The organism is Listeria grandensis (assembly GCF_014322885.1).
GTDB lineage: Bacteria > Bacillota > Bacilli > Lactobacillales > Listeriaceae > Listeria_A > Listeria_A grandensis.
In genome coordinates, this window is sequence record NZ_JAASUG010000005.1 from 1 (window position 1) to 230,686 (window position 230,686).

Below are 230,686 nucleotides of genomic sequence, written 5' to 3' on the forward strand. Positions count from 1 at the left end.
GATAAAGGTCACCGTTTGCGCTTCTGTACCAAAAGTGCCCGTTTGATTGGCTGGTGTCGTGACAAGTCGGTACCCTACAATAGCCTGGGCTTCAGCTTCATACGTATCCCCCAAAGCTCCTGTCAACACTTCTTCTGGTGCTACCACCTTCCCGTTGGTATCTAGATGACGAACTGTGACCGCTTGACTGACAGGGACCGCTTCCTTGGTATAGACAAACGTCACGGTTTGCGCCTCGGTGCTGAAAGTCCCTACCCGATTCACTGGTTCTTCCGTAAGCTGGTAGCCGTCAATCGTTTTGGCTTGGGCTGCATACGCTTCACCAAGCACCCCCGTTAAACGCTCCTCTGGCGCTAAAACATCGCCTTTTTCATCCACATAACGGACGGTAACCGGTTGGACAGTTGCTTTGGCAGGCAACACTCGCTGCTTAAAATCGACACTAATAAAGCGACGAGAATCACTCGAATCTGGCGGACTTTGTCCAAAAGAAACCTTTCCCATTCCTGCTTTGCTGTACGTTGCGTATTTTCCATCATACGCTTTCACACCTTCCCATTTCCCATCCACCGTAACCCCACCAAACATCACTTGTTCACCTATAGGATCGAAAGCTTGCATAAAAACAGGCTCCCCAACATAGGCGTCGGGCAGTTGAACTTCTCCCCACAACTGCCATGTACTACTGGAATCTTGAATTAAAGGTAAGTGTTGTAACGGTCGGAAATCACTAACACTCGCACTCAAATACAACGTCTTCAGGTTCGTCAATTGACGAAAAGGGGCCAAGCTTTGAATGTTATTTCGTGCATCTAAATTGATAGATTCCAGTTTCGTTAATCCTGCAATCGGACTCGCATCTGTGATGTTGTTGTCACTTAAATCTAAATACCTGAGATTGGTTAAGTTTTTTATCCCCGAAATATCTTGCACTCTACTCTTTACGATGGAGAGCTCTTCTAGTTTATCTAGACCGGCTAATCGATCTAGATTTTCTACAAAACCGCTCCATACACCATCTCCAATGCTTAGCCTCTTTAAATTATGCAGATATTGGACGCCTTCGATTTCTCTCATTGGATTATCGGTAATATCCCAATTTTCGTTGATTTCTGTCACTCGGTTGAGTTCTTCTTGTGTGACCTTCTGGTCCAGATCTAAATCTTCAAAATAGACGTGGGGATAAATTTGTTTCGCCACTGTTATCGCTAATTTCGTATCTGGAAAAAGCGAACGATAGGTACTTCCTGCTGGTAATATTGCCGCTTTCGTTTCCTGTTCTGATTGCGTTGTTTCCACTGCCTGAACCTCATCTGTAGGCACAGCATAAGGTAAACAGCCATTCGTGACTAGCACTCCTGCAAGCCCTAAACTCATCCACACTTGGCGCTTCCTTCCTTTTCGATTGATTGACATCGACTTCACTCCTCCTATATTACGCTTCTCGTTCCTCGTAGTTTATTGAATTGAAAAAAACCTTGTAACAGCCTCATCGCGACTCTGTTTATTCATTGTATCTGTTTTCACATGTAATTGCTGTATACAAAATAAGACATCACTTCTCAAAAACCGCCTAATATAACGCTTTCATTGATCCGTTTGGCGCAAACTGTCCAAATTAGCGTTTTTAGGGAGATCGACCACCACATCCCCAACAAAAAAAGACACATGTTGTGTGCCTCTTTTTTCGGTTATGCGGATCATATGTAACGAGAGTATCACACATTGCCATTGTGTGATGCTCAACTTTCAAAGTCTTCCCTCTCACACGCTCCCCAAAAATGATACATTGATTCATATGAGGAAAACTTGCCGCTAGCAAAAAATTCTTCCTAGACCCGAAGCGATATATTGTAAAAAATTCCTATTTAAATTCATAAACTCCTAATATACTACACCTTAATCCTACACTCCTATTAGGTTCATGCGGTATAGTTCCACGTTCGTTTTGCCTATACCTTTTGAGATTTCTCTATCTTAAAGAAAAGCCTTATTGGATGCTATTCTATTGTTGAATCATTTATAAATACAAATTACAACACCACGCTATGTATGGATCCTACTATAATTAAAAAGAGATAGGCTTCATTTGGTATGCCTAAATTGCCTACTTATTTTGGTGAAGCTTACTGCTTGACTAAACGTAAGAAAAGGCTGGAACACTTGGGGATTTAGACACCCTAATGCAACAGCCTCCTTCTTTATCATTTATCGTTTCAGTTTTTGAATTGGCAACCATCCAGCATTGTCGTCCTCATCGTTACACCAAGCCCAACCATTCAATTCACGATTACTCTCCACCTTGTCACCGGTCTGCACAACCAACTCACGCGCCGAATAATCTTCTGTCGCCGTACCTGATTTTGCATCCAAACTGGCGCGCGATAGGATTTGTTCTGGGACCAAGCCAGTTTTTCCAGACATTTTTGTTGTGCAAGTAATCCAGCCTGTATTTCCGGCGCGCTCGCCAATCCACAAATCCTCATTTTTATTCACAAATAGCGGACTTGACTCTGTCGGTTGATGCGCTACTTTTACAATATACTGCATATTCATTATTTCTGAGTCGCTTCCCAATCCGCCAAGAATTTCTCAATCCCTGAATCGGTTAGCGGATGCTTCAACATTTGCTCGTACACTTTAAACGGTATTGTCGCAATATCCGCACCAGCACGCGCACACTCAATCACGTGAATCGGATGACGCACACTCGCCGAAATAATCTCCGTTTCAATATCGTGCACCTCAAAAATTTCCGCAATATCCCGAATCAAAATCAAGCCGTCCGAACCAATATCATCTAAGCGTCCAAGGAACGGCGAAACATATGTAGCACCCGCTCGTGCCGCAAGTAAAGCCTGCGCTGCCGAGAAAACAAGCGTCACGTTCGTCTTAATACCTTCCTTATTAAGCACCGCAACTGCAGCCAAACCTTCACCCGTCATCGGAATCTTAACGACCATATTCGGATGGATTTTCGCAATCACGCGACCTTCTTCAATCATTTTTTCTGCTTCTAAACTCACGACTTCCCCGCTGATTGGTCCATCCACAATCGACGTAATTTCCTCAATCACCTGATTAAAATCGCGGCCTTCCTTTGCTATCAATGACGGGTTCGTTGTCACCCCAGCAATGAACCCCATTCGGTTCGCCTTACGGATTTCCTCCACATTTGCAGTATCAATAAAAAATTTCATGTTCATCCTCCTCATATGCGTTAAACGCTTTCATAACTTCCATCCCATTGTATACCTTTTATTGTCGAATGTCTCCCGAACCGCTTTTTACGAAAAAAATTAGGCATGACATTGGCGTCATACCTAGCATATTGCATCTATAATCGATGTTTATCAACAATAAGTAACGGCTTCGGCCTATTTCGAATTACGCCAGCCTCAATCAACTTCATCACCGTGTGGGCTACATATTCCCGCGACGTATTTGTATATCTTCCTAAAACTTCCTGTGTTACTTGGCGGGGCAAAATGATACCATCTTCCGTCAGTGTCCCTAGCTCAAGTCCACACTTAAGTAAAGCCTTTCTGATTCGCTCTTCCTTCTTTAAAAAAGTAAGCTTGCAGAAGTATTGTGATTCCCGTAGCTCATGCGCCAAATATTGAACCATGAAAAACACATCTTCTTCCTGCTGGTCCAAAATGGAAAACAAGAAGGTACTATCCACTTCCATAATTTCGCCGTGGCCTAGGCTCTGCATCAAAAGATTCGGCTCCCAAATATCATAATACAAATGATATAACCCGAAACAATCATGTTTCCCTAAAAAACGTGTAATGCCACCTTTTGGCTTATCGTCCTGTATTACTAATCCATAGATGCCACTCAAAATAAAGTATATTTTGAATTCTTCGTCTTGCTTGCTCCTCAAAACGTCTCCTTTTTTCGTACGTCTAACCGAGCAATATTTTTTAAAATCTGGGTGTTCAAAGCAATACTCTATTAACTTAGCTACAGTAACTATTGAATCTCTTTCTTTTAGAAATAGCATAGGCTCTCCTTCTCACTTTCTAATCGATGTATTCTTGAATTATAACATATGATAACTAAAAATGACTACTATATTACTGTAACATAGCTTCTTTAACACAACGAAAACTTCACAAAAACATGATTTTTAGGTGCTTTTTAGTCATATGATTCACTTAATAAGCAATTAAACCATTGTTTTTGTTAATTTTGCAACTATTTTTAGAATGAATATCCAATGTACTTTTTATTACATTTGAAGCTGTTCATATTCCATTCATATTCATGCTATATATTAGAGTGGCAGGAGGGAAACCTCAACAGATAGCACAACTCGAAAGGAATGAAGAAATTATGAAAAAGAAATCAGAGTCATCTTACAGTTGGAAACAATTCTTCCAACTACTTATCTCAACTAGACCTTCAAAAGCTGTCATCATTGGCGGTTTTTTAGCGAGTTTAGTCACAACAGCCGCGGGGTTGCTCATTCCCCTCTTCACCAAAAACCTAATCGATGGCTTCTCGCCTTCTTCACTGAGCTGGCAATTAATCACAACCATCGTCGCCGTCTTCGTCTTGCAAGCCGTAACGAATGGTTTTGCGATCTTCTTGCTCAATTTGATGGGGCAGAAAATGGTCGCTTCGATGCGCGAAAAATTATGGAAGAAGACGCTCAACCTCCCTGTTTCTTATTTTGATAATACGAAGTCAGGCGAAATGGTTAGCCGGATGGTGAATGATACCGTCGTTATTAAAGAACTGATCGCCGACAGCTTACCTCAATTCGTAACGGGAGTCATTTCTGTCATCGGTTCCATTGCAATCCTGTTCGTTATGGACTGGAAAATGACACTACTACTTATTATCGCTGTTCCCATTACAGCACTGATCGTCGCCCCACTTGGACAAAAAATGTTCAAAATATCGCGCGGTATGCAAAAAGAAACAGCGAATTTCACTGGCTCTATTAGCCAAACATTATCCGAGGTCCGCCTTGTAAAATCATCAAATGCAGAAGCAAAAGAAATCAGTGACGGTACATCCGGAATTTCGCGCCTGCTAAGATTCGGTGTCCGCGAAGCCAAGGTAACAGCCGTTATTGGGCCATTGATGCTATTTGTTGTCATGGGTGTCATCGTTGGTATTATCGGTTACGGCGGTATCCGTGTCTCAGCTGGCACACTTTCCACCGGTACTTTGATCGCATTCCTGCTTTACCTATTCCAAATCATCGTCCCAGTCACATCTTTCGTTACCTTCTTCACCCAACTCCAAAAATCCAAAGGTGCTACAGAACGTATCTCTGAAATTTTGGAACATGAAGAAGAAAATATTTATGAAGGTGCGAAAGTCGATGTTAGCGGCAAGAAAATCACTGCAAATAATCTCTTTTTCTCCTATAATGAAAATGAGCCGATTTTGCAAGACATTTCGTTTGAAACTAGCCCCGGTGAAGTTATTGCTTTCGCAGGCCCTAGTGGCGGCGGTAAGTCGACTTTATTTGCCTTACTGGAACGCTATTACAAGACGAATTCTGGCGAGATTTTGGTCGGCGATCAGCCTCTAAATGAGATTTCGATTCACTCTTGGCGCAGTCAAATTGGCTATGTTTCCCAAGAGAGTGCGATGCTTTCCGGTACAATTCGCGATAATTTATGTTATGGTTTAGATAAAGAATTCAGTGATGATGAGCTTTGGGCAGTAACGAAACTCGCTTACGCCGACACCTTCATTGCAAAATTACCAAACCAACTAGATACAGAAGTTGGGGAACGTGGTGTGAAACTTTCTGGTGGTCAACGTCAGCGCATCGCGATTGCGCGTGCCTTCCTTCGTGATCCTAAAATTTTGATGCTGGATGAAGCGACTGCAAGCCTTGATAGCCAATCAGAACGCATCGTACAACAAGCTTTGGCGAACTTAATGGAAGGTCGGACAACATTCGTGATTGCCCACCGCTTATCGACTATCGTGAACGCCAATCAAATCCTATTTATCGAACACGGCGAAATAACAGGGCGCGGAACACATAGCGAACTCGTTGCAAGTCACCCACTATACGCAACATTCGCAGAACAACAATTGACTTAAATAAACAAAAGGCCTCGATATTTCCCGGGAAATATCGAGGCTATACATACAATTTGGAGGTGGAAACAATGAATCGCATTTTGATGGTAGACGATGATAGCAACATTCGCGAGCTCGTCACGATTTTTCTAGAAAAAGAAGGCTTCACCGTTTTCAATGCAGAAGATGGTATGGATGCCCTCGCAGTCCTTGAAAAAACAACGGTTGACTTGGCGATTATTGATATCATGATGCCAAACATGGATGGCTGGGAATTATGCAGTGCCATTAAAAATTTTCAAGAGATTCCTGTCATTTTTCTGACAGCACGCGGAGAAATCGAGCAAAAAATCAAAGGTTTTAGTCTAGGCGCCGATGACTACGTTGTCAAACCCTTTGCTCCCGAAGAATTAGTAGCCAGAATCCGCGTCCTTCTAAAACGCTATCAAATTTTAGCGACCCAAGAAATCCGTATCGGTAAGATTTCACTAAACGAAAAAGAGATGATCATCGTACTCCAAAACAAGTCGATTACATTACCACTCAAAGAATTCCAATTACTGTTTCGATTAGCTGGCTATCCCGATAAAACCTTTTCTAGAGAACAGCTCATCGAAGAAATTTGGGGTTATGATTATGAAGGCGATGAACGCACTGTCGACGTCCATATCAAACGGCTACGCGAGAAATTCCCCGCTGAAAAATCTGGTTTTTCGATCCGCACTATTCGCGGACTTGGCTATCGTCTGGAGGAAATATAATGGTTACCAAACTAAAAGCGCTTGGCAGTAGTTTGATGGTTGCTATCTTTTTCGTTCTAAGCAACCTCGCCTCCTACACCATTTTCACCTGGCTAAAAACAAAGTATGATTTCTCCTGGTCTATGATTTGGGAGCAAGCAACAATCGCAGCTGGCGGACTCACACTGATGGTAATAATCGGCTTCATTCTCAGCCGCTTCTTTTTTCGGCATGAGCGCGCCTATTTCAAAATATTCGGTGCCGTGTTAGAAGAAATAGGGCGTGGTAACTTTCAGATCAGCGAACAACTCCGTCCATTACAAAGAATGGACGACGGCAATATTCGCGATACCGTGCTCCAAGTCGAAAAAATGGCTGAACAACTCGGTGAAATGGAAACATTACGACAAGACTTTATCGCCAATGTTTCACACGAAATCCAATCACCGCTCACTTCCATTTCCGGCTTCACCAAACTACTTCAAGACAATAATCTCGACAGCGAAAAACGCACCCATTACCTCGAAATCATCCAAGCAGAAACAAGCCGTCTATCCAAAATTAGCGAGAATCTACTCAAATTAACTGCGCTCGAAAAAAATGATTACCAACTTAACCCGACGGAATTCAGGCTGGACTACCAAATCCGCGATTTGATCCTAACCACTGAGCCGCAATGGCAAAGCAAACATATCGATGTGATCGTGGAACTAGAGCCAACTAAATTTTATGGCGACGAATCCTTACTCTACCAAATATGGCAAAACCTGTTTCACAACGCCATCAAGTTTACCCCTGAGAACGGGACCATTCAAGTCTCGCTCACACAAAACAAACAACAACAAACCCAGGTCACGATCCAAGACAGCGGCATCGGTATTTCCAAAGCCGACCAGCTACGCATTTTCGAACGATTTTACAAGGCTGACATTTCCAGGCAAGCCAAAATCGGTGGTAGCGGACTGGGGCTTTCGATTGTAAAGCGTATTGCAGATTTACATGGCATGACGATCCAAGTAGACAGCTCTGAAGATAAGGGAACAACCATAACACTACAGATTCCTAATAAATAGAACTCTCAAACAGACTTATTTTTTCCTAGTTCATCAAGTGTTAAAGTGGACAAATATTCCTTTATATGCTATTTTGTTTATGTTACCATTAAAACATTATCCAACAATTCCACGCAAAGCTTTGATCAATCATCTGGTCATCATACAAAGGCAACTTGAAAGCGAGGAGAAGAACATGAAACATAAAATTGCATTACTGGCGGATGTACATGGAAATACAACAGCGTTACAAGCAGTGATTGAAGATAGTATAGAGCAAGGCGCTACAGCGTACTGGTTTTTAGGTGACCTTCTCTTACCTGGCCCTGGATCCTCTGATTTACTTAAGCTATTGAAACAAGTTCATACCGATGTGTATATACGAGGAAATTGGGAAGATTATTTCCTCCATTCCATCTCAGAAGAAATAGATATCACAGATCCCACGGCAATTTATCTAGCTACACTAGCACACCATATTTACCCTAAAATGACCCTACAAGATATTCAAACCTTAAAAAGTTGGCCAATATCCACAGTTAAAGAAGTCTCCGGTTTAAAAATCGGAATATCTCATAATTTACCCTGCCACAACAACGGTGATTTTCTATTCCCCACAAAGAAACAAAAAAACTTTGATGCTCTTTTTACCGATAATACTTTAGATATAGCAATCTATGCACATGTGCACCACCCAATGTTACGATATAGTAGTCAGGAACAATTAATTATAAATCCTGGCTCTATCGGACAACCTTTGTGCAACTGGCCGCCCCTTCAAATGGACTTAAGAGCTCAGTATGCCATTTTAGAAATTGATGCTTATGGATACACGCACATTGATTTTAGAAAAGTAGACTACGACAGACAAAAAGAGTTGCTTATTGCCCAAAAAAGTAGACTTCCTTATATCGATCTATACCAAGAGATTCTACAAATAGGCGTTAGACATACGCATGATAAAGAATTATTAGAAGAAATAAATGACTATTATGGCTACAAAAAACGAGTCTCCCGCATGTTCACATAAATTAATGAGTCTGAGACAAAACTCAAGATAAAGCAAAATCGTCCAACCCGTTACTTTGGGTAGGACGAAAATTTTGCTCTACACAAATCGAGCGAAAGCGTTTGTATTCAGGGAGTTTGGTGGAAGCCGGAAGCGGAGTGTACGATTGTACATGAGAACCGGAAGTCCGCTAAACTCCCTGAATGCGAGCGCTTTTCGCCGATTTATCTGGGTTATGTCCCAGCCAGCCCCATTAGTCGTATTTATAAAACACTTTCAGATCACGGTGTATCTTCTAATGTCCAATGAATCGTTGTACTGTATTCTTGATTCGCACGCGCTGTTCCTGGACGTACATTTAACACCAATTCCGAAGCATCTGCCTCGTTTAGGTTGACCTCCGTTACGCCTTCAAGTCCATCCGTATTAGCAAATACGATACTCGCAACCCCATTAAGTGGTGTCGAAATCGTGCTTCCTTCCTCTTGCGTTCTAACAAATAAACTGTTCACGAGTTCCTTACCGTCAGCCGTTGCAAGTGGTGTCTCGAGTTGCGCCTTCAACTTCCAATTCGTCGCCTCTGCACGCGTATCTTCCACCGTTAATTTCACATCATCTTGCGGCTTCAAAAATTGCTCACGTGAGCTAATAGCTGCCGTTCCAAATGAAATTTTTGGTGTGGCCGTTTTAAATTGTAGCGTACCAGTCAAAACTGTAACCATAATGTCGCGCTCTAACTCGTTCAGCTTCAATTTCACAGGATACTTTCCTGGTGTAGCAGTAATTGCGTCGACACCTGTCATTTCAACCGAGCCGATCACACTTGTACCCGTGGGCATAAAGTAAGCTTGCACGTTTGCCATTTCCAAAACCATATTTTTAATATCCTCTTGCGCGCTTGGCATATCCGCCGTTGCTACCGCGAAATCTGCGCCATGTAAGAAGAACGTATCATCTTTGGCTGATCCATCGTCTTCTACAAAAACTGGAATCACGAAATCCGCAGCATTTCCAGCATTATCCGTCAAAGTTACCGTCGCAGTTGTGTAGCCAACTTTCGAAACATCAGGTACTTCTGTAATCGCATAATTAATATTATCATCGCCGTTTCCAGCGTTATCCACCACATTTTCCACTAAATTCTTTGGGTTCGTCGTGAACTTCTCACCAAGCGTCACAAACTGCCTAATCACATCCGCCGTCGGAGCCGTAGTATCAACGACAGTAATCTCGTTGGACCTAACACTCCTATTTCCAGTTTCATCCTTCGACACCCCATAATATACCTTATTTGGAGTCAATGGACGCTTCTCGACAGGCACCGTTATCGCAAAATTACCAGTCCCATTCACCGCGCCACTCACAAATTCACTATCATCTTCCGAATCATAAATGGTCACCGTCGTTCCGGCCTCCGCTTGCCCACTAATCACCGCATCCGTATCCTTAATCGCGGTCAAAATTGGTACCTCAGGAGCCGTACCATCTTGAACAACCGTCTGTGCCGAAGCATCTTTACCATTCAAAAAAGCATAAATCTGAACCGTGTTACCCGCTGTAAAATGCGTTCCCTCAGGCAACTCGTAACGATAGTTTCCATCCATATCTGCAATCAAATGAAACTTCATCGCTTTGTCTTCCTCGTTCGGCGAATCAATCGTCCCTACAGGAATCGCAGGATCTCCAGAAAATTGCACCACAGCGCCTGGATTTGCCCATCCCGTAATCACGCGGCTATTTTCACGATCCTCCTTATCACTCAAATTACCAATTGTCACGCCTACATCCGGAATTCCTTCAAAAAGAACACGCTTGAAGTTCTGCGTTCTAAAGTTCGTCGTAAAGCTATTCTTAATCGCCGCATTTACCGATTGTCCCGTCGCAGCCGTAACGTTCGCAGCACTGTATGTGACTTTGACATTAAACATTGGGTTCCAAACAAAATCAGAATTATCGTCCAGACCGTCCGTCCAAGTCTTCGTATTCCATGCTTGAATCGACTGCACGTCAACATCCAAGTTCCCCGACATCCGCAACAGACGCGCCGTCGCAGCAGGATTCGTATTATTAAACCTAATATCTACACGTTTTGCATTCGCAAATTGGAATTTAGAAGTTCCACGCAGATAAACCAAGTACTTAGCACCCGTTCCATCCGAGCTGACATCAAACACACCATCTTTACCAATCAAAATCGTCCCCGTTCCAGTACTAAAAATATCTTGCGTCGAAGTACCAGTATCTGATGCTTCCAGCTTAAACTCAGCATCATCACTTACATTTAAAACGCCAGCACCGTTGATATAAAACGGGCTGCCATAATACATCGCACCACGCGTCCTAATATCCACTTTTGCATTATTAGAAACATTGAATTGCCCAGCATTCATCCAGATCCCACCAACCGCCGTCTTGCCAGCCGCTGGAACTGCATTATCCATCTTAAGCGTCGCACCATTACGCACATTAATATTTCCATAACTAGTGATTCCTGAAACTGCACCATCCGCGACTGTAGAATTCGTTCCAGACGTATAAATATCCAAAATCGAGTTCTCCGCAATATCTACTGTTCCACCTGTATATATATACATCGCGCCACTAGACTCATTCGTTACCTTCACATCCGCATCTTTTAGAATATTCATATCACCCACAGCAAACGTCGTCTGATTCGCCAATGTCGCATAACTCACACCATCAAATGGACTAACATAACTATTCGTCTGCGCAAAGGAAGATTTTCCTGAAATTTGCGTCGTTGTTGCTGGAGCATGAATCGCTTGAGAACCACGGTAATTCACATTATTGTAAATAATCGTATTCGTGTCATTCGTTCCACCAGCTGAATTATCCGTATAAAAACCATAGTAATTTTTCCCATAGGCATTTAAATCATTGAACGTAACCACTTTCGGCAATGAATACGTATTCGTCGGCGCATAAGACTGATTTCTAAAGTCAATCGTGTGACCATTTCCATTTATCGTAAACGGACGCTCTGGCATCCTCTGATACGAAGCACCCGTATTCGTCGGACTCGCATCCGCCGCAGAAAATGCCGCATAACTAATATCCGCTAAAACGTTAATCGTCGCAATATCCTTATTCATCATTGCACTATGAAACTCCGTCAATGTACTTACATTGGCGACACTTGGGTCCTCCGCATCCGCAAGACTAACCAGTGCTTCTGCCGCTTTTTGCATCACTTTCGGGATTGGCGGTGCTTCCGCCACTGTCAGCGCTACCTCTTCTTTGCCCTCCACCGTTAGCGTCAAAACATCGGATACCACATCATTCTTCACAGCCTGCAATGTATAATCTTGCGCCTTCTCAGCTATTAAAATCAATTCATAGACACGCTCTGTCGCCGCCTCATTCCACGTCACCTTAGCAACCCCAGAATCCGCGTCAAACACAAGCTTTCCCGTGGCTGTTGCCGCATTACGCATCTCCGTCTCTTCCAAATCCAGAACCATACCAGCAGGAATTGCAAGCTCGACAGAATTCTCAACCACATCCTCATCACTCGGCGGGTCATCCGAAGAACCAAGCGCCGTTTCATCCATTAATTTCAAACTAAACTGGCGGTTCTCCTCTTGTTTTGGCTTATCCACAACGAGCGACAATCCCGAACTAGCAGAAACTCCAGTTGCAAACCAACTACCAAGCCCCGCACTATTCATCGGCCCAACCATCGCCATTGTAAAAATTAATAAAATAACAAATACCATCCTCATTCTTTTCTTCATTATAAAAACTCCTCTCATATATCACAAAGGCATATTTAAAGGTGTATTCTCGCATATTCGTATATCTCTATACTACACGCAGATAGTACCTAGACCCGCATATTATCAAAAATTCCGCCCATCTCGAAATAAATGATTCCACAAAAAAAAGATGCTCCCAAACTCGGAAAACACCTTTTCATACCTCTTATAAATCTGGATCTTTTTTAAAGTTCAAATGAAAATCATTATCTTCAAAATACGGTTCTAGCTGAAAACCTTTTGCTCGAATTGCTTTCACTAAAGCCGGAATTGCATCCAGTGTATCCTTCGTTTCATGCACTAAAATAACCGGCGATATCTTATGAAAGCCATCTAACTCCCTATTCACAAAATCAACAATCCCTTGTGGCTTTCCTTTATGCTTCCAGTCGTTACTATCAATGTTCCAATCCAGCAACCGAAATTTATCCGCCTTCGCTTTTTGAACTTGTTCCTTGCTTAAATACGTACTGCCATATGGCGCGCGAATGAGGCCGATTTTTTTACCAACAATGCCACTTAACAACTCCGAGGTCTGCTCCATCTCCGGAATAAACTGCCCCTGTTTATATAACTTCTTAGAATCATGCGTCATACTATGCGCGCCAACACTATTACCATCTTTAACCGCCTGTTTAATTCCAGCTTTATATTCATTCGTAATATTGTTACCTACGAAGAAAAAACTAGCCCGCGCATTCTCCTTCTTTAAAGCTGCTAAAATTTTCGATAAATACTGCGTTGGTCCATCATCAATCGTGAGGTAGGCAATTTTTTGTTTTCCATCCACTGGCTTAGGCTTTTCTGCCGCCGCTTCTTTCTTCTTCATTTCCGCCGCTTCCTTTTCTTTTTGTGCAGCTAAGCTCTTTTTTTGCGATTGCTCTGCCTGCTGTTCTTTTTGTTGTTGCGCAAAGAACAGCCCACCACCAATACCGAGGCAAACTAGGACTAATATGATAGACGACATAATCATTACTTTCTTTTTCATTTTTCATCCCTCCATTATGGTTTAAATCTCATCATCTTCTAGAAATTTTTTAATAGCATCCTTATTCTTATCCAAATCCAACTCTAAAACAGCACCTGCCCCTGCATACCTCTTGTCCTCATAACTACCGTTCGTTGGGATTGTGAGTGATTCTAGCCTCTTAGGTGTGTGAAAATAAAATTCCTGCCCCATATTGATTAGTAGTTTCGTCGGGATATTCGTTGAAATATTCCCTTGGACAAGGCCAAGCAACGATGGAATCTTCATAACGCTTATGTCTGATACTCCTTGTTTCATCACACTTTGAACGACTTGCTGTTGCCTTTTCACACGGCCAAAGTCACTCTGCGCATCATACCGAAATCTCGAATAAGCAAGCAATGTTTTTCCGTCCATTTGTTGCTTACCAGCGTGAATTGTCATCCCAATATTTTTAGACATATCTTTATCCGCTACCATCGTCACGCCATCCGGAAATGCCGTATCAATAATTTTCGCAAAACCACCGAAATCTGTCATTAAATAATAATCAATCGGTATACCGAAATTTTTCTGAATCGTCTTGCGTAGCAACTCTACTCCACCATGCGAAAACGCCGCATTCAATTTTTTCTTGCCCTCGCCGGGAACTTCCACATACGAATCCCTCATAAACGAAACTACTTTTGGACTTTTTGCCTTCGAATCATAATGTAGCAAGAGTACCGAGTCAGAGCGTCCTTGGTCTGACCCGCGCGAATCACTACCGATCAACAATACATTGAAATCATCCATTTTCGGATCCTTCGCCGATTTAAAATTCTCACCTTTAGCTGATGCAAAATCAGCATTCACGGAATGTAGCGCTTTATAATACTGCACACAATAAAATGCCAAACAGCCAATAATCAATAAAGAAACAATGATAAGGGCCTTTGAAATAAGTTTTTTCGATTCCTTTTGCTTTAATTCTGCCATAGATTTCACTTCTTTCCGCTCTGTTTTAGACCTACCTTCAAGTCTAAGTACATGTTAACAGAAGCGTATAAAGAAACCTTCAAGCAATTTTAAGGTTTTCTTTAAGAAAGGTAAACTCTCTTGACATAAACTTCAAAAGCCTATCACAACACGTAGTCAAGATAGGCCTCCTTTCAAAATTTATTCAATTCCTGCCAATTTATGCGTCTGAATACTGAGCGACCATTTATTTTCGCCGCGTTCAGCATTAAGTAATCCCAATTGGCTGATGGTCTCTAACATATTGAACGCGCCATCCTCTTCACACGGCGATAAATAATACCGTTTTGCTGGGATCAACGCCTCAATCTGTGCACAAAACTCCTGAATATTGCCATCCACGACAATCCGCACTTCATCAGCTTGCGACAAATGACGCTTCTCATACATTTTACTGTATAACCGCTTCGGACTTGTTGCCACATAGTCAATCTCGGCTGGCACTTCCTTCAAACCATTCGTCTCAATCGCCAAATAATACCCTTCCGCTTTCAAAACTTGCAAAAGTTCCTCGATACCGCGCTGAATCGTTGGCTCACCACCAGTGATGACAATGTTCCGTGCCGCATATTTATGCACTTCATCCAAAATTTGCTGTCCAGTCATCATCTCAAACTCATTATAATTCGTATCACACCACGGACAATCCAAATTACATCGGCCAAACCGAATAAAAACGCTGGGCATCCCCGTATTATAACCCTCACCCTGCATCGTCTCAAAAATCTCTACAATCCGATACTCGCGATCCATCATGACAGTTCACCTGTATATTCACAAAATGACGTCGGTGTTTCGCCTAATCGTATCGCAGAAACCGGCAAATACGGCGTCAACCAATCAAAGATCACCATCGCAATGCCCTCCGCCGTTGAGCGACAAGGTAGCGCGACTGTTTTGCGATCCATCTCTTGCAGTAATTTTGCAATGCGGCACTCGTTCTCATTTTCCTCAAAATAAGCAAAAGCATGATCCAATTTCGCCGTCACATGCTCCTTCACAATCCGCTTGATATCGCCGTAATCCAGCACCATTCCCGCACTGGAACCCGTCGCAATCAAGCCCCCGCTCACTTCCACCTGTAGCGTGTACGTATGCCCATGCAAATTATGACATTTCCCGTCATGACCATCCAACATGTGCGCCATATCGAACGTAAACTCCTTTGCAATCCTCATCATAACGCGCTTCCAGCCTTTTGCGCCAAGTATTCCGTCAAGCCCTTCTCTCGCAACTCACAGCTCGGACACTCGCCACATCCGCCGTCCACGCCCATATAACACGTATGCGTATGGTCCCGAACATAGTCTAGCCGTCCCAACTCATCCGCCAACGCCCACGTCTCGGCTTTCGTCAAATACATCAACGGCGTCTTCACCACAAATGGGAAATCCATCGCCAAATTCAGCGTCACGTTCATAGATTTCACAAACACATCGCGGCAATCCGGGTACCCACTAAAGTCCGTTTCACATACACCAATAATAATATCCGTAATGCCCTGCCCCTTCGCATACGTCCCCGCAAGCAGTAAGAACAGCGCATTACGCCCATCTACAAACGTATTCGGATACTCCTCCGATTCCCCTTGCGAAATCTCCATCGAGTCATCCATCAACGCATTATTTGTCGTTTGTTTAATAACCGACGTATCAATCACCGTCTGCTTCACATTCAGATCTTGCACAATCCATTTCGCCTTCTCAAGCTCAATCGCATGCCGCTGACCATAGAAAAACGTGATAACCTCCACGTTCTCTTTCCCATAGTCCTGAATCGCTTGAAACAAACAAGTCGTCGAATCTTGCCCACCAGAAAAAACCACTAACGCTTTTTTATTTGTCATTTTCATTTCCTCCTACCGATTATCCACTTTTTCAGGGTACATATCATGATTCATTAGGCGATGCATCGCAACTTCGTCCCAACGCGTGTCAGGTTTGCCATAATTCGCATACGGATCAATCGAAATCCCACCACGCGGCGTGAATTTCCCCCATACTTCAATGTATTTTGGCTCCATCAGCTTGATCAAATCCTTCATAATGATATTGATACAATCCTCATGAAAATCACCATGGTTTCGGAAACTAAACAAATAAAGCTTCAGCGACTTACTTTCAACCATTTTTTCGCCGGGCACATAAGAAATATAAATCGTCGCAAAGTCAGGCTGTCCAGTCATTGGACAAAGACTCGTAAACTCAGGGCAATTAAATTTCACAAAGTAATCGTTATCTGGATGCTTATTCGGAAATGCTTCCAACACTTCCGGCGCGTAGTCCATAGAATACTCCGTCCCCTGATTTCCTAAATGTGTGACACCAGCCAGTTCCTCTTGTTTTCTCATATTTACTTTTCACTCCTTAGTTTTTTTACGTGGGAGATCTCGAACCACGGAAACTTTTTAGATAGATGCCTACACGTGATAAATCGGCGACAAGCGCTCGCAATGAGCAAGTTAGATGGACTTCCAGTTCTCATGTACGCTCCGCTTCCGGCTTCCATCTAACTTGCTCATTTCAAACGCTTTCGCTCAATTTGTGTGAAGCAAAATTTTTCGTCCTACCCCAAAGTTCAAAAGAGGTAGCGCGTCTTATCCTACGTCACATCGTGTTTAGCAACTCGTCTTAGCTTCTTTTAGAAATTAACACAGTTTTTGGAAATAGTCAAAGAAGTGTGCGCTAGATGACGAATAGCGCACACTTCTTTGTTATAATATCGAACCTAAAAACATTCCCGCAACGACCAGAGCCAAGCCCGCCGAATACGTCACCACTTGATACAAAATCACTTTTTTCCACTTTTGCTCGGCGTGTAACTGCACACTTTCCAATTTAAACGTTGAAAAAGTCGTGAATGCCCCTAAAAATCCCGTCGTCACTAGCAAATTCCAATCAAACGATAGCTGCAACTGCACGACAAATCCTAGTATGAAAGCTCCCGCCAAATTAATAATCAATGTCGCAATCGGAAAATCCCATTTCACACGCCTTTTTACCCAAGTCGACAGCCAGTACCGAGCATTTGCCCCAAAGAAAGCACCAATCGCGATAGAAACCACATTAAGCCACATCACAAATCGCCCTCCTTGGTCGCTTCCCTTTTGCGCACGAACCGCCGTTCACCAAGCGTAAAACCTAGCCAAGCCAACAAGTTACCGCCTAAAAAACTAATCCCCAAATATGTAACCGCCAACATCGCTTCTCCCGACTCAAACAGCCCTACAGTTTCCAAACTAAACGTCGAAAAAGTCGTGTACGCGCCCAAAAATCCCGTCCCAATCGCAATCACCAAATCCGTATTCAGAATCGTCAACCGAAATAAATACGTCGTGAAAAATCCGAGCACCAAGCACCCACTTAAATTCACAATCAGCGTCCCAAGCGGAAAATCAGCTCCCCAGAAAACACCAACGCCCATTCCAACAAAATAACGGCAGAGCGCTCCACCCATACCCGCAACGCCAATCATCAAAAACCGTTTCATCCGCTGAGCTCACCTCACTTATATCCGATCCCATTATACCATTTTCAAATCACCAAAACTAATCCGCGCAAAGCCATTCGCCTCAAACCAAGCCTTCACCCTCGGATCACAAAGCGTCGCGAGCTCCCGACATCTCGGCGTTGTCATCGACGAATTATCTAGCACAAACTGATCCAAGAAACCCGCATCAAAGTGCATCTCAATCACTTTTTCCGAATCCTGCTTCAACAAACCAAAATCATCCTGCAAAAAATTCTCCACATGCGTCCCTGCCTCAATAAACGACAAACCATTTACCTCAAGCAACAATCCCGTTTCCATATACCCCGGCAACGAAGGCCAAACCTTATCCCCACTATATTTTAGTGTCGTATGAATCCCATATTCCAACGCAATATCATAAAACGCCCGATCTACAACCTCATCACCAACCGCATGACAATCAATATGCTCCGGAAAATGACCCAGTAACTCCCGAAATCGCTCCATCTGCGCAATGGTTTCACGGCGAACTTCCTCATAAACAAAATGCCCTTTTCCACTCCTATAATACGCCGAACGATAAAAATCCCCATTTTTATCAACCATCGAAGGAATTTCAGCAGGATCAGAACATGGTTTCCCAAGCAAAAAATTCGTATGCTGCCCGATAAACAGATCTGGACACGCTACCGATGCCAATTTTACTGCATGTTCCGCAGCCTCCATATTCGGCATCAACAACGTCGAACTCACAACCCCATTCAAATATGCCTCCATCACGCCATAATTGATCCCTTTTGACATCCCGAAATCATCTGCATTTATAATTATTTTTTGCATTATCGCTCGATCCTTTCTTCCTTTGTTACTGAAGCGATGACAATTGCGCTCCAATTTGGTATGTTCATCGTATCACTTGTCCTCATCACAGCGCTAAATAAAGACAAAAAATAACCATCTAACTCACTTTCCCGAGGAGATAGATGGCTGTTCCAAAAAATATTAGGCCATCGTCATTTCAACGGCTCTACTTAAGGAAGTCGTGCACCAACATGGCTTCCTTTTCTATTCCATTTTAGCACACACCAAAAAGATATTCAATCCACAAAAAAACCTCCCCATGACCACGTCACAAAGAGGTTCCTTGCACTTCTTAATGCATTTGTTTTCTGATTCCGTTAAACAGTAACAAACACGCAATTCCTTGGAAAATAAAGAACGCGCCTAGAATTATGGCTACCGTCACAGCAACAATCGCTGAACTAAATAGCGAGATAATCGCAATCACAGCACCAATAATACCGATGATCATGATAAAAATCCAGCCTTTGGAGCCCTTCACCGAGAATGCCATAATGATATTCAGAATTGCCGAAGCAAGTACCCAAATAACGAAGATAAGCACGATGAATTTCTCACCGATATTGTTGTTGATCAAGATTATTAACCCCGCCAAAAATGACAATGCCCCATCCAAAAGAATCCAGTTTGATATTTTCAAAACCTTTCGTCCCTTGAAATAAGAAATAATCTCGTTTAGACCGTTCAGTAATAGTACGATTCCAATTACGAATGTGAAAGTTGCAAGCGACGTACTTGGATTAAATACAAACCAAAGCCCCAATCCGATCATTACAAGTCCCATTACTAAAATAAAATACAAATAAAATTTACGCATGATTCCATTCCTCCCCTGAAGCGTATTGCAAAACCTTTGCTTTACTACTATACCCCAAGAATCATCGTAAAATCTACTTTTAAGCCAAACATTTTTTTCTGGAAACAAGAAAAAGCCAAGTAATCAAAAGACTACTCGGCCAATTTTAATTATTATTTTGTGCCTAAGAATGGACCGTAAGTGTTGGCGAACGCATTGTTATACGAAACGCCTGCACTGCTTTTACCAGCATCCCAGTTTGCCGACCAAGTCATGATCCCTTTAAGCGGAGTTCCCGCCGTTTTCAACATATTGAAGGCATCGAAAACATTTTGTGGATTAACCACATATCCTGTTGCCGCCGCGTCATTATTAGAAGGTAAACCAATAACTAATTTGTCAGCAGGAATTTGCAAATACGAGCGTGTACCGTGAATTAGCGAATCCGCCATGTAATATAGGAATTCTTTTTTCAACGTATCATTGTTTTGCGCGATCCACTGGTTCGTTTCATCCACCCAGACACCGTCGCCACCTTGGTTATAAAATTGAGGCGCGATATAGTCATAGTAACCTGTTAACGACGTAATATAGCTTTGATACGCAGCACCTGGTTTCAAATATGGGAACTCTGGCGCCATCGTAATTAGGAATGTTTTACCTTCTGCTGCATAGTGATTTTTTACAATTTTAAGCGCTGCAGGAATTACTGTTTGGTTATTCCCAGCCGTAATTGCTGTTTGCTCCAAATCAATGTCTAAACCGTCAAAACCGTAAGTCTCTACTTGGCGAATAATTTCATTGGCGAACGCTTGCTCATCGCCGGTTTGCAGTTGCACATGTCCATCCGCACCACCGAGCGCAAGCAACACGCTACGACCTTGTTTATTTAAAGCTCCCACTTGTGCGCGGAACTCGCTATCCGTTAACCCAACTGGCTTGAACGTCGGAATCCGATTCACGCCATCGCCCTTCATGAAGGAGACCGGAATCACATTATACGCTGCATTCACATCTTTTAACGCAATATCAGCCGAAGTACCTTGTTTATAACCATCTCTGCCCGTGGATTTCCAACTATGCCAATAACCGACTAGAACCTGTTTTCCTTGAATGCTAGGCATTGGTGTGGCATCATCGACCGCCGCATGAGCTTGCGTTCCCCCCGTTAAAGAAACCCCAACTGCTACCGCCGCTGTCAAAACTCCGCCTGCTACCCATTTTTTCGTGTTCTTCCAATCTATCATTAGTAAATCCCCCTCATTGTTTACGCTTTCATCAAGCGTTTTACTTTTTGTCAATAGCTCTGACAGTAAGCAAGTACCCGTGCCTTTTAGAAGCAAAACCTCGGAAATAATTGGTTCAAACTGTAAGGGGTCTATACCAATTTGAGAGATATCTTTGAATTGTCATCGCTTTCACGGTTATCCACTTTGTTTAAAAATTAACAAAAATAAAATTGGGCTATTTTTAGAAAATTGGTTTCGCGGAAATATGTAGAAAAAGAAACACATCCATCTTCTTCCAACGCAAATATTCCGATAACTAAAGAGTTAAATATTTTACAATATTCAATAAATATATGATAAATGATATTTATGGATTGCATCATTTACTAATACTAACGTATAATACTAATGAGATTCTAGTAACACCAAAGCAGGACATCACCAATATTCACATACTTACGAAAGCCTAGAAATTTTATGAAAGGTCAGGAAAATTTGGTCTAAGTGAGATAAAACAAGCTCATTTTTGAAAAAGAGGATTGCAACTAATTATTTTGAATTCTCTGGAACATTAAAAATATAGCTTGAAAAAATGAAGAATTGGGGTGTTAAATGAATATAATCCATAGTAATTTTTTTGGCACAAACAATTACGGTTGAGGTGAAGAAATCGCGTTAACGGGAGGACTAAAATGAGAAAAATAATACTTTTTTTAAAAAAATATAGCTTGATTCAATTAGCAATTGTAATCTTAGTAGTAATGTCATCCCCATTAGTCCATGGGGCCACGAATGACGGAAAACAAGAACTAGAAATTAAACCCACATTTCCGTTATCAGGAAAATGGTTTAATAGTTTTATAAATAGCAAGGAGACCATGTTTGCATTACTTGAAAACAAAGATCTAGGCTCTGCAAATAATCCGAAATCAGCTTTGGAATGGAGTAATCAAAAATTCCCGAAAATAGATAGAATTTTTAGTAATGAAGAAGATATTCAAATGATTCAAGACATTAATAATGAATTACGAAAAAAATACCTAAATAGAAGTGAATTGTACGAAAATCCTGAGCAGCTAGCTAGCTTAGACACTAGCTTTATTACAGCAACAACGGAAGACATTGTACTTTATGCTAATTTTACCGCTACAGATTTCGGAATAAATGATCAACAGTTTGTAGAAGATACGGATGCTGTTTTCCAGACCATGTTGCGGTACAGCCGATTTGGAATCGATCATGGTTATTTTTTAGGAAGCCTATCTCCACGTCCCCTTGATCCAGCTAAGAACGAGGTGATCCAAATAAAACTAGAGGTACCCGCAGGAACTAAAGTAACTCGAATAGGCTCCTTAAGTGATTCCCAATTTATACTACAACGGGAAAAAACATTGCTATACACAGAGAAAAACGTTTTTAAAACTCCCGGTCTTAGTCCACATATAGAGATTTCAGCTGAATTAATTCCGAGAAGTCAGCTAGATACGCAAACAGCATATCAAAACCAAGTTATAAGAGAAATGTTAAACGCTAATTTTGGCATCGAATCAGAGCTTATTAAATTAGAACCGCTTAGCTTAAATGCTGGTTTAGTTCTTGCACAAGGATCAACTGTAGCAAATAAAGCTATTGGTAGTCTCTATCGTGGCGAAATCTTATCCGAGGACCTTTTTGATCGCTGGGATGTAACTTTTACCAACGGAGGAGTCATTTCCACAGAAACATTTACAAAATGGGCAGCAGATATGACTTTAGAGGAACGTAAAGCACTATTTAATCAAGAATTTGATCCAGAAGCTAGCGGCTCTACCCAAAGTTGGAACGACCAAGACCGAGCAAGTAAAACTACTATAAACTTTGCGCAATTAACCTATAGTCAATACCTAACGGAAGACCGATTACTAGAAGATTTCGCCGCTACTATTTTGCATGAATTTTTCCATTATTCAATTCATAGCACAGACTCTTTTGATGATCGTCCAATTTTTCAACAGGACATTGAGCCACAAGAAGCATTTGTACACGCTGTCGAGGAGCTAAAAGCTAAAGAATCAGATAGCTTGATATCTTTGCTCAGGGATAATTACGCAGAGACAGATTGGGAAGAATTTATCTGTGAGGCATTTATGGCAAAGTTTCATCCCTATGGAGCCATTGCTAATCGTTTTCCAAATGAAGTCATTCGTACCAATCGCTTACTAGACAATCTTTTTGACTTTTCCCCTCCAACAACACCAAAAAACGTGCGTGAACTGGAGGTAGATGGAGATTCTGTGAAATTTACATTCGATCACTCCTCGGATAATATTAGCGTTCAAAAATATAATATTTATCAAGGTCCAGAAGAGCGACTTGTTGATTCCTATGAAACGGAGAAGGACAATTGGGATCTGACTTCGCCTGAACCAGGAAGGGATCAAGAAAATATTGAAGTGTATATTGAAGACTTGGAACAGTTTACTGATTATGAATTTAGGGTGAGCGCTGTAGATGAAGCACAAAATGAATCAGCCAAAAGTGAGCCTTTAAAAATCAAAACGAAAGATACACAACCTCCTGAATTAGTAGGGGATTTTAGAGGAAGCTCTCTTGGAAGTACTTTTGTTCGTATGAACTGGACACGCCCAACAGATAATGTAGGCGTTACAGAAGCTAAAATCCGCAGAATTGAGTCTTCTTCCAAATTAACAAAAGACAATAAAGGTATTGGTACTGCATCAGAGCAGGTATTTACAGTTTCAGGAAACATAAACTACTTCACAGATTTTACAATAGAAAAAGGAAAAACATACACGTACTCTATGACTGCTTTGGACGAAGCCGGCAATGAATCAGCAAGAAGTAACGATATTGTCATCAGAACAAGCGAAGTTGACGACAAGGATCGAAATGAAGACAAAACAGAAAACACCTCATCTTCTAGTACAACGCTTAATTGGAGTAATGCATTTGGAGGCATTTCAGCATCAGGATTTCAAATTTTCAACTGGTCTGAGAGTTCAAGTGGATGGCAATTTGGTGGGATTATACCCGTTAGTGGATCTAATTCTTCAGAGGAGGTTCCTTTAACGCCTGGTATATCACACATATTCGTTGTTATTCCGGTGGACGAAGAAGGTAATCCACTGGATGATGGATTAGATATTAGCGTAGTGGCCCCTCCTAATCCAGTTGAAGGAATAAAGGTAGTAGATACGAAGCGGACACGTGTTTCTCTGGAATGGGAGAGCAAGAATTCTTCTGAGAAACTAACAGGGAGCCTATACCATGACATTTATCGAGATGGTCGTTTAATCACAACAGTCGATGGGACAACGACTTCCTATACAGATGTACAGTTAACACCCAGAACCTCTTATCAGTACCATGTAGTAGCCAGAGTAGGCGCAAACAACCAATCAGAGGCTAGTCCAATTGTATCAGCAGAAACTTTAGACCCGTATCATGGCCAGATTATCCGCCTAGAATCTCAGGCATTTCCTAAGGAAGTTCTTTCATATTCCAATCAATCAGGAGCTAACGTTATGTTGAAACCTTTTGTCAATGATAGTGAACAATTTATAAAAATAATGTATGATGACTCGAAAAAAGCATATCAATTAGTCAATGCAACGACGAATGAGGTTTGGAGTGTTATGTCAGATAATCCGACACGCGTTGTTACATTACGTAATGATAAACAAGATACACAATATTGGATATTAAAAGATACTGCGGACGATACGATATTGATAGAGAACTACGGAAGTCTAGGTAAGGTTTTGGAAGTAGATAACGAACTATCTGAAAATGGACGAAATATTGCGTTACATGATCCAGATGAACAGAATGCCGCACAACAATTTCAAGTGTTAATAGATACAGAACCGCCAACCCCACCCGGTAATCTGAGTCATTCAGATGTGACGGATAGCAGTGTACGACTAACATGGGAGGGCTCTACAGATAATGTTGGCGTATCCAAATATGAAATCTACAGTCCACTTGGGCTGGTTGGAAGTGTTGATGGCAAAACGCCCACTTATGTAGCAGATGACCTGCTCTCCGCTACGCTACATTCATTTACGGTGAAGGCTGTTGACGCATCCGGAAATGTTTCTCTACCGAGTGAAGAATTAGCCATCACAACTAAACCAAAAGCACCCAAGAACCTTCAGGCAGATAACATCACCAAAAATAGTGCCGTTCTTACTTGGGATGCAGAAGAAAGGCCCGAAGTTGTGACAAGATACGAAATTTATCAAGACGGTAAGTTAATTGAAACTGTGAGTGGGGATAGTTTGACTTATACAGCCAAAAATCTTAACCCAGCAACAACTTACCATTTCACCGTGAAAACGATGGCTGGTTCGGAAAATAGATCCTTACCAAGTAATGTGGTAGAAATAGAAACAAATCCAGACCCAGTGATTGCTATTAATTTGTCAGAATTAAGAGATGGGGATCAAGGACAAGGATATACATTCGCCAATGATCTCTTGACTTTTACTACGAATGCCAATGATATTGAGTATAGGATCACTAGCAACAATGAAACAAATAGAAGTGTCCTAGTTTCTCCAGATACCACAACAGCGATTACCTTGAGCGGGGTCTCTATTCGAAGTGCTCAACCAATAACTGTGAAGCAGGGTGCACATGTAACATTTATCCTTCAAGACGATAAGCAAAATAAATTGGTCGCTACGAACGGTATCGGAATTTCTGCTAAAAATGGTGCAAAAATGACCATTGATGGCGAAAAAGATGGAAATAACTTGGGTAAACTCACTGTAGAGGGTTCACCGAGTAATCCTGCAATCGGCGGAGCATCTTCTACTATTTCTATAAGCGATAAAGCTGATATAGTCGCTATAACAAATAATTCTCCTGCTATTTTGAGCAGTAGCAATGAAAATTTAGGTACTGGTTATTTAGTTAGTTTCGAAATTATAGCGGAAGAAAAGCGGCCAGATCCCGACAGAGTTATTCATGTCTTTCACGAGATATGGACAGACCCTTCTTGGTACCCCAAAAGAAAACCTGTTCGAGATATTCCAGCTCCTCAATTAGAGAATAAAATTATAAATATTGCTTACACCACAGGAAGTGATAACCGTTATGTTAGTATGAACGTAACAGGTGCTCGTACAGGCGATATTTATAACCTGGACAACCGAAAATATAACTTTTTCCCAGCAAAAATATTTTCTTCAACAAGAGCTGAAAACGCTCATTAAGACCTCTCACCTGGTAGCACATCAGCTTAAGCTTTTTCTATTTTTATAAAAAAGAGTCGTTTTCCACCTTAGCAAAAAGCTAACATGGAAAAACGACTTTTTTTCTTTTACAACTCTTTCCCGTTCGTCTCAATCACTTTCTTATACCAATAAAAACTATCTTTCGGAATTCGTGTCATCGGAGCATCATCAGAAATATCGCGATCGACATACACAAAACCATAACGTTTTTGATAGCCGTTTAACCAGCTCAGAAGGTCTGTGAACGACCATGTGCAATAGCCAAGCATATCAACACCATCATCGATTGCCGCTTGAATAGCACTCACGTGTGAGCTCAAATAATCAATCCGATACGCATCATGAACTTCCCCGTCCTCTAATTTATCAAAAGCACCCAAACCATTTTCCGTAATCAAAATCGGTAATTGGTAACGGCTGTTAATCCGACGAAGCGCGATGTGAAGCCCATCAGGATCAATCGTCCAATCCCAATCGGTTGTTTTCACATACGGATTCTTCACTTTCTTATACAGACCAGGAATCCCAGTCTCCTCCGCCGTTCCTTTTTTACCAGTCGTGTTGAACGTGTTGCTTTGACCAACGCCATCCAGTGGATTATGTGCCGCTGTCGCTGATTGGTAATAGTTCAAGCCCATGAAATCTGGTTTCGCAGACGCGAGCAATTCCATATCGCCAGGCTCTATCGTCGGTGCTAAATCGTTCTCTTCCAAGTAACGCCAAACCGCCTTCGGATACACGCCCCACGCATACATATCCATCCAGAAATAGCCGTTCAAATCTTCCGCATTCTCCGCAGCAAGGACATTTTTCGGATCCGTATCGACCGGATAAAATGGCGTGTACGCGAAACTCGGACCAATTTTTCCATCCTTCACGATCTCATGGAACGCGTTGATAACACTCGCATTCGCCAAGTTCGCAATATGATTCACCTGATACATCCGCTTATCGTCCGTCACTTTCGGCGGATGAAGCGCCATCGAATAACCAAGCGAAACAAAGATATTCTGCTCATTCAAGGAAACCCAATACTTCACACGATCTCCGTAACGCTTAAATAATGCCACCGAGTAATTCGTGAAATCCTCCACCACTTGGCGCGATTCCCAGCCACCGTACTCGTCCATCAACGCTTGCGGAATATCCCAATGGTACAGCGTCACAAGCGGCTCAATATCATACTTCAACAACTCATCAATCAAGTCATCATAAAACTTCAAACCAGCCTCGTTCACCGCACCCTTACCAGTCGGGAAAATACGGCTCCAAGCAATTGAAAAACGATACGCCTTCAAGCCAGCATCCGCCATCAACTTCACGTCTTCCTTATAGCGATGATAATGATCCACCGCCACATCACCATTCGTACCTTCATATGTCGTACCAGGAATTTTCACAAAATTATCCCAGACAGAAGGGCCTTTGCCATCCGCGTCCCAAGCACCTTCAATTTGATACGCCGCTGAGGCAGAACCCCATAAAAAATCTTTCGGAAAAGCTGTATGCTGTTTATGCTCCATTATTAAAACCTCCATTTAGGTAAAATGTCTACGCCTTCATTTTAAAGTATATTCTTTTAAATTGGTAGTCGGAAGATCAATATTTCCCGGGAAATATTGAAAAACCCGCGCAGATTTGCAAACGGGTCTCACTTCTTTATGCTTTAATATCATTATATTTTTCAGGCTTACGTTTAAACTCCGCTTTCGCAAACGGACAAGTCGGGTTAATTTTTTTACCTTCTGCACGCATGGTATCTGCAACTTTCTCAACTAGCTGCGAAGCAATTCCTTGCCCGCGAAGGCTCTCATCAACAAATGTATGATCCAAAATAACAAGTGTATCCCCACTCGGAACCCAAGTTACCTCCGCAATCAATTTACCATTCTCATCTTCCTTGAAAAAACGATTTTCACCTTGAACAAATTCCATCATCAATAACCTCCTATTTCGCACTATATTTAAGAGCTCCACTTGGACAGCGATGAATGACTTCTTTGGCTTTTTCAGGTGTTGCATTGTCCGGAACGCAACTTGTATCAAGTACAGCTAGTTCAGCCACGTCTAGCCTTTCAAAACGTATTTATTGATCGCATGTGCCACGCCGCTCTCTTCATTAGAAAGTGTGATAAAATCAGCCATCTCCTTAATTTTATCAATCGCATTTTCCATAGCAACGCCAACACCTGCGTACTCAATCATCGTCGAATCATTCTCCTGGTCACCAATGCACATCACTTCACTCTGCTTAATGCCAAGCTTTTGCGCCAAACTGTGCACCGCATTTCCTTTACTAGCCTCAGGATTTAAAACCTCTAGAAAGTATGGTGCGCTACGAACCAAGTTATATTTTTCGCCGAAGCTTGCTGGAATTTTTGCAATCGCTGGTGCTAAGACTTCTTCCTCATCGATAAACATCGCCTTAGAAACCATCACATCCTCAGGAACCTCATCCATCGGTTTGTAAAATAGTGGTGTGTTCGTCATTTGAGCCTCATAAACTGTATACTTTCCGATATCGCGGTTCGGCGTATATAGATTCTTCATATCGTTAAAATGCATATGCAAACCGACTTCTTGGCTCATATTATATATATCTAAAATACTCGCATGATCAAGCGTCAGATGAGAAATAACCTCTTTCGTAAACGTATCTTGTACCATCGCGCCATTAAACGTAATCACATAATCGCCTTCACGCTTCAATTCCAAATCTGACAAATACTGCTGAACACCTGTGATTGGGCGACCCGTGCACAAAACAACCTTCACACCTAATCCTTTTGCTTTGTGAATCGCAGCGTGAACCTCCGGCGTAATCTCGTGCTTATCATTGAGTAATGTGCCATCTATATCGATTGCTACTAGTTTTATCATTATCTAAACTCCTTCAACTATTCCCTCAAGATGAGAGATATCATTCGCTTTAAGCACTCGGAATTCGCCATCTTCATACTCTACGACGGTAATTCCTGTATTTAATAAATGCGGTGTCTCCGTGCGGTGCGTCTGTAAATCCGCCTCCTGTAAAGCCACAAAAATCAACACGCGTAACGCCATGCCATGCGAAACAACCAAGATATTGCCCTCCGATTGCTCCTCTAAAATCTGCTCTATCGCTAATTTTGTACGTTCCTTCACTTGATGATAAGTTTCACCTTGGCTAACCTCCGCTTTATAGTATTCTGGATTATCCAGCATCATCGCGTATTCCTCACCATAATTTGCTGTAATATCAATAAAACGCTCGCCTTCCCAAATACCAAAACTCATTTCGCGAAGTCCATCAAGCGTTGTTACATCTATATTTCGATCACCAATTATATAACCAGTTGTATCTACAGTCCGCTTACTTGGGCTAGAATATACAGCAGTGAAATCGATATCTGAAAGCGCCTCACCAGTTGCAATCGCACCATTAATGCCTTCTTCAATCAACGGTGAATCGCCCCATCCCTGCATTCTTCTAGCCAAGTTCCATTCGGTTTTACCGTGACGTACAAAATAAAAAGTGCGTTTACCCAAAATATTGCCTCCTCATAAATTAACTCTCCTCTAAAATTGTACCACTGTTTCAGAGAAAATTAAATGAAGTTTCGCACTTTCAACCAATTTTCACACAATTTCGGCCAAATTCGCGCTTCTTGATTCCACTGCGCCAAACCCAATCCATGCTCTCCTCGCTCAAAAGTATGAATCGAATGAGGAACCTGATGTCTCTGAAGCGCCGCCGCAAAAATAAAACTATTATCCACGGGTACCGAAGCATCATTTTCCGTATGCCATAAAAATGTTGGTGGCGTATGATTGCTCACATGTAACTCACTCGAAAGCTCCAAAATCTGCTGCTTACTCGGTGCCTCACCTAGCAAATTTTGACGACTTCCGCTATGTGTTTGTGCTCGCATCGTAATCACTGGATAAGCGAGTACCAACACATCTGGCCGTGTACTATACTGATGCATCGGATCTGACGCATCGGGCTGACCATCCTCTATATGTGTCGCAAGCGTCGAAGCTAAATGCCCGCCCGCCGAGAAGCCCATCGCACCTACACGATTAGGATCAATTCCCCACTCCTCCGCACGGTGACGAACCATTCGAATCGCCCATTTTGCATCCTCTAAAGGAACCGGGTGTCGGTACGGTGCTACCCGATAATTGACTATAAACGCTGCAATACCAATACTATTCAACCACTTCGCTACAGGTTCTCCTTCATGTTCTGCTCGCATTTCATATGATCCACCTGGAAAAATTAACATCGCTGGAACCGCCCGCTTACTGGATACTAAATACCGCTCTAAATTAGGGCAGTTCTTGTTGGCTATTCCTTCATATCTGATTTCTGTCATATTGTTTCACCGCCTATTATTATGTTACTACTATCATAATGGATGGCAGCTTTTTTTGCCAATATTATACATCGCTATTAAGATCCGTTAAATGCGCCTCAATTTCTGCCCGACGTCCCTCTAAATCTGGCGGTAACTCCACATACGTTCCATGCTCTTTCTCGAAATCCGTTTGGAATCCCGGACCATCTGTCGCAAGCTCAATCAATATCCCGTTTTCCTCCCTGAAATAGAAAGAATGGAAATAATGCCGATCCACAAAACCAGAATTTGGGTACCCTAAATCTTGAATGTATTGAATCCATTCTTGCAACTCCGCATCATCTGCTACTCGAAACGCCACGTGATGCACACTTCCGATCCCTTCCACAGCATGTGGGTCTTTAAAATTCGCTTCTAGTTGCACCTCAGCACCATTCCCACCTTCTCCAACTTGAAAAACGGTCACCAAACGCTCATCATCTTCATAGGCACCGACCCGATCAAAGCCAAGAACCTTCGTCAACACACGATCCGTCTTCTCTTTTTTCAATGTCGAAAATAAAACTGGTCCTAATCCCAGAATCGCAAACTCCACTGGGACTGGACTTTCTGGCCACGGTTTCCCGCCAGCTACACCCTTATCCCGCTGATCTGACATGAGTTGAATCGCTAAACCATCCACATCTTCAAAATCCAAAACTTTCCGATCAAACTGCTCATAAACACCCTCATGTTTCACGTGAAACATTGTTAAACGCTCTTCCCAGTAAGCAAGAGCCGCATCATTCGGTACTCTTAGTCCCATTCGCGCAATCGAATTATAGCCCTTCTTCCCCCGATTTGCCCTTGGGATTTCAAAAAAAGTAACCGTTGTCCCTGGATTCCCAATCTCATCTGCATAGTACAAATGATAGGTATATGGATCATCCTGATTCACTGTTTTCTTCACCAATCGCAACCCCAAAACCTTCGTATAAAAATCAAAATTAGCCCGTGCATTTCCCGTAATAATCGAAATATGATGCAATCCTCTTAATTCCATCTCGCCACTCCTCACTAATCATCCAATTTTTTCAACAAACTGAGTAAAACCTTCTGCTCATCGCGTGTCAATTTATCAAACTGCTCTTGCTGAAATTCCTCTTGTGCCGGCACATTCTCCAAATAGCAGACCTTCCCACTTTCCGTTAATGCAATATATTTTTCTTTACCTTGTTTACGTCTACAAATCAAGCCCTGCTCTTCCAACTTTGCCAGTAGTTGAGCGATGTTACCTTTTGTTACTACGAGCCGATCTGCTAGCGCTTGTTGCGTACTCTCTGATTCTATGCCGATTTGCGCAATCACGTCAAACTGGGCCATCGAAAGCCCTGCATCCTTAAGATTTTTATTAGTCAATTTAATATTACGGTTATAAAATCTACTCAGTCGAAACCACAGCAGTACACCTAATCGTTGCTCTTTTCTCACCAAAAGAATCGCCTCCTCCTATTTAGTTTAGTACTAAACTATAGAAAAAGCAACTATTCACTCCTGTACCAGCTGTTCCAAGTAGCGTATAACCGCTTCCGCGCGCCCTGCATCCCACACACCGCACATGGCTCCGTACCACATGCCATCCAGCGCCACACTGAGCAAGTCTGCACGTAAAGCACCAATTTCTGGTGTCATCTTCTCTAATTCTCGGTTATACACATCCCGCCAGACCTCCGTTGCCTCCTGATTTGAAACCAGAACCTCTATCGAAGCCGCGTGTACCTTAATCAGCTCAGAATCGTTTAGTTGACGCAAATTTCCTCTCAAAAAAGCGTGTACATGGCGCAAAGCATCATTTTCAGGTATTTTTTCGAATTCCTCAGCGATGGTTTGTTCATACTCACCGACTGTGAAATACGTCAAAGCCATCATCAAATCTTGTTTATTTTTAAAATGATAGAAGATAGCAGGTTTTGTAATGCCGACTTTTTCGGCGATTTTAGCCAAACTTAGCTGATGTATACCATCTTCCTGAATGACCTGTATTGCTGCATCGATTAGTTCTTGTCTCTTCATGCTGAACCTCGCTTTCCGTTACGCTAATACGTTTAATGTAACGCAAACGCCGCCGTTAATCAAGGCAAAAAGAGACCAGCCACAAAACTGACCAGTCTCTATCTAAGTTTATGCTAAATCTTCGCCATTCGTATCAATCACTTTTTTATACCAGAAAAATGAATCTTTACATGATCTTGCGAGCGTGCCTTTGCCTTCATCATCTTGATCGACGTAAATGAAACCATAACGTTTGGACATTTCACTCGTAGATGCGCTGATAAGATCGATTGGACCCCAACTTGTGTAACCGATTAAGTCTACACCGTCTGCAATCGCTTCTTTCATCTGTTCGATGTGTTGGCGCAAATAATCAATGCGATACGGATCGTGAATCGCACCATCCGCTTCCACCGTATCATACGCGCCTAAACCATTTTCCACAATGAAAAGAGGTACTCTATAGCGATCATATAGCCCGTTCAGCGCCACACGCAAGCCCTTAGGATCAATTTGCCAGCCCCAATCAGAGCTCTCCAAGTATTCATTTTTCACGCCGCCCATGAAATTCCCACCCGTTTGATCTCGGTTTGGATCTGCCGAAACGGAAAGCGTCATGTAATAACTAAACGATAAGTAGTCGACTGGATAATCTTTCAAAAGCTCCAAATCACCGTTCTCCATTTTGATTGTGATGTTATTTTCTGCAAAGTAGCGTTTAATAAAACCAGGATAGTAACCACCAACTTGGACGTCCGTAAAGAACAGGTTCATCTGATTTTGATGTTGCGCAAGTAAGATATCGTCTGGATTATTCGTCGCAGGATACGTTTCCATCCGCGCTAACATACAACCAATCTCGAAATCAGGATTGATCTCATGACCCAGTTTCACAACTTTCGAACTCGCGACAAACTGGTGATGCGCCGCTTGATAAGAAACTTCCAACGGGTTCTCCACGCGATCCACGACCACGCCACCACCAGTATACGGGCTAATCGCGATGATATTAATCTCATTGAAAGTCAGCCAGTACTTCACTTTATCCTTGTAACGCGTCATCACCGTTTCCGCATAACGCACATAATGATCGATAACCTCGCGGCTCGCCCAACCATTATATTTCTGCGTCAAACCGAGCGGCGTCTCATAATGCGACAACGTCACGAGCGGCTCAATCCCATACTTCACCAACTCATCAATCACATTATCGTAAAATTTCAACCCAGCCTCATTCGGCGTTAAATCATCACCATTCGGGAAAATCCGCGCCCAGTTAAACGACAAACGAAACGTCTTGAATCCCATTTCCGCAAACAACGCGATATCCTCTTTATAACGATGGTAAAAATCGACACCATCACGCTTCGGAAAACGAGCCTTCGATTTCCCCGCCAAAATTTCCTCAATCTCAGCCGAAGTCACGTCTAGCGCATGCCCATTGCCGCGCTCCTCTTTCGGAACAAATCTCACCATATCCGCCGTAGAAAGACCTTTTCCATCTAAGTCAAAACCGCCCTCTACTTGATTCGCAGCCGTAGCCCCGCCCCATAAAAATCCATCTGGAAATTGCTTTTTGATTTCAGTCATTTGTTTATTCGCTCCTCTCGATCTTGTTTACATTTTTAGTATAAGGCATGTAATGCATTACAGAGCAAGCCTAAAATAAGCCGAACCACAAAATAATTTTTGCAGTCCGGCTCGTGTTTTTAAGCTAGATCCGTACCATTACTCTCAATCACTTTTTTATACCAATGGAACGATTTCTTCTTAGAACGGTCAAGCGTACCCTTACCTTCATTATCGCGGTCAACGTAGATGAAACCGTAACGCTTCTTCATCTCGCCAGAGCCAGCGCTGACAAGGTCAATACAACCCCACGGCGTATAGCCAATCAAATCGACACCGTCCTCAATCGCTTCGCCCATTTCGCGCACGTGCTCACGCATATAATCAATCCGGTAATCATCGTTAATCGCGCCATCAGCCTCCACCGTGTCCACTGCACCAAGACCATTTTCCACGACGAAAAGTGGCTTTTGATAACGATCGTAAATCGCATTCATCGTAATACGCAGACCAAGAGGATCGATTTGCCAACCCCATTCGCTCGCTTCCAAATTAGGATTACGCAATGTCGCAAAAACGTTGCCCTCGGTCTCTTTCATCACTTCAGGATCCGCACTTGTCAGACGAGAAGAATAATAACTAAACGCCACATAGTCCACCGTATGATTTTTCAGAACGTCCAAATCGCCGTCTTCCATCACTAAATTAATGTTGTGCTCCTTGAAGAAACGCTTGCTATAACTCGGATAGTAGCCGCGCGCTTGCACATCAATGAAGAAATAACCCTCACGATCGGCTTGCATCGCTTTCCAAACATCTTTCGGATCACAGGAGAATGCATACGTCGAACCTGCCGCCAACATACAACCAACCTGATTTTCCGGATCAATCTCATGCGCCAATTTCGTCGCCATCGCAGAAGCCACCAACTGATGATGCGCCGCTTGATACTTCGCCTCTTCCGGATTCGCTTCCCCATTCACATCCATACCACCACCGAAAAACGGCAGATGCAAAATCATATTAATCTCATTAAACGTCATCCAATACTTCACTTTTCCTTTATAACGATTAAAAATAACCTCACAGAAATTCATGTAAAAATCGATACACTTGCGATTCTTCCAACCACCATACTTCTTGAAAAGTTCCACCGGTGTATCAAAATGATTAATCGTCACAACAGGTTCGATGCCATATTTCGCACACTCGTCAAACACACGATCATAAAACTCAAGACCCGCTTCGTTCGGAGTCGCATCATCGCCATTTGGGAAAATACGTGGCCAACTAATCGACAAACGGAACGACTTGAATCCCATTTCCGCAAACAACGCAATATCCTCTTTATAACGATGATAAAAATCGATCGACTCATGACTCGGATAATAATCATATTTCGTTTCCAGCGCTTTCGTCGGATTCATAACCGCATCCCAACGTCCTCCCTCAACAGACGGTAAAACATCGACAGGCGACAAGCCCTTACCATCCTCTAAATACGCTCCCTCACATTGATTGGCAGCGACCGCGCCGCCCCATAAAAATCCTTCTGGAAATGGTGATTTTGTCATAATATTTTTCTCTCCTTCTCTATTCAAAATTAGTTAATTACGCAAAGCACAATGAAATTCTAAATCGATGAATAGTGCATCACAACGGACACAACGATGCTGCGTCCCTATCCAAAATAACCGTAATCGACGGATGCAATTGTAAAATGGAAGACGGCACATCTTTCGTAATTTCACCAAAAAAGGCTTTTTTCACGATCTCCGCTTTATGCTTCCCATTCGCAAACATGATAATATTCTTCGCCTGCATCACCGCTTTTGGTCCCATTGTCACATAAAAATCAGGAACCTTCGATGCATCTCCGCCAACCTCGCCAATCAAAATCTCTTTCATTTCAGGCGTCGTCGGAACCGCAACTGTCTCATCATGAACGTCCGTCGTATCCGGCAAGTTCCCACAAAAATGGCCATCCGCGCCAATACCAAGCAAGATCACATCAAGCCCGCCGTCCGCTTTCAACCTCGCATCATGCGTCTCATAATTCGTTTCATCCAGCGCATGAATCTGCTCAGCCGGAATCCCCGCTGGCGTAAAAAACGACTTCGCCAAATTACTAATCGTCACACCAGGCTCACCAGTTCCTTTGAGCGGAATCTCATCGAAATTGTAATAGTGAACATTATCAAAATAAGATTTTCCCTTCACCTGCGGAACAAGTTGCTCATACATGCGAAGTGGCGTATTCCCAGCCGTAATCGACATATTGACACGGCGATCCTGATACATATAACCCAATAGATGCTGCCCTGCAACCGTACTCATTTCTTCATAAGAATCTGTAATAATAAATTTCAAAATTATGTCCTCCTTTTTGTTATAAACTGATCTTAATCCTATCTTACATCCTGTAATGCATTACAGAGCAAATGAAAAGCTAAACGCGAGGTTTACATACTCGCTCCGCTCCTATGCATATTGAGGTTCTAATTCAGCATAGTACGCTTCTTAAGAACCTCAACAAAACCCAAACCAACAACGATCGCGGGACACAAATGTGGCTCGTTCTCATCATCAATCTAGGTTATGCCTGGTCGTACCAGTAACAATCCATCGCTCGATCGTCATCTTTATTCAATTGCTCGATTCCGCTCCGTTACCCGGTGAATATGGAGCGTCAAATACACCCGTTCGTCCTTCGTAAGCGTCGCATGGTGCGCCTTTTGCAAATACGCGTCAATTTTCCCAGTGCACGCAAAGCTTTCTGGATACTTCACCTGCACCTGATCATACAGAAAATCATCGCCCGAATCCACAATCTCATTCCGCAATAACCGCTGTGCAAAATACTGTAAATGAGTCACAAAACGCGTATAATTCAGCGACGACTCATCCAACACTACATTGAAGTGATACGTCACAATGTTCAGCACATCCTGCACCAGTTGCGTCATATCAACCGTAGTCTTCATCGCCAGGCCATCCGTCCGCGCATTCACAATATGAAGCGCAATAAATCCCGCCTCATCCTCACCAAGCTGAATGCCTAGCCGATCCTTAATAATCTCAAGCGCCTTAAGCCCAATCCTAAACTCATCCTTGTAAAACTTCTTGATTTCCCACAACATCACATTGCGAATCACCATATTCTTCTCATAACGCGCAATTGCAAAACTAATATGATCTGTAAGCGTCAAATACACATTGTCACTGATTTTCGCATCAAAGGTTTCCTTCGCATAATTCACAATCTCATCCGCAATCTCCAAATGAATCGCTGGAATCTCGCCAAGTAAATCCATCAATTTCTCAGACAATTCCTCTGTCTCCAAAACAAAAACCTTCTCAATCACCGCATCATCAATAATATCATCCATCTTCTTCTGGAATCCAACACCCTTGCCCATGATAACAAGCTCATGTCCCTGCTCATTCATCGCCAGAGCAACATTATTATTAATCGCTTTAATAATCTTCATAGAAGCCTCCTCGCTTTCATGGACGAAAAAAATACCAATACCGCACGCGCTCACACATACAAAAAAAATACGTGCTTCCCCCGTCGACGTTGGTAATGCCTGATCGAATCAGTAACAATCCTTATCTTAAGGCTAAGTATAGCACCTTTTCGAAAGCGCTGTCAACGAGATTTTTCAAATTTATTCGAAGCTTTCCGTCTTGCTGTATAAATACGCCAATTCCATCATCGATTTGCTTACAATCTCTTCCATAGCAACGCATTTCACAGCGTCCTCTTTCCGAATAATCCGCCCAATTCGCAACCATTTTTTCGGGTTTTCCAATAGTTCCTCAAAGTGTTCCCGAACCGCCACATCCTCCAAATAATCTTGCAATCCGACAAAATTATCCGGCTCATCCTCATACGACGTCCAAACCTGATAACCCTGCGTGTCAATCCCCAATTCCCGAACCCACTCCGGCAAAAATTGCACCCACTGCACATGATCCTCATAACTTGTCACCGAATCCGCGCTTCGATACGCGTGCCACTCCAGATAAATCCGAAAATTATTCTTGTTCAGCAAAATCGCAATCATGCTCGCCGAATCCTGCCGCGACAACCCCTTATAATACGCCCAAAAATGCGACCGAACCTGCCATCCATTCGTCCAACTCTCCACTTTTGGCTTCCCAAAACCAACCGTTCCCCGCTGACACAACGCCGCAAACTCCTTCCACACGTCCCATTTTGCCTTGTACTCCGCCTTCACACCCTCAACCAACGTCGGCGTAAACTCCTTCATTTGGCGAAACTGAAAATAATCCCGATCAAAAAGCTCAAAATCTTCCTCGTAAAATCGCATTATGCCGTACTCCTTTATTCTATCTTTGTATGTCATTATACACTATTTAACGCCTAATAACCGTCAAACTATGATCCTGCATAGCAAAACAGGCCCCCTCTAGAATTAGAGAAAGACCTGCCTTCTTTGTTTATTTTTCCGGTGCCGCAATCACTTCCACGCCACCCATATAACCTTGCAATGCTTTTGGAATTGCCACAGAACCGTCCGCCAACTGATAATTCTCTAAAATCGCAGCAACCGTGCGTCCAATCGCAAGTCCAGAACCGTTCAACGTATGCACAAATTCAGGTTTCGCACCCGGCTCACGACGGAAACGAATATTCGCACGACGCGCCTGGAACGCCTCAAAATTACTACAAGAAGAAATCTCGCGGTAGCTGTCCCCACTTGGAATCCACACTTCAATATCATATTTTTTCGCAGCCGTGAATCCCAAATCCGCTGTACACATACTAAGCACACGATACGGCAGTTCCAAACGACGCAACACATCCTCCGCATTATCCGTCAATGCCTCAAGCGCTGCATAAGAGTCCTCAGGTTTCACAAACTGCACCATTTCCACCTTGTTAAACTGATGTTGGCGAATCAAACCACGCGTATCACGCCCCGCAGAACCCGCCTCAGAACGGAAACACGCACTGTAAGCCGTATACTTTTGCGGCAAGTCATCCACATTCATAATCTGATCACGATGATAGTTCGTCACCGGAACCTCCGCCGTCGGAATCAAGAAATAGTCCTCCTTCTCAATCAAGAACGCATCCTCTTCAAACTTCGGTAGCTGCCCCGTCCCCGTCATACTATCACGATTCACCATGTACGGCGGCAACATCTCATCATACCCGTGCTCCGTCGCATGCAAATCCATCATAAAATTAATCAACGCCCGCTCAAGTCTTGCTCCTAGTTTCTTATAAAAAACAAACCGACTTCCCGCAACCTTCGCCGCATTCTCAAAATCTAAAATGCCTAAATCCGTACCCAAGTCCCAATGCGCTTTTGGCTCAAACTCAAACGTCCGAACCTCGCCCCATTTACGAACCTCCACATTATCATCTTCCGTTTCACCAACCGGCGTAGACTCATGCGGAATATTCGGAATCGCCATCAAAATATTGCGCAACTTCTCATCAATCTCGTTCAGCTCAATATCAAACGTCTTAATCCGATCGCCGACCACACGCATTTCCTCAATTTTCGCATCCGCGTCCTGCTTCTCACGCTTCAACTGTGCAATTTCCTGCGAAACCTCATTACGCTGACTCTTAAGCGTCTCCACTTCAATAATCAACGTCCGACGCCGCGTATCCAGCGCACCAAACTTCTCAAACTCACCAAGATCTTCCCCACGATGCGACAACTTCTCCTTCACACCTTCAAAATCCTCACGTAATAACTTAACATCTAACATCTCAAATTCCTCCTCACAAAATGGTAGTCTCGACTCTTATTTGGTTTGAAATTCGGTCCAGTCACGTTTCGCGTAAAGAAAACTGAAGGACTAACACTGCGCTTCGCTCCGTCTTATATTTGGACTTTTAGAAAGCACAATACGCTTTCTAAAAGTCCAAACAAAAAGACCCCCAAATCTCTCCCCAAATAAAATACATGGAAAGGGACGGAAGTACCGCGTTGCCACCCTAATTGAGTCCGAGAAAATCCCGAAACTCCAGCTCGATTGATATAACGGTTCCCACCGAAGCAGATTACTCACAATTCCTCTGCTCACTCCAAGACGGATTCATAAAAGCGTTCCTACTGATTCCCACCAACCATCAGCTCTCTAAAAAGCACAACTTCTACTACTATCTCTTGTCAACGTTTTAATTCATTATTTAAGAACATTCTACCCCATAAACCCAGAATTAGCAAGCCAAATCAAAAAAACCACTACATAAAATTTGTAATTTATCTAGAAAAATCGCATTAAACAATCATCAATATAATTACCTGCAACCATGCTATAATAGGCCTACAAACAAGTTTATGATGTGGTTTGGCATCCTAGCTCAGAAAGTAGGTGGTGCCATGTTGTTCGTGGTTCATCCCAGAAAGGATAAAACATGACTGTATTTGAGTCATTGACACTAGCTATCGCGTTTGCTGGGCTAATTGTCATGATAATGAACAGTAAAAATGACAAAAAATAAAAGCCACTTTATACGCTTGACGGCTTAGTGGCTCTTGAAATATTCGGGCTGTCACCATCTTAAATGGTGTTTGTAATTGGAAGTTGTGTTTGCCGCACAGCTTCCTTTTTCACTTTCATTATAACATCTCCCCCTCCCACGCGCAAATCACTTCTTTCAAAAGTTTGTGAAATCACAAGTCTGCTTATTGGACAAACTGTAACTAGTTTGCTATAAATAGGGTGGACGTATATCTATTGAAATTCCATTTAGGAGTGATATTGTGATCCTGTTAATCGATAATTACGACTCGTTTACATACAATTTATATCAATATCTACTAGAGCTTGGCAAAGACGTTTATGTTGTGAAGAATGATCAAATCACTTTGACCGAAGTTTGTGAAATAAATCCCGAGTCTATCGTCATTTCTCCCGGTCCTGGAACACCTGATGACGCTGGGATAAGTCTAGCCATTATTCGCGAATTTAGCGGTAAGATTCCTATTCTCGGCATTTGTCTCGGCCACCAAGCCATTGTTCAAGCATTTGGCGGCGAAATTATCCGTGCACCACAACCAGTTCACGGCAAAACCTCCACTATCTCAAATGATCAAGAAGGCGTGTTTACAAGCTTAAGCGCGCATTTTGACGTGACTAGGTATCATTCTCTCATTGCTACAGAATCTAAATTCCCAACCGAATTAATCATTACTGCCAAAACCAAAGACAATCTCATTATGGCTGTCCGACACCGCGATTATCTAGTTGAAGGCGTGCAATTCCATCCCGAAGCCATTTTGACCGAACATGGACACGAGATACTGGGTAATTTTTTAAAAATGACAGAACGGAGCTATGCAAATGAAAATGCAGTTCGATTTTAACGGCAAAACACAGCTTTTCTCCTTCCCAGAAGCGATTATCCAAACGGATCAGCTAGATGACGTAATGGAGCGAATGCGCCAAGTCGAGCAAGCTGTCGATCTCGGTTACTATGTCGCAGGATATGTTGGCTATGAGGCAGCCGCAGCGTTCAACAAAAACCTGAGAACACACCCTGCTGGCAAAATGCCCTTACTTTGGTTCGGTGTTTTTCGAGAAATGCGTGAATTAGAACAGCCCAACGAAGCGTTAGCAATGCCACCCAAATTAGACTGGCAACCAACTACGGACTACACTTCTTATGCAAGCGGAATCCGTGCTATTAGGGAACAAATTGCCGCTGGAAATACATATCAAACAAATTATACAATCCGCCTACAAAGCGATTTTAAAGAAGATGATGACAAACAATTTTATGAGCAGCTGAAATCGGCACAGCAAGCGAATTATTCGGCGTATCTTTCGACAGGGCGCTTCCATATTTTATCCGCCTCACCAGAACTTTTCTTTCATTGGAAAGACGGTGTAATCAAAACCAAGCCGATGAAAGGGACAGCAAGACGAGGCATGACGTTAGAAGACGATTTCAAAGCACGCGATTGGCTCGCAGCCTCCGCAAAAAATCAGGCGGAAAACGTGATGATTGTTGATCTTTTACGCAATGATTTAGGACAAATCGCCAAACCTGGTTCTGTTAAAGTACCGCATCTTTTTGACGTAGAGCGCTATCCGACCGTTTGGCAAATGACCTCCACTGTTGTCGCCGAGACACTTCCTGAAATCCACCTGACCGCAATTTTTGAAGCACTATTCCCATGTGGCTCCATCACCGGGGCACCAAAAGTAAGCACGATGAAGCTTATCACAGAATCTGAAACCTCCCCACGAAACGTTTATTGTGGAGCGATTGGCTATGTAACACCTGATAAAGAAGCGATTTTTAATGTCCCAATTCGTACTGTCGTTATCGATACCGAGGAAAAAACAGCTGAATACGGCGTTGGCGGCGGCATTGTTTGGGATTCACGAAGTGGTGCTGAATACGAAGAAGTCCAAGCAAAAGCCGCCCTCCTAACCACATACCTACCAAAATTCGAGCTACTCGAAAGCCTCCGTTTAGAGGATGGCATTTACTATCGCACCGATCTCCATCTAAAACGTATCGAAAAAAGTGCCCACTATTTTGGTTTCACGTGGAACATTGACGCTGCAAATGAGGCTCTTGAAGCTTTTGCGAAAGATCATCCAAAAGATATTTGGAAAGTTCGCTTACTCTCTGACAAATCTGGTGAACTCATCGTAGAAGGCGAACTCATTATTTCCGATCCAATCACATGGACAGCCCACTTCGCTGATAAATCTGTCAATAGCACCGACCCGTTCCTGTACCACAAAACGACCCATCGAACCATGTATGAAAAGCGACGTCGCATCGACTACGACGAAACATTATTATGGAATGAACGCGGGGAGATCACTGAATTTATAAACGGCAACCTAGTAGCAGAAATCGACGGCGAGCTCGTCACTCCAAAACAATCATCAGGACTACTTGGCGGTACGATGCGCGAAACCCTCTTAGCCGAAAAAACAATTACAGAACGCGTCCTACATCGCAATGACCTACTCAAAGCAACAAAAACATGGCTAATCAACAGCGTTCGCGGCTGGGTAAATATTGACTTACATTAATGAAAAAAAGCTCGCTAAACATTCATCAATTTCTCATTTAACTCACAGCGAGCTTTCCATTGCGACTAGTATTATATAAGTATAAGCTAACAACAACAAACGAACCTTCATTCTTTCCCCCTTTTTGGATGAAGATTCGTAAAACTCCCTTTTTGACCACTGAGGTTCCTCCCTTTTCCTCGGTGGTTTTTTTATGTTTACTTACCAGAAAAAACCACCGTATTCTCGAAGACACCACCAAACCTCAGCGAAGCGACAACTGCAAGCAACCTCGCAATTTTTCATTTCATTTAATCTTGACTTATCAGGTCGGAATACTTATAATTAATAAAAATAGTCTGAAAAAAGGAGGAACATCATGCATTTTACAAAAAAAGCACTTGCGACACTTTCGATAGTAAGCGTTTTAATTTTGAGCGCTTGCGGAGATACATCAAGTAATGCTAACGAAAAAAAGGTAACGAAAATCAAATTTTTAGAAACGGGGGAATTGCTTACACTGAATACGACGGCTGAAGAGGATTTTGTTAGTTTCACTGCGCAAAATCAAGTTTTCGAGGGACTTTACACATTGGACAAAAAGGATAATTTCGTGCCCGGTGTCGCTACTCGCATGCCTGAAATCAGTAAAGACCAAACAGAATACACAATAAAATTAAGAGATAGCGCCAAATGGTCCGATGGTTCACAAGTTACTGCCGAGGATTTCGTATACGCATGGCGTCGCGCTGTGGACCCAAAAACCGCACCAAGTTACGCAGCACTTTTTAAGGATTCTATCAAAAACGCGACAGAAATCCATGAAGGAAAACTGCCCGTATCAAAACTTGGCGTGAGCGCACCCGACAAAGAAACATTAAAAATCACATTGAAAAAACCAGTTCCTTACTTCATCTCGCTACTATCGTTCGAAACTTTCTTCCCCCAGAAACAAGCTTTTGTGGAGAAACAAGGCGATAAATATGGGACCGACGCGACACATACCCTCTATAATGGCCCATTTGTGATGAAAAATTGGGATGGTAACACCTCAAAAAAATGGACGTACGCCAAAAACAGCGAATACTGGGATAAAAAGAATGTAAACGTTGATGAAATCTCCGTACAGGTCGCAAAAGACATCAATGCAGGAGTAAATCTGTATACAACAAAAGAAGCCGATCGCGCCCCACTTTCCGGAGAATATGCGAAACAATACAAAGACCGTTCCGATTTCCTAACCGAAAAAGATGCGCTCATCAGCTATTTACGACTCAATCAAAAACGAGATGGGAAAGCGACACCGCTTGCTAATACCGCCTTGCGCCATGCTTTAAATTTTGCTGTTGACAAGGATGCGCTAACGACGGAAATACTAGGCGACGGCTCCTTCCCAGCCAATGGTTTATTGCCGAAAGACTTCGTACAAAATCCAGAAACAGGTGCTGATTTCCGCACTGATAGCGGAGACCATCTTACCTTCAACAAAGCCGAAGCAATCAAATATTTAGCCCAAGCCAAGAAAGAGTTAGGTACCGATACAATCACACTTGAACTTCTAGGTGATGATCAAGACACGACAAAAACAGTTTTTACCTTCCTAAAAAACCAATTTGAGACAAACTTACCAGGCGTTACTATCAATATTAAAACAATGCCCGCAAAAAGCGCCACCGAACTGACACGTACGAGTAATTATGATCTTTCCCTTGCCGCTTGGATGCCTGACTTTAAAGATCCGTGGACATATAGTAGTCTATTCCTATCCGATTACTATAATAACAGCATGAACTACAACAGCCCAAAATACGACCAACTCGTCAAATCCACCGATACGAACTTGGCAACGAAGCCACTAGCAAGATGGAATGCCTTTATTGATTCTGAAAAAGTCCTACTGGATGACGATGCTGCAATCCTGCCACTTTATCAACACCAAACAGCTGTTTTACAAAATCCAAACATAACCGGCGTCCAAAAACATGCATTTGGCTCACCATATAGCTACAAATTTATTGAGATGGCAAAAAACTAGGCGAACATTCATTAATTTCTCATTTAACTCACAGCAGGTTTTCCTTCGTAATCAGTATTATAAGAGTATAAGCTAACAACAACAAGCGAACCTTCATTCTCCCCCTTTTGGATGAAGATTCGTAAAACTCCCTTTTTGACCACCGAGGTTCCTCCCTTTTCCTCGGTGGTTTTTTTGTGTTTAATTTTATTTCTCCCATGATGATCATCTGTTGCTTCGCTGAACACAAAAAAACGCGTATCCATTTCTGATAAACAGAAACTATACGCGTTTTATTATTATTTTTAAAGATTAGCCACACGGCCATATCCTGCAATATACCTTTTCCAGTAACCACTTGAGACGTTATCGTATTTCACACCGTTATTTTGCGCGTTAATCATTTTACCACTGCCCACATAAATACCAACATGCGCGATTCCGCTACCGTAATTAAAGAATACTAGATCGCCTGCCTTTAATTGGCTAGCCTTAATCTTAGTAGATGCATTATATTGTTGCTTCGCGGTGCGTGGGATGGCTTTATTGATGGACTGCTTAAAGACATAACTTGTGTAACCAGAACAATCAAATGATGTTGGACCAGTTGCACCCCATTTATATTTTTTGCCCAAATGTTTTTTTGCCTCGGTGTTGAGTGCTGCAAATGACTGTACTTTATATGGCGCTAAGCATTTTCCCGATACATAGCCCACTTTTCCTTTATACGTAATACGATACCAGTTGTTTTTTGTTTTTGCATTAAATATTACTGTCGTACCCGCTTTGTAATAACCTATGATTGGATATTTCACGCTATCCCCAGTTCGAATATTGCTCTCCACCGTTGTTGTCATCTTGTACGTTGTCGCCGCTTCCCCAGACGTCGGTAACACCAAAAAACTTACTGCCAGAATCAATACAAGTAACATAACCAAGCTTTTATTCATAGATTTAACCGTCAAAACACGCACTCCCTTTTCCCCATTTGAGACATATCATACCAGACAGACATTACAGGCAAAATACAATCCCGCGTCAATCCCTTTAAATAAAAAAACTATTTTTCATCGAATTCTAATGTAACTCACAGCAAATTTTTTTCTCCGTGCTTTATTATGAGTGTATAAGCTAACAACAAGCAAATAATTTTCATACTTTCCCTTAAGAATGAAAATCCCAAACTCCCTTTTTGACCACCGCGGTTACTCCCTTTTCCGCGGTGGTTTTTTGTGCTTATCTTTAATCTCGAAGGAGCCAGTGAGCCTCAGCGGAACGACAAATGATTAGATCCTAGGCAAAAGCGAGCACCGAAGCGGAATGTACGATCTGTACAAGAGCATCGGAGCACAGCTTTTAACGACGGAGATGATCGTTTGTCGCTCCGCTGAATTCCAAACGAGCTTTTTGAGCACAAGGTTACTCCCTTTTCCGCGGTGGTTTTTTGTGTGTCTAAAATTCCCTCAAAATCTCTTGTAAACGATTACAAAACATGGTATATTAAACTTATCCAAATTATACGTTAGTTTCTTTCTAAGGATTGTTACCGTTTAGTCGGGCTTAACCTAGACAGATTTCGAAGTTGTGGCTTTTTTACGCAACCGCTGAAACCTGTTTGGGTTATTTTTTTGACCACTATTTAGTTTTCAACAGTTTCCCTCAAGCTGTCGAGATAAAATTTTAACAAAAGGAGCAAAAAGATGAAAAAGCAGATGTTTAAAGTTTTAATACTAGTTTGTAGTTTGTTGTTAGTAGTTGGCTGCAGTAACACCGGTACAGATGCTAAGGACAAGGACACCACGGCAAAAGATGGGACGGTTACTTTTTACGTTGTGAGACATGGAAAAACAATGCTTAATACGACAGATCGCGTCCAAGGTTGGTCTGACGCTGTGCTGACGCCTGCTGGTGAGAAAGTTGTCACAGATGCCGGTAAAGGTTTGAAAGACATCAAATTTGGCTCAGCATACAGCAGCGACAGCGGACGGGCAATCCAAACCGCGGATATTATTTTGAAAGAAAACCAGAAATCAGATGGTGTCAAATTGAAGACTGATCCACGTTTCCGCGAATTTAATTTTGGGACATACGAAGGAGATTTGAATCATACGATGTGGACTGATATCGCGAAGAGTCAGGGTAAAACATTAGAGCAATGGCAAAGTGAAGGCATCTCACCAAAAGATTTCGCGAACAGTGTGGCGGCGCTTGATAAAGATCGCGTAAAAGAAGGCACGAACTGGCCTGCCGAAGATTATGCGACAATTACTGCACGTCTGAATGATGGTATTACGGAAGTGGCGAAAAAAGAAAGCAAAAAAGGCGATCACAACGTTCTACTTGTATCGCACGGCCTAAGCATTGGCGCCCTGCTTGACACCATCTCTCCAGGTTACAAATTACCAGAAGGTGGCTTGAAAAATGCTAGTGTCACCAAAATCGAGTACAAAGACGGCAAATTCACGATTAGCGACGTCAATGACATGAGTTATGTAGAAAACGGCGCAAAAGAAAAATAAAACAGAGCTCGGCGTTCGCAAACATACAGCGAGCGTCAAGCTTATTTTTTTCACCAAACTCTAATCTAGATCACAGCTAAATCTCTCTGACAACCGTTATACTAAATTTATAAGTTAACAAATTAAATTTTCTTTCTTCCCTGAGAATGAAAATCCCAAACTCCCTTTTTGACCAACGTGGTTTCCCCCCTTTTCCCACGCTGGTTTTTTTATGTCTTAAAATAGATTTAAAAAACTACAAACCCATTCCAAGTCCTACATTACATAATTTATTTCTTTTCGAACCACCTCGATAATCTCTTTCACGCGTGCTTCATAGGTCGCGTTCATTTTGATCACTTTTTCATATCCTTTTTGGGTAATTTGCTGCCTTATTTCATCACGTTGAGTGTAGAATGCCACTTTTTCAAGCAGTTCTTCCGAAGTCGTAAAGAAATCCGCTTCGACACCAGGTTGGAAAATATCCATATGCTCCTCGGTTCGCGTGCCTAAGAAAAAGCCTTGGCATGCTGGGATCTCAAAAGTCCTAGCCGTATGTTGTTCTGCTGATAATTGTGTCAGAAACCCTACCGAAATTTTAGCTCCTTGAAACACTTTCGCCATTTCCTCACAAAAAATAGGGCGGCCTTCACAATACCTATTTAGTACATCGTTTTTGGGAATCTTGTCCCACTTCGTTCCCCATACTTTTAAATCGTAGCCTTGCATAGCAATCCTATTTAGCGCATCTGCCCTGAACGGCTCCATTCTGCCAACAAAAGCAACATCAGTTTGAAAATTTATCTTTTCTTGCACGCTTAATTGGACAGGATAATGTATATCTGGGTCATATGCATACTTCATAAAATGTACCTTGCTGCACCCGTATTGTTTGTATTTCTCAACCTCTGTTGTTTTCGCAGTTACCACGAGATCATAGGAAGAAATAGCCTGATTGAGAATCGTAGACGTATGATATCGATCATCGAACAGAAAATCCGGATGGAAATGTATCGTTGTAATGCCCTTCATCTTCGCATATTGAACAACCTCTTCGGTGATCCACAGACCTTTGACAACAAAAAGAATATCCGGTTGATACGCGTCGATCATGCGGGCAATGGTCGTATTAAATTTTTGAAACTTAGCCTTTAGTGGCAACTTACGAACGCGCATGTAGAGCCGTTCTGGAATAGAATAGTTGTAAAAATAGCCATCTGTCTCAATAATATGGACATCACATCCATTTTTGATAAAGCCGTTGAAAAGCGATTTGCTATTGGATCCTCGCCAACCTGCTCCAACTGCTAAAACCTTAAGTTGCTTGCTCATATTTTTTCTCCCTCTCTTTTGTTAGTAAGTGGATGATGGTTAGCGCCAATCCCATTCCAAGCCAAACTACGCGCATCTCAAAAATGCTGCTGCTTCCGACCGAGATTGCCATAAATGCAATTAGAATACATAGTGGGGTAGCGGAAAGTAGGCCTTGATTTGCCACATACACTTTCATTGCGTGGATTAAAAACCACAAGAAACACAAAATGAATGGAAAAATCCCAAGAAGACCCACATCAGATAGATTCGATAGCCATAAATTGTGCGCGCTCATCGTTTGTTGCATGCCCAGAGGAATATTCGCCGTGCCGTACAACGCTGTAAATACGAATTTCGGGGTGACGCCAATCCCGACGCCCAAATAATGATGTTCTTGGCATAATCGCCATATGGTTTCGTAAATGAATATGCGTTGATTCGTGGAATTTACTTTGCCATGAAAATATTCGTTCACTTGGGCACTATTTTTGACTAAAAATAACGTGAGACTCGCAAATGCAGTCATGAATACACCAAAGAAGAATAAGACTTTATGCGCAAATAGCTTGTATAATGTTAAAACTACAACGACAGCAAAAGCGACGAGGCCTGATCTCGATTCCGTTTGTAGAATGAGAAAAGTTAGTGCCATCAACGCTCCGATGCCAATACACGTTTTTAATCCAGACCTTTTCTGGAATAGACAAAGCATCAAAAATGGGACATAAAAGGCCAGATACGAGCTGTAATCATTGGTGTTAACAAGTAGCCCAGTCGGTCTTGTATCACCGTATGATAAAATATTTCCCGCAGAATATTTCAAGTGATGACCAGTGAAACTTTCACCTAAGCCAATAAAAATAGTAAGTACATAAATACCCACCATCCATATAACCACTTGTTTTAACTTTGCAAAATTATCGATGTAGTAGACAAACGCGAGGATAAGATAGAACGATTCGATTTGATAGTAAATCGCAGTTAAGCTAAGTGCTGGCGCAGAAGTCCATAGTAAACTCATGATAGAATATAAAATCCAAATAGCGAATAAAAGTAGTGGAATTTTGACCCTTCCTAACTTGTTAAAATCCTTTTTTTCCAGTAGAAAACATAGCATGTGCAGGATAATCAAAACTCGGAAAAGAAATATGCTCGGAAACTCTGGTAATGCCAAATATGGGCCGAAAAATCCACTGATAACAACACCTATGAAGAGATAATAATTGATGCGTTGGAATGGGATATCCCTTATGGAATACAGCACTATGATGATGACTAATACACCGATTAACGCAGGGAAAAACGGGGTAATGACGCTTAGGAAAAGGAAGGAAATGAGCAGGCTTTTTTTCTGGATTCCATTCCGATTTTGCATAGAATTCTCCTTTCTTTAGCGGGGTTCTAGATTGTCCCACCAAGCTTCCCGCAAAAGTTTATCAATGACTTCCGCCTCAAATCGTGGCTTGATTATTTTGGCTGGGACGCCTCCAACGATCATGTATGGAGGAACATCTTTCGTCACTACGGCTCCCGCGGCGAGTATCGCGCCAGTCCCAATGTGTACACCTTGCATAACGATGACGTTTACACCAATCCATACATCATGATCGATAATTGGCGGATTTTGGAATGTATCCCATGCTTGTTGATCGTACGTAAACGGTGATGTCGAGAAAAAATGGCTCGGATGTTCATCCAAACCGATCTGACAATGCGCTGCGATAGAACAGTATTTACCGATTTTCCCAGAAGCAATAATCGTCCCGCGATTCACATAAGAGTAATCACCCATGACAACATTGTCACCAATGATAACGTCTCTGTTGATCCAGCACTCTTTCCCAAGACGAACATTCGCGCCAATCTGACCTGAATTAATATTATTATTCGGGAATCGCCTTCTACTCTTAATGAGATTTAAATATGCTACAAGCTCTAGCGGGATATATTTTTTTAATTTCATGTGACCGTCACCTTTTTTGTGTATTTCGACTCGTTTAGAGTTAGTATATAGTAGACTTCATTTAACATCAATACAATTTGAGTCGTTTATAATTATTGTTACTCTATCCGACTCACTTCTTAGTAATAGTAAATTATTATACGTTTGATTTTATGGATTAAGTTAGTAGAACCAAGGCAAAAAACACTAATAAGACTTGTCGAAATTGTGGCGGAAACTCTATAATTTTATCCATCAAAAAAGCTAGACTCCGCGGAATGCAGAATCTAGCTTTTCGTTCCTATATTAGTTAAACCAACCTTGGACACCATCTGTTATATAGTCCCAAATACCAGTGAAAAAATCACCAATATTTTGAAGTGTTAGCATGAACCAGTTTGATTTTGCAACGTCATCTTTCGTCACGACATTGATCGTTTCGGCTTTCTTACCATCTATATAGCCAAGTGTGTCGCTATCTTTAAGTTGGACAGCCATCGTGCCCACTTTGGTGTCTTTTTTTACTGGAGCATCTAATGTTTTTTCATCTAACGCTACTTTTTCATCTAGCTTTGGTTTAGTTGTTGCTTTAGGAACGACTGTTTTCACGGCGTCCTTCGTTACTAGATTAACGCTATCTTCTTTGCCTTTGTTAACCTTAATTTTATCTTTCACTGCCGCATTTGCTTTACGAACTTCCATCACTTTAAAATTATTAAAAGCGAAATCGAGCATCTTGTTGGTTTCACTAAAACGCGTCTTATCATGCGCGCTTGTGCCACCATTCGCATGCATAATAACCGTAATAACACGCATGCCATCTTGAACCGCAGTCGCTGTCAAACATTGTCCCGCGTAATCGGTCGTTCCTGTTTTTAGGCCATCAACACCTGTTCGTGCGTAAATCAAACCCGGCAAAAGCCAATTCCAGTTAGTCATATCGATCTGATCGCTTGTGCCTTCGCGGAATTTTTTCTTGGCGATGCTAGACGTTTTAAGTACCTCTGGATAATCTTGAATGAGATCCTGAGCCAGTTTCGCAACACCTCTAGCAGTCATTTGGTTTTCATCTGTTATTGCACCAACTTGATGATGGCCTTTTAAATCCGAATTAGTTAGACCACTCACATTGACAAATCTATGCGCACCAAGCTTGAGTTCATCGGCTTTTTTAGACATCATATCGACGAATTTCGCTTCTGAACCAGCTATTTTCTCGGCAATCGCAATCGCCGCACCATTTGCAGAGTAAATCGCCACTGCTTGGTAAAGTTCTTCTACTGAATACTGCTCACCGCGTCTTAGTGGTACATTAGAAAGCGCCCGATCTTGTGAAACCTCATAGGCATAATCAGAAATCGTGACTTTGTCATCCCATTTCAACTTACCTTTTCCGATTGCCTCTAAGAGCAGATATTCATCCATCATCTTCGTCATTGATGCAATTCCCATGAGCTGATCTGGATTTTTTCCGTATAAAATCTTGCCTGTTGACTCTTCAATCGTGATTGCTGCATTTGCATTAACTGTTGGAGGCGCTACTGCCGCGTCCACCGTCACAGGTCCATGTACTAAACTGCTCATTGCCAAAGTTGCCGCTAAAAAGACAACCCCTAGTTTTGAAAAAATTCTCACCTTACCGCTCCTTCATGCTCTTTGTTTTTTTATTATTTAACATTCAAGATCAAGCTCCCTTAGCTTCTTGAAAGGTACTTTAAAATTAGAGATACCTCACTATTCTATCATGAATTAAATAGCCCGCATAGCATCTTTAGTCATAAAATCATTTAATTATCGGTAGCAGGATGTGGGACGGATGTTCTGCATCATGAAAAATCATCTGATTCGCAATAACACTTTCTGTCGTATCAATGAAGCTTGCACCCGTGTTCGGATTTGCATCAAATCGTGGAAAATTACTTGATGATATTTCCACACGAATGGCGTGCCCTTTTAGAAACACATTACTCGTTGACCAAAGATTGATAGTGTATTTGTGTAAACCATTTTGGACCTTAGCACCATGTTGTTTGGAAGCCCGAATAATCCCTTCTGTCAGGTTATACGCCGTTCCATCAGGTAAAACATCGATTAACTTAGCCGTGAAATCTGTATTCACTGCATCCGTCTTTGCCCATAAAACCACTTCAACAGGTCCCGTTACTTCAAGTTCTTCTGTGAGCGGCGCCGTTGTATAACACAGAATATCTTCACGTAGCTCTAAATCTCGTTGGTCGCGCGGACCGTCGGCTTGGATCGCCTTGTGCAGCGTACCACCACCATGTGACACTACTGGATTTTCAGGATCATACGCAAAAACATCGCTTGGTTCTGCCATTTTAGGTCGTTTGAAATCTGCGAAACCATCCCCATTTCGCGTATTAGCCTTGCCATCACTATGAAAATATAGCGGAGTAAAATTCGTGTCTTCGAGCGGCCAATTCTTCGCGCCTTGCCATTTATTAATTCCCATTGTGAAAATCTGAATTGGCGCTGTATGAGGTAGTAGCTCCCCTTTTAGCCAGTGGTTAAACCACTCGAGGTGGCGCGCATGCATACTTGCCTCACCCCAAGATCCTGCAGCAACACCAAAATCACGATCCCCAATCATCGATACAAAATTACCATGCGTCCACGGCCCAATCACAAGCTTATCTCCCAGGCCTTGTCTATGTCCCCCCAGAAAATTCGCAATCGTTTTGTCTAGGAAGCAATCATACCACCCCCCGATGTGGAGGCCTGGTGTTTTTACTTTATCATAATTGTCCTTCACACTTGTATCCTGCCAATGTGGATGATCTAGCGGATAATCAAGAATTTCCGTAAAATATGGCATAGCACCAGTATTTTTAATCGGTGGCCACGCATTGATCGGCTTAAATTTATACCATTCCTCTAAGTTGTCCAAATCCTTCTCTAATTGTTTCATTACCGCTTCTCGTTCTTCTGTATCTGTAATATGTCGCGTAATCATATCTGGTAAGATCGATTCGATGCTCCACGACGACCATGCACCAAGTTCTAGCGCACCATCGTGATCATTAAAGACATCCGTCATATTATTTTGTGACATCGTTGGTACAATGACCTTTAAACTCGGTGGTTCGGCCATGGCTGCAAGCAGTTGCGTATATCCATAATACGATAAGCCGAACATGCCAACCTTGCCGTTTGCCTGCGGTAGTCTTGCAGCCCATTCCACCGTATCATAACCATCTTTCGCCTCATTTATGTACGGAACAAATTCCCCCTCAGAAGTATAGCGTCCGCGTACATCCTGAACCACAACAATATATCCATTCTCCGCCAACACATCCGGTCGTAAAAAATGAAGTCCAAAAATCTTACTGTACGGAAGTCTTGTTAGTAAAACCGGAAATTCGCCGTCCGTATCTGGACGATAAACATCCGCATACAATGTTATACCATCCCGCATTTTTGCTGGAACATCTTTTTCAATCTTAATTTTGTAATGTTTCACGTGAAACAACCTCCTTCTATTGCTATCTCTATATTATTGTTTCGTATTCTTGTGCCGGAGTCAAGGAAAGCGCGTAATAAAAAACAGAGCATCCCCGATTTTGCATCAGAAATACTCTACTTTATTAAAACTTCATCCAAAAAACGCAACACTTGCAGTCATAATCATAATCGTAACTAATTTATAGCTCTCATTAATCAGAATAAGCTTAAATGGCTTCATTTCGAATACATAGTTTTTGATTGCGGATAAAATCGCGGCTACAGCAATTAACAAACCGCCAATATAGATATCCAAATCTAAATGAATTAAAATAAAGCTAACAACTAGAGCCACTGCTATTTCTACAAGAAGCGTAACAATCATCGGTGTTATCGGCGATCCTTTTTGAATGGTTTCTTCATCTAGACCCACCGCTTTCATCCAGGCCTTGCCAAAAAGTACTGTGTACCATAAAGCTCCGACAGCAAATGCAACCAAACCTGCTAATAATGCAATAATGATGTTCATGTCATAGTCCCCCTTCTTTGTGCAAAGTCCATAGTAGCACGTTTCGGGTGACTTTAACATTGATTCACCTATTTTATATATAATTATCACTATTCATGCTCATGCAAAATTAAATCCAATGGTACCGGTCCTGCGATTCCAATAAATACAAAGTCTGTTGTTCCGGTGTTCTTCATGCCATGCTTCTCGCCTGGTCTTGCTACGCACACCATCCCTTTTGAGATTTCAACCGATTCTCCACATTCAGGATAGTATGTTCCTGAATCACCATCGATGCAAATCCAAATATCATCCGCTTGTTTGTGAGAATGAAAATAGAGTTCTTGTCCAGGCTTTAAACACCATACAGCTCCAACTGTTTGTCCAGTTTCATAAAAAATATTTTTCTTAGCTTGGGCATTATCGAAAGACTTGATTTCATTTACATCAAAAATACGATTTTGATAATCTTGTACTTTTTTCGCAAATATCATTAATAGCAACTCCTCTCGAATTTGTGATTATATTCACAAATTATATTTTACACCCAATATGCTAAGAAAGCTTTGTACTTTTAGGCTAGTTTTGCGCCATTTCTTTATCTAAATAGAATAAAAAAATTTGTCCGTTGGTTCACAGTATTGACTAATATAGCTAAAAAGTAGAATTATTTCGTGTGATTTAGCCAGTCAACCCTTATGCCCACCAACCAAAGTTGCCCGTCGCATCCCTGTCGCCCCACTCGCTAAGCTACTTGCGTGCATTAATGATTGGAAGCCGTAACGATCGCGGATTTTATCGATGGTTCGTTCCAATTGCTCTTGATTCACAGTTTGAACGGCACTTTCAAATAAGTTTAACTGGGTTCCTTCTTTATAACGGATCTTCCCCAATTGGACAGATAGGCTTCGAATTGGTTCATTCGCAACATGCTTCCGAAACAAATAAAGCACATAAGCAATTAATTTCTTGCTACTATCCGTGGGATGAATTTTCATCTGATTTCCGAATCCTTTGAGTACGCTATAACGGCTATAACCGATCGACAAATGAACGACAGCCGTTTCAGCTTGCTCTCGTCGCAAACGCATTGCTATATCCTCCACCATTTCACGGATAACAATCTCTACTTCCAGATGATCTGAATAATCTCGTTCTAATATCTGGCTCTTGCCAAAGCTTTTCGACAATGGGACGTACTTCTCTGCCAAATCCGTGTGGTCAATACCATTCGCATGATAAAAAAGCTCTTCGCCAACGAGACCCATCGCGTGACGTAATAGGTTGGGTTCTGTATGCGCTAAGTCATATATTGTATATATTCCCAAACGATTCAATTGTACTTCTGTTCTTCGGCCAATGCCCCACATTTCTGTCATTGGCTTCACACGCCATAACTTGCTGGGAACATCTGCGTAGCGCCACTCTGCTATTCCACTTTGTTGATGTTTTGCTTCCACATCTAATGCTACTTTGGCTAGCAATGGATTATCGCCGATACCGATAGTGACGTAAAGTCGCAATTCCGTTAAAATATCTTGCTGAATCCGCTTCGCAATCGTCATGGTATCTCCAAATAGGCTATGTGAATACGATATGTCTAAAATCGCCTCATCAATGGAATAAATCAGCAAGTGTTCTGGCGCCACGTAACGCTTAAATATTGCGATAATCATTTCATTCACTTGCAAATAAAGCTTCATCCTTGGTTCCGCCACCACAATACGCGAATCTTCTGGGATTTCATAGCGTCTCGATCCTGTTTTGATATTGAATGCATCTTTCATTCTCGGTGTTGCGGCAAGGACTAAGCCTCCTTGATTTTCTTGATTACTCATCACAACTAAATAAGCCTCTAACGGGTTTAAGCGTCGTTTAACACATTCAACAGACGCGAAAAAAGCTTTTTACATCGATGCATAAAATATCGCGTTTCGGGGCGCTATCATAGTCTATTAACTGAACCATTTCTCAAGCCGCCTCTCCTCAATATGGCGAATATTCGCAAGTTCCGTAGCAGAGATTCCTGTACTCGTTCGAATGTAAATACTGTTGCCTTCTATCCCAATTAATTGCCCAATAATATCCGCCTGTGCATCGACACCGATAGCTTGATATTCTTGAATTGCTAACATGACGCGCTGGGAAGTTGCGTGCTGTAGAATGGACTCAATTTGTTCTTCACTCATCGCTTCTTTCCACTCTGGAGTCTTGTTCGCTTGCTCCATATGTGCTGTGTGCTCACTTAATATAAAGCCGCCCCACTTCTTCATTCCTCGATCTGTGTAGGACATGATCAATCGCCTCCTGTTTATTGGTTGGGTGATATTTTCCATGTCTTGTCTCCACCACTATATATAACAGTATACAAACATACGTTCGCTTTCGCAAGTCTCTAAAGAACTATTTACTACTGTATCTAATTATCTAGTCCATTACCAATTTAAAGAAGCGCATGAAAAAATACACATCCTAACCCATTTCTAGGTTTAGATGTGTATCCAATTCTTACTTCAGCTTCAATTTCGCTAATGCTTCTGCCATTGGGTTATTGAATGGCTCTTCTTCTTGTTTATTTTGCTTCTTCATATAGTTTGCAACTTCGCTTTTCGAGACGTTTTTATTCTTTTCGTTGCCTCGGCGAGCGTTGAATGCTGACAGTTTTTCGCGATGACCACAGGAGCACGTGAAAATTTGTTTATCGCCTTCTCCGCGCAATTCCATCCGTTTATGGCAAACTGGACAGCGGGCGTTTGTTGTTCTAGCAACGGATTCACGGTGCCCACATTCGCGGTCTTGGCACACGAGCATCGTGCCCCGCTTGCCTTTGACTTTAAGCATTAGTTTACCGCAATCTGGACATTTTGTTGATGTGATATTATCATGCTTGAATTTCTTATCATTTTGCTTGATTTCCGTCACGGCTTTTTTGGCGTAGTCGCGCATTTCATTCGTAAATGTCGTTTTATCTAGCTGACCTTTTGCGATTTTAGATAGCTTTTGCTCCCAAATTGCAGTAAGTTCTGGTGATTTCAAATCAGCGGGAACAAGGTCGAGCAACTGACGGCCTTTGGAGGTGATCATGATGTCTTTGCCTTGCTTCTCTAGGGAAAAACTGTTGAAAAGTTTCTCGATAATATCGGCGCGTGTCGCAACGGTACCGAGCCCGCCGGTTTCTCCGAGCGTTTTCGCCAGATCTTTTTTACCACTAGATAAGCTTGGGTTTTCCATCGCAGAAAGTAGTGTTGCTTCATTGAAACGAGCGGGTGGCTTTGTTTTGCCAGTGTGGATCTGGATGTCGCGAACTTTTAGTTGCTCTCCTTTTTTCAGCTTTGTCACGGTGTCTGTGTCGTTGTCTTCATTGTAAACCGCTTTCCAACCAAGTGATTTCACGACTTTGCCTTTGAGACCGAATGTTTCAGCCCCAATTTTGGCTTGTACAGCGGTTTCTTCATACACAAATGGTGCAGATAACACGGCTAAGAAACGCTTCACAACGAGGTCATAAATTTTGCGTTCGCGATCATTTAAGTCGGATAGACTCGGCGTTTCTTCGGTCGGGATAATCGCGTGGTGATCGCTTACTTTGCTATTATCAACAAATGATTTGTTTGCCTTGATCGGCTTAGATGCCACAGCACGAGCAGGTTTCGCGTATGGGCCGATACCACAGGCCTCGACGCGCTCCTTCAGCGTTGGCACGATATCATCCGAAATAAAACGCGAATCGGTACGTGGATACGTCAGAATTTTGTGGCGTTCGTAAAGGGTTTGCATAATGTTCAGCGTTTCTTTTGCGGAAAAATCAAAGCGTTTGTTGGCGTCACGTTGCAGCTCGGTCAAATCGTACAGACCTGGCGCGTGTGTTTTCTTCTCCTTCACGGCTACATCGGTAATCAGGGCTTCCTTGCCGTTCAAGCTCCGCGCAATCTTCTCAGCCTCGGCTTCGTCGAACGTCTGGCCTTTGCTCCAAGCAAAACTCCCTTGCTCCGTCACCGCGGTCAACTGATAAAATTCTTTCGGCTTAAATTGGCGAATTTCTTCTTCGCGCCCGGCAATCATCGCAAGCGTCGGCGTTTGCACACGTCCACAAGATAGTTGGGCATTGTACTTCGTCGTTAAGGCTCGTGTGGCATTGATTCCAACCACCCAGTCAGCCTCTGAACGCGCTTCTGCCGAACGATAGAGGTTTTCGTAGGCTTTGCCAGGTTGTAACTTGCTGAACCCTTCACGAATCGCCTTGTCCGTCACAGATGAGATCCATAAACGTTTAATTGGCTTCTTCACTTTGGCGTACTCGATAATCCAGCGCGCCACGAGTTCACCTTCGCGCCCAGCATCTGTCGCAATCACGATGTCGCTTACATCTTTACGCGTCATCAAGCTTTTTACCGTTTCGTATTGTTTACGCGTTTGCTTGATTGGGACGAGCTTCATTTTTTGCGGGAGCATTGGCAGGTCTTCCATGTTCCACGATTTATATTTGGCGTCGTAATTCTCTGGATCAGCGAGGGTGATCAAGTGCCCCAGCGCCCAAGTAACGATATATTTCGAGCCTTCCAAGTACCCGTTCTTGCCCTGTTTACAGCCAAGAACGCGCGCGATATCTTTCCCAACAGAAGGCTTCTCTGCTAAAACTACTGTTTTTGTCATATTAAAATTCCTTTCTGGATTATGAGATACGTTTATTTTAACACAGAAAAGCTGAGCAGGCTCGTTAGGTCTGACAGAGCTTGGAGGCCCCGCAGTGAAAATCCTCTTTTGATTTTTGCGGAGGGGGTGAAAGCTCCGAAGATCTAGCCTGCGAAGCTAGACACACAGAAAAGCTAAGCAGGCTCGTCCAGATCTGACAGTGCTTGGAGGCCCCGCAGTAAAAATCCTCTTTTGATTTTTGCGGAGGGGGTGAAAGCCCCGAAGATCTAGCCTGCGAAGCTAGATGCTAACTCAGCGCACGACACTTCTTAAGACCTACAACAAAAATCTGGATAACGCGGGTACTTACCTCCCGTCATTATCCAGATTCCCTACTTATTCTTCTTTATCTTTGTCTTTCTTCGAGCGTTTTCCTAACCAGAATGCTAGGAGTACAAGTAGAATTAGCGCTAATGCTCCACCTGCAACGTACCACCACGTATAGTCTTTCTCAAGTTCTACGGCGGTATCGTTTAGTTTCTTCGCATCGTCACCTTTAATGGTGAATTCTTCATCCCATTTCCATGTTTTATCGCCGGATGTAGCGACCATTTTCAGCCGGTATTTTCCAGCTTTGAGTGGCTGGTTTTCCCAGTCAATCGCGTAGTTAAAATTAGAATTTGGTGCCATGCGAAGATTATCACGTTTGGCTTGATGTAAAACTTGATCGCCCCCTGATTTGTAAACTTTTGCATCGATCGTCAGTGGTTTAATCATCGTTGCTTCGGGATTTTGTAAGTTCGCCGTCACCACATTACGATAGTTGATTTGTTGGGGTTTGATTTCGTGTAATTTCATGTTAGGCTCTACAACCGTATCGTTTTCCGATAGTTGCACGCCAACCACATACGCGTAACGATTCTTGATTTGTACGCCTTTGCCATCTTCATTTTTTGCGTTAGGATCTTCTTTTTCGATGAACTGCAGACCTCCGAGAATAATGCCGTCAAAGCTTTCTGCTGGCATCGTCACGGATACCTTAATTGTTTTACTGCTTTTGGCGGGAAGTACAGCCTCTGCATCGGTTTTAGCGATTGCGGAGAACGGTGTTTTCAGGGATTTATCCAGCTTCGGATCGGTCTGGCTATAATCCACGATTCCGTTGTCATTCGTCACGGCCGTGTTTGCGTTCGTTTCGATTGTAATCTCCTTATCTGTATCATTTCTAAGTACAACCTCTAAATCTTGCTTTTGGCCTGGCTTCATGCGCAAGTCAAAATAGGTTTTCGATTTATCTATTTGGTTCTCTGGAATCACTGCCGTTACCGAGAAATTCGCTGCCGCCTCAGGGCTTAACGGGTGAAACAGCACCCCTATCAACATTATTGGCAATACTAAAAGTAACATGAACTTCTTCACAAAAACCCAACTCCTCTCAATTCTCTCTTTAAAAAAAGTTTATATACCTCTCTTACTTGTACCCGCTGATCCCATTTTAAAAACTAAGAATGCGTTTTTTTATACAATCCATCGTGGAAAACAGCTCTTTTGGTGAACATTTTGTTAATACTAGCCTTTTTTGTCCTTTTTGACACTAAATAAAGCTGGTATCGCCATTGGAATTCGCTTATGCTTAGGAAAGGTTATGAATAGAAAGGATGAAAATGTTGAAAAAAATACTAAAATACGCTTGGATAACATGCCTAATGTTTGCCATTTTCGTGATTTTACCTTTATCGACGAAAGCAGCCGAAACTGGCTTTATTCCCACAGTAAATATTGTGACAACAGTTGGAAATGCAGTTGGATTGCCTACAGAGGTGCAACAAGCGGACAATGCATATAAATTAACAAAAGTGAAAGTACAGTGGAATACTATTGATCCTGCCATTTTTAATGAGGTTGGGGAACATGTTATATTCGGAACAACCGAAAATGCACATAAACCGGTAAAAGGAGCGATTCATGTTTTCTCAAATGCAAAACCGGTGAATGTTGCTGCAATTGGGGATAGTATCACATACGGTCTGAACGTGGAAAACGTTTTTTATAACGCTTATCCGAAACAGCTGAACAATCGACTCGGAACGAATTACAATGTCACGAATTATGGGAACAGCGGGAAAACCTTGCTTGAGAACGGGGATGATCCGTATATCCGCACAACGCAGTACACGCAAAGCTTGGCATCTAACCCAAATGTCGTGATTATACAACTTGGCACGAATGATTCTAAATCGTTTAATTTTGCAAAAATCGATCAATACGTGGGCGATTACGTGAAATTAATTAATAAATATAAGGCGCTAGCAACGAAACCGATTGTCTATGTTTCCCTACCACCGGTTGTGTTTAACACAGCTTACATGATTAACCAAGCAAACATGGATAAAATTTTGCCAAAAATTGTAGAGGCTGCTGAAAAAGCGAATGTGGACGTTTCGATTATCGATAATCAGACGGCGACGGTTGGTGCGAAAGAATTTGTACCTGATGGCGTGCATCCGAATGGGAAAGGCGCTGCCATCTTGGCAAATAATGTCTATCATACAATAACTGGTGAGCAACCTGAGTTGTCTGGAAAAGTAGCGGCGAATGCTTATAGTACAAGTTATGGCGCGATTAATGCGGTCCCTACAACAGCGGACAAGACGCCATTTCTATCGAATATTTCGACACAAAACTGGGTTTCTTACAAAAATGTGAATTTTGATAAGTCTTTTGGTAGTTTGCAGATGTCCACGGCGGTACTCTATGATGCAACGACTGTTGAAGTGAAACTGGATAGTCCAACGGGAACAACGATTGGGACAAAGGTTTTGAAACAAACAGGAAATGTGAACACATGGGCTCTAAATACAATCCCAACAACGAATGTTAAGGGTACGCATGATGTATATTTCATTTTTAGCAGACCTTCTTCATTCCCGAATTTTGAGTTGCTGAATCTAGGAAGCATTGATTTTTCTTATGATGCGGCGAAACCGACGGAAATTATGTCAGCGCAGGATCTTGAGGCAGCTCTAGCAAGCGGGCTTACAAATTTGAAGCTGATGAATAATGTGACATTCACTAAGAATTTACAGCTTTCGGATGATACGAAACTAAACCTAAATGGCTACACGATGAATACCTCGAACTACTATTTAAGCAAAAATGATGCGGCAGGGAAACGCATTCAATTTGATATTTTTGGTGGTAAGGTAGCTGGTAATAACGCCTACGGAAGTATTTATAGTCCTACTTCTGAGTACAACAACTACGGCATGAACATTAACGCTAAAGACATCACGTTTAACGGCACTCTCTTTATTCGTAATAATGTGCTGGGCGCAGTAGTTACTTTTGATGGTCATAACGTGATTAAATCAACGACAGGTAGCAATGTTTACGTTCGCAATATGACGATTAAGGCAGGCTCTTATTACTATGGTTCCACGGAGGGCGGCGGTTCATCTAACGAAAGCGGCTCGACGGTCATTACGATGGGTATGGGTAATACGGACAAAAACTTCATCGTTGAACCTCAGGCAAAAGTAGAGCTGTACCCTGGTAGTAAAGGGCCTTGGTATGGACAGAACGCGATTTACGGCTTCTCTAAAATCAGCATTGCAGATGGCGCTAGCTTCACGGCAAGTGGCGCGCAACCGATGCTACGAACAGAATACACAGCCAAAAATGCACGCGTAGAAGTGGCACCAAATGCGGTATTCAATGTTCGCACAACGGAAGCGGCAGAGGGCTTCTCTTATAGTTTTGGTATCGATTATGTTTTTGATCATGTCGCGTATCTGAACTTGGAGAGCCCAAATAAAACAAACTTCATGTATGCCTTTTACAACAGTTCCATAAGCATTTCCGGTGGCAAAATCAGCGTCTGGAATGCAGCAAATAGTACGCAAACCTGGGATTCTGTCGATGTTTTCCGACTGAATAATATTCTGAGCGGCAAAAACATGGGCACACTAACAACAAGCTCGGCGGAACTAAAAAATACATTCGGTAGCCTTGCGAATTATGTAAGAATCACGAATCAAAACTAAGCAACAAAAAAGCAGTATCTGGGTTTAAGAATACGCCCAAATACTGCTTTTTTATGCTTGCTTTTGTAGTACTTCCAAGAATTCCGCACCATATTTCTCAAGCTTATTCATACCGACACCTTTGATTTCGAGGAATGCCTCTTCATCTTTCGGCAAGTATTCACACATTTGCCGTAGCGTTTCGTCGGAGAAAATAATGTATGGCGGAACTTTGTGCTTCGATGCAAGTTCCCGACGTACTTCGCGCAATTCGCCGAACAAGCCCTCGTCCACATCAATCGATACTTTCGTAACTTTACGAGCCGTTTTCCGCGTCACTTTCTCTTTACCAAGCAGGACGTTAACCGCCTCATTCGTCAGTTTTAACGATGGAAATTGGCTGTCTGTATACGCTAGATACTTCTCCGCCGCCAAATAATCGATCAATTGCAACACATCTTTTTGCGAGCGATCCTTCATCAAACCATGCGTTGATAGTTCTTCCAAACGCCACTGTTGAATTTTCTGATCCTTCGAGCCTGTTAACACTTTGGCCACCATCACTTTTCCGAACCGTTCTTGCATTCTTTTAATACATGAAAAGACTTGCTGCGCCTCAATCGTGATATCCTGCGCCTCCCGCGTATCTAGGCAATTCCCGCAACGCCCACAGTTCTCGCCTTCCTCGCCAAAATATTGCACAATATATTTCTGCAAACAGATCTCCGTATAGCCGTAACCCGCCATTTGACGCAGTTTTGCATACTCGTTTTGCTTGCGTTCTTCGTCCATTTCCGACTGATCAATTAAAAAATGCTGAATATGCGTGTCTTGCGGACCGAAAAGCAAAATACAATCGCTGGCAACACCGTCACGCCCAGCACGCCCAGCTTCTTGATAATAGGCCTCGACATTTCGCGGCAAATTATAATGAATCACATACCGCACATTCGACTTGTTGATTCCCATTCCAAACGCATTCGTTGCTACCATCACGCGCACATCATCGTACAAAAACTTCTCCTGCCAAGCGTTACGCTCCTTATCCGACATACCGCCATGATATTTTCCCGTCGGAATCCCCTTTTTCGTTAGCATCTCGTACAGCCGCTCCACCTCTTTACGCGTCGCCGCATACACGATCCCCGACTGCTCACCATTCGTTTTCACATAATCAAGCAAATACTTATCACGATCCTGCCCCTTCACGACCTGAAACGCCAAGTTCTCCCGTGCAAAGCCCGTCTGCACAATGCTATCTGCGCCGATGTCGAGCAACTTCATAATGTCCTCTGAAACCGTTGGCGTTGCCGTCGCCGTCAGCGCAATAATGAGCGGCCGCGGGTGAATAAGGTCCAGCGTATCACACAACGTCAAATAACTCGGTCGAAAATCATGTCCCCAATGCGAAATACAATGCGCCTCATCAATCGCGAAAAGCGCAATATCCGTCGTATCTACCAAACGCTTAAAGCTCGCCGTCTCCAAGCGTTCCGGCGCGATATAAAGCAACTTCACCGCTCCATTTTCCGCATCCCAAAGCCGATTGTCAATCTCGTTGCCCGAAAGTGAACTATTAACAAATGTCGCCGGAATCCCCTGCTCATTCAGCGCATCCACCTGATCCTTCATCAACGAAATCAGTGGCGAAACAACGATCGTCAAGCCATCCAAGACAAGCGCTGGAATCTGGTAACAAAGCGACTTTCCGCCACCCGTCGGCATGATTGCTAGCGTATCCTTACGCGCAAACAGATTCCGCAACACGTCCTCTTGTCCATCACGAAATGTCGAATACCCAAAGCTCTCCTGTAAAACCTGTTGTGATCTACTCCAATATTGTTCAATCATTTATTAGCACCTACCTTATCTCCCGTACAAACTTTTCTATCCATCTAGTATACCGTTTTTCTCCAAACAAAAGAAGGGCTTTCGCGAAATCCGTTTTTTCACGATGAGTCCTTCCAGCAACAAAGTTTTTCCAATCTCTTATAAAAACAACATAAATTCGTCACAATTCTACACCATAAAGCGAAATCCTGTATCTTCACAACTTTTTCCAATTGTACACTCATAATTCCTTTCACATCTACACTAATACGTATACGTTCGGAGATGCAACTATCACAGGAACATACGGCAAAGACATAGTATCCGCCTTTGGGTTAATGGAACTGTTATTAAGCACACTTGCCAACGGAAACTTCACCATCAGCGGTCTCGCAAGCATCACGAAAGCCATTGATAAAGTAGAAATTGCAGATGTCAACGTAAGGCTATAAAGAAGTTGCACGCAAAACAGTGTAAGCTGGAGAATAAGGACATTTCACCCAGCCCAACAGGAGAAAGCACGCTTCCCATTTAGGATGCTTTTTCCTGTTGCGATAGTTCTATATACACCACCTTACATACCAAATTTGGAAAAATTTCATAGTTTATACACAGTACATTGTACACATAAAGTGGACATCACAAATATCAGCGGAAATCCAATTTAATTAGTAATGAATTTAACATAAATGTGGCTAATTTTATTCTGATTTTTTACAATAAAAAAATTATTTACATTACATATGGAACATAGCATGTGTTTTATCACACTTTACAGGACTAAATGTCTATGTTAAAATTTCACTTTGTAGAGTCAAACAAGAAATTTATAACACGTATTGTCAAAGGAGGGATCATTAAATGCACCATGATTAGTTAATCTATTCCAATAAGTTAGATTTTTCAAAAAAACATTTCCATAGAAGGAGACACATGATGAAAAACCAAAAAAAATACTTAATAACCTTGATTTGTCTTATCTTATCTCTACAATCATTCAGTTTTGCCGTAACTGCTCAAACTAGGTCTTCCACAGATAGTATCCAAACGGCGATTACCGTTCCATCTGGTTCCATTACTGACCGAGAAGAAATCACCATTCGAATTGATCTTTCCGGTAGCGCAGGTTCCATCACATCTAAGAACGGCGACATTACCGTTACAATACCAAAAGACATCGTTTATAGCACAACCGATTTCACATCGAAACTTGACTTACCCGCGCCTTTCAAGCTAAAAAGTGTCACAACAGACGATGCGAATTACAAACTTGTAATCTCCATTGACACTACCATGATTGCCCCGACTGATGCTTTTCATGGGATTTTCCAGATCAAGTTCGGCGCGCCAATACTTACAATTGGCAATACACACAATGACACACAGACATTTTCCGTTGACTACGCTACGAAACACGATACAGTAACTGTTGACGTCGAGAAAAAGAACCCAATTATAAAACCAGTTTTTGATAAATGGTATAAGGGTGACTTAGACCCCAATAACGTCGCAATTTTAAATACAACCGCACCTGAGAACAATAAATTTCAACTTGTCGTGAACTACCAAAACACGACTCTTAATGATGTCGTCATCACTGATACCCTACCCGTTGGAACCTCTTTAGTAGCCACAAACAAGAACTCGAATATTCCTGGAAACAGTATGACTGTTGACAATATTCGCATTCTAAAGGCTAATACTTTTGATGAAGAGGGCGTCGTTAACAGTTATAAATACGTGACTGCGGATTTCCAAAACAAGATTAGTTACGATACAACAACGCACACGTTTAAAGTAGACTTAGGCGACATAACGATTGATGATACTTACTTTATTGAATACGCTTTAAACGTGGATGATCCTGATCTCGGTACACAAGTGAACGCGGCGAACTTCACAGCATCAAACAGCATCGCTATTCAAAAAACGTTTCCTGTTAAAGCAATTCAGCATTACGGAACGAGCTATGTTCTAAGCAAGAGCGTAGATAAACAGATTCTCAACTACGATGAAAACATGCTAACTTACACGCTAAAACTGATGTCGTTGGACGGCGCAAACATTCCTGCGGGCACGATTATTACCGATCCGCTAGATTCCCGAATTCACATCACATCCATACTCGATTACGATTCGAGTAAGTTTGACATTCAATACGACGCCGATTCGGTAACAATAACAACGCTCGTGGATACACCGAAAAATGCAATCAATAGCTGGACTTTTGAAGCAGATGTTTCTACCTTAAAAATTGGCGATACGCTCCCGAACGCAGCTTATATGAACGTATCGAACAACATTATCCAATCCAACACCGTAGCAACGAAGAAATACGACGGTCGCATCAAAATAATGAAAACAGATAACTTCGGCAAGGAAGTCGCAGGTGCTGCGTATACCATCACAGATGCGAATAATACTACCGTTTTCCAAGGAAAAACAGACAAAGACGGCGTTCTTCTATCGGCAGCCCTATATCCTGGTACGTACAGCATCGTGGAAACATCCGCACCAGTCGGTTATATCCTTGATAGCACACCACAATCCGTAACGATTACAGACCTAGACACCGATCCGATTATCTTACAAACAAAGAATTTCGTTAAAACTGGTTCTGTCGTGCTCACCAAAGTCGATTCGGCAGACCACACGGTAACACTCTCTGGGGCAACTTTTGACTTACTTGACGAACAAGGTACGATTTTACAAGAAGGCCTCATCACGGACGAGAATGGATTTTTGGCTGTGGATGACTTAAAACCTGGGATGTACAGCTTTGTTGAGACAGAGGCTCCTGCTGGCTACACATTGGACAGCACGCCGTTCCTATTTGAAATTCCTTTTGGCGATGATCAAACTCCGGTAAAAGTCGTGGTGGAGAATGTGATTATGCTCCGACCAGGACCATCATTTGATGACCCTATATTTGATGACGACCCTACACCTGATGATCCAACACCAGTGAATCCAGGTACAGAGAAACCAGGTACAGAAACACCAAGTACAGAAACACCTGGTACAGTAACACCAGGTACAGTAACACCAAGCACAAAAACACCAAGTACAAAAACACCAAGTACAAAAACACCAAGCACAAAAACACCAAGCACAAAAACACCAAGCACAAAAACACCGAACGTAGAAAAATCAACCATCAAAGATCCTGCAGAAAAAGCACCAGCTCTAGAGGAAACGAGCACATCAACAAAAATGACAGCATCGAAAACAACAGAGTCAAAAATACCAAAAACCGGTGACAGCTCAGAGCGTAATTTAATCCTAATCGGCTTAGTTTTATGCCTTCTTGCTTCCATGCTATTCGTAGCACAAGCTAGAACGAGGAAAAACTAGCCACACCAAAAAGCGTCCTAGCTTTGATGAGATTTGCGAGTCTCATCAAGCCTAGGACGCTTTATTTTGTTTATTTAAGAAATACTATAGTTTGGCGCTTCTTTCGTAATTTGGATATCGTGTGGATGCGACTCACGCAAGCCTGCACCAGTCATCCGAATGAATTGCGACTCTTCACGTAAGTGGCGCAAATCGGCCGAACCACAATAACCCATACCAGAACGAATACCGCCAATCAGTTGAAACAGCACGTCCGCAAGAGAGCCCTTGTAAGGCACACGACCTTCGATACCCTCCGGAACTAGCTTCTTCGCGTCGGCTTGGAAATAACGGTCCTTGGAGCCCTTCTCCATCGCAGCCAGACTACCCATACCGCGATACGTTTTAAAACGACGGCCTTGGAAAATTTCCGTTTCGCCAGGACTTTCGTCGGTTCCAGCAAACATACTACCGATCATAACCGCATGACCACCAGACGCAAGAGCCTTCACGATATCGCCAGAATACTTAATCCCGCCATCCGCAATAATCGTTTTGCCATACTCACGCGCAACCGTCGCACAATCATAAATCGCCGTAATCTGAGGAACCCCAACACCTGCGACCACACGCGTCGTACAAATCGAACCAGGTCCGATACCCACTTTCACGATATCCACCCCAACATCAAAAAGTTCACGCGTTGCCGCAGCCGTAGCCACGTTACCAGCAACAATATTTACGTCCGGGAACGCCGCACGAATCTCAGCAATTTTGTCTAAAACGCCTTGCGAGTGACCGTGTGCCGTATCAATAATGATAGCATCCGCGCCAGCTTTGACTAGTTTCTCCGCACGGCTCAGCGTATCATGCGTCACGCCAACTGCTGCTGCAACGAGCAAACGACCATGAGAATCCTTCGCCGAATTCGGGAACTCAATCACTTTTTCAATGTCTTTTATCGTAATAAGACCTTTCAAAACACCATTGTCATCCACGAGTGGAAGTTTCTCGATGCGGTGCTTCTGTAGGATGTTCTCCGCTTGCTTCAACGTCGTGCCAACTGGTGCTGTAACTAGGTTTTCCTTCGTCATCACATCAGAAATCACGATCGAATAGTCTGTAATGAAACGCAAATCACGGTTGGTCAAAATCCCAACAAGAATGCGGTCTTCTTCATTATTAACAATCGGTACACCCGAAATGCGATATTTCGCCATCAAATGCTCCGCGTCAAATACTTTATGATCTGGCGTCAAGTAGAATGGGTCAATAATAACACCACTCTCCGAACGTTTCACCTTCTCAATTTCCCCAGCTTGCTCGTCGGCTGTCATGTTCTTATGAATCACCCCGATACCGCCCTGGCGCGCAATCGCAATCGCCATTTTAGCCTCCGTAATCGTATCCATACCCGCACTAAAAACCGGTACATTGAGCTTCAGTGTCGGCGTCATTTCGACTTTCAAATCCACTTCATTCGGCAGCACATCCGATTTCGCCGGTACCAACAATACATCATCAAAAGTAAGACCTTCTTTTGCAAACTTAGTCTCCCACATGGGTCGCAACACTCCTTCAAATTTGGTTGACGTCACCGCTCCAAAATTACAAGCCATTCTTAATAGTAGAAAAATCACTCGCAACCCCTCTTCGTTTCCGCCGATAGATTTTGCTAATTGTATAAATGCTACAAGAAATAGCGTCATATGTCAAGAGGCTGATAATTATCAGTTTTTTCTGAACTAGTTTGACTTTTAGACCATCAGCTAACTATTTTGATATGAAAGGACTTGTAGGCGTTTTTTACATCCATTCGCCATAGGTATATAGTCTCTATGTTTCACGTGAAACAATTGCTTTTCGTTTTTCGGTAGCATACGAATAATTTCCCCCGTACGACAAAATCTGCCCCCGTTCCAACCAAACCGTCCTATCAAAAATCTGGTCCATGAAAAAGCGGTCATGCGAAATCGCAATAATCGTCCCCTCAAAATTTCGCAATGCTTCCTCTAGAACTTCCCGTGACGCAATGTCCAAATGGTTTGTCGGTTCATCTAGAAGCAACGTGTTCACCGGTTGATTCATAAACTGCGCCAAACTAAGACGCATCCTCTCGCCACCACTTAAGTTTGCCACTTTTCGAAACACCATTTCGCCGTAGAATAAGAAAGTCGCCAACATATGTCGCGCGTCACCCTCAACAACCGCCACCTTATCGCGAAACGCCTCTAGAACCGTCTGATTTTCATCCCCGACATCCATGTGCTGCGATAAATAAGCAATGTCAACACTTGGCCCTACATGCACCGTCCCGATGTCAGGCTGCAACTCACCAAGGATCAGCTTCAAAAGTGTCGACTTCCCAGCCCCATTATCACCAACAATCGCAACTCGCTCCTTCTGCCTCACGTGCCAGTCCAGGCTCTCAAACAGAACCCGCATCCCGAATTCCAACCCAACCTGCTCAAAAATCACCACATCTTCCCCGCTACGTTTCGACTCCTCGAATTCAAGCCGCATTTTCTTCTGCTCCAAAGCCGGTTTTTTCAAGACCTCAATCCGATCTAGCGCCTTCTCCATACTTTTTGCGCGGCGGAACAACGCATCATTCGGCGGATTAGCCTCCATCGCCCATTGCCGCAACCGCTTGATAGCCTGTTTCATCTTCTTGATTTTCTTCTGCTGATCCTTATAATCCTTGAATTCCTTGAGTAGCCGCTCCTCACGCTCCACTAAATATCCCGAGAAATTCGTGTGATACGTGATCAACTCCTTGTTTTCAAGTTCCACAATCTTGTTCACAACCTCATCCAAGAAATACCGATCATGCGAAACAACCAACACCGTCCCCCGATATACCCTCAAAAACTGCGTCAACCACTCCACCGCCCGCAAATCAAGATGGTTTGTCGGCTCATCCAGAAGCAGCAAATCAGGTTCCTCCAACAACATCTTAGCAAGCGACACCTTCGTACGCTCCCCGCCACTAAGCTGTTCCCAAGGCTTATCCGCCAAATGAGGAATTCCTAACCCATGCAAAATTTTATCCATATCCGTGTCTAAATTATAGCCTCCCAACTCGATAAAACGAGCCTGCTTCTCACCATAATCTCGCAGCAACTTCTCGTTCGTATCATGCATCATTCGACTCTCCATCGCTTCCAATTCCACCTGTAAAGCCAGTACATGCCCAAACGCCGTCCTCAGAAAATCGCGCACAACCATCGTGCCCGTCACGTTCGGCATCTGATCCAACAAACCCACCGTCGCGCCCTTTTGCACCGAAACAATCCCCTCATCAGGTGGCTCAATCCGCGCAATAATCTTCAAAATCGTACTTTTCCCCTCACCATTTCGACCGATGAGCCCAATTCGTTCTCCCTGCTCCACCTGTAAACTAATTTTCTCTAAAATCAAATCCCCAGTAAACCGTTTTGTTACATTATTTAAAGCTACTATTGTCATAATTCCTACTCCTCATCATTGTTCGAGAAGCATGTCATCCATGTGCTGCTTCATGTCCCGCGCCTTCGGATCCAGCTTCTACGGCCAACTCCTCGAAAACTTCACGCCCTCCGCAAAAAGAAAGAGCGGCTTTTTACTGCGGCCGCTCCAGTTTTTTTCGGAGCTAACGGGCCGTTTCAGCTTTTCATCTGCATGCACAAAAAAGCTTAAGCAAATCCTCGATAATCCGGCAAACAACGCGTCACAAAACGCCCTATTCCAAAATTCGAGACAAATGCCCAAGCTTCTTATCTATCTTATTTCAACGTGGGAATCCATGCTTCTCTTATTTTTCCGATATTCAGTTACTGAAATTGGGCAGACTTGTACCCTGTAACTGACATAATGGAAAAAACGGCACGGATGATACTGCATAAATTACTTACTAACTTCAAACGCGCTATTGAGAATTTCATGGATTCCTCACCTCTTTTCGTTACTAAAATATGCTTTTAGAATACTAGGTTTCGCGACTAATGTCAAATACCTTTTCTACGTAACACAACGATAGATGCAAAAATCGCTAACGCACCGACGACTGCCGGCCACTCGCTAGAAGCTCGATCCCCTGTTTGCGGAAGTTTCGCAGTTCCTCCCGTATTCATCACTACTGGGGCTGCCTTTACTTCTTTGACAATAGGTTTATCGTCGACAGCTGGCACCGGCTCAGGTTCGGATTTCGCATAAACATAAATGACGCCCTGTTCTTGCTCTGTGAACATGCCACTGCTTAGCCCTTTTGTTTCTTGTAAAGTGTAATTCGGGATATCTTTTTGCGGAACTTCATAACTGCTACCGAATTTACCAGTGAGCTGCAAATCCTCCGCCAGTTTTTGACCGTTTACATTTTGATAGCTTACGGTCACTGGTTTCGGGATTGCCGCGATACTATTCAAAAGTTGTTCCACGGCTTCATTCACTTCCGACTCAGAATATTTCTTCCCACCAATCAGCGTTTCTAAGGCTTCTTTGGCGTTTTTCAGAGCTTCAATGTCTGCTGCATTTGTTTTGACTTTGGATAGGATTGCGTCAGCTTCGTCGATCGCGCTGAATGCTGATGTGAGATAAATCGATGTTAGCTTTTGCTCTAAGATTGGGTCGTAGCTTGGACTCAGCGCTGTTTCGAAATTCGCACCTAAGATAGCTACATTGGCCTCATAAAGGTTGGTTGCCTTGTTGATCGCGCTCTCCACTTCTGCTACTTTTTCGTTCGTTAGATTTCTGCTGTACTTAATTCGCTGTAAATGATGGTTTGCCAACGATTTTGCAGTATCCACAGAATAACCGTTGACTTCTAGGATTGCCGTTTTCGTCCATAACAAGTTCGAAGGTGAGACACTATTTATGTCCGGCTCATTGTAAGTTTTTCCATCTCGGTCGAAAGCGTACAAGAACATCCCCGATAAATTATTCTCCCGAACGTGCTTCGCGACTTGATATATGTTCGAATCTTCGTACGGAAGCCTCGTATCATACCACCGATTCCGATCCTGCTCCTCTGGAAAAGTAAGGCCCGGTAAAAACTGCGACTTCGGCAAATACGGCGCATACGCATTAGCCGCCATTTCCGTTCTGCTTGGACCACTTCCATACTGTTGATACGCCAGCAAGTCAAAACTATCGCTCACATTTTTAAATGGATTCATATTTTGCGCATTCGTATCATACAAAAAAAGCGTGCCGTTATTGGCTTTCGGGCCGATATATTTCGATAACGCCTTCACAACACCGTCAGAAATCTTCACCTCATCCGCAGTCGGATACGTTTCCATATCAATGTCCAAACCATCCAATCCCCACGGCACCATCAGTTCATCCAGCAATGCCTTAGCATAACTATCGAATTCCTGCTCTGTCGGAAAAGCGCCTGCATAAGGAATAGCCAGCAATTTCGAATAATCAAAACCACGAATCAGCTTCACACCCCGCGCATGCAACTCCGGCTCATATTCCGCTTTTAGCTTATCAAAAAACGGTTTTGCAAGCTCCTCCTGACCAGGCGGCACATAACTAAACACGTTAACAATATTTATCCCGTACGGAATATCGCTCATACTAATCCAGTTCTCATCAGGCAAGCTCGTGTTAACCCCCTTCATCTCCACATCCCGCCAAGCCCGGTAATAAATCATGAAATTCTTATTCGTGACCTGCTCCTCCGCCTGAACACTTCGAGACGGCACCGAAAACATCGGAACCAAGCTAACACACAGCACAAAAACAATCGAAAAAATCAAGCCCTTCTTACTCATGAAAAAACCCCTTTCCATTTTCTAATCTCCCAAGACATGCTGAATTTAACCAGAACTAAAAAAGCGCTTACAAAACAATTTTAGCATAGATAGAATTGGATTATATAGACAAATTAAAGGTATTAGTGTACATAATATTGTTTTTAATTCAAGCATATCATTGATAAACACGATAAGATTTATCATCTTTGAAGACGGCCAAAGCTTGATAACCCCCTATAACCTCGCGCACTCCCATCATATCAAGTGCAGTATAATTGATTACATCGAGTTCACTATTAAACTCTGTGATGCCCTTCCCATCAAACCCAAAAAAATCTGTCAAAACAGCCTCCCAAACTGTAAAACTTGGCTGATTATAGTATGTACGGGAATTCCAAACGCTGATCACCGTGCAGAATTTCTAGCATGCCGTCCGTAATTGTGTATGTAGCTGGCCCGCCGCCATTCATAGAATATAAGTAAAATTCATTCTCTAGTGAAGCTTTTCCTGTGAGTTTCATTGTAAGATCAGTCCTCCTTAAGATTAGTGTTTTGCTTTTCCAGATAATCTTTCATACACATCCTAGAATCAAATTGTAAAAGTTCTTCTAAATTTAGATTATCATATCCTCTTAAAATAGCTTTATTAACAACCAATGTTTTTTCCTTTGATCCAAACCTATCCTGCCAATAAAGTGCCATTGCCTGGTTTTCTGGAAATCTACTAACTCGCTCTAAGTATTTTTCGTACATATCTAAATTATCAGGGATAGATCTTTTCTTGCCACTAGTATTGCAATCCAGCCGTGCCAAATCTTCCGCTGTTATCCCACCTTTTATTCTTTTCACGACACCAATGGCGCTCGGTTTTCTATTGTCATGGAGCGCTACAAAATAGGAAGTCCCTCTTCTTGGCCTGAAGAATTTTTTCGCAGAATCACCCTGTTGAGGGAGAAAAAGAATATCACCTTGGTCTGCATAACTATCCAAATCTGGTGAATATATGCCAACTAAAATTTTTTCATATCGAATCATTGTGTACCTCCTAAAATTAATATCTGTAGAAACTTAGTAGAAAGCTGAATACTACTACCAGATAAGCACCTCCTGCGATTACCTTCCTCCTTTTCGCGAGCCGTATAGATAGCTATGAGAACAACGCCATTGCCTCCATCACAGTTCCATTGACAATGTAGGCAAGGCACACTATTGAAAAGATTCCTCCAAATACAACCAAAAACCAACTCTTTGTTTTCCCCCCCAAAAATAATGAGAGCACACACCGCCAACACACTTACAATGATAAATTCAAGTGGTTTAATCGCTATTTCCTCACCCCAGGCATACAGATATGTTCCACAAGTAAGCAGGAAAAATATAAAAATCAACAGTAGGAAAGAAATAACTTTTTTCGTACTCTCACTTCTCACCATAATGTCCAATTTATTAGCTGCTCCAAAAAAACTAATCATCACGATGAAAACTAGGCTGAATTTTAATATAAAACCGATAATTTTAATACCCTCCCTACAAACCAAGCTTATCCTCAATTTCATTTCTATCGTAAGACAGAGCCCAATCATTGTACTTGTGATAAATTGGCTTCAAAATTTCTGCTGAATTAGCTACAATGTCTAGACCTCGATCATCATACATATGATAAATTATTTTCTTCTCGATATTTAGAAAATAGCATTCATACTCTAGCTTTGGAGCTATATTCATATCTTGATTTGCTATTGCCACTAGCATTACTGTAATTCGGATATCTTTTACACTACATTGAAGAACAAACTTAAAAAAATAAACTCCATCTCTCAATACTTTCTTGGCACTAAGACGATTTTTCAATGACTTTACTTTAAGATATTTTTTCAATACCCCTGTGGGTTCCCATTTTCTTCCCGGAGTGCATTCTGAATACCACACTACATATAACTGATCGTCCGGTAAAAATATTTCTTTAAATAATACTTGGGATCGCTTGTACACCTGGTTCATGTACAGTAATTCATCAGTATTCATACTGCTTTCACCTAATTCAAAACGTATAGCTACGGAAGAATTATAAAAAAGCGGTTTTTCTAACTCCCTTTTTTGAAAACTATTGTAAATAAATTCTCTATACTCCTCACCAATTATATCTATTTTAATCTCCCCCTTCTTTAAGAAGCCCATTATTGTATCAAAAAACAAAAGAATCCGGAACCAAGATACCATTTCCAATGCTACCAAAATTATCGTCATCAGCGTCATAGATAAAGAGACTTTTATTACTTCAATGCATCCTTGAATAAAACTCAGGTGTAACAAAAACATATAAACCCGCTTCACACCCTGCGTTCAAAAACTGAAAATAAACCGGATAATCACTTTGCTTCATATGTATCTGCATTATCTAGCTTACTTTTTTCCCTCAAAAATATATCTGGTATATCCAAATCGCCTAGTTCCATCGTATCTTCAAAAACCAAAACAAAATAATTCATGTTCTCTGGTAACGGTAGAGTTGCGTCTAATGTTTTTATGCAATATTCCTTTTATCGCCATGCAATTTAAGTTTAAATGAGATATAGACTTGCTATTAAACTCCGTCCATACTTTTGACATCGTTACCATCCTCCAGAATCAAGCGATTAATTCACCAATCGAATACCAAATATAGCTACCGAATGCGACTAATACAACAACCATCAGTACGCAAGAATAGATTGTCTTATATTTTTTAGGCCGATATTTCGCAAACAATATTAAGTAAGTTAAAATAAGTACATTTATCAAAAATACAAGCACTAGCATATCTGGCATGTGCGAACCTCCTTTTGAATTAATATAAAAAAATAAGATGCTATAATAATTGTCATCATCAGTCCAATGCATATTGTTTGAAGTAAATTTTCCAATCGTTTATTCAACCTCAGTTTACCGATTAAATCCTGAAGAAGAAAAATATTAGCAAGTAAAATAAATCCAGTGACAACTTCTAATATGGATTCAGTTATAAAGTTTCCTGTGAAGTAGTATATTAATAATATGGTGGCCAATGCCAAACAAATACACGTTACCCAAAGCCTCCATGTTTTATTAGGACGCTCCTTCTGTTCCGCCATCACAATTCGCCCTTTCTAACCAAATTTTCAAACTTGCAGCCATCAATATCAATTTCATCCGCCTCAATTAGTAGTAAACCTTCCATGAATTCTAGCGTGAAATTAAATTTAGAATCAAACCCATTATAAAAATTATCTCCGGATTTTATGAATAAGCCTTGATTTTTCGAATCGTCATAAACTATAGATAACAACTCCCGCTTTTCGCCATACTCATAATCACTTGTAGCATAACGACTATCCTCGTATCCATTTACAAAATAAAACGCACTAACTTTCCTAAAAACAACATTCATTTTCTTGCCATTATCAGGATATATGAGATCCAACTGGATTCTATTTCGCTGAATATCGACGCTGTGATTGTCGATTAAGGCCTCTTCTATATCACGCAATGCTTTCAGTAGTCGCATGTTTTACCTCCTTCCCTTAGAAGTACCCTTATTACAAAGCAGGCTTATTATAAGTCAAAAATATGATTAATCAACTATATCCATGTAATCGTTCCTAAAAACAAAAAGCATTTGTTGCTTCGCTATTCTTACACTAGCTCAACACCTTAAATTCCAATATAGTTAAGAAATATTTTATCCACTAAACATCACCTTACCGCTCTCCCATGCGTTTTTTAATAGCGCAGACCCTAAACCTAGGAAAAACACCACGCCTATCATTTTTTTAATAATGGGAGTCTTGCTATCAAGTACAACTATACCGATAACAGAACTAATAATCCCACCAATCAAATATAAAATAAATCCCCACATGCTTCCTTGACTCCTTTGCATCACTCATAATAAATAAAAGTGTCCATCGCAATTTCGAATAGCGAATGCTTTTTGTTTGGTACTTTATCAAAGAACGCTGGACTTCTCGGTTGGCCTAGCTGCTTCGCGAGTAATTCTGCGGTTTTCAGAAAAGCCGTGTCGATTTCGATGCGATACACCATTTCCAGTGGCAGCACGACAAACCCTTCCTCATAGCCATCCGCGCGCCTTGCACGGAACATGACGTCGCTTGCAGTGAGCGCTTCGATGTACCCCGCCTCGAAATAATCTGCTTCGCGAACCGTATAGATAGCCACGAGTTTTTGCTCCTCTTGACATTTTATTAAACGTTCATACATGAATTTTGTGGACATTTTTGTTCCTCCTTGATCGTATCTAATACCGTCTCTTTTATCGAAACCTAATTAACTCTCACAGGCCTCCACAAAACACCTTATCTCATCAAACAGCAAAAATATTCCTTGGTCTTTTTGTTCGTAAACGCAATGATGCTCACTAGACAAATCTACCCAAAGGCTTTTTCCTTCAATGCAACCTATCATCCAAAAGAAATCCGGCACTTCAGTTCCGTCTCCCATTATTCCAAACCTGTCATCATGAATACTGTAGACACGAACTTCTTTTTCATCGATTTTTAATTTCTTTTATCTCAGTTTTCAATCTTTCCGTATCTACTTTAGTATTCCCTTCTATATTTGATGAAAAAGAAATAGCAAGAAACACATAAAGACATATTTCAAATCCAGAATCTATCTTTTGAAAATAAATTGGATAATCACGTTGCTTAAAAGTATCTCCACTATTTTCTTTTATAGACTCCTTGTGAAACATAGCTGGTATATCTAAATTTTCCAACCTTATTATTCCACAAAATTATATAATATGGAATTTTATTAATTATGCCCATTATATTTTTTGATATGTTTTCCTTAATTTCAACAACTCCATAAAAGAAAGTTACCCCATCTGTTTCCTCCGCATATTCTTGAGATAAGACACACTCAGCGCTATTAACAACATCTTTATTCTTACCCCAAACTTTTTTATAGTGATCTACACGCGTGGGAAATTCTACCTCTTCGACTATCAAAGCAAAGTAATTAACATTGGATTTTTTTAGGTAAAATATCACTTAATATCTCTATGCAATACTCCTGATAGATTTGTTTAGCTATCTCCATTTCAATACCATTTATCGCTATACAATTTAGCTCTGGATTTAGTCTATTTTTCTTAAATTCGGTCCATACTTTACTCATAATTACCCTGTCAACATGGTTTTGTCGCAAATACTATTTTACCCGGATTTTCATTATGAGTCTCTTTTTGCATACTGCCGCACTTCAATTGTAAACTCAAGCTACAAAGAAAGGACATCACTTTTTCAGTGGACCCTTTCTTTGTTATCCAGCTGTCTACTTTATAGATATTCATCCAGCATCTACTATTCAGCATCATTAATTATGTCAATTAAATCTTCTATTTCCAAACCATACTTATTTGGTTCATCATCTTCTAGACCGTAATCTGTAAAAGCTGTAAGAAGTATATCTATAATTTTTTCTACGCTTTCAGAATTAAGGTTGTTTACGCCATTCCTTTCTATCTCATCGATGTATTCTGGGGATTTTTTGAGTAAATCATACAATACTTCTTTTTGTCTTATCTTCATCCAATTATCACTTCACTCTCTTTATCCTAGTATTTCCTTTCCCACGAGCCATCGTTGTGACTACTTTTCTTTTCATATTCACTACTACAATACTTCTCTTTCTTTCCATTCGAATTGTTCTACTTCCCCCTCTCTTTTGAACAATAGTTTTCCTAGGCGCTCGAATTGTAGCTGATTGTGCAGATGGTTTAACACCTCTACCATCCCTCGATATAGCTTGATGTATACCATGTTTAGAATACCCTTTAATCTTTACTTTTAAAGGTTTATTTATTCTATCTATATACCCGTACACCACTAGCTGCTTTTCTACTTACTACCACCAAGGGCACCTTTCGCTGCAGCTATGCCCGCCTTTTTCCAACTTTTCGTCTTCTTATAAGATTTATAACCATCATAAGCTGCAAACCCTGCGTTAATCGCAAGCCATACCCAATGTCCGTCTGGATCGATATGCATCACTGGATTATTGTTGGCATAATTATAGCTATTCATCGTCAATGGGTCGTCTTCATCACCAGAATCTGGGTCGACACTGATAAAGGTGCCTTGTTCTGGTTCATAATAACGAGCCATCAAGTAATACATACTTATTTCTTTATCATAGGTGTATCCAGCATAGCCGAATGGTTTTTGTTTGGCTTCCTTGGTTGTTTCCGTTGCTTGTAGTACATTACCCCATGCGTCGTAGCTGTATTCTGCCACCGTGTCGCCTTCCTCATTCGTCAGGGCAATAACATCGCCATGCGTACGTTGCTATCCGAATAGACATATTGGCGTTGCACCGTTCCTGCGCCGTCTGTTTCGTACAGAACGTCAATACTATCTCCATCGTAGAAATACTTCGTTACTTGCCCGTCTACATTTTTTTAAATATGTCGATTATCGTCACCGTATTTATATGTTACGAACGCAGAACTTTCACCTTTTTTCGTGATGGATGTTAATTGGTCTATACTTTTTATTCGTCTATTATCTAATTACTTCACCTATGTAGAGCAGGGCTAAATTTCAGCCCCACAATAGTATTGTTACTCCATAAATTTTAAAATCTCTTGTTCAGTTTTGGCATCACTTAAAATGGACATATTTTTCTATCCTTCACTTTAGTCAGATATAGCGTCCTAAAACTAGATTAATTATCTAAAGTGTTTGCTTATACCAATCCTTTAAATATGCCCTTGGGAATTTAACAATTCCAAAATCCAAATTTTTCAGGATATCGATATCATATGAATTATCCAGATGTAGGTCCCATTGAGCTGATATATCTTCTAATAACGACCTTTCTTCAAATGATAGGTTATCATTGATTGACTGTTGAGTATCATCAACATATAATATTTTTTCAGACCTTTCAACCAGCTCTTCACTGGTAATTGTACCATTCAAGGTCTCACTAAGATTGCTTTTGATTAAATCCATAATATTAATCTTATCCAATTTACACCCGCCTACCATCTGTAAGAATATTTTCCATTATAAAATCTATAATGTGAATATGTTATGTATGATATGTTCTCCTCATACAAGGAGAACATACTTATTTGAATTATCTCAAATTCTAATTATTACTCACAAAGGCATTGTAAACTATACAACTTCATAAAATATCTGTGCTCCTTTTTTTAATAATTTCGTAGCTGTTGTATCATCGTTAAATTTCATTTTTTCCATGGAGTTAAAGTATGAATCCCAAAATTCATTAAAAAAAGTAATATCATTTTTATTAATGTATGCTCCTGGAAATATTTGAGAGGTTATCTCTACCGAAAGAAGATTACCAGGATCATATGTTATTGTTCCGCTCTCCCCATCATTTATAACCTCGCTATAAGTTTTATAGTACAACAATTCATATACTTCTCGGTCTCTTTCTCCTATTAAAAATGGTGTAATTAATAAGTCTAATACTTCCTTTTCAGAACTTAACATCTTTTTTATATTTTCAGGGTGTATATAGATACTTCTATCCATCCTATAGTTATTATCCATACTCGCTAATTTTTTTACTATATCCATTCTCAGTGACACTCTCCTTTATTTTTTGGGTTTGTAAGGTTTTATTATCGATGGGTCTGGCTGCCAATTTTTATCATACCTGTTACTCACTTGAACAATTTCTTTGGTACGATTGTCTACAATTACATAGGTACCTTTTTTATCATAATAAACAGTTGCAGAGTTACCAGTTGCTTTATTTGTACTTTTCCTGGTAGTGTAGGGATTATTGATTAATTTCTTAATACTTGCTTGTGTCCACCCTCGACTCTTCATTTGATTAGCCAACTTATTCGCTTTTTTCGTATTACTTCCAAATTTAAGACTGTCACCTGGTTTTTTCTTAGGTGCCTTTTTAACCCATTTCTTAGATTTTTTGACAACATATTTGCCACCAATCCAGACACTCCTTAAAAACCACATCCAAAAATGACCATCTGGATCGATGTTCATAACGGGATTATTATTTGCATAGTTATATCCATTCATCGAACTAGGATCATCGTCATCTCCATTATCTGGATCTGAACTTATAAATACACCTTGTTCTGGTTCATAATAACGCGCAATCAAGTAATACATACCTATTTCTTTATCATAGGTATAGCCCGCATAGCCAATCGTATTCTGTTTTGCCTCTTCTGTCATTTCCTTTGATTCTAGCACATTTCCCCAAGCGTCATAACTATACTTAGCAACAACAGCTCCTGACTCATCTGTCATCGCAATTATATCACCACGAGAATTATGATGATAGAATAGAGTTACTCCACCAGTTTTCATGGCCAAGCGTGTATTTCCAGCTCCATAAATGTAATGACGTAACAGTGTCCCTGTTTCATCCGTTTCATACAACACATTAATCGTATCACCATCATAGTGATATCTAGTTATTTTCCCATTAAGTGTTTTAGTAATACGACGATCTTTATCATCATATTCATAGGTTACAAATGGGGCACTCTCCGAAACTTTTGTAACAGCTACTAATTGATCTGCAACATTCCATTTGTAGATATATTTACCATCAGAAAGTCGATTTCCATTTTTGTCATATGTTATTTGAGTGCCTTTCCAATCAATTAGTTGATTACCACTGTTGTAGCTAGCCTTACTGTATTCCGATTCTTTTGAATTTGTCACTTTTACACGATTTCCGAAACCATCGTAAGCGTAAGTTTTGGTCGTTCCGTCAGGTAGGGCCTCTTTAGTTAACTGGTTAATCGTATCATATTCATAGCTTGTATCCCCATTTTGGGGACTATCGATACCTACGAGCCGATTCACTGTATCATATTTGTAGTTCTCTTCAAAAATAGTGACTCCTAGCTTACTTCCAATTTGGATTTCATTCATTTTACGAGTACTGTCATAATTAAAGTTACTACCCACACCGTTGCCAGAAGTATAACCACTTATATTTCCAGACTCATCATAGTCCATAATATAGTTATATTTACCATCATTTAATTTCACATTTTGATTCAATTGACTATATCCATAACTCACTTTATTTTGATAATCTTTTTGAGAAACTAAAACTTCACTTATCTTATCACTTGCCCCAACAGCTCCATTTGTTGCAATATCTTTGTATATCCATGAAATAGCACCACCACGTTCCGTCTGTTTTATCAAGCGGTCAGCAGTGCCATACACCGTTTCCTTTACAACACCTTTTTTGTTATCCATGACTTTTGTTTCGTTCCCATTTGCATCTAATTGGTAGCTAAACACAGTTTCGCCATTCCATTTTATATTTGTGTTACGATCTGCGGAATCATAAATATCTTCAATTACGTCTCCGCTTGGCTTGATAATTTTAGCTTGATTTCCATTCGCGTCGTACTCGTAACTAGTTTTTTGACCTTTAGAGTCTGTAAATTGTGTTATCTGATTATCACTATTATACATATAGCTACTCTGTTGCTCTTTACCATCTGCTGTTACGAATTTCTCCGTGGCATTGCCATTATCGTCATACTTGTAGGCAACGGCGGTTCCATTCGCCAGTGTTGTTTTCGTCAACTGGTTATCAACGTTATATTCGAGTTTCTTCGTGTTGCCTTTTTCATCGGTTTCGGTTAGTTTGTTGCCATACACATCGTACGTGAAGGTGGATTTACGGTGTTCTTCGTCATAGGACGCGACCACATAATTCCCCGCGCTATCATACGTGTTCTCCGTCAATACTTCCCCGTCCATCACACGCATGTTATCAAACCATGCTTTACCTGTATGCTTCCCGCGGAATAACGTCCAGATTTTCAAGCGCGTAATTGGTTTGTCTACGTTCACCGTCACCGCGCTACGATTCCACTCATTCGTTCCAGTCGGGAATGGCGCATAGAATGATTTCGTTACGCCGTCGCTCAATACAGCTTCGGCAAGAATCGCGTAATCGTTCGACAGTTTCTCGCCGCCGGCCGTATTCACCACGTTTTCCGATTTCGACATCGCGGTGACCGTCACGTTTTTCGCCGTCGTTTGGTTCAGCACGATTTCTTGTCCGTACTTGCTGTCCACGTCCGTCACCGCTGTCCGCACAATGCGCGCCGAAGAACTGTCCGCGAAGCCTTCCGTGTCGTCAATCGCCAACTTATCTGCGCCCGCCGTCGAACCTCTCCACCAGCCCGTCGCCATCAATTCCGTGCCATTTTCAAAACTACTGTTCAACACTGGGTTAAAGTTCGCCGATGCCTCGCCTTTTTCGAGTTGTACATTATCAAACCACGCCGTTCCTGTCCCACCAGTATCCTTATTTTGTTCCACTTCTAGGAAAATGTAGGCTTTCGCGGTCGTTTTCGTGGTCTTAATCGTCAACTGGCGTTTCGTCCACGGACGGTTCGCTTTGATATCGCTGTAACGGTTATTCTGCCACGCTTCGCCATCCGTCACACGTTTGCCCGTCGCGTCGTGCAGCTCCACGTTAAAGAACACATTCGTATCCTTCATGTCGCTCGTTTTGATCAGCGCGCTCAGCGTATACGTGGCGTCTGGCTCCAGTTCCACGATCTGCTTCCCAGCCGTAAACCCGCGTCCCGTCGATTTCCCTGTAATCTTCAAGGAAGCCGCTCCACTAACGCCGCCCGGTGCCGATGTTGTTTTGTCGATCGCTACCGTTCCCGTCGCCGTTTGGTACACTTGCGAGAACCATTCCGTCGCGACTAAATCCTTCTCAAAACTTGGATTCGCTAAAATATTCGTCGCCGTGCTTAGTTCCGAGGTTCCTTTAATCACGTTTCCATACTTATCATACTGCGAAACCGTCGAGGTCGCAACGCCTGATTGGTTCGTTTCCGACACCGCATCCGCATCATCGTAGGCTACCGTCGTTGTTTTATTCTCGGTATCCGTCATCATTAAAAAGGAAAGAGCGTCTGCTTATCAAAAGCACGCTCTTTCCTCCTTAGAGTTTTCTACTACTTCAGATACTTCCCCACTCTACTATGGTGTATATAAAAAATCCTTTACCAATGCAACTCCAAAAAGAATTAAACACACAAAGTACAACGAACAAACGGTATATAATACTATTTTCTTGTTATTAACATACACTTTAAAATATAACAAAATTAATACGATCAATAATGTAATTGTATAAATACCTATTACACCCCATAAAAATTGTATCATACTCATTTACCTCCTTTAAAATTCATCCCGTGAAAAAAACAAATGTGGATAATATTACAGCCCCTACGACTACGAATAAAGAGGTCATGAAATTTAAAAACTTACTTTTTTTACTGACTTTATATTTATCAAGAAGTACAAAACTCAAAACCGTTATCAAGAAAAATTCAGCAGAGACTAGAATCTTCATGATTTCCAACATATTTATTATCTCCTTTTCTTCTTTCTACTACTTTTTTTCTGTGCTTTTCCAACATTTTTCGCAATTTTTTTGTGAGATTTTGGAAAAAGAGCTTGCTTAATGTGTCCTTTATAATTTTTCTTCAAACCTCTCCAAGATGCTTTCATATTATGTTTGACCTGCTTTAACCCCTTTTTAACACTCTTAGACTTCCAAATTTTCCCTGCAGCTTTACCAAAACTTACATATCCAAAAATTCTTCCTACTCCTGCAGAAAATACCCCTTTGACAGCACCTTTTCCAGTTGCATATAGCGCTCCTTTCCAACTATAGCCCTTATTTCTATTCTTCCACAAGTATTTCCCCAAACCACTCGCAGCTCCGACACCTGCAGCTACTGCCCACCAAGCAACCTTACCATCAGGATCCGTGTACATTACTGGATTGTTACTCACGTAATTATAGCCATTCATTGTAATAGGGTCTTCTTCGTCTCCAGGATCTGGATCAGCGCTAATAAAGACACCTTGCTCGGAGTTATAGTAACGCGCTATCAAATAATACATACCTATTTCTTTGTCATACGTGTACCCAGCGTATCCAAATGGATTTTGTTTGGCTTCATTAGTTGTTTCGTTAACTTGTAGGACGTTTCCCCATGCGTCGTAACTGTATTCTGCCACCGTATCCCCTGCCTCATTCGTCAGGGCAACCACATCACCATGCGCGTTGTAGTGGTAGAACACTGTTTTCGTGCCAACTTTCATCGCCATACGTATGTTAGTATCGGAATAGACATATTGACGCTGCACGGTTCCTGCACCATCTGTTTCGTACAAAACGTCAATACTATCACCATCGTAGTAATACTTGGTCGTTTGTCCATCCACTGTTTTTTCAATACGACGGTTATCGTCATCGTATTTGTAGGTTGCGAATGGGGTTGGCTCGCCTTTTTTCGTGATGGCCGTTAGTTGGTCTGCGGTATCCCATGTGTACGTATATTTACCATCGCTCAGACGGTTGCCATTTGTGTCATAGGTTAGCTTGTCACCATTCCATGTGGTTAACTGGTTACCATCATTATAACTTGCATCGATGGCTTTTGTCTTGCTAGAATCGGTTACTTTTGTGCGATTACCAAATCCATCATAGGTATAAGCTTTAACTGTGCCATCTGGAAGTGTCTCTTTGGTAAGTTGGTTGATGGCGTCGTATTCGTAACTTGTTTTACCAACCTTCTTATTATCGATGGTTGTTCGGTTACTTGCTGCATCATACGTATAGCTTTCTTCAAATAAACTATCGCCAAGCTTATTGCCAATTTGAATTTCACGTATTTTTTGTGTCGCGTCATAGTTGAAGTTCGTACCTACGCTATTCCCGTTAATATGATGGCTTACATTTCCAAACTCATCATAATCTAAGAAATAGTTTCGGGTGCCATCGCTAAATTTGGTATTTTGATCTAGCGCATTATAGTCATACATTGCTTTATAATTATGCGCGCCTTGAGAAACGGTGACTTCATTGATTTTGTCGGTTTTTCCTTTATTGTCTTTGCTTGGTTTGTCTTTGTATGTCCAGGAAACACTGCCGCCGCGCTCGGTTTGTTTCGTGATACGGTCGGCATCATCGTAGGCTTTATCGCGTACCATGCCAGATAGCGCATCGGTCACTTTTGTTTCATTGCCATTCGGATCAAATTGGAAACTGAAGGCGGTTTGACCATTCCATTTCACTCCTGTGGCACGGTCTGCGGAATCATAGATGCTTTCAATGGTGTCACCGTTTGGTTTCGTAACTTTTGTTTGGTTCGCATTGGCGTCGTATTCGTAGCTGATTTTGCGACCTAGGGCATCCGTGAATTGGGTGACTTTATTGTCGCTATCATATGTGTAGCTATTTTGTTGTTCTTTACCGTCTGCGGTTACGAATTTCTCTGTAGTATTACTGTTATCGTCATATTTGCTTCATAGCTCGTCGTCGTGCTCAACTTCAAGCCATCAGCGTCTACAGTCGTTTTCTCCGGATTTCCCGCCTGATTGTAGGTATACACCGTCTTCTTCCCGTTCGCGTTCACCAGCGTCGCTTCCGTGTGCTTCGTATCATAAATCTCCGTTAGCCGTTATTAAAAAGGAAAGAGCGTCTGCTTATCAAAAGCACGCTCTTTCCTCGTTATGGTTGTCTTCTATTTCAGATATTTATCCAATCTACTATGGTGTATATAAAAAATCCTTTACCAGCGCAACTCCAGAAAGAATCAAACACACAAAGGAAAACTATAGCCTCCATTTCTAATATGGAGGCTATAGTTCATACATCTCAAATGAAAGTCTTAAATTCAATACCGCTGACTTAAAAACTACTATGTGGCTCTGCTAAATAGAGAATTGATATATTTCGTCTTTAATATACTGGTGTCGTAACTCCATGCTTCGTAACTATTCTATTACTATAAATGAAATATAAAATAAATAAATTATATAACCACATACCAATGTATTCCAAATCATTGATGTCATGATCATTTTATTACTTCTTTTAAAATAGTACATTATCCAATTAGCTGCAATAACAACCATAATAAGTATGTTTGTTATTAGTAAGATAAGGTTATTACTTTCTCCATCCCACACTAGGAATAAAGCATAGGAAAGGGACATGCTACATACTATAATCCCTGTAAAAATTACATAAACAAACTTTTCGCCCCAACTAGATTTCAGCTTAACATTTATCTCGGTAAATATTTTTAATAAATAACTCGAAAATAAGCCGGTAAATACGCAGAGTAGACTAATTAATATATTCATAGAATCGCCTCATTCTCCTTTTCCCATTAACTCTATGCAGTTATCTTTTGACCTTAAAGCTTTTAAACCAGTAGAAAAAATTGATTAAAAAGATAGATTATATAAAAGGTCATTAGCCCACACCATGTAATAGATAAGATTATCATAATTATATTTTTGCTCAACTTATAAAAAATATACAGAAATACAAAGCTGACTAGCAGAAACACAATTGTCTGATAAAGTATGAGATTATTACGTACATCCCAAATCACAAAGAATATAAAGGATAACGCAGATGAATAACAAATTTCCAAAATACATAATATAGACGCTATTGCTGTAAGTAGCCCTAGCCTCTTCCCTGATAAATCCTTCAAAGCCCGCAGTAAATGTCCACTGTATAAAGCTATCGTAATACAAAACAGACTAACTACAACACTAGTTAAGAAAACTATCTTAATCACTTCCTTCTTTTACTAACAACTTTACCTTTATGAATCTTTTTATTTTTGTAGAAATTATTCACTTTTTTACTATTAATTCTACTACGTAATTTTGAGTAATTCGTTTTTGATTTTTTTGCAATATTTTTATTTAGTAATGTTGTTCTCAGGTGCTTTTTGGGATTTCTAATCAATGCCTTTCTATACGTATTCATACTTTTAAGCAAATTCTTTCTTTTAGCCAGCTTTATGCCTACTCTGATTGTGCCACCTAGACCAAAAACACGACCAATGCCTGTTTTCCATACCCCATCAACGGCTCCTCTTCCCGCTGCCCATGCAATTCCTTTAATAGAATAACCTTTATTCCTATTTTTATAAAGATATTTAGCTGTACCCCACGCTGCTCCTCCCGCGGCCGCCACAACCCACCAAGCTACCTTGCCATCAGGGTCCAAATACATTACTGGGTTGTTATTTGCATAATTATAGCCATTCATCGTTTGAGGATCATCTTCATCACCAGGTTCTGGGTCATAGCTAATAAAAGTACCTTGTTCTGGTTCATAGTAGCGAGCCATCAAGTAATACATACCAATTTCTTTGTCATACGTATATCCTGCATAGCCGAATGGGTTTTGTTTGGCTTCACTGGTTGTCTCAGCGACTTGTAGTACGTTACCCCATGCGTCGTAGCTGTATTCTGCCACGGTGTCGCCTGCCTCGTTCGTCAGGGCCACCACATCGCCATGCGCATTGTAGTGATAGAACACGGTTTTCGTGCCGACTTTCATGGCCATACGCATGTTGCTATCGGAATAGACATATTGACGTTGCACGGTTCCTGCACCGTCTGTTTCATACAACACGTCAATACTATCGCCATCGTAGTAATACTTCGTTGTTTGTCCATTGACTGTTTTTTCAATACGACGATTATCGTCATCGTATTTATAGGTTGCGAATGGTGTCGTTTCGCCTTTTTTCGTGATGGCTGTTAGTTGGTCTGCGGTGTCCCATGTGTACGTGTACTTACCATCGCTTAGACGGTTGCCATTTGTATCGTAGCTTAGCTTGTCGCCATTCCATGTTGTTAGCTGGTTACCATCATTATAACTTGCATCGATGGCTTTTGTCTTGCTCGAATCAGTCACTTTTGTGCGATTACCGAAACCATCGTAGGTGTAGGTTTTGACGGTGCCTTCTGGCAGTGTTTCTTTCGTTAGCTGGTTGATTGCGTCATATTCGTAACTTGTTTTGCCAGCTTTCTTATTATCGATAGTGGTTCGGTTACTTGCTGCATCATACGTGTAGCTTTCTTCAAATATGCTGTCACCAAGTTTGTTACCAATTTGGATGTCGCGTACTTTTTGTGTCGCGTCATAATTGAAGTTTGTTCCTACGCCATTTCCATTGATGTAATGACTCACGTTGCCAAACTCATCATAATCAAGGAAGTAATTGCGAGAACCATCATTGAATTTCGTATTTTGATCTAGTGCGTTATAATCATAGGTTGCTTTGTAATTGTGTGTGCCATGCGATACAACAACCTCATTGATTTTGTCGGTTTTTCCTTTGTTGTCTTTACTTGGCTTATCTTTGTATGTCCAAGAAACACTGCCACCGCGCTCTGTTTGTTTCGTGATACGGTCGGCGTCATCGTAGGCTTTATCGCGTACCATGCCAGATAGTGCGTCGGTCACTTTTGTTTCATTGCCATTCGGGTCAAATTGGAAACTGAAAGCGGTTTGACCGTTCCATTTCACTCCTGTCGCGCGGTCTGCGGAATCATAGATGCTTTCAATGGTGTCACCGTTTGGTTTCGTGACTTTGGTTTCATTCGCATTCGCATCGTATTCGTAGCTGATTTTGCGACCTAGGGCATCCGTGAATTGGGTGACTTTATTGTCGCTATCATATGTGTAGCTATTTTGTTGTTCTTTACCGTCTGCGGTTACGAATTTCTCTGTAGTATTACTGTTATCGTCATACTTGTAGGCAACGGCGGTTCCATTCGCCAGTGTTGTTTTCGTCAACTGGTTATCAACGTTATATTCGAGTTTCTTCGTGTTGCCTTTTTCATCGGTTTCCGTGAGTTTGTTGCCGTAAACATCATACGTGAAGGTGGATTTACGGTGTTCTTCATCATAGGACGCGACCACATAATTCCCCGCGCTATCATACGTGTTCTCCGTCAACACTTCCCCATCAATCACACGCATGTTATCAAACCATGCTTTACCTGTATGCTTCCCGCGGAATAACGTCCAGATTTTCAAGCGCGTGATTGGTTTATCCACGTTCACTGTCACCGCACTACGATTCCACTCATTCGTTCCAGTCGGGAATGGCGCGTAGAATGATTTCGTTACGCCGTCGCTCAATACGGCTTCGGCCAGGATCGCGTAATCATTCGACAGCTTCTCGCCGCCGGCCGTATTCACCACGTTTTCCGATTTCGACATCGCTGTCACCGTCACGTTTTTCGCCGTCGTTTGGTTCAGCACGATTTCTTGCCCGTACTTGCTGTCCACGTCCGTCACCGATGTCCGCACAATGCGCGCCGAAGAACTGTCCGCGAAACCTTCCGTGTCGTCAATCGCCAACTTATCCGCGCCCGCCGTCGAACCTCTCCACCAGCCCGTCGCCATCAATTCCGTGCCATTTTCAAAACTACTGTTTAACACTGGGTTAAAGTTCGCCGATGCCTCGCCTTTTTCGAGTTGTACATTATCAAACCACGCCGTTCCTGTCCCACCAGTATCCTTATTTTGCTCCACTTCTAGGAAAATGTAGGCTTTCGCGGTCGTTTTCGTGGTCTTAATCGTCAACTGGCGTTTTGTCCACGGACGGTTCGCTTTGATATCGCTGTATCGGTTATTCTGCCACGCTTCGCCATCCGTCACACGTTTGCCCGTCGCGTCGTGCAGTTCCACGTTAAAGAACACATTCGTATCCTTCATGTCGCTCGTTTTGATCAGCGCGCTCAGCGTATACGTGGCGTCTGGCTCCAGTTCCACGATCTGCTTCCCAGCCGTAAACCCGCGTCCCGTCGATTTCCCGGTGATTTTCAAGGAAGCCGCTCCGCTCACGCCGCCCGGTGCGGATGTGGTTTTGTCGATCGCTACCGTTCCCGTCGCCGTTTGGTACACTTGCGAGAACCATTCCGTCGCGACTAAATCCTTCTCAAAACTTGGATTCGCTAAAATATTCGTCGCCGTGCTTAGTTCCGAGGTTCCTTTAATCACGTTTCCATACTTATCATACTGCGAAACCGTCGAGGTCGCACCGCCTGATTGGTTCGTTTCCGACACCGCATCCGCATCATCGTAGGCTACCGTCGTTGTTTTATTCTCGGTATCCGTCATCGATGTCACATCATTATTCTCATTATACGTATAATTCTCCGTCCCATAAGGATCAGTCACCGACGTCACATTCCCGTCCGCGTCATACGTATACGTCTCTTCTTGCCCTTTCGGACTCACTTCTTTGATCAGGTTATTCGCCTCATAGCTCGTCGTCGTGCTCAGCTTCAAGCCATCCGCGTCCACAACCACTTTCTCGGGATTTCCCGCCTGATTGTAGGTATAAACCGTCTTCTTGCCTTTCGCGTTCACCAGCGTCGCCTCACGCTTCTCAGGCGCATAGCTCAGCGTCGTCGCTTTCCCAACCGGATCCGTGACCTTCACCAGCTTCTTATCCGCATACTCATACGCCGTCTTGTATGGCTTCTCTTCCGTGTGCTTCGGATCATAAATCGCCGTCAACAAGCCATCCGTGTAGCCATAACGATACACTTTCCCACGCGGTGTTGTAGACGCCGTCAATTGTTTTGCTGCATCATACGTAAACGTCACGTCGCGATTCTCCGGCCCTGTCACTTTCGAAATCTGCGCACCATTATAGGTCACGCTCACTTTCCGACCAGACGCATCCGTGATCCCCGTCAACTTACCACTCGCGTAGGTATACGTCAATACATTCCCATTCGGATCCTTCTCCGTCAACATTTGGCCCGCCGCGTTAAACGCCACTTCCGATTTATCCTGCTCCACTAGCAAAAAGCCCGTCGCAGTCTTCGTCAACGTACTATAAACACCAGCAGGCGCCTCATACGTCGTCCCCGTTTTCATAAACAATTGCGTTTTATTATCGGATTCGTACAACAGCACATCGCCATTTGCCTGTTCGGCAACACGCGTTTCCAGCGTACTCGTCCAACCTTTCCCAAACAATCCTACTTGGTCATTTTGGCTGTTAAACGTTCGGCTAATATTAATGCTCGGTCCGCGTCCTTCCAGCTCAAAATCCGTCTCGCTGAACAAGAAATTCCCGTTCGTCGCATTGACTTCGCCGCCAATCACCGGAATCGATGTCCAATAATCCACCATTCCCTGCTGCGAACCAACAAGCGGAATCGTCGGCTTGTAAATCCCAGAAATGGCGCTCGTTTCCTGTTTTCCTGTCTTCGTATACGCCTTCACCCGGAAAGCATAGGTTTTCAAATGACCTAACGTCCCACCAGAATTGGTATACACAGGCGAAGGATCTTGCGCTAACTCCGCGCCTTTTCCGTCTGTGTGTAATCCCCAACCACCGGCCGCAATCTCTGCATTCGTTGGCCAAAGTCCTTTATTCTGCGTCGTCCACGTCGTCTTATTCCCAACATCAAATTCGACATCCTTTTTCCCGTCGAACATCGTCACGATATAACCTTCCGCATTCGCGACAGGCGCCCAATTCACTTGCACATAACCGGTATTCGTCCCCGCCAAATTGGCATACGCTTTCCCAGTCGGTGCTGCTGGCGTCTCTATCGGCATGTACACATCCGTAATATCCGACGTCGGGCTATCTCCACCTGGGAACGTCGCCACAATCCGCACAATATATTTCAGCTGATTGCGCAACCCAAACGTACTGCCATACTGGAAACCATTTTCATACAATTCCCGCGGATCATTCGCAAATTCCACACCCTTGCCGTCCGTATGGAAATCAAATTCGCCTTCATCCAACTCCGCTTGCGTCGGGAACATTTTCTTGCCCTTCGACGTCCACGAAGTCACGTTGCCAACTGGGAACTGCTGATAGTTATACCCGTTCGAAATCACGACTTTGTAACCCGTCGCACCCGGCACCGCATTCCACGTCAAGTCCATGTAACCCGTGCCAGTTCCCGGTCCATTCGATGTCGTTTTCACCGTCGCTTTTGCCGGTTTCGCGTACGTATACGTCACTTCCAAATACGGTACATTCGTCCCTGTTTCCGTCGCCGTGAACTTTTTCCAAAAACCTTGCGTGTTCGTCGTGTGCATCATGAAACCGTAGTTCACCCGCGTGCCCTGCGCCCATGCCTGCACCGTATCTTTCACGTTAAAACTTGCCCACTGATCGCGTCCAACATTCGTCTCCGCAATATTCGTCGCGCTCGGTTTCGTATTCCACGTAATCGCGCCCGGCGTCCAAGCCCCTTTCACCTCATCCAATTTCACCAAGTTCGGCGTCGACGGATAGTAATGCCACGTCGCATACGCCTTAAACGTCGCCGACTCAATCGAAGCCTTCGCGAGCGACGACACATCCGGCTTGATATACGCGTAATTTATCCCCGTCGTGCCATCATATTGACCAACCGACATCGTATACTCGCCCTGACCCGCGTCCCACAACTTGCTTCCCGAATAGTTCGTCGTCGGGTAAGCGCTTGCAATATGCGCATCCGTCACTTTCTTCAACTGCACACTCGGATCGATGTAAACTGGATACACCCGATCTTCCGCCTTCAACCAGTCCGCATCCGCCACGACTTGTAGCGAATAAACCGTACTCGTCAACGCCTCCAGCTTGAATTCCACCGCATCCGAACTCACCGCGATGCCCGATTTCTCATCGATTTTCGAGTCCGACATCACCGGCTTCGGCAATTCAAAAACCACCGCGCCCTTGCGATTCGTAAAGCTGATCGAGCCATCTTCCAATTGCTCCACTTTCAATTTCGTGTCCAATCGGAAATTATAAATATTGAATCCATTATATTCATTAACCACGATGTCTTCCTTCACAGACGTGTTAAAATGCAAATTTCGCAAATCCGTGTTCGGTAACACCTCTTTAAATCGCGCTTCATTGCCGTCGACGCTCGCTTCCACGTCCGTCACAGCTGTTTTTTCCTTCTCGCCTTCTGCCGATTCAAAACCAAACGTAATCGCTTCGTTTCCCTCGCCAAACGTGCTATATTTTCCTTTTTCCATCTTCGGTAGGAATTGCGCTTGAATCTCCGTCCGTTCTGCCTCAATGACATCCTCATCCGTCGTCACTAAGTCATTGGAAACCCGCTCCCACTCGCCATCTTCCTTCACATTAATCGGTTCCGTAAAAATCTGTTTTGTAAAAGAACCGTTCTGATTATCATACACAAGCTCATTCTCCGTGCGTTCCTCGACCACTTCCACCGGCTTCGCTTCCGCCGTTGTTTTCGGTGTTGGTACCGCATCTCCCTTTGTTTCCTCCGCGCGTGGTTCAAATGCCGGTAACGTTGAAACAACCAACGCAAATACTAACCACACTAATAATCCCTTTTTCAGCCACGTCTTCATGTAAAAACTCCTTTGTTTTTTGTTATTTTCCTCACCTTTTGTGTCTTAGTAAACAAGTTATCAACTTTCACGATAACACACTGATTTATCCATTTCAATGCTTTTTTCTTACTTTTTAAATAAATAACGCTTTTCTTGCATTTGCACCTAGATTCCTTGTTTATCAGGCTATGTAAGCCGTATCATAAACCAATCCAACCACCTCCTTCTCTTATCCATTATACGAACATAAGTTCTATTTGTAAATACCAAAAGTCTCCCAAGTTGAAAAACGGAACACAACACAAAAATTTCATATCCGCCTTCCCGTAAATTTTAGCACAAAATAATCTTCAAAAACCATTTTAGTCCTAAACGCTTGATTTTCAATCCTGAACGCTAGTAATGAAACACCATGTTTCATCCCTGAAACATATTCCAACCCGCTGAAACTTCAACCCAATTCACCAATTCATATTTACATTTCAACCGAAACCGTTTACATTTAAATCATATAGACGGCGCGTCAAACGTCTTCTAATTTATTCGGAGGTGCATTATGCAACATAAAACGTTAAAACCTTTCCCAAAAGATTTCCTTTGGGGCTCGGCGTCCGCGGCTTACCAAGTCGAAGGTGCTTGGGACACAGAAGGCAAGGGCCCATCGGTTTGGGATGAATTTGTCCGCATTCCCGGCAAAACTTTTAAAGGAACAAATGGTGATGTGGCGGTCGATCACTACCACCGCTTCAAGGAAGATGTCGCACTCATGGCGGAACAAGGCCTGAAAGCTTACCGATTTTCCATCGCTTGGAGTCGTATTTTCCCGAAAGGCCACGGCGAAGCGAACGAAGCTGGTCTCGCGTTTTACGACGCTTTGGTCGATGAGCTCGTAGCAAACAACATCACGCCAGTCATCACGCTGTACCATTGGGATATTCCGCAAGCCATTCAAGACGAATACGGCGGCTGGGAATCGCGTCGCATTATCCAAGATTTCACCGACTACGCCGAGGTTTGCTTCAAGCGCTACGGCGACCGCGTCAAATACTGGGTGACACTGAACGAACAGAACGTTTTCATCTCACACGGCTACAAATTGGCGCTACACCCGCCCGGCCTTACCGACGACAAACGGATGTTTCAAGCGAATCACATCGCCAATCTTTCCAACGCATCAGCCATCGCTAAATTCCGCGAACTAGGAATGGACGGCAAGATCGGTCCAAGTTTTGCATACGGACCTAATTACGCGATCGACGGCAAGCCTGAGAACGCGCTAGCGGCCGATAACAGCGAGGAATTCAACGCGCACCTCTGGATGGACGTCTACACGTGGGGCGAATATCCGATCGCGGTTTGGAATTGGCTCGAAGAAAACGGTTTTGCACCAGATTTAGAACCCGGAGACACCGAACTTCTTAAAAAAGGAAAACCAGATTTCATGGGCGTCAATTACTACCGCACGATGACGAACGCGGCGAACCCGCTTGATGGCGTCGGCGTTGGTAAAATGAACACCACTGGTGAAAAAGGCTCCACACAAGAAAGTGGACTTCCTGGCGTTTACCGTCATGTGAACAATCCATATCTTGAAAAAACCAACTGGGATTGGGATATCGATCCGACCGGTCTACGCATTGGCCTTCGCCGTATCGCAAGTCGTTACCGTTTACCGATACTTATTACGGAGAACGGGCTCGGCGAATATGATACATTAGAAGAAGGAAACGAAATCCATGATGAGTACCGCATCGACTACATTCGCGCCCATTCCCTTGCGATTCAAGAAGCAATTACCGATGGCGTGGAAATGCTCGGCTACTGCACATGGTCGTTTACAGATCTACTCAGCTGGCTCAACGGCTATCAAAAACGTTACGGTTTCGTGTATGTAGACCGCGATGAAAACGATGAAAAAGAGCTAGCACGCTATAAAAAAGATAGTTTCTATTGGTATAAAAAGACGATGGAGCAAAATGGGGCAAATTTAATTAAAGAGTAAGAGTTAGGGAGTCAAGTTTGCGAAACGTATCCCAAATGCGGTTTGCAAACTTGGTCTATAGCAATTAAAAAGAAAGCGTTAACAAACGCTTTTTCAAAAATGGAGGTTCATTTTATGAGTTTAATGACAAAATTCGAACACGGTATGGAGAAAGCACTTGTACCAGTTGCCAACAAATTGAATTCACAACGGCACATTGCGGCCATTCGTGATGCATTTATTCTAGTTTTTCCTTTAATCATGGCAGGGTCGATTATCCTTTTAATCAACTTCGCAGTGCTTAGTCCAGACGGTTTCATCGCTAAAATCTTATTTTTAGGTAAGATATTCCCGAATCTCGCAGAAGCTCAGGCTATTTTCGCGCCGGTCTTGCAAGGTTCCACCAATATTATGGCCATTCTTATCACATTTTTAGTAGCGCGAAATCTCGCTATCTTTTTCCAGCAAGATGATCTTTTATGTGGTTTGACAGCAATCGGCTCGTTTTTCATCATCTACACGCCGTATCTTGTTGTCGATAACCAAGCTTACATGACTACAAAATTCTTAGGAGCTCAAGGGCTTTTCGTAGCGCTCATCGTTGGTATTATTACTGGGGAAGTGTTCAGCCGCCTCGCACGTGCACCGAAACTGACCATCAAAATGCCAGCCCAAGTGCCACCCGCGGTTTCTCGTTCGTTTAAAGTTTTGATTCCAGTTATTCTCGTGATGATCTTGTTCTCTGTTTTGAACTATTTGATTACGTTAATCGCTCCAGAAGGCTTGCATGACCTTGTTTATACAGTTATTCAATCACCGCTAAAAGATATGGGTACGAATATTTATTCCGTCCTAATACTTGGCTTTATTTCCAACTTACTATGGGTTCTTGGTATTCACGGTCCAAATACAATTGCAGCGATTCGTGACACCATTTTCACAGAACCTAACTTGGCAAACTTAAACTATGTCGCACAGCACGGTTCCGCGTGGGGCGCACCTTACCCAACAACGTGGGCAGGTCTAAATGACGCTTTTGCGAACTATGGTGGTTCTGGAATGACGCTCGGTCTTCTGATTGCGATTTTCTTCGCTTCCAAACGTGCCGATCACCGCGATATCGCGAAACTATCGATCGCGCCTGGGCTTTTCAACATTAACGAACCCGTTATTTTCGGTCTTCCAATCGTGCTGAATCCGATCATGGTTATTCCGTTCATCTTTGTACCAGCCATCAACACGTTAATCGGTTACTTCTTCATTCACTTCAAAATTATTCCACCGATTGCGTATCAAGTACCTTGGACAACACCAGGCCCGCTGATTCCGTTCCTTGGTACCGGCGGAAATTGGCTAGCACTACTCGTCGGATTGCTATGTTTGGCCGTCGCTACCATCTGTTACCTACCATTCGTGCTCGTTTCGAATAAAGTAGCAGCGAGCGATGCCCAAATGGATGCAAACGCAACCGAGTCCGCAACAGCTACAGGCGAAAAATAGGAGTTGAAAACATGAAAAACCTTGCAGCATTTGATATCGGCGGAACAACCTTAAAGATGGGCATTGTTTCGAGTGAAGGCGATATTCTCCAACACGAAAAATTAACAATCCCTGATTTTGATGGCGAACTGATATTAGCAGGGATTTCCGATTACACGAAAAAACACGATGTAGCGGGCGTTGCGATCAGCGCGCCTGGCTACATCAATCCGAAAACCGGCTTCATCACGATGGGCGGCGCGATTCGAGCTTTCGATAACTTCCCCATCCGCGAATACTTAGAAAAGAAAACCGGACTTCCCGTCACCGTCGAAAACGACGCCAATTGCGTTGCTTTGTGCGAAAAATGGCTTGGCGGCGCGCAAGACTTGGATAATTTTCTCTGCATGACAATCGGAACTGGCATCGGCGGCGGCATTTTCATTGATGGCAAACTGTACAATGGCTCGCGATTCCGCGCTGGCGAATTCGGCTATCTCTTCAGCGACCGTCCCGGCAGTTACGAACCCGGCACGTACACTTTGAATCAGACCACCAGCCTACTTGTTTTACGTCGCCAATACGCGGCACATACAGGCAAAGACCTACACGAAGTCACCGGTGAAGAAATTTTCGCAGCTTACGATAATCACGACCCGATCGCGGAAAAACTAATCCACGACTTCTACACAGGCCTTTGCACCGGCTTATACAACCTGATTTACTGCTTCGATCCGAGCCACATCTTCATCGGTGGCGGCATCACAGATCGGCCAACATTCCTTGCCGAACTCAAACACCACATGGCCTTCTTCGGCCTTCGCGACACCGAACTCGGACTCGTCTCACACAAAAACCAAGCCGGCTTACTCGGCGCGGCGTATCATCATTTACTCCTAACAAAAATCTAAAAATAAGGCGGAGAACTCCAAACTAGGAATTTTCCGCCTTATTTTATATTTGATGCCTATTATACGTTTTCTTCGCCATCGCCTCTAGCAAAAATAAAACCGGGATCTGCGTCGTAATATTCGTCTCATGAATCATTTCCTGCGTCACAAAATAAGGAATATTAATATCCGAAAGCCCTGCGAGCGTATTTTTGCTAGAATTCGTAATGCTGATAATCTTGCTTCCGTACTGCTTCATGTTCTGCGCCTGCAAAATAACCTGCGGCGTCTCCCCAGAAACCGACAAAATGACCATCACCGCATTATCAAACTGCTGCGCCGCGTTCGGATAAAACGGGTCCTTGATATAAAACGTCCGCTTCTGCAAATTCGAGAAAAAGCGCGACCCATACTCCGCCAAAATCCCCGATGTCCCGATTCCTACAAATACGACAAGTTGCGCGTCATCAATAATATCTACAGCCTTATCCAAACTCACATCATAATCCCGACGCAACGTCCGCTCGAAAAACTCCTCCAAAACTTCAATCGTATCCGCCGTCTTCTTCTTGCCTTTCTCCTTGGAAGCCTGCTTCAACTGTACCTTAAACTCCGAAAAGCCATCGTATCCAAGTTTCCTCGTAAAACGAACAATCGATGCCGCCGAGACATGCGTTTCATCCGCCAACTCGCGAACCCGCATGTACATCACTTTTTCAGAATTATCCATTATGTATCTGTACAAATGCAACTCTGTTTCAGTAAACTTACTGACTATCTCATAAGGAAACATTCACTACTCACCCTTTCAACTAAAGGTTTCACGACTTCATTATGTCATATTCCAAAATGAAAAGCTAGCCGTTATTTCCCGGGAAATATTTTTCGCACCCTCTATAATATTCCCCGCAACTCCATCGCGCTCACTAATTTCCCGTAATAATTATTCTCCTCCAGCGTAAACTGGCGCATGCCAAGCACCTCATTCACGATCTCAATCCCTGAGTCGCACAACTTAAAGCCCTCCACACGAAGCCCGTCCGATTCCCCTTTAAAGAAAATCCGAAATGCCTGCAAATCAGCCGTCACCATTCCGCCAACCTCTTCTTCCTGCAACCTGAAATCCGCTAAGTTTCCCGCAAACTTATACAAAAACACATGGCAGAACTCGCGATCCACAAACCCCGGTGAAACATAACTCGTATCAATCACGCCGAGCGAAACCAGCTCATTCGCCGCCACCTCAACACCAAGTTCCTCCTTCACCTCACGAACCCCATCCAGCACCGTCTCATCCTCCGTCAAATGCCCCGCTGCCGTGATATCATACAGCCCCGCAAAGTCCCGCTTCTGCTCACTCCGATACTGAATAAAAATCCGCGTCAAGTCCTCCGACACAAACCAACAATGAAACGTCTCATGCCACAAGCCCTTATGATGCACATCATCCCGGCTCGCCGTCCCAATCTGCTGATGCTCCAAATTAAAAATCTTCAATTTTTCTACCATCGTAATCATCCTTTCTATTAAAAGATGCTGCTCCTATTAAGAAACAGCATCACATTATCATTTATAAATTCGGGATATTTTTCTTTTTCTTCAAGTAGAAACGTAATGCCAACAGCGCTGCACCAACAATCACCGTCGGATAAGGATCTAACGCAACATTCCACTTCGCCGGAACTACCACCTGCACAACCGTCATAATCGTCATCCACACAACGATAACAACCATCGCGATCAAGAGATACTTCCATGTTCCACCTTTTTCACCTTGACGCATGGCACCAGCGTATTTACGCAACACCATCATCGCACCACCACCGACAAGAAACGTCACGAATAGCACGGCAAGACCGAGCGTTTGCCCTTGGAAAATCGCGCTCACACCACTGATCAGCATCATCGCACCAAGTACGAGCAAGCCGCCATCCAGTGCAATCCACCATTTCCCTGCAACTTCACCAGTCGGCGCCGCTTTTACCGTCAAAGCTTTCACATATTCTGTAGGCGTCACGTCAAATAATTTCCGCGCCGTCACACCTTGTTTCTGATTCTCAAGCACTTTCTCCGTCATTTCATAGATCAAATTTGCCTGTTGCTCCTCACCATATTGCCCAGCCTCACGAAGATGCTTCTCCACTTCCTGAACATATTGCAAGTTACGCTTCGTCAAATTCGCCTTCATCTCGCCCATCTCAGGCTTTACTGTTTCTGCTTCTGTTGTCACCGATAAAATCCTCCCTCAAACATACTACCTCTATTATAACCCAATATAGTTCCCAGTAGAAATATAATTATAAAAAATTACAACCGCTTCCCATAAACAAGCCGAATCGCAAACATCATAAAGCTAATCCCACTCAAACAAAAAACAATTAAAAACAGCACCAATCCAGCGATTCCAGTTAACTTCACAAAATCCTGAATCATATTAGCCACAAACATCCCCGTAAAAACACCAAAAACCCCGATTCCCCATGCGCGCATTCTCTGAAAAACAAACAATCTCCCGTTCGTCTCAAGCGATTCCCGTTCCGCCGCAAACCAAGCCACCAACACAAAAGTGAGTAGCAATACCCCCTGTAAAAGCAACGGTCCATACGCAGGTCTAATAAAACCCAACGGCTCAAAAATCCGGAAATAATCGCACCAATACGCCAATTCTCCCATCTCTCCCTTATTCAAAAACGCACTCAAATGCCCCACAAAAGACAAAATCATGTTCGGCAACAACAATAAACCCGCCGTAATCATAATCCCACCAAGCGGCGATCCAATCAAATAGCCCACAACGATCGGCAACAAAAACAGGAGCAAATAGGCAAGCCAAGTTCCAATCACATCCATCACCAATTTTTGCGCCTCGAAATCAATAAATTCAGCTGGAACCTGCGATGAAAAATACCAAAATCCTAGTCCCAGACTCACAAAATAGCTCACCGTAATCACAGCTATCCCAAGCAGCACCTTAACACCTAAGACCGCTTTTTTCGAATACGGTAATACCGCCGTAAAATGGTTCCCACGCGTGTATCGTTCCAAAATAATCGCGCACATCCCAAAAACCACCGACAAAACAAGTGTCAACGTAAACGGCACACTCACTGTAAAGCTAAAGAAAAAATATGTATACTGGTCGATTTTATCCGTCAACTTGGTCTCATACGCCAAATAACGAACCGTAAGATCGTCCTTAATCTCCTGTTTCGTCATCGCAAAATCCGGATCGAGTTCCTGCTCCAACCGAAACGCTTCCGATTTGTAATGATCCTGACTCTTATTCCAAGCCCCCGCCTCATTCACCAAGCCCACAAAAAAAGCTAACAAAAACACGAGAAAAACAAGCGGAATAACCCACCTAATTCCCCGCCATTCCTTGTACCAAAGCCCCTTTTCCCACATACAGATCCCTCCTACCTTCGTACCCATGTATTCCGATAAAGCACCATATAGCAAATAAACAAACAACCGAGAAACGACCCCAAACTAATGACCAGAAAACTAAGCAACGAAGGCATTTCATCCATATTTCCATTTATCCAAAAACTAGTGATCAAAATCATGCCCGCAAATGAAATAAATAGCGCACTCGGAATCCGTAAATACGAAAACATCAGTACTTTTCCATTTTTTTCAATCGAATTACGCTTGTAGAAAAAGACCGCCCCCCAACCTAAAAGTAACAACACCAACATCTGAAAAATAAAAGGGCCATACTGAAATTCAGTATTTCCAAATATTACAAAAACATTGGCGTAAGACGTCCAATTGGTTAGTGTCGATGAATCTAGTTTCGGATCAAGTAATTGCACCAGTACCACCCAGATAGTATAAATATACCGTGGCATCATCGTAAAGATAACAACCACAATGATTGTTGCCATCAACTCACCCATGATAGTTCCCAAAAATAACGCCAGCACAAACAACAGTAAGAAAGTTCCCAAATTTCCAATCAAGCCTAAGTAAACTTTTTTCATATCTAAATCAATGTATTCGCTTGGAATAACGCTGAAAAGGTGTTGCAAACCTAGCCATAAACTGATACTGTATGTCACAACAATCGACAGACCCCCGACCAAAATCTTCACAATAATCATGCTACTACGCTTAAATGGTGCCGCCAAAGAAAAATGATCTTTCCGCGTATATCGTTCCCAACTAACCATCGCCAAACCTAAGATAACAACCAATATGCTAAGACCACTATAAAATTGCCCCATCGTATAAGTAGGCTGATAACTGTCCTCAGGAAAGCCCGCTGCAAAGTGATCCAGCGTCAAGCTCAATTTAACATCTTTGGGTGACATTTTAGCATCGTCCGGAGATTGTTGCTGTTCCTTCGCAAAACCATCCGATTGATAGTAATCATACTGCTCCTGCCAGGTATCCGCATCCAAATATAGCCCACCCGTTTGTGCATATAGAAATAAAAGCATCAAGGCAACAACGATCCATCTCACGCCATGCCACTCTTTCAACCACAAATGCTTATTTAACATGCTTCTTCTCCTCCTATATCTCGTAGTAGTCTATCTTGTCATCTGCTAATCGGATTGTAAATACATCTTCAATCGTAATCGCCATTTCCTGATAAAGAATCGGTTCCTCTGCTTTAATTTGAGCCACAAAGTCATCCACGTTCTCCGTTACAAGCAACGTATAAATCCGGCCATTTCGCTGTAACAACTCCGATTCTTGTTTCACAAAATCCGGAATATGCTTCGCCTTAAAGGCAACCTGTATCTTCAAAGCCGCATCACGCAACGTTTCCAAGTAATAATCGAGCTCCAATTTAGAACCTTTTAAAACCAACACACGATCCGCCACCATCTCAAGCTCGTCCAAACGATGCGACGCAATCAGCACACTCGTATTCCGATCCGCTACCGTCTCTAGAATAAACTGAAGCAACTGCTTTTTCACAATCACATCCAGACCGTCCATCGGCTCATCCAACAATAAATACCGAACATCCAGTGAAAAAGCCAAAATCATGAAAAATAACGCCTTCCGTCCCTTTGAAAACGACATCACTCTTGCTTTTTTTGGCAGCTCAAAACGCTCCATTAACATATCAAAAAACGCTTCATCAAACGTTGCGTACACATTTTTGTAAATTTTAACGACCGCTTTCACGCTATACGAATTAAAGTAGTTCATATTATCCTCAAGAAAGAAGATGTTCTTTTTTAAAGCCGGGTACTTGCGCAAATCATAGCCATCAATTGCAACTTGGCCTGCATCAGCTATATACATTCCCGCAATAATCGAGAAAAGTGTCGTCTTCCCAACACCATTGCGCCCAATAAGCGCAGTAATCTCACCAGGCTTGAGTTCAAAAGAAACATCTTCTAAAACTAAATTCCCCTCAATACTTTTTGTGACTCCATCAATAATCATCTACTTCTATCCCTCCAGGCTCGTATAATATGCATTCACTAATCCTTTTAATTCCTGTTCCTCAATCTGTAAATAATTCGCTTCCAAAATCAATTGTTCCAAATTCTTCCGAAATAGAGCTAATGCCTCTTGATTTGGTCCATTATCTCTAGAATACGCTACATACGCCCCTTTTCCAAGTTTGGTCTCGATGATACCGATGCGCTCCAATTCTTTGTAGGCTTTACTTACCGTATTTGGGTTCACCAGAATATGCGCCGACATCTCGCGAACACTCATCAATTTTTCGCCCGGCTCTAGAACTCCTCGGATACAATAGTCCTTAATGATCGCCACAATTTGCTCATAAATTGGAACATGACTTTGAGAATTTATAGTATACATTACTATCACTCTCCTCATGTGTCCTATTATAACTAGTACCGTTCTGAAAGTAAAGTTATTTATTACAATTATTTCAAAAACATTTCGTTAATATTTCGCTTCGAAATCTTAGTAATCTAAAACCCTTTTGTATACTATTGACCATAATTATTGTAAGATAAATCTAGTAAACAAAATGGACTACAAGAAGGTGAAATCGTGCTATATAAAAATGATAATTTGTTTCCAATACTAGAACAACACGCCGATTTGAAGAAACGGCTATTTGAAGGAAACTTTGGGCTTGAAAAAGAAAATGTGCGGGTAGATAAAAACGGGAATTTGTCACTCACACCCCACCCCGAAATTTTTGGCTTAAAAGAAGAAAATCCGTATATAAAAACGGATTTCTCAGAGAGTCAAATCGAGATAATTACTCCCGTCAGCAATTCTGTTGACGACGTTTATACTGCAATGGAAAATCTGCAAAATATCGTATCTGACCGTATTCGAGACGAATATTTATGGCCAAATAGTAACCCGCCAATCCTTCCAGCAGAACAAGATATTCCCATCGCGGTCTACCAAAATCCACAGTCAGCAAGTCGACTATACCGGGAGCATTTGGCACGCGAATACGGGAAGAAAATCCAATTATTTTCTGGCATTCACTATAATTTTTCGTTCTCAGATGCGTTCTTGACTGATCTTCACGAAAAACTGGGCGGCGAAAAAACTTTACAAGACTTCAAAAACCAAATATACCTCAAGGTCGCCAAATATTTCATGCAAAATCGCTGGTTCCTGCTTTATTTAACCGGAGCAAGCCCGATTTACCTTCCAGATTTTCTAAGTAAACCCGCGACGAACGAAGTTTCACGTGAAACATCCGATCTGATGCTGAAAAACGGCGTCTCTTTGCGTAATAGTCACGCCGGATATAAAAATAAATGTTCGCTACATGTAGATTATTGTAGTTTTGACAATTACATTGCTAGCATTCAATCATGGATCGATAACGGAAAAATCGACAGCATGCGCGAGCTGTACAACCCGATTCGCTTGAAAAATTCCCATACCGATCAGTCACTAGCCGGCCTCGCTGAAGCTGGCGTCGAATATATTGAAATCCGCTCCCTAGATCTCAACCCTTTCGACCCAAACGGTATCACAAAAGAGACGATGCATTTTATCCAGTTGCTCCTTGTGACGGGCCTCCTAACAGAAAGCGAAGCCTTCGACAAATCGCATCAAGAACAATCTGATGAAAATGAAGAACGTATCGCAAGCGATGGCCTTTCCCAACCTGATATTTTTGTAAACGGTTCGGAAATCCCATTTGAAAAAGCGGTCGACAAACTTCTAACAGAAATGGAACAAGTCGCCAAGCAAGTAGGTTCCGCTGAATTTTTAGACTTACTAGCCAAACAGCGCGAGATCAGCAGAAACCCTGAAAAAACAGTAGCCGCGCAGCTCGTAGCAACAACCGAATCATTCGTTCCCTTCCATCTTGAAAAAGCAAGAATCTATCTAAATGAGAGCCTCCAAAACGCATACAAATTAATCGGTTACGAAGACATGGAGCTTTCTACACAAATCGTGCTGAAATCAGCTGTTACAAAAGGATTCGCAATCGAGCTCCTCGACCGGGAAGAAAATTTTATTCGTTTAGAAAAAGGGAATCAAGTTGAATATATTAAACAAGCAACGAAAACCGCTCGCGATAGCTATATTAGCGCGCTAATCATGGAAAATAAAGTCGTGACGAAGCAGGTGCTAGCAGAACACGGCATTGAAGTGCCACATGGCCGCAATTTTTCCGATCTCAAAACAGCTCAAGCTAATTTTGAGATGTTTGCTGACAAACCTATTGTCGTCAAACCTAAATCTACCAACTTTGGCATAGGAATCAGTATTTTCAAAGATGGTTTCACGCAGAAAGACTATGAGGAAGCGTTGAAAATAGCATTTAGTTACGACTCCTCGGTCATTATTGAAACCTATATTCCTGGCGACGAATATCGTTTCTTAGTCATCGATGGCAAAATAGCCGGTATTCTGAAGCGCATCCCTGCCAACGTAACAGGCGATGGCATTCATACCGTTTCCGAACTGATCGATGAAAAAAACCTTGATCCATTGCGAGGCACCGACCACCTTAAACCTCTAGAAGAAATTTTAAAAGGCCCTGAGGAAACGTTGATGCTTTCTATGCAAGGTTTTACGATGTCTGATGTTCCTCCTAGCGGCCAAATAGTCTATCTACGCGAAAACTCAAATATCAGCACTGGCGGCGATAGTATTGACGTGACCGATCTGATTCATCCCTACTACCAAGAACTAGCGATTGAATGTGCTAAAGTTGTTGATGCCAACCTTTGCGGCGTGGATATCATTGTTTCACGTGAAACAATGGCCAATGGTCCCTATGCTGTGATTGAGCTCAATTTCAATCCAGCCATCAATATCCATGCTTTCCCATATCAAGGAGAAAACCGCCGAATTGGCGACATGATTCTAGATTTTCTATTTAAAAAATAAGCAAAGAGGCTAGGAACCGTGATTCCTAGCCTCTTCTTATGCAGAGCTTTATACATTAAATAGGAAATGTACAACATCTCCATCTTTCATCACGTACTCTTTCCCCTCTGAACGTAGTCGTCCAGCTACTTTTGCAGCTTGTTCTGAACCATGTTCTAGAAGGTCATCATAGGAAACCACTTCCGCACGAATAAAGCCACGTTCAAAGTCCGTATGAATAACGCCGGCACATGCTGGAGCCTTCATACCATTGCGGAATGTCCAAGCACGAACTTCCTGAACGCCTGCTGTGAAATAAGTAGATAAGCCAAGCAACGAGTATGCTGCACGAATCAACTGATCCAAACCAGACTCTTCAATGCCAAGCGCCTCAAGGAATTCTGCCTTATCTTCTTCGTCCAACTCAGCAATCTCTTCCTCCGCACGAGCACAGATCACGATAACCTCTGAGCCTTCACCAGCAGCCAGTTCACGCACTTGTTGCACGTATTTATTGTTGTCCGGATCGCCAACTTCATCCTCCGCAACGTTCGCTACATATAATACCGGTTTGCGAGTTAACAAGAACAACCCACGAACAATTTTATCCTCATCATCGTTAAACTCTACGGCGCGCGCTGGTTTATCATTTTCCAAAGCCTCTTTCAGCTTCAAAAGAACATTATATTCCGCAATCGCGTCTTTATCTTTTTGCTTCGTCGCTAATTTTTCAACACGGCTAATGCGTTTATCAACCGTCTCTAAATCCGCCAAAATAAGCTCCAGATTAATGACCGCGATATCATCTAATGGATCAATACGGCCTTCCACGTGTGTAATGTTCTCATCTTCAAAACAACGTGTCACATGGCAAATCGCGTCCACTTGACGAATATGCGACAAGAACTGATTTCCAAGACCCTCGCCCTTACTCGCGCCCTTTACAATACCCGCAATATCCGTAAATTCGAACGTTGTTGGGACTGTTTTCTTCGGTTTCACAAGTTCCGTCAGTTTATTCAGACGCGAATCAGGAACCTCAACGATCCCCATATTTGGTTCAATTGTCGCGAACGGATAGTTTGCCGCTTCTACTTTTGATTTCGTAATTGCGTTAAAAAGCGTCGATTTCCCAACGTTTGGAAGACCAACGATACCAGCTGTTAATGCCATTTAAATGAACTCCTTTGATCGAAAAGCGCATCGGCTTTCCTCATTTTATATTCCACTCATGTTTCTATTATAAAGGTTTTCTCACTAAAAAGACACAAGAATTTGCCAAGTCGTGTCTAAACCGTATTCCCAATATCATTTAGCTTATTTATCTCAACGTTCATACTGCCCAACATATCGATCGACAGCTCATCCATCAACTTCACAAGTCGCTTAATCACAGCCCTGTAGTTCTCAAGCTCCAGCCGAAATCCTTTCGAATCACCGATTAAAAGCTCATGTTCCATCGTACTCAAATATTTATTACTATAATTAAATGTCGACACAATCAACTTCACCTTCTCCAGATCATCCGGAAAATAAATGCTCATCAACTCAATCTCATGAATATATTTTTCCGTTTCATTCCGATTTTCAATCAACCGTGCCCGTATTTTCTCACTCTCCAAAACCTGCCCAATATCCTTGATAAAGCTCATTATTTCTTCGTTTTTATAAATCGCCGTGTTCAGTAAACCGTACGTCTTCTCGATCTTTTGAAAAAGCAATTCCTTGTATAAAAATTCAGCTTGAATCTGCCGTTCCTTCCGAGCATTCATATCAATCTCATCTCTTAACGCCTTATTTTGCTGTTTCGTCTCACTAAAAGCAAGCATCACAGCACCAATAATTCCAAAAAACGAGCCGATAAAGTTATACATTCCATCAATCGTCAGCTCATTATCAATACTCCGCGTCAAAACAGGCACGATAATAAATAGCAAACCAATAATCATAATACCCAACATCAACCAATGGTCTTTGATAAATCGGATCATCTGCCTCATCTCCCTTTGCATTCCTTTACTTATTCCCCGTAAAAGTTGAATTCTAACTTTAAAAGTAAGATAAAAAATCGCATGAATCCATTTTTCCAAATGTTATTTTCATGCGATTTCTTATCCTTTTGTCTGGCTTATTTTTATCAGCTATTATTAGAATGGATAATCAAATTTTTCGTAATTATAAAATATCATCAAACTAACTTTATCATTAAACAATCCTATTACAAGTTTTTGATTTGTATTAGAATCTTGATACTCTAGTACATCTCCATATCGCTCCGTTGATTTTGTTCGATAATTCTCCCCATACGCCGCTGTTACTTCTTTGAAGGTACTACCTAGTTTTATATTTTTTTCCGTCGAGAAATTTTGGTTAGGAACTTCATTCACTAACTCAATACAAACAACTTTTTTATTTTCAGCTGTCACTACAAAACTATTTTTGTCATTGTAATAGTAGACATTATTTTTACCTTCTTGAGCGATAAAAAAATCCGGATAGTAATGTCTAATATGCGATTCATCCATTCCGATAGACAACTTTCCAATCCCATCATTTTTTAGGATTGTATCTTTGATAGGCCATACATCCTTAGCCCACAAGATACCAACATATACAAAAAAACCAATTAATAAAATTCCTATCACTAATAATACCTTTTTAAGCATTCCCATCACCTCTAATGCGCATGAAATTTTTTATTATGTCCGATTAAACCGCTACACTTCCCATTCTTAGCCTTATCTTTCCAAGCACAATATCTATACTTTTCTGGTCCGTAATCTTTCAAGCATTGGACGTGCCAGACTAGAGCCTGATCACAATCACTCCATAAAAAATTTCTTGCAGCCATCACAGGATTTGTAGTTTTAGAATAATAAGTGTTATTCCCCCAAGGTCCATTATAACGATTACAAGTTACAGTATCGCCCTTTTTAGAAGCCATTAATAAAACCTCAAAATGATGACTATCTTGATTTCCAAGTGGAGTAGCAACCAAAGTATTGGATGCCAGTGTGTTTTCGGTATTTATTTTCTGACCATTCCTTTCATCCATTCTGTCAATCATTGTATCTAAATTAATTTCTTCCAAAAGCGTTACCTCTTTTTGTTCACCAGGTTTCACATTAACTTGCTTTGGCTCATCATTTTTTTCAGCTGTAATACTTACTGGGTTAGTATCGTAGTGGTCTGATGAAACTTCTACTTTACTAGATCCATCACGCACACTTATTTTGGCTGACACTTCTCCATTTTCATCCGTTACATAGTCTATACCATTTATATTGACTGCTTCATCTTCATAGAGCACGTCTTTAAACATATAATTCAGTTCTTTATTCCATATATACTGACTAATTAGATCCTCTGGCGCATTAGTAGGCATGGAATACTCTAACCGTTTCACATTCTTTACTGTTAAATTATCCGTCGGTGGGCTGGCACTTGTACTTTTCTCTATTTCTGATTTGATGTTCATTGCTTCATGATTATGCGTCTCATCGGCAAACACGTTTAATGACCCTAGTGTCGTGCCTCCAAGTAAAAACATAACCATACAGAGACTAATTCTAATCATTTTCATTGTTATCTCTCCCTGTTTGTGTAGTAAATCACATTGTAGCACAATGAATTTGAAACACCTACAATTTGCCGTACGTGCTAGCTTTCTATTCATAAACACTATTTTAGTTGCGATTTTTCGTAGGAGATATACTTCAATCGAACGAAAGCGTCTATATTATGTGTAAGGTTTACATGTTCGCTTCGCTCTCATGCATATTGGGGCTGTAGCTCATTGCAATGCGAACAGCCCTAACAACAAAACCGGCAGAGCATCACGCCCCACCGGTTCATCTTAACTTATTTCAAATCAGAAATATGTTTCTCCAAATCAATACCCGTTCCTTTTGCTACGCGTTCTGCAAAGACTGGCTCCACTTGGTAGAAGTTGCGCAGATTACGAACACGAATGTCCTCACGTACGCCTTCCCAATCGCCAACAATATTGTTCACTAACGCATCACGTTCCGCGTCAGAATAACGATTCCAAACCTCACGCGCATGACCGAAGTTGTTCGGCTTTTCTTGCTCCAAACGACCAACGATACCCGCGATCAATTCTTGCTCATCTTCCACATAACGCGGCGTTTCTTTCGGCGTGTTGTCATAGCTATTTGGCTCATAGTTAATCGAGCTCGTTTGCTGTTTGAACGGCATCGCGCCATCACGCTGGTTGTTGTTCACATCCACTTTTGGACTGTTAATTGGCAACTGCAAGTAATTCGGGCCTACACGGTGACGCTGCGTATCCGAATACGAGAACAAACGACCTTGTAACATACGATCCTCCGATGGCAAAATTCCCGGTACAAGTACACCAGGGTTAAAACCAACCGATTCCGTTTCCGCAAAAATGTTTTCTGGATTGCGGTTTAGCGTCATCGTTCCAACATGCTCATACGGGAACACGTCTTCAAACCAATCTTTCGTCGCATCAAGCGGGTTGAAATCATAGTTATCGATATCCGCTGGGTCAAGCACTTGAATAAACAAATCCCACTCAGGGAAATCGCCGTTTTCGATCGCTTCATGAAGATCGCGAGTCGCATGGCTGAACTCTTTTGCTTGGATTTGTGACGCTTGATCCGTCGAAAGGTTCACGATACCCGCTTTTGGCACCCAGCGCATTTTGATATAAACGGTTTTGCCTTCTTCGTTTGTCCATTTGAATGCATGGACACTAGAACCACGAATTTGGCGGTAAGAAGCAGGAATTCCTTCATCGCTGAACAAGTATGTAAGCATTGTCACAGCCTCAGGAGTCAAGCTAAAGAAGTCCCAGTAGCGGTTTCCGTCTTGCATATTCGTACTTGGATCAGGCTTGAGTGAATGGATAACATCCGGGAATTTAATTGCATCGCGAATAAAGAATACAGGCAAGTTATTACCAACAAAATCATAATTTCCCTCTTCTGTATAAAATTTAACCGCAAATCCACGTGGATCACGCAATGTTTCCGGAGAATGCAAACCATGAATTACAGTAGAAAAACGAGCAAAAACCTCTGTTTCTTGTCCTTCTTCTTGTAAAAATGCTGCTTTCGTATATTTCTTCATGCTATTCTTCACTTTAAATACGCCATGTGCACCAGTTCCACGAGCATGTACGACACGTTCAGGAACACGTTCGCGATCGAAATGAGCTAACTTTTCAATCAGCACGTAATCTTCTAATAATGTTGGTCCACGACGCCCAGCCGTCATCGAATTCTGGTTATCACCGATTGGAACACCTTGGTTTGTTGTTAGTTTTTTTGTCATTCACACATACCTCCGTTTTTATAATAATTATAAAGTAATACTAACTCTATTCTACAAAACATATGCTCGGAAAACAACTATTAGCCCTTGCAAAAACTAGGGTGATCACTTATATTCCAAAAATAAGGATGACCTTGCACTTGCCACGAAATTATGGTATTCTACAAGTAATTCATATTCTCGTTCCCGATAAGGGGAGTAGCAGTAATAGTAAAGTCGTCAATACGGGGCAACCCCGGCTTTACTAGCAATGTCATCATTGTTTGCGAGACCTTACGTTTCTTACGTAAGGTCTTTTTTGCGTACTTTTTGAACGACGGGAGCATATGAAAATAGCACGATAAGGAGATGATTTAGATGGCTTTATTCGATTTTTTGAAAGATGTGGCAACAGAGAAAGTAACAGATTTACTTGGCGGTGCAGGTGATGTTGTTGACCAAGTAACTGGGGGCGCAACAGATCTGACAGAGCAAGCACAGAACTTAACTGAACAAATCAATCCCGAGGAAATTACTGGTCAAATTACCGAGCAAGCTGGTGGCGTGATCGATCAAGTAACGGAAAACGCAAACATTACGGAATCGCTTGGTGATGTTGGAAATATTGTGAACGGTATTAAAGATTTATTTGGTGGGAAATAGATAGAGACTGATTTTATGTAAAAATGAGCTTTGTCTCGGGCTCACAACCGTCATGATCGCTGTTAGTATATCTATAAACTTCATTGCTTAAGCAGTACAATAATAACGGAAAGTATCCTAGCACAATGAATGTCGTGTTAGAATACTTTCCGTTTTTTTACGCATGAACTATACATCATTTCCTCGAAAACAGATTCCTCAGAGAAACAGAGATAAACAACGCGCCTATCAATACTGCCCAACCTATCCCTCTGTCGCCGGTTGCTGGCAATTTGGTGCCTCCTTTGATCGTAGCTATTTTTGTGATTCGATCGTTTCCTGTTGGAATGACAAGATTGCTTGGATAACCTTTTGATGTACCGCCTTTCCCCCCCGTGCTACCGTTGCCTTCTCTTGGATCAACAATACTACCTGTTTCTGTAGGCTTCTGCTCGTATTCTAGAGTCAATTGTACTGGGGTTTGCACGCCTTTTTCAATGGTGAAATGAACTTTCCCTTTTTGTTTCAAATAGTTCTGTGGTGTTTCTTTTTCTTCAAAAGTGTATTTTCCAGGTCTCAATGTATCAATCAGGATCTGACCAATTTTACTTGGTTCAATGTTATCTTTGATTATGTTTCCATTCGCATCTCTCAACACAAACTTGCCGGTGTGAATCTGCTTATTGGTCTTCTTGTCCTTGAGGTGTACGATGACTCTACCAGTTTGGATGTCATTTTTGAAAGTAATGACAGGAACTTGACTTTGCGAGTATGCGATCAACACTGGTACGCTAATCTTTTTATCAAGATCATAGCCGAATGGTGCTTTTTTCTCGGAGATAACGTATTGGCCTGGATCGATATTCGCGATGGTTACTTCGCCATTCTTATCTGTTTCACTGGATGTTGCGATGATATCACCTGATTCATTTTTTAATACAAAGGTGGCGCCGCTGAGATTCTCGGAGGTTTTTTTGTCTTTTTTCACGATTTTTACAGATCCCGTGATGAGGTTATTTTTAGCTTGGAAGGTCTGGTTCGCTGTCTCATCGGCCTTCACTTGGATTGAGATTGGCTTCGCGTCTAGTTTGTAGTTCTCTGGCGCCTTGGTTTCTATGAACGCGTAAGTTCCTGGTCGGAGGTCGGAAATCACGATTTGACCGTTAGTGTTGCTGCGTAGTTTTGCCTTGATCACTTGATTATTTATGTCCTTCAACTCAAATTCAGCGCCTTCTAGTGCCTTATTTGTTTTTCCGTCTACTTTTCTCAAGATCGCGGTACCTTTGATAATCTCATTTGTCGTTGTAATTTCAAGTGGAACGGCTTGTGAAGGTATAATGACAAAATCGATCGGCGTACTATTTACCTTGTAATTTTTCGGTGCTTTTGTTTCTACGAGACGATAATCACCTGGCCGTAAGTCGGATATTTTCAGCTCTCCGGCGGCATTTGTTACTATATTTGTTTTCAAAACTTTTCCAGAGCTGTCTTCCAAACGATAGACTGCCCCAAGCAATGGCTCATTTGTCTCTGCATCGGTCTTTGTTAAATTCACACTGCCCTTCACCATTTCATTATCAATCGTTATTTCTAGCGGTTCTTGCTGTGAGCGATCGATCGTAAATGGTATCGGTGTCTTGTCTATTTCGTAATCAAAAGGAGCATTCATTTCTACAAACGCGTAGTCTCCTGGTGCAAGCGTATCGATCTGTGTCTCACCAGTTAACGTGATATTATCGCGTACGGTTTCCCCTTTTTTGTTAATGATTTTAAAAGTGGCACCATCTAGAATGCGCTGATTAAATGCATCTTTTTTAACGGCTTTCACGACTCCAGTCTGTAAGCTGTTCGTAGTTTTGACAGTTACCATTTCCTGCTGATTTGGAAAAATAACAAACGGATGTTTCGTGCTATCTAACTTGTAACCCGCCGGAGCTTTCGTTTCAACAAAGTAATAGTAACCCGATCTTAAATTATCAACCACAATCTTGCCAGTCTGATCTGTTACCAGCTTGTCTTCTAACAACACATCAGCCTCATCATAAAGTTGATACTCTGCACCACTCAGTGTTTCTCCACTTGTGGCATCAGTTTTGAGAAGTGTCACAGAGCCTTTAATCATCTCATTTGTGGCTGTTACTTCGTACGGCGTATCGCGCGAAACTGGGATATCGACAGTAATCGGTGTGCTGTCCAGATGATAACCATCTGGCGCTTTCGTTTCTACTAAGTTGTAAGAACCTGGATAAAGATCACCGATGATAAATTGCCCATCCTCATTTGTTGTTAGTCCTGATCTCACAACCATTCCATTTGATTGCACTTCATATTCTGCACCATACAATACGGCTCCTGTGACGGCATCTTTTTTCGTTAACAAAATAGCATTAGGAATAATTTTGTTTGTTGCCTTTATTTTTAGTGTTTCGGTCTGACTTGGCACAATTGTGAATGCCACCGGTGTTGCATCTAACTCGTAGTCCTCTGGTGCCGTGGTTTCAATGAGCTGGTACTTACCTGGACGCAAATTTTGAATGAGTAATTGGCCTCTAAAATCAGTAGTGAGGCTTGGATTGATCACATTCCCATTCGCATCTAACAGCTTGTAAATCGCACCTTCTAACGGTATATTTACTTTATCATCTACCTTCGTTAATTGGATGCTACCCTTAATAATTTCATCCTTATGAGTTAGCTTAACAGCCGATGTTTGTGATTTCACGATAGTAAATGGCAGTGGTGTACGGTCTAACTTATAATTTTCCGGGGCTTTCGTTTCCGTAATCGTATAATCGCCTGGAATTAGATCTGTCACCAAAAGTACGCCAGTTGTATTCGTTGTCAGCTTGGATTTTACTAGGTTACCATCCGCATCTTTCACCGAGTATTCCGCACCAGCAAGAGGCGCCCCTGTAGCTTGATCGGTTTTGGTCAACTGCATACTGCCTGTTTTTTGCTTGTTCACAGCTTTTACCTCAACACTCGATGTTTGGTTCTTTATAATGGAAAAACTAAGTGGCGTGCTATCCAAATTATAATCAGGTGCGGCACTTGTTTCTACAAATTCGTATGCTCCAGGGCGCAAATTATCGACGGTGATGTTTCCTTGCGAATCTGTTACTAAGCCCGACTTAACGATGGTTCCGTCTGCTTTTTGTAAGCGGAAAATTGCGCCAGAAATGCTTTGTCCTGTATCTTGATCGACTTTAGCTAAGTGCACCGAACCAAGGATAATCTGATTTTCAGCCACTAGGCTCACCGGTGTAATCTGCTGTTCTTTTATCGTAAATGGCGTATTGTTATTCGGATCTAGTTCATAACCAAATGGCGCTTTCGTCTCTACCCAGAAATAATCACCGGGCACCAGGCCATCTGCTGATACAACTCCATTTTGGTCTGTCGTTTGATTTTCATAGCCTGAAACTGGTCCTGTGCCAGCTTTTATCAAGGTGAATTCTGCGCCAACCAGTGGCAGCTTCGTGTCTTTATCCACTTTTGTTAATATGGATTTCCCGACAAACTTCGGATTTTCGATAATATATTTTGTTGCTGTTTTTTTCACAGTGATGACTTTCCCAGTTCTGAGCTCATTCGGAATGATGTAGCCGTCAAGCGCCCTCGTTTCTTTTAACAAATAATTTCCGTAGCGCAAATTCGCAATATCAGCTTGCCCTAGCGCGCCGGTTGTCACCGTCCGAATCAGAACTTTTCCAGATTCATCGTAAAGAGCTAATTCTACGTTAGCAAGTGGCTCATGCGTAACTTGATCCTCTTTAACGAGTTGCACTGTCCCACGTTCGCCGGTTCCACCACCGCTACCATCTGACATGCGAACAACCATCTCTTTTGCTGAATTAGTGCTCTCCGTCGTAATTTCGTCTCCCGATAGCGTTATTTTATTGCTCACTTTTTCCTTGTCCGCCGCGTTTAAGAAACTCTGATATTCCAAGCGATACGGCTCATTGATTTTTTTCAAAAAGGATAACGTGAAGCTCTGTTGTCCCGTTGTGGTATCGGTTTGAATATTCACTGTGTAGTCCGTTCCTGCTTGAAGCGGCTTGCTATAGTCAGTCGTAATCGTACCATTACTTGCTACTGTTGTTTGATACAACTTGAATGAATCTGCTAACAAAATTTGATTATTGGTTGGCGTGTCTACTAGTTTTGCATTCGAAATCGTAGACTGGCTCTCATTGATGTTGACGCCCCAATTAACATAGTTACCTTTTTGCTCACCGTCTTTCGTTACGTATTTCCCACCGTTTGGAATCGCCACTTTTGCATCTAAATTAGTTAATGGTTTTGTGTTATCAAGTAATTGGGCCGTATTCGGATACTCCGCTTTTATTTGCGTGCCATCAACGGATGTTTTAAAACTTACCACATACGCCGTATTAATTGGCTTGTTAAAAGTGACACTCAGATTATCCCCACTCTGCGTGGCTGTGTAGTCCGCGGCATCCACTGTAGCACCAACATTAAACGTTTCTTTATTTGGCCCTAAATCAAGCTGATTCACGGATAGCGTTCCTGGAACAATTTTTTGCCCATTTTGTAAGGTTTCTTTAAGGACTGCCTGATCAATCGCTGTATAGTTATAGTTAAAGCCAATCATCCAGCTAATTTCTTTCTGCTTGGCGTCATATGTGCCGATTTTAAACCCATTCGCCTTCGTCACCGCACCAGGATTAAAAGAATTCGTCGTCGAGCTTGTCAGTGTTTTTCCATCAGTTAGCGCCCAATCCACATACGCTTTGTTATTGAAATTTCCATTCGTCGTCTTAACATCATTATAGTCAAAATCCGCCGTATATGTCACAATCAGCTTACTTTTCATGTTGGTTTGGTATGCGCCGATCAACTTAATATCAAAGCCTGTTCCATTTGGAATCAACGTATAGTCGATATCTTTTTGCAAAATCGCATTGTTGTCGTCATTCGTGATTTTTAGTGAATCATATTTTGTTTCCAAACCTCCAGAACTAACAACATCATGCAAAATCGCATTATTTAGCGTATATTTATTGTTATTGAGAACGATTTTGTAATCTATCGTTTTAGTTTGGTAATTCGGATTGCTCGCCGTTTTTATAACATTTTGCTGGGAGTAATTCTGTTTTGTTGTCGCAGATGTGGCAGAGGCGTTACTCACGGTGTTTGAGACGCTACCATCCGCGCTGACAATCCCATTCGCTTTTGTTTTATAAGTAATTTGGTAGCCCTTATCAATCGGCTCATTAAATTGTAGCGTGAAGCCATTCTTATTTGCCTCTGTCATGCTAGTTACTTGGTAATTCGTTACTGTGTTACCCAGCGTCACCTTACCACTCGCATCCAACTTCACTTCTTTTACAGTAAAAGAATCAGCTACCAAATCATGCGTATTATCAAATAAATCCTTTATATAGGCGTTACTCTGGCTAAATTCTCTTTCATCGTAGTTATACTCCACCGTCCACGTTACCTCTTGCTTAGAGGCGTCATAACTTGCTTTTTTAGTCAACGGTTTCGCAAAATTCACACCAACGGAGGCGCTTGCTTTCTTCGGTGCGGTATTGTTGTTAGTAAACGATGCTTCATTTCTATAAGTCCCAACAGACGTATCTGTAATTGCAGTCGCGTATTGTACTCGATAAGCTGTTGTAGCACCATCTTTAAACGCCACCGAAAAGTCCCCGCCACTAGTCGTAACTGTATAATCTGCTGGGTCTGCAAGCGCGCCGACTTTACTAGTGCCATCAAGCGCAACGTCCATGTAATAAACTTTAATTGTATCTGCTAAAAGCAATTGTCCTGCTTGAATTGGATCTGTTAATGTAGCATTTTTCAAAACCGCTTTTTCCGTATTTACATTGATTTGCCAATTGATCTGGTCTGCATTAAAATTTTTGTTTGGTTTTCCTGATTTTTCGATAGCTGTCCCGTTTTCAGGTACAAAACTAAGATCTAATTGATTGTCCTGCTTTGTCGGTAACTGGATTGTTTGTTCTGTACTACCTGTCAACGCCGACTTGTTAAATGTCGTGTTTATCGTCAAAAATCCGCTCACATTCGAAGTTGTTTCCGCCTCTTTGTTGAAAGTGAGGACTACCGTTCCATCTTCACTGACCGTGTATTTCCCATATTTTACACCACCAACAGTTAAATCACCTTTTAGCGCATTGTACATTTTAAACGCGTTTGGGAGATTGAAAGTATAAGTATCCCCCTCTTTGACATTAAGCGAATCATCAAGCGACCATTCGAATTGCAATTTCACTGCCTCATCCGTTGTTGGCCGATTATCCGTCAAATTAAAACTTTGTCCTGAGCTATCCGTTAACACAGCTGCCATCAAAATGTTTTCAGCAATCTCTTTTGTTGCTATTTTTTCTTTGAGCGCGGCTTTTGTTATTACTTTTTGTTTAGTAATCCGTAGATCTTGTTTAAATATTTGTCCATTAGAATCTTTGAAGCTAAGTGCTAGAACGGTTTTACTGGATTCTTCAAAATTCAATTTAGACTCTAGCTTAAGAACACCCAATACCGGTTTTTCCGAGCTTGCTAACCTAATTTTAAGTTCACCATTTTGTACAGTATATTTTCCAATGTCGCTATTATCCTCACGTAATATATCATTTTTAGTTACCACATCCGCAAGCTCTTGTGGCAACGTAATCGACAGCTCCTGTTCCACTTTGCTTGGTTCCGCGCTATAAGCCACATTGTAAGCAACTATATCCCCATTTTGATAAGTTTTCTCAGTATTAGCTAGATGAATACTTTCCACTTGGACTGGCTTCTTTTCATCATCTGTCGTCTGCGCTACAACATTTAAGCTCGTCAATCCTTGTGATAAAGATAATACAACTACAAATAGTATTAGTCCAGATTTTCGTAATTTATTCCACATTAAAAAGCCCCCTCTAATTCGCTTTTACGTATAAAAAGCCCTAAAGGAAGTCGTATAGTAATATTATATGAGCAGAATAAGCGTCCCACTTCAGGGTAATTCACATATATAACTATAGCTTATCAAGTCGTTAAGTCATTTTACCATATATGTTAAAATATTTACAAACGATTTAAATTAAAATTATTCATATGTGCAACATTATTCTTCTAAGGTGATTGTATAAAAAACACTGAACCCCTGTTTAGCAAGATGCTAACAAGACTTCAGTGTTTATTTAATACATCCTTTATTCTCATTCAGCCTTCTCCAAAACCCGCTTCACTTTCTTCGTAAACTCGCGTCTTGGAATCATCACACTATGTCCGCAACCTTCACACTTAATCCGAATATCCATTCCCAGTCGGATAATCCGCCAACGATTGGTACCACATGGATGCTGCTTCTTCATTTCGACAATATCATTTAGATTAAAAGTCTGTTCCATACATCTTAATCCTCATCAAACTGAACATCTAAGATTTCTAAAATGCGACCTAAATCGTCCTCAGATAAAAATTCAATCTCAATTTTACCTTTGTTATCACGACGCTTAATAGAAACCGCTGTTCCGAATTTATCACGCAATTGTGATTCGCTTTCTTTGATGAAAATCGGGATTTTTTCTTGCTTTTTAGGTGTTTCACGTGAAACATTCCCGTTCAAATCCCCGACTAATTTCTCCAACTGGCGAACCGTCAAACCATCCGCCACCGTCTTTTTAGCGACTGGTTTGATGTTCTTCTTATCTTTCAACCCGAGCAGTGCACGAGCGTGTCCCATCGATAACGAACCGTCACGAAGCATCACTTGAACTTCTGCTGGCAATGAAAGTAAGCGAACCATATTGGCGATATACGGACGACTTTTTCCTAAACGATCAGCCAATTTCGCTTGCGTTAAGTCCAGATTTTTCATTAGCAAATCGTAGGATTCCGCCTCTTCAAGCACGGATAAATCTTCCCGTTGCAAATTCTCCAAAACGGCTAACTCCATCATTTCGCGATCATCGAGTGTACGAACAACCGCTGGAATAACCTCTAAACCAGCTTCCTTGGCTGCGCGGAAACGACGCTCACCAACAACCAGTTCGTAGCCCTTTGGTTCAGATTTCCGCAAAATAACCGGTTGCAAAATACCGTGGAGCTTGATAGAATCGCGCAATTCGCGGAGTGCTGTAGGATCAAATGTTTTACGTGGTTGATATGGATTTGGACGGATTTCGCTAACAGGGATATTCTGTACTGCTTCTTCGTTCTGATCAATATTATTGAACAGCGCGCTAATCCCTTTTCCTAATCCTTTAGCCATGTGCAATCACTTCCTTTGCAAGATCTACGTATACTTCCGAACCTCGAGATTTGTCATCATACAAAATAATCGGCTTACCGTGACTTGGTGCTTCACTTAAACGAATATTACGTGGAATAATCGTTTCAAACACTTTATTTTGGAAGTATTTCTTCACTTCATCGATAACTTGAATACCTAAATTCGTTCTGGCATCAAGCATCGTCAGTAATACGCCTTCAATTTGTAAGTCTGCGTTCAGATGTTTTTGAACGATCCGAATCGTATTTAATAGCTGGCTCAAGCCTTCTAACGCGTAATATTCGCATTGGACAGGGATTAAAACCGTGTCAGAAGCAGTTAGCGCGTTTAGCGTTAGCAAGCCTAGGGATGGCGGGCAATCAATAATGACATAATCGTAGTTATCACGCACGGAATCGATCGCCTTTTTAAGACGGATTTCACGTGAAATGGCGGGAACGAGCTCAACCTCTGCTCCAGCAAGTTGAATCGTAGCAGGAACTACTTCTAACGTTTCCATAGCTGTTGGTTTAATGACATCTTTAAGTGCAACATCATCAACTAGCACATCGTAAACACAATGCTCGATCTCACCTTTGTTGATACCAACTCCGCTCGATGCGTTCCCTTGCGGATCGATGTCCACAAGCAGTACTTTCTTACCTAAAAACGCAAGACTGGAACTTAAGTTAACAGATGTCGTCGTCTTGCCCACGCCACCTTTTTGATTTGCTAGTGCGATCACTTTGCTCAATCTATTTCACCAACCCTCATATATTAGTAGTTTCGCTACACTTCTCATACTCTATTCTATCAAAAAAATAGGGTTTCGTCTTACTTTATGCGAAAATAAATTTCATTATAGGAAAAAGCCGCGTCAGAAATTTAACGACACGGCTCATTTTTTATGCTTTTTTACGTAAAAATAGAGAGATAACCAGGCCAATAATCGCCATCACTAGGCCGAACGTAAATGCATTACGCGAACCTTCAACGAGTGATGCGGCCAAGTCTTGCGGTCCTGGATTCGTCACAGTCGCCATGTATGCTTTTTGACCCGCCGACAAAATCGTGATCGCCACCGCTGTACCAATGGCACCAGAAACTTGTTGTAACGTATTCATGATCGCTGTACCATCTGGATACATTTTTGGTGGTAGTTGGTTGAGACCGTTCGTCTGCGCTGGCATCATGATCATACAAACGCCAATCATCAGTGCACTATGCAAAAGAACGATCGTCGTAGCAGACGTGTCTAATGTGATTTGTGTTAGGAACCACAGTGTCACAACGGAAACGATAAAACCTGGAACCACGAGTACGCGCGCGCCGAATGCATCGAACAGACGCCCTGTAACCGGTGATAAGAGACCGTTTATCACACCACCCGGTAAAAGTACTAGTCCTGCTGAGAATGCGGCTAAGGCTAGTCCTGTTTGCAAATAGAGCGGTAATAGTATCATCGTAGACAAAATAATCATGAATGCGATAAAAACGATCAGTAATCCAAGCGTAAACATTGGAAACTTGAAAACACGCAGATCCATCATCGGTTGATCCATTGTGAGCTGGCGCCAAGCAAATAATGCTAGGCTAACCGCACCGATAATCATAGTCGTAATAACAAGCGCGCTACCCCAGCCACTTTCACCGGCACTACTAAATCCGTATACAATTCCCCCAAAACCGAGCGTCGATAAAATAATCGATAAAATATCAATGCGCGGTTTTGTGATTTCGGATACATTTTTCATATAACGCAGTCCAAAAAGTAATGAGAATACAAGGAACGGTAAAGCGATCCAGAAGATCCAGTTCCATGTTAAGTTTTCGATAATTAGTCCAGAAATCGTTGGTCCAACTGCTGGTGCAAACATGATAACAAGACCGATAAGCCCCATCGCCGAACCCCTTTTATGCTCTGGGAAAATGACCAGAATTGTATTGAACATGAGCGGTAGCAAAAGCCCTGTTCCGATAGCTTGGATGACCCGTGCCACCATCAAGACACCGAAATCTGGTGCTAAAGCTGCGATCAATGTCCCCACAATGGAAAACCCAACCGATGCAAAAAATAGTTTTCGCGTGGTAAACCATTGTAATAAGAGTCCTGAAACTGGTACCAAAATCCCCAGTGTGAGCAAGTACCCCGTCGTTAACCATTGAATGGTTGCTGAACTTACATCAAATACACGAATTAAATCCGTAAGTGCCATATTTAAAGCTGTTTCACTAAACAAGCCTATAAATCCTGCAATTAGAAAAGCCGTAACAATCGGTATCGTCTTAAAGTCCTGTCTTTCTTGCGCTGTTATTGTCTTACTCATAAGAATTCCCCCTCTTCACATTGAATGCGTGAAGGTTTAATTCTAAGGGTTTTCGCGAGTAAAGTCAAGCAAATGAGAACATACGTTTTCAATCGGTTGTAACTAGCTTGCTTCTATATAAAACAAGTACGGCAACTGCTATCAGAACAATTGCCATAACAGCTGGTGCAGCATGCCCAAGTCTTACATAAATAAAGCCGCCGATGATCGGTCCAATGATGCGGGCTAAAGCTTGGATAGACTGGCTTCCACCTTGAATCCGACCTTGTTCACTCGCATCTGCAGACTTCGAAAGCATACCATTGAACGAAGGCCCAAAGATCGAATCACCGAAACCGAAGATAAATATCCCGATGATAAACAAAGGAGCAGTCGAAAGCAAGGTCGATGCTGCAATAAAGACGTAGCCGGTAATTTCTGCGATCATACCAAGAATCGCTATCTGCTTATCACTCAATTTTTTCAACAGTTGTGGCATGATGAAAGCTTGTGAAATGATATCTTGAAAACCGATAATCGAGAATACAAGGCCAATAAGTGCCGGTTTCCAGCTAAACGTATCAATTGTAAACTGAGACAAAATAGCTTGCATCGAGCCATTAGGTATCCAAAGTAGGAACGCCGCAATCAGCAATCGATTCAAATTTTTAATAGAAAGGACTTCGAAAAGTTGGGTAAATGGATTCAGTCTTGTAAGCTTGATTTCTTGCAGTCTATTTTTCTTATCTAGGCTTTCAGGCATGAAGAAGAATCCGTAAACTACATTTAGCAAGGCGATAATGGCACCAAAGTAAAGTGGCGCGGCGTAACCGAAATGAGTAGCAAGCAATCCACCTATCGTTGGACCCATCACAGAACCAGCACCAGCCATTGCGCCCACCCAACCGAAGTATTTTGTCCGTTGCTCGTGGGGGGTAATATCCGCAAAATAGGCGAAAATCGTACTGATACTTCCACCGGTTATACCTTCTATAATGCGCCCAGCAAACAATACCCACAGCGCTCCTCCAATACCAAAAACGAAAAAGCCGATTGATGCACCGAGAAGACTCACTAGGAGTAATGGACGGCGACCGTATCTATCGCTCAAAGCCCCAAGTACAGGCGCTGCGAAAAACATACAGATAGCGTAAACAGACATTAGTAGCGTCACAACGATAGCTTGATTGGAAGGATCGTTTATGTAAGGCTGCACTAAGAATGGGATGACGGGCGTAATGATACTAAAACCTATTCCGATAAGAAATACCGAGATAAGACCAAATACTAGAGCGTGTTTATTGATAGCTTGTTCTGTGTTTTGTTCCTTTGGTGATTTAAGTTTAGACATGTAAATTCTCCTTTGAAATTCGCATTTTAGTTTCCTCGTCAACAATAATAACCCTTTTTAGTTTCCTTGTCAACAAAAAAGAGTCCCACCTTCCATAATAGAAAGTGGAACTGCCATGTCGCTTACGTTTCATTACTCTGGTTGCATATCTAATTTCTCTATTTCCGTGTCTAAATGCTTGCTATACCTGTCCACAAATCGAAGCATACTATCAAATTGCTCCTCTGTTACTTCCTCAAAAACAACTTTATCGCGTTCTTTAAACTCATTGTGCAGATCATCATGAATTTTATAGACTTTTTTACCTTGTGCAGTTAGGCGAAAATAAATTTCTTTCTTATTATCCGGCTTCTGATAGCTTTCAATTAAGCCTTTTTTTATGAGTTTCTTCGTCATTTTACTAATAGCTCCGCGTGTCATATAGCAGGAATCCGCAAGTATAGTCACGTTTGAATCGGCGTTTTCCTCCATGTATTCGATGCAATGTACCTCAGAAGGCGTGTATCCTTTAAGGCTCTCCTCCATCTTCAACTTGTTGAGCCAAGCCATCTTATTATACAATTCCCGAACTCGCGCCAACACTTCGTCTTCTTTATTCATGGCCTATCCTCCATTCCGTGCGTTACTAATAGTATAGTCAATTTTTGTTTCTATTTCAACAATATTAAAAAATGGTTCCCGATTAAAATCAGAAACCATTCCGTGATTATTATACAATTTTAGTGAATCGTCAAATGATCCTCTTTAAATTCTGTGGAGACATCGAGCACTTCACATGCTTTTTGATACATCCGCACACTCATATCTGGGTCCCCCGCTTCTAAACGCGAAACAACAAGCGGTGATAAATCAGATTTTAAACTTAAATCTAGTTGTGACCATTTCTTTTTCACACGTTTTGCGAAGATGAGCTGACCTAGACGCGCCGAAAAACTGTCTAAGTAGTGAACGATCGCTTCATTTTCCCATGCCAATGTTTTTAGCGTCTCAAACTCATAATCATCTTTTCCGATGCTAAGTTTCGCTTCAGCGCGGCGCAGGAAAATACGTTTCACTTCCTCACGATATGCGCTCATTTTGTCATTGAATGGGTTGCGATCTTTAAAATAGCCTTTTACGAAGCAATAATACGTTTCTGTCTCGGAAAAAGCCGTAAAGTAAAGCATCCGACAGTTTTTATCCTTGAAATGGACTTTCATTTCTTGAATTGGCTGATCCACTGACGTCTCGATTTTATTTGTTTGCAGTGAATACGACTGATTTTTGCCGATCGTTAAGTGAATTTCGGGTAAAACCTGATGTCCTGTTGTTAATTTTCTTGTTTCTGCTTTTTCTAGTTGCAGTAGGCCTTGTAATAAAAGGGTCGACATTAAAGGTTGTTCGCTTATTAAACTGTGTAGGAAATCATATGCTTGAAATTCATCTTGTTCATCTCTTACAAAAATTATTTTCGCCATATTATTCGCAGTAGCACACTTCCCGTGCCCCGCTTCCCTCCTTCATCTATCGTTCTATCTTTATTGTATAGGTTTTCATGAAAAATTGCACCTTACTTGCGCGAGGGAATCCCGATATCAATAAAAAAACAGAAATCCTGTATTTTGGAAATCTGTTTTGAAATCTTATTTAGCTTTATTCTTGGGGATTTGGATTGTGATTTGATAGTAATCATCCGACTCTTCTTCTTCCATCTTTAAATCCATTCCGTTATCCTGCACCATTGTGATGGACTGCTTAATCGTGTTTACTGCAATTCGAACGTCACGACTAATTGCTTGGCGCTTCGGCTTTACTTTTTTGGACTTTGGCTTGGTGATGAGAGTTTCAATGTGTTGCTCGGTTTCTTTCACATTCCACTTGTTCTCGATTATTTTCGCTAGCACGTCTTGCTGCTGCTCTTCCGTTTCTAAAACTAGCAATGATCGAGCATGACGCTCAGAAATTTGTTTATCTAAAACGGCTTGTTGAACGGTTTCTGGCAATCTCAACAAGCGTAATTTATTGGCAATTGCGGATTGGCTTTTTCCAACGCGTTGAGCCAGTGCTTCTTGGGTAACTTCTTGCATGTCTAGCAAACTCTGATACGCTTTGGCCTCTTCAATTGGCGTCAATTCTTCACGTTGCAAGTTTTCAATCAACGCAATAGATGCTACCTCATCGTCTGTGAGGTTTTGGAGGATAGCAGGGATACTGTCCCATTCCAAGGAAGAAACAGCGCGAAATCTGCGCTCGCCAGCAATAATCTCGTATTTCTCAGGCTCGTATTCACGTACAACAATTGGCTGAATGACACCGTGAATCCGGATTGTTCTGGCTAATTCTTCAATTTTGGATGCATCAAAGACAGTTCTAGGCTGATAACGATTCGGAATGATAGCTGTGATAGGAAGTTCCACGATTTGTTGCGCGAATTCCTCCACGATTTCTTCCGTTTCAATCTCAATATATTCCTTGTCTTTCTTTCCGAATAAACGCGAAAAAGGCATTATCATATCATCCCTTCTAAAGTTGAGCGTGCATACCGTCACGCTTTATCTACTGTCCATTCTAGCAGAAAATTGCTTATAAATACATGCTTTTCATTCAATTGGCTGTTTGTTTGGCGTCCCAGCTTTGCGCGGGTACTTATTTGGCGTCTCTTTTACTTTTTCAATCAAATATAAATGGCGCTCGCTTTCCTCGATTGGCAACGAAAACGCATAGTGATCTTTGACTTTCCCGCCAAGTGTTGCGATCGCTTTCGCTCCGATTTTCAGCTCTTGCTCCGCTTGCATCGCCTTCATCGCTAGGAAAAAACCGCCTTTTTTGACAAGCGGTAAACAAAGTTCCGTCAACACACTCATTCTGGCTACAGCACGAGCAGTAACTAAGTCAAAACTGCCGCGAAATGCTTTATTTTGGCCAAATTCTTCGGCTCTTGCGTGGTGGAAATGGATATTATCCAGCTTCAATTCCGTAGCAAGTGCATCTAAAAAGGTAATCCGTTTTTGTAAGGAATCCACGATGGTTACATCTAAATGTGGGAAACAAATCTTGATTGGAATACTTGGAAACCCAGCACCAGCACCAACATCACAAACCGTTCCTACCTTTTGAAAATCAACATAAAAAGTAGCCGAGATTGAGTCATAAAAATGCTTCAAATACACTTCATCGCGATCTGTAATTGCCGTCAAATTCATTTTTTCGTTCCATTCTACAAGCATCTTGAAGTACGTGTCGAATTGCACCATTTGCTCATCAGATAACTCGATACCTTTTTGCAATAACTGTTCTCTAAACTGTTCTGGATTCACGTTTTTCCCTCACTTTACTTTCGCGATTTTTCCTTGCTCAATATAAACTAACAAGATGGAAATATCTGCTGGATTAACACCTGAAATACGGCTAGCCTGCGCAATCGAGAGCGGTTGAATTTTCTTTAATTTCTCCAATGCTTCTGTTGCTAAACTACCAATCGCGTCATAATCAATGTTTTCAGGGATTTTTTTGCCTTCCATACGCTTCATTTTTTCCACTTGGTTCAATGATTTCTCGATATAACCTTCGTATTTAATCTGGATTTCGACTTGTTCTTCGATATCTGGAGTCAATGATGTTTCACGTGGAACAATTTCCATCAAAATATCATACGTAATCTCCGGGCGTCTTAAGAAATCCGCAGCTAAAACGCCATCCTTGAGCTCCGTGCTACCCATATCAACTAACATTTTTTGAACAGCGGCAGTCGGTTTGATACGCGTCGTTTTCAGTCGTTGTTTTTCAGCCTCAATAGCTTCACGTTTCGCTACAAAACGAGCATAACGTTCATCGCTGATTAGACCAATTTCATGACCAATCTCTGTTAAGCGCAAATCGGCATTGTCGTGGCGTAACAACAAGCGATACTCCGCACGAGACGTCAACAAGCGATATGGCTCATCCGTTCCCTTCGTTACAAGATCGTCAATGAGAACACCTATATAGCCTTGATCGCGCCCAAGCACAACAGGCTCTTTCCCAAATGCACGGCGCGCTGCGTTGATTCCAGCCATTAAGCCTTGCCCTGCAGCCTCCTCATAGCCACTTGTCCCATTCAACTGACCTGCCGTATATAAATTCTCGATTCGCTTCGTTTCAAGCGACGGCCACAATTGCTCTGGCATCACCGCGTCATATTCAATGGCATAACCAACACGCATCATCTCGACATTTTCCAGTCCAGGAATCGTTGACAACATTTCACGCTGCACATCCTCTGGCAAACTCGTTGACAAACCTTGCACGTAAACCTCTTCCGTATTACGACCCTCAGGCTCTAAGAAAATTTGATGGCGCGGCTTATCGCTAAAACGCACAATCTTGTCTTCAATCGACGGGCAATAACGCGCACCCGTTCCCTTTTTAGTCGCAGTAAACATCGGCGAACGATGCAAATTCTTCTCGATGATTTGATGTGTCGCCTCATTTGTATACGTCAACCAACATGGCAACTGATCCATAATGAAGTCCACCGTTTCATAACTAAAAGCACGCGGAACATCGTCGCCAGGCTGTTCTTCCGTCTGCGAATAATCGATTGAACTCGACTTCACGCGCGGCGGTGTACCTGTTTTAAAACGACGCAACTCAAAACCAAGCTCTTCCAAGTGCTCAGAAAGCTTGATAGACGGCTGCTGATTGTTCGGACCACTCGAATAACGCAGTTCCCCGACAATAATCTCACCACGTGAAAATGTCCCCGTTGTCAACACGACCGTTTTCGCGTAATAAATCGCGCCGCTGTTCGTGATAACGCCTTTACAAACACCATCTTCCACAACAAGGCGATCTACCAAGCCTTGACGCAACGTAATATTTTCCTCTTTTTCAATCGTATGCTTCATTTCGTGTTGATAATCCCATTTATCCGATTGCGCACGCAACGCACGAACCGCTGGACCTTTTCCGGTGTTTAGCATCCGCATTTGAATGTGCGTTTTATCCGTATTTCGTCCCATTTCACCGCCGAGCGCATCGATTTCGCGCACAACGACGCCTTTTGCCGGGCCTCCAACAGAAGGATTACACGGCATGAACGCCACCATATCTAAATTAATTGTGAGCATCAATGTTTTCGCACCGATTCGACCACTAGCTAAGCCCGCTTCCACGCCCGCATGTCCCGCACCAACAACAATCACATCATAATATCCCGCATCATAAGTTTGCATATTTTAACACATCACTTTCCTAAACAAAATTGATTAAATAACTGGTCAAGCAACTCATCTTGCACCGATTCACCGATAATTTCTCCAAGTAAATCCCAAGCCCGCGTCATGTCGATTTGAACGATATCCACTGGCATCCCAGCTTCCACGCCATCAATAACTGCCTCAATCGCACCAATCGCCTCGTGTAAAAGCGCAATATGGCGCGCATTCGAAACATAGGTCGCGTCACCCGCATCAATTTCCCCTGCGAAAAACAAATCCTTAATCGCGATCTCAAGCTGCGCAAGTCCCGCATCATTCACAAGCGACGTCTCGACCACCGAATGTTCCCCAGCAAGCTCCCGAACCCGCGCCACATCAATATGTCTCGCCAAATCCGTCTTATTCAAAACGACCACAAAATTCTGACCCGCGACCGCCTCAAATAATGCCTCATCCTCCACACTCAGCGACTCATTTTGATTCAACACCAACAAAATAAAATCCGCTTCCTGCAAAGCTTTGCGCGAACGTTCCACACCAATTTTTTCAACGATATCTTCCGTCTCGCGAATCCCCGCCGTATCAATGAGGCGTAGCGGAACACCGCGAACATTCACATACTCCTCAATAATATCCCGCGTCGTACCCGCAATATCCGTCACGATCGCCTTTTCCTCCTGAATTAACTGGTTCAAAAGCGATGATTTCCCAACGTTCGGCCGACCAATAATCGCCGTTGCCAGTCCCTCACGCAAAATCTTGCCCTGTTGCGCCGTCAATAGCAACTGCTCCACCGACGCCCGCACCAATTGCGCCTTCTCCACCAACATCCGCTGCGTCATCTCTTCCACGTCGTCATATTCCGGATAATCTATGTTCACTTCGACCTGCGCCAAAGCATCTAAAATTTCCTGTCTTAAATTGCGAATCAGCCGCGACAAACTCCCGTCCATCTGTTGCAAAGCGACACCCATCGCGCGATCCGTCTTCGCACGAATCAAATCCATCACCGCTTCTGCTTGCGACAAATCAATCCGTCCATTCAAAAAAGCCCGTTTCGTAAATTCGCCAGGCTCCGCCAATTTCGCCCCATTTCGAAGCAATAATTGCAACACCCGATTCACCGAAACAATCCCACCATGCGCATTAATTTCGACCACATCTTCCCGAGTAAACGTCCGCGGGGCACGCATTACCGTCGCCATGACCTCCTCGATCGTCTCCTTCGTACTAGGATCGACGACATGTCCATAATGTATCGTATGACTCTCTACCTCGCCAAGCGGTTTTTGCGCACAAAAAATGCGATCCGCTATCTGAATCGCCTCATCACCACTCAAACGAATAATAGCAATGGCTCCCTCGCCCGGCGGTGTTGAGATCGCAGCAATTGTATCAAATTCCATTCTTTACCCTCACCTTCCTAGAAAAAATGCTCACAAAGAAGCCTGATTTCCTAATCGAATAAATTTTGGCACATGACCTGTGCATATCATCAACATTTGCTCCGCTTTCACCAAAGCTAATAATGATTGGTTTTATATAATTATCCGAAAATAGTTATCCACATCTCCAGATTTTCAATGATTTTAAAAATATCCTACCCTTTATTTTAACTTATCCACATGTGAATAACAATAGTTTCGGGTTAATTAATTTAGTTATCCCCATAAAATAACATACAAAAAAAAGCAATAAGCTTAGAATCAAACTTATTGCTCTGATTATTATTCCTCTGTTGTTTCATTTTCTGCAGATGTTTCTTCTATGCCAGGCACTTCACCATCAGAAGCTTCCTCATCCACAAACTCGTCCTCTTCTTCTTTCGGCACTTTTGCAACTGTCGCTACAAATTCGTCACCGTCCAGACGAATCAGTTTCACACCCATCGCGCTACGGCCAGTTTGAGAAATGTCACCAACCGAGAACCTGATCAAAACGCCACCGATAGTCATCAGCATCAAGTCTTCCTCACCAGTTACAGTTTTCAGAGCGACAAGATTTCCGTTCTTCTCCGTGATGTTGATGGTTTTAACACCCATACCACCACGATTACGAAGTGGGTACTGGCTCGCCAATGTTTGCTTACCATAGCCATTCTCCGTCACGACAAGCACTTTCTCGTCATCTTCCAAGATTTCCATCCCGACAACCTCATCATCTTCACGAAGACGAATACCGCGCACACCAGCCGCTGTACGACCCATAACGCGAATGTCAGTCTCCTCAAAGTAGATCGATTGACCAAATTTCGTTCCAATGATGATCTTCTTGCTACCGTCTGTCATTTGAACCGAAATCAATTCATCATTTTCACGAAGTTCCACAGCACGTAAACCACTTTGACGAATCTTCGCGAATTGCGTCAACGTACTACGTTTCACGACGCCGAGTTTCGTTGTAAAGAACAAATATTGATCATCCGTGAAGTCGCGCAGATTAATCACGGCATTCACTTTCTCCTGGCTCTCGATGCCAAGCAAGTTGATAATCGGAATTCCTTTTGCAGTACGGCTGTATTCCGGAATTTCATACCCTTTTGCACGATAAACTTTCCCCGTATTCGTAAAGAATAGCAACGTATCATGCGTACTCGTAGCTACAAGGTGCTCCACAAAATCATCTTCATGCGTGCCCATTCCTTGCACACCACGACCACCACGGCGCTGACTACGATAAGTCGAAAGCGGCAGACGCTTAATATAGCCCTTATTCGTAAGCGTAATCGCGACTTCCTCTTCAGGAATTAAATCCTCATCCTCCAAACTGACCAAATCACCCGCCAAAATTTCCGTACGACGTTTGTCCGCATACTTCTCTTTGATCTCCGTCAATTCCTCACGAATAATCTCCAAAATACGCTCATCGTCACCTAAAATGGCTTTTAGATCTGTAATAAGAGCCATCAAACTATTAAACTCATCCTCGATTTTATCGCGTTCCAAACCAGTTAAACGTTGCAAACGCATATCCAGAATCGCTTGCGCTTGTTTATCAGAAAGGCTAAATTGCGTCATCAAACCTTCTTTGGCAATATCTGCCGTTTTCGAAGCCCGAATTAATTTTATAACCGCATCGATATTATCAAGCGCGATCCGCAAACCTTCTAGAATATGCGCACGAGCCTCGGCTTTACGCAGTTCAAACTCCGTACGGCGACGGATAACGATTTTTTGATGCTCTAAGTAATGATATAAAATCTCTTTTAAATTCAACACTTTTGGATGGTTCGCAACAAGTGCCAACATATTAATACCAAAAGTTGTTTGGAGAGCTGTCATTTTATACAAATTATTAATAATAACGCTGGCACTGACATCACGACGAACCTCAATAACCATACGCATACCTGTACGGTCAGACTCATCATTAGCAGATGTAATACCATCAATTTTCTTCTCACGCGCAAGTTCTGCAATACGCTCTAGCAAACGCGCTTTATTCACTTGATATGGCAACTCCGTAATCACGATAGTCTCTTTACCATTACTCTTCGTTTCAATCTCCACACGAGCCCGAAGCGTGATCGAACCACGACCAGTTTCATAAGCACGGCGAATCCCAGAACGTCCCATAATCATCCCAGCAGTAGGGAAATCAGGACCAGGAATGTGCTCCATCAGCTCACGGATCTCGATATCAGGATTATTACTTAACGCAAGCACACCATCGATAACCTCACCAAGATGATGCGTTGGAATATTTGTCGCCATCCCAACCGCAATCCCTGACGAACCATTGACAAGCAAGTTAGGAAAACGAGCTGGCAAAATATTAGGTTCACGTTCCGAACCATCATAGTTATCAACATAATCGATGGTATCTTTATTAATATCACGCAAAAGCTCCATCGAAATTTTGGACATTCTAGCTTCCGTATAACGCATCGCAGCTGCCATATCTCCATCGACAGACCCGAAGTTCCCGTGCCCATCAACAAGCATATTACGATAACTAAAATCTTGCGCCATCCGAACCATCGTGAAATAAACCGCCGTATCACCATGCGGATGATACTTACCGATAACTTCACCGACAATACGCGCTGATTTCTTATAAGCCTTATCAGACGTCATACCAAGATCATTCATCGCATACAAAATCCGACGATGCACAGGTTTCAAGCCATCTCTAACATCTGGAAGAGCACGAGCCACAATAACACTCATTGCATAATCTAGAAAAGAAGTACGCATCTCTTTATTTAAATTGATTTCCGTCACTCTTGACTCTGGTGTTTCTGACATTTTTCAAGAAACCTCCTTCAAATTACAACCCATATAATATGTATTTCCCACAGTATTTCCCGGGAAATATTAATATTCTTTTATCTCTAAGCTCTTGCCTTGTTCTTGTCCCCCGACTTGAAACGGGAAACCTCAGCGCGTCAGCAAATGCTTAGCTGCTAGGCAAAGGCGAGTACCGGAGCGGAATGTACGACTTGTACATGAGCACTGGAACGGAGCCTTTAACGACGCGAGCGTTTGCTGGTGCGCTGAAAGACAGTTAGACGTCGAGGTTTTTAACGTACTGCGCATTCTCTTCAATAAATTTACGGCGCGGTTCCACATTATCACCCATAAGCGTTTCAAACGTTTCATCAGCCGCAATAGCATCATCAATATTCACTTGAAGTAATGTACGATGTTCAGGGTTCATTGTCGTGTCCCACAATTGTTCAGGATTCATCTCACCCAAACCTTTGTAGCGCTGAATACCATATTTCGTATCCGCGTCCAATGTCGCCAAATAGTCTTCCAACTGACCATCACTGTAAACATACTCCTGCGTTTTACCATGCTTGATTTGATAAAGTGGCGGTTGCGCGATATAAATATACCCAGCATCTACCAATGGACGCATATAACGATAGAAAAGCGTCAACAATAATGTCCGAATATGCGCACCATCAACATCCGCATCGGTCATAATAATTAATTTATGATAACGTGATTTCGCAACATCAAAATCACCGCCAAAACCAGTTCCCATTGCTGTAAAAATCGTCCGAATCTCTTCATTCGCTAAAATTTTATCCAAACGCGCTTTTTCTACGTTCAAAATTTTACCACGAATTGGAAGTATCGCTTGGAATAAACGATCACGTCCTTGCTTAGCCGAACCACCGGCAGAGTCACCCTCTACGATGTAAAGTTCGCTGATCGCAGGGTTCCTAGAAGAACAATCGGCAAGTTTACCAGGAAGACTCGAAATTTCTAAACCACTTGATTTACGCGCTACTTCACGCGCCCGTTTAGCTGCCAGACGCGCCCGGCTCGCCACAACGCCCTTATCAACGATTTTTCTAGCCACGGTAGGGTTTTCCATCAAGAACTTGTCTAAAGCTGCAGAGAATAGCTTATCCGTGATTGTACGCGCTTCGGAATTTCCTAACTTCGTTTTCGTTTGTCCTTCAAATTGTGGATCAGGATGTTTAATCGAAATGATCGCTGTCAAGCCTTCCCGCACATCTTCACCAGACAAGTTATCATCACTCTCTTTAAACAGCTTATTACGCCGCGCATAATCATTAATAACACGCGTCAGAGCCGTCTTAAAACCTGATTCATGTGTCCCACCTTCATACGTATGAATATTGTTCGCGAATGAAATCAAATTGCTCGAAAAGCCCGTATTGTATTGCATCGAAACTTCCACCATGATGCCATCACGTTCACCTTCAATGTAAATAGGATCTTCATGAATAACCTCTTTCGAACGGTTTAAATGCTCTACATAAGACTTAATTCCGCCTTCATAATGATAATCTTGGCGCTGCTCTTGACCCTCACGCTTATCCTCAATCGAAATTTGCAAACCACGGTTTAAGAAAGCAAGCTCTCTCGTACGCGTTCTAAGCGTATCATACTCAAAATCCGTCGTTTCTTTAAAAATTTCTGGATCCGGAGTAAAATGAACAATCGTTCCGCGATAATCAGAATCACCGCGTTCCTCCAAGTCCATTACAACATCCCCACGCTCAAAACGTTGGTAATACTGAGTGCCATCACGATGAACCTGTACCTCTAGATTCGTCGACAAAGCGTTCACGACAGAAGCACCAACACCGTGCAAACCACCAGAAACTTTGTAACCGCCACCGCCAAATTTACCGCCGGCATGTAGCACTGTGAAAATAACTTCTACCGTAGGACGTCCTACTTTTTCGTTAATCCCCGTTGGAATTCCACGACCATTATCTCGTACAGTGATGCTGTTATCTTTCTCAATTGTAATTTCAATTTCCGTACAAAATCCAGCGAGAGCCTCATCAATACTATTATCGACAATCTCCCAGACCAAATGATGTAGACCACGTTGACTAGTAGAACCAATATACATACCCGGTCTTTTACGAACAGCTTCCAGACCTTCTAAAACTTGAATCTGATCATCACTATATTCATTCGCATTCCCTTGCACATTCGTCATATTTTCCTCAGTCATCTAACATTCCACCGCACTTTCTTTATCCGTTTACAAAAATTATTTCCTAGTTACCGTACCTTTTTCCACCCAAAATGTTGTTGCATCGTTTAGCGTCGCATGGTCAATACCATCAATGCTTGTCGTTGTCACAAATGTCTGCACCTTGCCTTGAATCGCCGCTAACAAATGAGATTGCCTGAAATCATCGAGCTCACTAAGCACATCATCCAGCAACAAAACCGGGTATTCGCCAGTCTCCTCAAAAATCAAATCGATTTCTGCCAGTTTCACAGAAAGAGCCGTCGTGCGCTGCTGCCCTTGGGAGCCGAACACCTGCACGTTTTGATCATTGACATAAAAGAAGAGATCATCTCGGTGTGGTCCGATTAGCGTGACACCCCGATCGATTTCTCTTTGAGCGATAGATTCCATTTTCTTATATAAATTCGCTTGCCATTCCTCCGTATTCGAACCTTCCAGTTCCACCGATGGCTTGTATTCTAATTTCAAGTTCTCGAGTTCACGCGAGATTTCAAAATGGATCGGAACCGCGAATTGTTCCAACCTTTCGATAAAATCCGCTCGGCGCTTCGTTAATTTCACTGCAACTTCAATGAATTGCTCCGTCAAAATTTGCCACATTGTCGGATCTGATTTGCGCTTTATTTGTGCTTGCTTTAAAAAATGATTGCGTTGCTGCAAAATGCGTTGATATTGACTCAAATCATGCAGGTAAACCGGTTGCATTTGACCGATTTCCATATTGATAAAACGTCTTCTCACGCCCGGCGCGCCTTTTACGAGTGATAAGTCCTCAGGAGCGAACATAACCACGTTCAAATTACCGACATATTGGCTTAGCTTCTTCTGTTCTAAATGGTTTACTTTAGCCTTCTTGCCTTTTTGTGTCAGCGTAAGTTCTAGTGGCACAGAATGTCCATGTTTCTCGACTCGGCCTTCAATCTTGGCCGATTCAGCATCCCAACTAATGAAATCCTTATCATTCGTCGTCCGGTGCGATTTCGCAACTGCGAGCATTAAAATAGCTTCCAAAAGATTAGTCTTACCCTGCGCATTCTCGCCTAGAAAAAGATTGACCTTATTATCAAATGTCAATTCTTGCTCTTTGTAGTTACGAAATTGTCGCAATACTAAATTCTCTAAATGCATATAATCCCTTATCCTTCTTTGATCAGCCTTGTTGGATCTGGATTTTACCCTCACCAGGAACTAAGACTACATCGCCATTTCGTAACTTACGACCGCGACGATTATCTTCTTCTCCGTTTATATACACCATGTTCTCACTCAAAAATGCTTTCGCCATGCCGCCCGATGAAATGACATCCATCATTTGAAGCAGTTGCCCAAGTGTAATATATTCGGTATTGATTTTAATACTATCCGCCAATTTTTTCACGTCCAATCTTAATAAGCCCTATTCCTCTATTTTACTAGAAAATCCGACAGAATACAACGAAATTATTTATATATGCGTTTTTTAGCCAATTTTAGCAAAACTAATAGGGGGATATTATTTTGGCTTATAAATAAATATGGGGCTTCTCAGTGGATTTTTGTTCTTAAAGCACAAAACTTCTTTATTTTCCTTTTTCCATCCAGCATCTTTAAAACCGACCGACAAAAAGAGTTTCTTCGCGACCAGATTTTCTGGAGATACAGCAAGCTTCACTTCGATGCTCTCCGGATTTTTCACAAAAACAAAGTCCACCAGTTGCTCCAAAGCTCTGCGACCGATACCTTGATGTTGGTAATCTTTGTCGATCAAAAAACCAGAAATCCAATGATTATCTTTTGACTCATCTTCAAACGTATACAAAATAAAGCCAACCAGCTCATTTTCTGCGTAAATGCCATATGGATTGTAGACCAACTTGGAGTCATCTGGCTCGTCATCGATTCGAATTAATGAATCCGCAACAGAATCAACAAACACTTTTTGTTCCCGAAAAACGCTAATCTCTGAGGCTTTTTCCCACTTATCTAAAGGCAATTTTCTAATAATCATCTATTTTCTACTCCTTTATCTTCACTTTCTTACTTCCGCATCTCTTATTCTACTATAGTTCTTTCTTGATAACAGCTTTTCGCATCCAACGCCCTGATTTATAGCGCCATAAACCAAGCATCGTCGCACTTACCCAAGCCACTGGAGTTGCCCACCACAAGCCCATATATCCTAAAAATTGGGACAAAATAAAACCGATAGCAAGTCGCGATACCAATTCAAAAATTCCCATCCAAAGAGGCACAATCGCATCTCCAGTTCCACGCAACGTTTCCCGAACGACAAACAAAATCCCAACGACAACATAGAAAAGCGACACGATTTTCAAATAACCGGTACCAATCGATAAAGCTTCCGTCGCTGAACTATCGAGAAACAGTGTCAAAAACTGATGCGCAAAAATCTGTACTAATACAGTGATCGCCAAACTGACGATGGTTACGACTTTTATCCCGGACCAAAAGCCTTGTTTGACACGATCTATTTTTCCGGCACCCATATTTTGGCCAGCGAACATGGAGGAAGCTGCGCCGAACGCGATACCAGGTTGATACGTTAGCGAATCAATCCGACTCGCCGCCGTGTATGCTGCGACAACTGTTGCCCCGAAACTGTTAATCAAGCCTTGAATCGCCATATTTCCGATAGAAATAAACGACCCTTGCAGCGCAGAAGGAAACGCAATTCGGAAAATTTCTTTAAAAATAGCGCGATCAAAATGCATATCTTTCCTTTTCAGACGCATGTATGGAATTTTGCGATAGGCGTAAAAAATACAAAGGATTGCCGAAACGAGCTGACTAATAACGGTCGCCCAAGCAGCGCCAGCAACACCCATACCAAATCCAACGACGAAAAGAAAACTCAGCGCAATATTGAGTAACGACGAAATAATAAGAAAATAAAGTGGCGTAATTGAGTTTCCAAGTGCCCTTAAAATCGCCGAAACACCGTTATAAAGCCCCATTGGCAATATTCCAATAAACAATGTCGTCAGAAAAAGTACCGAGTCGCTCAATATTTCTGTAGGCGTTCCCATCAGTAGTAGCAATGGTTTGGCCAATAAAATACCGATGATGGTCAGAACAACAGACACCGAAATGATCATAATACTCGCCGTTGCAATCACTTGCTTTAATTTATGAAAATCCTGAAAACCGAAATATTGCGCAACAACAACCGAAACCCCGCTCATCAATCCAATAACTAGCGATAAAAAGAAAAAATTGAGCGCATTTGTCGCGCCCACAGCAGCCAGCGCGTTCACACCAACAAATTTTCCAACAATCATCGCATCGACCATCGTATAAAACTGCTGAAATAAATTTCCTAATAACATCGGCATCGCAAAGTAAAAAATCGTTCTCGTCGGATTTCCAGCGGTCATATCTTTAATCATATCCCCAAGGCCCCCTGCGTATTTTTGGCACAACAACAAAACCCGCCCAATTTTCACTGAGCAGGTAAAATAATATTTTAGTACGTACGAACTGGTGTGATCAGCTGTAAAATTTCGTTTGGATTTTCTGCATCTTTTGGTCGCAATACGAACGGACGCATAGTTCCAGAGAAAGAAATTTGAATATCAGCACCGTCAAAAGCCCGCAATGCATCCATCATGTACTTCCCGTTAAACGAAATTTTGATTTCCTCACCAGTGAAGCTTTGACTGAAAACTTTTTCCGAAACATTCCCGACTTCCGGAGAATTCGAGGAAACTTCGACTTGTCCATTTTCTAAAGTCATTAATTTAATCACATTGTTACGATTTTCACGCGCAAGTAGCGAGGCACGATCAATCGCTTGTAAAAATGATTTAGCATTAATTACTAAGTCTGATTTTGTTTCCGTTGGGATAAGTCGAGATGTATCAGGATAACTTCCTTCCAAAAGACGTGAGTAAAATAACAAATCTTTTAGTTTAAATAAAATCTGATTATTCGCGAGTACCATTTCGATAGAGTCCGTACCTTCATCCAGAATCTTATTTAACTCAGACAAACTTTTCCCTGGAATAACGATATTATATTCCTCGTCGATCTCGGTTGTGAGTGGAATTTCGCGTAATGCCAAACGATGACTATCCGTTGCAACTGCAGTAAGGACATTATTTTTGATCATCCAGTTAACACCCGTTAAAACAGGACGAACTTCAATCGCAGACACGGCAAAAACAGTTTGTCTAATAATATTTTTAAGCACAGAAATCGGAATTTGAATACTTTTACCCGCCGTAACCTCAGGCAATTTGGGATATTCCGCTGGATCAAGTCCAATCAAGTTAAACGATGCTTGTCCAGAGCGAATATTCGTTTGATAGTTAGTTGTTACTTCAAGCTCAACATTCTCATCAGGCAAACGACGAACAATATCACCAAAATAGCGAGCTTGTAGAACAATACTACCGAAATTCTCGACTTCCACTAGAATTTCATCATTTTCAATTAAAGGTATAAAAGCTTCGATCGAGATATCAGAATCACTACCAGTTAGTGTGACACCCTCATCATTTACAGTGATTTTAATCCCCGTCAAAATTGGAATAGTAGTCCTTGAAGAAATAGCACGCGTTACTTCGTTTACCGCTTGAACAAGACGATCGCGCTGAATGACAAATTTCATGAGAATTCCCCCATTTTTTAGTTTCTTTTTCTAAGTATAGCATTATATCAAAATATGTTTAATTAATTAATAAAAAATCGTAGTAATAGTAATAGGGCCTGTGGATTTGTGGATAAGTATATCTGAGCCTAGGTCGTATAAAGTTTTCCACATGTTGATAACTTGTTAGTAAGTATGTTCTAGTTATCCACATTATACACAGGTGTGGTGGATATTGTGGAGGCTCTTTTAAGTAGCATTTAGCTGATTTGAGGTGTGGATTGGATTTGTTCTATCCATGCTCTGCGCCTTTGGATCCCACTTCACGGGCTAGCTCCTCGAAATTTCCGGAGCTGAACGAGCCCATTCAGCTTTTCGTTCTTAAAATAGATTCTGTGGTTTATTCAAGTTTTTTTCAATCTCTGCTAAATCATTTTTCAGGTTTTGATCGATTTTCAGTAGCTGTGAGATTTTTTCGTGGGCGTGAATAACGGTTGTGTGGTCGCGACCACCGAATTCTTCGCCAATTTTAGGTAGGGAAGCGTCTGTTAACTCACGGGAAAGATACATCGCGATTTGTCTAGGATAGGCAATGCTTTTCGTCCGTTTTTTCGCTTTAAAATCTTCTAGGCGAACGTGGTAATAGGCGCCGACAGCTTCTTGGATATCCGGAATTCGGATCACGTGGGATTTCGAATTTGGAATGATATCTTTGAGGGCTTCGGCTGCAAGATTGGCGTTGATATCTTTATTAACAAGCGATGAATAGGCAACAACGCGTATAAGTGCGCCTTCTAGCTCTCGAATATTGGAGTCAATTTGATTCGCAATGTAGAGCATCACTTCATTTGGAATATCTAGTCCGTCAGCTTTGGCTTTTTTGCGTAAAATGGCGATCCGAGTTTCCAAATCAGGCGGTGTAATATCCGTAATCAGACCCCATTCAAAGCGCGAGCGTAAGCGATCTTCAAGTGTTGGAATTTCTTTTGGTGGGCGATCACTGGAAATAATAATCTGCTTTTGCTCATCATAAAGCGTGTTGAATGTGTGGAAAAATTCTTCCTGCGTTCCTTCTTTCCCAGCTAAAAATTGAATGTCATCGATTAGAAGAACGTCAACATTACGGTATTTATTGCGAAATTCTTCGGCTTTATTTTCTCGAATAGAGTTAATGAATTCATTTGTAAATTTTTCACTCGAAAGGTACATTACTTTGGCATTGGTTTTATGTTCTAAAACATAGTGACCAATCGCGTGCATTAAATGTGTTTTTCCGAGTCCAACGCCACCATAAATGAAGAGTGGATTATAGGCTTTTGCTGGTGCTTCGGCCACTGCCAGTGAGGCTGCGTGGGCAAAACGATTCCCTGAACCAATAACAAATGTATCAAATACATAACGTGGATTTAGCATATGTTTAGAGTTCTCTTCGTCCATTTCGTCCTCTAAATTACGCGGTTTTGGTGGAATATAATTATCAAATACTTCATCTTGCTCGCCATCGATAAATCGAACTTCGAAATTTTCCCCTGTGATTTCTTGTAGGATATTAGCGATAAATTGTGAATAACTTTTTTCAAGCCAGTCACGAACAAAATTATTAGGTGCCGTTACGATAAACGTGCTTCCTTCAAGAGAATGTGCGGTTGTTGATTTCATCCACGTATCGTAGCTAGGCTTACTCATATTTTGTTTGACGATTCGCAAGGTTTCATTCCATATGTCCTCCATTGTTTGCACAGTATTCCCCCCTTTTTATTAGACGTAAAAGTTATCCACAGTGATATAAAGCCGTGGATAAAGTTATACAGGGGTTGTTTAGAAGTTATCCACAAAGCAAAAGTTAACTGTGGATAAATAATGTTATCCCCAAATAATTTTCTATTCGACAATTGATATATTATCAGAAAAACAACACAATCGCAAGGGATTTCAAATTCTATCCACAAAATTATACAGTTGTTGAAAAAAGATGTCCACAGGATATGAGCTTGTGCATAACTTGTGAACTAGGACTGGATAAAAAAATACGAGCAAAATAGTTATCCACAAGCACCTGTGGTTAACTACCCCTAAATTGTGCATAACTTTTCAGGGAAAGCAGAAGTTATCCACAAAAAAGGAGCATTAAGCAGTTGAATCTGCGCTTACTGTGCTTATCCACAAAAATAAAGAAGTGGAGGTTTTTAGATAAAAAATTTTTAAATATAGGTATATATCGCTTTCGAAATATGGTATTATGGAAGATAGAGTTTTTATATTCTACTTTGTTATGAGGTATTATTGACAAATTCGATATATTTCTGTACAATGTCTAAGACTGTCTATACGAATGAATTTGTAATAGACCCTTTTTAGGAGGTGTAATTAATGAAAAGAACATACCAACCAAGCAAGCGTAAAAGAAAAAAAGTACATGGTTTCCGTCAACGTATGAGTTCTAAAAACGGACGTAGAGTTTTAGCTAGTCGTCGTCGTAAAGGAAGAAAAGTTTTATCTGCGTAGACCACTGAAAAAGACTCAGTGGTTTTTTTTACGTCAGAGTGAACCGTTAAGAGGTTGGGACAGGCCTAAATAAGTCTGAAGCATGGAGTAAGACGTATATTTGGCTTTACACAAATCGAACGCTTGCCGCCGATTTGTTAAGATGATGTCCTAACTTCTTAACAGGGGTGCATTTTGCGGACAAGATAATCTGATTAGAAGATGGAGATTTTATGAAAAAAGCATATCGTATCAAGAAAGATGATGAGTTTCAACGCGTATTTAAGAAAGGGAAGTCGTTTGCGAATCGTCAATTTGTCGTTTACATATTTAAAAGGGAAGATTTGACGCATTTTCGAATTGGGCTTTCTGTGAGTAAGAAAATTGGAAACGCTGTCGTGCGAAATCGTATTAAACGTTGCATCAGGCAAACCTTTCATGAGCTGAATGAGCAAGTTGCTCCAGGTTATGACTATATTATCATCGCCAGAAAACCGGCGGCCAATATGGATTTTCATGAGATTAAAAAAAGTTTGATGCATGTTTTGAAATTATCTAGAGTTTTGAAGCAGGGTCAGAAAAAGTAATTTTATGAGAAGAATACAGGCGGAGAGTGGAGGTAGCACTATTTGAAGAAGAAAATGCAATTGAAAAAGAAGTTACTCTTAGTAGGGTTGATGACGGGGCTGTTAGCAGTTTTAGCTGGGTGTGGTATTTCAACTGATCCAATCACATCGGAGTCATCAGGATTTTGGAGTCATTACATTGTCTATCCATTATCACAAGTAATCATCTGGTTCGCGGAGCTATTTGGTGGCAACTATGCAATGGGGATCATCATGACGACCGTTGTCATCAGACTTTTGATCATGCCTTTAATGATTAAACAACTGAAAAGCCAAAAAGCAATGACAGCAATGCAACCGCAAATTAAAGAACTACAAGAAAAATACAAATCAAAAGATAACGAAACGAAACAAAAATTACAGCAAGAAACTATGCGTTTATATCAAGAAAACAATGCAAATCCAATGATGGGTTGTTTGCCGTTATTGATCCAAATGCCGATCTTGCTTGGTTTCTATCAAGCGATTAGCCGGACAGCAGAGATCAAAACACAAGATTTCCTATGGATGACACTTGGCGATAAAGATCCGTATTTCGTTTTGCCGATTTTAGCCGCGTTGACGACGTTTGTATCTTCTAAATTGTCGATGATGGGCCAAACGCAGCAAAATAAATCAATGAACATGATTATCTATCTCATGCCGTTGATGATTCTTTTTGCAGGTATCAGTTTACCGTCAGCACTAGCGCTTTACTGGGTTGTCGGAAATATATTTACGATTTTCCAAACGATGTTAATTAATAATCCATTCAAGGCAAAACGCGAAGCTGCGGCTTTGGAAGAAGCTAAGAAGGAAGAAGAAAGACTTAAAAAGAAAGCAGCGACAATGCCTGCATCGAAAAAGGGAGGTAAGAAGAGAAAGTGAGAGATATAACTGCGCAAGGCCAAACCGTTGAAGAAGCAATTCAAAACGCGTTGAAGGACTTAGGCACAACGCGGGAAAAAGTAGACGTGGAAATCATGGATCCGGGTAAAAAAGGTATTTTCGGGATTGGTTCAAGGCTTGCGATGGTCAAGGTCATCGAAAAACATAACCAAATCGAGACTGCTGTCCAATACGTGACTGACGTGGCTACGAAAATGGGTGCGGAAGTATCCGTTGATGTCTCTGAACAAGGTAAAGAAGTCAGCATCCAAGTGTCAGGAAATAATCTAGGATTGTTGATTGGAAAACATGGTCAAACGTTAAATGCACTACAATATTTGACGCAACTGATCGCCAATAAGGATACAGACCAATATAAAAATGTGGTCGTAAATGTTGGGGATTACCGGGAACGTCGTTATGAAACATTGACCTTATTAGGTAAGAAAATGGCCGATAAGACAGTGAAGACGCGCCGAGTTGTTCATTTAGAGCCGATGCCTTCGTTTGAACGAAAAACAATTCATGCGATTTTGAGCGAAGATAAGCGTGTGGAAACACATTCAGAAGGTCGCGAACCATATCGTTATATTGTAATTAAACCTGTAAAAGGGTAAACAAAAAGAAGCTACTGCCGCATAGATTTGGCGAGGGTAGCTTCTTTTTGATATGTTTCACGTGAAACTTTATAATCTAGGATCGATATCGCGTTCTTGTTCTACTTCAAATAGTAGGTTTGCTGCAGTTTCATTGAATTTCTGATTGTTCGGTGTGATTTCTGACCAATTTATTTCTAATAATTTGGAAGCAAGTTGGGATTCTTTGATAGAGGTTCGAAGTTTTTTGTTGATGCTTTTTTGTTTTATTAGTTTGTCCAATTTATGTGGGAACTGGAAGTCATAACCGTATACGATGGACAAGTAGTCCATGTTGCGCACTTTCATGTATGGCGCGATGTGTGGTGTTACTTTTTCTGGTTTGATGACGACGCCTTCCATCTTATTAATTGTGGTGAGGTTGGCGAAATAGGCTTCGGCGATCGACAAGTAGTCGGGTTGCGTGAGATCTAGTTGCACAAATGTGTCATCGTTAAGGAATCTATACATCTCAGAAGTTGACCAAGCAGGGATTTGTTCAGTGCCGTCGTTGTAAATGATTTTGAGTAGGGCAAAGGCTTTGTAATCTAGTTCGGCGTCTGTCGCGTGAATTTCTAGTTGTTGTTTGTATGTCTGCAAAGCTTCTTGGTGTTGTGCCAATACCACACGGGTTTGTTTGATTTGGTTTAGTGGTTTGTAGTTTTGGTAGAGCCGCGAGCTGTATTTGTCGTTGAGTTCTTTTTTTGTTAGTTTGGTTTGATCGACCGCGAAATCAGTGGCATCATATTCGCTGATTAGCTGCGACAGAGCCTCATCAAAACCGTGTGCTTGCAAAAAGGAGAGCTCGGTGTGCAACGCGGTTTCCATCGGTTGGAATTGTTTTTCGATGAGTTCTTTGCCGAGCGCCTGCCAAGGAAGTAGTTCGCCGTCTAAGATGAGCATTTGGATATGATTTTGCTCCATGTATTCGCCAAATCGTGTGTGCAGTGATGCGTAAATCGGCGTTAAGTCAATATGAGTTATTTTGAAGCCATTTCGACTGACCGCAAAACTAGATTTTGTATTTTTATGCAGGTAGACGTTGCAGCGGGAGCCCATGTATTTTGGTTGTAGGACAACTTCGGATATGCCTTTTTCGGCGAAATAATGTAGTCCTTTTTCTAGCGATTCTAACGAGTTGGTTTCTAGGTCTTTAGGTGCAGGAGACATCGTTCCTGAGATAAAATTGATTTTGTTTTCGCCGATGAAATGAAGCCGACGCAATGATTCTGTGTCTAGATCGCGGATGGAAACATGCCGCTCGCGTTTGAAAAGCGTCGGTAATTCGCCAGCGAGTTGCTGATTTTCGGAGCGAACGGATTTGAAAAGGGGTTTGCGATAGTTTAGTGTGACCGCAGTTAATTCATTCCCATGCGCACAACCAGTGTCCAGATGAAGCTTATTCTTGATGCGGAATGCTTGTTTTGCAGCAACATGTCCGAAAATGTGGTATGGATAATTATTCACAGCATCGTTTTCCAAGAATGTCAGCTGCTCCTGCACAGGTCTTGTCCGATCAAGGTGGAAATTGCGCTGATGACGCATGGAGTTCCCGTCGAGTTTGCCAATATACTTATTCTGACACGGCGAGTGGGTGACATAAAAGGATGCTGTCTCATCACCAATATAATGATAGAAGGGCTGTGCTAATCGGAAAAGGTGTTCAAATTTCGCAAAAAGTTCAGGATCAGCGACTAAATCAGGAATGGAGTCGAAGTAATTATCGACAATTTCTTGATTTGCCCCTTTAATCTCGCCCAAAATGTATTTATGAACAAAGTTTTCATGATTTCCAAGTACGAATAGAAAGAATTGTTGATTTTCGTATAGAAATTCGGTAATTTCGCGAGTGTTTTTCCCTTTATCGATCCAGTCACCAACGAGAACCATTTTATGAGGGCTCTGTATGATTTTGCCGTTTTCGATTTGGCATCCTAATTTTTGCAAGAGTGTTTGTAGTTCGTTCGTGCATTCATGAACGTCGCCAATCATTGTGTAGGTCTCATTTGTTGGTAGAAGCGTATTTAAAAACGAGGCTTGGTTTGTGATCAGAATTTGATAGTCCGCCGTTTGTGTCGTAAAATTCTTTGCGCGAATACGATGGATGTGTTTGTAGTTTTCACGCGCGATATTCGGTAAAATTTCCTTTTTCAGACGTGTGACATGGTTACTGATAAGCTTTTTCGAACGCTCGCTTGTGTAGTAGTCATCACGATTTCGGTAGTCAAAAAGGATAATCTCGACATTGTAATTATTATTTTTCGCCGTTTCGCGGACTTTTTCACGAAAATCAGCGGTTAGTCCAGTTGTATCTAAAACAACAAATTCGGCGTTGATTGGGAATTTTGTGACCAAATCTAGTTTTTTGAACAGCATTTCGAACGTTTGATCACTTGCTTCGAGCATGATTTGAGCATATTTATCGTAGTCTTTACCTAGCATCTCTTGGCGAATTGCATCAGAAGATAGATATTGGACGTTCGCATGAAAATTTTTGTCGGGTTCAGAAAATTGGAGTTGTGGTATCAGAATTTCATTTGCAAAAGTGGTTTTTCCGCATTCTGTTGGGCCGACGAGCATGAAAATTGTGTGGAGTTGTGTTTTTAGTTCCATATTAATCCTCCTTTTTCCTTAAAAGCGCGCTTTGCGTAGTATGAATACCGTTCACTGCATCACCAATTGCTTGAAATTCCACTGTGACTTTACTATTATCGATCGTTTCGGTAAGCCATTCTTGGAATTCCTCGGTACTCATTTCCCAATCGTGGTCATCGTGACGGAAGCCCTCCAAACCATAAAAGGAATTAAACTCACTGTTTGGCGTCGTGATAATACACGTATCAAAATCGATATTTTCGATGATTTTACGGATCATTTTTTTTGCCATTTTGGTAGGCATGTGTTCAATGACTTCCGTCAAAATAACATCGACCTTTTCAGTTGGGGCATTTTCCAAGAATGCTTCTAAGGAGGAGTAGGTGATAATGTTATCAAGCTCTTTTTTCGCCGCTTTTTTATTGGTCAAAAGGAGCATTTCGGGATCAATATCGATTGCGTAATAATCAAGTTTTGTTTTTTCAGCAAATGGAATGGCATAAAAGCCTTCGCCGCAACCAATATCGACAATAATTTTATTAAAATTCAGCTGACTCGCGATGAAATTCCGTCTTTGAACCGCCGTACCACCAAAATCGAACTGAATATCGTAACGGTCGGTAGCTTCCAGTTCTGATTTGAATTGACTGAACAGTTTGCGAGTCGTTAAGAAATGATGCGCAAAAAGGTTACGAATATAGAACGGTGGATCTGTGATTTGTACACTTTTGATGTATTTCTTCAGTAAATCGTCCGTAATATCCAAATATTCGCGACTGAAACCAGCGAAAAATAGGCAAAATAGATTGGAAATATGAATCAAATCGTAGAGACTAGATTTTGTGGAGATCGTCACCGCCCAGTTAGAATCGGAAAGGTGCGTTACTTCGAATGTGTAGTCTGGCATATATTTTTGGAAAAACTCGATATAGTGGACACGGCGAATGTAGAGCATATTAATATGAAACTCGTGTGTGAAACCTGCTTGATCGCGCGGATCTCTTTCTTTTAAAGAGAAAAACTCACTCAGAGCATTTAATGGGAAAATATTCGAATTATAGCGAGATAGATTGAGATATTCAAAATTTTCATCACGGTACTTCTTATAGGAAATATCATTATCAGCGTCTTTGAAATAAACGTTGTAGGTATCTTGTGGGGAATACCAGCCGTGTGCGACGCCTTTACGCATTTGTCTTAAGATCATGCCTGAGTCGGGATTCTTCTTTATTAGAAAGGAGAAATCAGGATTTGTCGATTTTACTTGGATAATTGCCATTTTTAAATCTCCTTTTCGCAAGGTATTGACGTTTCACGTGGAACATCTCTATGCTACTACGTTAAGGTAAGCGCTTCTTTTTGTCAATACCATTAAATTTGCATCATTTGTGCATTTTATTACAAAAATAAAGGTTTACAAATGACCCATTTCGAGGTATATATAGTAAGTGCGAAAAAAATTCAAAAGGAGGAGAACACATGAGTAAGAAATTATTTGCTGAATTTATTGGAACTTTTGTTTTGGTCTTATTCGGCACAGGTACCGCAGTTTTAGGCGGTGGAATTGAAGGGATTGGGACGCTTGGAATCGCGATGGCATTTGGTTTGTCAATCGTTGCGATGGCGTACAGCATTGGAACTATTTCTGGATGTCACGTGAATCCAGCTGTTTCCGTTGCGATGTTTTTAAACAAGAGAATTTCAGGTAGCGAGTTAGTTGGATACATTGTGGCGCAAGTAGCTGGTGCGATTGTTGGTTCCGTTACATTGCTTTCATTCTTAAATCTTTCTGACATGTCTACTAAAAACTTAGGTCAAAATGGATTTGGAAATATCGGTGCAGGCGGCGCATTCTTAGTAGAAGCAATCTTAACTTTCGTATTTGTATTAGTTATTATCGTCGTTACTGGTAAAAAAGGAAATCCTGCTTTTGCTGGTTTAGTTATCGGCTTGACTTTAGTTTTAATTCACTTACTAGGCATTCCGTTGACAGGAACTTCTGTTAACCCGGCTCGTAGTATCGGTCCAGCTCTATTTGCTGGCGGTGAAGCTTTATCTCAATTGTGGGTGTTCATTGTAGCGCCTATCGTTGGTGGTTTAGTGGCTGCGATTGTTGGTAAATTTGCAATGGATAGTGAAAAATAAAATCTTATTTTAGGGTATGGTAATGGCTATAACTGTTATCATATCTTTTTTTATGATATAGTTGTCATGACAATTAAATGTAGGGAGGGGAATCGCGATGCGGGGATTTTATGAGGATGTGGCGTTTCGGACGAATGTAGTGGCTAAGAAAACAAGCCTTCACTTGCAGCACGGTTTGGAGCGGTTTGATGTGACACCGGAACAGTGGTCTGTTTTGAATGTGGTGGATCAGAAGGCGCCAATTTCGCAACGACATATAGCAGCGTTCACAGAAAAGGACGCTCCGACTGTTAATCGAATTATCGATGTGCTCATTCGAAAAAATTTAATGACAAAGGCAATAGATGCACAGGATCGGCGAATTACATCGCTAGCTTTATCGACAGAAGGTAAACAAAAAGTACAACTGATTCGGAATGTGGTGGAGGAGACGTGCACCCACTTCTATCGGGGGATAGCGGATACGGAGCTAGAAGTCTACTTGGATATCTTGGCACGTATTGAAAATAATTTAGAGTGAGAAGGGATTTTTTGAAGGCGAAATTATGGACGAAAGATTATGTGATATTATTGATCTCCAGCTTATTTTTATATATTGGATTTCAGATTTTTATGCCAACGCTACCTGCGCAAATTATTAAATTAGGTGGTACGGAGACCCAGGCGAGTTTAGCGGTGGGCTTATTTTCGTTGGTCGCTTTGTTCATGCGAGTGATTGCGGGAGGGCTAAATGATCGTTTTGGTGCGAAAATCATGATTTTGGTCGGGTTCTTTGTGTTGATTGCGGTGACGGTGAATTTTTATTGGTCAACGGTAGTCTCGGCATTATTGGTGTTACGGCTATTTCATGGTGTCGGTTGGGGGATTACGACGACCTCGATTGCGACGGGGGTTTCGACGTTAGTGCCACCGAATCGGACGGGAGAAGGTATTGGTTTTTATGGATTGACGACGGCGCTTGGAATGTCGCTAGCGCCGATTATTGCGATTATTTTGATGAACCAGTTTTCATTTAATTTTTTGATTGGGTTTTCGATCGTATTGATGGTATTGGTTTTTCTGTTGGTGACACGGTTGAAAATGCCGAAACAAGCGATAGTCGTGAAGCATAAGATGCAGTTATTTGATAAGGGCGCATTGCTACCAGCGCTGCTCTGTATGCTGATGGTTTTTCCATTAGGTGGTATTCAGACATTTATGATGATTTATGGATTGGAATTACACGTGCAGATGGTCTGGATTTTCTTTGTTGGTCAGGCGATTATGGTGTTGGTAAGTAGGCTTTTTGCGGGACGATTGTATGATTTGAAGGGGCATCGGGTGGTTATTCTTCCAGGAGTCGTGTTGATGGGCCTTGGATTGTGGTGGTTGTCGCTAGCAACGGGAGCTTGGAGTTTATTTGGATCTTCATTGTTTTTCGGTCTTGGCTACGGAATGGTTCAGCCGTCGTTGCAAGCTTTAGCAGTGGATCGTGCGGCACCTGATAAAAAGGGGATTGCGAATGGGACATTTTTATCGGGGATGGATGTTGGGATGGCGCTTGGGAGCTTTGGACTTAGCTTTATCGCGACGCATTATAATTATGCGATGATGTATCGTTGGTCTATTGTTACGCTAGTGATTTTTCTGGTGATTTATTTGATTGTTTTTCGGACGAAGCGATTATTACCCGGGAAATAATGCGAGGATTTATTTTTTCGGGAAAAGTTTTTAAAAGAATACTAGAAAGTCAGTCTCAAGGTTTTTAGCCAAATGGGGACGCTTTCTTGGTGTTTTTTAATAAAAACCCGCAGAATAAGTTAAATTTGTCTGAAAATATTCGTATTTTCTGATATAATATATCCAAGTGTTAGGAGTAAGTATTCTTTCTTGGGTTTGATTAGACTGGAAATGGGAATGAGATACATATGTGAACTCCAAAATAGGCTTTTCGCAATACTTGTAATGCTTGTCACAGTTTTTGTATTAAGACCAGATGTGAGAAATCGAAGTTGTAGGTTGGAAATACGATTGGAACAGGAGAGATGTTGTGTGGAAAGAGCGTATAATTTTTCAGCAGGGCCTGCGATTTTGCCCGTACCGGTTTTAGAAAAGGTGCAGAAGGAGCTATTATCGTACAAAGGTTCAGGAATGTCAGTAATGGAATTAAGTCATCGGTCAGATTTATTTGAGGAAATCCTTGGGGACGCAGAGTCACTATTGCGTGAATTAATGCACATTCCCGAAAATTACAAAATTTTATTCTTACAAGGTGGGGCCAGTCTACAATTCACCATGATACCGATGAATTTGATGGCTGGTAAGAAGGCTTATTTTGTCAACACTGGCTCGTGGTCTGAAAAAGCGATGGAAGAAGCGGCTAAGATTGGTGATATTGAAGTGCTGGCGTCATCTAAAGACAAGAATTTCAGCTATATTCCCGAGATACCGCGCGTGCCATCCGACGCGGCTTATTTGCACATCACAACGAATAACACCATCGAAGGTACTGCTATTTTTACGCCTCCTGAAACTGGTGATGTGCCACTTGTTGCGGACATGTCTTCCAATATTTTGTCGAGTGTGTATGATGTGAACAAGTTTGGCCTGATTTATGCGGGTGCACAGAAGAACATTGGTCCTGCAGGGCTTACGATCGTTATTGTTCGTGAGGATCTGATCGGGAACGTAGCTGGTTTGCCGGCGATGCTTGATTATGCGGTACAAGCGAAGAATGGTTCAATGTATAATACACCAGCGACATTTGCGATTTATGTGGCAAAGTTGGTTTTTGAATGGATTAAGGAGCAAGGTGGCGTGGCGGGAATCGAAGCGCTTAATAGGAAGAAAGCGGCTCTTTTATATGATTATTTGGACGCGTCTTCGATGTTTTCATCTCCTGTAAATAAGGCGGATCGTTCGCTAACGAATGTACCGTTTATGACGGGGTCACCTGATTTAGATAAATTATTTATTAAAGAAGCGGAAGGACTTCATTTTGAAAATTTGAAGGGACACCGCTCGGTTGGTGGTATGCGTGCCAGTATTTACAATGCTTTTCCATATGCGGGTGTCGAAGCGCTGACTGCTCTGATGGAAAAATTTGTTGCGACTCATAAAGGGGGAGAGATCCATGTTTAATATTCAGACTTTCAATGCGATTGCGAAAGAAGGATTACGTAAGTTCGATGTGGAAAAATACTTAATTGATGGGAATCAAGCGCCAGATGGTATTTTACTGCGAAGTTATGATCTACATGATTTTGAGTTTCCTGATAGTGTGAAAGCTGTGGCAAGAGCGGGTGCGGGAGTGAATAATATCCCTGTTGAGGCTTGTGCGGATAAGGGAATCGTGGTTTTTAATACACCTGGTGCGAATGCAAACGCGGTGAAAGAGCTGGTATTGGCGAGTCTATTTATGGGTGCACGGCCGATTTTGGAAGGCTCAGAGTGGGTGAAGACACTTGATGGTTCTGATATTGAGAAGAAAGTCGAAGCTGGGAAGAAGCGGTTTGCTGGGACGGAACTTGCTGGGAAGCGTTTAGGTATCATCGGTTTGGGCGCGATTGGTGCGCTTGTTGCGAATGACGCTTCGGCGCTCGGCATGGAAGTTGTCGGTTACGATCCTTACGTTTCGGTGGATACGGCGTGGCGGATTTCGAAAGAGGTGGAGCGTGCGATGACGCTCGAAGAAGTATTGGCGACATGTGATTATTTGACGGTTCATGTGCCGCTAAAGGATAATACGGCGGGCATGTTCAATCGGGAAACGTTGCAATTGCTGAAACCTGACGCGGTCTTACTTAATTTTTCGCGTGGGGAATTGGTGGACGAGAATGCGATGATTGAAGGGCTGAATGCTGGGCAGTTGCGCATGTACATTACTGATTTTGCGACGGAAGCTTTTGTGAAACATCCCAATGTTGAAGTGTTACCTCATCTAGGAGCTTCGACGGAAGAAGCCGAAACCAACTGTGCCAAAATGGCAGCGAAGGAACTGGCGTCTTTTTTAGAAACAGGTAGTATTAAGAATTCGGTGAACTTTCCAAATGTGGAGATGCCTTATAATGGCCATCCACGCTTGGCGGTTTTCCATCACAATGTGCCGAATATGGTTGGGCAGGTTACGACGGAACTCGCGAATGGTTCGATCAATATTTTGGATATGACCAATCGCAGTAAGGGCGATTACGCTTATACACTGATTGACATGGAAAAAGCGGCGCAAGGGAACTTATCGTTGGTTGAGGAGCGTCTGAACGCGATTCCTGGTGTGATTCGTGTGCGTGCGATTGAACCTGCTGGAGTTACGGCTTACTAAGATAAAATGAATAGCTGCGATGGGATTTCTGTCGTGGCTATTTTTATAAAATAAGGAGGGATTTTTTGTGGTTAAAATTAGGGCTTTTAAGGCGATTAGACCAAGTGCGAAGGAAGCGGTTTATGTGGCTTCGTTGCCGTATGATGTGTTGAATACGGAGGAGGCGCGGAAACTCGGGGATGCAAATCCGATGTCGTTTTTACATATTGATAAGGCGGAGATTGATTTGGCGCCAGATGTGTCACCGTATGATGCGTCGGTTTACGAGCAGGCCGCGTCGAATCTGGCAGAGTTCCAGGAAAAGGGATGGCTTGCGAAAGATGCGAAACCGGAACTTTATTTGTATCAGTTAGTAATGAACGGGCGACCGCAGACGGGGCTTGTGACGTGTACAGCGATTGATGATTATGTCAGTGGCGCGATTAAAAAGCATGAATTGACGCGTGAGGAGAAGGAGCTGGATCGGATTCGCCATGTGGATGTGACGGACGCGAATACGAGCCCGATTTTCTTGACGTATCGGTCGGATGAGCTGGTGAACGATGTCGTGGATGCGTGGATTGGTAGTCATAAGCCAGTTTACAATTTCAAGAGTTTTCATGATGTGACGCATCGGATTTGGGCGGTGGACGATGCGGATGTGGTTCGCGTGCTTACGAAGGCGTTTGAGACGATCCCTGCGCTTTATATCGCGGATGGGCATCATCGTACGGAATCGGCGGTTAAGGTCGGCCTGAAGCGTCGCGAGGAGTTCCCTGATGCTAGTGCAGACGCAGAGTTCAATTTCTTCCTATCCGTGCTATTCCCGCAAGACCAGCTGGAGATTCTCGATTATAACCGTGTTGTCGACGTACCGATCGCAGCTGATTTTCTAGACCAAATTGCTATAAAATTTGATGTTGAAAAGGTCGGGAAGGAAGCGTATAAACCAGCGAAACCGAATACGTTTGGTATGTATCTAGATGGTTCGTGGTACGGTTTGAAAGTGAAACGAGAGTTCGCTGGTGACGGTGTGATTGCGAGTCTTGACGTGTCTATTTTGGCCGATCAGGTGCTCACGCCACTGTTTGGAATCGAGGATATTCGTCGCGATGACCGGATTAATTTTGTCGGTGGGATTCGTGGGTTGGCGGAATTAGAGCAGTTAGTCGATGCAGGAAAATACACTGTAGCGTTCTCGATGTATCCGCCAACGATGGATAATTTGCTGGATGTAGCGGATGCTGGTGAGATCATGCCTCCAAAGTCGACGTGGTTTGAGCCGAAGCTGTTGAGTGGATTGTTTGTACATGATTTGGAGAGTAAATAGATAAAAACTGGTTCCATCACATTTCAGGTGTGCAATGGAACCAGTTTTTTGATGTTTCACGTGAAACATTACGCTGGAAATCGAAACTTCGGCGCCGCTCAGTGTTCAAACCTGCAGATGTATACTGGCAACCTCAAAAATAGAATAGCATCCAAGAACCTTTATTTCAACTTTTACGGTGTTAGGGTTGTGTGTTATACTTTTTAAAAACGGGTAGCTAGAAAGGGACGTATATGTATGACTAAAAAAACTGATCAGGATGTTATGAGAGAAAACAATAAGAAATTAGTATTAAAAACTCTATTTAATGCTGGTCAGACATCAAGAAGTTCGATTGCCAGTGCGATTCATTTGCAAAAATCCACGGTATCTTCTATCGTTCGCGAATTACATGAGGAAGGTCTGATTGAAGAGCTTGGCATCGGTGAGTCTTCCCACACAGGCGGACGTAGACCGAATTTGATTCAATTTAATTATCGGTATGGTTATGTCTTGGCTTTCGATATGGGAGCGAGGCATTTAAGGTATTCGGTGAATTATTTGAATGGTGAGGTGATTCAAAAAGAGTCGCTTCGCTTAACCGGCCGCAATATAAAAGACGTTTTTCAGATGATGCGGGAAGTTATTTCTGGTTTAAAGGCGTTCGATACGATGAAAGGGCTGCTAGGTATTGCGGTATCGACACATGCTCCTGTTCACAAGAATGAGATTCGATATAGTCCATTTTTAGAGCTCGATTCTTTTTCATTGTTAACTGCATTGGAAGAAATTGTTGATGTACCGATCGAGTTTGAGAATGAGGCCAATTTAACCGCAATTTCGATTCGCGATTTTTGGTATTATTCCGGTGAGGAGCCGCTTCAGAACTTGTTGGCGCTGAATATTCATAACGGTATCGGCGTTGGCACGATCATTAACGAGCAGCTTTACTACGGCGTGCAGGGGCTAGCTGGCGAAATCGGTCGTTCGGTCATCTGCAAGGATAAACAAGTATATCGATTGGAAGAGTTATACTCCGAAAAAGCAATTATGGAAAAAATCGCAAAGCATGAAAATAAGCCAGAATTGACGGTAGACGAATTTGCCGCATTGATAAAAAAGAAAGATGTCTTTGTTTTGGAGGTTGTCGATGAATGGATCACGGCGATTGCGCAAATTACTTATAATTTGGTGCAATACAGCGCGCCAGAAGCTGTCTTTCTTTCATCGCGGTCCTTATCGCAATTTCCAGATTTGTTAGACCGCATTTCCGAGGAGTATCAGGCGCTCGATCCGTTAGGAGAAACGCGGATTGAATTCACACCACATGATATTTACGACTCCTCCCTGCTCGGCGGTGTCGCCCTTATTTCGCGACAAGTTTTAGGACTAGAATCGCAAGACCTCATTTTTAAAAAGTGATACATGTTGAATAGGATGGAACACTTGGGGATCTTTAACTCCACTTATGTTCCATCCTTGTGATTACTAGCCTATCATTGTACCCTTCCTTCTGAAGATTAAGTTATTTTAGAACAATAGATCTTCTTCAAATTTTCTTTTAATCTATTGTTGTAAAATAATATTATCTCCATGAGCTCGTCACAGTTCCTGAGTAGTAGCAAATGGTCCCTGCCCTTGTGTAATTTATTCTTACCAGTTTAAGATACCCAGTATAGCGGTTCCCATAACTAGTGGTTGTGAAATGTCTCATTGTTGGACCAGTACCCCCCGTATAGCTTTGGGAAATCGTCATCGTCATACTACTTGAACCTGTTGATGCCTGCGGTGATGGTGACACCTTACCTAAAAATCCAAAAAAGCCAAGTGACAAAACAAATACTAAACCGAGCTTCATACTTAATTTTTCCATTATTCATCGCGTCCTTTCCAAATTACCAAATGTGTGAGTATCCTGGACTGATAAAATTAATAATCGTTCGCTATGTGTTAGCGTTCCTCTTCTACTAAGATAATATACTTAAATTTCTATCGATATAAGTACCCCGAATAATCTGATAAATTTCCGCTAGCTGCACGATACATGTAGCCTGTCTTATAGACATACCCTTTGTACACATACCCATTCTGCGTAATCGTTGCATACATTCTCCCTGGCCCAGATCCTGAACTAAACTTAAAGGACTGCGTATGCTTTATTGATGTTGCCACAGCCACCATAACGTTAGGAGTATTTCCAATTACACCCGCTCCTGTGAAACTAAATGTAAGAGCGCATATGGCGCTAAAAGCTACTAGTAATTTTTTTATTTGTGATCCCTCCTTTTCATTAGTATTAATTATAACATGTAAGCGCTGGTTAATTTGTGTCTAAATTATTAACATTTTCCTTTAAAAGCATTTATTCTATGTAAATTATCCTTCCTTCCCACGATCTTTTTGGAATATTGACGACTTTTTAATGCTCATTTCGTTTCTCGCTATTTATGGCTTATATAGAATCCATTCCAAAATACTCAGCTCTATATAAAAAACTTCAGCATTCCTATAGATTAAAAGAGGTATAAGCTATGAATTCTCCCTAGCTTGTACCTTGATTTTTCGCTCCAATAGTTGACATAGTGCAATGGCAAACTTTTGTCAGATAAAATTTATAAGGTGTTGCGGGATTTAGCCTGTAACACTTTTGTTTTCGAGAGATCTCGTGATACGAAAACTAGTCGGACTTTGGTAATTCAATGCACGATGGAGACGAATACGATTCCACCGAACGAAAAGGAAGGATTCCCAGGTATTTGTCTGGCTCAATTGTGGCGTATTTGATAGAAAGCGCAAAGGATGCTACAGACTAAAAAAGAGGCATAGACCCCAGAACATGGAAGGGAATCTGCACCTCTTCTGCATGTAGAAGGAGATGAAGGGGAGCGCGCATCCACAATCTAGTCCCACTAGATCGATGACTCGCGTAGAACATCTCATTCTATTAGCCAAACTCACATGTGTTCTTTAAACACACCTTTATTATAGCATAGGTGTGTCTAGGGAGTCCGTGACATAAAAGCAAATTTTTCATTACTTACAGCCGTGTAGAAAGCGCTTGCTCTTGTTTTTTCAGATAAGATTATCTCTGGACAATGTTTTAAACGGATGCTTCGATTACTAATCAATTTTCAACATGCTGGAGACACCTTGAAAATTCTGTATGAAAAAGGGGTACCATTTCAACTTTAGTCTACCAGAGCACATATTGCTTGTTAGTAGATGTCGGATGTACTACAATATAAATATATATTTCCATTAAAAAGATATCTAGAAGGAGGTTTATAATGAAACACATTAAAAAAGAGTTTATGCTTGATTGCGGACCTGAAGAGGCTTGGCAATTAGTTGTTGATCGCAGTAAGTATGAAAAATGGGCAGCTGCTTTCCATGAAGGATCGACCTACACTGGTGATATGGGACTTAATAAAACCGTTAACTTTGTTGATGCGGAGGGAAATGGTTTGGTTTCTAAAGTAGTCGTGTTTGAACCAGAAAAAGAAATCAAATTCGCATTTTTAGGTGAAATCAATGATGGGAAATATGTTGAGGTTGCTGCATTTGCAGATATGCTAGAACACTATATATTTGAACCAGTAGATAGCCAGACAAGGATGCTTGTGGATGTTGCAATGGATGATAAATATTATGACATGATGAATGAAATGTGGGACCGAGCGGGTACTGAGCTTGTGAAGTTGAGTAAGTAGTAGAAAAAGCTTGTATATTTTAGATAATGGTGTTAAAACTTACGGGTTTTGGCACCATTTTTAATTTTTAGAGTTCGAAAAAAGGGAGTGGAACAAATGGCTAGAAAATGAGCATCCTTATTGGAGTGTCTTGATAATAGCTATTGTAAATGGTGACTTTATGGAAACGGCGATTTATGGAATATTATTTTATAACATTTTGATGTTGTTAAGTGCTAAGAGAAGAGTAAAAAAAAATAAAGAAAAGTTGGTGAAACGATCAAAGTAAATGTAAAGAAAGAGAGCGTGCTGAAAAAGAGACGCTCATTCTTTGTATATGTAGTGTCAAAAAGCATGCTTTTTGACACATGTGAAAAGGAACGAAAATCTAGTGTCAAAGTATCTGAAAATGGATTTTGAAACATGTAATAGTAAGAGACACTTTTTGACATAGGAGATATATGGATATAGAGGAGGTTTATGTTATAATGTAGCTAGATTATTGAATAAAGCGGATACATTATAGGGGAGAAGTGGTTTTAATCATGAATGAAATAATATGCCCTTATTGTGGAGGTTATACTAATAGTATCTATTACATTAGGAAAGGCTGAAATTAATTTGATAAAAATAAAAGATGAGGTAATTTCTCTTATCAATAGCAAACGTGAAGATGATTATTGGGATTTTAAACAATGTTTTCATGATAACAAAGCTGATTTGTTGCATGATATTATTTGTATGGCAAACAACAGAAGTAATCATGATGGATATATTATTTTTGGTGTTGAGGATAAAACATTTAATGTTTTAGGCGTAAAAGAAGATATTAATAGAAAAAATCAGCAAAATATTATCGATTTTCTAAAAGAGAAGCCTTTTTCAATGAATATTCGGCCTAAAATACAATTAGTCACATTTGAGATTGAAAAGAATGAAATTGATGTTCTCATTGTACACAATACAACTGATACCCCATATTATTTAGTTAATGATTATAAAGAGCAAAGCAGGAATGTAAGAGCAAATTACATCTACACACGAGTAGGCGATACTAATACCGATATTAATAGAAGCGCTGATAGCAATCATGTTGAGTACCTTTGGAAAAAAAGATTTGGACTTCACTTGTCTCCTTTCGAGAAACTAAGGTATCACTTACAGGAAAAAGATAGTTGGTCAGGTTCTGAGAGCATCTGTTACCATAATTTATATCCAGAATATACACTTTCAGAAATGGGTGACGAAGATAACCACCGTGCTGAGTTTTACGCATATGCCATGACAAATGAATCTACTTCCTATGGAATGATTAGTGCTAATTATTTTGGAACAACTCTTTATAGTAGGCAAACAGTTTCTTTAGACAGTGGTAGGTATACTACTGTGGTTCCTGAATGGGGATTTATTCACTACGATAAATATCATCAAACTTTTGATCCTTTCAAATATTTTATCAAAGACAGTATATCATATGATTTACATTTATTTTTGTTGAATGAAAAAAGTGAAGAAGCACTTTGTGCATACAAATCATTCATGGAAATAGTTCTTCTTTTTGAAAACAAGAAAGAAAAAGATGATTTCATTTGTTATATTGAAAGTAATTTAGAATCACTTAAAAATAACATTGCTATTTTGGGAGATTGTTATGATTACCTTCCACTCAACTCCCCTGAAAAAGAACAAGTTATTAGACGTTTGAGAGTTGGAATAGTGCTAAAAAAAATGCAGCATCAATTTGATAAAATAAGATTGGAGAATAAATGAAAAAAAATATCGAAGATAAGCATATAGACCTGCATAACCCTTTAGATAAAAAAGTATTAGAATTACAAACAAAATTTGATAATGCGTTAGATTTACAGGACATTGAAAATTTAGAAATTATATTAGAAGAAACACTACAAACACTTTCTTCCGTAAATCTAAATAGTATTTCTAAGGCTTCACTATATTATTCAATTGCAACAACCCATGGAGATTTAGAGATGTATTCTAAAAAGTATCAAACCGAAGAAAATCAGGAAAAGCAAATTTTTTACTTTAGAAAAAGTTTGGATTCTATTAATGAATTCGGTATTTCTGATCCCAAAAATCCTTATTATTTAGGATTCAAATTAAATCTATATACTAATTACGCAAACTCCTTGAGTCGTATTGGTAGAACAATCGAAGCCATTAAATACTTTCAAAAAGCTTTAGATATTAACCCGAAATTTGGAATGGCACTTGGAAATAGTGGGATAGCATATATATCTTATGCCAATATTATGAGTGATACTAATCACGCGAATATTTTTCACCATGTAGCCTATAAATTGCTTAAAAACACTTTAAGCAATGAAGCAAATCTACACTCTCAAGCGAAACAATATTTTGCATATTATCTATCTTTATATGATGATGATTTCAAGGAAAAATTTTTGGAAACTGAACTCAATTTTGATTCGTTCTCTCTTGGAGAAACAGAGGATGAAGTTGATTATCGGACATGGATACTTCACAATCACCTCTACTTAAATCCAATGAATGATTTGCCGTTTATTGACAGCTTTGTTGCTACGGACATTTTACATTTACCAAGTATGAGAATGAAGATTAGTGGTGGAGTAAACTATAAATTTCACTCTATGTTCAACAATTTGAAGCAAGAATTTATTTCAGCAAGATTTAATTTCTTTGAGTGCACTCAATTAGAAAATGATACACACTATGCAGACAAGGAAACTCATATACTAAATACATTAGACTATACTTCATTTTCAATACGACAAGAAAAACTAAAACTATCTTACCGTTCTTTATATTCTCTTTTTGATAAAGTCGCTTATTTTTTAAATGAATACTTTGATTTGGGTATAAAAGAAAGAGATATTAATTTCCGAAGCATTTGGAAAGAGAAAAAAACAGGACGAAATGGATATGATTATAGAAATATATTGCCTCTCGAAAAGAATCGTGCGCTAAGAGGTATTTACTGGTTGTTTAAAGATTTATTTATCAAGCTTTACGAATCTCCAAGCCCACATGCAAAAGAACTTAACACACTTAGAAATGGACTTGAACATAAATTTGTAAATGTTTATTTAGATAGTCTTTATGATAAAGACTATGAAAGTGTTGAAACTGACTCAATCAATATATCGGAGGAATCTCTTGAAAAATTTACGTATCAACTTTTAAATATGATCAGAGAACTTTTAATATATCTGTCACTAAGTGTTCATATCAATGAACAACAGTCTATTGATGATAATGACGAACCGGTTCCTTCATTGATTATTTCCGAATTAGAAGATGATTGGAAATGTTAACTCCCTTTTAGACCGTCGCGGTTACTCCCTTTTCCGCGGTGGTTTTTTTGTGCGCTAAATAATGTTTGATAAGGGTATGCCCCAAACGAACGTGAAACTATATCCGAATAAACTTAATAGGGGTGTATGATTAGGATGTAGTATGTGAGGGGGAGACTTTGAAAGTTGAGTATTACTTAATTTCATTGTGTGATACTAGCGGAAATCGACCAACACATTGGGCGCGTAAGAGAGAAAATGATTTTTTGTCCTTTCTTTTTTCTTTCGGCTTTTTGAATAGAGCATAACATATTCTATAGTTGTATTATGTAATATTCGATAAAAGATGATATTTCTCCTCAGGAATGCAGATGCAACTGAAACTGCGAGCAAACACGTTCGTGGTTTTTATTTATGAAAAAACTAAATGAAACCGCTTTACAAACGAAGCTAAAAAAGGTATGATATTTTTATAGTTAGTTCGACGCACAAACCAATTGGAATCAGTGTGTTAAATTTATGAGGAGGCTATATATTATGAGTTATTTTCCACAAGTAGAGAAGATTCAATTTGAAGGTAAGGCAACGAAAAATCGGTTTGCATTTCGTCATTATAAGGCGGATGAGGTTGTTTTAGGGAAGCCGATGAAGGAGCATCTGCGTTTTGCTGTAGCGTATTGGCACACGATGACTCAAGATGGTAGTGATCCGTTTGGAATGCCTACGAATGAGCGCACTTGGATCGGGGCAACAGAGATGGATACGGCGAAAAACCGCGTCGAGGCGTTTTTTGAAATCCTTGAAAAACTGGGTGTGGAGTATTTCTGTTTCCACGATATCGATGTGGCGCCAGCGGGTAATTCGATTGAAGAATTCATGAATAATTTGGATGAAATTACGGACTTGATTAAAGTGAAAATGGATCAAACGGGTATCAAATTGCTTTGGAATACAGCAAATATGTTCTCGCATCCTCGTTTTAATAATGGTGCGGGTTCGACGAATGACCCGGAAGTGTTCGCTTATGCGGCGGCGCAAGTGAAGAAGGGTTTGGATATTTCTAAGAAACTTGGCGGCGCGAACTATGTATTCTGGGGCGGCCGTGAGGGTTATGAGACGCTTTTAAATACGGATATGAAATTCGAGCAGGATAATATTGCGCGTTTATTCAAAATGGCGATTGCGTATGGTGAGAAAATTGGTCACAAACCGCAATTCCTTATTGAGCCGAAACCGAAAGAGCCGTCAAAACATCAATATGATTTTGATGCAGCGACAACGATGGCGTTCATTAAGAATTATGGTTTAGAGGGTGACTTTAAGCTGAACTTGGAGGCGAACCATGCGACGCTTGCTGGTCATACTTTTGAGCATGAGTTACGTGTGGCACGCGAATTTGGCGCGTTGGGTTCGATTGATGCGAACCAAGGCGATATGTTGCTAGGCTGGGATACGGATGAGTTTCCAACGAACGTGATGGATGTGACGCTGGCGATGTATGAAATTTTGCAAAATGGTGGTATTGCTCCAGGTGGCGTTAACTTTGATGCGAAGGTTAGACGTTCTTCATTTGCGATGGAAGACTTGTTGCTAGCACACATTGCTGGGATGGATACGTTTGCTCGCGGGCTGAAAGTAGCTGCGAAATTGATCGAGGACAAGTTTATCGAGAACTTGCTTGCGGAGCGTTATGGTAAATGGTCAGGTACGGAGATCGGGAAGTCGATTTTGGCTGGGAAAGAGGACTTGGAGTCGCTTTCTGACTATGCTTATAAAAATGGCGACGATATTAAACTAGAATCGAGTCATATCGAATATGTGAAATCTGTTTTGAATGATTATTTATTTTGAGGGAGTTTTAGCTGATGAGTTATGTACTGGGCATTGATCTTGGAACGAGTTCTCTAAAAGGAATCGTCATGAATAAAGCGGGGCAAGTGGTTGGTGAGGCTTCGGCGGAGTATGAGATTGATTCGCCGGCGCCGGGGTTTTCTGAGCAGCATCCGGAATATTGGGTGGTTGCTTGTGAAGAGGTTTTGACGCGACTCAGCATTGAAGTGGCTGATTTTGGCGCAGAGCTTGAGGCTATCAGTTTTTCTGGGCAGATGCATTCGCTGGTAACGCTTGGCGAGGAGGGTAAGATTGTGCATCCGGCGATTTTATGGAACGATGTGCGGACGACGAAGCAATGTGAGCAAATCATGGCGGAGTTCGGCGATTCGATGATTGAAATCACGAAAAACATTGTGCTGGAAGGCTTCACGCTACCTAAAATTTTATGGTTGCAGCAAAATAAGCCGGAAGTTTGGGCTGAGGTTCGGAAAATTATGTTGCCGAAAGATTATTTGGCGTTTGTTCTGACGGGGAATATGCATTGTGAGTACTCGGATGCTGCGGGCACGTCGCTATTTGATATTGAAAAGTGTGATTGGTCAGCGGAAATTTGCGAGAAGTTCGGGATCGCGATGTCCATTTTGCCACCGGTTGTTTCTTCGATGGAGCAGGTCGGAGTGGTGAATGCGGGCTATGCGAAGCGCTTTGGCTTGAAACGAGAAGTGAAGGTGTTTGCTGGGGGCGCGGATAATGCGTGTGCGGCACTCGGAGCGGGTGTTGTGAGTGAGGATTACGCGCTTGTTTCGCTTGGTACCAGTGGTGTTTTCAGTTCTTTTGAAGCGGATATATCAAACTATAAAGGAAAATTGCATTTCTTCAACCATGTAATTCCGGACGCTAATTATTCGATGGGTGTGACGCTTGCCGCGGGAAATTCGCTGAACTGGTTTAAAAATACATTCGGCAAGGGTTTGAGTTTCGCAGAGTTATTGGCGGATGTTTATACCGTTGCACCGGGCAGTGAGGGCTTGCTTTTCACGCCGTATATTGTCGGTGAGCGGACGCCGCATGTGGATTCGAAAATTCGTGGTAGTTTTATCGGTATCGATACGAGGCATGAGCTGAAACATTTCGCGCGTGCGGTGCTTGAGGGGATTACTTTTAGTTTGAAAGATGCGCAGATATTGATGGAAGAGGCTAAAAATAAGAAGTTTAAGCAGATCATCAGTGTTGGCGGTGGTGCTAAGAATGCGGATTGGATGCAAATGCAGGCGGATATTTTCAATGCGGAAATCATTCGTTTAGAGGTGGAGCAAGGGCCGGGCGTTGGTGCGTGTATGCTCGCGGCTGTCGGCAGTGGCTGGTTTGCGGATTTTGAGGCTTGTCGCGATGTGTTCGTGCAATATAAGGACGCGACCTTTACACCTCGAGCGGAAAATGTGAAAAAATACGAAAAACTGTATGAGGTTTATACGCAAGTTTATCCAGCTACGAAGAATATTTGTGGTACGTTGACGGACCTCCAAGAAGTTTAAGGAATAGGGACAAAAAAGAGTGGTACGAGTGCTCTTGTTTGTCCTTTTTTTTGTTTTAGATGTAATTTTCGGATTAAATATGGTATGATGGGAAAGATTGGGGATGTGATTTTAGTCGTTTTTGTAAGCGTTTTATAACTTGGCTAACCACATAAAAAATGGTGTTTACTTGGGATAATTACAAGCAAAGTGGGAGGAAACAAGAATGGAAAAGGGAACAAAGCAGGTTTTTGGGAGTTTGATAGTAGTATTGCTCGGTTTATCACTTGTTTTATCGGGGCTGATAGGCGTGCCGAAATTGGTTGCAGCAGAGTCAAAGTCGCCTTACCGGAACGTGATGTATTATGGGGATTGGTCGATTACGGAATCGGAAGGGAAATTTTATCCGAAAGATATTCCTGCGGACAAGTTAACGCATCTGAATTTCGCGTTTATGGATTTTGATAGTGCGGGGAATTTGGAGTTTACGGATAGGGATGCGGCGGTGAGTGCCGCTGTTGGGCAGAAGGCTGCGATGGGCGGTATTTTGAACGCGCTTCAGGATCTGCGTGCGGCGAATCCGAACTTGAAAATAGGGGTCTCGCTAGGAGGCTGGTCGAAGTCGGGAGATTTTTCGGTGATGGCGGCAAATGATGCGTCGCGTGCCAATTTTGTACGCAATGTGTTGAAGTTTGTGAAATACACGAATATGGATTTCGTGGATGTGGATTGGGAGTATCCGAATTCGCCGCGGGATGGGGATTTGCTTGATAATAAGGAAGATGAAGGGACGCCAAATGCGGGGCCGGCGGATAAGGAGAATTACGTGAAGTTGCTGCAGGATTTGCGGACGGGGCTTGATGCACAGGGCAAGACGCTGAATCGGGCGTACGAGTTGTCGGTAGCTTTGCCGGCGTCGCAATGGACGATGAGTCAGGGAATCGATGTGGCGCGAGTTTTTGAGATTATCGATTTTGGGAATATGATGACGTATGACATGCATGGGGCTTGGGATGGCGTGACGGGTCATCAGACAGCGCTTTATGATAATCCGGCAGACCCATATGCGAATTATGGTTTATCGATTGATGGTGTGACGAAATACTTGTTGAGTAAGGGAGTTACGCCTGAGAAAATTGTTGTTGGTGCGGCGTTTTATACGCGTGGATGGGATACGGTTGCAGAAGGCACGAATGCGAGTCAGCCGGGCCTATTTCAGCCAGTTGAGCGCACGAATAAAAACGCGGATGGCTCCTCGAGTAATGGTGCGGATAATGAGAAACCGCTTGTCGCTGGTGACGGCGGAACAGTTGGCGGGATTTGGGCATATCGCAGTATCGATACATTGAAAGCGGTGACGCCGGGCTTGACGGAATACTGGGATAATATCGCGAAGGCACCGTATTTGTATAGTCGCGAAACGGGTGCATTTTTCACATACGATAATGTGCGTTCGGTAACGGCTAAGGCGAACTATGTGAAGGACAATGGTTTGGGCGGAATGATTTCATGGATGCAATCACAGGATAAGCCAACAACTACGACGAAACGCGATGAACTGACAACGGCGATTAAAAACGGCATGTTTGGAGCTGGGAAATTGGTCGGGAATACGCTGCCGTATCAGGCATTAGTGATGGATATGAAAGTGACGCCGTATTCAAATGATGGTACAGGTTACGAAATCACGATTACGAACAAAGAAGTGGTCAGTGAGACGAGTGATGTTTTAAAACCAGTCGAAGCGGCGGCGAAAACAGTAAAATTACCGCGCCTCTATATCCCGATTCGCGATGGAGAAAAGCTGATCGCAACGGATCATAAAGCGGGTATTGTGAAATCGGAAAATGGCTATACAGTCATCGATCTTGCTTCATCTGACGCACGACTTATAAAACCAGGAGACAGCTATACTTTCCGATTGAAATCAAGTGTGGCGCCAACTGACTTGAAAACAGTAACTTTAGCACAGCGAATGACGGCATCAGGACAGGAGCTCGGTCAGCAGTTGATTTATGAAGGTACGGAGGCGCCTCCGAAAGTAGTGGATATCGCCTCGCCAAGTGTCCCAAGTCATTTGCGTGTGACCAAAGTGGCTAGCGACGGAGTGGTTCTAAATTGGGATGCCTCTCGGGACAACGTTGCGGTGACTGGCTACAAAGTTTACCGTGATGGCAAAGAGATCGCCACGGTGACAAAGCCGACCTATACGGATAGTAAAATCGCGTCAGGAAAGTCATATAGCTATACGGTTAAGGCGTTCGATGTAGCAGGAAACATCTCGAAAGACAGCAATAAAGTCACAGCGAAAATACCAGTGAATAAAGCGCCAAGCAAAGCCCCGAACGCTGATCCAGTTGGCGTAGTCTCTGATACAAAAACACCAGCGAAATCAACGGCAACAAGTAACTTACCAGAAACAGGCGACACTTCTCCAATTGGTTTAGTTTTATTGGGATGTTTGCTTGCTGGAACATCTGTATTTTATTTAAGAAAACGTCATTAAGGTTGCTTAGTAACGCGATTTTAGGAGATGGGTTATGAGAAATATTGTTATCGTTCTAATAGGGTTATCCCTTTTTTGGATGCTTGGTTGTCAGCAAGAAATAACGCATTCGGTCTCAACAAATCCGACAGCAACAGAAATTTTAAGTGAAAATCCGAATGCTGACATTTTTCAACTAGATGATGTTGTCTATGAAACAAATATCGATTGGGTTGATGACTTAGAAGTGACGAAAAACAATCAAATTGGTGAAATTAAAAAGACTTTTTCAATGAAGCATCCTTTGAAAGAGTTTGAAAATGGTGATGCGACGCAATTAACATCAGGTACTAAAATCTTCCGTGTTAAAGAGCGTGGTGATGTCTTAATTGTAGAGATCGACGGTAAGACAAAGAAATATTATGCGCTTGTTGAGGGGTGAAAATTATCGTTCACGTAATCCCGCTATTTGTTTAATGATAACCGCTATCCGCCTCAAGATTTTCATGGATAGCGGTTTTTTGTTATAATGTTTACATAAAAGAAAGAGGTGTACCAAGATGAAAGAAAATAAATATGATAATCCTGCTTTTTTCGAGCAGTACAGCAAAATGAATCGCTCGGTGGAGGGTTTGAAAGGTGCTGGAGAATGGCATGAGTTTCAGAAAATGATGCCTGATTTCGCGGGGAAACGAGTGCTTGATCTCGGTTGTGGATTTGGTTGGCATTGTCTATATGCGATCGAAAATGGCGCGGATTCAGCGGTAGGCGTGGATATTTCAGAAAATATGCTCGCCGAAGCCCGCAAGAAAACAGATTCACCGAAAATCACTTACATCCATCAGGCGCTTGAGGATATCGATTTCCCGGATGCAAGTTTTGACATAGTGATTAGCTCGCTTACGTTCCATTATATTGCGTCGTTTCAAGCGATCTGCGAGAAAGTAAACGAGAGCCTGGCGCCAGGTGGGGCATTCCTTTTTTCTGTGGAACATCCTGTTTTTACAGCGCAAGGAACGCAGGATTGGTACTATGATGAGGATGGAAATAAACTGCATTGGCCGGTCGATAAGTATTTCACGGAAGGTCTGCGGACGGCGAATTTCTTAGGTGAGGCTGTGACGAAGTATCACAAAACGATGACGACTTATGTGAACACGCTTCTTGAGACTGGTTTTGAATTGGTGAAATTGGTGGAGCCTGAACCTGATGCGGCGATGTTAGCCAGCCATCCGGATATGCCTGATGAGTTGCGCCGACCAATGATGTTACTCGTCGCGGCTCGGAAAAAATAGCTTCTAGTCATACTTACTTTGAATTTCCTTCAAATATGCGACGAAATCTTCATAAAAATCACCAGACTTGCGGACGGTCACATGCGCACCTAAATGGAGCAGAAATCGATAGCCAGCTTCGTGATTTGGTAGCATTACTTTTGCTGAAAAATGTGATGCATCCAATGGTTCTATCGTCGTCATCCCGAACCGCATGGCGATTTGTTCTCGAGCTATTTTGTCGACAATAAGGTGCACTTCTGTCATCTCAAATGGCGGCTGCGAGGCTTGCGATTGGAACGGTTTCAGTATAAATGGACGTGCCTCAAACGACTCAGCAGAGACTTCTAATTCGAGGACGCGCGATAATTTAAACGTGCGAAAATCCTGGCGCTCCAAGCTGTATCCCTGCAAATACCAAGACCGATTGCGAAAAAGTAAATGGTACGGTTCCACTTTCCTTGTGGTTTGGTTGCCATCGCGATCAATATAGGTCAGGGCTACCAACTGTTGCTTCTTAATTGCTAAATGGAGCTGCTCCACGTTCTCGTTAAACTCCTGTTTCATCGCTAAATTCGAAAAATCTAGTGAAATAGATGCCGCGGGGAGCTGATTTTCATGGCCAAGCATATTTTTCATTTTTAGCAGTGCTTTTTTGATGTCAGCGGAGGACAAAAGTTGTTCAAAGCCGCTCAAACCAGTGATAATCGCTGTTAAATCTTCGACGGTGAGCAGTTTCTTATCGACTTTATAGGTTGGCATAATTCCGATGCCGCCCTTGACTCCGGGTAGCGTATAAATCGGAATATTTGCCATGGAAAGCGTGTCGATATCGCGATAAATCGTCCGTTTTGTCACTTCGAACATCGTTGCCATTTCCGAAGCGCTGACAAGTTCACGTTGAAGAAGTAACATAATAATTCCAATGAGCCGCTCAATTTTCATTTTAATTGCTCCTTCTAATTCAAATGATGACATACATTTGTCAACATTCCCATGTTATAGTTACATCATAACAAATTTACAGTAACTTTTGGAGGGAAAAAGTATGTCATTTGAAATTGTACAATTAAACAAAGAAGTTTTTTCTGGAAGCAGAGTTGAAATTCCAGCATTTAATCCACAAGAAGGTTTCGCGGTTATGAGCGGTATCAAAGAGTCGGCCGTAGCAGATTTCGCGAAAACAGCGGAAGATTTTGTCGGTATTAATGCCAATATCGATGGCGTGCAAACGTACCTAGTGGCCAAAGCTGGCACGGATAACGGCGATACATCGTTCGAAATTCCGGAAGGCCAGTATGCTAAATTCGTAACAACGGAAAAAGAACGGACAGCAATCGATGGATTCATTGGTCAATCTTACGGTGAAGTCATGGGTAGCGACACAGTTGGCGTTGCAGGTAGTTTTAATTTAGAGGATTTGCGTGAAGTAGATTTCACATTATACATCCCAGTTGTAGCCAAATAATAAAAAATAGAGCACTCGAAAAGCCTGAACAAAAGGCCTTGCGAGTGCTCTATTTTTATTGGATATTTTGGTCGAATTGTAAGTATACGACGTGTGTTTGCAGATATTCTTCGAGGCCGTGTTTTCCGTCTGCACCACCGATTCCTGATTTGCGGAATCCAGCGTGGAAGCCTTGCATCGCCTCGAAGTTCTCCCGGTTTACATACGTTTCACCGAACTTCAGTTGACGAATGACCTTCATCGCGCGGTCTAGATTCGTTGTATAAACGGAAGAAGTTAAGCCGTAATCGCAATCATTGGCGAGTTTGATCGCTTCATCCAGCGTTTTGAATGTCCCAATCGGCGCGACTGGGCCAAATACTTCATCGTGCATAATTTCCATATCGTTGGTCGCATCGCCAATAACGGTTGGCTGGAAGAAGAATCCGGTTCCCTCAACAGCTTTCCCACCAGTCAAAATTTTTGCACCTTGCGCAACGGCACGATCTACTTTCGCTTGAACGGACTGTTGGGCGCTTTTGTTCACGAGTGGTCCCATGTCGAGGTCGGCGGATGCTAGCGGATCACCATATTGAACGGCTTCCATTGCTTTTACAAACTTCGCAGTGAAAGCATCCTTCACATCTTCTTGCACGTAAACACGCTCCACACAGTTACAAACTTGACCGCTGTTAATCACACGAGAATCAACAATCGCCTTGACGGCTAAATCTAAATCGGCGTCGTTTAGAACAATTGCCGGTGCTTTCCCGCCGAGTTCTAGGTTTACTTTGGTGATATTCTCACTCGCCGCTTGCATCACTTTTTGGCCAGCAGGTTCGCTACCAGTCAAGGAAACGAGGCCGACTTTAGGATTTCCCGCAAGTTCATCACCGATTTCACCGCCACGCCCAGTTATCATGTTGTAAACGCCTTTCGGTAATCCGATTTGATCCACAATTTTCGTGAAAGCGACCGCATTATTGGGTGATTCCGCGCTTGGTTTCACCACAATCGTATTCCCGGTAATGAGCGCTGGAGCCATTTTTCGAGCAATTAAGAAGAACGGGAAGTTCCATGGTAAAATTCCAGTCGTGACCCCGATCGCTTTCTTGAATACGAAAATATGCTCATTTGGCCGGTCACTTTGTAAAATTTCACCTTCATATCTGCGCGCCCATTCGGCCATATAGTCTAAATAATCAGCGGTAAAATTCACCTCGACCTCGGATAATGCTAGCGTTTTCCCGACTTCCTCTGAAATAAGTTTGGCGATTTTAGGCACTTGTTCCCGGATTTTTGTAGCGATTTTATGTAGGTAAACGCCACGCTCTACAGCAGGCAGGGCTTCCCACGCAATTTGCGCATCCTCGGCAGCATCAATCGCCCGTTTTGCATCCGCTTTTGTAGCTTTTGGTACTTGCGAAATAATTTTCTCGGTAGCAGGATTGATAACGTCAAAAAATTCTCCGTTGCTAGATAAAACAAATTCCCCATTGATATACATTTCATGTTGAATCATGTGATTTCCTCCTTTATTTATGTTGTTTTATGTGTATTATTATAAGGAAACAAACAAAAACAAGCAAATATAACGCTTACAACTTTAAAATATAAATAAAGACGAGAGAAATTAACACTCCGAATATCATGCTCAGGAAGTTACCAATCAAATAATATTCTGCAAAAGTTCGATTGTTTTCTAGTTCTTTGAATCGCGCTAACGTTTTCAAGGCAATGATGATTGGAATTGCTGAATAGATTTGTAATACCATGAAAATGAGTAGCAGCAAGCGTTCCAATCCACCGATATATCGCCCAGCTTTCAATTCTTTATTAGATACGATTGGTATTTCCTGATTTTTTGTCAAGATTATTTTTCCACTTTGTTTCGTGAACGATATCGACTTCTTTTCCAAATTGAACCCAGGCATTAGCACTTCGAGTACGTACGGAATCAAATAGCCGATCAAATAAACAATGATGATGGCAAGTGAAGCCAGTGCGCAGAATTTTGGATAGTTGTTTAACTGTGCGGGAATCAGTGTGATCTGTTCGTTGAAAACTAGCCATACTGCGATATAAATTGTGGTAATGTGCAGGATTTGGTCGGAAATGTAGGTGAATAAGTGAACCATTTTGGTATCGCGAAACAGCTTTTCTATGGGTGCTTTTGCTAAATCAATGATGAAATGAACGATTGTGAGTCCTAAAATCATGAGTAGTAGCGCCCAAAAACTGATTTTGCTATCAAACCAACAAAAATACACAATAATCGCAAGTAAATACAGACAGAAATGCGCGAAGATGTGCCATCCCAACTGCTGCAATTTATGATAAGAGAAGCGCTCTTTTTTGATGCTAGCCATTTTGTCCGTTTGTAGCACAAAATCGGCTAGAAAGTGGCACAGGAGTAGTGGGAAAGTAGACTAGCCATGACTAGCGCCTCCCATCATTTTTTGCAGATCGGCTAAATAGGCTACGATGTCCAATCGAATTTTTTTGTATAGAAAGTAGTCGGAATTCGCAATAAGAACGCTGATTCGGGAGGAAATATCGGCTTTACTGAGTGCGCCATAACCGAGCGCTGTGCCGATTTTAATGTTGCTATAATCAGGATAACTATCTTTCATACGAAAAAGGTCACGCTGTTTGTCACTTTTAATCAGCTTCTCAAAAGCAAGAAAGAACATCGCGTTAACCGCATTACCAAACGACTTGGGCTCTGCGATACAGTAGAATTTAAACGGCTGCTTATCGAAAAAATAGTCCTCATCACTGTCAATTGCGCTAGGCCTTTGACCTTGCTGTGATTTCATGATTTGCTTGGCTCTTTCAGAAGCTTCAATCGCATTAATGATGCTGGTTCCATTGACGATATTGATGTTCTTCAGATCTTCGGTAGCGGGTGTATCAATATAGCCAATCCCAACTCCAAAGTAGAAATTAAGCGTTTCATCCACGACGGCTGGAATCGCGCTAAAATGAGCCTTGAAATGAGGTGAATAATACAACGTTAAGCAATGACTATAAATATCCGGTAACAGTTGAAAATCAGAGACGCCCCCAACAATTGCATCACCATCTTTAATTGTAAACGGCGTCAACAACTGGTCTTGATAAGCGGTATTAATGCTGTCCGCGATATATGTGAGGATTTTTGTCCCGTCATGTAGTGTAGAAAAGACGTGCCGACTGCGACTGATATCGATATACATATAGATAGCCTCGAATTTTAACGATTCCACTAAAAAGACCTCCTTTTATATAATGATAACTATATATTAGCATGTTTATATAATGATTACTATATATTTTATGAGATTCCTTTTACGAAATTGCATAACAAAAAGCCCCAAACGAGAAGCACAGCGGATAGCAAAATTCTTGCTAAACACCACTAGCTTCCGGTTTGAGGCCGGATTTAATGTAGTTTATTGCAACGTCATTGTCCCATTATTAATCAAGTTAACATCAACAGCTTGATAAAAAGCATTCCCAGTATCCGCGATTTCCCAAACGCCAAGCACAACATAATAGCCGTTGCGGTCAGTTGGAAGCGGCACTTTGTGGTTCACGGTAGTGGAAGTCGGAACTTCATTATGCGCATCAATCGTAGTCAGCAACTCCAGGTCACCACGAGTTAGTGGACTATTTGGATTCCAACCTTTTTTCGTAATGTAATACTTGTATTCCTTCGTTCTATGAAGCGCAGTGAGCGTCCAAGTGAAGTTGTTTTGTCCACCTAAAAGGTCTACATGATGCCAGCGATCAGGAGTTTGAGCGTCCATTTCTGGAAACTTACCTCCACCCGCGATAGTACCGTCAGAAGGTCCGCCAAGTGGGAAATTTCCCGTTGCTTCAACACTTTGCGGTTCCCATTGAATCGCGCCAGTATTTTGGTTAATCCCCAATTTCGCCAAATAAGCGCGACTTTCTGGTTTTGAAATATAGCCATGTGCCGATGCCCCCGGTGCAAATGTCGCGAACAACAACGCAAACGCTACCAAAAATAAAACTGATTTACCCAAAAACTTCTTCATCCAACTAACACCCCTCGATTTTTTGTTGTGGCTGTTCGACATGTAATAGAGTTACAGCCCCAATATAAGCGTGAACAAAGTGAGCGGTTCATCTCACAATTTGTCCCTCCACGCTCGCTATCTTGTTTACCCATCGGATTTAGAAACTAACCGCGAATATGTGAAAATGAAGCAATGTGCATATGGACTAGACCAATTATTGTTTTTGGTAGTAGATATAAAGAGCTGACACGCAGATAAGAAAGCGCTTTTCTGGATAATTTCACTGGGTAATTTGGTTCTAATCGTGACATTCCAAACAAACCGAAATGGGCGTCCTCCTCATGTCTTTTTTAAGGCATATTACTAATAAGGAATTATTTTTAAGAGAGAGACATGCTCATATAGTAACGTTTTAGATTGTGAAAAAAATAACTTGTGTCGATGTTTTGAATATAGATGTCAAATAAGCTATAATAGTATACGAGTATGCACATGCAGTTTCAAATTCATAATTTCACGAGTTAAAAGTTTGTGATATTGTGAGAAATCTAAACAATCTAGTTGGCCGTATAACGATACATATTTCGATATATTATCAATTAGGGGGGTACTTTTCTGAGGAGAAATCAGGGAGTAGGGTTGTATTTTTGCGCAAAAATACACAGCAACAAACATCAAAAGGAAAGAAGGGGATTCGGGTGTCAAAAATGCTCAAGTCATTGCTACTTACAGTATCGCTGGTCTTTGTTGGACTTCTAAGCGGCTGTGGTGATTTGACGGTACTAGATCCAAAAGGTCCAGTAGCGCAAAGTCAAAGCGATCTAATCATTTATTCGATTATTTTCATGCTTATCATTGTACTCACGATCTTCGTGTTATTCGTTATTATGATTACGAAATACCGCGAGAGAAAAGATCATTCCAACTACGAACCAAACATGCACGGTAGTACGAAATTAGAAATTTTATGGACGTTGATTCCAGTTGCGATCGTTATTGCATTAGCTATTCCAACAGTGCAAACGATTTACGCGAATGAAAAAGCGCCAGAGGTTACGTCACACAAGGATCCAATTATTATTTATGCGACTAGCGCAAACTGGAAATGGTTCTTTAGTTATCCAGATCAGTCGATTGAAACTGTAAACTATGTACATATTCCAACTGATCGACCGGTATTATTCAAGCTTACCGCGGCAGACTCGATGACGAGTTTCTGGGTGCCACAACTTGGTGGACAGAAGTACGCGATGAGTGGCATGACGATGGATTTGTACTTGCAAGCGGACGAAACAGGAACGTTTAAAGGACGTAACTCGAACTTTAACGGAGAAGGTTTTGCCGGACAAGTATTTGATGTTGTCGCACAAAAACCAGCCGATTTCGAAAAATGGGCGTTGAAGACGAAAGCTGATTCGCCGACTTTATCGCAAGACCGCTATGATAAATTATTATTACCAGGCAACGTGAAACCACAATCTTATGCAGGGACACATATGGCGTTTGTTGATCCAGCCGCAGATCCAGAGTACGTTTTCTATGCGTATAAACGTTTCGGCTTTGAACTGACAAACCCACATGATCCAAATGCAAAAGATACAAGAACGAAAGAACCAATTTTGCCAGCACGTCCGGTGACGATTACGAATCCGCGTTTTGAGCAAATGGACATGGAACCAATGATCATCAAAAATGGTACTGGTTACAAGCAAGACAAGCATTACGATGAAGAAATGGAAAAAATGGGTAAAGAAATCAAAACCGATGAAGCAACAGATCACGATCAATCGGGACACTAAAAAGGGGGGTATTTCAACATGAGTTTAGATGAATTTATCATCACCGGCGACCCGCTGATTTTAGGAGCCCAAATTTCGATCGCTCTTGTCAGTATTGGTATCGTCGTGTTACTAACTTATACAAAAAAATGGAAGTGGCTATTCACGGAATGGATCGCTTCTGTTGACCACAAACGCCTTGGGATCATGTATCTTTTGGCAGCAGTACTAATGTTTTTCCGTGGTGGGGTCGATGCACTCATGATTCGTACCCAACTTGCAATGCCAGGGATGGAGTTTCTAGACGCCCAGCATTACAATGAAGTATTTACGACTCACGGAACTATTATGATTTTATTTATGGCGATGCCGTTCGTTATTGGTTTAATGAACATCGTTGTGCCGCTCCAAATCGGGGCGCGTGACGTTGCATTCCCATTTTTGAACAACTTAAGTTTCTGGACATTCTTTATGGGGGCAATGCTATTCAATATTTCCTTCGTAATCGGTGGTAGCCCAGCAGCTGGTTGGACAAACTACGCACCGCTCGCCGAGGAATTTAGTCCAGGTTATGGGATTAACTTCTACTTACTCGGAGTCCAGATTGCCGGTATTGGTACGCTGATGACCGGGATCAACTTCATGGTCACGATTCTACGTATGCGAACGAAAGGCATGACGCTGATGAAAATGCCAATGTTCACGTGGACGTCGCTGATTACGTGTTTAATTATCGTATTCGCGTTCCCAGTACTTACTGTGGCGCTAGCTTTAATGACGTTTGACCGCCTATTCGGGACGGCATTCTTCACACTCGCAAATGGCGGGATTCCGATGATGTGGGCCAACTTGTTCTGGGTTTGGGGACATCCGGAAGTATATATCGTTATTTTGCCGGCATTCGGTATTTTCTCCGAGATTATTTCAACCTTCTCGAAGAAAAAGCTATTCGGTTACCCAGCAATGGTAGCAGCGGTTGTTGTTATTTCCTTGCTAAGTTTCCTAGTTTGGGTCCATCACTTCTTTACAATGGGCTCCGGGGCAGCAGTTAACTCGTTCTTCTCGATTACGACGATGATGATTGCGATACCGACCGGAATCAAGATATTCAACTGGCTCTTTACCATGTATAAAGGGCGAATATCCTTCACCACACCGATGCTTTGGTCACTGGCATTCATACCGAACTTTGTTATTGGTGGGGTTACAGGGGTTATGCTTGCGATGGCAGCAGCCGATTATCAATATCACAACACGTATTTCCTAGTATCGCATTTCCATTACGTACTAATCGCCGGAACCGTATTCTCCTGTTTTGCAGGTTTGATTTACTGGTATCCAAAAATGGTCGGTTATCGTTTGAATGAAAAAATTGGTAAGTGGTTCTTCTGGATATTTGTGATTGGATTTAACGTATGTTTCTTCCCACAATATTTCCTAGGACTTGATGGTATGCCACGTCGTATCAGCACATATGTGGAAGGCGACGGCTGGACTACACTTAACTTTATCTCATCTGTTGGTGCGTTCCTAATGGGAGCAGCATTCCTAATTCTATGTTGGAATATCGTTTACAGTCATAAACACTCTAAACGTGAAACAACTGGTGATCCGTGGGATGCGCGTACGCTTGAGTGGGCAACTTCTTCTGCCGTACCACCAAAATATAACTTCGCTAAATTGCCAGAATGGAACGATTTGGACGATTTCTGGGAGAAAAAACAACGCGGCGAAACGTATAATGATGACAAAGAGTACAAACATATTCACATGCCAAACAATACATTACTAGGTTTTGTGATGTCGGTGTTCTTCTTTATCGCTGGCTTCGGACTGGTCTTCTATTGGTACTGGCTTGGTCTACTTGGAGGCCTTGGTGTGCTTGCATGTCTTGCGTACCGTTCGTTCAAGAAAGACGACGGTTACCATGTGGAAGTACCTGAAATTGTGGCTACCGAGGAACAAGCAGCACGTGAATTTAAAACTGGCATAAAGGAGGGTAACCCATGGAACCTATAAAAGAAAATTCCAGCCTTCCGTTAGAATATCAATCGGAGCAAGGTCGTTTAAACATTTTAGGCTTCTGGATTTTCCTAGGCGCCGAGATTGCGTTATTCGGTACATTGTTCGCAACGTATTTTGTTATGTATAGTGGTGGCTCTAATGCGGGTCACCCACCGTCCGAAATGTTCGAGTTACCGCTCGTTCTGATTATGACATTCCTACTTTTAACGAGTAGTTTTACGTGTGGTCTTGCTATCGGTGAGATGCGCAAAGGTAACGTGAAGCGTCTGATGATTTATTCGATTATTACGCTACTTCTCGGTGCAGGATTCGTAGGCTTTGAAATCTATGAGTTCGCGCATTACGTATCAGAAGGTGTTACGCTAAAAGTCGGTTCTTATTGGTCTGCATTCTTCGTATTACTGGGCACCCATGGTCTCCACGTAACGATTGGTTTATTCTGGATCGCGTTTATCCTGATTCAAATAAAAATGCGCGGCTTAACACCACAAGCAGCATCAAAAGTATTCATTTCAAGCCTTTATTGGCATTTCCTAGACGTTGTGTGGATTTTCATCTTCACAGGTGTCTATCTGTTAGGGATGGTGAATTAATATGGCGAAAAATAAAGCGAACACGGCACACGCTGAAGAAGGCATTCCGTGGAAACATATCGTTGGTTTTGCCCTATCGATCGCGTTAACATTGCTAGCTGTCTGGGTTGTTTTCGAATCTACGCTAAGTAAATCTGTAATCATTACGGTTATCTTTATCTTCGCGTTCATTCAAGCAGCTTTGCAACTACTCATGTTCATGCACATGACGGAAGGTCAAAATGGACGTATCCAAGTCGGTAATATTCTGTTTGCAGCTTTCATTGCGATTGTTGTTGTAATGGGATCTTACTGGGTTATGGAAATAGGTCACATGAACCACCTCCTATAAAATTCAGCGGGCCGACAAACGCTCAGCTACGTCGTTAAAGACTCCGTTCCGGTGCTCACGTATAAATTACGCTCCGCTCCGGTACTCGTCTTTGCCTAGCATCTAAGCATTTGTCGGCCCGCTGAGGGTTTGGTGGACTACTCTGGGCTTTCTTATAGATTTTTAGACCTTTGGGGTGGCGGTTTTTCGCTACTCTGGAGGTTTTTTTAGCTAGTTTTCATTTTTTTTCGATTTGAAAAGTATCTCCCTGTGATGTTCGCTAAGAGAAAGAGGATTAAGAAAAATCGCCCTTCATAGATCAGGGTACTATTTTGAGTGAAAAATGATATGATCGTCATCGTCAAGAAGATCATGCCAAAAACAATGAGACCGTTGTCTATAGATTCTTTTAGGGCGGTTTCTCTTGATGTGTGACTTGTTTTTTGACGGGTTTTGCTTAATAGATACTTACCTAGAATAGTGGCTACAAATAGTATCAGTACATAAATTCTGCTCGAATAAAAGAAGTCGCTATTTTGAGTAAAATAGGACCATATTATTAAAGCTAAAAATATCATGCCGAACAGGTAGAAGGCTTCGTCTGTCATTTTTTTCATTGTTGTTCACTCCTAGTTAATAAATCAAGGTCACATTTTTTTCTTTTAGGAATTGTTGCCAATCGTGTGTGGGTTCTTGGTCGGTGATGAGGTAGTCGATTTCTGAGATGTCGACGATCTTGATGAAGGCATTTTTGTCGAATTTGGATGAATCGGCGACTAAAATGACTTTATTGGCGCGTTTTAGCATGTGGTTTTTGATTTCGGCTTCAGGCTCGTTGGAATCGGTAATGCCGTTTTCCATGGAGAGGCCTTTGCAGCTGATAATCGCGTAATCTACGAAATAGCGGCTGATCGTGTTGGCTGCGTCAGAACCGATAAGGGAGTTGGACTTAGTGCGCAGGGTTCCGCCGGTTAGAATGAGGTGGACTTTGAACTTGGAAAGTAAGTCTACAGCTGTGATTGAGTTGGTAATGATGGTGAGATTCTCTTTCTCGCGGACGAGTAGGTTCAGCGCCTCGAAAACGGTGGAACTCGTGTCTGCAATGAGAGAATCGCCGGTCTTGATGAGTGATGTTGTTTTTGTTGCGATTTTCTTCTTTTCTTCGACGTTGATGACGTTTCTTGTTGCATACGGTAAATCTTCGTTTGTGTGTTGGCTGAGTGTGGCGCCGCCGTAACTGCGATCCACGATTCCTTCTTTCTCCAATTTATCTAGGTCACGCCGAATGGTTTCTTCGGAGACGTTGAAAATTTTGGCTAGCTGGGATACGTGGACTTTTTTGTTTTTCTTTATTTCTGATAGTATTTTGTCTTTTCGCTCGAAAGCAAGCATTTTCATCACATCCTTGTCTACTTCATTGTAAACAATGGCACATTTACAAGCAAGTATTAATTGAAAACAACATAAAACTACATAATTACAAATTTAATTGTTGACTTAATGACGGATTTAGTTTATTCTTGGTTTATAAATTAAAAGTGTGAAGGAGGATGGCGATGAAACATGTTGCTGTGGATGTTGGAGCATCTAGTGGTCGCTTATTGTTGGGCGAACTGGTGGATGGGAAAATGGCGCTGACTGAAATTCACCGTTTCCAGAATGGTTTTACGAAAGTTGATGATTGCTGTATATGGAACATTGATCATATTCTCACAAATATAATGATTGGGTTGGAGAAGTTGAAGGCATCTGGTGTAACGTATTGTACGCTAGGGATTGATACGTGGGCGGTTGATTATTGTTTAGTGGGCTATAATGGTAAGCGGTTACAAGAAGTGGTCAGTTATCGTGATAAGCGTACGGATAGGGCGATGGATGCTGTTTTAGCGAAGTTCTCGGCTACGGATATCTATGATAAGACAGGGATTCAGTTTTTACAGTTTAATTCGTTGTATCAGTTGTACGTGGAGGATGCTGAGTTTAAGAAACGTGCAGAAACGGTCATGATGGTGCCTGATTATTTGGGATATCTTTTGACTGATGAGCGGGTGACGGAAGTGACGAATGCTTCTTCTACGCAAATGTTGAATTTACATACGAAGCAATTTGATGTGGACTTGTTGGATTTAGTGGGATTGGACGCGGGGCAGTTTGCGAGGTTTGCGAAACCAGGAGAGATGTTGGGCAAGATTGCTACGGGGTGGCATGATCGATATGATTTGCCGGATTGTGATGTCATTGTGGTTGCGACGCATGATACGGCTTCGGCTGTGCTTGGTGCGCCTGGTGTTGGTGATGATTGGGCGTTCTTGTCGAGCGGGACTTGGTCGTTGCTTGGAGCGGAGTTGGCGAATCCGATTAATAGCGCGGAGGCGTTTGCGGCGAACTACACGAATGAATGGGGTGCCTATGATACGTTTCGCTTCTTGAAAAATATTATGGGATTGTGGCTGATTCAAGAGGTGGCGCGGATGCAGGACTATGCGTATAGTTATGCAGAGCTTGCGGAGTTGGCGGCGCGTGAAGAGGCGTTTGCGGTTTTGATTGGGGTTGATGATCATCGCTTTTTGAACCCGACGGATATGATTGCGGAGATTCAGGCGTATTGTGCGGAGACGGGACAGGAAATTCCGCGAACGCCGGGGAAATTAGCGCGGGTTATTTATGATAGTTTGGCGGTTCAGTATGCGATTCAGATTGAGCAGTTGCAGACGCTTACTGGGCAGGAAATCAGGCATCTTCATATTATTGGCGGTGGCGCGAACATTGCGATTTTGAACCAGTTGACGGCTGATTTGACGGGGATTGCGGTGCATGCGGGGCCAACAGAGGCAACCGGGCTTGGAAATTTGGCGGTGCAGTTGATTGCGAGTGGGGAGGCCAAAGACATAACGGAGGTTCGGGAGTTGATTCGCAAGTCGACGCCGATGACTACGTACATGCCGAGTGATGGTGTTCATTTTATGGAAATCCAAGAAAAGTACAAAAATATATCCGGAAAACAGGAGGCTTTTTAAATGGGGAACGAGAAATTACAGCAGCAATATGAGTGGGCAAAAGAGGAATACGCGAAGTATGGCGTGAATGTGGATGATGTTTTGAAGCGTTTGGCGGATGTGAAAATTTCGATGCATTGTTGGCAAGGCGATGATGTGAAAGGTTTCATGAATCCTGATCAGGACCTGACGGGAGGTATTTCGGTGACGGGGAATTATCCTGGTGCCGCGCATACGCCGGAGCAGTTGCGCCAAGACTTGGAAAAGGCATTCTCGCTAATTCCTGGGAAGCATAAGGTGAACTTACACGCGATGTATGTGGACACGGATGAGAAGGTTGATTTGGATGAGATTGAGCCGAAGCATTACGCGAAATGGGTTGCTTGGGCGAAGGAACAGGGATTGGGACTAGATTTTAATCCAACATTTTTCTCGCATCCTAACTCGGAAGATGGCTTCACGCTTAGTCATCCGGATAAGCGGATTCGTGATTTCTGGATTGAGCATGGTAAGCGAGCTAGGACGGTTGCGGCTCACTTTGGTGAGGAACTCGGACAAACATCGATCAATAATTTTTGGGTTCCGGATGGTTTCAAGGATAATCCAGTGGATCGGTTGGCGCCGCGTAAGCGTTTGATGGAGTCGCTTGATACGATTTTTGCGGAGGAGTTGGACCGGAAATATACGCTGGATGCGGTGGAGAGTAAGTTGTTTGGACTTGGCGCGGAAGCTTATACGGTGGGCTCACACGAATTTTACATGGGATACGGGATTACGCGGAATAAGTTGATTTGTATGGACGCGGGGCATTTCCACCCGACGGAAGTGATTTCGAACAAGTTGTCGTCGCTATCGCTGTTTAGTGATGGGATTCTGCTACATGTGAGTCGTCCGGTGCGTTGGGACAGCGATCATGTGGTGATTATGGATGATGAGTTACAGGAAATTGGACGCGAGCTCGTTCGCAATGATCTGCTTGGTAAAACGCATATCGGTCTGGATTTCTTCGACGCAACGATTAACCGCGTGGCGGCTTGGGTTATTGGGACGCGAAATACGTTGAAGTCTCTTTTAAAAGCGATGTTGGAGCCAACCGAGTATTTGCGCAAAATTGAATTGGATGGCGATTACACGACTCGTTTAGCGTTGACGGAAGAACTGAAGGACTTCCCTTTTACGGCGGTTTGGGATTATTATTGTCAGACGCAAAATGTGCCTGTTCGCGAGGCTTGGTTAAAAGACGTGAAGGAATATGAGGAAAAAGTATTGTTAAAACGGTCTGAGGAGGCAATTGGAATTGAGTAAAGATATAGTAGCAGCACCATTTGTGCAAGAGATGATGAAAGTGACGGCGAACTTGTATCGTCTAGGTTGGGATGAAAGAAACGGCGGGAATATTAGTTATTTGCTTCGTGAGGAGGAGGTTGGCGCGTATCTTAACCCAAACCAAGTAATTCGCACGATTCCCATGATTTTTGACGCGACGGAACTTGCCGGGAGATACTTTATCGTGACGGGTTCAGGGAAGTATTTTAAAAATGTTATCGATGCGCCAGATGTGAATCTTGGAATTATCCGGGTTGCGGACACTGGCAAAAGCGTGGAGTTATTATGGGGCTTCACAGATGGTGGCGTGCCAACGAGTGAGTTACCTGCGCATTTCATGAGCCACATCGAACGCCTGAAAATTGATTCAGATCACCGTATTATTATGCATAATCATGCCACGAATATTATTGCGATGACATTTACGCATTCATTGGAAGAACGCGACTTCACGCGGACTTTATGGCAAATGTGTACGGAATGCATCGTCGTTTTCCCAGAAGGTGTTGGGATTTTGCCATGGATGGTTCCTGGAACGGATGCGATTGGGATGGCGACGGCCGCAAAAATGCGTGAATTTCGCCTGGTTATTTGGCCGCATCACGGGATTTTTGGAGCAGGAAGCACGATGGACGAAGTTTTTGGTTTGATTGAAACTGCAGAGAAAGCCGCAGAAGTTTATACATTAGTTCAAGCACAGGGTGGCGCGCAGCAAACGATTACGGATCAACAATTACAAGATCTGGCAGATGCCTTTGGTGTGACTGCTAAATCAGGATATTTACAAGTAGGAGTCAAGTAAATTTTGTGGGGGAGTGGTCGATTCTATTGCTCTCCCCATTGATAGGAGGAATCGGCAACATGGAAAGAATCGCATCAATTATGTACTTAAAAGACGGTTTTTCGGAGGAATACAAAGCGAGACATGATGATTTATGGCCTGAGATGAAGCAAGCTTTGAAGGAACACGGCGCGCAGAACTACTCGATTTTTCTAGATGACAACGCAGGAGTATTGTTCGCATACTTAGAAGTAGAAAATAAAGAAAACTATAACAAAATTGCATCGACTGAAATTTGCAAAAAATGGTGGGCGTATATGGAGCCATTGATGGAAACAAACGGTGATAACAGCCCGGTTTCGAAAGATTTAACATCTGTTTTTTATCTTGCGTAATATAAAGAGGAGGAAAAAGTATGGCGAATGCAGGTAAAGGAAGTTTAAAAGCCACTCTAACTGTGTCGATGTCGAATTTTTTAGAGGCAGGATCGATCGTAGCGGCAGCTGGTGGGCTCACATTGTGGGTGAGTTATTTGAATCTGTCGGATGCGTCTGTAGGCTTACTCGGGGCAGTCAGTGCGAATGGATTTGGTTCAGCAGTCGGTGCATTTATCGGCGGAGCGCTCGTGGATAAGTACGGCCGGAAGTTCATTTACAAATATGATTTGATTGTGTATATGATTGGCGTTCTTTTGATAGCGCTATCAATGAACTTCGGGATGCTCTTGACAGGTTACATTATTACGGGGATAGCAGTTGGAGCTGCGATACCAGCGGCATGGACGTATATTGCGGAGGAAGCGCCGGCAAAAGACAGGGCGGCACATGTTGGCTACGGGCAGTTAGCTTGGTCTGTGGGTCCCGCGGTAATGCTATTTTTGGCCGTATTGATGGCACCGCTTGGCTTGATGGGAAGTCGAATTATTTTTGGAATGCTATTTGTAATCGCTCTCATAACGTGGATTTTACAACAACAAATCAATGAGTCTACGGTTTGGGAAGATCAGAAAAAAGAAGATGCAAAAGCTGAGAATGTGGGTAAAAAAGTATCGATTAAGGAGTTATTTACAATCAAGGCGAACCGAAAAGCGATTATGCTTGTGCTCGGAATCTATTTCTTCTGGAATTTGGTCGCAGGTGTGATGGGTTATTTCATGCCATATATTTATCAAGTAGTTGGTGGGTTGACATCGGCGCATGCGAATCTTCTACAAGGGACACTATGGGTATTCACAATCCTTTCGACGTACTTTGTTTTCATTAAATTGGGCGATAAGATGAATCGGAAATTGTTATTCGGTATTGGCGCTGCAATGGGAATTGTGGCATGGATTATCCTTACATTTGGCTCGATGGGAATGACGGAATTGTTACTATTCATTATTTTGTGGGGTGTTGCGGCAGGATTTGGCGCGCAAGCTTTCTACGGATTATGGGCTGGTGAGCTATTCAAAACGCAATATCGGGCAAAAGTGCAAGGGATGATGTTTGGGTTAGTGCGGGTCGGCGTTGGTTTGATTTCGCTAGTCGTGCCGGCGATGATTACCTTCCTAGGATTCAAAGCCGCGGGTGTCGTGATGATTATTTTCCTTGGGATTCACTTGGTTATTGGTCTTATTTTGGCGCCGGAAACGCGTGGTAAAACACTGAAGGAGATCGAGGAAGAGCGCTATGGTCCGGAAGAAAACAGCATAATCGAGGGGGAACAATTAGATGGTTAACAGAATGATTCTGAATCAAACTTCTTATTTGGTACTGGTGCAATACGAAAAATCACGACCAACAAACACCGCAGAAATCCTGACACTATATAAGAAACTACTTTATTAACAAAAATTTCACATTTTCATCTTAGAAAATTCATGACTGTCCTGTAATATAGATTTTGTAGACAACAACAATTACTTTTTAACTCCCTTTTAGAGTAGTTGCATTGTTTCTCACCTTTTTTCATACCTCTCTTAGAAAAGCACCGATCCCAACTAACTGGGTGTCGGTGTTTTTTGCTTGCAGATCAATAAGATAGGATTTTCATGTACAATCCTCCGAAGCTAAGGTAAGATTTAAGAAAGACAAAGCGAAGGAGGAGAGCCCGTGTTACAAAGTGGAGATACAATCGGCTTGATCAGCTGTTCTAATGGCCGCGATCCAGAGCGAGAGGGCGATATCGCGCACATTGAGGAGCTGCTTTTCACGAATTTTACGATAAAAAGTGAACGTGCAGCGACGATATTTCGGACAGAAAACGAGCTTGCAAGTGGCGATCCCAAAGAGCGCGCAGATGCGTTGATGGAACTGTATCAAAATCCAGAAATCAAGGCAATATTTGATATTTCCGGTGGAGACTTGGCCAATGAAATTCTGCCATATTTAGATTTTAAGCAAATTCAGTCGGCTAATAAACCGTTTATCGGATACAGTGATTTGACCGTTATCCAGAATGCCATTTACGCCAAAACGGGAATTGGAGGCTATAACTATCAGCTGCTTCACATGGCTAGCGATAATTCCAAGCGTCAATTGGAGCAGTTTAAAAATAGTTTTATAGAGGCGAATAAACAGGAAATCCCGTATGAAATCCTGATTGATAACGGAGATATTCGTGGTGAAATTATTGGTGGTAATATTCGTTGTTTGTTAAAGCTTGCTGGCACAGAATACATGCCGAATTTTCAGGATAAAGTAGTTGTACTAGAGGCGCTTAGTGGAGATGTCGCTAAAATAAGAACATATCTAGCCCAATTAGATCAAATAGGCGTTTTTCAGGTAGCGAATGGCGTTATTTTAGGTCAGTTTACAGAAATGCAAACGAAGCATTTAGTACCAGCAGTCGAAGATTTAACACGAAGCTACGTAGAAAAATATAATAAATTTCTGCTGAAGACAGGCATAATAGGCCATCATACGAGCGCCGAACCATTTCCGATAGGATTTCCACTAAAAAATAATTTCTAATAAAACTCTCATGAAACCCCCGCAATAATTTCATCAAAGCCCTGTAATATAGAGAATGTAAACAAGGACAGCAATTAGGTTTACCCCCTTTTTCCTAGTTGCGACATTCCTTAGCAAACTCCCTTTTTTGGACCAGCTTCCCCGGCTGGTTCTTTTTGTTGGGGGCGTTTGAACGAAGAGAATTACGCCCCCAATATAAGAGCGAACAGAGTGAGCTGTTAATCCATCGAAGACTGTTTGAACGAAGAGAATTACGCCCCCAATATAAGAGCGAACAGAGTGAGCTGTTAATCCATTTTGAACTAAACACACAACTATGCGATAATAAACTCAGGAGGGGATCAAGATGGAAATAGACAACAAAGTACATGCGGCAAGTCGCCACGAATGGAGAAAATGGCTAGAATCAAATGCTGAAACCGAAAAATACTGCTGGCTAGTTTTGCCACGAAAACAAAGCGAATTTACATATATCGATGCGGTAGAAGAAGCCCTATGCTTTGGTTGGATCGATAGCACGAAAAAAGGTCTTGACGAACAATATATCGCGCAACGGTTCTCCCATCGCGTTCCAAAAAGCAATTGGACAGAATTAAACAAAGAGCGCGCACGACGGATGAAAAAGCTTGGCTTGATGACTGTGCACGGTGAACGCGTATTACCCGATCTGGATGCAGAATTTGAAATGCTTGAGGAAATCTCAGAAGCAATAAACGAAGACACAGCACTCGCGGCAAATTTTGCGGAACTACCGGATTTATATGTTCGAATTAAACTCGATAATATCCAGTCTGTTAGGAAAGATCGCGAGCTTTTTGATAAGAGATTGGCGACATTTCTTGAGAAGACGAGAAAAGGTGAACTGTACGGGAAGTGGAATGACGAAGGTCGGCTAATCGATGACAAATGACGGGAGGAAGCAGGAATGGCGTTAGAAATCAATATCACGAATAAATCACTGGACAAGCTAACACAAAAAGCTTTCATATACATAGAAGGGCAGCGAAATACACTGGACATGAAACGGCTTAAAAGCGAAGAGACAGATCAAATGAAGATACCGACAACAACGACTGATCTTGCTAAAAATATCATGCTTTCCTACCTAAATACAGATAGCGCGATTATCAACACCAAAATTGGCCAAGTCACAAGTCTTACTCAGACTATGCAATTAGACATTATTGAAATAACACCAGAAGGGACGATTCGATATAGAATGCATTGAAAAAATGAAAATTTCATGGAATTCTCATGTAAATCCCTGCAAAATTTCATCGATGCCCTGTAATATAGAGAATGTAAACAAGGACAGCAATTAGTTTTACCCCCCTTTTTCTAATTGCGTGAATCCTTTACAACTCCCTTTTTTGAACCAGCTTCCCCGGCTGGTTCTTTTTGTTGGGGGCGTTTGAACGAAGAGAATTACGCCCCCAATATAAGAGCGAACAGAGTGAGCTGTTAATCCATCGAAGGCTGTTTGAACGAAGAGAATTACGCCCCCAATATAAGAACGAGCCAAGCGCAGTGGGCGTTATACTCAAAGTAAACCGCTAATAGCCCCAAGCCGAAATATCCGAGGGTTTATTTTTTGTCGTACGCGTTCTGAAGTGTGTTAAAATAAGTACATAATCATGCTTTAGGAGGAGACCGCGAAAATGTCAGTGAATACTAAAGAAGCCATCGAATTTCTAACTAAATCCTATGCAGAATTGGGAAAAAGTGCAACAGAACTCCAGGATCGGATCGATAGTATCATACAAACAGGTACATACACGCACACTTTAGAAGAACTAACCATAGGTGCAAAAATGGCATGGCGTAACAGTAACCGTTGCGTTGGCCGGTTGTTTTGGGATCGCATCCAAGTCATCGATGCCCGCGAAGCCGTGACGGTTGCGGAAATCCAAGAAGTCCTTTTCACGCATATCGAAAAGGCAACGAACGGTGGTCAAATCCGGCCTTTCATCACGATTTTCAAGCCGGGTAACGAAGGTCCGCGCATTTGGAATCATCAGCTGATTCGCTATGCAGGATATGCGTCAGAGCAAGGCGTCATCGGTGACCCAGCGTCTGTCTCCTTCACGGAAGTCTGCGAAAAACTTGGCTGGCGTGGCGCTCGCACAGAGTTTGACATTTTACCGCTCGTTATCCAAGAGAACGCTGAGGCTGCGCCAACCATCGTCGAAATCCCGCCTGAGCTCGTGCTCGAAGTCTCAATCGCGCATCCTGATTTTCCGCAAATTGCCGAGCTTGGTTTGCGCTGGTACGCCGTCCCGATCATCTCCGAAATGCAGCTCGAAATCGGCGGAATCACGTATCGAGCCGCGCCATTCAATGGTTGGTATATGGAAACCGAGATCGGCGCGCGAAATTTCGCGGATGAAGGGCGCTACAACAAGCTCGCCGCCGTCGCCGAAAAAATGGACCTCAACACGAAACGTCTCGACTCTCTATGGAAGGATCGCGCTTTAGTCGAGCTAAACGTCGCCGTCCTCGACTCCTATCAAAAGGCCAAAGTCCAGATTGTCGACCATCATACCGCAGCTCGCCAATTCGGCCAATTCGAAACCAACGAGCATGCTGCAGGCCGTGAAGTCACCGGCGAATGGGCGTGGTTAATCCCGCCAGTTTCCCCAGCGACGACGCACATGTTCCACAGGCGCTATCCAAATAAAATCGTCAAACCAAACTTTTTCTATCAAGCATCACCGTTTGAACGCACTGAAATCACCCCAGTAAAACGTGGCGGATGTCCGTTTCATTGAGTTGCCAAATACTATGTAAAAATGGTAACATAGAAGCATCCAGTAGTTTGCGTTAGCTTATACACGCACAAGACGGATAAATATGTCTATCGAATGGAGTTTTTACGATGAATTTTGCGAAAACATTGGGGATTATTGGAGCATTGCTCGCGATGGGGCTTAGCCTAACCGTTATTTCCGTCGACAGCATTGCACGCATTTTGGAAGAGGATTCATTAGTATTCACGATTCTGAACTTCATAGCATTAGGGATGTCATTCGTCGGCTTGTTCGGCGCCATTATCATGAACAAAGCACCGCTAAAAGGCGGCGTCATGCTAATCGCTTCGGCCGTAGCCTGCACAATGAGCGTATCGATGATGTTCTTACTCCCAATCGTGTTACTTTGCGTAGCCGGTTTAATCAGCCTGAGCACAGCAGACGACATGTCGGAAGCACAAGCATAATTAAAAAAAGCAAAATCCGCGTTTTCACTCAGAAATTTTGAGTAGGCGCGGATTTTGTTTTTTATTTGCTTTATTTTTTGTTAAGTTTATGTAAATAAGTCCGTGGTATGATATAGTATGAACAATAAATATGTTACAATAGAAGCTAACTGTGGACAAATAGATAGCAGAATTTGAATTAGGACGTGATAGATTCGTGGATATTATTCAAGCGATGATCAGTTTTATCATCCATATAGACCAACATCTTGTTGAAATTATCAATACATTTGGCGTTTGGACGTACGTCATTATTTTCTTAATTGTATTTATAGAAACGGGACTCGTTATATTCCCATTCTTGCCTGGGGATTCCCTACTGTTTGCAGCCGGCGCCTTGGCAGTACTACCAGGATCGGAGCTCAATATTGTCGTTCTCCTCATCGTCTTGTGGGTAGCGGCAGTACTTGGCGACACCGTCAACTATCATATCGGTAAAAAAGTCGGCACTTCTATTCCACCAGACAGCTGGCTCGGCAAATTCATCAACCAAGAAAAAATGGACAAAGCCGAAGCGTTCTTCAACAAGCATGGCGGCAAGACAATCTTCATCGCCCGTTTCATGCCATTCATCCGTACTTTCGCGCCATTCGTAGCCGGTGCAAGTCGCATGAATTACCGTTATTTCTTAAACTACAACTTACTAGGCGCAACGGTCTGGGTACTACTCTGTACGATGGCAGGCTATTTCTTCGGGAATATCCCAGTCGTAAAAGAGAACTTCTCGCTCGTTGTACTAGGCATTATTTTCGTATCGATTTTACCGATGATCTTCTCGTTTATTAAGAGTAAAATGGATAGCAAGAAAGCTAAATAAGGATATTTGAAAAGTAGATGAACCAAGATTCGCGGTTTTATCTACTTTTTTGTCGAGTCATATAAAAGACGGTGGCTGGATTGGTACTGATAACCATCGACTTTTGCCAAGTGAGGAGGGTTATTTTTTTGGTCGTTGTTAAGCTTGAAGCGTGCAATAACAAGAGCAATTAAAGAAATCAAAGACAAAAACCGACTGCTAGTTACCAAGCTCCTGCCACAGGCACAAAGGCGTCTCCTTTCGTTAGAGTAGAAAGCATGCTTATAAAATTATGCACACAAAAACGAAATTACTAATTAAAATCCAATTAATAGTTTTCATTTAGATCGAAATAATACTTTTAGAATTAATAGGAAACCTGTGTAAATAAAAACCAAACCGTGTAAGTAGTGTGTGTAACAAATTTTTACATATAAATAGCCATGTTAACGCTTTCTTGTTTGGCACAATACTTGCATAATACATAAGTGTCCAGAATTTAGTATACGATAAAAGGGGGATCTAACGGGGGATTTTTGGAATTCTGGGTTTAAAAATTGCAGAGAAAGTAGGCATACCGCAAGCAGAACGCAAAAATTATGAAGAGGTGAAGAAATGAAAAAGGTAACAAAGAGGGTTATAAGTGTAGTCTCGGTGTTGTTGTTAGTCGTTTCGTTATTTGCGTCGTCCGTTCTAGGTAGTGTAGGGAATTCTTCTGTGAAAGCTAAAGCCGCAACCACATCACAATATAGAAACGTGATGTATTATGGAGATTGGTCCATTTGGGGCGGAGAAGGTCAGTTTTATCCGAAAGATATACCAGCAGAGCAATTGACACATCTAAACTTTGCATTTCTTGATTTCGATAGTAACGGAAACTTGAAATTCACAGATAAAGATGCGGCAGTTGGCGCACCAGTTGGGCAAGATGGAGTTCAATGGGGCGGAGCAAATGCAGGTATTTTAAACGCGTTACAAGAGTTGAGAGCGAAAAATCCGAATATGAAAATCGGTATCTCTATCGGCGGTTGGTCGAAATCTGGTGACTTCTCTGCAATCGGAGAAAATGCCACAGCGCGTGCTAATTTTGTAAGCAACGTTATGAAATTTATCAAATATACAAATATGGATTTTGTCGATCTAGACTGGGAGTATCCTGCATCCGTTCGTGCCGCTGACTTAGTGGACAACAAGAACGATGAAGGAACGCCAAACGCAAAACCTGCTGATAAACAAAACTATATTACACTTCTTCAAGACTTGCGTACTGCTTTAGATAAGCAAGGCGTAGATGTGAAGAAAAAATATGAGTTATCTGTAGCGTTACCAGCGTCTCAAGGCATGCTTGCAAACGGTGTTGATGTGGCGAAACTTTTCAATGTTGTTGATTTTGCGAATATCATGACTTACGATATGAATGGGGCTTGGACTCCGAATAGCGCGCATCATACGGCGCTTTACGGCAATCCGGCAGACCCGAATTATAACGATGGTTTCTCCGTAGACCAAACAGTGAAATATCTGAAGAGCCAAGGCGCAGCGTCAAACAAAATCGTTGTCGGCGCAGCATTCTACACACGCGGTTGGAACAAAGTGGAAGCGGGTACAAGTGCAACGCAACCAGGACTTTTCCAAGCAGCTACAAAAAACAATAAAGATGCAGACCTAAGTGCGACATACGGTGCTCCAAATGAAAAACCATTAGCAACTGGTGACGGTGGTCGTGCCGGCGGAGTTTGGGCATATAAGAGCATCGATGCTTTGAAAGCCAAATCACCAACGTTAGTCGAATACTGGGATGACGTGGCAAAAGCGCCATATCTATACAGCAAAACGACTGGCGAATTCTACACGTATGACAATGTCCGTTCTGTCACTGCTAAAGCGCAATACGTGAAAGATAACAATTTGGGCGGAATGATTTCGTGGATGCAATCGCAAGATAAAGCAACTACGTCAACAAAACGCGATGAATTAACAAAAGCAATTAAACAAGGATTGTTCGGCGCTGGAGAACTTGCAGCAAACACAATCGTCTATTCGAACCTAAACGTAGAAGCCACTGTAGCGCCATATAGCGAAAACGGTGTCGGCTACGAAATCACAATCAAAAACAAAGAAGTAGCGAACGAAACAAATGAAGTGCTACAAGCGACGGAGTTTGCAGCAGAAACCGTAAAATTACCGAAGTTCTACATTCCAGTGAAAGCCGGCGAAACGTTGACGGCTGGGGATTATAAAGCTGGTACGGTAGCAACTGCCAATGGTTACACAACCGTTGATTTGGCGTCTGTCTATGATGGGCAACAAATTCCGCAAGGCGCAACGTATACATTCCGATTGAAATCCAATCTAACGTCTGTAAACGTGAATAATATTGCGAATATCTCATTGACACAACGCATGTCTAAAGCTGGGACAGAGCTTGGCAAACAAGTTATTTTTGGTGGAGGCGCGGTTATTCCTGATCCTAGTGATACAGTAGCACCAACAGCTCCAACGAATTTGGCGACAGTAGCAGCGAACGTGACGGATGTGGCGGTTCCTTTAAGTTGGACAGCTGCAACGGATAACGTAGGCGTGGCTGGATATAAAGTATATCGTAACGGTACTGAAGTTGCGACTGTTTCTGGAACAAGTTACACGGACACAGGGCTTACTGCTTCCACAGCTTATTCGTATACTGTAAAAGCGTATGACGCAGCGGGTAATGTTTCTGCTGCAAGCGCGGCACTTTCAGTAACGACAAAAGCTGGTACGGTCACACCACCAGTTGGAACTGGAACGTGGGATTCTGCCAAAATTTATACTCAAAATGATCAGGTGACTTATAATGGTCATACGTATAAAGCGAAATGGTGGACACAAGGAGATGTACCGGGGGCAGAACAATGGGGTCCTTGGGAACTAGTCTCGTAATATCGCTGTGCTCCTCGTTTGGAGATTAATGAAGAATAAAAAAGGCAGGAGAGAAAGAGTGCTCTCCTGTCTTTTTGCTTGCTTATTTTAGTAATAGTGGGAGGAACGAGATGACATCAAAGGTGATGTGGACGATCCAAGTTACCCAGATGGAGTTGGATTTTTTGAATAGGTAATTTAGGACTAGGCGGCTTGGGATTATTGTGACTAGGCACTGGAGGAGGTTATAGTCATAGGATGATAGATGCCAGACCGCGAATAGGATAGCGCATAGGAGGCTTGCTTGCCAAAACTGCCAGCCAAGCTTTTTCCATGCTGCGTAAAGTACGCCGATGGAGAGGAGTTCTTCTCCTAGAAGCATGAAGGGAACGTTTTTGATGACGTACTCCCAAGATAGCACGCTATTGACGCTGTTTTCGGTGGTACCACCGGCGATTAATGACCAGATGCTACTTGCTAATGTGCCGACGATAAGGAGGAATGGAATACCGATAATGAGCCATTTGAAACTAAAATGTTTGAACCAGTCTAGGAATTCGCTTTTTAGTAATAGGAAAAGGACAATGAACATAATCAAGGCGTTGAAGTAGGTGCCTAGCGATTCAAGAGCTACGGTGCTAGAGATGAAGTGGGGCAGTGCTTGGTATAGACTTCCTGTTATAATAGCGATAAGTATAATGAGATAACCTTTTTTTCGATTGATTAATGGATTTTCCATGTGGAGCTCCTTTTTTTCATTTTGTATTGCTTGTATTTTACTTACCCTTATTTTTAGTTTATGAACCTGAATGATTGGCATGTTAGCGTGAGAAGTTTATACTTATAGATGAATGATAATCTGTGAGGAGTGTTGTAAATGCAGTTGAAAGCTAGCGATACGAAGAAGTTCCACAATGGGCAGGAAATTCCGCTTGTCGGCCTCGGGGTTTGGAAAATGGAGAACGAGCGGGAAGCGGTGGATGCAATTCAAGTGGCCGTGGACGCTGGTTACCGCGCGATCGATACGGCGAAGGTCTATGAAAATGAGGATTTTGTTGGGCGGGCAATTCGCGAGACTGGGATTCCCCGCGCGGATTTGACAATTACTTCGAAGCTGTGGAATGCAGATCATGGGTATGATGAGACGCTACGTGCTTTTGATACTTCTTTGAAAAAATTGCAATTAGATTATCTGGATTTGTACTTGATTCATTGGCCGGTGAGTAGCTACAAGGATTCATGGCGGGCGATGGAGCGCTTGTACAGTGAGGGATTAATTAAATCTATCGGGGTCAGCAATTTCCACCAACACCATTTGGAGAATTTATTTACGACGGCGAATGAGAAGCCGGTGATTGACCAAATTGAAATGCACCCATTATTGTCACAAAAACCGTTGCGGGCTTATTTGGAGAGTCAGGATATTGTTCATGAGGCGTGGTCACCGCTTGCGAAAGGTGGGGAATTATTGAATGATCCGGTTTTGACAGCTATTGCAGAGGCCAAAGGGTTGACGGTAGCGCAAGTGATTTTGCGTTGGCATTTGAATAATGGTTCGGTAATTATTCCTAAATCAGTGACGCCTGAACGAATTCGTAGCAATTTTGATGTTTTCCATTTTGATTTGAGTGATGGGGATATGGAGAAAATTGACGCGTTGAATGCAGATAAACGTACAGGATCTGATCCTGACAGCGAAGCATTTTTAGCTCGGACGTGGAATTGAATACATCCAGCATACTGACCGGATTTCGGTGCTGCCAGTATGCTGGATTTTTTATCTGAATTTTATTTAATCGTTGTTGGTAATCCTGCTGCTAATGCTGCGATCAGGTCTTGGTTTGCGGTTTCTTTAATATGAACGTTGACCGAATCATCATCGCTATAGAATGGCGGCAAATCGTCTGCGAATGCGTCCAATTCAGCTTGCGTTGCTCTTTCTACACCGTATTGGAATTGCGTTCTATCGGTTGGGATCGCGCCTTCCATTGTAGAGCCAAAAGCACCGAAATCGGCTAATCCTTGTGGGTTAATCTCCGGTCCTTTGGCGTAAATGAATGTGTTGTACTTAGGATGACCTAGATATTGTGTGGCATTCGAAACGCCATCCATTTGTAAATTGTATCTGAGTTTAGCGTAGCCGCGGGTTGCCAGCATGAATGGTGTCTGGATTTCAGAAATAGCCTGATTTCCTGCGGTAACCATAATTAAGTTTCCAAATCTATCTAGGAGCGCAACGGCGTTACCGTCTCCACCGTTTGCGATATCTTGCTCAGCGGCTTCGATGAGATACGGCGCGAGTCCTTCATCTGGATTATTAGGCGATGGTGCAGTATATTCCAGTGCGTGTGGATAAGCGGCTTTTAATGCTACATAAATGGGGTCTGTGGTCGCTAACGTTTTTGGATCTAGTAATTGATCTTCGGGTAAATCGGTGTTGATTTTATTCGAAACATCGTTTAATGTCGCGTCAAAAGCTGTAGATGTCAAGGCATACGTTTGATCTTCGATAGCTGTGTTGTCTCCAAAAATTGGCGAAACAGGTACACCGGTTGCTTCGCGTGAGAATTTTGCCGTGGAACCTAAAACGGCTGGATAAGAGAAACTTGCTTGTGCGTCCGCTTGCATTGAAGTACCGCTTAACGATGGGAATAACGCTGATTTATCGTAGTTAATTCCAGCATACGTATCGTTGGCAGACACGACAACATTAGCAAATCCTGCTTGCAAAATGGACCCTGTACACATAGCACAAGGATCTAGCGATGTTACCAAAATAATTTTTTCAGGCTCAGGTAAATCAAGTGACTCTTTATTCTCATAATACCAATCAATCATTTGGCGCTCACCATGAGCAGTTGGGTCAAAAACTAAATCATTCGTTACGACGTTATTGTGTTGCGTGTAAACAACATTGCCATCAGTATCCATGAGCATACCACCAACGCTAAATGTGCCTTGATCGGACGCGTGTAGTACTTGATCAGCTGTTTCATGAACTGCGTCTTGTATTCCGTTGATTGTTGCAGGGACGGCATCTACGTGCACGTCATTTAATACATTTCCTAATATAGCGCTACCTGCAAGAATGGACACCGCTGATAAAATTACCCCTTTTTTCCACGTAAACTTCATTCATCAATCACTCCTATTTTTTATTTAAGAATCTTATTTGCATTGGGCCCCGTACCCTGCGAAACAGAATATCAATTGTAAAATAAGTTGGTTGAAATAAAGTGGATAAGCGCTTACCACAAGCTTTATTACCAAGTAATACAATAGAAAGCGTTTTCGCAAGAGAATTGTATCACAATCAGAATGAAATGTAAAATACTTTTTATTTTTTTGGTAAAAAGTATTTTCGAGAGCTAGAATTATTTTTTTACAAAAAATGTATTTATTTATCACATTAAAACATTTTTGTCAATATGATTTTAATTATTATTATGCGTATTTATCTTTTATTTGTGTCTAAAATGTGTCTAAACGAAGAAAAATATTGTATTTTTTATCTAAAAATAGTGAAATATATTACGTATATGATATTATTGGAATGGGAGCGGGAGGTTTCGAAAATGGTAATATTTATTTTTTAAGAAGTAGAGATGATTAAAGTGTTACATAATTATAGAAGACTGAAAAAACTATATAGTATTCAAAGTGAGTGGAGCGTCATTCTTTTTTAATCCATCACAAGAAAATACGAACACCATGATAGAAACGGATTTGGCGGAGGTAGACATAAACCAATCTGTTGTCTTTTTTTGAAAAATTAAGTGTAAATAGGTGGGGTCAGATTATGGTGAAGAAATTAATAGCAATGTTAATCATGATGGGTGCGATCGCTGGCGGAATTTTAATACATATAGAAATAACGAACGCTGCTGAAATGAATTTTTCTGTGTCAGCAGTTCTTCCAGAAAACCAAATTGATAAGTCAAATACCTATTTTGAATTGCGGATGAAACCGGGGCAGGAGCAGGTGCTAGAGGTGATGTTGAACAATAGGCTTGATCGCGCGGTAACGGTGGAAACCCATGCCAACACAGCGATCACAAACGATAACGGCACCGTCGACTTTAGCAACGCCACACCAAAAATCGATACAACCCTCAAATATCCATTTTCCCACATCGCAAAAACACCAACGGAAATTACAATCCCAGCTAAATCGAACAAAACGATGAAAGTAAAGGTGACGATGCCAAGTACTCCTTATGAAGGGATGATCTTAGGCGGACTTCATTTCACCGAAAAAGAAACTGCGAAAAACGGAGCGACTGACTCACAAAACGGCGTTCAAACTAAAGATGAAAACGAGTATGTCATCGGCGTTTTCCTGACAGAAAATGATCGCGTAGTGGAGCCAGAGATGCAACTGAACAAAATATCACCGTCACAGGTGGACTACCACAATGTTCTGAAGGCAAATTTGCAAAATACAAAATCCGTGATTATTCCAAACTTGGAAGTTAGCGCGGATGTTTACCGAGAAAATAGCGATAAGGTACTCTATAACGAAAAATTAACCGGTCTTCGAATGGCACCAAATTCCAATTTTAATTTTGGTATAGGCTGGGATAATCAAAAATTCAAGCCGGGGAAATATCGTTTGAAAATGATAGCTACTTCTGGTAAAAATATATGGAAATGGGATGAAGCCTTCGAAATAAAAAGCGATGTTGCAGCTGAGCTAAACGATAAGGCGGTCGAACTCGAGGCAGATGAAATGATGTGGTACATGATCAGCGGGAGTTTGATTGTGGTATCATTAGTGGGGCTTGTTTTTTTGCTAGGTCGACGCTTGAAAAAAGGGCACAAGAATAATTTATTGTAAAACGATAAAAATATGATTGAAAACAATATATATATGTTGTATAATGAAGTTGTAGATGTTAATGAAGCCATTATAATAAAATATGATATTTCAAGTGAAGAAAATCTCAGTAAAGGGATGATTACAATGAAAAAAATAAAGCTTTGGATGGGTCCAATATTAATTTTTATAGGAATCGTATGTTTAGGAATTTCAGCTATGGTAGGTAGCACGATAGATGCAAATGGCTTTGTTAGCGAACCAGCATTCTTCTTAATCCCAGTGAGCTATGTATTCTTTTCTGTAGGAATTATTGCAACTATTTTCTTTTCCGCGAAAGCATTCATTAAAAAACAATCCCATTAACGCAGGTACCATTGAATAGGCATGTTTGATATACCAAGAGTAGACGTAAACGCGATCTATGAAGGGAGGCATCAGACATGTCTTTTTCTTTTTTTAATGGTATGCTTTTAGAGAGATAGTGCAATACAATCAGAAAAGGTGGTAGTAAAGGTGGCTTTCTTTAAAAAAATTCCTTCGATAACTGTGGTTGAATTGGCTGATAAAATGGGAGAAAAGCCGGTGATTGTTGATGTTCGGGAGCGCTTTGAGTATGCAAGCGATCATATCGAAGGTTCGCAAAATGTGCCACTAACAAAATTAAAGACGTTTGATTATGAGGGTCCTATTTATATCATTTGTCACTCAGGGGCACGTAGCAAACTAGCAACACAATATCTATACAAAAGAGGCTATGATGTGACAAATGTAAAGGGCGGTCTGATGAAGTGGAACTCCATGGTTTCTCGTAAAAATTGATCCATTATAGGAAATAGAAAGGATACTGTACACACGTTTTTCTGTGTCAGTATCCTTTTTTATCTATTTTTTATTCACTACAATATGCTCCAGTTCTCCCGACGCAAAATCAACGGTAAAGGCTTGTCCGAAGCCAATCACGTAGCGACCAGCTTGTGGGGTTAGCTCGAAAATCGACATGTCAATGGTTCGCAGTAAACGGATGAGTGATGTACCATGGATCGCTTCCATTTTTGCGAAGAGGGGCTCGAGGTTGTCGTTTCCGATATTTTTCGCTTGGCATCGCAGGTAAAGGCGCTCGCGGGCAAATAGGTTTTTCGTATTCGCTTCATCGGCGAGCATCATGATTTGAATGGTCTCATTTTGCTCGATAAAGTCGTAGTGCTCGGCGATAGCGCTAATGTAAATGTAGAGTTTGCCTTCATGCTTCACGAAAGGTGCATAGCTTATGAATGGATGACCATCCGAATCCTGTGAACTAATCACGATCGTTTTACGGCTTTCCAAAAAATCGTCATAACGTGATTTTACCTGATCCATTTTCACTGTTGCTACCATGTTTATCCAACCTTTCTTATTCTGTTATATATCTTTAGCGCGCATCAAGTATAGAAAATACGGCGCGCCGACAATGGCCATGATGATTCCGGCAGGGATGTCGAGCGGTGCAAAAAGAGAGCGACCAATCGTGTCTGCGGCAAGCAAAACCAAAGCGCCCAGCACCATACTCATCGGGATTAAGCGCCAATAATTGGAGCCGACTAAAAAGCGCGCCATGTGCGGTACGATTAGGCCGACGAATCCGAGCAAGCCAACGACAGAAACCGAGATAGCAGCAAGGTACACAGCGATAATCGATAAAATAATTCGCGTCTGATTCATCTTTTCACCAAGATTGACCGCGATATCGTCGCCGAGGCTTAGAATATTCGCTTTTCGAATGAAGAAAATCGCGCAAATCCAACCGATAATCGAGTATGGCAACAGGAGTCCCACGTCGCCCATCCCTTTTGCAGCGAGGCTTCCGTTCATCCATTGCACGACAGCGGGCAGACGATCGCTGTATAGAATCGAAAGCAGACCAATGATTCCACCCATAATCGCGTTGACGGCAACACCTGACAGAATAATTCGCATTGGTGAGATTGTGCCATTTTTCCAAGCGAGCGCATAAACAATGACGACAGCAACGAGCCCACCAATCATACCTGCAAGCGGCGCGAAACTACCTAAGTTCGGAAAAAGCAATACGATCATCAAAACGGTCACCGCGGCCCCGCTAGAAACCCCGGTCAAACCAGGATCGGCCAATGGATTCCGCATTACCGCCTGCAAAAATGCCCCAGAAACCGCCAAATTTGTGCCGACAATCACAGCAATGAGTACCCGCGGAATTCGCAAATTCCACAAAATTGTCTGAGACAGCTCAGCGCCTTCACCAAATAAAGTACGGATACTTTCCATCGGAGCAATGTGAATACTCCCAACGCCTACAGCTATAATCATTGAGACAACAAGCAGTATCGAAGTTGTCCCAATGAGAAACCAGCTTTTTTGCTTTCGTTCCATCTTATTTGTAAAGGATGTCTTTCAGCTGTTCTAGACCAGTCGCTGCGTTTGCAAGCGATGCATAGCCGAAAATATCATAATCGAGCGCCTGAACTTTGTCGTTTTTGAAGGCATTTAATTTCTCCCACGCGCCATTTTTTTTCACATCTGTTTTGAATTGCGTCAGAGCAGCGTTCGCATCGCCGTGTGATACAAGGAAAATCGCATCTGGGTTTGCGGCAGTCACATCTTCCATATTTAATGGTACATAAGATTCATCGGTTTTCATCGTTTCAGTGATGATGTTTTTAGCTTTCACCGTCTTTACGAGGCTGCCGACATATGTTGTGTCATTCATCAGCATGAACGAACTGCCGGTTCCGAATAAAATCATCACTTTGGGCGCGGTTTTAGCTGAGATGGAGTCAACGATTTTATCCTCATTTTTTTGTAGTTGGGTGAGGTATGTAGTGGCTGCTTTTTCTTTATCGAATGCCTTGCCGAGAACCTCAAGAGATACTTTTAGATCTGGATAAGAATCGGTTGGTAAGTACGCGCCTTTTAAGTTAATTTGGCTGATTTTTTTGTCGATGCTGTTTTTTATGGACTCAGAACCGATGACTAAATCGGGATTCAGGCTGGCGATTTTCTCAACGTCAGGCTCCACTGCGGAACCGATTTTTGGAATACTCGCAAAATTATCAGGAAGTTTGTGCGTGGTGCTCGGAATTCCAACGGGCGTGATTCTCAGTATATCAAGCATTTCTGTTACAGAAACAGAAGTTGCGACAACGTTTTTTGCTGGTTCAGCTGGAAATTGTGCGGAAAGTGTCTGGATTTTTGTAGTTTCAGAGTTAGACTTCGTTGGCGTACTCGTGTTGCCGTGCCCTGATGTCTTGACCTCTGCCTTCGTTGTTTCATCTGCGGTGCCACATCCAGCAAGTGCTAACGCCGAGACGGTTACTAAACTAAATACAATTCTTTTTATCATTTCATGAAACCCCCTTCAGTTATAATTGATAATGATAATCGTTATCAATTAATTGGAGTATACCAAATTTGGTTTTGTTTGGCAAGACGGATTCGGATTTCTTTTCTGGAATGTCCTTGCTAATTATATCGAGCCGTGATATATTATAATTATCAAATACATCGAGGTGTGATATATTTATGGATGAAAAATTAGTCAAAACTTACGTCCCGATGACGGAGACCGCGTTTTATATTTTGCTATCCTTGGTTCAACCAAAACATGGTTATGCAATTACAGATAGCGTCAAAAAGATGACGAAGGACCGGATTATTTTAGGACCAGGAACGATTTACGGCAGTTTGTCAAAAATGAAGAAAGACCAGTTAATCACAATTATTCAAGAAGAAAGCAATCGGAAAATCTATCAAATCACAAACCTGGGCAAAGAAGTCCTCGAGGTGGAGAAAAAACGCATCGAGGAGTTGTATCAAAATTCGAGGGGAGGAAAATAAACATGGTGAAGAAAGTAATGAAGTTTATTACGGTGGACAATGTGGAGAAAGAAGAGGCATTTTTAGAAGAAATGGCCAATCAGGGATGGTTTTTCACGAAATATGCCTTTCCTCATTATCATTTTGAAAAAGGGGCACCAGGGGCGTATTCGTATTGTATTGATTATAAAGAAACGACTGGGGATGAAGAGGAGTATTTGGTGCTTTTTAAGGATGCAGGCTGGGAAAATGTGTTCTCGTATCCGATTTTTAAGGGGAAATGGATGTATTTTAGAAAGCGCGTGCAAGAAGGTGGCGGGAGAGAAGTGATTTTTACGGATAACGACTCGATGGTGGGGTTGCTTAAGAGGGTAAGGTCGAACTGGACGCGGTTTGGAGCTATTTTTTCAGTGCTATTGGTTGTATTAGGTACGCTATATATGAGTGTCTTTTCATACCCTTTTTTGGGCATTATTATCCTATTCGTTGCGCTGGTGATTATTGCCCTTTACGGGAAAATGTATATTAATATTACGAAAAAAATCAGGATGAATCGTGAGGTCTAAGCGCGAATTATTGCAAGGAAGAAGATTTTTAAAATGATAAAAGACACGTTAACCCGTTTTGTAACAACAGGTTTAACGTGTCTCTCAGCATTATCAGTTTTTATTGACGAATCATATAATCAAATGCGCCGAGTGCAGCTGTGGCACCTGAGCCCATCGAGATAATGATTTGTTTATAAGCGCTGTCTGTACAGTCTCCAGCGGCAAATATGCCAGGAACGTTTGTCTCGCCATGTTTATTGACAATAATTTCACCGATTTGGTTTCGCTCTACATCATTTCCAAGCCATTCTGTGTTCGGAGCTAGACCAATCAAGATGAATACGCCTTCCACATCGAGATGAACTTCTTCATTTGTTTCACGGTTCACATATGTGATGCCATTTACCTTGTCTTGCCCCGTAATTTCTTTTGTCTGCACATTCTTCAAAACAGTGACGTTCGGCAGGGAATAAAGACGCTTCTGCAAAACGTTATCGGCTTTTAGTTCAGGCATAAATTCGAGGACAGTGACATGTTTTACGAGACCAGCGAGATCAATCGCAGCTTCGATACCAGAGTTACCTCCGCCAACGACAGCGACATTCTTCCCTTCAAAAAGTGGGCCATCGCAGTGTGGGCAATATGCAACGCCTTTATTTTTGAACTCCTGCTCACCAGGAACGCCAATATTGCGCCATCTTGCACCAGTCGAGATAATCGCGGTTTTAGTCGTTAATACAGCGCCGTTTTCGAGTGTGACTTCCACGCTTTCGTTCTTCTGAATACTTTTTGCGCGTACTTGTTTCATCACATCAACGCCATATTCGTTCACGTGTTCTTCAATCTGTGCTATCAGTTTTGGACCTTCTGTGTATTTTGTTCCAATCACGTTTTCGATGCTTAACGTTTCTAAAACCTGACCTCCGAAAGTGTCTGCTACAATACCAGTTCGAATACCTTTGCGAGCGGCGTAGATTGCTGCACTGGCACCTGCTGGACCGCCACCAATCACGAGGACATCGAACGGTTCTTTATCTTCAAATTCGGAAGCATCGGCTACACCTACTATTTTGGTGATAATTTGTTCGATTGTCATCCGACCACTTCCAAATAGCGAGTGATTGTCAAAAATCGTCGGAACTGCCATGATGTTTTTTGCTTCCACTTCGTCTTTGAACATGCTACCTTCAATCATTGTATGTGAAATATTTGGATTCAGCACACTCATGATATTCAGCGCCTGCACGATATCTGGACAGTTGTGACATGTTAAGCTGACATAAGTCTCAAAATGATGTGGCTTGTTGATTTTTTTGATTTGCGCCGTGATATCATCATTGATTTTCGGCGGGCGACCACTTACTTGTAGCAATGCCAAAATAAGTGAGGTAAATTCATGACCTAGTGGAATCCCAGCAAAAACAATACCGTAATCTTCGTTTTCCCGTTCCACGCTAAAGCTCGGCGTTCTTGAAAGCGAGCCGTGTTCTAAACGAATCTTTGGGGACATATCTACTATTTCACTAACAAATTCAAGTAACTTTTGCGAGTTTTCATCTGTTGCGACACTTACTTTTAGGACAATATCTTGTTCCAGTAAATCCAGATAGCCCGCAAGTTGTTCCTTGATTTCTTTATCTAAAGCCATGCTTAAATTTTACCTACTAAGTCTAGACTCGGTTTTAGCGTATCCGTGCCTTCTTTCCATTTTGCAGGACAAACTTCACCTGGATTGTTTCGCACATATTGTGCAGCGCGGATTTTATCAATTAAAGCACTGGCGTCGCGACCAATACCGTCTGCATTAATTTCAATTGTTTGAACAATACCATCTGGATCAATGATGAACGTGCCACGATTTGCTAAACCTTCCTCTTCATCTAAAACGTCAAAAATTCGCGAGATCTTATGGGTAGGATCGCCAATCATTATATATTCGATTTTGCCAATGGCTTCTGACGCATCGTGCCATGCTTTATGCGTAAAGTGTGTGTCCGTTGAAACAGAATAAACTTCTACACCTAGGTCTTGCAATACTTTATATTGATCTTGCAAATCCTCTAATTCAGTTGGGCAAACAAATGTAAAGTCGGCTGGGTAAAAGCAAACGACACTCCATTTTCCTTTGAAATCCTCAGATGAAACATCAATAAATTCACCTTGGTGGAAAGCTTTTGCAGCAAACTCTTCTATCTCTCTTCCAATTAACGACATCTATAATTCCTCCTTAAACACTTTTTTATGTGAAATATCACACTTAGAATTATCAACTTATTTTAGACGATTGTCAATAGTTATTTATAATGTTTATTATTTAAAAGGAAGTATAAAATGGGGGAACATGTTCGAATCACTGTAAATTATTTCATATCAACGAATTTGATCTGTTGGTATGAACTTATTTTTTTAATAATTCTTTTTATCAATTGATATATAATTTTCTCAGTTATTTACAGAATATTATTTTAGTGATAGCTCTTGATAAGGAATTTGCGAATGCTCATTGTCATGACAAATAAAGGCTATTATAGATAGGAATGCGAGGAGGGATAGACATGGCTACAATTACAGTTCGTGTATCAGATATAGAAAAGCAATTTCTGGATGATATGGCGAAATTTGAAGGGAAGAGTTTGTCAGATTTACTGAAAACGACAACGCTTGAATCGTTAGAAGATGAGTATGACGCTCGTGTGGCTGACTATGCATATGAAGAATATTTAAAACAGGCTAAATCATGCCCGTTATCAGATCTTATGTCGGAGTACGGATTGGGAGATAATGAATGAGCCATCATGTCAGGACAACTTCTCGATTTGAAAAACAGCTATCCAAATTAGATAGACACGCTGGTCACACTATTTTAAAGTGGTTATCAAAGCACGTTGATGGCACAGAAAATCCGCAAGCAAGCGGAAAAGCTTTAGTAGGAAACTATGATGGTCATTGGAGATTATCGCGTCATTTGTAGGATTGAGGAAGATCAAGCAAATCTATAAAAAATAGAAAGACCCTTGATGTTTTTATCATCAAGGGTCTTTTCTATATCACCATATGTACGCATTTTTCTACTACACACGAAAAGTTGTGGCCGCCCTTTTCTATAGAAGAAAGCGGGATATGGAGTGTTATTGGTGTCTTGTATGTTGAGGATTGCAATCAATTTTCTGGAATATTCCTGTTTCTGGATTTTGAGATGGTAAGCTGTTAGTAGATCAAGCGAAACAAATAAATCGCAAAACAGGAGAGGAAGTATTTTATGAAGAAAAGTAAAAGTTGGATCACATTATTCGTATTAAGCCTAACACTCGTATTGGTTGTCGCTGGATGTGGAACTGCCTCCACCGCAAACGATCTTGGGAAAACAAGAACAGCAAATGACCTAGAAATAACAGTGACAAGCGTTAACACTTTAAATAGCCAAAATGATAATAAACAACTTGCAAAAATAGATTTTAGAATTGAAAACGTCGGTGCAGATGAATCAGGTGCCGGAGCAGGCGACTTCGTAATTGAAACGAAAGATGGCAAAAAGCATTCCGTAGATGGCCTAAGCGCTAATAACTTCGGTGACGCGATTCCTGCAGGAAAGACATTAAAAGGCTCTGGTTACTATGAAGTACCAGCAGGTGAAGAAAAAGTAACATTGCATTACAAACCAGTAGTGGAATCGACAGACGAAACGGCAACGTGGACAATCATACTTCCGGAAAAATAAGAGATTAAACTGAGAGGCGGAATTTTAAATAATGAAAATTACAGTAGTAGGTCTAGGATATATCGGCTTACCGACCGCGATCTTATTCGCGAAATACGGAAATACGGTAACAGGAGTAGATTTATCACCAGTGATGACAGAAAACTTGAACGCAGGCTTCATTCACATCGAAGAACCAGGTTTAGAGGATGATTTACAAGAAGCGTTAGCTTTGAACAAATTCCATGCTAGTACGACCCCAGTGAGCGCAGATGCATATATCATCGCAGTACCAACCCCTAACAAAGATGATGAGTACAAATCATGCGATACGTCATATGTCGAATCCGCGCTAACAAGTATTCTTTCACTTTTGAAGAAAAACGATACGATTATTGTTGAGTCAACGATCGCACCGAGAACGATGGCAGATGTCGTCCAACCACTAATCGAAAAACAAGGATTCACAGTCGGAGCAGACATTTTCTTAGCACACTGTCCAGAACGTGTATTGCCAGGTAATATCATGCACGAACTAGTTCACAATCCACGTATCATTGGTGGGATTACGGAGCAATGTACTGAAAAAGCAGCGGCGGTATACGGCGAATTTGTTGAAGGCGAGATCATTAAAGCGCAAGCCGGTGAAGCCGAACTTAGTAAGCTCATGGAAAATACCTACCGTGACCTCAATATTGCCCTTGCAAACGAGCTTGCAAAAATTAGTAACCATCTTGAGATCGATGCCCTACGAGTGATTGAAATGGCAAACAAACATCCCCGTGTAAATCTACATCAACCTGGCCCAGGCGTTGGTGGACACTGTCTAGCAGTTGATCCATATTTCGTCATCGCGGCCGCCCCAGAACAATCTCCCCTTATGCAAACAGCCCGTGCAGTCAATAATAGTATGCCCGAATATGTTGTCCAAAACGTAAAAGCCATCATGGAACAACGTGAAGGTAATACCGTAACACTTTTCGGACTAACATATAAAGGAAACATCGATGACATCCGTGAAAGTCCCGCGATGGAAATCAAAGAATTGCTCATAGAAGAAGGTTTTGATATTAAATGTTTCGACCCGCACGTGATTTCGGCCCCGCTCACTGGCGAAGAAGCATGTGAAGATAGCTCACTAATCGTCGTATTAAGCGATCACAATGAATTCCGTACAATTCCAACTACCTACACAGATAAAATGCGTGATGCGATCGTTTTCGACCCGAAAAATATGGTTCAAAATGTCGGTGAGCAAGTCGTCTATACCAATTACGGCAACCTGCACAAAGTCATAAAGAACGCGGTGCCATATCAATTCAGTTAAGGACGTGAATGTCAATGGAAAAAACTGATTTTAAATTTGCAGAACAGGTATTAAATTACCGAGAATCCCACGAAAAACCCCTCCACGATAAAGTATGGCGCATTTTTGACCTCATCGCAGCCATAATTGCCCTCGTGATCTCTTTCCCAGTTTTCCTCGTAATTTCAGTAATGATCAAGCTAGAAAACTGGAAAGCCCCGATTTTCTTCAAACAAGAACGTGTCGGCAAAGACGGAAAAACCTTCTATATGTATAAATTCCGCTCCATGTACGTTGATGCAGAAGCCCAGCTCGCGAAACTCCAAGCACAGAACGAAATGGACGGGCACATGTTCAAAATGAAAGACGACCCCCGCATCACCTCCGTCGGCAAATGGATTCGTAAAACGAGTCTCGACGAATTCCCCCAGTTCATCAATATTTTAAAAGGCGATATGTCCTTCGTTGGACCGCGCCCACCTCTAACGACAGAATATGCTAGCTACACGAACTATGATAAGAAACGCCTACTTGTCACGCCTGGATGCACTGGGTTATGGCAGGTCAGCGGCAGAAACAACCTGAGTTTTAAAGAGATGGTTGAACTTGACCTCGAGTATATTGAAACGAGAACGATTCGCTTCAATATCAAGATATTACTGATGACTTTCAAGGAATTTACAAGCAAAGGAAATGGGATGTAACAAGCAGTGTCTAGAAAATTGATTTTCCTGAGTAACTTTTCGGAATAATCCAGTTTTCGTGAAAAAATTTGATAAAGTATATGTAAGGCAAAGATAATAAACGAATAAGGCGGTGAGTAAGATGTGAAGCCTAGTAGCAATCTCAATCTTAATAACTGTAGCCATGGATTCCCCGACAGAACATCCCCTTCATTTATTTCGTACTAATAATAATAAAAAAACTAATTTATAAGAAAAATTCTTATAACAAAGGAGAAATATAAAACATGCAGAAAAAAACAACGCCAGTAAACGTATTATCAACTAAAAAGGTGAAAAAAGCCTTAGTCGCAACACTAGCAACAGTAACGGTTTTATCACAAATGTTAACAGTCTATCCAACAACAAGCGCAGCAGCAGAAGGCTCCGAAATTGGAACAACAGAAGCGCCAACACGAGTAGGTGATTTCGCAACATTAAAACAAATCATTGAGCAAGATAATGGCATTACAAATATCGAATTAACAGCAGACATCACGATGACAGCAGGAATTCAGATCAACAACAAGAAAACAGAACTTACAATTAATGGTAACGGTTATACGTTAACAGAAAGTAAAGCATCGATAAACGCAGCTAACATGACAATCTTTGCTTACACAGGATCAGCTATGAAAACAATGAATGTAAAAAACCTGACGATTCGCGGTTCCCATTACTACTCACCATTCACAGTATATGATGGTGTCAAAGGTGTAGTACAAAATTTTGAAAACATCGATTATGTAGGACCACAATTTGTCTACAATATCAATGGATTTGTTAACTTCACAGGGAAGAACAAAATTGTAAACGGACAAGGCGTTGATAAATTAGGAACGCTAAATGAGCTTGTTCAAGCAGGTGGAGTTACCATCGACGGAGAATTCATCGGTGAGCATAATACGACAGCAACATATGCTTTCGCTTTATACGGTGCAAACCCATATTTCATCATTAAAGATGGTGCAAAAGTAGATGTCGCAGCAAATGGTGGAGAATTCCTCTATGCACCAGCTAACACAGCAAACTTTGTTGTAGGTAAAAGTGCAACATTCAACCTTAACACGCTTCGTGAGTTATTCCCATACGCAATGGCTAACGTAACATTCGATACTAGCTCTACAACAACGATTAATCGTACAGACGTATCAGCTGCCGCACTAATATCAGTAGGGCAAACTTTAAATATAAATCCAAACGCAAGCCTAGTAGCGAAACAAGCAGCAGGAGCACCAGCAGCAGCGCACATCTTCCGTACAACAGCAGCAAACGCAGTAATCAACATCAATGATCCACGTAAATTAGACCTAGATGCAAACGGAACTGGCGCTAACCGTGTATTCTCCGCTTACGGCAAAACAACAATTAACTTCAAAGGCCTATCAGAAATCGGCGTATTTAAGCCAACAAACAAAACAGAAACACCAGACCTATCATGGCAAGATGCAACATTCCAAGTTATTCAAGCATCTGCACAAGCTGGAATCGTACAAGTAGGCGCTGTTTCATCTACTGGCGACATCCAAACTAAATTCGTATTAGCAGACGCGAAACGTATTACAACAACAGGAACAGTTGAAGTTGCACAAAAAGCAGTAAGCGAACTTTTCACAAATAATGATCCAGCGACAGACACAATCAAAGATACAACAACACAAGCAAAAATTGACGCAGCACAAAAATTAGTCGATGCAGTAACAGATACAGTAGAAAAAACAGCATTACAAAAAGACCTAGACCGCGCACAAGAACTATTAAATGAACGTAACGCAGCAAGCACAGATAAAGAACGTCAAGCAGCAGCACAAAAAGCAGTAAACGAACTATTCACAAACGACCAACCATCAACAGACACAATCAAAGATACAACAACACAAGCATCTATTGACGACGCACAAGGATTAATCGACTTAGTAGTAGATCCAACTGTAAAAGCAGCACTACAAAAAGATCTAGACCGTGCGCAAGAACTTTTAGATGCACGTAATGCAGCAAATGCAGCAGAAAAAGCACGTCAAGAAGCAGCATTAAAAGCAGTAAACGAATTGTTTAACAGCGACAAACCATCAACAGACGCAATTAAAGACATCACGAACCAAGACGCAATCGACGCAGCACAAAAATTAGTAGACGCAGTAACAGATCCAACAGTAAAAGCACAATTACAAAAAGATCTAGACCGCGCACAAGAATTGTTAGATGCACGTAACGCAGAACTAGCAGCAGAAAAAGCACGTCAAGAAGCAGCGTTAAAAGCAGTAAACGAATTGTTTAACAACGACCAACCATCAACAGACGCAATCAAAGACATCACGAACCAAGGCGCAATCGATGCAGCACAAAAATTAGTAGACGCAGTAACAGATGAGGCAGTAAAAGCAGCACTACAAAAAGATCTAGACCGCGCTCAAGAATTACTAGATGCACGTAACGCAGCAGCGTCATCAGAGCAAGAACGTCAAGAAGCAGCGAAAAAAGCAGTAGACGAGCTATTCACTAGCGATAAACCATCAACAGACACAATCAAAGATACAACAACACAAGCTTCAATCAATGCAGCACAAAAACTAGTAAACGTAGTAACAGATCCAACAGTAAAAGCTGAATTACAAAAAGATCTAGACCGTGCGCAAGAACTTTTAGATGCACGTAATGCAGCAGAAGCAGCAGAGAAAGCACGCCAAGAAGCAGCACAAAAAGCAGTAAATGAATTGTTCAACAGCAACAACCCATCAACAGACGCAATCAAAGGATCAACAACACAAGAAAAAATTGATGCAGCGCAAGCCTTAGTCAACAAAGTAACAGATCCAACAGTAAAAGCACAATTACAAAAAGATCTAGACCGTGCACAAGAACTTTTAGACGCTAAAAATGCAGAAAAAGCACGTCAAGAAGCAGCACGCAAAGCAGTCAACGAGTTGTTCACGAACGACACACCATCATCAAACGAAATCAAAGATCCAACAATTCAACCATCTATTGATGCAGCTCAAAAAATCATTGACACAGTAACAGATCCAACAGTAAAAGCACAACTACAAAGAGATCTAGACCAAGCACAACAACTATTAGACATGCGTTCATCAACAGTCGGAACAATTACACCAGCTGACTTCCTAATCGGTGGCGACAAATATGTAACAGGAACATTCACAGGTAGCGTAGCTAAAGTTTCCCTACTCGTGAACGACAAAGAATACACTGGCGGAACAGTAAAAGCAGACGGCACATTCACATTCTATGCCAACGACAAAAACATCAAGAAAACAGACGCGGTATTCGCAGTAGCGTATGATAAATACGGAAAAGAACTATCAAGAACAAAAGTGAAATTCGTAGTCGTAACAGCAGGTAAAATCACACCAGCAACATACAACCTAGCATCAGATAAAAACATCACAGGAACGTATACGGAAGACGTAGCAAAAGTAACAGTAACAGTTGGCGATAAAGTGTACAAAGGCGGAACAGTAGCAAACGGCGAATTCACATTCTACGCTTTTGACAAAATCAAGAACGCGACAGACGTTGTAACGATCCATGCATACGATTCAGTTGGTAAATTGCTAGACACGAAAACACTAAAAGTAGTAACAGGCGTACCAGTCGTAACAAAAGGTAGCATTACACCACTTGAAATGGCAGTACCAGGCGACAAAAACATCACAGGAACCTATACAGATGACGTACACTATGTCGTAGTAACAGTAAACGGTACAGACTACAAAGGTGGAACATTTGCAGACGGTGAATTCAAGTTCTACGCATTTGATAAGATTACAAGCGCAAGCGATGTAGTAACAATGAAGGCTTTCGACAAAGCAGGTAAACTACTAGATACGAAAACAATTAAACTTGTAGGGCCAGTAGCAGAAAACGTAATTAAAGGTGCAATTACTCCGAACGCACTAGTACTTGGAACAGATAAGAACATCACAGGAACATATTCAGGTGAAGTGAAATCAGTACAAGTAACAGTAAATGGCGCAGTCTATAAAGGTGGAACATTCACAGATGGCGAATTCAAGTTCTACTCTTTCGACAAAGTTAAATCTGTAACTGACGAAGTTATCATCACAGCACTAGATAAAGCAGGTAACGTGTTAGATACGAAAACAGTACAAGTAACAGCTAAATAATAGTTGGAAATAAAGTGAAAAGCGTCAGCCCAAAAGGGTTGGCGTTTTTTCATAGTTGTTCTTACTAATAGAAATGTCAGAGCAATAGTGAGCATAGATTGTTTATTTGGAAAGCGCTATTTATTATGCTACAATATGGGCATAGTACATTTTTCATGTATGTAGGTAGCGCTTTAAATCCCTTTTAGTTGCTACCGCGCTCTCTCTATGTACAATTTTGTATATAGCTGAAGATGCCTATCACCGTGTGTATACGGTGATAGGCATCTTCTTTTTATAGAGCGGGATAGAGTAAACGTCTAGCGTATGGCTTTATTTATTTCTCCGGAGTAGGTAAACTGCTACTCCGCTCAAAGAAAGACCACCTAATAGTAGAAGGATATCTAATGATGATTCTCCGGTTTTAGGTAAAACTTTTTGAATATTTGATCGTAAAAGTAACAGGTGTTTGGTCTAATTAGTATCCAGATGGAGCTTTTGTTACTAAATCAATTTGAATAACGATGCTATTCACATCTTGTAATTCAAATTCAGCACCGGCTAGTACTTTTTTAGACACGCGATGTTCCACTGAGCGGATTCCCTTTAATTGATTGATGGCAGTTAAATTCACTGTTGTTGCTTGTCCCAAAGTGACGGTGAAATCGATTGGTGTTGGATCTAGGATATAGCTGTCTGGAGTTTTCACTACAAGTGGAATAATATTGGGTATAGCGACATTCCCCAATAGAAAACACCGCCTAAAGACTCCCTGCTAGCTTAAAACAGGGAGTCGTTTCATTAATTTTCATCATTTAGTTTACAATAACACTGACTGTTTGTAGGGCAGAGCCAGTCGCGTCATATGCAGTCAGGACAACTGTATCGTTCTTACTTGTGATCAGGTTTTTCGCATAGTACTGGAATTCTTGGCCGATCGGAAGAACTTGGACTGTCGTCTGTTGCACGTTGTTTACTGTTAGACGAATTCGTACCACGTCACCGATGTATTGACCTTTTACGTAGTTGTCAGCGCCGATTTTGAACGGGTTTACTGTGACGCTTCCGCTAAGTGATGCGATGGAGACTACTTTGCTGCTTACTTCTTGACCAGCTGCATTAAAGCCTACTAATTTTACAGTATCAGTTGCTTTTGTGATGTTTGTTTTTGCGTAATATTTGATGATGCCATCAGTTACGCCAACTCGTTGCAGTGTAGCTCCATTGACTTGTAGCTCTATTTTTGTCATATCGCCGGTGTATGTGCCTGTTATATAGTGATCTTGGCCGATAGTAAATGTAGCTAGTGTGTCAATTGTTCCTGGTGGGCTAGTAATCGTCACCGATTTTGTATCAAGTACTTTGCCAGTGCTGTCATATGCTGTAATTATAGCGATATCAGTTGCGCTACGGATGACATTGTTAGCATAATACTTTATGTCTGTAGCGGTAACGCCCACTTTCGTACCTTCCACGCCATTTACTGTCAAACTGATTTTCGCAACCTCACCAGAAAATTGTCCTGTTACGTAGTTTTCTTTGCCAGGCGTGAATGGGTTTAGGGAAGTAATCGATCCTACTGTAGTGTCAGTAGTGACTGAAATCGTTTTTGTGTCTAAGACTTTGCCGGTGTTATCGTAACCAGTAATCTTAACCACGTCCTTTAGGTTAGAAATAATGTTACTTGCGTAATACTTAAAGTCTGGAGTGGTAGCCGGAATTTTCGTACCTTCCACACTATTTACTGTCAAACTGATTTTCGTTATGTCACCAGAAAATTGTCCCGTTACATAGTTTTCTTTTCCTAGCTTGAATGGACTTAGAGAAGTAAACGTTCCTGCTGTAAGTTCTTTCGTGACGATGATATTTTTTGTATCTAAGACTTGGCCATTCGTGTCGTAACCGGTAACCTTAACGACATCTGTTAATTTGAGAATAAGGTTTTTTGCATAGTACTTAAAGTCTGAAGTGGCGACACCAACTTTTGTGCCTTCCACGCCGTTTACTGTCAAACTGATTCTTGCAAGGTCACCAGAAAATTGCCCCGTTACATAGTTGTCTTTGCCAATATAGAAGAGGTTCGGTGTCATTTTGACGGTTGTTGGGATCTGCACGTTTACCTTTGTTTTTTGTAGCTCGTTACCATTTTTGTCATAAGCGATCATGTAGACTTGGTCTGTTGCTGCGCTTATTTTGTCTTTTGCGTAGTATTGGTATGGTGAACTGCTGATGGGAATGATTTGTTGTGGTGCATCGTTGACTTCTAGTCCTATTTTAGCAACATCGCCAGTAAACGTTCCTTTTACGTAGTTGTCCACGCCTAGTGTAAAGGCATTTGTCGTGATGGTTCCGGATGTTTTGTTTTCTAGTAATGTTTTGGCTTTGTTCAATTTAGTTTGTAGCTCTGCTTTTAAAATTGGATCTTTCACAGTATCCACTGCTTTTTGAGCTGCGGCAATTGCTAGTTCGTCTGTTTCTGTCTTGATGGAGCCGGAATCTGGGTTGTTGTTTGTGAATAATTCTGAGACTACTTTCGCTACTGCTGCGTCTTTTTGTGCATCAGCTGCTTCTAGGGCATTATTTGCTGTTGGGCCCCAGTTGTTTGTTGTGAATGCGCGAACGGTAAGTGATGTCGTTTTTGGAAGTACTGTTCCTGCTGTATATTTCGTTGCTTTGCTTGATACGACACCGTCTGCACCCATTGGATCAGTGCCATCTGTTGTGTAGTAAACGTCTGTGTTCGCGTTAGGGTTGTTTAATACGATGCCAGAGCCGCTCGGTATGATACTTACGTTTTGTAGTGTATGTGCCATGCCGTATTTTGTCCACATTTCTAAGTTGTATTTCACGCGGTCAGGGACTTGGGCTTGGACTTTGACTTGTGTTGTTAACCAATCTTTGTAAATGGTAGTTCTAGCACCCATAAATGCTGCGTCAAGTTTGTAGGCTGCGTCGATTTCTTTTTGGTTATCCAGAATCAGTTGTCTCACGTTTGCAACAGATAGTGGAGCGTCTGCTGCACCTGCGAAGTCACCGCTTGCTGGGCCGATTTGCTTGAGGACTTGGTCTTTTACGAGCGTTTTGAACTCTAGGTTTCCGGCTGTTGGTACCGTAGTACTATTACCTGAAAAACTACCAAATAGAGAACCAGCGCCAAGTTTTGAGTTAGTGTCAAAAGCGGACCATTTGTAGCGATACGTTCCGCCACCACCTACTAGGGCAGAAGAGGTTGTGCCAGTGCCGCCGTTATTGTAGAAAGCACCGTCTGTATCATTGATGTTGAATTTCATCTTGATGCCGTTACCGTTTAAAATATCATTGGAAACGACTGCGTCTACTTCTTGTTCGGTATCAATAAACATGAAGAGGATTTGTGTTTTGATTAAATCTTCTACATCGACATAATTTTTGAATTCTTGGAAGTTTTTCGCTGTTGCAACGGCTTTTACTTTTGTCAAAATGTTCGCGTCGCCGTCACCAGCTTCTACGTTACCTGGAATGAAATAGCCATCTTGGAAGCGAATTTTCGTGTAGTCGTCATCGCTGCCACCAAAGTATTCTTCAAACATATTTTGTCCGAAATCTTCACGCATTGTTTTTACGCCCATGTATTTGCCGTTGTAGTAGTACTGCACATATTTTGTATGCAGTGCGAGTTTGTTCATTTGTCGTGCTAATTCGTTTGTTACTGTTTCATCGTAGCGATTATAGCCTAAGTTGTAGATGTCATTTTGTGGACCGTCTTGTCCTTCTTTTAGTTCTAGTTTGCTGAATTTACCTACGACTGGGAAAGCTTCGCCTGGTGTTGCGTCAAAGAAGTTGTATTTTGCTTTTTTCGCGTTGTAATCACGGTGGAATTTAACCGCTACACCGGAATTGTATTGAGCAGCACTTACTTGGCCGAATTTTTCAGCACCGGAGTAGTTGAAGTAGTTGGTTCCGCCGCCGCCCATGTGTGAATCTAAATACTCGAATGTTCCAGGGCTGTAAGAGGTAGCGACTAGGTCTGTTGCCGCACCTGTGACAGAAACGATTGGGAAGTCATCGATGGCTTGCGCGTATTCATCGCTTGTAATGTTGTTTTTGAACTGCCATAGATAGCCGGATGTGACTTCGTTTTTGTAGTTGTCGCGCAGAACGTACGTGTTGGAAAGGACGCCTGTGTTACCAGTTGCATCGTAGCCGTAGACTTTAACAACCGTTGTTTTGCTGATCTTGATTGGGCCAGTATAAACGGTGCCTTTTGTTGCGCTCGGTTCGCTGCCATCTAGGGTGTATTTCAGCGTGATGCCGGCTTTAGAAGTCATCGTTAGGTCAAAACCAGTGTCGTAAATGCCGCGATCTTTGCTGAACTGTACCGTGTAGTTTGTTTGACCGCTGTTGTTTGATGTGCCAAACGTTTCGGAGCTGAATAATGTTAATGTTTTGCTTGCGTCTGTTTGGCGTCCGAATGTTTGATTGTACGCTTGTTTTGTATATTTGATAGAGTCTACCGTTTTAAATTCAGAACCGACCTTTGCGGATAAAATAACGTCGCCGCTACCGCTGATTTCGAAGCTCAAGTGGTTGTTGCCAAGTTCCGGAGCTTTATCAGAATACAAAATGCGGTACCCTTTAGCTGGGATGATGAATTTGGAAAACTCGAATTTGTCTAGTGTCTTAGATTTATCAGTGATATACATACCTTTATCTAAAACAACTGGTACATCATTGTCATTGTAAAGCTCGATCCATGCATCTTTAGAACTCGCTGTTCCTTCTGATGATAATTCGTTGATGTAGACGTTTTTGATTTTGTCTGGTGTTGCTTGCGCGTCTGTGATACTTGGGCCTTTGCCGTTGTTCTTGTATTTGATGATAAGTCTTGCTGCTTGTGCGTTTCCGCCTTGGTACACACTACCGATGAAGTTGTCGCCGTCTATGCGGAATGCCATTGATTGGCCATTTTTCCAGCCTGCCATGCGATTTTCATTGATGAGGTCTTTCAAATTGGCTGTGCGAACGGCTTGGTTTAATGTTTTGAGAGCTGGTTGCGTGTATTTCACTGCCAAATTGCTGTAGGCGCGTGATGTGATATTTCCAGCAGTGGCTGCGTAGATTTCTGGATTTCCGCCAAGTTCTGTGCGGATTTCCATGTTGGAACTTACGTTAGCTGCATTAACTGCACTCGTTGTGAATTCCAGGTAAGCATCTTCAATTTCTGCGCCTTCTGGGATTGCAACATTTGTGAATCGTAATGCGGATATGTCTTTGTAAGCAGGTATAAGAGTTGCTAAATAATAGCCGCCAATCCTTAAATTCGCGTTTAGATTCATTGTTTTTGCTGTGCCATATTCTTCGGCATCATCGGTAGAATTTGCTACTTGTCCGCTGAAATCTCCTGATTCAGAGTAGTATTCTAACACTAGTTTTGGAGCTGCAGCAGCGCTTGTTTCATAAGATTTTGCTACGTAAGCACCTGTTTTGTTACCGTCGATTTTGAAAACGAGGTCTTTAAGGTCTGGTGTTGTTGCGCGCATTTCTTCAACGACGGATGTTAAATCTTCAGTGTTTAGGAGATCATTTATCGCGGCTTTCGCTGGGGTTGTCGTATTCACGGCGCTTTTTGTTAGTACGCGACTGTCAAATGAAGCGACAGTTGCCGCAAAAGCATCACCATTTCCAACTTGTCCAGAGATTGTTAAATTTGTTGCAGAACTTGTTGCGGCATTTGCTGTGAAAACAAGATAAGCTTTACTGATCACGGCATCTGCAGGGATATTAACGTCTGCAAAACGCACAAAAGTAGATTGGGGAACATTGCTAAGTTGTCCTTGTAATTCAAGCGTTTTACTCGTTAAGTCCGCTTTTGCTGCTGTTACTTTTGCGTCGTCATTTCCAGTTTTTACGCTATATTCTTTTTTAGCTAGCGGGATATTGTCTGCATCTTCGCGAATGGCATAGAAAGATGATGTGACATCGCTGTGTTGTTTTGCATTGTATGCGTATGTTTTTACAGTGGTGTTTTTGCTAATCTTGATCGGTGTTGTGTAAGTTGTTCCGTTTGTTTCGCTTGGAACGGAGCCATCTAGTGTGTATTTGATCGTGTTGACAGAATCTGATTTTAATTCCAAGTTGAATGCTTCTTTATAGATGCCAGCGGATTTGCTTGGTGTAACGGCTACGATTGGTTTTGCATCATTATTTGAGCTAGCATACGTGCCGATTTCGTAGGAGACAAAGTTGTTTTCTGCATCGTTATAACGGCCTAATGTCTCGTTGAATGCCATTTTCTTTACATCGACTGTATCGATTTTGTGGAAAGTGCTGTCGTATTTAGTCGAAAGATAAAGTGTTGTATCGCGATCGCCTAGTGTGAAGTTCGCAGATGCATTATTTTGCGTTCCGTCTGCTTTTACCACGCGGTAGCCTTTTGCAGGGATGTACAGATTTTTCAGTTCTGATTTTCCGAGTGCATTCGCGTCATCCGATAGGAAAACGTCTTTTTCGAAAAAGACAGGTACATCGTTATTATTGAAAATTTCAATCCAGCCATCTTTTTGTGTGTCGGTTCCCATACTTGATACTTCATTGATGAAAATGTTCTTTAGTTTAGCTGGGTCTTTTACAACATCGTCACCGGTAGCGTCATTTTCGCTATATTTATACTTGATTACGAGTTTTGGTTGTAAAGCTGCGCCTGATCCGCCTTGGTAAACACTGCCGATGTAGTTATCGCCATCTGCTTTGAATGCCATTGCGTCGCCATTTTGCCAGCCCATTAAACGGGTTTCGTCAATAATGCTTTTTAGGTTTGGGGTTCTGATCACTTGTTTAGTGGTTGTGAAAGAGGGTTGTTGGTAGTTCACAGTCGAAGCCGTATAGTTACGTGCGCTGATGTTTCCTGATCCACTTGCGTATGTCGCGGGGTTGCCTAATTCGGATGAGATCGATAGGTTCGCAACACGATTTGTTACGACTGCTTTTGCTGTGAATTCTAGATATGCATCTTCAATTTTTGCGTTTTCGGGGAGATCTACATTTCCAAAGCGGAAAGCTGAGAGGTCTTTGTTTGCGGGAGTAAGCGTGGTACTTGTATAGCCGCCGATCGTCATCTCTGTGTTTAGGTCGATGGTTTTATTCGTGCTGTATTCTTCGGCATCATCAGCGGTATTGCTAATGTTTGCTTCATATTCGCCTGATGGTGAGGTGTACTCCACAATTAGTTTTGGAGCCATGGGAGCACTTGAATCGAATGAACGCGTAACGAATGATCCTAGTCCGCTACCGGTAACTTTGAAAACATAATCCTTGATGTCTGACGTGTTTGCGCGCATTTCTTTTACAATAGAAGAAAGGTCGTCTGTGTCGAACACGGTATTTACGGCTGCAACCGGTGTTTTCATTGTCATGGCTGTTTGTGTAAATGTCCGATTTGTGAAGGAAGCAACGGTGCTTGCAAATGCTGCTTGTGTTCCGAGTTCACCGGTTACGTTAATCGTTGTCGATTGGGCAGCTGATGAAGCGTCGCGTGCTGTGAAGGAGATATAGGCCTTCGTGATTTTTGCATCTGCGGGCAAGGTCATATCGGTAAATCGTAAATATGTTGCTTGTGTTGCTCCAGCTAAGCCGTGTAGATCAAGGCCTGTGCTGGTTAGGTTTACGGCTGTGTTTGAAACCTCGGCATCATCTGCACTCGTTTTTATGGAAACTTCTTTCTTCTGAGCAAATGTTTGCTCACTGTCTATTGTTTCTGTTTTCGTTGCCATTACGGCATCGGCATAGGCCGCGATATCTCCGAGTGTACTTGGTACCATTAGAGATAAAATCATTGCTGCTGATAAAATTTTTAAACCAAACTTATTTCTTTTCTTCATGTTTAATTTCATAACTACTTATGCATAATTCTTATATGGTGAGTAGTCATATCCTCCTTTTCCGGTGTGAACTGTTTTACTTTTTAATTGCAAATGTGTCTTCCTGTTTTTTACATATATTTTCGGCTTTTTTTACATTTTGTCCTGTTTTTTTATTTGCTTGAAGGATTCTTCTATGGAGTAGCCTAGCTATAGGCACGCCATATCAAGTCTTTTTATCACCTCGCTATTGTTTATTATAAATGGGATCGTATCTTTAATGATCCCTTATCCTTACATTAATCTTAACAGCATTTCGGAGTTCGCGTCACTAGATTTTGGGTAATATTTTTTAAGGGAAATCAGTTATTCACAGAAAAGACATTTGTTATCAAAATTTAAGATAGCGCTTTATTTATTCATATATATGTATTTTTATGCATTTTTTTGAACGCAAAAAAGCAATGACTCCATATTTGGAATCACCGCTTGTTCTCGAACCTCGCATTTACAATTTCATCCAACGCTGCAAAATCACGTTTTGTCGGGGGCATATGCCAAACGAGTACTTCAATATCAGTTATATTTGGTATCGAGGAATCGCTTATAATGAGGTCGTGTTGTGCCCAATGCTCGCTAGGATTAAGCTCATCAGAAAAAAGGATAGCATCTTCGGAATAATAGCGCCTGATTTGTATTTTTAAGTATTCTTCCCAGATAAATCCTTGTTTTGAGATAATCTTGATGTGGAGAGCACTTGTGTAGGCCTCTGTTGATAAGCCAACAGAAAATAGGTTATGAACATAAGTCGCAATAACTTCGCGATTACTTCTCACAAATTGGTAGTCGGGCAGTCCCTCGTACCTTTTTAAAACGGCCAAAATTTCTTGTCGATCGACTGTATCTGGTGCGAACTTGTTAGAAAAGTAGTCGACATCTAAAATAAGATTGGCTTTCTCGATAAACAGGAAACGCGCTAAATAATCGAGAAGCGTGACTTTTAACGCCAATGTATCGGTTATGCGATCCTCCACAATAGCTAGCAGATCTTCTGTTAATGTTAGGCGGATGCGTTGAAATTTCCCATTATAAAGAACACGCATATTCATTCGCTCACGATTGACGTACGTAAATGATCCTAAAAAACTCATGAAGATGATCATATAATATTCTAAAGGAGGGAGCGGGGCACCCAGTGCTGTTTCCAGATCACTGAGATCAATGTCCATCCCTTTGTGATACGCAACGAGATCATGCCAGAATTGAATATCCTCATCACTAGCTTGAAGAGGATGCCCATTCTTCAATCGTATTAATGACACGGCAATCGCAGTGGCGTAGTCAACACGGGCACTTAGCGAAAAGTAGACATTCATATGTTGTTCGAATTTTTTAATAAATTCATTGATATTTTTTTCGAAATCCGAATCCTGAATGACCCAGCCAGTATAAGGGTAGCTTTTGCTAAATAGATGGTAGAAGAAGAAGCGGACATTGACCTCGTTTCCTTGAATTTCCAGTGGTGCGTTGTTAAGCACGAGTCTGCTACGAGCTAAGAAATTATCGACTTCTGCGAGCTTTACATAAAAAGTAGATCGGCTCACAAAATTGGTTTCCGCCCATTCGGAGATGGTCAAGTTTTCTTCGATAAACGCGGACATTGCAAGCTGAAAAAGGTGGCTGGCTGAAATCATGTACGCCGTTAAATAGTCGAAGTTGATTTTGGGAGTAGTGTGTAGTGAGAGCTTTTTATCGGCTTCGCGTATCTGAGCAATATCTTCTGGAAACATGGCATTTAGCACTTCGATGTCTGCGTTTAATGTATTGACGGAGCATTCCACAGTATTGGCGGCTTCTTTTTTTATAATCGCTTCGTCTGCAAAAAATAATAGATTCAGTAGCTTCAAACGGCGATATTCCGACGCAGGAATGATATTTTTCATGTGTAAAAACCTCCCTTTTATTTCTTATACTACTATCCTAATGAACTTTTCATGTGTGGTCAAATGTGAGTAGTGGATATGGTGGAAAAGCTTTATTAGGAGAGGCGGGGGAGGCTTTATCTACTATTGAAATTCCCGCACCTCTATTTCTTAGTGTATAAATTCAGCCAAAATACTCGTCACCACAACAGATAAAATGGTCACTGTTGAAAAGCCCGCAATAATCATTTTCGGTAGAATATTAGCCTCAATTGCCGCGATTTCTTCTTTGTTTTCACCAACACTTTTCGCGGCCTCTTGACTCAAAATCATTGTTCCGGGGAACCCATAGAGAGGTGTGAGGCCTATCGCAATGGACATCGGGATACTGTAACCAAGAATTTTACCCACAATTGCTGAAAAAGCAACACTGCCGGGAACGCCAATAGCAAATGCGATACAAAGTGGTCCAATAAGGGCAAGTAGGTCATCGACAGAAGATGTGGCAAGAGGGCCGAAAATGATGAGAAGAATACCTATCATCATCAGTCCGTAGGCATCAATGCCGCTCAGAACATGTGGTTTAAGTACGCCGAGTGCGCGAAGTAAAATACCGAATAATAACGCGATAACAAACGTGTTAAGGATACCATTTGTAATGTTATCAATATAAGTAGAAAGCACAACAACCGCTCCAACCACAAATAACGTACCTGCCGTTGTTTGGAAGGCTTTTGGTAAGATTGTTTTCGGTTCTTTCTCCTTATGCTCTACTGGTTTTTCTACTTTTAACGTACCTGCGCGATATTCTCCTTTTAAACGATTCGCTTCTTTGCGCAAAATAAGTGATGTAAGGGGGTAACCAATCAAGCCTTGAAAAGCTGAAATCAGTACAGCGAAAACGGCAACCAGCACCAAACCTGATGCCAGCGCAGCTTCTTGGATAATGATAACAGCAATGGTAGTACCGCTGATCGCACCAATTGCCGCGATGACGAAGTTTTGATCTAAGAAGAAAGAACCTATAGCAAAAAGAAAAGTGGCAATACCAAGTATCGCAGCAACTCCGGTTAGAACGGTTTTCCATTGTTTTTTTAACTCGTCGATACTAATCATCGTTCCAATATGGACAATGATTAAGCCAATGACTGCCTGGCCAAGCGTTAGCAAGGATGAGCTAGTCAGTAAATCTTCTGGAAATATATTTGATTTAAATCCTACTATAAAAATAATTGCTGCGACAAGTAATGATGAAATCACCGACTTTGTTTTTTTAGCTACAAAATCACTGATTGTCCAAATAAGCATGATAATCGTAAAAGCTGTAACGGGATTCATATAAACCTCCACTCCTTCGTGTTAAAGCATTGTCATTTAAGGTTTGATAAACTAATCTATAACAATTTGTTCTAACTTTGTACAATGTTAAGGCATGATAGCTACTCCTTTGAAGAATATTTAGACATTTTATACTAAGCGATACCACATAGAGGAGAAAATAAACCTTTTTTCTTGATTTGCTTACAAAAGGGGTATTTTGGTGTGGTTGTGCAGTTTTTGCTTCATAATAAAAAATACCTCTCAAAAAGGAGTGTTACTCAACATTCTGATGAGGCTGCAATACGCGAGTTCGGCGGCTTTTCAAAGTGAGTTACTTATTATAGAAGAAAGTTGATACAAGGAAGACATTTCGGTGTAGAAAGCGAATAGCAGACACAGCACATAGTTGCGAACCCAAACTAGCTATGATATAATTATACCTCGTGAGTAATTAAAAATTATTCCTTGCCCGTTTCTAGTCTCAAAGCCGCAAAACGCGATGTAAAGACTAGAGGAACTGTTAATATAATAAGAGATGAAGCTTAAAAAAGATGGAACGCTAACCTGTTTTTGTGAAGGTAAGGTGTAGGATTTTATATCGCTTATGAACTGTTTTAGGGCCGCTAAGACCACAAGGAGGTGTAAAGAGATGGCAAGAACGTATGAAATTATGTACATTATCCGTCCAAACATTGAAGATGAGGCGAAGAAAGCTTTAGTAGAGCGCTTCGACGGCATTTTAACTGACAATGGTGCGGAGATCATCGAATCGAAGGATTGGGGTAAACGTCGTTTGGCTTATGAAATCGAAGACCATAAAGACGGTTTGTACCAAATCACTCGTATTTCTGCTACTACTGCGGATTCTATCAATGAATTCGACCGTTTAGCAAAAATTTCTGATGATATTATTCGTCACATGGTTGTTAAAGAAGAAGCTTAATATTTCCCGAGGATTGCTCGGATTTTTATGAAAAAAAGAGAGGAGGTTGGTTCTACTTATGATGAACCGTGTTGTATTAGTTGGTCGTCTGACAAAAGATCCTGAATTGCGTTATACTCCTGCTGGTGTTGCTGTTGCGACGTTTACACTTGCTGTAAACCGTAACTTTACAAACCAAGCTGGAGAGCGTGAAGCAGATTTCATCAATTGTGTGGTTTGGAGAAAACCAGCCGAAAACGTTGCGAACTTCCTTAAAAAGGGGAGCTTAGCAGGTGTTGACGGTAAGGTTCAGACGCGTAATTATGAAGGTCAAGATGGCAAGCGTGTCTATGTAACAGAAATTCTTGCTGAAAGTGTGCAATTCCTAGAGCCCCGCAGTGCAAACGGCGGCGGAAATAGTGGTGGCGGCTACAGCAGTAACAGTAATGATGGCGGTGGACAGCAGCAGTCGTATGGCAATAGCAATATTGGCGGCGGCTTTAACCAACAGAATGATAATAGCTACGGACAACAGAATCAACAACAACCTCAATCTCAGAGTTACCAAGCCACGCGTAACGCAGATCCATTTGCTAGTGATGGTAAGCCAATCGACATTTCAGATGACGATTTACCGTTCTAATAAGGCGAGAAGCGTACGTATGATTGGATTTTAATTTGATAGGAGGAAACTATAATGGCTGGAGGACGCAGAGGCGGACGCCGTCGGAAAAAGGTTTGTTACTTTACTTCGAACGGAATTACGCATATCGACTATAAAGATACTGAGTTACTGAAAAAATTCGTTTCCGAACGTGGAAAAATTCTTCCTCGTCGTGTAACTGGAACGAGCGCTAAATACCAACGTAAATTAACGATTGCTATTAAACGCTCACGCCAAGTAGCATTATTACCATTTGTTGCTGAAGAGAAATAAAACTTGAACCTCCCGATTTTGGGAGGTTTTTTGGTTGTTGTTGGGGCTGTTCGAACAAAGTGAGTTACAGCCCCAATATAAGGGCGAGCGTAGCGAGCAGTTAATCCTTAAAAGGCTGTTCGAACAAAGTGAGTTACACTCCAATATAAGTGAGCGGTTAATCCATCTAGGCTGTTATCGTCAAAGGGGAACCGTAGCCCACAAACCCTACAACCAACAATGCAGAATAAGATTGTATTTTTTTCACATTTATTGTTTAAAGCATTGACGCATATTCGCATTAAAGGTATGATGTACATAGACATTTTATAACAAAAAAACAATAAGGAGCTATAATAAAATTATGTTTTGGAAATCATTATTGAGAAAAAAACCGTTAGAAGCACTTATTCATAATAAAAGTAATAGTATTCATTTAAAGCAAACACTTGGCGCGATGGATCTGATTTTCCTTGGTGTCGGAGCGATTGTGGGAACAGGGATTTTTATTTTACCAGGAACAATTGCGGCGCTTTATTCGGGTCCGGCGATTGTGTTGTCATTTGTAATCGCGGCGGTAGTTTGCGCGCTTGCGGCACTTTGCTATTCGGAGTTTGCTTCGTCGGTACCTGTGGCGGGTAGTGCATATACTTACGGCTACGTGATTTTTGGGGAGTTCATTGCTTGGTTACTCGGCTGGGCGCTTTTGCTTGAGTACGGGCTTGCGGTTGCTTCTGTTGCGAGTGGCTGGTCGTCGTATTTCAAAACGCTATTGTCAGGATTTCATATCAACATTCCCGATGCTATTTCCGGTGCATTTAATCCGGAGGCTGGGACGTATGTTAACATTCCTGCCATCGCGATTGTGGCGATCATTGCCTACTTGTTAACGCGCGGAATCCGTGAATCGACGCGGGTGAATGCCTTTATGGTTATTTTGAAAATTAGCGTGATTTTGCTGTTTATCTTGGTGGGGGTTTTCTACGTGAAGCCTGATAACTGGGAGCCATTCATGCCATTTGGATTTAGCGGTGTGTTGAACGGGGCAGCGTTGGTATTCTTCGCCTATCTTGGATTTGACGCGGTATCGTCGGCGGCGGAAGAAGTGAAAAACCCGCAGAAAAATATGCCGATTGGGATTATTGGTTCGCTGCTCGTTTGTACGGTTCTATACATTGCGGTGTCGATTGTTTTGACAGGAATCGTTTCGTATCAAGACTTGAACGTTGCTGATCCGGTTGCTTTTGCGCTTCAAGTGATCAATCAAAACTGGATTGCAGGAATCGTGTCACTCGGTGCAGTGGTCGGGATGATTACGGTCATTCTAGTTATGTTGTATGGCGGAACGCGCTTGATTTATGCGATGGGACGCGACGGTTTACTACCAAAAAGCATGGCAAAAATCGATGAAAAAACGAATACGCCGATCAAAAGTACATGGACGTATGCGATTGTTATCATGTTCTTCGCGGGAGTTGTGCCACTAAATCGGTTGGCGGAACTCGTGAACATGGGGACGTTGTTTGCTTTCATGATGGTGTCAATTGGAATCATTTTCTTGCGTCGGAATAAATCGATTGCGAGCGGTGGGTTTAAAACACCATTGTACCCAGTGCTACCAATTGTTTCATTCTTGATGTGTTTGTTCTTAATTACGAGATTGTCTGTGGAAACATGGATTGCTTGTGGAATTTGGTTCTTGCTAGGCTTGATTTTGTATTTTGCATTCGGGCGTAGGAATAGTACGCTGAATAAATAAGTTGACGACGCATTTGAAAGCAATTTAAATGGTGCTATAACGAGTGCGGAATATAAGTGTCATGTGAACACCCAAATACCCTAGCTGCTCCAGTAGCTAGGGTATTTTTAATGGGGTTAGAAAACGCGTCTACTTTTTATCGCTACGATCTTCTAACATGTGCTTGAAGTCGCTGTTTGTAGTCTTTTTCGTCCTTTGGTACAATAAGTATAATAAATAACGTGATATCAAAGGAGTGTGACGGCGGATGGCGGATTTAGTTTTTGATAGCGGTAGGGTTGTGAATGATTTATTGGTGAACTTTCAGCGGGTGAAAAATTCGGGCGTGATGGGGATTGATA

At 41.9% G+C, this 230,686-nt stretch carries 181 protein-coding genes, 3 pseudogenes, 1 riboswitch and 1 other annotated feature (1 of these 186 cut by a window edge); of the genes and pseudogenes, 68 read left to right on the forward strand and 116 right to left on the reverse strand.

Features of this window, described 5'->3' with window-relative positions; all coding sequences use genetic code 11:
- From HCJ54_RS08070 to HCJ54_RS08085, 4 genes are all read right to left on the reverse strand, one after another.
- Nucleotides 1-1,416, reverse strand: a 1,416-nt coding sequence (locus HCJ54_RS08070; protein WP_187137282.1) for a MucBP domain-containing protein, incomplete at its 3' end; no start/stop codon positions are given.
- Nucleotides 1,417-2,208: 792 nt separating this feature from the next.
- A complete protein-coding gene (locus HCJ54_RS08075; protein WP_187137283.1) occupies nt 2,209-2,556 on the reverse strand; it encodes an SH3 domain-containing protein in 348 nt (115 codons plus the stop codon).
- Entirely contained in the window at nt 2,556-3,200 is a 645-nt protein-coding gene (gene fsa / locus HCJ54_RS08080; RefSeq protein ID WP_036067838.1) for a fructose-6-phosphate aldolase, read from the reverse strand. Before fsa ends, HCJ54_RS08075 begins: the two co-directional genes overlap by 1 nt.
- Nucleotides 3,201-3,337: 137 nt before the next feature.
- Nucleotides 3,338-4,009: a Crp/Fnr family transcriptional regulator gene (locus HCJ54_RS08085; RefSeq protein ID WP_036067835.1), complete on the reverse strand. Its 672-nt coding sequence runs from the start codon at nt 4,007-4,009 to the stop codon at nt 3,338-3,340.
- Between the two features lie 332 nt (nt 4,010-4,341).
- Here HCJ54_RS08085 and HCJ54_RS08090 point away from each other — a divergent pair, with 332 nt between their 5' ends.
- The 4 genes from HCJ54_RS08090 (at nt 4,342) to HCJ54_RS08105 (ending at nt 8,879) form a co-directional block, all read left to right on the forward strand.
- A complete protein-coding gene (locus HCJ54_RS08090) occupies nt 4,342-6,078 on the forward strand; it encodes an ABC transporter ATP-binding protein (protein WP_185527274.1) in 1,737 nt (578 codons plus the stop codon).
- A gap of 68 nt (nt 6,079-6,146) precedes the next feature.
- Complete coding sequence (locus tag HCJ54_RS08095) at nt 6,147-6,818, forward strand: response regulator transcription factor (protein ID WP_187137284.1); 672 nt, start codon at nt 6,147-6,149, stop codon at nt 6,816-6,818.
- Entirely contained in the window at nt 6,818-7,870 is a 1,053-nt protein-coding gene (locus tag HCJ54_RS08100; RefSeq protein ID WP_187137285.1) for a sensor histidine kinase, read from the forward strand. The genes HCJ54_RS08095 and HCJ54_RS08100 overlap by 1 nt, the downstream gene beginning before the upstream one ends.
- Nucleotides 7,871-8,045: 175 nt before the next feature.
- The gene (locus HCJ54_RS08105) at nt 8,046-8,879 is read left to right on the forward strand and encodes a metallophosphoesterase family protein (protein ID WP_187137286.1); all 834 of its coding nucleotides are present in this window, start codon (nt 8,046-8,048) and stop codon (nt 8,877-8,879) included.
- Between the two features lie 260 nt (nt 8,880-9,139).
- On the opposite strand, the gene HCJ54_RS08110 is transcribed toward HCJ54_RS08105, so the two are convergent.
- The 12 genes from HCJ54_RS08110 to HCJ54_RS08165 all read right to left on the reverse strand — a co-directional run bounded on the left by HCJ54_RS08110 (nt 9,140) and on the right by HCJ54_RS08165 (nt 20,993).
- Nucleotides 9,140-12,613, reverse strand: a complete 3,474-nt coding sequence (locus tag HCJ54_RS08110) for a pectate lyase-like adhesive domain-containing protein (RefSeq protein ID WP_187137287.1) — start codon at nt 12,611-12,613, stop codon at nt 9,140-9,142.
- Between the two features lie 187 nt (nt 12,614-12,800).
- Nucleotides 12,801-13,622 (reverse strand): polysaccharide deacetylase family protein, encoded by an 822-nt coding sequence (locus HCJ54_RS08115; RefSeq protein WP_187137288.1) that lies wholly within the window; start codon nt 13,620-13,622, stop codon nt 12,801-12,803.
- Nucleotides 13,623-13,643: 21 nt separating this feature from the next.
- On the reverse strand, nt 13,644-14,579 hold the full coding sequence (locus HCJ54_RS08120) for an LCP family protein (protein ID WP_187137289.1): 936 nt from the start codon (nt 14,577-14,579) through the stop codon (nt 13,644-13,646).
- A gap of 180 nt (nt 14,580-14,759) precedes the next feature.
- Nucleotides 14,760-15,374 carry a 7-carboxy-7-deazaguanine synthase QueE gene (locus HCJ54_RS08125; protein ID WP_185411653.1) on the reverse strand — a complete coding sequence of 205 codons (615 nt, stop codon included), beginning with the start codon at nt 15,372-15,374 and terminating at the stop codon, nt 14,760-14,762.
- Nucleotides 15,371-15,799, reverse strand: coding sequence for a 6-carboxytetrahydropterin synthase QueD (gene queD, locus HCJ54_RS08130; RefSeq protein WP_187137290.1), 429 nt, complete (start codon nt 15,797-15,799; stop codon nt 15,371-15,373). Before queD ends, HCJ54_RS08125 begins: the two co-directional genes overlap by 4 nt.
- Complete coding sequence (gene queC, locus HCJ54_RS08135) at nt 15,796-16,464, reverse strand: 7-cyano-7-deazaguanine synthase QueC (protein ID WP_222712992.1); 669 nt, start codon at nt 16,462-16,464, stop codon at nt 15,796-15,798. Before queC ends, queD begins: the two co-directional genes overlap by 4 nt.
- Before the next feature lie 12 nt (nt 16,465-16,476).
- Nucleotides 16,477-16,968 (reverse strand): preQ(1) synthase, encoded by a 492-nt coding sequence (queF, locus tag HCJ54_RS08140; protein WP_036067817.1) that lies wholly within the window; start codon nt 16,966-16,968, stop codon nt 16,477-16,479.
- 10 nt (nt 16,969-16,978) lie between these two features.
- A riboswitch (PreQ1 riboswitch) is annotated at nt 16,979-17,022 on the reverse strand.
- A 309-nt stretch (nt 17,023-17,331) separates the two neighbouring features.
- Entirely contained in the window at nt 17,332-17,694 is a 363-nt protein-coding gene (gene crcB / locus HCJ54_RS08145) for a fluoride efflux transporter CrcB (RefSeq protein WP_187137292.1), read from the reverse strand.
- Nucleotides 17,694-18,107, reverse strand: coding sequence for a fluoride efflux transporter CrcB (gene crcB / locus HCJ54_RS08150; protein ID WP_187137293.1), 414 nt, complete (start codon nt 18,105-18,107; stop codon nt 17,694-17,696). The genes crcB (HCJ54_RS08145) and crcB (HCJ54_RS08150) overlap by 1 nt, the downstream gene beginning before the upstream one ends.
- 33 nt (nt 18,108-18,140) lie before the next feature.
- The gene (locus HCJ54_RS08155; RefSeq protein ID WP_187137294.1) at nt 18,141-18,929 is read right to left on the reverse strand and encodes a ChbG/HpnK family deacetylase; all 789 of its coding nucleotides are present in this window, start codon (nt 18,927-18,929) and stop codon (nt 18,141-18,143) included.
- Between the two features lie 313 nt (nt 18,930-19,242).
- Nucleotides 19,243-19,767 (reverse strand): HdeD family acid-resistance protein, encoded by a 525-nt coding sequence (locus HCJ54_RS08160; protein WP_185411648.1) that lies wholly within the window; start codon nt 19,765-19,767, stop codon nt 19,243-19,245.
- A gap of 152 nt (nt 19,768-19,919) precedes the next feature.
- Nucleotides 19,920-20,993: a chitinase gene (locus HCJ54_RS08165; RefSeq protein WP_185411647.1), complete on the reverse strand. Its 1,074-nt coding sequence runs from the start codon at nt 20,991-20,993 to the stop codon at nt 19,920-19,922.
- 674 nt (nt 20,994-21,667) lie between these two features.
- Here HCJ54_RS08165 and HCJ54_RS08170 point away from each other — a divergent pair.
- Nucleotides 21,668-26,194 carry a fibronectin type III domain-containing protein gene (locus HCJ54_RS08170; protein ID WP_187137295.1) on the forward strand — a complete coding sequence of 1,509 codons (4,527 nt, stop codon included), beginning with the start codon at nt 21,668-21,670 and terminating at the stop codon, nt 26,192-26,194.
- 107 nt (nt 26,195-26,301) lie between these two features.
- Here the strand turns inward: HCJ54_RS08170 and HCJ54_RS08175 are convergent, their stop codons facing one another.
- The 15 genes from HCJ54_RS08175 to serS form a co-directional block, all read right to left on the reverse strand.
- On the reverse strand, nt 26,302-27,738 hold the full coding sequence (locus tag HCJ54_RS08175) for a glycoside hydrolase family 1 protein (protein ID WP_185527308.1): 1,437 nt from the start codon (nt 27,736-27,738) through the stop codon (nt 26,302-26,304).
- 136 nt (nt 27,739-27,874) lie between these two features.
- Entirely contained in the window at nt 27,875-28,153 is a 279-nt protein-coding gene (locus HCJ54_RS08180) for a GNAT family N-acetyltransferase (RefSeq protein ID WP_342354451.1), read from the reverse strand.
- Between the two features lie 10 nt (nt 28,154-28,163).
- Nucleotides 28,164-28,280: a (4Fe-4S)-binding protein gene (locus HCJ54_RS15695; protein ID WP_185411643.1), complete on the reverse strand. Its 117-nt coding sequence runs from the start codon at nt 28,278-28,280 to the stop codon at nt 28,164-28,166.
- A gap of 2 nt (nt 28,281-28,282) precedes the next feature.
- Nucleotides 28,283-29,095: a sugar-phosphatase gene (gene yidA / locus HCJ54_RS08190; protein ID WP_185527314.1), complete on the reverse strand. Its 813-nt coding sequence runs from the start codon at nt 29,093-29,095 to the stop codon at nt 28,283-28,285.
- 3 nt (nt 29,096-29,098) lie between these two features.
- The gene (locus HCJ54_RS08195) at nt 29,099-29,743 is read right to left on the reverse strand and encodes a histidine phosphatase family protein (protein ID WP_222712993.1); all 645 of its coding nucleotides are present in this window, start codon (nt 29,741-29,743) and stop codon (nt 29,099-29,101) included.
- Between the two features lie 59 nt (nt 29,744-29,802).
- Nucleotides 29,803-30,573 (reverse strand): alpha/beta hydrolase, encoded by a 771-nt coding sequence (locus HCJ54_RS08200; protein ID WP_185411642.1) that lies wholly within the window; start codon nt 30,571-30,573, stop codon nt 29,803-29,805.
- Between the two features lie 64 nt (nt 30,574-30,637).
- Nucleotides 30,638-31,597: a ring-cleaving dioxygenase gene (locus tag HCJ54_RS08205; RefSeq protein WP_187137296.1), complete on the reverse strand. Its 960-nt coding sequence runs from the start codon at nt 31,595-31,597 to the stop codon at nt 30,638-30,640.
- A gap of 14 nt (nt 31,598-31,611) precedes the next feature.
- Entirely contained in the window at nt 31,612-32,028 is a 417-nt protein-coding gene (locus HCJ54_RS08210) for a MarR family winged helix-turn-helix transcriptional regulator (protein WP_185527323.1), read from the reverse strand.
- A gap of 54 nt (nt 32,029-32,082) precedes the next feature.
- Nucleotides 32,083-32,607 carry a TetR/AcrR family transcriptional regulator gene (locus HCJ54_RS08215; protein WP_185411640.1) on the reverse strand — a complete coding sequence of 175 codons (525 nt, stop codon included), beginning with the start codon at nt 32,605-32,607 and terminating at the stop codon, nt 32,083-32,085.
- 108 nt (nt 32,608-32,715) lie between these two features.
- A complete protein-coding gene (locus HCJ54_RS08220; RefSeq protein ID WP_187137297.1) occupies nt 32,716-34,176 on the reverse strand; it encodes a glycoside hydrolase family 1 protein in 1,461 nt (486 codons plus the stop codon).
- 119 nt (nt 34,177-34,295) lie between these two features.
- Entirely contained in the window at nt 34,296-35,729 is a 1,434-nt protein-coding gene (locus HCJ54_RS08225) for a 6-phospho-beta-glucosidase (protein ID WP_187137298.1), read from the reverse strand.
- Nucleotides 35,730-35,808: 79 nt separating this feature from the next.
- Nucleotides 35,809-36,525, reverse strand: a complete 717-nt coding sequence (locus tag HCJ54_RS08230; RefSeq protein ID WP_185527332.1) for a glucosamine-6-phosphate deaminase — start codon at nt 36,523-36,525, stop codon at nt 35,809-35,811.
- A gap of 272 nt (nt 36,526-36,797) precedes the next feature.
- Nucleotides 36,798-37,646 (reverse strand): BglG family transcription antiterminator LicT, encoded by an 849-nt coding sequence (gene licT / locus HCJ54_RS08235; RefSeq protein WP_187137299.1) that lies wholly within the window; start codon nt 37,644-37,646, stop codon nt 36,798-36,800.
- A 180-nt stretch (nt 37,647-37,826) separates the two neighbouring features.
- Nucleotides 37,827-38,492 (reverse strand): HI_0552 family protein, encoded by a 666-nt coding sequence (locus tag HCJ54_RS08240; RefSeq protein WP_187137300.1) that lies wholly within the window; start codon nt 38,490-38,492, stop codon nt 37,827-37,829.
- Nucleotides 38,493-38,622: 130 nt separating this feature from the next.
- The gene (gene serS / locus HCJ54_RS08245) at nt 38,623-39,909 is read right to left on the reverse strand and encodes a serine--tRNA ligase (RefSeq protein WP_187137301.1); all 1,287 of its coding nucleotides are present in this window, start codon (nt 39,907-39,909) and stop codon (nt 38,623-38,625) included.
- A 200-nt stretch (nt 39,910-40,109) separates the two neighbouring features.
- Nucleotides 40,110-40,326 (reverse strand) — a binding site (T-box leader).
- Nucleotides 40,327-40,910: 584 nt separating this feature from the next.
- On the opposite strand from serS, the gene HCJ54_RS08250 reads away from it, so the two are divergent.
- The 3 genes from HCJ54_RS08250 (at nt 40,911) to HCJ54_RS08260 (ending at nt 45,217) form a co-directional block, all read left to right on the forward strand.
- Complete coding sequence (locus HCJ54_RS08250; RefSeq protein ID WP_187137302.1) at nt 40,911-41,513, forward strand: glutamine amidotransferase-related protein; 603 nt, start codon at nt 40,911-40,913, stop codon at nt 41,511-41,513.
- Nucleotides 41,491-43,203 carry an aminodeoxychorismate synthase component I gene (pabB, locus tag HCJ54_RS08255; RefSeq protein WP_187137303.1) on the forward strand — a complete coding sequence of 571 codons (1,713 nt, stop codon included), beginning with the start codon at nt 41,491-41,493 and terminating at the stop codon, nt 43,201-43,203. The genes HCJ54_RS08250 and pabB overlap by 23 nt, the downstream gene beginning before the upstream one ends.
- A gap of 358 nt (nt 43,204-43,561) precedes the next feature.
- On the forward strand, nt 43,562-45,217 hold the full coding sequence (locus tag HCJ54_RS08260; RefSeq protein WP_187137304.1) for a peptide ABC transporter substrate-binding protein: 1,656 nt from the start codon (nt 43,562-43,564) through the stop codon (nt 45,215-45,217).
- Between the two features lie 284 nt (nt 45,218-45,501).
- On the opposite strand, the gene HCJ54_RS08265 is transcribed toward HCJ54_RS08260, so the two are convergent.
- Nucleotides 45,502-46,146: an NlpC/P60 family protein gene (locus tag HCJ54_RS08265; RefSeq protein ID WP_187137420.1), complete on the reverse strand. Its 645-nt coding sequence runs from the start codon at nt 46,144-46,146 to the stop codon at nt 45,502-45,504.
- 750 nt (nt 46,147-46,896) lie between these two features.
- Here HCJ54_RS08265 and HCJ54_RS08270 point away from each other — a divergent pair.
- Nucleotides 46,897-47,715, forward strand: coding sequence for a histidine phosphatase family protein (locus HCJ54_RS08270; protein WP_187137305.1), 819 nt, complete (start codon nt 46,897-46,899; stop codon nt 47,713-47,715).
- A 255-nt stretch (nt 47,716-47,970) separates the two neighbouring features.
- Here the strand turns inward: HCJ54_RS08270 and HCJ54_RS08275 are convergent, their stop codons facing one another.
- The 11 genes and pseudogenes from HCJ54_RS08275 to HCJ54_RS08325 form a co-directional block, all read right to left on the reverse strand.
- Nucleotides 47,971-49,026, reverse strand: coding sequence for a CgeB family protein (locus HCJ54_RS08275; protein ID WP_187137306.1), 1,056 nt, complete (start codon nt 49,024-49,026; stop codon nt 47,971-47,973).
- Nucleotides 49,010-50,029, reverse strand: coding sequence for an O-antigen ligase family protein (locus HCJ54_RS08280; RefSeq protein ID WP_187137307.1), 1,020 nt, complete (start codon nt 50,027-50,029; stop codon nt 49,010-49,012). The genes HCJ54_RS08275 and HCJ54_RS08280 overlap by 17 nt, the downstream gene beginning before the upstream one ends.
- A 369-nt stretch (nt 50,030-50,398) precedes the next feature.
- Complete coding sequence (locus tag HCJ54_RS08285) at nt 50,399-50,971, reverse strand: xenobiotic acyltransferase family protein (RefSeq protein WP_187137308.1); 573 nt, start codon at nt 50,969-50,971, stop codon at nt 50,399-50,401.
- A 285-nt stretch (nt 50,972-51,256) separates the two neighbouring features.
- The gene (pbpD1, locus tag HCJ54_RS08290; protein WP_187137421.1) at nt 51,257-52,534 is read right to left on the reverse strand and encodes a D-alanyl-D-alanine carboxypeptidase PBPD1; all 1,278 of its coding nucleotides are present in this window, start codon (nt 52,532-52,534) and stop codon (nt 51,257-51,259) included.
- 199 nt (nt 52,535-52,733) lie between these two features.
- Nucleotides 52,734-54,431: a CocE/NonD family hydrolase gene (locus HCJ54_RS08295; RefSeq protein ID WP_187137309.1), complete on the reverse strand. Its 1,698-nt coding sequence runs from the start codon at nt 54,429-54,431 to the stop codon at nt 52,734-52,736.
- Nucleotides 54,432-54,563: 132 nt separating this feature from the next.
- On the reverse strand, nt 54,564-54,941 hold the full coding sequence (locus HCJ54_RS08300) for a DUF1761 domain-containing protein (protein ID WP_187137310.1): 378 nt from the start codon (nt 54,939-54,941) through the stop codon (nt 54,564-54,566).
- An 89-nt stretch (nt 54,942-55,030) separates the two neighbouring features.
- Complete coding sequence (locus HCJ54_RS08305) at nt 55,031-55,414, reverse strand: cupin domain-containing protein (RefSeq protein ID WP_185411618.1); 384 nt, start codon at nt 55,412-55,414, stop codon at nt 55,031-55,033.
- A gap of 195 nt (nt 55,415-55,609) precedes the next feature.
- Nucleotides 55,610-56,888, reverse strand: a pseudogene (locus HCJ54_RS08310) (Y-family DNA polymerase).
- Nucleotides 56,876-57,214 (reverse strand): hypothetical protein, encoded by a 339-nt coding sequence (locus HCJ54_RS08315; protein ID WP_036066479.1) that lies wholly within the window; start codon nt 57,212-57,214, stop codon nt 56,876-56,878. The pseudogene HCJ54_RS08310 and the gene HCJ54_RS08315 overlap by 13 nt, the downstream one beginning before the upstream one ends.
- Before the next feature lie 214 nt (nt 57,215-57,428).
- On the reverse strand, nt 57,429-59,573 hold the full coding sequence (locus tag HCJ54_RS08320) for a DNA topoisomerase III (protein WP_185411617.1): 2,145 nt from the start codon (nt 59,571-59,573) through the stop codon (nt 57,429-57,431).
- Nucleotides 59,574-59,948: 375 nt separating this feature from the next.
- Entirely contained in the window at nt 59,949-60,959 is a 1,011-nt protein-coding gene (locus HCJ54_RS08325) for a WxLIP family cell surface protein (protein ID WP_187137422.1), read from the reverse strand.
- A gap of 257 nt (nt 60,960-61,216) precedes the next feature.
- Here HCJ54_RS08325 and HCJ54_RS08330 point away from each other — a divergent pair, with 257 nt between their 5' ends.
- Complete coding sequence (locus HCJ54_RS08330; protein WP_187137311.1) at nt 61,217-63,595, forward strand: GDSL-type esterase/lipase family protein; 2,379 nt, start codon at nt 61,217-61,219, stop codon at nt 63,593-63,595.
- Nucleotides 63,596-63,646: 51 nt separating this feature from the next.
- Here HCJ54_RS08330 and recQ read toward each other — a convergent pair whose 3' ends face one another.
- Nucleotides 63,647-65,425, reverse strand: a complete 1,779-nt coding sequence (recQ, locus tag HCJ54_RS08335) for a DNA helicase RecQ (protein ID WP_036066478.1) — start codon at nt 65,423-65,425, stop codon at nt 63,647-63,649.
- Between the two features lie 912 nt (nt 65,426-66,337).
- Between recQ and HCJ54_RS08340 the strand changes: the two genes are divergently transcribed.
- Entirely contained in the window at nt 66,338-68,758 is a 2,421-nt protein-coding gene (locus HCJ54_RS08340) for an MSCRAMM family protein (RefSeq protein ID WP_187137312.1), read from the forward strand.
- Nucleotides 68,759-68,832: 74 nt separating this feature from the next.
- Here the strand turns inward: HCJ54_RS08340 and guaB are convergent, their stop codons facing one another.
- The 19 genes and pseudogenes from guaB to HCJ54_RS08435 all read right to left on the reverse strand — a co-directional run bounded on the left by guaB (nt 68,833) and on the right by HCJ54_RS08435 (nt 95,712).
- Nucleotides 68,833-70,299, reverse strand: a complete 1,467-nt coding sequence (gene guaB, locus HCJ54_RS08345; protein ID WP_036066476.1) for an IMP dehydrogenase — start codon at nt 70,297-70,299, stop codon at nt 68,833-68,835.
- A gap of 274 nt (nt 70,300-70,573) precedes the next feature.
- Entirely contained in the window at nt 70,574-72,205 is a 1,632-nt protein-coding gene (gene abc-f, locus HCJ54_RS08350; protein ID WP_187137313.1) for a ribosomal protection-like ABC-F family protein, read from the reverse strand.
- 518 nt (nt 72,206-72,723) lie between these two features.
- Nucleotides 72,724-74,514, reverse strand: coding sequence for an EndoS/ChiA family endoglycosidase (locus tag HCJ54_RS08355; RefSeq protein ID WP_187137314.1), 1,791 nt, complete (start codon nt 74,512-74,514; stop codon nt 72,724-72,726).
- Nucleotides 74,515-74,653: 139 nt separating this feature from the next.
- Nucleotides 74,654-74,821, reverse strand: coding sequence for a hypothetical protein (locus HCJ54_RS08360; RefSeq protein ID WP_187137315.1), 168 nt, complete (start codon nt 74,819-74,821; stop codon nt 74,654-74,656).
- Between the two features lie 31 nt (nt 74,822-74,852).
- On the reverse strand, nt 74,853-74,999 hold the full coding sequence (locus tag HCJ54_RS08365) for a hypothetical protein (protein WP_187137316.1): 147 nt from the start codon (nt 74,997-74,999) through the stop codon (nt 74,853-74,855).
- 7 nt (nt 75,000-75,006) lie between these two features.
- Nucleotides 75,007-75,513: a hypothetical protein gene (locus tag HCJ54_RS08370; protein ID WP_036066472.1), complete on the reverse strand. Its 507-nt coding sequence runs from the start codon at nt 75,511-75,513 to the stop codon at nt 75,007-75,009.
- Between the two features lie 492 nt (nt 75,514-76,005).
- Nucleotides 76,006-76,734 (reverse strand): DUF3885 domain-containing protein, encoded by a 729-nt coding sequence (locus tag HCJ54_RS08375; protein ID WP_187137317.1) that lies wholly within the window; start codon nt 76,732-76,734, stop codon nt 76,006-76,008.
- A 372-nt stretch (nt 76,735-77,106) separates the two neighbouring features.
- Entirely contained in the window at nt 77,107-77,286 is a 180-nt protein-coding gene (locus tag HCJ54_RS08380; protein WP_036066466.1) for a hypothetical protein, read from the reverse strand.
- Between the two features lie 301 nt (nt 77,287-77,587).
- A complete protein-coding gene (locus HCJ54_RS08385) occupies nt 77,588-78,001 on the reverse strand; it encodes a YxiG family protein (protein WP_187137318.1) in 414 nt (137 codons plus the stop codon).
- 174 nt (nt 78,002-78,175) lie between these two features.
- Nucleotides 78,176-78,355: a hypothetical protein gene (locus HCJ54_RS08390; RefSeq protein ID WP_187137319.1), complete on the reverse strand. Its 180-nt coding sequence runs from the start codon at nt 78,353-78,355 to the stop codon at nt 78,176-78,178.
- Between the two features lie 20 nt (nt 78,356-78,375).
- Complete coding sequence (locus HCJ54_RS08395) at nt 78,376-78,729, reverse strand: hypothetical protein (RefSeq protein WP_244966921.1); 354 nt, start codon at nt 78,727-78,729, stop codon at nt 78,376-78,378.
- 271 nt (nt 78,730-79,000) lie between these two features.
- Nucleotides 79,001-79,231, reverse strand: coding sequence for a hypothetical protein (locus HCJ54_RS08400; protein WP_187137320.1), 231 nt, complete (start codon nt 79,229-79,231; stop codon nt 79,001-79,003).
- A 589-nt stretch (nt 79,232-79,820) separates the two neighbouring features.
- Nucleotides 79,821-80,048, reverse strand: a complete 228-nt coding sequence (locus HCJ54_RS08405; RefSeq protein WP_187137321.1) for a hypothetical protein — start codon at nt 80,046-80,048, stop codon at nt 79,821-79,823.
- 327 nt (nt 80,049-80,375) lie between these two features.
- A pseudogene (locus HCJ54_RS08410) lies at nt 80,376-81,001 on the reverse strand (RHS repeat-associated core domain-containing protein); the annotation flags it as partial.
- A 190-nt stretch (nt 81,002-81,191) separates the two neighbouring features.
- Nucleotides 81,192-81,491 carry a hypothetical protein gene (locus HCJ54_RS08415; protein ID WP_244966922.1) on the reverse strand — a complete coding sequence of 100 codons (300 nt, stop codon included), beginning with the start codon at nt 81,489-81,491 and terminating at the stop codon, nt 81,192-81,194.
- Nucleotides 81,492-81,641: 150 nt separating this feature from the next.
- Nucleotides 81,642-82,070, reverse strand: a complete 429-nt coding sequence (locus HCJ54_RS08420; RefSeq protein ID WP_187137323.1) for a hypothetical protein — start codon at nt 82,068-82,070, stop codon at nt 81,642-81,644.
- 18 nt (nt 82,071-82,088) lie between these two features.
- Complete coding sequence (locus HCJ54_RS08425; RefSeq protein WP_187137324.1) at nt 82,089-85,412, reverse strand: colicin E5-related ribonuclease; 3,324 nt, start codon at nt 85,410-85,412, stop codon at nt 82,089-82,091.
- Nucleotides 85,413-85,892: 480 nt separating this feature from the next.
- Nucleotides 85,893-87,937 (reverse strand): annotated as a pseudogene (locus HCJ54_RS08430) (RHS repeat domain-containing protein); the annotation flags it as partial.
- Between the two features lie 1,187 nt (nt 87,938-89,124).
- On the reverse strand, nt 89,125-95,712 hold the full coding sequence (locus HCJ54_RS08435; RefSeq protein WP_187137325.1) for a DNRLRE domain-containing protein: 6,588 nt from the start codon (nt 95,710-95,712) through the stop codon (nt 89,125-89,127).
- 538 nt (nt 95,713-96,250) lie between these two features.
- On the opposite strand from HCJ54_RS08435, the gene HCJ54_RS08440 reads away from it, so the two are divergent.
- The 3 genes from HCJ54_RS08440 (at nt 96,251) to HCJ54_RS08450 (ending at nt 100,065) form a co-directional block, all read left to right on the forward strand.
- Nucleotides 96,251-97,696, forward strand: coding sequence for a glycoside hydrolase family 1 protein (locus HCJ54_RS08440; RefSeq protein WP_187137326.1), 1,446 nt, complete (start codon nt 96,251-96,253; stop codon nt 97,694-97,696).
- 114 nt (nt 97,697-97,810) lie between these two features.
- Nucleotides 97,811-99,175, forward strand: a complete 1,365-nt coding sequence (locus tag HCJ54_RS08445; RefSeq protein WP_187137327.1) for a PTS sugar transporter subunit IIC — start codon at nt 97,811-97,813, stop codon at nt 99,173-99,175.
- Nucleotides 99,176-99,186: 11 nt separating this feature from the next.
- Nucleotides 99,187-100,065, forward strand: coding sequence for an ROK family protein (locus tag HCJ54_RS08450; protein ID WP_187137328.1), 879 nt, complete (start codon nt 99,187-99,189; stop codon nt 100,063-100,065).
- 43 nt (nt 100,066-100,108) lie between these two features.
- Here the strand turns inward: HCJ54_RS08450 and HCJ54_RS08455 are convergent, their stop codons facing one another.
- The 7 genes from HCJ54_RS08455 to HCJ54_RS08485 form a co-directional block, all read right to left on the reverse strand.
- Complete coding sequence (locus HCJ54_RS08455; RefSeq protein ID WP_036066449.1) at nt 100,109-100,837, reverse strand: MurR/RpiR family transcriptional regulator; 729 nt, start codon at nt 100,835-100,837, stop codon at nt 100,109-100,111.
- Nucleotides 100,838-100,938: 101 nt separating this feature from the next.
- Entirely contained in the window at nt 100,939-101,553 is a 615-nt protein-coding gene (locus HCJ54_RS08460; RefSeq protein ID WP_187137329.1) for an NUDIX hydrolase, read from the reverse strand.
- Between the two features lie 61 nt (nt 101,554-101,614).
- Nucleotides 101,615-102,274 (reverse strand): DUF1129 family protein, encoded by a 660-nt coding sequence (locus HCJ54_RS08465; protein WP_187137330.1) that lies wholly within the window; start codon nt 102,272-102,274, stop codon nt 101,615-101,617.
- Between the two features lie 77 nt (nt 102,275-102,351).
- Nucleotides 102,352-103,449, reverse strand: coding sequence for a hypothetical protein (locus HCJ54_RS08470; protein WP_187137331.1), 1,098 nt, complete (start codon nt 103,447-103,449; stop codon nt 102,352-102,354).
- Nucleotides 103,450-103,460: 11 nt separating this feature from the next.
- Nucleotides 103,461-104,549 (reverse strand): ABC transporter permease subunit, encoded by a 1,089-nt coding sequence (locus HCJ54_RS08475; protein ID WP_187137332.1) that lies wholly within the window; start codon nt 104,547-104,549, stop codon nt 103,461-103,463.
- A gap of 13 nt (nt 104,550-104,562) precedes the next feature.
- Complete coding sequence (locus HCJ54_RS08480; protein ID WP_036066445.1) at nt 104,563-105,450, reverse strand: ATP-binding cassette domain-containing protein; 888 nt, start codon at nt 105,448-105,450, stop codon at nt 104,563-104,565.
- 6 nt (nt 105,451-105,456) lie between these two features.
- Entirely contained in the window at nt 105,457-105,834 is a 378-nt protein-coding gene (locus tag HCJ54_RS08485; protein ID WP_185410591.1) for a GntR family transcriptional regulator, read from the reverse strand.
- 198 nt (nt 105,835-106,032) lie between these two features.
- Here HCJ54_RS08485 and gshAB point away from each other — a divergent pair, with 198 nt between their 5' ends.
- On the forward strand, nt 106,033-108,354 hold the full coding sequence (gene gshAB, locus HCJ54_RS08490; RefSeq protein ID WP_187137333.1) for a bifunctional glutamate--cysteine ligase GshA/glutathione synthetase GshB: 2,322 nt from the start codon (nt 106,033-106,035) through the stop codon (nt 108,352-108,354).
- Between the two features lie 48 nt (nt 108,355-108,402).
- Here the strand turns inward: gshAB and ychF are convergent, their stop codons facing one another.
- From ychF to HCJ54_RS08515, 5 genes are all read right to left on the reverse strand, one after another.
- Nucleotides 108,403-109,506 (reverse strand): redox-regulated ATPase YchF, encoded by a 1,104-nt coding sequence (gene ychF, locus HCJ54_RS08495; protein ID WP_036066443.1) that lies wholly within the window; start codon nt 109,504-109,506, stop codon nt 108,403-108,405.
- 116 nt (nt 109,507-109,622) lie between these two features.
- Complete coding sequence (locus HCJ54_RS08500; protein ID WP_187137334.1) at nt 109,623-110,324, reverse strand: hypothetical protein; 702 nt, start codon at nt 110,322-110,324, stop codon at nt 109,623-109,625.
- 156 nt (nt 110,325-110,480) lie between these two features.
- A complete protein-coding gene (locus HCJ54_RS08505; protein WP_187137335.1) occupies nt 110,481-110,999 on the reverse strand; it encodes a hypothetical protein in 519 nt (172 codons plus the stop codon).
- An 11-nt stretch (nt 111,000-111,010) separates the two neighbouring features.
- Nucleotides 111,011-111,916, reverse strand: a complete 906-nt coding sequence (locus tag HCJ54_RS08510) for a hypothetical protein (RefSeq protein WP_187137336.1) — start codon at nt 111,914-111,916, stop codon at nt 111,011-111,013.
- Between the two features lie 278 nt (nt 111,917-112,194).
- Entirely contained in the window at nt 112,195-113,655 is a 1,461-nt protein-coding gene (locus HCJ54_RS08515; RefSeq protein WP_187137337.1) for a catalase, read from the reverse strand.
- A gap of 357 nt (nt 113,656-114,012) precedes the next feature.
- Between HCJ54_RS08515 and HCJ54_RS08520 the strand changes: the two genes are divergently transcribed.
- Complete coding sequence (locus HCJ54_RS08520; RefSeq protein WP_187137338.1) at nt 114,013-114,297, forward strand: hypothetical protein; 285 nt, start codon at nt 114,013-114,015, stop codon at nt 114,295-114,297.
- A 175-nt stretch (nt 114,298-114,472) separates the two neighbouring features.
- On the opposite strand, the gene HCJ54_RS08525 is transcribed toward HCJ54_RS08520, so the two are convergent.
- From HCJ54_RS08525 to dnaA, 20 genes are all read right to left on the reverse strand, one after another.
- Entirely contained in the window at nt 114,473-121,168 is a 6,696-nt protein-coding gene (locus HCJ54_RS08525) for a SpaA isopeptide-forming pilin-related protein (RefSeq protein ID WP_187137339.1), read from the reverse strand.
- 295 nt (nt 121,169-121,463) lie between these two features.
- Nucleotides 121,464-121,655, reverse strand: a complete 192-nt coding sequence (locus tag HCJ54_RS08530) for a DUF951 domain-containing protein (RefSeq protein WP_187137340.1) — start codon at nt 121,653-121,655, stop codon at nt 121,464-121,466.
- A 5-nt stretch (nt 121,656-121,660) separates the two neighbouring features.
- Nucleotides 121,661-122,518, reverse strand: a complete 858-nt coding sequence (locus HCJ54_RS08535; protein WP_185410578.1) for a ParB/RepB/Spo0J family partition protein — start codon at nt 122,516-122,518, stop codon at nt 121,661-121,663.
- Nucleotides 122,511-123,272 carry a ParA family protein gene (locus HCJ54_RS08540; protein WP_036066436.1) on the reverse strand — a complete coding sequence of 254 codons (762 nt, stop codon included), beginning with the start codon at nt 123,270-123,272 and terminating at the stop codon, nt 122,511-122,513. The genes HCJ54_RS08535 and HCJ54_RS08540 overlap by 8 nt, the downstream gene beginning before the upstream one ends.
- 151 nt (nt 123,273-123,423) lie before the next feature.
- Nucleotides 123,424-124,845 (reverse strand): DHA2 family efflux MFS transporter permease subunit, encoded by a 1,422-nt coding sequence (locus tag HCJ54_RS08545; RefSeq protein ID WP_036066434.1) that lies wholly within the window; start codon nt 124,843-124,845, stop codon nt 123,424-123,426.
- A gap of 88 nt (nt 124,846-124,933) precedes the next feature.
- Nucleotides 124,934-126,175 (reverse strand): MFS transporter, encoded by a 1,242-nt coding sequence (locus HCJ54_RS08550; protein WP_187137341.1) that lies wholly within the window; start codon nt 126,173-126,175, stop codon nt 124,934-124,936.
- Nucleotides 126,176-126,307: 132 nt separating this feature from the next.
- Nucleotides 126,308-126,775, reverse strand: a complete 468-nt coding sequence (locus HCJ54_RS08555) for a MarR family winged helix-turn-helix transcriptional regulator (RefSeq protein WP_187137342.1) — start codon at nt 126,773-126,775, stop codon at nt 126,308-126,310.
- Nucleotides 126,776-126,894: 119 nt separating this feature from the next.
- Entirely contained in the window at nt 126,895-127,632 is a 738-nt protein-coding gene (locus HCJ54_RS08560) for a helix-turn-helix domain-containing protein (protein ID WP_036066430.1), read from the reverse strand.
- 165 nt (nt 127,633-127,797) lie between these two features.
- Nucleotides 127,798-128,661, reverse strand: coding sequence for a nucleoid occlusion protein (gene noc / locus HCJ54_RS08565; protein ID WP_187137423.1), 864 nt, complete (start codon nt 128,659-128,661; stop codon nt 127,798-127,800).
- A gap of 93 nt (nt 128,662-128,754) precedes the next feature.
- The gene (gene rsmG, locus HCJ54_RS08570; protein ID WP_187137343.1) at nt 128,755-129,471 is read right to left on the reverse strand and encodes a 16S rRNA (guanine(527)-N(7))-methyltransferase RsmG; all 717 of its coding nucleotides are present in this window, start codon (nt 129,469-129,471) and stop codon (nt 128,755-128,757) included.
- A 9-nt stretch (nt 129,472-129,480) separates the two neighbouring features.
- A complete protein-coding gene (mnmG, locus tag HCJ54_RS08575; protein WP_187137344.1) occupies nt 129,481-131,367 on the reverse strand; it encodes a tRNA uridine-5-carboxymethylaminomethyl(34) synthesis enzyme MnmG in 1,887 nt (628 codons plus the stop codon).
- Between the two features lie 11 nt (nt 131,368-131,378).
- On the reverse strand, nt 131,379-132,758 hold the full coding sequence (gene mnmE, locus HCJ54_RS08580) for a tRNA uridine-5-carboxymethylaminomethyl(34) synthesis GTPase MnmE (RefSeq protein ID WP_187137345.1): 1,380 nt from the start codon (nt 132,756-132,758) through the stop codon (nt 131,379-131,381).
- 321 nt (nt 132,759-133,079) lie between these two features.
- Nucleotides 133,080-135,599 carry a DNA gyrase subunit A gene (gyrA, locus tag HCJ54_RS08585; protein ID WP_185410535.1) on the reverse strand — a complete coding sequence of 840 codons (2,520 nt, stop codon included), beginning with the start codon at nt 135,597-135,599 and terminating at the stop codon, nt 133,080-133,082.
- 259 nt (nt 135,600-135,858) lie between these two features.
- The gene (gene gyrB, locus HCJ54_RS08590; RefSeq protein WP_185410533.1) at nt 135,859-137,799 is read right to left on the reverse strand and encodes a DNA topoisomerase (ATP-hydrolyzing) subunit B; all 1,941 of its coding nucleotides are present in this window, start codon (nt 137,797-137,799) and stop codon (nt 135,859-135,861) included.
- A gap of 39 nt (nt 137,800-137,838) precedes the next feature.
- Entirely contained in the window at nt 137,839-138,951 is a 1,113-nt protein-coding gene (gene recF / locus HCJ54_RS08595) for a DNA replication/repair protein RecF (RefSeq protein WP_185410531.1), read from the reverse strand.
- A 22-nt stretch (nt 138,952-138,973) separates the two neighbouring features.
- Complete coding sequence (yaaA, locus tag HCJ54_RS08600) at nt 138,974-139,207, reverse strand: S4 domain-containing protein YaaA (RefSeq protein WP_277619714.1); 234 nt, start codon at nt 139,205-139,207, stop codon at nt 138,974-138,976.
- A 108-nt stretch (nt 139,208-139,315) separates the two neighbouring features.
- The gene (locus HCJ54_RS08605) at nt 139,316-139,810 is read right to left on the reverse strand and encodes a GNAT family N-acetyltransferase (protein WP_187137346.1); all 495 of its coding nucleotides are present in this window, start codon (nt 139,808-139,810) and stop codon (nt 139,316-139,318) included.
- A 52-nt stretch (nt 139,811-139,862) separates the two neighbouring features.
- Nucleotides 139,863-141,209, reverse strand: coding sequence for an MATE family efflux transporter (locus HCJ54_RS08610; protein ID WP_187137347.1), 1,347 nt, complete (start codon nt 141,207-141,209; stop codon nt 139,863-139,865).
- Nucleotides 141,210-141,286: 77 nt separating this feature from the next.
- A complete protein-coding gene (gene dnaN, locus HCJ54_RS08615; RefSeq protein ID WP_185410527.1) occupies nt 141,287-142,432 on the reverse strand; it encodes a DNA polymerase III subunit beta in 1,146 nt (381 codons plus the stop codon).
- A gap of 360 nt (nt 142,433-142,792) precedes the next feature.
- Nucleotides 142,793-144,151 (reverse strand): chromosomal replication initiator protein DnaA, encoded by a 1,359-nt coding sequence (dnaA, locus tag HCJ54_RS08620; RefSeq protein WP_036066414.1) that lies wholly within the window; start codon nt 144,149-144,151, stop codon nt 142,793-142,795.
- A 630-nt stretch (nt 144,152-144,781) separates the two neighbouring features.
- Here dnaA and rpmH point away from each other — a divergent pair.
- The 4 genes from rpmH (at nt 144,782) to jag (ending at nt 147,005) form a co-directional block, all read left to right on the forward strand.
- Nucleotides 144,782-144,916: a 50S ribosomal protein L34 gene (gene rpmH / locus HCJ54_RS08625; protein WP_036084822.1), complete on the forward strand. Its 135-nt coding sequence runs from the start codon at nt 144,782-144,784 to the stop codon at nt 144,914-144,916.
- A gap of 212 nt (nt 144,917-145,128) precedes the next feature.
- Nucleotides 145,129-145,482, forward strand: a complete 354-nt coding sequence (rnpA, locus tag HCJ54_RS08630) for a ribonuclease P protein component (protein WP_185526505.1) — start codon at nt 145,129-145,131, stop codon at nt 145,480-145,482.
- A gap of 42 nt (nt 145,483-145,524) precedes the next feature.
- Nucleotides 145,525-146,388 (forward strand): membrane protein insertase YidC, encoded by an 864-nt coding sequence (gene yidC, locus HCJ54_RS08635; RefSeq protein WP_187137348.1) that lies wholly within the window; start codon nt 145,525-145,527, stop codon nt 146,386-146,388.
- Complete coding sequence (gene jag / locus HCJ54_RS08640) at nt 146,385-147,005, forward strand: RNA-binding cell elongation regulator Jag/EloR (protein WP_187137349.1); 621 nt, start codon at nt 146,385-146,387, stop codon at nt 147,003-147,005. Before yidC ends, jag begins: the two co-directional genes overlap by 4 nt.
- A gap of 69 nt (nt 147,006-147,074) precedes the next feature.
- Here jag and HCJ54_RS08645 read toward each other — a convergent pair whose 3' ends face one another.
- On the reverse strand, nt 147,075-149,636 hold the full coding sequence (locus tag HCJ54_RS08645) for a metallophosphoesterase (RefSeq protein WP_187137350.1): 2,562 nt from the start codon (nt 149,634-149,636) through the stop codon (nt 147,075-147,077).
- A 1-nt stretch (nt 149,637) separates the two neighbouring features.
- Nucleotides 149,638-150,897 (reverse strand): class I SAM-dependent methyltransferase, encoded by a 1,260-nt coding sequence (locus HCJ54_RS08650; RefSeq protein WP_187137351.1) that lies wholly within the window; start codon nt 150,895-150,897, stop codon nt 149,638-149,640.
- A gap of 200 nt (nt 150,898-151,097) precedes the next feature.
- On the opposite strand from HCJ54_RS08650, the gene HCJ54_RS08655 reads away from it, so the two are divergent.
- The 15 genes from HCJ54_RS08655 to HCJ54_RS08725 all read left to right on the forward strand — a co-directional run bounded on the left by HCJ54_RS08655 (nt 151,098) and on the right by HCJ54_RS08725 (nt 171,463).
- Nucleotides 151,098-151,763, forward strand: coding sequence for an aquaporin (locus HCJ54_RS08655; protein ID WP_036066407.1), 666 nt, complete (start codon nt 151,098-151,100; stop codon nt 151,761-151,763).
- Nucleotides 151,764-151,860: 97 nt separating this feature from the next.
- The gene (locus HCJ54_RS08660; RefSeq protein ID WP_036066406.1) at nt 151,861-152,283 is read left to right on the forward strand and encodes a MarR family winged helix-turn-helix transcriptional regulator; all 423 of its coding nucleotides are present in this window, start codon (nt 151,861-151,863) and stop codon (nt 152,281-152,283) included.
- A gap of 11 nt (nt 152,284-152,294) precedes the next feature.
- Complete coding sequence (locus HCJ54_RS08665; protein WP_244966923.1) at nt 152,295-153,443, forward strand: MFS transporter; 1,149 nt, start codon at nt 152,295-152,297, stop codon at nt 153,441-153,443.
- 351 nt (nt 153,444-153,794) lie between these two features.
- Entirely contained in the window at nt 153,795-154,883 is a 1,089-nt protein-coding gene (gene serC / locus HCJ54_RS08670; RefSeq protein ID WP_187137352.1) for a 3-phosphoserine/phosphohydroxythreonine transaminase, read from the forward strand.
- A complete protein-coding gene (locus tag HCJ54_RS08675; protein ID WP_185410513.1) occupies nt 154,876-156,063 on the forward strand; it encodes a phosphoglycerate dehydrogenase in 1,188 nt (395 codons plus the stop codon). The genes serC and HCJ54_RS08675 overlap by 8 nt, the downstream gene beginning before the upstream one ends.
- A gap of 67 nt (nt 156,064-156,130) precedes the next feature.
- Nucleotides 156,131-157,372, forward strand: a complete 1,242-nt coding sequence (locus HCJ54_RS08680) for a DUF1015 domain-containing protein (protein ID WP_185526516.1) — start codon at nt 156,131-156,133, stop codon at nt 157,370-157,372.
- Nucleotides 157,373-157,609: 237 nt separating this feature from the next.
- Entirely contained in the window at nt 157,610-158,773 is a 1,164-nt protein-coding gene (locus HCJ54_RS08685) for an ROK family transcriptional regulator (RefSeq protein ID WP_187137353.1), read from the forward strand.
- A 1,865-nt stretch (nt 158,774-160,638) separates the two neighbouring features.
- The gene (locus tag HCJ54_RS08690) at nt 160,639-161,061 is read left to right on the forward strand and encodes an SRPBCC family protein (RefSeq protein ID WP_187137354.1); all 423 of its coding nucleotides are present in this window, start codon (nt 160,639-160,641) and stop codon (nt 161,059-161,061) included.
- Nucleotides 161,062-161,661: 600 nt separating this feature from the next.
- Nucleotides 161,662-162,810 (forward strand): ATP-binding protein, encoded by a 1,149-nt coding sequence (locus HCJ54_RS08695; RefSeq protein WP_187137355.1) that lies wholly within the window; start codon nt 161,662-161,664, stop codon nt 162,808-162,810.
- Nucleotides 162,807-164,357 carry an LA2681 family HEPN domain-containing protein gene (locus HCJ54_RS08700; RefSeq protein ID WP_187137356.1) on the forward strand — a complete coding sequence of 517 codons (1,551 nt, stop codon included), beginning with the start codon at nt 162,807-162,809 and terminating at the stop codon, nt 164,355-164,357. Before HCJ54_RS08695 ends, HCJ54_RS08700 begins: the two co-directional genes overlap by 4 nt.
- 516 nt (nt 164,358-164,873) lie before the next feature.
- A complete protein-coding gene (xylA, locus tag HCJ54_RS08705; protein ID WP_187137357.1) occupies nt 164,874-166,187 on the forward strand; it encodes a xylose isomerase in 1,314 nt (437 codons plus the stop codon).
- A gap of 14 nt (nt 166,188-166,201) precedes the next feature.
- Nucleotides 166,202-167,704, forward strand: a complete 1,503-nt coding sequence (xylB, locus tag HCJ54_RS08710; RefSeq protein WP_187137358.1) for a xylulokinase — start codon at nt 166,202-166,204, stop codon at nt 167,702-167,704.
- 205 nt (nt 167,705-167,909) lie between these two features.
- Nucleotides 167,910-170,189 carry a glycosyl hydrolase family 18 protein gene (locus HCJ54_RS08715; protein ID WP_187137359.1) on the forward strand — a complete coding sequence of 760 codons (2,280 nt, stop codon included), beginning with the start codon at nt 167,910-167,912 and terminating at the stop codon, nt 170,187-170,189.
- Nucleotides 170,190-170,223: 34 nt separating this feature from the next.
- On the forward strand, nt 170,224-170,610 hold the full coding sequence (locus HCJ54_RS08720; RefSeq protein WP_187137360.1) for a hypothetical protein: 387 nt from the start codon (nt 170,224-170,226) through the stop codon (nt 170,608-170,610).
- A 118-nt stretch (nt 170,611-170,728) separates the two neighbouring features.
- The gene (locus HCJ54_RS08725) at nt 170,729-171,463 is read left to right on the forward strand and encodes a class I SAM-dependent methyltransferase (RefSeq protein ID WP_187137361.1); all 735 of its coding nucleotides are present in this window, start codon (nt 170,729-170,731) and stop codon (nt 171,461-171,463) included.
- Between the two features lie 3 nt (nt 171,464-171,466).
- Here HCJ54_RS08725 and HCJ54_RS08730 read toward each other — a convergent pair whose 3' ends face one another.
- Nucleotides 171,467-172,387, reverse strand: coding sequence for a helix-turn-helix transcriptional regulator (locus HCJ54_RS08730; RefSeq protein WP_187137362.1), 921 nt, complete (start codon nt 172,385-172,387; stop codon nt 171,467-171,469).
- A gap of 103 nt (nt 172,388-172,490) precedes the next feature.
- Between HCJ54_RS08730 and HCJ54_RS08735 the strand changes: the two genes are divergently transcribed.
- Nucleotides 172,491-172,910, forward strand: a complete 420-nt coding sequence (locus HCJ54_RS08735) for an effector binding domain-containing protein (protein ID WP_187137363.1) — start codon at nt 172,491-172,493, stop codon at nt 172,908-172,910.
- 55 nt (nt 172,911-172,965) lie between these two features.
- On the opposite strand, the gene aldA is transcribed toward HCJ54_RS08735, so the two are convergent.
- The 4 genes from aldA to HCJ54_RS08755 form a co-directional block, all read right to left on the reverse strand.
- Nucleotides 172,966-174,411, reverse strand: coding sequence for an aldehyde dehydrogenase (aldA, locus tag HCJ54_RS08740; RefSeq protein ID WP_187137364.1), 1,446 nt, complete (start codon nt 174,409-174,411; stop codon nt 172,966-172,968).
- Between the two features lie 76 nt (nt 174,412-174,487).
- Nucleotides 174,488-175,300 carry a DUF3307 domain-containing protein gene (locus HCJ54_RS08745; RefSeq protein WP_280527064.1) on the reverse strand — a complete coding sequence of 271 codons (813 nt, stop codon included), beginning with the start codon at nt 175,298-175,300 and terminating at the stop codon, nt 174,488-174,490.
- Between the two features lie 18 nt (nt 175,301-175,318).
- A complete protein-coding gene (locus HCJ54_RS08750; protein WP_187137366.1) occupies nt 175,319-176,137 on the reverse strand; it encodes a hypothetical protein in 819 nt (272 codons plus the stop codon).
- Between the two features lie 186 nt (nt 176,138-176,323).
- Nucleotides 176,324-176,932 (reverse strand): lytic polysaccharide monooxygenase, encoded by a 609-nt coding sequence (locus tag HCJ54_RS08755; RefSeq protein WP_187137367.1) that lies wholly within the window; start codon nt 176,930-176,932, stop codon nt 176,324-176,326.
- 680 nt (nt 176,933-177,612) lie between these two features.
- On the opposite strand from HCJ54_RS08755, the gene qoxA reads away from it, so the two are divergent.
- Genes qoxA through qoxD form a run of 4 tightly spaced genes read left to right on the forward strand, consistent with a single transcriptional unit; the run spans nt 177,613 to nt 181,641 of the window.
- Nucleotides 177,613-178,713 (forward strand): cytochrome aa3 quinol oxidase subunit II, encoded by a 1,101-nt coding sequence (gene qoxA / locus HCJ54_RS08760; protein WP_187137425.1) that lies wholly within the window; start codon nt 177,613-177,615, stop codon nt 178,711-178,713.
- An 18-nt stretch (nt 178,714-178,731) separates the two neighbouring features.
- Nucleotides 178,732-180,711 carry a cytochrome aa3 quinol oxidase subunit I gene (qoxB, locus tag HCJ54_RS08765; protein ID WP_185410477.1) on the forward strand — a complete coding sequence of 660 codons (1,980 nt, stop codon included), beginning with the start codon at nt 178,732-178,734 and terminating at the stop codon, nt 180,709-180,711.
- On the forward strand, nt 180,699-181,310 hold the full coding sequence (gene qoxC, locus HCJ54_RS08770) for a cytochrome aa3 quinol oxidase subunit III (protein WP_187137368.1): 612 nt from the start codon (nt 180,699-180,701) through the stop codon (nt 181,308-181,310). Before qoxB ends, qoxC begins: the two co-directional genes overlap by 13 nt.
- Nucleotide 181,311: 1 nt before the next feature.
- Nucleotides 181,312-181,641, forward strand: coding sequence for a cytochrome aa3 quinol oxidase subunit IV (gene qoxD, locus HCJ54_RS08775; RefSeq protein WP_036067086.1), 330 nt, complete (start codon nt 181,312-181,314; stop codon nt 181,639-181,641).
- A gap of 206 nt (nt 181,642-181,847) precedes the next feature.
- Here the strand turns inward: qoxD and HCJ54_RS08780 are convergent, their stop codons facing one another.
- Nucleotides 181,848-182,237, reverse strand: coding sequence for a hypothetical protein (locus tag HCJ54_RS08780; protein WP_187137369.1), 390 nt, complete (start codon nt 182,235-182,237; stop codon nt 181,848-181,850).
- Nucleotides 182,238-182,253: 16 nt separating this feature from the next.
- Nucleotides 182,254-183,012 (reverse strand): DeoR/GlpR family DNA-binding transcription regulator, encoded by a 759-nt coding sequence (locus HCJ54_RS08785; protein ID WP_185410471.1) that lies wholly within the window; start codon nt 183,010-183,012, stop codon nt 182,254-182,256.
- Between the two features lie 164 nt (nt 183,013-183,176).
- Between HCJ54_RS08785 and rhaB the strand changes: the two genes are divergently transcribed.
- The 12 genes from rhaB (at nt 183,177) to HCJ54_RS08845 (ending at nt 196,645) form a co-directional block, all read left to right on the forward strand.
- Nucleotides 183,177-184,637 (forward strand): rhamnulokinase, encoded by a 1,461-nt coding sequence (rhaB, locus tag HCJ54_RS08790; RefSeq protein ID WP_187137370.1) that lies wholly within the window; start codon nt 183,177-183,179, stop codon nt 184,635-184,637.
- Nucleotides 184,638-185,921, forward strand: coding sequence for an L-rhamnose isomerase (gene rhaA, locus HCJ54_RS08795; protein ID WP_187137371.1), 1,284 nt, complete (start codon nt 184,638-184,640; stop codon nt 185,919-185,921).
- Nucleotides 185,914-186,744 carry a rhamnulose-1-phosphate aldolase gene (rhaD, locus tag HCJ54_RS08800; protein ID WP_187137372.1) on the forward strand — a complete coding sequence of 277 codons (831 nt, stop codon included), beginning with the start codon at nt 185,914-185,916 and terminating at the stop codon, nt 186,742-186,744. Before rhaA ends, rhaD begins: the two co-directional genes overlap by 8 nt.
- Nucleotides 186,745-186,803: 59 nt before the next feature.
- Complete coding sequence (gene rhaM / locus HCJ54_RS08805) at nt 186,804-187,118, forward strand: L-rhamnose mutarotase (RefSeq protein ID WP_185410463.1); 315 nt, start codon at nt 186,804-186,806, stop codon at nt 187,116-187,118.
- Between the two features lie 20 nt (nt 187,119-187,138).
- Nucleotides 187,139-188,443: an MFS transporter gene (locus HCJ54_RS08810; RefSeq protein WP_187137373.1), complete on the forward strand. Its 1,305-nt coding sequence runs from the start codon at nt 187,139-187,141 to the stop codon at nt 188,441-188,443.
- Between the two features lie 373 nt (nt 188,444-188,816).
- Nucleotides 188,817-189,677 carry an LD-carboxypeptidase gene (locus tag HCJ54_RS08815; protein ID WP_187137374.1) on the forward strand — a complete coding sequence of 287 codons (861 nt, stop codon included), beginning with the start codon at nt 188,817-188,819 and terminating at the stop codon, nt 189,675-189,677.
- Between the two features lie 346 nt (nt 189,678-190,023).
- Nucleotides 190,024-190,587, forward strand: coding sequence for a YdeI/OmpD-associated family protein (locus HCJ54_RS08820; protein ID WP_187137375.1), 564 nt, complete (start codon nt 190,024-190,026; stop codon nt 190,585-190,587).
- A gap of 15 nt (nt 190,588-190,602) precedes the next feature.
- Nucleotides 190,603-190,905: a hypothetical protein gene (locus HCJ54_RS08825; RefSeq protein ID WP_187137376.1), complete on the forward strand. Its 303-nt coding sequence runs from the start codon at nt 190,603-190,605 to the stop codon at nt 190,903-190,905.
- 430 nt (nt 190,906-191,335) lie between these two features.
- Nucleotides 191,336-192,445, forward strand: a complete 1,110-nt coding sequence (locus HCJ54_RS08830; RefSeq protein WP_187137377.1) for a nitric oxide synthase oxygenase — start codon at nt 191,336-191,338, stop codon at nt 192,443-192,445.
- Nucleotides 192,446-192,552: 107 nt separating this feature from the next.
- Nucleotides 192,553-192,891: a hypothetical protein gene (locus tag HCJ54_RS08835; RefSeq protein WP_187137378.1), complete on the forward strand. Its 339-nt coding sequence runs from the start codon at nt 192,553-192,555 to the stop codon at nt 192,889-192,891.
- 196 nt (nt 192,892-193,087) lie between these two features.
- On the forward strand, nt 193,088-193,747 hold the full coding sequence (locus HCJ54_RS08840) for a DedA family protein (RefSeq protein ID WP_036067101.1): 660 nt from the start codon (nt 193,088-193,090) through the stop codon (nt 193,745-193,747).
- Between the two features lie 594 nt (nt 193,748-194,341).
- Nucleotides 194,342-196,645 carry a glycosyl hydrolase family 18 protein gene (locus tag HCJ54_RS08845; protein ID WP_187137379.1) on the forward strand — a complete coding sequence of 768 codons (2,304 nt, stop codon included), beginning with the start codon at nt 194,342-194,344 and terminating at the stop codon, nt 196,643-196,645.
- Between the two features lie 82 nt (nt 196,646-196,727).
- Here HCJ54_RS08845 and HCJ54_RS08850 read toward each other — a convergent pair whose 3' ends face one another.
- Nucleotides 196,728-197,363 (reverse strand): CPBP family intramembrane glutamic endopeptidase, encoded by a 636-nt coding sequence (locus tag HCJ54_RS08850; protein WP_187137380.1) that lies wholly within the window; start codon nt 197,361-197,363, stop codon nt 196,728-196,730.
- Nucleotides 197,364-197,501: 138 nt separating this feature from the next.
- On the opposite strand from HCJ54_RS08850, the gene HCJ54_RS08855 reads away from it, so the two are divergent.
- Nucleotides 197,502-198,350: an aldo/keto reductase gene (locus HCJ54_RS08855; RefSeq protein WP_187137381.1), complete on the forward strand. Its 849-nt coding sequence runs from the start codon at nt 197,502-197,504 to the stop codon at nt 198,348-198,350.
- A gap of 62 nt (nt 198,351-198,412) precedes the next feature.
- Here the strand turns inward: HCJ54_RS08855 and HCJ54_RS08860 are convergent, their stop codons facing one another.
- Nucleotides 198,413-199,759 (reverse strand): nucleoside deaminase, encoded by a 1,347-nt coding sequence (locus tag HCJ54_RS08860; protein WP_187137382.1) that lies wholly within the window; start codon nt 199,757-199,759, stop codon nt 198,413-198,415.
- A gap of 664 nt (nt 199,760-200,423) precedes the next feature.
- Between HCJ54_RS08860 and HCJ54_RS08865 the strand changes: the two genes are divergently transcribed.
- From HCJ54_RS08865 to HCJ54_RS08875, 3 genes are all read left to right on the forward strand, one after another.
- The gene (locus HCJ54_RS08865; protein ID WP_187137383.1) at nt 200,424-201,461 is read left to right on the forward strand and encodes a WxLIP family cell surface protein; all 1,038 of its coding nucleotides are present in this window, start codon (nt 200,424-200,426) and stop codon (nt 201,459-201,461) included.
- A gap of 12 nt (nt 201,462-201,473) precedes the next feature.
- Nucleotides 201,474-201,806, forward strand: coding sequence for a DUF3955 domain-containing protein (locus tag HCJ54_RS08870; protein WP_187137384.1), 333 nt, complete (start codon nt 201,474-201,476; stop codon nt 201,804-201,806).
- Nucleotides 201,807-201,956: 150 nt separating this feature from the next.
- The gene (locus tag HCJ54_RS08875) at nt 201,957-202,262 is read left to right on the forward strand and encodes a rhodanese-like domain-containing protein (RefSeq protein WP_342354457.1); all 306 of its coding nucleotides are present in this window, start codon (nt 201,957-201,959) and stop codon (nt 202,260-202,262) included.
- Between the two features lie 63 nt (nt 202,263-202,325).
- On the opposite strand, the gene HCJ54_RS08880 is transcribed toward HCJ54_RS08875, so the two are convergent.
- The 3 genes from HCJ54_RS08880 to HCJ54_RS08890 are packed head-to-tail and all read right to left on the reverse strand — an operon-like array spanning nt 202,326 to nt 204,801.
- Nucleotides 202,326-202,820 carry a HugZ family pyridoxamine 5'-phosphate oxidase gene (locus tag HCJ54_RS08880; protein ID WP_187137385.1) on the reverse strand — a complete coding sequence of 165 codons (495 nt, stop codon included), beginning with the start codon at nt 202,818-202,820 and terminating at the stop codon, nt 202,326-202,328.
- A 24-nt stretch (nt 202,821-202,844) separates the two neighbouring features.
- Nucleotides 202,845-203,831 (reverse strand): FecCD family ABC transporter permease, encoded by a 987-nt coding sequence (locus HCJ54_RS08885; RefSeq protein WP_187137386.1) that lies wholly within the window; start codon nt 203,829-203,831, stop codon nt 202,845-202,847.
- 1 nt (nt 203,832) lies between these two features.
- On the reverse strand, nt 203,833-204,801 hold the full coding sequence (locus HCJ54_RS08890; RefSeq protein WP_222712994.1) for an ABC transporter substrate-binding protein: 969 nt from the start codon (nt 204,799-204,801) through the stop codon (nt 203,833-203,835).
- 179 nt (nt 204,802-204,980) lie between these two features.
- Here HCJ54_RS08890 and HCJ54_RS08895 point away from each other — a divergent pair, with 179 nt between their 5' ends.
- Complete coding sequence (locus HCJ54_RS08895) at nt 204,981-205,295, forward strand: PadR family transcriptional regulator (RefSeq protein WP_187137387.1); 315 nt, start codon at nt 204,981-204,983, stop codon at nt 205,293-205,295.
- Between the two features lie 2 nt (nt 205,296-205,297).
- The gene (locus tag HCJ54_RS08900) at nt 205,298-205,840 is read left to right on the forward strand and encodes a DUF2812 domain-containing protein (RefSeq protein ID WP_187137388.1); all 543 of its coding nucleotides are present in this window, start codon (nt 205,298-205,300) and stop codon (nt 205,838-205,840) included.
- A gap of 100 nt (nt 205,841-205,940) precedes the next feature.
- Here HCJ54_RS08900 and ahpF read toward each other — a convergent pair whose 3' ends face one another.
- Nucleotides 205,941-207,470: an alkyl hydroperoxide reductase subunit F gene (gene ahpF / locus HCJ54_RS08905; protein WP_187137389.1), complete on the reverse strand. Its 1,530-nt coding sequence runs from the start codon at nt 207,468-207,470 to the stop codon at nt 205,941-205,943.
- 2 nt (nt 207,471-207,472) lie between these two features.
- Nucleotides 207,473-208,036: an alkyl hydroperoxide reductase subunit C gene (ahpC, locus tag HCJ54_RS08910; RefSeq protein WP_185527386.1), complete on the reverse strand. Its 564-nt coding sequence runs from the start codon at nt 208,034-208,036 to the stop codon at nt 207,473-207,475.
- Between the two features lie 341 nt (nt 208,037-208,377).
- Here ahpC and relB point away from each other — a divergent pair, with 341 nt between their 5' ends.
- The 5 genes from relB (at nt 208,378) to HCJ54_RS08935 (ending at nt 215,692) form a co-directional block, all read left to right on the forward strand.
- Nucleotides 208,378-208,611: a type II toxin-antitoxin system RelB family antitoxin gene (gene relB, locus HCJ54_RS08915; protein ID WP_187137390.1), complete on the forward strand. Its 234-nt coding sequence runs from the start codon at nt 208,378-208,380 to the stop codon at nt 208,609-208,611.
- A 470-nt stretch (nt 208,612-209,081) separates the two neighbouring features.
- The gene (locus HCJ54_RS08920) at nt 209,082-209,540 is read left to right on the forward strand and encodes a DUF4352 domain-containing protein (RefSeq protein WP_051998693.1); all 459 of its coding nucleotides are present in this window, start codon (nt 209,082-209,084) and stop codon (nt 209,538-209,540) included.
- Nucleotides 209,541-209,571: 31 nt separating this feature from the next.
- A complete protein-coding gene (locus HCJ54_RS08925) occupies nt 209,572-210,846 on the forward strand; it encodes a nucleotide sugar dehydrogenase (protein WP_187137391.1) in 1,275 nt (424 codons plus the stop codon).
- An 8-nt stretch (nt 210,847-210,854) separates the two neighbouring features.
- The gene (locus HCJ54_RS08930; protein WP_036068462.1) at nt 210,855-211,529 is read left to right on the forward strand and encodes a sugar transferase; all 675 of its coding nucleotides are present in this window, start codon (nt 210,855-210,857) and stop codon (nt 211,527-211,529) included.
- Nucleotides 211,530-211,795: 266 nt separating this feature from the next.
- Nucleotides 211,796-215,692, forward strand: a complete 3,897-nt coding sequence (locus tag HCJ54_RS08935; protein ID WP_187137392.1) for an immunoglobulin-like domain-containing protein — start codon at nt 211,796-211,798, stop codon at nt 215,690-215,692.
- A 312-nt stretch (nt 215,693-216,004) separates the two neighbouring features.
- Here HCJ54_RS08935 and HCJ54_RS15700 read toward each other — a convergent pair whose 3' ends face one another.
- The 5 genes from HCJ54_RS15700 to HCJ54_RS08960 form a co-directional block, all read right to left on the reverse strand.
- Entirely contained in the window at nt 216,005-216,136 is a 132-nt protein-coding gene (locus HCJ54_RS15700) for an LPXTG cell wall anchor domain-containing protein (RefSeq protein WP_187137428.1), read from the reverse strand.
- A gap of 13 nt (nt 216,137-216,149) precedes the next feature.
- Complete coding sequence (locus HCJ54_RS08945; RefSeq protein ID WP_187137393.1) at nt 216,150-216,419, reverse strand: hypothetical protein; 270 nt, start codon at nt 216,417-216,419, stop codon at nt 216,150-216,152.
- 67 nt (nt 216,420-216,486) lie between these two features.
- Complete coding sequence (locus HCJ54_RS08950) at nt 216,487-223,527, reverse strand: immunoglobulin-like domain-containing protein (protein WP_187137394.1); 7,041 nt, start codon at nt 223,525-223,527, stop codon at nt 216,487-216,489.
- A 461-nt stretch (nt 223,528-223,988) separates the two neighbouring features.
- Nucleotides 223,989-225,449: an AcpB/EbpR/MafR family transcriptional regulator gene (locus HCJ54_RS08955; protein ID WP_187137395.1), complete on the reverse strand. Its 1,461-nt coding sequence runs from the start codon at nt 225,447-225,449 to the stop codon at nt 223,989-223,991.
- A gap of 150 nt (nt 225,450-225,599) precedes the next feature.
- Nucleotides 225,600-226,766, reverse strand: coding sequence for a hypothetical protein (locus HCJ54_RS08960; RefSeq protein WP_187137396.1), 1,167 nt, complete (start codon nt 226,764-226,766; stop codon nt 225,600-225,602).
- Between the two features lie 631 nt (nt 226,767-227,397).
- Here HCJ54_RS08960 and rpsF point away from each other — a divergent pair.
- The 5 genes from rpsF to HCJ54_RS08985 all read left to right on the forward strand — a co-directional run.
- Entirely contained in the window at nt 227,398-227,691 is a 294-nt protein-coding gene (rpsF, locus tag HCJ54_RS08965; protein WP_036067999.1) for a 30S ribosomal protein S6, read from the forward strand.
- Nucleotides 227,692-227,749: 58 nt separating this feature from the next.
- Complete coding sequence (gene ssb, locus HCJ54_RS08970) at nt 227,750-228,313, forward strand: single-stranded DNA-binding protein (protein ID WP_187137397.1); 564 nt, start codon at nt 227,750-227,752, stop codon at nt 228,311-228,313.
- A gap of 54 nt (nt 228,314-228,367) precedes the next feature.
- Complete coding sequence (gene rpsR, locus HCJ54_RS08975) at nt 228,368-228,607, forward strand: 30S ribosomal protein S18 (RefSeq protein WP_036061496.1); 240 nt, start codon at nt 228,368-228,370, stop codon at nt 228,605-228,607.
- Between the two features lie 343 nt (nt 228,608-228,950).
- A complete protein-coding gene (gene bcaP / locus HCJ54_RS08980; RefSeq protein ID WP_187137398.1) occupies nt 228,951-230,345 on the forward strand; it encodes a branched-chain amino acid transporter BcaP in 1,395 nt (464 codons plus the stop codon).
- Between the two features lie 247 nt (nt 230,346-230,592).
- Nucleotides 230,593-230,686, forward strand: partial view of a DUF4003 family protein gene (locus HCJ54_RS08985; protein ID WP_187137399.1) — the 5' portion only. The gene runs 905 nt beyond the window's last position; only the first 94 of its 999 coding nucleotides appear in the window; the start codon lies at nt 230,593-230,595; its stop codon lies beyond the right edge, outside the window.

What these genes read in the sequence shown, in the direction of transcription:
- gyrA (WP_185410535.1), bottom strand. Translation starts at nt 135,599, where the DNA reads ATGTCAGAAACACCAGAGTCAAGAGTGACGGAAATCAATTTAAATAAA.
- pbpD1 (WP_187137421.1), bottom strand. Translation starts at nt 52,534, where the DNA reads ATGAGCAGTTTAGTACATGGACCTGTGACGGTGGACGCGGCAGTAGCG.
- HCJ54_RS08510 (WP_187137336.1), bottom strand. Translation starts at nt 111,916, where the DNA reads ATGAAAATGATTAGAATTAGTCTCTGTATGGTTATGTTTTTACTTGGA.
- HCJ54_RS08730 (WP_187137362.1), bottom strand. Translation starts at nt 172,387, where the DNA reads ATGAAAATTGAGCGGCTCATTGGAATTATTATGTTACTTCTTCAACGT.
- HCJ54_RS08110 (WP_187137287.1), bottom strand. Translation starts at nt 12,613, where the DNA reads ATGAAGAAAAGAATGAGGATGGTATTTGTTATTTTATTAATTTTTACA.
- HCJ54_RS08870 (WP_187137384.1), top strand. Translation starts at nt 201,474, where the DNA reads ATGATTGAAAACAATATATATATGTTGTATAATGAAGTTGTAGATGTT.
- HCJ54_RS08700 (WP_187137356.1), top strand. Translation starts at nt 162,807, where the DNA reads ATGAAAAAAAATATCGAAGATAAGCATATAGACCTGCATAACCCTTTA.
- HCJ54_RS08920 (WP_051998693.1), top strand. Translation starts at nt 209,082, where the DNA reads ATGAAGAAAAGTAAAAGTTGGATCACATTATTCGTATTAAGCCTAACA.
- HCJ54_RS08385 (WP_187137318.1), bottom strand. Translation starts at nt 78,001, where the DNA reads ATGCGACTACTGAAAGCATTGCGTGATATAGAAGAGGCCTTAATCGAC.
- ychF (WP_036066443.1), bottom strand. Translation starts at nt 109,506, where the DNA reads ATGGCATTAACAGCTGGTATCGTTGGTCTTCCAAACGTTGGGAAATCG.
- yidA (WP_185527314.1), bottom strand. Translation starts at nt 29,095, where the DNA reads ATGATAAAACTAGTAGCAATCGATATAGATGGCACATTACTCAATGAT.
- aldA (WP_187137364.1), bottom strand. Translation starts at nt 174,411, where the DNA reads ATGATTCAACATGAAATGTATATCAATGGGGAATTTGTTTTATCTAGC.
- rnpA (WP_185526505.1), top strand. Translation starts at nt 145,129, where the DNA reads ATGAAAAAAGCATATCGTATCAAGAAAGATGATGAGTTTCAACGCGTA.
- HCJ54_RS08475 (WP_187137332.1), bottom strand. Translation starts at nt 104,549, where the DNA reads ATGTTAAATAAGCATTTGTGGTTGAAAGAGTGGCATGGCGTGAGATGG.
- fsa (WP_036067838.1), bottom strand. Translation starts at nt 3,200, where the DNA reads ATGAAATTTTTTATTGATACTGCAAATGTGGAGGAAATCCGTAAGGCG.
- gyrB (WP_185410533.1), bottom strand. Translation starts at nt 137,799, where the DNA reads ATGACTGAGGAAAATATGACGAATGTGCAAGGGAATGCGAATGAATAT.
- HCJ54_RS08960 (WP_187137396.1), bottom strand. Translation starts at nt 226,766, where the DNA reads ATGAATCCCGTTACAGCTTTTACGATTATCATGCTTATTTGGACAATC.
- HCJ54_RS08675 (WP_185410513.1), top strand. Translation starts at nt 154,876, where the DNA reads ATGTTTAATATTCAGACTTTCAATGCGATTGCGAAAGAAGGATTACGT.
- HCJ54_RS08220 (WP_187137297.1), bottom strand. Translation starts at nt 34,176, where the DNA reads ATGACTGAAATCAAAAAGCAATTTCCAGATGGATTTTTATGGGGCGGG.
- HCJ54_RS08305 (WP_185411618.1), bottom strand. Translation starts at nt 55,414, where the DNA reads ATGATATTTGCGAAAAAAGTACAAGATTATCAAAATCGTATTTTTGAT.
- noc (WP_187137423.1), bottom strand. Translation starts at nt 128,661, where the DNA reads ATGCCTTTTTCGCGTTTATTCGGAAAGAAAGACAAGGAATATATTGAG.
- abc-f (WP_187137313.1), bottom strand. Translation starts at nt 72,205, where the DNA reads ATGACAATAGTAGCTTTAAATAATGTAACAAAACGGTTTACTGGGGAT.
- HCJ54_RS08865 (WP_187137383.1), top strand. Translation starts at nt 200,424, where the DNA reads ATGGTGAAGAAATTAATAGCAATGTTAATCATGATGGGTGCGATCGCT.
- HCJ54_RS08160 (WP_185411648.1), bottom strand. Translation starts at nt 19,767, where the DNA reads ATGCGTAAATTTTATTTGTATTTTATTTTAGTAATGGGACTTGTAATG.
- HCJ54_RS08860 (WP_187137382.1), bottom strand. Translation starts at nt 199,759, where the DNA reads ATGAAGTTTACGTGGAAAAAAGGGGTAATTTTATCAGCGGTGTCCATT.
- HCJ54_RS08885 (WP_187137386.1), bottom strand. Translation starts at nt 203,831, where the DNA reads ATGGAACGAAAGCAAAAAAGCTGGTTTCTCATTGGGACAACTTCGATA.
- HCJ54_RS08560 (WP_036066430.1), bottom strand. Translation starts at nt 127,632, where the DNA reads ATGGCGAAAATAATTTTTGTAAGAGATGAACAAGATGAATTTCAAGCA.
- HCJ54_RS08955 (WP_187137395.1), bottom strand. Translation starts at nt 225,449, where the DNA reads ATGAAAAATATCATTCCTGCGTCGGAATATCGCCGTTTGAAGCTACTG.
- HCJ54_RS08420 (WP_187137323.1), bottom strand. Translation starts at nt 82,070, where the DNA reads ATGGATATAGTAAAAAAATTAGCGAGTATGGATAATAACTATAGGATG.
- HCJ54_RS08280 (WP_187137307.1), bottom strand. Translation starts at nt 50,029, where the DNA reads ATGAGTTTACTATGGACTTCTGCGCCAGCACTTAGCTTAACTGCGATT.
- HCJ54_RS08390 (WP_187137319.1), bottom strand. Translation starts at nt 78,355, where the DNA reads ATGTGGGGATTTATTTTATATTTGATTGGTGGGATTATTAGTTCTGTT.
- HCJ54_RS08215 (WP_185411640.1), bottom strand. Translation starts at nt 32,607, where the DNA reads ATGAAGAGACAAGAACTAATCGATGCAGCAATACAGGTCATTCAGGAA.
- HCJ54_RS08435 (WP_187137325.1), bottom strand. Translation starts at nt 95,712, where the DNA reads ATGAAGACGTGGCTGAAAAAGGGATTATTAGTGTGGTTAGTATTTGCG.
- HCJ54_RS08755 (WP_187137367.1), bottom strand. Translation starts at nt 176,932, where the DNA reads ATGAAGAAGTTTTTGGGTAAATCAGTTTTATTTTTGGTAGCGTTTGCG.
- HCJ54_RS08555 (WP_187137342.1), bottom strand. Translation starts at nt 126,775, where the DNA reads ATGAATAAAGAAGACGAAGTGTTGGCGCGAGTTCGGGAATTGTATAAT.
- HCJ54_RS08925 (WP_187137391.1), top strand. Translation starts at nt 209,572, where the DNA reads ATGAAAATTACAGTAGTAGGTCTAGGATATATCGGCTTACCGACCGCG.
- HCJ54_RS08535 (WP_185410578.1), bottom strand. Translation starts at nt 122,518, where the DNA reads ATGGCTAAAGGATTAGGAAAAGGGATTAGCGCGCTGTTCAATAATATT.
- HCJ54_RS08895 (WP_187137387.1), top strand. Translation starts at nt 204,981, where the DNA reads ATGGATGAAAAATTAGTCAAAACTTACGTCCCGATGACGGAGACCGCG.
- HCJ54_RS08690 (WP_187137354.1), top strand. Translation starts at nt 160,639, where the DNA reads ATGAAACACATTAAAAAAGAGTTTATGCTTGATTGCGGACCTGAAGAG.
- HCJ54_RS08205 (WP_187137296.1), bottom strand. Translation starts at nt 31,597, where the DNA reads ATGGAATTAAGAGGATTGCATCATATTTCGATTATTACGGGAAATGCA.
- HCJ54_RS08950 (WP_187137394.1), bottom strand. Translation starts at nt 223,527, where the DNA reads ATGAAGAAAAGAAATAAGTTTGGTTTAAAAATTTTATCAGCAGCAATG.
- HCJ54_RS08320 (WP_185411617.1), bottom strand. Translation starts at nt 59,573, where the DNA reads ATGACAAAAACAGTAGTTTTAGCAGAGAAGCCTTCTGTTGGGAAAGAT.
- HCJ54_RS08405 (WP_187137321.1), bottom strand. Translation starts at nt 80,048, where the DNA reads ATGAAGATAAGACAAAAAGAAGTATTGTATGATTTACTCAAAAAATCC.
- HCJ54_RS08265 (WP_187137420.1), bottom strand. Translation starts at nt 46,146, where the DNA reads ATGAATAAAAGCTTGGTTATGTTACTTGTATTGATTCTGGCAGTAAGT.
- HCJ54_RS08935 (WP_187137392.1), top strand. Translation starts at nt 211,796, where the DNA reads ATGCAGAAAAAAACAACGCCAGTAAACGTATTATCAACTAAAAAGGTG.
- HCJ54_RS08175 (WP_185527308.1), bottom strand. Translation starts at nt 27,738, where the DNA reads ATGGAGCATAAACAGCATACAGCTTTTCCGAAAGATTTTTTATGGGGT.
- rpsR (WP_036061496.1), top strand. Translation starts at nt 228,368, where the DNA reads ATGGCTGGAGGACGCAGAGGCGGACGCCGTCGGAAAAAGGTTTGTTAC.
- HCJ54_RS08850 (WP_187137380.1), bottom strand. Translation starts at nt 197,363, where the DNA reads ATGGAAAATCCATTAATCAATCGAAAAAAAGGTTATCTCATTATACTT.
- HCJ54_RS08200 (WP_185411642.1), bottom strand. Translation starts at nt 30,573, where the DNA reads ATGACAGAAATCAGATATGAAGGAATAGCCAACAAGAACTGCCCTAAT.
- HCJ54_RS08810 (WP_187137373.1), top strand. Translation starts at nt 187,139, where the DNA reads ATGGCGAATGCAGGTAAAGGAAGTTTAAAAGCCACTCTAACTGTGTCG.
- HCJ54_RS08155 (WP_187137294.1), bottom strand. Translation starts at nt 18,929, where the DNA reads ATGCAAAAAATAATTATAAATGCAGATGATTTCGGGATGTCAAAAGGG.
- HCJ54_RS08260 (WP_187137304.1), top strand. Translation starts at nt 43,562, where the DNA reads ATGCATTTTACAAAAAAAGCACTTGCGACACTTTCGATAGTAAGCGTT.
- HCJ54_RS08100 (WP_187137285.1), top strand. Translation starts at nt 6,818, where the DNA reads ATGGTTACCAAACTAAAAGCGCTTGGCAGTAGTTTGATGGTTGCTATC.
- HCJ54_RS08660 (WP_036066406.1), top strand. Translation starts at nt 151,861, where the DNA reads ATGCGGGGATTTTATGAGGATGTGGCGTTTCGGACGAATGTAGTGGCT.
- HCJ54_RS08930 (WP_036068462.1), top strand. Translation starts at nt 210,855, where the DNA reads ATGTCAATGGAAAAAACTGATTTTAAATTTGCAGAACAGGTATTAAAT.
- HCJ54_RS08725 (WP_187137361.1), top strand. Translation starts at nt 170,729, where the DNA reads ATGAAAGAAAATAAATATGATAATCCTGCTTTTTTCGAGCAGTACAGC.
- relB (WP_187137390.1), top strand. Translation starts at nt 208,378, where the DNA reads ATGGCTACAATTACAGTTCGTGTATCAGATATAGAAAAGCAATTTCTG.
- rhaB (WP_187137370.1), top strand. Translation starts at nt 183,177, where the DNA reads ATGAAACATGTTGCTGTGGATGTTGGAGCATCTAGTGGTCGCTTATTG.
- HCJ54_RS08340 (WP_187137312.1), top strand. Translation starts at nt 66,338, where the DNA reads ATGATGAAAAACCAAAAAAAATACTTAATAACCTTGATTTGTCTTATC.
- HCJ54_RS08380 (WP_036066466.1), bottom strand. Translation starts at nt 77,286, where the DNA reads ATGCCAGATATGCTAGTGCTTGTATTTTTGATAAATGTACTTATTTTA.
- HCJ54_RS08470 (WP_187137331.1), bottom strand. Translation starts at nt 103,449, where the DNA reads ATGTGGGAAAAGGGGCTTTGGTACAAGGAATGGCGGGGAATTAGGTGG.
- HCJ54_RS08835 (WP_187137378.1), top strand. Translation starts at nt 192,553, where the DNA reads ATGAATTTTGCGAAAACATTGGGGATTATTGGAGCATTGCTCGCGATG.
- HCJ54_RS08125 (WP_185411653.1), bottom strand. Translation starts at nt 15,374, where the DNA reads ATGATGGATCGCGAGTATCGGATTGTAGAGATTTTTGAGACGATGCAG.
- HCJ54_RS08735 (WP_187137363.1), top strand. Translation starts at nt 172,491, where the DNA reads ATGTCATTTGAAATTGTACAATTAAACAAAGAAGTTTTTTCTGGAAGC.
- HCJ54_RS08550 (WP_187137341.1), bottom strand. Translation starts at nt 126,175, where the DNA reads ATGTCTAAACTTAAATCACCAAAGGAACAAAACACAGAACAAGCTATC.
- HCJ54_RS08500 (WP_187137334.1), bottom strand. Translation starts at nt 110,324, where the DNA reads ATGATCCGATTTATCAAAGACCATTGGTTGATGTTGGGTATTATGATT.
- HCJ54_RS08120 (WP_187137289.1), bottom strand. Translation starts at nt 14,579, where the DNA reads ATGGCAGAATTAAAGCAAAAGGAATCGAAAAAACTTATTTCAAAGGCC.
- HCJ54_RS08300 (WP_187137310.1), bottom strand. Translation starts at nt 54,941, where the DNA reads ATGAACATCATTATTGCATTATTAGCAGGTTTGGTTGCATTTGCTGTC.
- HCJ54_RS08480 (WP_036066445.1), bottom strand. Translation starts at nt 105,450, where the DNA reads ATGATTATTGATGGAGTCACAAAAAGTATTGAGGGGAATTTAGTTTTA.
- HCJ54_RS08830 (WP_187137377.1), top strand. Translation starts at nt 191,336, where the DNA reads ATGTCAGTGAATACTAAAGAAGCCATCGAATTTCTAACTAAATCCTAT.
- HCJ54_RS08325 (WP_187137422.1), bottom strand. Translation starts at nt 60,959, where the DNA reads ATGTTACTTTTAGTATTGCCAATAATGTTGATAGGGGTGCTGTTTCAC.
- HCJ54_RS08820 (WP_187137375.1), top strand. Translation starts at nt 190,024, where the DNA reads ATGGAAATAGACAACAAAGTACATGCGGCAAGTCGCCACGAATGGAGA.
- HCJ54_RS08525 (WP_187137339.1), bottom strand. Translation starts at nt 121,168, where the DNA reads ATGTGGAATAAATTACGAAAATCTGGACTAATACTATTTGTAGTTGTA.
- queD (WP_187137290.1), bottom strand. Translation starts at nt 15,799, where the DNA reads ATGATGAGGATTGCAAAGGAGTTTACGTTCGATATGGCGCACATGTTG.
- HCJ54_RS08485 (WP_185410591.1), bottom strand. Translation starts at nt 105,834, where the DNA reads ATGTATACTATAAATTCTCAAAGTCATGTTCCAATTTATGAGCAAATT.
- HCJ54_RS08240 (WP_187137300.1), bottom strand. Translation starts at nt 38,492, where the DNA reads ATGCGATTTTACGAGGAAGATTTTGAGCTTTTTGATCGGGATTATTTT.
- crcB (WP_187137293.1), bottom strand. Translation starts at nt 18,107, where the DNA reads ATGAAACGGTTTTTGATGATTGGCGTTGCGGGTATGGGTGGAGCGCTC.
- HCJ54_RS08505 (WP_187137335.1), bottom strand. Translation starts at nt 110,999, where the DNA reads ATGCTTAAAAAGGTATTATTAGTGATAGGAATTTTATTAATTGGTTTT.
- crcB (WP_187137292.1), bottom strand. Translation starts at nt 17,694, where the DNA reads ATGTGGCTTAATGTGGTTTCTATCGCGATTGGTGCTTTCTTTGGGGCA.
- HCJ54_RS08180 (WP_342354451.1), bottom strand. Translation starts at nt 28,153, where the DNA reads ATGATGGAATTTGTTCAAGGTGAAAATCGTTTTTTCAAGGAAGATGAG.
- HCJ54_RS08090 (WP_185527274.1), top strand. Translation starts at nt 4,342, where the DNA reads ATGAAAAAGAAATCAGAGTCATCTTACAGTTGGAAACAATTCTTCCAA.
- HCJ54_RS08085 (WP_036067835.1), bottom strand. Translation starts at nt 4,009, where the DNA reads ATGCTATTTCTAAAAGAAAGAGATTCAATAGTTACTGTAGCTAAGTTA.
- HCJ54_RS08605 (WP_187137346.1), bottom strand. Translation starts at nt 139,810, where the DNA reads ATGATTATTAGAAAATTGCCTTTAGATAAGTGGGAAAAAGCCTCAGAG.
- qoxD (WP_036067086.1), top strand. Translation starts at nt 181,312, where the DNA reads ATGGCGAAAAATAAAGCGAACACGGCACACGCTGAAGAAGGCATTCCG.
- HCJ54_RS08355 (WP_187137314.1), bottom strand. Translation starts at nt 74,514, where the DNA reads ATGGAAAGGGGTTTTTTCATGAGTAAGAAGGGCTTGATTTTTTCGATT.
- rpsF (WP_036067999.1), top strand. Translation starts at nt 227,398, where the DNA reads ATGGCAAGAACGTATGAAATTATGTACATTATCCGTCCAAACATTGAA.
- HCJ54_RS08115 (WP_187137288.1), bottom strand. Translation starts at nt 13,622, where the DNA reads ATGAAAAAGAAAGTAATGATTATGTCGTCTATCATATTAGTCCTAGTT.
- guaB (WP_036066476.1), bottom strand. Translation starts at nt 70,299, where the DNA reads ATGTGGGAGACTAAGTTTGCAAAAGAAGGTCTTACTTTTGATGATGTA.
- HCJ54_RS08330 (WP_187137311.1), top strand. Translation starts at nt 61,217, where the DNA reads ATGTTGAAAAAAATACTAAAATACGCTTGGATAACATGCCTAATGTTT.
- HCJ54_RS08825 (WP_187137376.1), top strand. Translation starts at nt 190,603, where the DNA reads ATGGCGTTAGAAATCAATATCACGAATAAATCACTGGACAAGCTAACA.
- HCJ54_RS08445 (WP_187137327.1), top strand. Translation starts at nt 97,811, where the DNA reads ATGAGTTTAATGACAAAATTCGAACACGGTATGGAGAAAGCACTTGTA.
- ssb (WP_187137397.1), top strand. Translation starts at nt 227,750, where the DNA reads ATGATGAACCGTGTTGTATTAGTTGGTCGTCTGACAAAAGATCCTGAA.
- HCJ54_RS08530 (WP_187137340.1), bottom strand. Translation starts at nt 121,655, where the DNA reads ATGGAACAGACTTTTAATCTAAATGATATTGTCGAAATGAAGAAGCAG.
- dnaN (WP_185410527.1), bottom strand. Translation starts at nt 142,432, where the DNA reads ATGAAATTTGTCATTCAGCGCGATCGTCTTGTTCAAGCGGTAAACGAA.
- HCJ54_RS08650 (WP_187137351.1), bottom strand. Translation starts at nt 150,897, where the DNA reads ATGGCAATTATCCAAGTAAAATCGACAAATCCTGATTTCTCCTTTCTA.
- xylA (WP_187137357.1), top strand. Translation starts at nt 164,874, where the DNA reads ATGAGTTATTTTCCACAAGTAGAGAAGATTCAATTTGAAGGTAAGGCA.
- qoxC (WP_187137368.1), top strand. Translation starts at nt 180,699, where the DNA reads ATGGAACCTATAAAAGAAAATTCCAGCCTTCCGTTAGAATATCAATCG.
- HCJ54_RS08450 (WP_187137328.1), top strand. Translation starts at nt 99,187, where the DNA reads ATGAAAAACCTTGCAGCATTTGATATCGGCGGAACAACCTTAAAGATG.
- bcaP (WP_187137398.1), top strand. Translation starts at nt 228,951, where the DNA reads ATGTTTTGGAAATCATTATTGAGAAAAAAACCGTTAGAAGCACTTATT.
- mnmG (WP_187137344.1), bottom strand. Translation starts at nt 131,367, where the DNA reads ATGCAAACTTATGATGCGGGATATTATGATGTGATTGTTGTTGGTGCG.
- rpmH (WP_036084822.1), top strand. Translation starts at nt 144,782, where the DNA reads ATGAAAAGAACATACCAACCAAGCAAGCGTAAAAGAAAAAAAGTACAT.
- HCJ54_RS08375 (WP_187137317.1), bottom strand. Translation starts at nt 76,734, where the DNA reads ATGACGCTGATGACGATAATTTTGGTAGCATTGGAAATGGTATCTTGG.
- HCJ54_RS08520 (WP_187137338.1), top strand. Translation starts at nt 114,013, where the DNA reads ATGGCTTTATTCGATTTTTTGAAAGATGTGGCAACAGAGAAAGTAACA.
- qoxB (WP_185410477.1), top strand. Translation starts at nt 178,732, where the DNA reads ATGAGTTTAGATGAATTTATCATCACCGGCGACCCGCTGATTTTAGGA.
- HCJ54_RS08285 (WP_187137308.1), bottom strand. Translation starts at nt 50,971, where the DNA reads ATGAAATTAAAAAAATATATCCCGCTAGAGCTTGTAGCATATTTAAAT.
- HCJ54_RS08455 (WP_036066449.1), bottom strand. Translation starts at nt 100,837, where the DNA reads ATGTTTCCTTATGAGATAGTCAGTAAGTTTACTGAAACAGAGTTGCAT.
- HCJ54_RS08785 (WP_185410471.1), bottom strand. Translation starts at nt 183,012, where the DNA reads ATGCTTGCTTTCGAGCGAAAAGACAAAATACTATCAGAAATAAAGAAA.
- pabB (WP_187137303.1), top strand. Translation starts at nt 41,491, where the DNA reads ATGAAAATGCAGTTCGATTTTAACGGCAAAACACAGCTTTTCTCCTTC.
- HCJ54_RS08780 (WP_187137369.1), bottom strand. Translation starts at nt 182,237, where the DNA reads ATGAAAAAAATGACAGACGAAGCCTTCTACCTGTTCGGCATGATATTT.
- HCJ54_RS08880 (WP_187137385.1), bottom strand. Translation starts at nt 202,820, where the DNA reads ATGGTAGCAACAGTGAAAATGGATCAGGTAAAATCACGTTATGACGAT.
- HCJ54_RS08685 (WP_187137353.1), top strand. Translation starts at nt 157,610, where the DNA reads ATGACTAAAAAAACTGATCAGGATGTTATGAGAGAAAACAATAAGAAA.
- HCJ54_RS08845 (WP_187137379.1), top strand. Translation starts at nt 194,342, where the DNA reads ATGAAAAAGGTAACAAAGAGGGTTATAAGTGTAGTCTCGGTGTTGTTG.
- recF (WP_185410531.1), bottom strand. Translation starts at nt 138,951, where the DNA reads ATGCATTTAGAGAATTTAGTATTGCGACAATTTCGTAACTACAAAGAG.
- HCJ54_RS08095 (WP_187137284.1), top strand. Translation starts at nt 6,147, where the DNA reads ATGAATCGCATTTTGATGGTAGACGATGATAGCAACATTCGCGAGCTC.
- HCJ54_RS08440 (WP_187137326.1), top strand. Translation starts at nt 96,251, where the DNA reads ATGCAACATAAAACGTTAAAACCTTTCCCAAAAGATTTCCTTTGGGGC.
- rhaM (WP_185410463.1), top strand. Translation starts at nt 186,804, where the DNA reads ATGGAAAGAATCGCATCAATTATGTACTTAAAAGACGGTTTTTCGGAG.
- HCJ54_RS08610 (WP_187137347.1), bottom strand. Translation starts at nt 141,209, where the DNA reads ATGATTAAAGATATGACCGCTGGAAATCCGACGAGAACGATTTTTTAC.
- HCJ54_RS08655 (WP_036066407.1), top strand. Translation starts at nt 151,098, where the DNA reads ATGAGTAAGAAATTATTTGCTGAATTTATTGGAACTTTTGTTTTGGTC.
- licT (WP_187137299.1), bottom strand. Translation starts at nt 37,646, where the DNA reads ATGAAGATTATTAAAGCGATTAATAATAATGTTGCTCTGGCGATGAAT.
- HCJ54_RS08170 (WP_187137295.1), top strand. Translation starts at nt 21,668, where the DNA reads ATGAGAAAAATAATACTTTTTTTAAAAAAATATAGCTTGATTCAATTA.
- HCJ54_RS08425 (WP_187137324.1), bottom strand. Translation starts at nt 85,412, where the DNA reads ATGATGACGGATACCGAGAATAAAACAACGACGGTAGCCTACGATGAT.
- HCJ54_RS08225 (WP_187137298.1), bottom strand. Translation starts at nt 35,729, where the DNA reads ATGACAAAATCACCATTTCCAGAAGGATTTTTATGGGGCGGCGCGGTC.
- recQ (WP_036066478.1), bottom strand. Translation starts at nt 65,425, where the DNA reads ATGATTGAACAATATTGGAGTAGATCACAACAGGTTTTACAGGAGAGC.
- HCJ54_RS08075 (WP_187137283.1), bottom strand. Translation starts at nt 2,556, where the DNA reads ATGAATATGCAGTATATTGTAAAAGTAGCGCATCAACCGACAGAGTCA.
- HCJ54_RS08645 (WP_187137350.1), bottom strand. Translation starts at nt 149,636, where the DNA reads ATGGAACTAAAAACACAACTCCACACAATTTTCATGCTCGTCGGCCCA.
- HCJ54_RS08715 (WP_187137359.1), top strand. Translation starts at nt 167,910, where the DNA reads ATGGAAAAGGGAACAAAGCAGGTTTTTGGGAGTTTGATAGTAGTATTG.
- HCJ54_RS08365 (WP_187137316.1), bottom strand. Translation starts at nt 74,999, where the DNA reads ATGAAACTCACAGGAAAAGCTTCACTAGAGAATGAATTTTACTTATAT.
- HCJ54_RS08270 (WP_187137305.1), top strand. Translation starts at nt 46,897, where the DNA reads ATGAAAAAGCAGATGTTTAAAGTTTTAATACTAGTTTGTAGTTTGTTG.
- HCJ54_RS08315 (WP_036066479.1), bottom strand. Translation starts at nt 57,214, where the DNA reads ATGTCCTACACAGATCGAGGAATGAAGAAGTGGGGCGGCTTTATATTA.
- HCJ54_RS08165 (WP_185411647.1), bottom strand. Translation starts at nt 20,993, where the DNA reads ATGATAGATTGGAAGAACACGAAAAAATGGGTAGCAGGCGGAGTTTTG.
- HCJ54_RS08890 (WP_222712994.1), bottom strand. Translation starts at nt 204,801, where the DNA reads ATGATAAAAAGAATTGTATTTAGTTTAGTAACCGTCTCGGCGTTAGCA.
- HCJ54_RS08545 (WP_036066434.1), bottom strand. Translation starts at nt 124,845, where the DNA reads ATGAGTAAGACAATAACAGCGCAAGAAAGACAGGACTTTAAGACGATA.
- queC (WP_222712992.1), bottom strand. Translation starts at nt 16,464, where the DNA reads ATGACAAATAAAAAAGCGTTAGTGGTTTTTTCTGGTGGGCAAGATTCG.
- HCJ54_RS08370 (WP_036066472.1), bottom strand. Translation starts at nt 75,513, where the DNA reads ATGATTCGATATGAAAAAATTTTAGTTGGCATATATTCACCAGATTTG.
- rhaA (WP_187137371.1), top strand. Translation starts at nt 184,638, where the DNA reads ATGGGGAACGAGAAATTACAGCAGCAATATGAGTGGGCAAAAGAGGAA.
- ahpC (WP_185527386.1), bottom strand. Translation starts at nt 208,036, where the DNA reads ATGTCGTTAATTGGAAGAGAGATAGAAGAGTTTGCTGCAAAAGCTTTC.
- ahpF (WP_187137389.1), bottom strand. Translation starts at nt 207,470, where the DNA reads ATGGCTTTAGATAAAGAAATCAAGGAACAACTTGCGGGCTATCTGGAT.
- HCJ54_RS08515 (WP_187137337.1), bottom strand. Translation starts at nt 113,655, where the DNA reads ATGACAAAAAAACTAACAACAAACCAAGGTGTTCCAATCGGTGATAAC.
- mnmE (WP_187137345.1), bottom strand. Translation starts at nt 132,758, where the DNA reads ATGGAATTTGATACAATTGCTGCGATCTCAACACCGCCGGGCGAGGGA.
- xylB (WP_187137358.1), top strand. Translation starts at nt 166,202, where the DNA reads ATGAGTTATGTACTGGGCATTGATCTTGGAACGAGTTCTCTAAAAGGA.
- HCJ54_RS08900 (WP_187137388.1), top strand. Translation starts at nt 205,298, where the DNA reads ATGGTGAAGAAAGTAATGAAGTTTATTACGGTGGACAATGTGGAGAAA.
- HCJ54_RS08275 (WP_187137306.1), bottom strand. Translation starts at nt 49,026, where the DNA reads ATGAGCAAGCAACTTAAGGTTTTAGCAGTTGGAGCAGGTTGGCGAGGA.
- HCJ54_RS08460 (WP_187137329.1), bottom strand. Translation starts at nt 101,553, where the DNA reads ATGGTAGAAAAATTGAAGATTTTTAATTTGGAGCATCAGCAGATTGGG.
- HCJ54_RS08855 (WP_187137381.1), top strand. Translation starts at nt 197,502, where the DNA reads ATGCAGTTGAAAGCTAGCGATACGAAGAAGTTCCACAATGGGCAGGAA.
- queF (WP_036067817.1), bottom strand. Translation starts at nt 16,968, where the DNA reads ATGAGAAAACAAGAGGAACTGGCTGGTGTCACACATTTAGGAAATCAG.
- HCJ54_RS08395 (WP_244966921.1), bottom strand. Translation starts at nt 78,729, where the DNA reads ATGTCCACAAAATTCATGTATGAACGTTTAATAAAATGTCAAGAGGAG.
- serS (WP_187137301.1), bottom strand. Translation starts at nt 39,909, where the DNA reads ATGTTAGATGTTAAGTTATTACGTGAGGATTTTGAAGGTGTGAAGGAG.
- HCJ54_RS08105 (WP_187137286.1), top strand. Translation starts at nt 8,046, where the DNA reads ATGAAACATAAAATTGCATTACTGGCGGATGTACATGGAAATACAACA.
- HCJ54_RS08720 (WP_187137360.1), top strand. Translation starts at nt 170,224, where the DNA reads ATGAGAAATATTGTTATCGTTCTAATAGGGTTATCCCTTTTTTGGATG.